The 170021-nt window shown below is 65.8% G+C and carries 146 protein-coding genes, 6 tRNA genes, 1 pseudogene and 1 riboswitch; of the genes and pseudogenes, 80 read left to right on the forward strand and 73 right to left on the reverse strand.

The genetic code is table 11. The features are described 5' to 3' along the window. Positions 1 to 624: 624 nt before the first annotated feature. Positions 625 to 1029: a hypothetical protein gene (locus IEY49_RS21455; RefSeq protein ID WP_229780774.1), complete on the forward strand. Its 405-nt coding sequence runs from the start codon at positions 625 to 627 to the stop codon at positions 1027 to 1029. Between the two features lie 2 nt (positions 1030 to 1031). Beyond that, positions 1032 to 5828: a DUF4132 domain-containing protein gene (locus IEY49_RS12295; protein ID WP_189009001.1), complete on the forward strand. Its 4797-nt coding sequence runs from the start codon at positions 1032 to 1034 to the stop codon at positions 5826 to 5828. A gap of 679 nt (positions 5829 to 6507) precedes the next feature. Here the strand turns inward: IEY49_RS12295 and IEY49_RS12300 are convergent. After that, positions 6508 to 6783: a hypothetical protein gene (locus IEY49_RS12300; protein ID WP_189009004.1), complete on the reverse strand. Its 276-nt coding sequence runs from the start codon at positions 6781 to 6783 to the stop codon at positions 6508 to 6510. A 304-nt stretch (positions 6784 to 7087) separates the two neighbouring features. Here IEY49_RS12300 and IEY49_RS12305 point away from each other — a divergent pair, with 304 nt between their 5' ends. After that, positions 7088 to 8359: a PxKF domain-containing protein gene (locus tag IEY49_RS12305; protein ID WP_189009007.1), complete on the forward strand. Its 1272-nt coding sequence runs from the start codon at positions 7088 to 7090 to the stop codon at positions 8357 to 8359. A gap of 688 nt (positions 8360 to 9047) precedes the next feature. Here IEY49_RS12305 and IEY49_RS12310 read toward each other — a convergent pair. The 9 genes from IEY49_RS12310 to IEY49_RS12350 form a co-directional block, all read right to left on the reverse strand. Beyond that, the gene (locus tag IEY49_RS12310; protein ID WP_189009009.1) at positions 9048 to 10562 is read right to left on the reverse strand and encodes a protein adenylyltransferase SelO; all 1515 of its coding nucleotides are present in this window, start codon (positions 10560 to 10562) and stop codon (positions 9048 to 9050) included. Between the two features lie 467 nt (positions 10563 to 11029). Next, positions 11030 to 12415 carry a serine hydrolase domain-containing protein gene (locus IEY49_RS12315; RefSeq protein WP_189009012.1) on the reverse strand — a complete coding sequence of 462 codons (1386 nt, stop codon included), beginning with the start codon at positions 12413 to 12415 and terminating at the stop codon, positions 11030 to 11032. A 232-nt stretch (positions 12416 to 12647) separates the two neighbouring features. Beyond that, positions 12648 to 13106 (reverse strand): GNAT family N-acetyltransferase, encoded by a 459-nt coding sequence (locus IEY49_RS12320; RefSeq protein WP_229780775.1) that lies wholly within the window; start codon positions 13104 to 13106, stop codon positions 12648 to 12650. Between the two features lie 659 nt (positions 13107 to 13765). Continuing rightward, complete coding sequence (locus tag IEY49_RS12325; protein ID WP_189009015.1) at positions 13766 to 14788, reverse strand: LLM class flavin-dependent oxidoreductase; 1023 nt, start codon at positions 14786 to 14788, stop codon at positions 13766 to 13768. 130 nt (positions 14789 to 14918) lie between these two features. Further along, positions 14919 to 16199 (reverse strand): carboxylate--amine ligase, encoded by a 1281-nt coding sequence (locus IEY49_RS12330; protein WP_189009018.1) that lies wholly within the window; start codon positions 16197 to 16199, stop codon positions 14919 to 14921. Beyond that, positions 16196 to 16927, reverse strand: a complete 732-nt coding sequence (cuyB, locus tag IEY49_RS12335) for a cysteate racemase (protein ID WP_189009021.1) — start codon at positions 16925 to 16927, stop codon at positions 16196 to 16198. The genes IEY49_RS12330 and cuyB overlap by 4 nt, the downstream gene beginning before the upstream one ends. Next, entirely contained in the window at positions 16924 to 17919 is a 996-nt protein-coding gene (cuyA, locus tag IEY49_RS12340) for a D-cysteate sulfo-lyase (RefSeq protein WP_189009024.1), read from the reverse strand. The genes cuyB and cuyA overlap by 4 nt, the downstream gene beginning before the upstream one ends. 491 nt (positions 17920 to 18410) lie before the next feature. After that, positions 18411 to 18647 carry a hypothetical protein gene (locus tag IEY49_RS12345; protein ID WP_189009026.1) on the reverse strand — a complete coding sequence of 79 codons (237 nt, stop codon included), beginning with the start codon at positions 18645 to 18647 and terminating at the stop codon, positions 18411 to 18413. 202 nt (positions 18648 to 18849) lie between these two features. Continuing rightward, positions 18850 to 19566, reverse strand: coding sequence for a phosphatase PAP2 family protein (locus tag IEY49_RS12350; protein ID WP_189009029.1), 717 nt, complete (start codon positions 19564 to 19566; stop codon positions 18850 to 18852). Positions 19567 to 20087: 521 nt separating this feature from the next. Here IEY49_RS12350 and IEY49_RS12355 point away from each other — a divergent pair. The 7 genes from IEY49_RS12355 to IEY49_RS12385 all read left to right on the forward strand — a co-directional run bounded on the left by IEY49_RS12355 (position 20088) and on the right by IEY49_RS12385 (position 24259). After that, positions 20088 to 20172 (forward strand) — tRNA-Tyr (locus tag IEY49_RS12355). A gap of 89 nt (positions 20173 to 20261) precedes the next feature. Further along, a tRNA-Asp gene (locus IEY49_RS12360) sits at positions 20262 to 20336 on the forward strand. Between the two features lie 361 nt (positions 20337 to 20697). After that, positions 20698 to 20768: transfer RNA gene (locus tag IEY49_RS12365), tRNA-Gly, on the forward strand. A gap of 225 nt (positions 20769 to 20993) precedes the next feature. After that, a tRNA-OTHER gene (locus tag IEY49_RS12370) sits at positions 20994 to 21117 on the forward strand. Positions 21118 to 21145: 28 nt separating this feature from the next. Beyond that, a tRNA-OTHER gene (locus IEY49_RS12375) sits at positions 21146 to 21292 on the forward strand. Positions 21293 to 21461: 169 nt separating this feature from the next. Then, the gene (gene rsr, locus IEY49_RS12380; RefSeq protein WP_189009032.1) at positions 21462 to 23108 is read left to right on the forward strand and encodes an RNA-binding protein Rsr; all 1647 of its coding nucleotides are present in this window, start codon (positions 21462 to 21464) and stop codon (positions 23106 to 23108) included. 107 nt (positions 23109 to 23215) lie between these two features. After that, positions 23216 to 24259 (forward strand): zinc-dependent alcohol dehydrogenase family protein, encoded by a 1044-nt coding sequence (locus tag IEY49_RS12385; RefSeq protein WP_189009035.1) that lies wholly within the window; start codon positions 23216 to 23218, stop codon positions 24257 to 24259. A 104-nt stretch (positions 24260 to 24363) separates the two neighbouring features. Here IEY49_RS12385 and IEY49_RS12390 read toward each other — a convergent pair whose 3' ends face one another. The 3 genes from IEY49_RS12390 to IEY49_RS12400 form a co-directional block, all read right to left on the reverse strand. Beyond that, on the reverse strand, positions 24364 to 25539 hold the full coding sequence (locus IEY49_RS12390) for an acetyl-CoA C-acyltransferase (protein WP_189009038.1): 1176 nt from the start codon (positions 25537 to 25539) through the stop codon (positions 24364 to 24366). Positions 25540 to 25713: 174 nt separating this feature from the next. Next, positions 25714 to 26034 (reverse strand): hypothetical protein, encoded by a 321-nt coding sequence (locus IEY49_RS12395; RefSeq protein ID WP_189009041.1) that lies wholly within the window; start codon positions 26032 to 26034, stop codon positions 25714 to 25716. A 93-nt stretch (positions 26035 to 26127) separates the two neighbouring features. Continuing rightward, positions 26128 to 28677 (reverse strand): Ig-like domain-containing protein, encoded by a 2550-nt coding sequence (locus tag IEY49_RS12400; RefSeq protein WP_189009044.1) that lies wholly within the window; start codon positions 28675 to 28677, stop codon positions 26128 to 26130. 412 nt (positions 28678 to 29089) lie between these two features. Here IEY49_RS12400 and IEY49_RS12405 point away from each other — a divergent pair, with 412 nt between their 5' ends. From IEY49_RS12405 to IEY49_RS12420, 4 genes are all read left to right on the forward strand, one after another. Further along, on the forward strand, positions 29090 to 29287 hold the full coding sequence (locus tag IEY49_RS12405) for a hypothetical protein (protein ID WP_189009047.1): 198 nt from the start codon (positions 29090 to 29092) through the stop codon (positions 29285 to 29287). 77 nt (positions 29288 to 29364) lie between these two features. After that, entirely contained in the window at positions 29365 to 29730 is a 366-nt protein-coding gene (locus IEY49_RS12410; protein WP_189009050.1) for a hypothetical protein, read from the forward strand. Next, on the forward strand, positions 29727 to 30935 hold the full coding sequence (locus IEY49_RS12415; RefSeq protein ID WP_189009054.1) for a TolB-like translocation protein: 1209 nt from the start codon (positions 29727 to 29729) through the stop codon (positions 30933 to 30935). The genes IEY49_RS12410 and IEY49_RS12415 overlap by 4 nt, the downstream gene beginning before the upstream one ends. Further along, positions 30932 to 31372 (forward strand): hypothetical protein, encoded by a 441-nt coding sequence (locus tag IEY49_RS12420; protein WP_189009057.1) that lies wholly within the window; start codon positions 30932 to 30934, stop codon positions 31370 to 31372. Before IEY49_RS12415 ends, IEY49_RS12420 begins: the two co-directional genes overlap by 4 nt. Positions 31373 to 31376: 4 nt before the next feature. Here IEY49_RS12420 and IEY49_RS12425 read toward each other — a convergent pair whose 3' ends face one another. The 3 genes from IEY49_RS12425 to IEY49_RS12435 form a co-directional block, all read right to left on the reverse strand. Beyond that, entirely contained in the window at positions 31377 to 33452 is a 2076-nt protein-coding gene (locus tag IEY49_RS12425; RefSeq protein ID WP_189009060.1) for an ATP-binding protein, read from the reverse strand. A gap of 53 nt (positions 33453 to 33505) precedes the next feature. Then, on the reverse strand, positions 33506 to 35587 hold the full coding sequence (locus tag IEY49_RS12430) for an ATP-binding protein (RefSeq protein ID WP_189009063.1): 2082 nt from the start codon (positions 35585 to 35587) through the stop codon (positions 33506 to 33508). 129 nt (positions 35588 to 35716) lie between these two features. Continuing rightward, positions 35717 to 36301, reverse strand: a complete 585-nt coding sequence (locus IEY49_RS12435; RefSeq protein WP_189009067.1) for a hypothetical protein — start codon at positions 36299 to 36301, stop codon at positions 35717 to 35719. 487 nt (positions 36302 to 36788) lie between these two features. Between IEY49_RS12435 and IEY49_RS12440 the strand changes: the two genes are divergently transcribed. The 3 genes from IEY49_RS12440 (at position 36789) to IEY49_RS12445 (ending at position 39823) form a co-directional block, all read left to right on the forward strand. Beyond that, complete coding sequence (locus IEY49_RS12440) at positions 36789 to 38327, forward strand: hypothetical protein (RefSeq protein ID WP_189009070.1); 1539 nt, start codon at positions 36789 to 36791, stop codon at positions 38325 to 38327. A 309-nt stretch (positions 38328 to 38636) separates the two neighbouring features. Further along, positions 38637 to 38768 (forward strand): hypothetical protein, encoded by a 132-nt coding sequence (locus tag IEY49_RS21680; RefSeq protein WP_268239045.1) that lies wholly within the window; start codon positions 38637 to 38639, stop codon positions 38766 to 38768. After that, the gene (locus IEY49_RS12445; protein WP_189009074.1) at positions 38765 to 39823 is read left to right on the forward strand and encodes a hypothetical protein; all 1059 of its coding nucleotides are present in this window, start codon (positions 38765 to 38767) and stop codon (positions 39821 to 39823) included. The genes IEY49_RS21680 and IEY49_RS12445 overlap by 4 nt, the downstream gene beginning before the upstream one ends. 220 nt (positions 39824 to 40043) lie before the next feature. On the opposite strand, the gene IEY49_RS12450 is transcribed toward IEY49_RS12445, so the two are convergent. Together IEY49_RS12450 and IEY49_RS12455 are read right to left on the reverse strand one after the other, a co-directional pair. Continuing rightward, complete coding sequence (locus IEY49_RS12450; RefSeq protein ID WP_189009077.1) at positions 40044 to 40904, reverse strand: SDR family NAD(P)-dependent oxidoreductase; 861 nt, start codon at positions 40902 to 40904, stop codon at positions 40044 to 40046. 409 nt (positions 40905 to 41313) lie between these two features. Continuing rightward, the gene (locus IEY49_RS12455; protein WP_189009080.1) at positions 41314 to 43566 is read right to left on the reverse strand and encodes a tetratricopeptide repeat protein; all 2253 of its coding nucleotides are present in this window, start codon (positions 43564 to 43566) and stop codon (positions 41314 to 41316) included. Positions 43567 to 43902: 336 nt separating this feature from the next. On the opposite strand from IEY49_RS12455, the gene IEY49_RS12460 reads away from it, so the two are divergent. Beyond that, positions 43903 to 45255: a hypothetical protein gene (locus IEY49_RS12460; RefSeq protein ID WP_189009083.1), complete on the forward strand. Its 1353-nt coding sequence runs from the start codon at positions 43903 to 43905 to the stop codon at positions 45253 to 45255. A 154-nt stretch (positions 45256 to 45409) separates the two neighbouring features. Beyond that, entirely contained in the window at positions 45410 to 46672 is a 1263-nt protein-coding gene (locus IEY49_RS12465) for an MFS transporter (protein WP_229780776.1), read from the forward strand. Positions 46673 to 46835: 163 nt separating this feature from the next. On the opposite strand, the gene IEY49_RS12470 is transcribed toward IEY49_RS12465, so the two are convergent. Genes IEY49_RS12470 through IEY49_RS12480 form a run of 3 tightly spaced genes read right to left on the reverse strand, consistent with a single transcriptional unit; the run spans position 46836 to position 48936 of the window. Then, positions 46836 to 47636 carry a hypothetical protein gene (locus tag IEY49_RS12470; protein ID WP_189009090.1) on the reverse strand — a complete coding sequence of 267 codons (801 nt, stop codon included), beginning with the start codon at positions 47634 to 47636 and terminating at the stop codon, positions 46836 to 46838. Further along, positions 47633 to 48532: an ABC transporter ATP-binding protein gene (locus IEY49_RS12475; RefSeq protein WP_189009093.1), complete on the reverse strand. Its 900-nt coding sequence runs from the start codon at positions 48530 to 48532 to the stop codon at positions 47633 to 47635. Before IEY49_RS12475 ends, IEY49_RS12470 begins: the two co-directional genes overlap by 4 nt. Then, positions 48529 to 48936: a GntR family transcriptional regulator gene (locus IEY49_RS12480; RefSeq protein WP_189009096.1), complete on the reverse strand. Its 408-nt coding sequence runs from the start codon at positions 48934 to 48936 to the stop codon at positions 48529 to 48531. Before IEY49_RS12480 ends, IEY49_RS12475 begins: the two co-directional genes overlap by 4 nt. Before the next feature lie 560 nt (positions 48937 to 49496). On the opposite strand from IEY49_RS12480, the gene rsgA reads away from it, so the two are divergent. Beyond that, positions 49497 to 50489 carry a ribosome small subunit-dependent GTPase A gene (gene rsgA / locus IEY49_RS12485; protein ID WP_189009114.1) on the forward strand — a complete coding sequence of 331 codons (993 nt, stop codon included), beginning with the start codon at positions 49497 to 49499 and terminating at the stop codon, positions 50487 to 50489. A 138-nt stretch (positions 50490 to 50627) separates the two neighbouring features. On the opposite strand, the gene IEY49_RS12490 is transcribed toward rsgA, so the two are convergent. Next, positions 50628 to 51647, reverse strand: coding sequence for an aldo/keto reductase (locus IEY49_RS12490; RefSeq protein WP_189009117.1), 1020 nt, complete (start codon positions 51645 to 51647; stop codon positions 50628 to 50630). A gap of 169 nt (positions 51648 to 51816) precedes the next feature. Beyond that, on the reverse strand, positions 51817 to 52944 hold the full coding sequence (locus IEY49_RS12495) for a M42 family metallopeptidase (RefSeq protein ID WP_189009120.1): 1128 nt from the start codon (positions 52942 to 52944) through the stop codon (positions 51817 to 51819). Between the two features lie 395 nt (positions 52945 to 53339). On the opposite strand from IEY49_RS12495, the gene IEY49_RS12500 reads away from it, so the two are divergent. Continuing rightward, positions 53340 to 55217: a tetratricopeptide repeat protein gene (locus IEY49_RS12500; protein WP_189009123.1), complete on the forward strand. Its 1878-nt coding sequence runs from the start codon at positions 53340 to 53342 to the stop codon at positions 55215 to 55217. 34 nt (positions 55218 to 55251) lie between these two features. Here IEY49_RS12500 and IEY49_RS12505 read toward each other — a convergent pair whose 3' ends face one another. The 5 genes from IEY49_RS12505 to IEY49_RS12525 form a co-directional block, all read right to left on the reverse strand. After that, positions 55252 to 56382: an MFS transporter gene (locus IEY49_RS12505; RefSeq protein ID WP_189009126.1), complete on the reverse strand. Its 1131-nt coding sequence runs from the start codon at positions 56380 to 56382 to the stop codon at positions 55252 to 55254. Positions 56383 to 56587: 205 nt separating this feature from the next. After that, positions 56588 to 57340: a S1 family peptidase gene (locus tag IEY49_RS12510; RefSeq protein ID WP_189009129.1), complete on the reverse strand. Its 753-nt coding sequence runs from the start codon at positions 57338 to 57340 to the stop codon at positions 56588 to 56590. A 526-nt stretch (positions 57341 to 57866) separates the two neighbouring features. Further along, the gene (locus tag IEY49_RS12515; protein WP_189009132.1) at positions 57867 to 58244 is read right to left on the reverse strand and encodes an SGNH/GDSL hydrolase family protein; all 378 of its coding nucleotides are present in this window, start codon (positions 58242 to 58244) and stop codon (positions 57867 to 57869) included. Positions 58245 to 58793: 549 nt separating this feature from the next. Continuing rightward, the gene (locus IEY49_RS12520; protein ID WP_189009135.1) at positions 58794 to 62387 is read right to left on the reverse strand and encodes a sensor domain-containing diguanylate cyclase/phosphohydrolase; all 3594 of its coding nucleotides are present in this window, start codon (positions 62385 to 62387) and stop codon (positions 58794 to 58796) included. Between the two features lie 480 nt (positions 62388 to 62867). Next, positions 62868 to 63452, reverse strand: coding sequence for a hypothetical protein (locus tag IEY49_RS12525; protein WP_189009138.1), 585 nt, complete (start codon positions 63450 to 63452; stop codon positions 62868 to 62870). Positions 63453 to 63746: 294 nt separating this feature from the next. On the opposite strand from IEY49_RS12525, the gene IEY49_RS12530 reads away from it, so the two are divergent. Continuing rightward, positions 63747 to 65198 carry a DEAD/DEAH box helicase gene (locus tag IEY49_RS12530; RefSeq protein ID WP_189009142.1) on the forward strand — a complete coding sequence of 484 codons (1452 nt, stop codon included), beginning with the start codon at positions 63747 to 63749 and terminating at the stop codon, positions 65196 to 65198. A 130-nt stretch (positions 65199 to 65328) separates the two neighbouring features. On the opposite strand, the gene IEY49_RS12535 is transcribed toward IEY49_RS12530, so the two are convergent. The 4 genes and pseudogenes from IEY49_RS12535 to IEY49_RS12550 form a co-directional block, all read right to left on the reverse strand. Next, positions 65329 to 65886 carry an antibiotic biosynthesis monooxygenase gene (locus IEY49_RS12535; protein ID WP_189009145.1) on the reverse strand — a complete coding sequence of 186 codons (558 nt, stop codon included), beginning with the start codon at positions 65884 to 65886 and terminating at the stop codon, positions 65329 to 65331. Further along, a pseudogene (gene hisD, locus IEY49_RS12540) lies at positions 65887 to 67163 on the reverse strand (histidinol dehydrogenase). 90 nt (positions 67164 to 67253) lie between these two features. Then, a complete protein-coding gene (locus IEY49_RS12545; RefSeq protein ID WP_189009148.1) occupies positions 67254 to 67877 on the reverse strand; it encodes a hypothetical protein in 624 nt (207 codons plus the stop codon). 38 nt (positions 67878 to 67915) lie between these two features. Continuing rightward, on the reverse strand, positions 67916 to 69091 hold the full coding sequence (locus IEY49_RS12550) for a phosphopentomutase (RefSeq protein WP_189009151.1): 1176 nt from the start codon (positions 69089 to 69091) through the stop codon (positions 67916 to 67918). Positions 69092 to 69241: 150 nt separating this feature from the next. On the opposite strand from IEY49_RS12550, the gene lptB reads away from it, so the two are divergent. The 6 genes from lptB (at position 69242) to IEY49_RS12580 (ending at position 77403) form a co-directional block, all read left to right on the forward strand. Beyond that, a complete protein-coding gene (gene lptB / locus IEY49_RS12555) occupies positions 69242 to 69976 on the forward strand; it encodes an LPS export ABC transporter ATP-binding protein (protein ID WP_189009415.1) in 735 nt (244 codons plus the stop codon). Between the two features lie 13 nt (positions 69977 to 69989). Next, positions 69990 to 71804, forward strand: coding sequence for a DUF3084 domain-containing protein (locus tag IEY49_RS12560; RefSeq protein WP_189009154.1), 1815 nt, complete (start codon positions 69990 to 69992; stop codon positions 71802 to 71804). A 91-nt stretch (positions 71805 to 71895) separates the two neighbouring features. Then, positions 71896 to 73113 (forward strand): ABC transporter substrate-binding protein, encoded by a 1218-nt coding sequence (locus IEY49_RS12565; protein ID WP_189009157.1) that lies wholly within the window; start codon positions 71896 to 71898, stop codon positions 73111 to 73113. A gap of 20 nt (positions 73114 to 73133) precedes the next feature. Next, positions 73134 to 73295: a hypothetical protein gene (locus IEY49_RS12570; protein WP_189009161.1), complete on the forward strand. Its 162-nt coding sequence runs from the start codon at positions 73134 to 73136 to the stop codon at positions 73293 to 73295. 249 nt (positions 73296 to 73544) lie between these two features. Then, entirely contained in the window at positions 73545 to 74846 is a 1302-nt protein-coding gene (locus IEY49_RS12575; protein ID WP_189009164.1) for a S8 family serine peptidase, read from the forward strand. 52 nt (positions 74847 to 74898) lie between these two features. Next, positions 74899 to 77403 carry an EAL domain-containing protein gene (locus tag IEY49_RS12580; RefSeq protein WP_189009167.1) on the forward strand — a complete coding sequence of 835 codons (2505 nt, stop codon included), beginning with the start codon at positions 74899 to 74901 and terminating at the stop codon, positions 77401 to 77403. A gap of 16 nt (positions 77404 to 77419) precedes the next feature. Here the strand turns inward: IEY49_RS12580 and IEY49_RS12585 are convergent, their stop codons facing one another. Next, positions 77420 to 78079 (reverse strand): potassium channel family protein, encoded by a 660-nt coding sequence (locus IEY49_RS12585; protein ID WP_189009170.1) that lies wholly within the window; start codon positions 78077 to 78079, stop codon positions 77420 to 77422. Between the two features lie 131 nt (positions 78080 to 78210). Next, on the reverse strand, positions 78211 to 79587 hold the full coding sequence (locus tag IEY49_RS12590; protein WP_189009173.1) for a TrkH family potassium uptake protein: 1377 nt from the start codon (positions 79585 to 79587) through the stop codon (positions 78211 to 78213). Positions 79588 to 79945: 358 nt separating this feature from the next. On the opposite strand from IEY49_RS12590, the gene IEY49_RS12595 reads away from it, so the two are divergent. Beyond that, entirely contained in the window at positions 79946 to 81040 is a 1095-nt protein-coding gene (locus IEY49_RS12595; protein WP_189009176.1) for a methyltransferase domain-containing protein, read from the forward strand. 135 nt (positions 81041 to 81175) lie between these two features. Further along, on the forward strand, positions 81176 to 82183 hold the full coding sequence (locus IEY49_RS12600; protein ID WP_189009179.1) for a Gfo/Idh/MocA family protein: 1008 nt from the start codon (positions 81176 to 81178) through the stop codon (positions 82181 to 82183). Here the strand turns inward: IEY49_RS12600 and IEY49_RS12605 are convergent. Together IEY49_RS12605 and IEY49_RS12610 are read right to left on the reverse strand one after the other, a co-directional pair. After that, positions 82164 to 84488, reverse strand: coding sequence for a DNA internalization-related competence protein ComEC/Rec2 (locus IEY49_RS12605; RefSeq protein ID WP_229780777.1), 2325 nt, complete (start codon positions 84486 to 84488; stop codon positions 82164 to 82166). The genes IEY49_RS12600 and IEY49_RS12605 overlap by 20 nt on opposite strands. Then, the gene (locus tag IEY49_RS12610) at positions 84488 to 84868 is read right to left on the reverse strand and encodes a ComEA family DNA-binding protein (protein ID WP_189009182.1); all 381 of its coding nucleotides are present in this window, start codon (positions 84866 to 84868) and stop codon (positions 84488 to 84490) included. Before IEY49_RS12610 ends, IEY49_RS12605 begins: the two co-directional genes overlap by 1 nt. Positions 84869 to 85108: 240 nt before the next feature. Here IEY49_RS12610 and rpmH point away from each other — a divergent pair, with 240 nt between their 5' ends. The 4 genes from rpmH (at position 85109) to IEY49_RS12630 (ending at position 87666) form a co-directional block, all read left to right on the forward strand. Beyond that, complete coding sequence (rpmH, locus tag IEY49_RS12615) at positions 85109 to 85252, forward strand: 50S ribosomal protein L34 (RefSeq protein WP_012692334.1); 144 nt, start codon at positions 85109 to 85111, stop codon at positions 85250 to 85252. Positions 85253 to 85355: 103 nt separating this feature from the next. Then, a complete protein-coding gene (rnpA, locus tag IEY49_RS12620; protein ID WP_189009421.1) occupies positions 85356 to 85772 on the forward strand; it encodes a ribonuclease P protein component in 417 nt (138 codons plus the stop codon). Next, positions 85769 to 86023: a membrane protein insertion efficiency factor YidD gene (yidD, locus tag IEY49_RS12625; protein ID WP_189009184.1), complete on the forward strand. Its 255-nt coding sequence runs from the start codon at positions 85769 to 85771 to the stop codon at positions 86021 to 86023. Before rnpA ends, yidD begins: the two co-directional genes overlap by 4 nt. Next, on the forward strand, positions 86020 to 87666 hold the full coding sequence (locus IEY49_RS12630; protein ID WP_189009187.1) for a membrane protein insertase YidC: 1647 nt from the start codon (positions 86020 to 86022) through the stop codon (positions 87664 to 87666). Before yidD ends, IEY49_RS12630 begins: the two co-directional genes overlap by 4 nt. A gap of 170 nt (positions 87667 to 87836) precedes the next feature. Here IEY49_RS12630 and IEY49_RS12635 read toward each other — a convergent pair whose 3' ends face one another. From IEY49_RS12635 to IEY49_RS12650, 4 genes are all read right to left on the reverse strand, one after another. After that, a complete protein-coding gene (locus IEY49_RS12635; protein WP_229780778.1) occupies positions 87837 to 89042 on the reverse strand; it encodes a tetratricopeptide repeat protein in 1206 nt (401 codons plus the stop codon). A gap of 80 nt (positions 89043 to 89122) precedes the next feature. Further along, complete coding sequence (locus IEY49_RS12640) at positions 89123 to 90124, reverse strand: alpha-ketoacid dehydrogenase subunit beta (RefSeq protein ID WP_189009193.1); 1002 nt, start codon at positions 90122 to 90124, stop codon at positions 89123 to 89125. After that, the gene (gene pdhA, locus IEY49_RS12645; protein WP_189009196.1) at positions 90121 to 91248 is read right to left on the reverse strand and encodes a pyruvate dehydrogenase (acetyl-transferring) E1 component subunit alpha; all 1128 of its coding nucleotides are present in this window, start codon (positions 91246 to 91248) and stop codon (positions 90121 to 90123) included. The genes IEY49_RS12640 and pdhA overlap by 4 nt, the downstream gene beginning before the upstream one ends. 348 nt (positions 91249 to 91596) lie before the next feature. After that, positions 91597 to 92580 (reverse strand): DUF4384 domain-containing protein, encoded by a 984-nt coding sequence (locus IEY49_RS12650; RefSeq protein ID WP_189009199.1) that lies wholly within the window; start codon positions 92578 to 92580, stop codon positions 91597 to 91599. Between the two features lie 127 nt (positions 92581 to 92707). Here IEY49_RS12650 and IEY49_RS12655 point away from each other — a divergent pair, with 127 nt between their 5' ends. Both IEY49_RS12655 and IEY49_RS12660 read left to right on the forward strand, forming a co-directional pair. Continuing rightward, complete coding sequence (locus tag IEY49_RS12655) at positions 92708 to 93370, forward strand: putative pterin-binding protein (RefSeq protein ID WP_229780779.1); 663 nt, start codon at positions 92708 to 92710, stop codon at positions 93368 to 93370. Then, positions 93367 to 94617: a sensor histidine kinase gene (locus IEY49_RS12660; protein WP_229780780.1), complete on the forward strand. Its 1251-nt coding sequence runs from the start codon at positions 93367 to 93369 to the stop codon at positions 94615 to 94617. The genes IEY49_RS12655 and IEY49_RS12660 overlap by 4 nt, the downstream gene beginning before the upstream one ends. A 29-nt stretch (positions 94618 to 94646) precedes the next feature. On the opposite strand, the gene IEY49_RS12665 is transcribed toward IEY49_RS12660, so the two are convergent. Then, positions 94647 to 95675, reverse strand: a complete 1029-nt coding sequence (locus tag IEY49_RS12665; RefSeq protein WP_229780781.1) for a CAP domain-containing protein — start codon at positions 95673 to 95675, stop codon at positions 94647 to 94649. A gap of 82 nt (positions 95676 to 95757) precedes the next feature. Then, a complete protein-coding gene (locus IEY49_RS12670) occupies positions 95758 to 96366 on the reverse strand; it encodes an RNA polymerase sigma factor (protein ID WP_189009433.1) in 609 nt (202 codons plus the stop codon). Positions 96367 to 96460: 94 nt separating this feature from the next. Here IEY49_RS12670 and IEY49_RS12675 point away from each other — a divergent pair, with 94 nt between their 5' ends. Continuing rightward, positions 96461 to 96820: an FUN14 domain-containing protein gene (locus tag IEY49_RS12675; RefSeq protein ID WP_189009202.1), complete on the forward strand. Its 360-nt coding sequence runs from the start codon at positions 96461 to 96463 to the stop codon at positions 96818 to 96820. 201 nt (positions 96821 to 97021) lie between these two features. On the opposite strand, the gene IEY49_RS12680 is transcribed toward IEY49_RS12675, so the two are convergent. Beyond that, complete coding sequence (locus IEY49_RS12680) at positions 97022 to 98029, reverse strand: LacI family DNA-binding transcriptional regulator (RefSeq protein ID WP_189009205.1); 1008 nt, start codon at positions 98027 to 98029, stop codon at positions 97022 to 97024. Positions 98030 to 98267: 238 nt separating this feature from the next. Here IEY49_RS12680 and IEY49_RS12685 point away from each other — a divergent pair, with 238 nt between their 5' ends. From IEY49_RS12685 to msrB, 8 genes are all read left to right on the forward strand, one after another. Continuing rightward, positions 98268 to 98744: a copper chaperone PCu(A)C gene (locus tag IEY49_RS12685; protein ID WP_189009208.1), complete on the forward strand. Its 477-nt coding sequence runs from the start codon at positions 98268 to 98270 to the stop codon at positions 98742 to 98744. A gap of 42 nt (positions 98745 to 98786) precedes the next feature. Beyond that, a complete protein-coding gene (locus tag IEY49_RS12690; protein WP_189009211.1) occupies positions 98787 to 99491 on the forward strand; it encodes an SCO family protein in 705 nt (234 codons plus the stop codon). Beyond that, positions 99488 to 100357 carry a cytochrome c oxidase assembly protein gene (locus IEY49_RS12695; RefSeq protein ID WP_229780782.1) on the forward strand — a complete coding sequence of 290 codons (870 nt, stop codon included), beginning with the start codon at positions 99488 to 99490 and terminating at the stop codon, positions 100355 to 100357. Before IEY49_RS12690 ends, IEY49_RS12695 begins: the two co-directional genes overlap by 4 nt. Before the next feature lie 34 nt (positions 100358 to 100391). Further along, entirely contained in the window at positions 100392 to 101327 is a 936-nt protein-coding gene (locus tag IEY49_RS12700; RefSeq protein WP_189009214.1) for a DUF8754 domain-containing protein, read from the forward strand. Positions 101328 to 101583: 256 nt separating this feature from the next. Next, positions 101584 to 102165: a xanthine phosphoribosyltransferase gene (gene xpt, locus IEY49_RS12705; protein ID WP_189009217.1), complete on the forward strand. Its 582-nt coding sequence runs from the start codon at positions 101584 to 101586 to the stop codon at positions 102163 to 102165. Positions 102166 to 102246: 81 nt separating this feature from the next. After that, a complete protein-coding gene (locus IEY49_RS12710) occupies positions 102247 to 103809 on the forward strand; it encodes an acyl-CoA carboxylase subunit beta (RefSeq protein ID WP_189009220.1) in 1563 nt (520 codons plus the stop codon). Positions 103810 to 103884: 75 nt separating this feature from the next. Next, positions 103885 to 104265 carry a hypothetical protein gene (locus IEY49_RS12715; RefSeq protein WP_189009224.1) on the forward strand — a complete coding sequence of 127 codons (381 nt, stop codon included), beginning with the start codon at positions 103885 to 103887 and terminating at the stop codon, positions 104263 to 104265. Positions 104266 to 104338: 73 nt separating this feature from the next. Continuing rightward, positions 104339 to 104791, forward strand: coding sequence for a peptide-methionine (R)-S-oxide reductase MsrB (msrB, locus tag IEY49_RS12720; protein WP_189009227.1), 453 nt, complete (start codon positions 104339 to 104341; stop codon positions 104789 to 104791). A 72-nt stretch (positions 104792 to 104863) separates the two neighbouring features. Here msrB and IEY49_RS12725 read toward each other — a convergent pair whose 3' ends face one another. The 4 genes from IEY49_RS12725 to IEY49_RS12740 form a co-directional block, all read right to left on the reverse strand. Then, positions 104864 to 105412: a CAP domain-containing protein gene (locus IEY49_RS12725; protein WP_189009230.1), complete on the reverse strand. Its 549-nt coding sequence runs from the start codon at positions 105410 to 105412 to the stop codon at positions 104864 to 104866. Positions 105413 to 105548: 136 nt separating this feature from the next. Next, entirely contained in the window at positions 105549 to 106292 is a 744-nt protein-coding gene (locus tag IEY49_RS12730; protein WP_189009233.1) for a hypothetical protein, read from the reverse strand. Between the two features lie 69 nt (positions 106293 to 106361). Next, positions 106362 to 107813, reverse strand: a complete 1452-nt coding sequence (locus tag IEY49_RS12735; protein ID WP_189009236.1) for a sigma 54-interacting transcriptional regulator — start codon at positions 107811 to 107813, stop codon at positions 106362 to 106364. Positions 107814 to 107971: 158 nt separating this feature from the next. After that, positions 107972 to 108682, reverse strand: a complete 711-nt coding sequence (locus tag IEY49_RS12740) for a VOC family protein (RefSeq protein WP_189009239.1) — start codon at positions 108680 to 108682, stop codon at positions 107972 to 107974. Between the two features lie 140 nt (positions 108683 to 108822). Between IEY49_RS12740 and soxR the strand changes: the two genes are divergently transcribed. Together soxR and IEY49_RS12750 are read left to right on the forward strand one after the other, a co-directional pair. Continuing rightward, the gene (soxR, locus tag IEY49_RS12745) at positions 108823 to 109296 is read left to right on the forward strand and encodes a redox-sensitive transcriptional activator SoxR (protein WP_189009242.1); all 474 of its coding nucleotides are present in this window, start codon (positions 108823 to 108825) and stop codon (positions 109294 to 109296) included. After that, complete coding sequence (locus IEY49_RS12750) at positions 109293 to 109724, forward strand: GNAT family N-acetyltransferase (protein WP_189009245.1); 432 nt, start codon at positions 109293 to 109295, stop codon at positions 109722 to 109724. Before soxR ends, IEY49_RS12750 begins: the two co-directional genes overlap by 4 nt. Positions 109725 to 109746: 22 nt before the next feature. Here IEY49_RS12750 and IEY49_RS12755 read toward each other — a convergent pair whose 3' ends face one another. After that, positions 109747 to 111501: a GGDEF domain-containing protein gene (locus IEY49_RS12755; RefSeq protein ID WP_189009247.1), complete on the reverse strand. Its 1755-nt coding sequence runs from the start codon at positions 111499 to 111501 to the stop codon at positions 109747 to 109749. A gap of 278 nt (positions 111502 to 111779) precedes the next feature. On the opposite strand from IEY49_RS12755, the gene gatB reads away from it, so the two are divergent. The 5 genes from gatB (at position 111780) to IEY49_RS12780 (ending at position 116401) form a co-directional block, all read left to right on the forward strand. Beyond that, positions 111780 to 113207, forward strand: coding sequence for an Asp-tRNA(Asn)/Glu-tRNA(Gln) amidotransferase subunit GatB (gene gatB / locus IEY49_RS12760; protein ID WP_189009250.1), 1428 nt, complete (start codon positions 111780 to 111782; stop codon positions 113205 to 113207). 187 nt (positions 113208 to 113394) lie between these two features. Then, positions 113395 to 114054 carry a hypothetical protein gene (locus IEY49_RS12765; RefSeq protein WP_189009253.1) on the forward strand — a complete coding sequence of 220 codons (660 nt, stop codon included), beginning with the start codon at positions 113395 to 113397 and terminating at the stop codon, positions 114052 to 114054. A gap of 102 nt (positions 114055 to 114156) precedes the next feature. Further along, positions 114157 to 115095 (forward strand): carbohydrate kinase family protein, encoded by a 939-nt coding sequence (locus IEY49_RS12770; protein WP_189009256.1) that lies wholly within the window; start codon positions 114157 to 114159, stop codon positions 115093 to 115095. Beyond that, positions 115092 to 116123, forward strand: a complete 1032-nt coding sequence (gene mltG / locus IEY49_RS12775; RefSeq protein ID WP_189009259.1) for an endolytic transglycosylase MltG — start codon at positions 115092 to 115094, stop codon at positions 116121 to 116123. Before IEY49_RS12770 ends, mltG begins: the two co-directional genes overlap by 4 nt. 74 nt (positions 116124 to 116197) lie before the next feature. Beyond that, on the forward strand, positions 116198 to 116401 hold the full coding sequence (locus IEY49_RS12780) for a hypothetical protein (protein ID WP_189009262.1): 204 nt from the start codon (positions 116198 to 116200) through the stop codon (positions 116399 to 116401). Positions 116402 to 116508: 107 nt separating this feature from the next. Here the strand turns inward: IEY49_RS12780 and IEY49_RS12785 are convergent, their stop codons facing one another. From IEY49_RS12785 to IEY49_RS12820, 8 genes are all read right to left on the reverse strand, one after another. Continuing rightward, the gene (locus IEY49_RS12785; RefSeq protein ID WP_189009265.1) at positions 116509 to 116880 is read right to left on the reverse strand and encodes a 2Fe-2S iron-sulfur cluster-binding protein; all 372 of its coding nucleotides are present in this window, start codon (positions 116878 to 116880) and stop codon (positions 116509 to 116511) included. A gap of 61 nt (positions 116881 to 116941) precedes the next feature. Then, the gene (locus IEY49_RS12790) at positions 116942 to 118618 is read right to left on the reverse strand and encodes an adenine deaminase (protein ID WP_189009268.1); all 1677 of its coding nucleotides are present in this window, start codon (positions 118616 to 118618) and stop codon (positions 116942 to 116944) included. A 138-nt stretch (positions 118619 to 118756) separates the two neighbouring features. After that, positions 118757 to 119545, reverse strand: coding sequence for a hypothetical protein (locus IEY49_RS12795; protein ID WP_189009271.1), 789 nt, complete (start codon positions 119543 to 119545; stop codon positions 118757 to 118759). An 85-nt stretch (positions 119546 to 119630) separates the two neighbouring features. Further along, entirely contained in the window at positions 119631 to 120404 is a 774-nt protein-coding gene (locus IEY49_RS12800; RefSeq protein ID WP_189009274.1) for a prepilin-type N-terminal cleavage/methylation domain-containing protein, read from the reverse strand. Beyond that, positions 120401 to 120790, reverse strand: a complete 390-nt coding sequence (locus IEY49_RS12805; RefSeq protein WP_189009277.1) for a type IV pilus modification PilV family protein — start codon at positions 120788 to 120790, stop codon at positions 120401 to 120403. The genes IEY49_RS12800 and IEY49_RS12805 overlap by 4 nt, the downstream gene beginning before the upstream one ends. Next, entirely contained in the window at positions 120787 to 121269 is a 483-nt protein-coding gene (locus IEY49_RS12810) for a prepilin-type N-terminal cleavage/methylation domain-containing protein (RefSeq protein ID WP_189009280.1), read from the reverse strand. Before IEY49_RS12810 ends, IEY49_RS12805 begins: the two co-directional genes overlap by 4 nt. Continuing rightward, positions 121266 to 122912, reverse strand: coding sequence for a pilus assembly PilX N-terminal domain-containing protein (locus tag IEY49_RS12815; protein ID WP_189009283.1), 1647 nt, complete (start codon positions 122910 to 122912; stop codon positions 121266 to 121268). Before IEY49_RS12815 ends, IEY49_RS12810 begins: the two co-directional genes overlap by 4 nt. Before the next feature lie 74 nt (positions 122913 to 122986). Continuing rightward, entirely contained in the window at positions 122987 to 124054 is a 1068-nt protein-coding gene (locus IEY49_RS12820) for a C39 family peptidase (protein WP_189009286.1), read from the reverse strand. A gap of 61 nt (positions 124055 to 124115) precedes the next feature. Between IEY49_RS12820 and IEY49_RS12825 the strand changes: the two genes are divergently transcribed. Then, entirely contained in the window at positions 124116 to 124592 is a 477-nt protein-coding gene (locus IEY49_RS12825; RefSeq protein WP_189009289.1) for a P-loop nucleotide/nucleoside kinase family protein, read from the forward strand. A gap of 11 nt (positions 124593 to 124603) precedes the next feature. Here the strand turns inward: IEY49_RS12825 and IEY49_RS12830 are convergent, their stop codons facing one another. The 3 genes from IEY49_RS12830 to ruvX form a co-directional block, all read right to left on the reverse strand. Then, positions 124604 to 125611, reverse strand: coding sequence for an alpha/beta hydrolase (locus tag IEY49_RS12830; RefSeq protein ID WP_189009292.1), 1008 nt, complete (start codon positions 125609 to 125611; stop codon positions 124604 to 124606). 68 nt (positions 125612 to 125679) lie between these two features. Beyond that, on the reverse strand, positions 125680 to 127362 hold the full coding sequence (locus IEY49_RS12835) for a long-chain fatty acid--CoA ligase (protein WP_189009295.1): 1683 nt from the start codon (positions 127360 to 127362) through the stop codon (positions 125680 to 125682). Between the two features lie 152 nt (positions 127363 to 127514). Further along, positions 127515 to 127943, reverse strand: a complete 429-nt coding sequence (ruvX, locus tag IEY49_RS12840) for a Holliday junction resolvase RuvX (RefSeq protein ID WP_189009439.1) — start codon at positions 127941 to 127943, stop codon at positions 127515 to 127517. Positions 127944 to 128001: 58 nt separating this feature from the next. On the opposite strand from ruvX, the gene IEY49_RS12845 reads away from it, so the two are divergent. Together IEY49_RS12845 and IEY49_RS12850 are read left to right on the forward strand one after the other, a co-directional pair. Continuing rightward, positions 128002 to 128781, forward strand: a complete 780-nt coding sequence (locus tag IEY49_RS12845) for an enoyl-CoA hydratase-related protein (protein WP_189009298.1) — start codon at positions 128002 to 128004, stop codon at positions 128779 to 128781. A 212-nt stretch (positions 128782 to 128993) separates the two neighbouring features. Beyond that, on the forward strand, positions 128994 to 129269 hold the full coding sequence (locus IEY49_RS12850) for a DUF4242 domain-containing protein (RefSeq protein ID WP_189009301.1): 276 nt from the start codon (positions 128994 to 128996) through the stop codon (positions 129267 to 129269). A gap of 579 nt (positions 129270 to 129848) precedes the next feature. Here the strand turns inward: IEY49_RS12850 and IEY49_RS12855 are convergent. Next, on the reverse strand, positions 129849 to 130400 hold the full coding sequence (locus tag IEY49_RS12855; RefSeq protein WP_189009304.1) for a hypothetical protein: 552 nt from the start codon (positions 130398 to 130400) through the stop codon (positions 129849 to 129851). Between the two features lie 435 nt (positions 130401 to 130835). Here IEY49_RS12855 and IEY49_RS12860 point away from each other — a divergent pair, with 435 nt between their 5' ends. After that, positions 130836 to 131555 carry a M23 family metallopeptidase gene (locus IEY49_RS12860; protein WP_189009307.1) on the forward strand — a complete coding sequence of 240 codons (720 nt, stop codon included), beginning with the start codon at positions 130836 to 130838 and terminating at the stop codon, positions 131553 to 131555. Next, on the forward strand, positions 131552 to 132517 hold the full coding sequence (locus tag IEY49_RS12865) for a TolB-like translocation protein (RefSeq protein ID WP_189009310.1): 966 nt from the start codon (positions 131552 to 131554) through the stop codon (positions 132515 to 132517). The genes IEY49_RS12860 and IEY49_RS12865 overlap by 4 nt, the downstream gene beginning before the upstream one ends. Positions 132518 to 132530: 13 nt before the next feature. Here IEY49_RS12865 and ilvA read toward each other — a convergent pair whose 3' ends face one another. The 3 genes from ilvA to IEY49_RS12880 form a co-directional block, all read right to left on the reverse strand. Next, on the reverse strand, positions 132531 to 134075 hold the full coding sequence (ilvA, locus tag IEY49_RS12870) for a threonine ammonia-lyase, biosynthetic (protein ID WP_189009313.1): 1545 nt from the start codon (positions 134073 to 134075) through the stop codon (positions 132531 to 132533). Positions 134076 to 134154: 79 nt separating this feature from the next. After that, a complete protein-coding gene (locus IEY49_RS12875; RefSeq protein ID WP_189009316.1) occupies positions 134155 to 134328 on the reverse strand; it encodes a hypothetical protein in 174 nt (57 codons plus the stop codon). A 97-nt stretch (positions 134329 to 134425) separates the two neighbouring features. Further along, entirely contained in the window at positions 134426 to 135583 is a 1158-nt protein-coding gene (locus tag IEY49_RS12880) for an FAD-dependent oxidoreductase (RefSeq protein ID WP_373291914.1), read from the reverse strand. Between the two features lie 92 nt (positions 135584 to 135675). Between IEY49_RS12880 and IEY49_RS12885 the strand changes: the two genes are divergently transcribed. The 3 genes from IEY49_RS12885 to IEY49_RS12895 are packed head-to-tail and all read left to right on the forward strand — an operon-like array spanning position 135676 to position 140863. Beyond that, positions 135676 to 136971, forward strand: a complete 1296-nt coding sequence (locus tag IEY49_RS12885) for a SpoIID/LytB domain-containing protein (RefSeq protein WP_189009322.1) — start codon at positions 135676 to 135678, stop codon at positions 136969 to 136971. After that, positions 136968 to 139736 (forward strand): hypothetical protein, encoded by a 2769-nt coding sequence (locus IEY49_RS12890; protein ID WP_189009324.1) that lies wholly within the window; start codon positions 136968 to 136970, stop codon positions 139734 to 139736. Before IEY49_RS12885 ends, IEY49_RS12890 begins: the two co-directional genes overlap by 4 nt. A 50-nt stretch (positions 139737 to 139786) precedes the next feature. Then, on the forward strand, positions 139787 to 140863 hold the full coding sequence (locus IEY49_RS12895; protein WP_189009327.1) for a hypothetical protein: 1077 nt from the start codon (positions 139787 to 139789) through the stop codon (positions 140861 to 140863). A 9-nt stretch (positions 140864 to 140872) separates the two neighbouring features. Here IEY49_RS12895 and IEY49_RS12900 read toward each other — a convergent pair whose 3' ends face one another. Then, positions 140873 to 141895, reverse strand: a complete 1023-nt coding sequence (locus IEY49_RS12900) for a serine hydrolase domain-containing protein (RefSeq protein ID WP_189009330.1) — start codon at positions 141893 to 141895, stop codon at positions 140873 to 140875. 123 nt (positions 141896 to 142018) lie between these two features. Further along, on the reverse strand, positions 142019 to 143032 hold the full coding sequence (locus IEY49_RS12905) for an asparaginase (protein WP_189009333.1): 1014 nt from the start codon (positions 143030 to 143032) through the stop codon (positions 142019 to 142021). 79 nt (positions 143033 to 143111) lie between these two features. Between IEY49_RS12905 and IEY49_RS12910 the strand changes: the two genes are divergently transcribed. The 3 genes from IEY49_RS12910 (at position 143112) to IEY49_RS12920 (ending at position 145972) form a co-directional block, all read left to right on the forward strand. Next, a tRNA-Asp gene (locus IEY49_RS12910) sits at positions 143112 to 143187 on the forward strand. A gap of 194 nt (positions 143188 to 143381) precedes the next feature. Continuing rightward, the gene (gene speA / locus IEY49_RS12915) at positions 143382 to 145304 is read left to right on the forward strand and encodes a biosynthetic arginine decarboxylase (protein WP_189009337.1); all 1923 of its coding nucleotides are present in this window, start codon (positions 143382 to 143384) and stop codon (positions 145302 to 145304) included. Positions 145305 to 145507: 203 nt separating this feature from the next. Beyond that, positions 145508 to 145972 (forward strand): DUF1440 domain-containing protein, encoded by a 465-nt coding sequence (locus IEY49_RS12920; protein WP_189009340.1) that lies wholly within the window; start codon positions 145508 to 145510, stop codon positions 145970 to 145972. Positions 145973 to 146060: 88 nt separating this feature from the next. On the opposite strand, the gene IEY49_RS12925 is transcribed toward IEY49_RS12920, so the two are convergent. Next, entirely contained in the window at positions 146061 to 146225 is a 165-nt protein-coding gene (locus IEY49_RS12925) for a hypothetical protein (RefSeq protein WP_189009343.1), read from the reverse strand. 83 nt (positions 146226 to 146308) lie between these two features. Between IEY49_RS12925 and IEY49_RS12930 the strand changes: the two genes are divergently transcribed. Together IEY49_RS12930 and IEY49_RS12935 are read left to right on the forward strand one after the other, a co-directional pair. After that, positions 146309 to 147541, forward strand: a complete 1233-nt coding sequence (locus IEY49_RS12930; RefSeq protein WP_189009346.1) for a class I SAM-dependent RNA methyltransferase — start codon at positions 146309 to 146311, stop codon at positions 147539 to 147541. A 92-nt stretch (positions 147542 to 147633) separates the two neighbouring features. Further along, positions 147634 to 148044, forward strand: a complete 411-nt coding sequence (locus IEY49_RS12935) for a hypothetical protein (RefSeq protein WP_229780783.1) — start codon at positions 147634 to 147636, stop codon at positions 148042 to 148044. Here the strand turns inward: IEY49_RS12935 and IEY49_RS12940 are convergent. Then, positions 148014 to 148859 carry a Cof-type HAD-IIB family hydrolase gene (locus IEY49_RS12940; protein WP_189009349.1) on the reverse strand — a complete coding sequence of 282 codons (846 nt, stop codon included), beginning with the start codon at positions 148857 to 148859 and terminating at the stop codon, positions 148014 to 148016. The two genes, IEY49_RS12935 and IEY49_RS12940, sit on opposite strands and share 31 nt — an antisense overlap. A gap of 70 nt (positions 148860 to 148929) precedes the next feature. After that, positions 148930 to 149313 carry a 4'-phosphopantetheinyl transferase superfamily protein gene (locus IEY49_RS12945; RefSeq protein WP_189009352.1) on the reverse strand — a complete coding sequence of 128 codons (384 nt, stop codon included), beginning with the start codon at positions 149311 to 149313 and terminating at the stop codon, positions 148930 to 148932. A 123-nt stretch (positions 149314 to 149436) separates the two neighbouring features. Between IEY49_RS12945 and IEY49_RS12950 the strand changes: the two genes are divergently transcribed. After that, positions 149437 to 150441, forward strand: coding sequence for an MBL fold metallo-hydrolase (locus IEY49_RS12950; protein ID WP_189009355.1), 1005 nt, complete (start codon positions 149437 to 149439; stop codon positions 150439 to 150441). Positions 150442 to 150489: 48 nt separating this feature from the next. Next, positions 150490 to 151233 carry a HepT-like ribonuclease domain-containing protein gene (locus tag IEY49_RS12955; protein ID WP_189009358.1) on the forward strand — a complete coding sequence of 248 codons (744 nt, stop codon included), beginning with the start codon at positions 150490 to 150492 and terminating at the stop codon, positions 151231 to 151233. Between the two features lie 137 nt (positions 151234 to 151370). On the opposite strand, the gene IEY49_RS12960 is transcribed toward IEY49_RS12955, so the two are convergent. Together IEY49_RS12960 and IEY49_RS12965 are read right to left on the reverse strand one after the other, a co-directional pair. After that, positions 151371 to 152822 carry a hypothetical protein gene (locus tag IEY49_RS12960; protein WP_189009361.1) on the reverse strand — a complete coding sequence of 484 codons (1452 nt, stop codon included), beginning with the start codon at positions 152820 to 152822 and terminating at the stop codon, positions 151371 to 151373. 175 nt (positions 152823 to 152997) lie between these two features. After that, on the reverse strand, positions 152998 to 153972 hold the full coding sequence (locus tag IEY49_RS12965) for an aldo/keto reductase (RefSeq protein WP_189009364.1): 975 nt from the start codon (positions 153970 to 153972) through the stop codon (positions 152998 to 153000). Positions 153973 to 154144: 172 nt separating this feature from the next. Here IEY49_RS12965 and IEY49_RS12970 point away from each other — a divergent pair, with 172 nt between their 5' ends. Next, positions 154145 to 154318 (forward strand): DUF3846 domain-containing protein, encoded by a 174-nt coding sequence (locus IEY49_RS12970; protein ID WP_229780784.1) that lies wholly within the window; start codon positions 154145 to 154147, stop codon positions 154316 to 154318. A 69-nt stretch (positions 154319 to 154387) separates the two neighbouring features. Here the strand turns inward: IEY49_RS12970 and IEY49_RS12975 are convergent, their stop codons facing one another. Both IEY49_RS12975 and IEY49_RS12980 read right to left on the reverse strand, forming a co-directional pair. Next, positions 154388 to 155110, reverse strand: a complete 723-nt coding sequence (locus IEY49_RS12975) for a hypothetical protein (protein WP_189009370.1) — start codon at positions 155108 to 155110, stop codon at positions 154388 to 154390. Between the two features lie 62 nt (positions 155111 to 155172). After that, positions 155173 to 155553, reverse strand: a complete 381-nt coding sequence (locus IEY49_RS12980; RefSeq protein ID WP_229780785.1) for a RidA family protein — start codon at positions 155551 to 155553, stop codon at positions 155173 to 155175. Positions 155554 to 155631: 78 nt separating this feature from the next. After that, a riboswitch (TPP riboswitch) is annotated at positions 155632 to 155763 on the forward strand. 218 nt (positions 155764 to 155981) lie between these two features. Between IEY49_RS12980 and thiC the strand changes: the two genes are divergently transcribed. The 12 genes from thiC to IEY49_RS13040 all read left to right on the forward strand — a co-directional run bounded on the left by thiC (position 155982) and on the right by IEY49_RS13040 (position 169055). Next, on the forward strand, positions 155982 to 157823 hold the full coding sequence (thiC, locus tag IEY49_RS12985; protein WP_189009373.1) for a phosphomethylpyrimidine synthase ThiC: 1842 nt from the start codon (positions 155982 to 155984) through the stop codon (positions 157821 to 157823). Next, positions 157820 to 158500 carry a thiamine phosphate synthase gene (gene thiE / locus IEY49_RS12990; protein ID WP_189009376.1) on the forward strand — a complete coding sequence of 227 codons (681 nt, stop codon included), beginning with the start codon at positions 157820 to 157822 and terminating at the stop codon, positions 158498 to 158500. Before thiC ends, thiE begins: the two co-directional genes overlap by 4 nt. After that, positions 158491 to 158685 carry a sulfur carrier protein ThiS gene (thiS, locus tag IEY49_RS12995; RefSeq protein ID WP_189009380.1) on the forward strand — a complete coding sequence of 65 codons (195 nt, stop codon included), beginning with the start codon at positions 158491 to 158493 and terminating at the stop codon, positions 158683 to 158685. The genes thiE and thiS overlap by 10 nt, the downstream gene beginning before the upstream one ends. 1 nt (position 158686) lies before the next feature. Continuing rightward, positions 158687 to 159520 carry a thiazole synthase gene (locus IEY49_RS13000; RefSeq protein WP_189009383.1) on the forward strand — a complete coding sequence of 278 codons (834 nt, stop codon included), beginning with the start codon at positions 158687 to 158689 and terminating at the stop codon, positions 159518 to 159520. Then, positions 159517 to 160449 carry an NAD(P)/FAD-dependent oxidoreductase gene (locus IEY49_RS13005; RefSeq protein ID WP_189009386.1) on the forward strand — a complete coding sequence of 311 codons (933 nt, stop codon included), beginning with the start codon at positions 159517 to 159519 and terminating at the stop codon, positions 160447 to 160449. Before IEY49_RS13000 ends, IEY49_RS13005 begins: the two co-directional genes overlap by 4 nt. Next, positions 160446 to 161228 carry a bifunctional hydroxymethylpyrimidine kinase/phosphomethylpyrimidine kinase gene (gene thiD, locus IEY49_RS13010; RefSeq protein WP_189009389.1) on the forward strand — a complete coding sequence of 261 codons (783 nt, stop codon included), beginning with the start codon at positions 160446 to 160448 and terminating at the stop codon, positions 161226 to 161228. The genes IEY49_RS13005 and thiD overlap by 4 nt, the downstream gene beginning before the upstream one ends. Positions 161229 to 161314: 86 nt before the next feature. Next, on the forward strand, positions 161315 to 162271 hold the full coding sequence (gene paaA / locus IEY49_RS13015) for a 1,2-phenylacetyl-CoA epoxidase subunit PaaA (RefSeq protein ID WP_189009392.1): 957 nt from the start codon (positions 161315 to 161317) through the stop codon (positions 162269 to 162271). Further along, the gene (locus tag IEY49_RS13020; RefSeq protein ID WP_189009395.1) at positions 162271 to 162852 is read left to right on the forward strand and encodes a phenylacetic acid degradation protein; all 582 of its coding nucleotides are present in this window, start codon (positions 162271 to 162273) and stop codon (positions 162850 to 162852) included. The genes paaA and IEY49_RS13020 overlap by 1 nt, the downstream gene beginning before the upstream one ends. After that, positions 162849 to 163640 carry a 1,2-phenylacetyl-CoA epoxidase subunit PaaC gene (paaC, locus tag IEY49_RS13025; protein WP_189009398.1) on the forward strand — a complete coding sequence of 264 codons (792 nt, stop codon included), beginning with the start codon at positions 162849 to 162851 and terminating at the stop codon, positions 163638 to 163640. Before IEY49_RS13020 ends, paaC begins: the two co-directional genes overlap by 4 nt. A 4-nt stretch (positions 163641 to 163644) precedes the next feature. After that, positions 163645 to 164139 carry a 1,2-phenylacetyl-CoA epoxidase subunit PaaD gene (gene paaD / locus IEY49_RS13030; RefSeq protein ID WP_189009401.1) on the forward strand — a complete coding sequence of 165 codons (495 nt, stop codon included), beginning with the start codon at positions 163645 to 163647 and terminating at the stop codon, positions 164137 to 164139. A gap of 65 nt (positions 164140 to 164204) precedes the next feature. Further along, entirely contained in the window at positions 164205 to 166316 is a 2112-nt protein-coding gene (gene paaZ / locus IEY49_RS13035; protein WP_189009404.1) for a phenylacetic acid degradation bifunctional protein PaaZ, read from the forward strand. Positions 166317 to 166586: 270 nt separating this feature from the next. After that, positions 166587 to 169055: a DUF937 domain-containing protein gene (locus IEY49_RS13040; RefSeq protein WP_189009407.1), complete on the forward strand. Its 2469-nt coding sequence runs from the start codon at positions 166587 to 166589 to the stop codon at positions 169053 to 169055. 65 nt (positions 169056 to 169120) lie between these two features. Here IEY49_RS13040 and IEY49_RS13045 read toward each other — a convergent pair whose 3' ends face one another. Further along, entirely contained in the window at positions 169121 to 169870 is a 750-nt protein-coding gene (locus IEY49_RS13045; protein WP_189009409.1) for a phosphodiester glycosidase family protein, read from the reverse strand. Positions 169871 to 170021 lie beyond the last annotated feature (151 nt).

Below are 170021 nucleotides of genomic sequence, written 5' to 3' on the forward strand. Positions count from 1 at the left end.
CTGGGCCTGGGGGCTGTTGGCCTGCTGTCCGCAGGCGGCGAGGAGCATGGTGGCAGAAAGCGTGATGGCGTGAAGTTTCTTGGTCTTCATGGTGTTCCCCCTGGGTACCGTAAGGCGATGTCACTGTGGTTTGACCCAAGGTAGAAAGCAGCGCTCAAAAAAAAGACAAAACGGTCGGAGATGCACCGCTCCAGCCCTTCAGTTTGCCTTCATGATTGTCATAAGACGAAAAAGGGTCCTGCGAAGGCTCTTTCTCTCGAGGAGCACCATGATGGGTGAAGGAAATAAAGGCGCAGATAACCTTAAGGTCACTGGTGTAGGGGTTGAGCGGGATTCACCTGTGTACGTCCACGTACAGATCAATAAGTCAGAGGTACGACCCATGATGAACTCGGAAAGAGCTGCGTGACCGTCTGGAACCCTCAAGTGGGGCCTGATCAAGTTGTCTGAATGGAGAGCAGCCACCTCTGTCGCCTGGGAGGCCTTGAACAGTAAAAGAGCCGTAGGGCAGAGTACAATTTGACGAAACGATGACTGCGTATTCTGGTATTTACATAATTATCCCGAGCCCCTAGAATCAGACTGTGACTCCTCTCACCGTCCCTGCTTCCTGGAGGTTCGCCTATGCTGGTTGAGACGAAACTGGTTGGCCGCCGCACGCCCTTTGAACACCGGACTATCGAACTTCCTGATGGCCCGCACACCTTACGGAGCCTGCTGACCCACCTCGTCGGGATCGAAGTGGAGCGGTACCGTGACCGTCAGGCAGAGGTCGGCCTGCTGCGGGTCCTGACCGACCCGGAACTCACCCAGGGAGCGGCGCAGGGCCGCATCGCCATCGCGCCCCAGGAGCGCGCCGGCCCGGTCGAACTGGATCAAGCCGTCAATACCGCCCTGTGCGCCTTCGGTGACGGCCTGTACTACGTGTTCATCGATGATGAGCAGGTCATGTCGCTTGACGAGCCACTCACCCTGCAGCCCGACAGCACGCTTCTGCTGCTACGCCTGACCGCACTGGCAGGAGGATGACCATGGATACAGAAGCGGCCCTCACGCAGGCCCGGCAACCCTGGAAGAAAGCCTTCCTGGAACGGACCGAACTGCTCCCCCCGGATCTGGCCGCCCTCACCCGCCGTCTGGTGCAGGACAACCGAGACCACCAGCAACGCGCACAGGACCTCGATGCGCTCGCTGTACTGCTCCACAGCAGTGACAGCGTCCTCCGTCAGGCCCTCACGGACCTGTTCTTCCCCCAGTTTTCCGGAACAGCCCAGAGAACACTGGAGGCCCTGCTCCACCGCCATCCGTACGCCCAGGGGTATGACCGCCGCGCGTTCCGCGCTCCCGGGCACCGTCTGCACGCGGAGCGGGCAGCGAACTGGCTGTGGACCACCTGGCAGGTCACGCGTGACTACCCGCAGGATCTTGCCTGGTTCACGGTGCATGCAGGCCTTCTCCCATCCTGGAGGGCCCAGGGCCTGGGACTGCTGTTCGCCCAGGCCCTCGACGATCACGACGACACGGTCTTCAGCATCCTGCGCGACACGGCCGGCACCCAGCATCCCGTGGCCCGCATGGGCCGGCATGTGCCCCAGGCCCTGCTGGCCAGCGCACGCCCTGAGGCCTGGACCCTGGCCGAGGGACTGCTGCTCGCCGCACAGCGCCAGGAAGGCCTCCGGCAGGTCATATTCGAAACGGTGGACGAAGCCCATCCGCAAGCCTTCCTCCGCTTCCTGCACCTGATCCTGCGGGAGGACCTGCTGCGCTTCGCCGCCTGCCTGCGGGCGGTGGACGTCTGGTTCGGCCTCGCGTACGACGTGACGGACGTGAAGCTCGTCCGCGGGCTCCTCGGGCAGGCGCTGGGGTACCTGGAAGACCCGTCGGGTGCCCGCTCGGCCGTTCAGAACGGATCCGGGCATGACACTTACCTCGCCCTCTTCACTCTCGCCATGCACGACGCGGTCGAAGCGGCCAGGCTCGCCCGGACCCTGCTGAGCGACCGTGACCCTGCCCGGCGTATGGCTGCCGCCCAGGTCCTGAATGCCACGCAGCAACTGGAACCGGACGACCTTCCCCGGCTGCTTGCCGATCCCGACGTCCGCCTCGGGGCGCTGGCTGCCACGCGCGTGAACCGCTGGCACGCCCAGCCGGACACCGGCGGGCTGACGTTCGAGGCGCTGGTCGGGTACGCTGCCCGCCTTGGGGTGAACGCGACCCATGACTCGCTGCTGTTTCCGTGGCTGGGACAGGTGCCCGCCCGCGCAGACATTCTGGATACCCTGCCCGCCTTGCTGGGCGACCGGCCCTTCACCGCCTTTGCCCCGCACCTCTCCGGGATGAGCAGCGGAGGCAAGACCTCCGCCCTGCAGCTGCTGAAAGCACGCCAGGCGCAGCACGCACTCGACGCGCCGACCCGCGATCTGCTGATGACCCTGCTGCAAGACCGGAATCCGAGCGTGGCCGAAGAAGCGGTGAAGGTCGCCGCGGACCTCACCCTCGCGCCGGAGGAGACGGAGGTCGTGCTCGTCCTTCTGAAACGCCGGAGCGCCGACTTGCGGCGCGGCCTGATCCGGTTGCTGGCCCGCGACGCTCAGGGCGCCAGCGTGAACGCCGCGCACCTCCTCGCTACCCGCAATACCGAGCAGCGGCAGGCCGGGCTTCAGCTGCTGCTCGAAACAGGAGGGGCCGTGCCGGAACATTTCCAGCCCGGCAACACGACCGAGGAGATCCTGTATGCCCGGCTGACCCAGCCGGAAACAGCGCTGACCCTCGACAACGGGCTGGGTCTCTTCGACCCCGATGCGGTGGCGGCCATCCCCACCCTGCAGCCCCGCGAACACGACTACGCACGGGACGTGCGGCGTGGCGCCGAACACCTCAAGGCGCTCGATGACCTGATCCACGCGCACCGGGAAACACCTGTCACTGGTGCCGGGTGGGATGGGCAGACCACCGTGCTGCTGGGGAATATCTCCCCGCGGATGCTGCGCCGGGAGGAGACGCCCCTCACCGATCTGTGGCGGGACTGGTGGGCTGGCCGACCCGGCCGGGAGCCCGGCGACCTCACCCGGTTGGCCTGGGCGCTTCACCATTACGTCGCCCGGCGCACGGTCATTACGGAAGAGGTGGATGAAGAACCCGAGCACGCGGACGGTCAGGAGGAGACGTCGGCGGCCCAGCAGACGCTGCGCCAGCAGACCCTTCACCGGATGTTCGGCCCCCTGGTGCCGTTATGGCTGGAGTACGCGCCCCTCGTCCGGGAGGTCATCCCCCTCCTGGCAAAAGAGGCCGGACCAATCGACACGGACCTGGCCCTGGACGCCTGGGAGACCGCCCTGAGTTACCTTCCCCGGGATGTGGAACTGGTGTTCCCCTCGCGCTATTCCTGGGGCAAGGTGGACCCGCGGGATCTGCTCAGCCACCTGCAGCCCCTCACGCCCGCAGATCGGTGGACGTCCGAGCACCGTCAGCGCGTCTGGACCCTGAGCGTGTACGCGGACCGCGCCTTTCCCCGGTTGCCCCGCTCCCGACCGGACGTCGACCTGCTGATCGAGGCGGAACGGCACGGCTGGGCGACCCGGCATGACCTGCTCGACACGCTGATCGGCCCCCGGCCGGATGACGCCGGCTACTACCATGGTGGCTTCAGTGACCTGCGAACCTACACGTCCCGGACGCTCCGCGAAGACCTGCCCACCAGCCCAGGCTGGCTCGCGGCGGTCGATGAAGTCCGGGCGCGGGTGGTGGACGTGGAACTCTCGCGTGGTGACCTGGAAACACCAGCCACGAAGGCGGCCCTCAGCCTGCAAAGCATTCAGGGGGCGGACCGGGTGTTGCGCCTTCTCGCCGGCATGGGCAAAAACCCCTTGCGGCGAGGGTATATCGGGCACAGCGAAAGTCGGGACGCGGCCTACAGCCACCTGATCCGCGTCGCTTTTCCCTCGCCGGAAGACACCCCCACCACTTTTGCCCGGGAAGTGAAGACCCTCGGCCTGAAAGCGGCCCGGCTGCTGGACCTGGCGATGTTCGCCCCCCAGTGGGCGCCGCTCGTGGCAGACACCCTGGGCTGGAAGGGCCTGCAGGACGGTGTGTACTGGCTGCACGCTCACACCAAGGACAACAGCTGGAGCGTGCCGGAGGAGGTGCGCACGGCCTGGGAGGCGGAGATCAGCGAGCGGACCCCTCTGGGTGCCCAGGCGCTCACGGAAGGTGCGGTTGATGTCGCCTGGTTCCGCCGGATGTACCGGGCCCTCGGATCGGAGCACTTCGGCCAACTGCTGGGCGCCGCGAAGTACGCCTCAAGCAGTGGCGGGCACAAGCGCGCCGAACTGTTCGCGCAGGCGCTGCTCGGGAAGCTTCAGGAGCAGGACGTGCGGGCGCGCGTGACTGAGAAGCGCAACCAGGACGCGGTGCGGGCCCTGGGCCTGCTGCCCCTGAGCCGGAGCAAGGCCGCGGGCGCCCGGGAACTCGAGGACCGCTACCGTCTTCTCTCGGACTTCCGGAAAGGGGCCCGGCAGTTCGGTGCCCAGCGGCAGGCCAGCGAACGCCTCGCCGCAGACATCGGGATGCAGAACCTCGCCCGCACCGCCGGGTACGCCGACCCTCAGCGCCTGACCTGGGCGATGGAGGCACGCCTGGCCCCGGACTGGCGGCAGGAAGTGGAAGTCGACGGGGTCACGGTCGGCATCGACCTCACCCCGAGCGGGCAGACGAGCCTCCGGGTGCAGCGAGGCGAGAAAGTCCTGAAGAACCTTCCTCCTGCTGTGAAGAAGCATCCCCAGGTGGTGCAGCTTAAGGAGGTCGTGAGTGAGCTGTCTGCCACCCAGGGGCGGATGCGCGCTGCGCTGGAGGAGGCTATGGTCCGCGGCGACCACTTCCAGCCGCAGGAACTGCGTGACCTGGCCCGGCATCCTGTCATCGCGCCGATGCTTCACGCCCTGGTGTGGGTGCTCAACGAGCAGGCCCTCGGCTGGTGGCGGGAGGACATCCTGCAGACCCTGGACGGGGAGTTTGGAGTCGCCGATCAGGCCTTGCGCCTCGCTCACCCGCACGACCTCTTCCTGGACGGCCACTGGCCGGCCTTTCAGGCCCAGGTCATGACCCTGGGCGTGACGCAGCCTTTCAAACAGGTGTTCCGTGAGTACTACCCGCTCACCGCGGCGGAGAAGGACGCCTTCCGGAGCACACGCTACGACGGTCACCACGTTCAACCCACCCAGGCTGCGGCGCTGCTGAAATCACGTGGATGGGTGACTGTTCCGGAAGAGGGCGTGCGCAAGACCTATCACGCCGAAGGACTCAACGTCTGGGTCGACAGCTCCCTCGGGTACTACACCCCGAACGAAGTCGAAGGTACGCCCTTGCACGCGGTGTACTTCGTACGGCGGGACGAGACGCAGCCCATGCCCCTGGCTGACGTGCCTCCCCGCCTGTTCAGTGAGACTCTGCGCGACCTGGACCTGGTGGTCAGCGTGGCGCACGTCGGTGGTATGGATCCGGAGGCGAGTCAGAGCACCCTGGAGATGCGCGCCTGTCTCCTGCGCGAGACCTTGCGCCTTCTGAAGCTTTCGAATGTTCGTCTGGAGCATGGCCACGCCCTGATCCAGGGTCATCACGCGAGCTACACGGTTCATCTCGGGTCCGGCACGGTCCACCGGCAGCCGGGCGGTTTCCTGTGCATCGTGCCCGTCCACAACGCCCACGCGGGCCGCGTGTTCCTGCCGTTCGCCGATCCCGATCCACGGACGGCTGAGGTGGTGAGTAAAGTCCTGCTGCTCGCCGAAGACCGCAAGATTCAGGACCCGACCATCCTGGAGCAGCTCACTTGAAAAGACGGCTCCCCTGTACAGGCCGCAAAGTTAGGGGTTCATTGTGCAGGTGTGGGTACGCGACCCCATCGACATCAAATGTCAGCAATCTGGTTGAATGACAGCACACACTTCGGAGACATGCGTCTGAACCTGCTCCAGCGACGCATCACCGACATTCAGCAGGTACGAAAGCAGCTCGACCTTCCGGGCGACCCTACTTTCAGCCTGACAAGCTGACCACTGAAGGTCAAGCTGCGGCCGCCCAGCGAGGCGATGACCAGCTGGGCAGGAAGGTGGCGTTCCACCGAGGATGATGTCGATCCTAATTCACTGATGGCCAGCTTGACGGCACTGCCCGATATTGAGGAGGCATTCCTTCCCTCGAACCTTGGACCCCTGTAAGGACGTATCGATAAAGCTGGGGTCGCTTACTTAGGGCTCAAGTCCCCGTGGTCAACAGGTCGGCGCCCTGCACAGCCCGGCCAGCCGCGCATCTCCTCCGGGTCGTTCACCTTGCGGAAGGCCTTCAAGGACGTACTGATCAGCGCGTGCGGTTCCAATAGCGCTCCGGGACAATCATCAACGCGTGCCCCTACCTGCCCACCCGCGTGTCTGCATGAGCCGGGTCTGGGTCGAGTTGTTCTCCAATGGGAGTCCGAGATTCTCGCCCTGTGTGGCGGCCGCTGAGGCGCGTGTGTTAGTTCGGGCCGTCTAGATCGATGGGCGGTTGCGGGAGGAGGCCCGGGTGGTGACGGGCCTCCAGAGTTGCACTGAACTGTCTGCTTCGGTCCGTGGCGAGCAGACGACGGATTCCGGACAGCTCACGAAGTCCACCGCTCAGGAGGTGCTCGAGTGGCACACAACCATCGAAGGGCGGCCGACCATTTGGTCGGGCGAACCAGGTGCTAGTCGCGTAGTCGCTATACAGGACGAGCAGGGCGTAGATGGTCCCCACCATCAGGGACAGGCGCATGATCTGATCTTTTGTCAGGGTCGGGCATTCTTCACGTACTGCACAACTGAATTTCAACAGCTTAAATCTAGCTTTATCTTCTCTCATCAAGTACAACTGAAGCACTCAAAAGACGGGTCGGCGACGTGAGCTGCGCACCGTAATCGCAAGCCTACCGCAGCTGCCTGCATTGATCAGCCCGCTGGACTGGAGGTACTTCATGCGTGGAACGTTCCCACTTGTTTTCTTTGGGCTGCCCACCCTATGTCTGATCTTGGCCGCCTGCGGTCGGGGTACCTCGCCCGTCGCTCAGATACCCATCGCCATGGATCAGACAGCAAGATTACAAACCCAGACATTCTCAGGGAAAAACGGCAAACTCGCCTTTTATGGCGTTGGCTTGAATGATCCCAGTGATGACGAGTACGGCACTGACATCTTCACTGTAAACCCTGATGGATCTGACCTGAAAAATCTAACCCAGGGGGTTGGAAACAACTTCAATCCGGTGTGGTCACCCGACGGAAAAAAGATTGCGTTTATCGCTAACCGCCCTGGTCCTGACAGCCCTGGTCCTTATAACGGCGCACTTTACACGATGAATAGTGATGGGACGGATCAAGTCAACCTGACTGGTGAAGGGTGGGGAGTGTTTCACGCTTCCTGGTCACCAGACGGGCGGAAACTTGTCTACAGCGCCATCGGTAATGGTGGTATCAACGGTCTTTATGTAATGAACGCGGACGGCACGGCAAAAACCCGCTTAGCCATTCCAGCTGCGAGCCATTCCGAAGCAAGGTACATGTCCCCCGTCTGGTCCAGTGATGCACAGAGGATTGCTTACGTTTCAGTCAACCCGAGTGCTGGACCAGATGGTCCTGCTGATATCTACATCTCAAGCCCCGATGGATTGAAGTCAGAAAAAGTAGCTTCCATGGCTTACGGTGGCCTCGGCGGTACCTCACTTTCCTGGTCACCTGATGGCCAGAAGCTCCTTATATCTCATGGGGGGATATACACATTACAGGTCACTCCTGGTAGCCAGCCGCAGCGAATTCCTATGCCAGTGAGTGCGGGACATGCCGTCTGGTCTCCGGATGGGAATAAGCTCCTGGTTTCTGTAGAGGTTGAACGCTCAAATCACCCAGGCTGGTTTACAGGCTGGTTTGTCACCAATGCAGATGGGAGTAATCCTGTCCATGTTCCTTTGTATATGGGGCGCCCGGACTGGCAAGCCCTGCCGCTCGCGACCCGATTCAACTTCACCGGGTTCCTCCCGCCTGTGACTAACCTTCCTGGCCTGACTACCCGACAGCCGGGTGCTGCACTTCCCGTGAAATTCAGGCTCGGCGGCAACCAGGGCCTCAACATTCTTGCTGCGGGGTATCCCAGGGTCATCAGCGTCCCTTGTCACGCACCACTCGCTGGAGGCGGTGCGGAAGCTTCCGCTGAGAGCGCCGCGGGATTAACTTACGATGCTATGAGTGCGACTTACACCTACGTCTGGAAGACCAGTAAGAGTGCGAAGGGATGCGATCGTTTCGTCCTAAGACTCATTGACGACAGCGTGCACCAGTTCGTCGTGCGTTACCGGTAGTAATTCAGTCCTGCAGTGGCCACGGATACCCCCAGAAACATGAGGGACAAATTCCAAGTCATTTGTAGGCGTGACATCCTCCTGTTCGGATCCCGGTAGAGGTTTGTCTTGAGGTTAGGGGAAGGAGCCTTAGGTGGTGAGATCTCTAGGGTTCAAGCCTGGGAAGACATGGGCATGCCTTACGCGTGCCTTGTGCGGATCCGTGTCAGGAGTGGTCTGGGCTGGTCATGTGCCTCGTTGGATGGGGGAAAATGACGTGCTCATCGTGGTCGGAGCCCTGGAATCAGGGGAGAGCTTCCACCTACGGATCAGAAGGCCAGGGGTTCGAATCCCTTCGGGCACACCAAAAGAAAGTCCGCTGAAAGGCGGGCTTTTTGCTATTTCTGGCGCACCAGCTGCCAACGGCTGAGGCCGTTGACATCTACGCGGCAACTACGGGGGCATTATTGATAACGGCAAAGGTTTGCCCTGCTCCGGTCCAGAACCATCGGGCGTCAAGCTCATCAGGACGCCTGTGGCTTTACAGCCATCTATGCGAAGTCCACCCTGATCACCAGGCGCGGCTTTCCAGGAGTTACCGCCCAACAAGGCCCCACGTCCTCCCTTCGCCGGAAGTGTGGGGCCCTCGCCTGTCTGGCCTGCAGCGCTTAAGTGTTGCGGATGGGCTGCGGGACAGCTGCCCGCATCGTCAGGTGCCGCAGAACGTGCGGTAGCAGGCTGTCACCTCCGCACCGGCAGGTTCGGTGTATTCGGCCTGGTCCGGGGTCTCGTCGTAAGGCCGCCTAAGCGCCGTCAGCAGGCGCCTGAAGGGGGCGAGATCTTCCTGTTCGGAAGCCGCTGACAACGCTTCCTCAACCCGATGGTTGCGTGGGATGACCGCCGGGTTGACGCGGCGCATGCGCTCAGCCCGTTCGCTCCATTCCGGAGCACGCCCGCCTTCGCTCTCGCTGCGTGATCGCCAGCGGGCGAGCCATGCATCGGGCGCCTGCGGTTGGGGGAACAGGGAGCGAAGCGGCATTTCGTTTCCGTCCGCCGCATCTGCAAGCCGGCGCCACCCGAGGGTGAAGTCCACCCCATGTTCGTGCAGCAGCGTCAACCAGTCAGCCGCGAGCGCGCGGTCCAGCTCATCGTCGCCACCCTCGCCACCTTGCAGGCCCAGCTTCTCTCTCTGGCCTTTGAGCAGCGCGGCGGCATACCACCCGGGGAAGGCATCAATCAGCTCGGTCGCCTGGCCGACGGCTTTCGATACGGCGTCCCCACCCTCCTCTCCGGCGATGAGCGGCAGCAGGGTCTCGGCCAGCCGTGCAAGGCTCCAGCGAGCAATCAGCGGCTGATTGCTGTAGGCGTAGCGCCCACCATGGTCAATGGAGCTGAACACCGCGTCTGGGTTGTACGATTCCATGAAGGCACACGGTCCGTAGTCGATTGTCTCGCCGGAAATCGTCACATTGTCGGTGTTCATCACGCCGTGAATGAATCCGACATTCATCCACCCTGCAATGAGGGCCGCTTGCCGCTGCGCCACACGCCGGAGCAGGGCAAGATACCGGTCGGTGGTATCGGCGAGGTCCGGGTCATGCCGGGCAATGGCGTAGTCAGCGAGCTGGCGGACCCGCTGCGTTTCGCGGCGTGCGCTGAAGAACTCGAATGTGCCTACGCGCAGATGGCTCGCCGCCACGCGGGTGAGAACGGCACCCGGCAGAAGCTGCTGGCGGTAGACAGGCTCGCCCGTGCCCGCCACGGCCAGTGCCCGTGTGGTTGGGATTCCGAGCGCATGCATGGCTTCGCCGATCAGCACCTCACGTAACATGGGACCAATGGCCGCCTTGCCGTCGCCCCCCCTCGAGAACGGTGTGCGGCCCGAGCCCTTGAGTACGATGTCGCGGCGGTGTCCAAGCCGGTCGATGACCTCACCTAACAGCAAGGCGCGCCCGTCGCCCAGCTGAGGTGAGAATGCGCCGAACTGGTGCCCGGCATAGGCCTGGGCGAGCGGTTCGGCCCCCTCAGGAACTTGGTTGCCGGCAAAGATGGCGGCGCCTTCGGGTCCGCCCAGCACTTCGGGATCCAGCCCCAGTTCCAGGGCCAGTTCCCGGTTGAAGAACAGCAGGCTCGGTGAAGGAACGGAAGCCGGCTTCCAGGGCGCGTAGAAGCCCTGCAGGTCCCGCGCATAGGTGTTGTCGAATCGAAAAGTCGTGGCAGACATGTCAAATAGTCTGACGTCCGCCCAACGTCTTGCCGAACTCAGCTCACAGTCCCAGATTCATGAGACATTGTCGCTTTCCGATTCCACACTCACACTTTGCAGGCCAAGGTTGACGTTCCACCACATTGACCCCAGCACTTTTTTGACCATGCAGGCGGTCACTGGCATACCTTCGAACCGTATCAAGAAGTCATTTCCAGATAGACCTTGCTGGAAGAGGAGTATTCGAAGATCTATTGACGACAGGTACACCACGTGCACGGCTGTTGCATGTGGCCGGCTCCCCGGTATCGAAGCCAAAACCGGACGATTGACAGGGCGGCCCCAGGAAAAGGTGCCGGGGGCACGGGAAGCACCTCCCAGCTCCAAACGGGTTTCTTGAGCGGGCCGGGCAAAGGGAAACCGACCACCAGGACAGTTATCGGCTTAAATCACGAGCTAAGGAAGCGCTCCCTTCACCTGACGGCTTAAGCCAGCGGGTCGAGGCCCACCCGCTGCCGGTACGCCGCAATGGGCCAGGCCTGCCCGCCGCCCTGGCGCACCCACTCGATGTCGCCTGCCGCCGTGCGCTGGAACTGGAACGGCTCACCGACCGAACCGAAGCCAGCCTCCGGTTTGGGAATCAATGTGTCGGCGTCCACCACGGTTAATTCCGTGACACTCAGCGCAGGGTTGCCCAGCGGGGCCAGGGATACCAGGCGGCCTCCCAGATTGACCAGGTCGAACACGCCCCAGTCGGTGGCAAAGCGACCGGTGTATGAGTCCAGATTGGAGCCCGGCGCGTCGGTGGTCTTCTTCTCCGGCGCGTTCATGGCCAGATCGATCAGCTTGATGAGATTCATTGCCCATTCGGTCGCGGGGCCGCCCAGGCAGTTCGTGAGGACAGACACTGCCAGGTCCGATTCTGGGTCGAGCCACGACTGCGTGATGTGCCCAGGAAAGCCGCCCGAATGGCCGACGACCAGGCGGTCCCCAATCTCCTCGATGATGAAGCCCAGTCCGTACCAGCGCTTGACCGGTCGATGGATCTCGGATTCCTTGCGCTGCATCAGGCGCCTGGACGCGTCTGTGAGCAGATCGGCACGGCCCAGTGCGTGCGCGGACAGATAAGCCGTGACATCTTCGGCCGTGCCGTAAAACCCTGTGGCCGCCGCCATCGCCCGCGTGTCCGAAGACGGCAGAACCCGCCGGGGATCGTTTCCTGCCAGGCGCCCGCTGTGCCCGGCCGCCAGCTCGGGTTCGCGTTCCTGTGGCAGCTCCGGCCCCAGGTTGGTCAGCGTGAGCGGCCCGGTGATGTGTGCCGCGACGTAATCCTCGTATGTCTGGCTGCTGGCCGCCTCGATGATCAGGCCCAGCAGCGAGTAGCCCATGTTCGAGTACTTGAAGAACTGATCCGGTGGGAACACGGCGTCCGCCCGGCACCGTGCGATCAGAGCGTCGCGGTCGGGGAAATCGTAGAGCTGCTGCCAGTAGTCGCTGTCGGCCCCATCGCGGTTGATGCCGGACTGGTGCCCCAGCAGTGCGCGCACCGTCAGCCCCGCCGCGGGCGATCCTGCCAGTTCCGGCAGCCAGCGGCCCGCCAGGTCGTCCAGACGCAGCGCCCCGGTCTCGGCCAGTTGGAAGATCGCGGTCGCGGTGAAGGTCTTGGAGTGTGAGGCGATGCGGAAGAGGTGCTGTGGAGTGAGCGGCTGCCCAGTGGCCTCGTTCGCCACGCCCAGAGCAAACGAGGCTGCCAGCTCACCGTTCACCCGGACCGCCACCTGTACGCCCGGCACCCGCGCCAGGTCCCGCTGGTACTCCAGCCATGACTGCAGATAAGGGGCCAGGTCACGTACGGTGTCGAAAAGTGGCATGAGGACAGGGTAGTGCCTGGGGCACAAGGCGGGGGCCAGGAGCAATGCGTGGTTGAGCACCTTTCAGCAGCAGGATCAGGGCGCGATTGTGTGGCCTGAACTGAGCTGGACTCGTCTGACCCCCAGGGTCTGAGGGAGCCGCGGAGCATCATGTGCTGCTCCAGCATGATTCCCCCGGCTCCGCTTTGACCAGGTTGGCAGCAGATTTTCAGGGTGGTAAGAACGGCATGGCTTACTGTATGTGCAACACGGGTTTGCACTCTTCCACGCCGATCAACCCAATGTCGTTCCGGGAACTCAATGCCCAGTCGTCCCGCTTGAGTCGCCAGCGATTCAACACGGCTGGCTCGCCGCGTCGTGTGGCCCAGTCATTGCCGTTCGGTTGGTAACCCATCACTTCTGACACGCGGTTGGACGCCACATTGTCAAAGAACGCCTCACTGGCCGCTTCCAAGGCCCCGAACCCTTCGAAGGCCAGGTGAAGGATGGCCGCACGCATCTCACGGCCCAGGCCCTGGCGTCGGATACCTGGGGCCAGCCAGGAAAAAGTGGTCACCGTCTTGAGGGTGTCGAACTTCACGCCGATTAAATCCTGCATCCCCACGGGCTGATCGCCCAGCATGACCACGAAGTACAGGCGCCAGGAATCCGGGCAAACGTTGCCGCGCCACGCCAGATAGCCTGTAGCCATTTTCGTTCACGTACCGGATTGTCCTCGTACAGGGCCATGGGATCGTCGAACGGGTAAGGTTGCCGCTCAACCACGCCAGCACGAACGACGGGAAAAAGCCGGGCGAGCAGGTCGTCCGTGGCGCCGTGAAGCTTCAACCTAGGCGTGATGACCTGGAGGCTGAGCGGTGGGTAGAGCGGAACGGACATGGGCCTAGGAGAATACGGATGGCTCAGGGAAGCCATAGGCGAAAGAGCCTAACGTCCGGTCCCGTTGTCGAGATTGCTGAGGGAAGCGTGGTAGGTCACGCCTGGTGCTGCTTCAGCATGAGTTTCGCCGAACCGCTTCGACTCCGCTTCCGCTCTTTCCAGTCCTGGATCTTACGGCCAGCCAAAAGTGGATTTTACTTTACGCCCATCGCCCGGTGTGCCTTCCGCGTGCCTTATATGAGGTGGAGACCATGGGCGTCGTTAGACGATGAAGGGAGAGCACCTGGGCTGGGAAAGCCCAGTAAAAACGGGGTCGAAGGCATCTGGGAACATCAAGGAACCTCAGGAACTCTGTAGAGCTTTCACATAGTTAAAGGTTCAAAGTCGAGGTCATACACGCAGAGAAACGCTGCGACGGGGTGAGCTCTCCACAGCCCGGCTTACCACGCCACCTTGATTGCTACGGGGCCATCAAGTCCGGAAGCGCGGGATCACGTCCTGCCCAAAGCGCTGCATCTCTTCGAGCTGAGGGCTGAACTGGAGCAGCAGCAGGTCCACGCCCGCTGCTTCGTACTCGCGGATGCGCGCTACGATCTGCTCCGGGGTCCCGATCAGGCGGGGACGCAGGCCCCGGTTGCTGACGCTGTACTCTTCGAGGCTCACCTGACTCTCGAGCTGGCTGCCACGGACAAAGTCCTGATACGACGCATACGCCTGTGGGCTTTGCCTCACGTCGGTGATGCGTGCCAGTTCTGCCTGCGCCTCCTCCTCAGTGTCACGGCAGATGACGTAGGCAGCCATCCCGAACTGCATGGGGACGCCGCCCGCCGCTTCACGCCGCGCGCGCATGTCGGCAATCTTGGCGGCGATAATTTCCGGAGGGTCACCGTGCATGACGTAGGCGTCCGACTTCTCCGAGATGAGCTGCTTGGCACGGGGCGACTCGCCGCCCATGTACACGGTGGACAGCTGGGCCGGTTTGGGTTCCAGGTGCGTGCCTGAGAGCTGGTACAACCCTCCAGCGTGGTCCACGACCGGCTCGGTGAGCAGTCGGCGCACGACGCTCAACCACTCCTCGGTGCGCGTGTAGCGGTCGTCGTGCTGATCGAATGGCATCCCGTACTGCCGCGCCTCGTCGGCCCACCAGCTGCTCACCACGTTCAGGCTGATGCGGCCCGGCGCGATGGTTTCGAGCGTGCTGATCGCCTTGGCGGTCAGGGCTGGAGCGTGATAGTTCGGGCGCACCGCCAGCATCAGCTCCAGATTCTGCGTCACGGCGGCCACGGCGGGTGCCAGCGTCCAGGCGTCCAGGCTCGGCGCCTGAGGTCCCTTGATGTCGTTGAGGTTGAGTTCCGCGATCAGGCTGAGGTCAAAGCCCAGCTGCTCGGATTGCACGGCCACGTCCCGCACGTATGTCCAGTCGGTGGTCATGTCCTCCTGCTCCACGTTGCGGAGCCAGCCGCCGAAAATGGGCATCCAGTAACCAAAACGCATGACGTCTCCTTCAAGTGCCTGCCAAAAAGACGAGTTCTTTTTGGCTGAGTGCGGCGGGGGGTGGGAGGGACCGGGAGAACCGGGGTGTTGCGCGGCTGGCTGCGGCCACGCCGGGCCGCAACCAGAGGTTCTAGCAGGCGCAGGTGTAGCGAAACCCGAACAGCTCACCCTTGAGCACCTCGTAGAAGGGTTCGGGATCGTCCGGGTCGAGGATCCCGTCTACCAGCGTGCCTCCGGCAGGCCGCTCGCCCCGGATCAGGCTGAGCCACTCGTCCTTGGTGACGTGCTCCTGCGGCATGACGCCTGCCCGCTCACGGACCAGCTTCACGTAGTCGCGCAGGAAGGTCCACCGCACGCCATCGCGCTGCTGCGGGGCGTCGAACGCCTCACCCGTGGCGTCGCGGTAGGCCAGCGCCGGCAGATCGACGCCACTGGCGATGGGCAGCCCGATCCACTTCCAGCTGCGGGTGTTCACATCGAGCAGCAGGTGCTCGCCCGTGTCGGGGTCCTGCACGAACTCGATCTCGCTGATCCCGTGAAAGCCCAGGGCCTGCAACACCCGCACGCCCCGCTCGGCGATCTCGGGAACGAACCGGGCGTCCGCCAGGCAGGAGGTTCCGAAGTCGGGTGGGTACTGTTCGAGCTTGCGCCCGACGAACACACCACGCGGGCGGCTTTGCGCGTCCAGGTAGCTGCAGACGCTGTAAAACCCGCCTGGCCGGGTCTGCACGATGCGCTGGGCGACCAGCTGAAGGCCCCGCTGCGCCGCTTCCTGCACACGTGAGGCGAACTCATCCGGGGTGTGCACCACGAAGACCTTGGCCCGGAAGGCCTCGTAAAAGGCGCGGGACTCATCGGGCTTCAGGATCACCGGGTACGGCACCTGCGCCGCGACCTCCCGCACCCGTTCGTGCGGGCCGGCGGCCAGGTCTGCCAGGGGCACGCCGTCCAGATACCAGCTTTGCGGGATGGGAATGCCCAGCTTCTCGGCGGCCCGGTACAGGCTGGTCTTGTTCAGGGCCGTGTCGATGACCTCCTGTCCACTGAACGGCACATGGTAGAAGCGTTCCAGCTCGGCCCTGTGATGCGCCGTGGCGAACACCCAGTCGTCGTTCGTGGGGAAGAGGACCGGCTTGTGCGCGAAGCGTGGCCCGAGGTCTAGAAGAAAGTCGGTGAACTCACGCCCGCCGTCCGCGACGTCCGGGCACAGAGCCAGGGCGCTGAGGTACCGGCTGCGCTGTCCCAGGCCGCCGCCTTCGCGGTCCAGGCCGAGTACAGGGATCCCCTGCCGTCCCAGACTGCGCGTGATGGCCAGAGCGGTGATGTGGGTGTTGAAGGTAATCGCAGCGGGCAGGCCCACCTCATTGATCCGGTCGATGGCGGCCAGCAGGTCAGAACGTTCGGTGATCATGCGGGTGTTTCCACACTTCTTTCAGGAAGCGGCGCGAGGCCGCGGGCGTACTGGAGCGTGCGCTCCACGAGGACATCGGTCGAGTTCACGAGCGGGGCGGGCACATCCTGCGCGCCGAGCACCAGCGGCACCTCGGTGCAGCCCGCCACCAGTACCTCGGCGCCCGCATCCACCAGTTCCAGCGCGAGTGAGCGCATCTCGGCGCGCACGTCGGGACCGGTATTTCCCGCCTTGATCCGGTACAGGAGCTCCATGAAGCGCTCCAGCGAGGCGCCTTCCAGGGTAAGGGTTCTGACGTCGTGCGGCGCGAATGCCGACTGGTACAGGCCCGCGTCGAGACAGGCGTTGGTGGCAAGCAGACCGACCCGCCGCAGTGCAGGACGCTCGCGCAGCACGGCGTCCCGCGTCTCCTCGATCAGGCTGACAAAAGGAAGGCTGGTGGCGTTCAGGATGTCGTCCTCAAAGGCGTGCGCGGTATTGCACACCATCACCAGGAAATCGGCTCCAGACGCCTGCAGGCCGCGCGCCATCTGCGCCAGCACCGGGCCAGGGGACTCGCCCCGGCCGGACAGAGCGGCATTCCGGTCCGGTACGCCAGGATTGTTGTCGATCAGGAGCCGCAGATGCTCCTGATCGCTCCCGGCTCCGGCGCGGCGCAGGACCTTGGCGAAGAAGTCCAGCGTGGCCTCCGGTCCCATACCGCCCAGCACCCCGACGGCCCTGCTCATGCGAACAGCACGTCCTGGTAGGCATACAGCGCGGGCGACCCCCCGGTATGCACGAACAGTACCTTCTGCCCCGGTTCGAACTCGCCGCGCCGCACCAGGCCAATAAGTCCCGCCATCGCCTTGCCGGTATACACGGGGTCAAGCAGAATGCCTTCCAGGCGCGCGAGAAGCTGCACCGCCTCGGTCATTTCAGCGGTCGGAAGGGAATAGCCAGGACCCACCCACTCGTCCAGGGCGCGCACCGCCTCCCGGGGAATATCCGGCACGCCCACAAGCTCGGCGGTCTGCTGCGCGAGGGCGTGGACGTTGCCTTCCTGCGTCTGGCGGTCACGGCGGACGTTGATCCCCGTCAGCGGAAGGTGGGCGGTGTTGCCGGTCAGACCGACCAGCAGGCCAGCATGCGTGCCTGCGCTGCCGCTGGCGCAGACCACATGATCGAGGTCCAGACCCATCTGGTAGGCCTGCCCCAGAAGTTCCTCAGCGCAGGCGACATACCCCAGCGCTCCGAGGGCGTTGGAGCCGCCCCCGGGAATGACATAGCCCTGACGGCCTTCCCGGGTCAGGTCGTCGGCGATGCCCTGCATCACGCCCGCCAGATCGGCGCCGCCCTCCACCACCGTGATGCTTTCGGCACCCAGGAGCCGGAACAGGAGGTTGTTGCCGCTGGCGTCTTCGTGGTAGCTGCCCGGCACGCGCTGTTCAAGCACCAGCCGGCACTGAAGGCCTTCTTTCACGGCGGCCGCCAGGGTCAGGCGGCAGTGGTTGGACTGAACGGCCCCGACGGTGATGAGGGTGTCGGCGCCCCGCGCGAGGGCGTCGGCCACCAGAAATTCCAGTTTGCGCGTTTTGTTGCCGCCCCCGGTCAGGCCGGTCAGGTCGTCGCGCTTGACGTAGATGTCGGGGCCGCCGAGAAAGGCGCTGAGGCGCTCGAGTTTCTCGATCGGCGTGGGATGCGCCGTGTACTGACGCCGTGGAAAGCGGGCAAGGTGCATGGAATCCTCCTGGAAATCTGACTCAAGCTACGTTCGTTGATAAAACTTGTCAACAAAGTGAGCCTGCTTTCGTTGCCGGCAACTGCTGGGTTCCAGAAAGCAGTTATGGCAAGTTGCTAGGACAGGCTGATGCGGCTGGCTCAGGCTGAACGGGTGTGCCTGGCACGCGCCTTATTCAGGGTGGATACCAGGGGCGATTGTGGGCGGTCAATGGACAGCCGGTAGACCTGGGAAGGGACTTTAAGACGGAGTTTACGGTATCCGGGGGCTTCAACGGACACCAGGGACTTCAGGGAGCTTGCACCTACGGATCAGATGGCCACGGGTTCGAACCCCTTTGGGCACGTCACAAAGAAAGTCCGCCGAAAGGCGGACGTTTCGCTTTTGCCTGATGCGCGCAACTGATTCACTGCCAGGACGCTGATGTCCCCAGAACACGTATTCAATCCCACCTGCTTAACCCACTGAAAATGCAGCTGTTCAGGACCTGCTCAGTCCCGGCAATTGCCGTCTCCGTGGGCCAGGTAGGAAACGACAGCGCCCATAGGCACTCCATTCATGGTGGCGATCCCGCGCATGATGTCGTTGAACAGGGGCCGGGCGCCCACCTGCGCGAAAGCGCGGGAACAGGTGCCCATGTTGCTCGCGTTGCTGCTCTGGGCGACAGCATGGCTGCCCAGTGCAATGCCTGCGGCAAAAACGAGTCCGGCGAGGTGACGATGCCTCATACGACCTCCTTATCGAGAGCCTGTGGCTCCTCTCAACTGTACTCCTCCTGGGAGACCCGGAGCATTGCCCTCGCCTCAGCCCGGGCACGGAATTCCTTTTGTGGTCAAGGCTCAGTTGCGGGGATGTGCTGGACGCTGCTTTCATCCTGGAATTCCACGGTAGGGCCGCAGCATTCGCGGTCCAGTTCTGGACATTGGGCTGTCAGGGCTTATCCAAAGGTAAGGGCGAGTCAGCAGCAATCGGCTGGGTGCGCTTCAGCAACCGGTGACCTTGAAGCAGGCGGTCAAGCATGCCTACCCAGACCAGACCCACCAGGGCTCCCGCCACCACATCGGTCGGGTAATGCACGCCACTGTACACACGTGACCACATCATGGTCAGGACATAAATGACGCCCAGGCCCAGCATCAGCGGGCGCCAGCGGGTCGGCCAGCTCAGCAGGATCATCGCCAGAGCAAGTGAGGTGGCAAACATGGCATGCCCACTGGGAAACGAGAAATCCGCCTCCGGCGCGATCGGTGTCCAGTAGGTCGGCCGGGGACGGTCAAACACCTTTTTGAGCACGGCATGGAACACCACCGAGCCCGCCAGCGCAAGCAGCAGAAAGTACGTTGCTCTGGGTTGCAGGACATACAGGCAGCCGGCCAGGAGAAGGGTAACCGGCAACATGCCGGGTGTGTTCCCGAACTCGGAAAGTCCGGCAGCCAGTCGGTTCAGAGGTTCGGTGCTGTAGGCATGGATGGCCAGCATCAGCGGCTTTTCGAACGTGAAAGGGTCGTGCTCATAGACGTCTGCGGCAATAGCGATAAAGGCCAGGAACGGGAAGAGAAGCCCAAAAAAGAGCTTCAGCAGCGACCGCCCATAGCCTTTCAGGAACAGTCGCAAGCGCCGCAGATGGAACCGCACGGAGGCCAGCATGCTCTGGAGGGTACATGTCCCGGAGGGCTGCCGTCGAAGATGTCGGGCACTGCTGGCACCTGCGCAGTGGTTATCGGGCGCCCGGTACACGTGACCTCCGGCTTCCCGGCTGCAACCTGATCCCGGACTGTGCAGGGCCCTGAAGGCGCCCGCTTCTTCTACGCCGTACTCTCTGCCTGATTGGCCTACTCGCAGGTTAAGCCGTTTCCCGGATGCTGCCTCCTGGAGCGGCCGGTACACTCCTGGGGAGGTGATTGACGTGACCAACCAGATGCGACATACCGGATTCCAGGCAAACGGGCCTTTCAGGCTCAGCCTGCACTTCGGCGGTTGTCACGACGGTGCCCGGGCTTACCCAGGCCACATACCCTCGAACACACGAGATTCCTGACGGTAGCGCCAGCATCAGCCCGGCATGCCTGAAAGCTCGCCGGGCTTCTTATGGTGATTGTCGTTCAAAGGCAACGGCGCCGCATTGTGGACGCGGAGATCTCGGGTTCGATTCCCAGCATTCACCCCATGGGCAGGTGGCCGAGCAGCGAAGGCACACGACTGTAAATCGTGCGGTTCATCCCCGCGGAGGTGCAAGTCCTCCTCTGCCCACCATCCGCTCCGGGCCGAAGACTGACGGTTACCTCGACTGTCCATCGAGCCTTCACGGCACGTCAGTCGCCCCTTGCCCTGAGCTTTTTCAAGGCCTTGTCGTTCAATGGCCAGGACACCCGGCTGTCTCCCGGGAGATGAGGGTTCAATTCCCTTCGAGGCCGCCACTTCCACGGATCCATTCGCCTCTTGTGCCTTCGGGCCGAAGTTTCAGGATTATCTCACCGGCAATGGCGCAGGAGCGTCCCCCGAGGACGATGAGGGTTCGAATCCCTCCGCAGAGGCGGCGCCGATCCTGAACGTCCCTTGCCCGTTGGCCTCACATTCCTGCGCTGGGCCGCTCGCTCACGGTTCTCGACATTGGTAATGACATCCCGCACCCGGGACGTCAGAGGTTCGAATCCTCCGGCCGTCAGGCCAGCCCGTGAGCATTCCTTGTCCAGCGTTCTTTCACACTCAGTTTGCAGATCAGCATATCAAAGCAGCCACCCTGGCTACACCTGAGCGGTGCTGGCTGACCCTTCTCCTGCAGGTTTCGTCCAACAGCAAGACGCCGGTGTGCCACACCGGAAATGGAGGTGCAAGTCCTTCAACCTGCTTTACGCGCCTGTATCCCAACTTGGCAGAGGAACGCGGCTTAGAACCGCGGCAGTGTAAGGCGGATTCCGTCTGTTCCGTGCACAGGTCAGAAGTGCACCGACCTATGCACTCCACGCCCGGAGCCCGGTTTCTTCCTGCTCACTCTGTTCGGGTTTCCCGTTCCGTTGGAACGGTTCAACCGGAGTCGATTTGAGGTTCGAATCTCACCGGGCGCATTTAAACGTGGGGCGGTAGCTCAGTTGGTAGAGCAGGAAAACTCCCTCGGCATCCCTTGCCTGATGGGCCGAAGCTTGAGGGTTACCACTTTGGATGGCCGGGTCGCTGGTTCGAGTCCAGCCCGCCCCACCACCGCCGCACTGCGGCAGCACACCACCTGGGAACGGTGGCGGAGATGGTCAAACGCAAATGACGCCGTCCATGCACGGCTTCCCTTGGCAACCACTTGCCCTTTCCGGCCGACTGTCCGAGGGTTACCGGATCATTCGCTCGTTCGAGCTCGTGGGTTCAAATCCCACCCGTTCCTAGCCTTACGGGGTGGTCGCCCGACCTGGCGGGCAGGGCCCTTCGGCCCCTTTTGTCTTCCAGGCCGCTGCACGAAGGCTCTCAGCCCTCGACTCCTCGCCACCTCTCGATTGCAGCTGCTTGCGGTTACGTCCGCTCGGCAACCTCGCCCACCAAAGGAGGGCCGTCATATGAAGAACTACCTGAAGACCCTTTCGCCTGCGCACGTTCATCAGCGTCAGCCGCTTCCTGGCCGCACCGATCAGCTGCGCAACAACGCCGGCGGCTACGCATTCGAGGTGAGCGACGAGACGCGTTTTGTGCGCTTCCTGATTCTGGGTACGGAAGGCGGAACCTTCTATGCCTCCGAGGGGACGCAAACGAAGCTGGAAACCGAGTTCGTGATCCGGTTCGTCCGTGAACACGGCGTGCGGGCCGTCGAGCTGATTCTCGACGTGGCGCAGCGCAACCGTGCTCCCAAGGCCGATCCGGCGCTGGTCGCCCTGGCCGCCGTGGCCAAGCTCGGTGACCTGGAGGCCCGGAAGGCCGCCTGGAACGCGCTGCCGCTGGTGGCCCGCACCGGCACGCACCTGTTTCACTTTCTGGCTTTCCTGCAGACCTTCGGGGGCTGGGGGCGCCTGACCCGCGCAGGGGTCGCCAGCATCTACCTGAGCACGCCGGTCGAGAAGCTGGCCCTGTGGGCCGTGAAGTACAAGGCCCGTGACGGCTGGACGCATGCCGACGCGCTGCGTCTGGCCCACCCGAAGACCGATGAGGCCGACCGCAACGCCGTGTTCAAATTCATGGTGGATGGGGTGCTGGCCGAAGGCGAGGCCACCGGCGAGGCACTGCGGCTGCTCCAGGGCCACGTGCTGGCCTTGAAGGCGACCAGCGACGGGGACGCTGCGGGGCTGATGCGGGAGTACCGCCTGCCGATCGAGGCCGTGCCGACCCATGTTCGCGGAGCGGAGGTCTACCGGATGGCCCTGGAGACCAACGGCGTCACGTGGACCCTGCGCAACCTCGGCAACCTGGCGCGTGTGGGCCTGCTGGTGCCCGGCAACTGGGACGTGATCACCGGGGTGGTGGACCGCGTGACGAACGAACAGGCGCTGCGCCGGGGCCGCATCCACCCGATCGACGTGCTCAAGGCACTGCTGGTCTACCGCGAGGGCCGTGGCGTGCGCGGCAGCGGCCAGTGGGCGGTGGTGCCGCAGATCGTGGACGCGCTGGACCGGGCCTTCCTGCTGGCCTTCGGTGCCGTGGAACCGGCTGGCAAGCGCTTCGTGCTGGGCCTGGATGTGTCGGGTTCCATGGACGCGGGTCTGATCGCTGGGGTACCGGGTCTGACCCCGCGTCTGGGGGCGGCGGCGATGAGCCTGGTCACCGCGCGGACCGAGCCCCAATACACCGCGCTCGCCTTCTCGGCCGCCGTGGGCGGCTACGGCGGACAGTGGGGCGGGGGAGAGCCGGGCCTGACACCCCTGACCTTCTCGGCACGGACGCGCCTGGACGACGCGGTCGGCGCCATGCGAGCGGTCCCGATGGGCGGCACCGACTGCGCCCTGCCGATGCTGTGGGCGGCCCGCAACAAGGTCGAAGCCGACGTGTTCGTGGTCTATACCGACAACGAGACCTGGGCGGGAGCGGTTCATCCCGCGGTGGCCCTGCAGCAGTACCGGCAGAAGATGGGGATCGGGGCGCGGCTGATCGTGGTCGGAATGACGGCGACGCGCTTTACCATCGCTGACCCGGCGGACGCGGGAATGCTCGACTTAGTGGGCTTCGACAGCAGCGCGCCACGGGTGATGGCCGAGTTTGCCGCCGGGAAGTTCTGAAGAAAGCAGCGGAGAAGGGCAGGTAGATGTTGGAAAGAATCTGACACACACCTGCCCGCCGTTTACGTTTCCACGTCCGGGGTCCAGGTGCCCGCTACAGTTGCTCCATGAAGGCCGTCATGGTTCACGCGTTCAACGTTCGCCCTGAGCTCACCACGGTCCCGGATCCCGTTCCCACGGAAGATGGCGTGGTGGTGCAGGTGGAGGCCACCGGCGTGTGCCGCAGCGACTGGCACGGGTGGGTGGGGCATGACCCGGACATCACCCTGCCACATGTTCCTGGCCATGAACTCGCGGGGACTGTGGTCGCTGTGGGTAGGAACATCCGCAAATGGACTGCAGGCGACCGCGTCACCGTGCCGTTCGTCTCCGGCTGCGGGCGCTGCCACGAATGTCAGTCCGGAAACCAGCAGGTGTGCGACCGCCAGTTTCAGCCCGGTTTCACGCACTGGGGCTCATTTGCTCAGTACGTGGCCCTGCACCATGCCGAGCAGAACCTGGTGGCCCTGCCAGACGATCTGGATTTCGTGACGGCCGCCAGCCTCGGGTGCCGCTTCGCCACCTCCTTCCGGGCCGTGGTGCATCAGGGGCGTGTCCGGGCCGGCGAATGGGTGGCGGTCCACGGCTGCGGCGGCGTGGGTCTGTCGGCCATCATGATTGCCAAGGCCCTGGGTGCCGGCGTGGTGGCGGTGGACATCGACGACGAGAAGCTCCGGTTTGCCGGACAGCTGGGAGCGGACATCCTGATCAACAGCCGCCTGACCCCGGATGTCGCCGGGGCGGTCCGGGATTCGACGGGTGGGGGCGTGCACGTGTCTCTGGACGCCCTGGGGCATCCGGAGACCTGCGTGAACTCCATCGCGAACCTCAGGACGCGGGGGCGCCACGTGCAGGTGGGCCTGCTGCTGGCCGAGCAGAGCCGGCCCGCCATTCCGATGGACCGGGTGATCGCGCGTGAACTGGAGCTGTACGGCAGCCATGGTATGCAGGCCCATGCCTACCCCGAGATGCTGGCCATGATCAGCCGGGGCACCCTGCGACCCGGGCAGTTGCTTGGGCAGCGGGTCACACTGGGGCAGTCCATTGACGTACTGGTGAACATGGACCGGTTCCTGGAACGGGGCGTGACCGTCATCGACCGGTTCGTGTAAGGCAAGGTTGTCCGGCGTGGAAAGAGTGCTGCCATTCATGCGGCGTTCAAAGCAGATCCGGCTGGCAGTGAATGGCCAGCCGGATCTGTGTTGTCAGCCGCGAATTACAGCACTTCGAACAGGCCGGCAGCGCCCATGCCACCACCGACGCACATGGTGGCCACGACATACTGAACGCCCCGGCGCTTACCTTCCAGCAGGGCGTGGCCCACCAGACGGGCCCCGCTCATGCCATACGGATGACCGATGGAAATGGCGCCACCGTTCACGTTGAGCCGGTCGTCTGGTATTTCCAGCCGGTCCTGACAGTACAGCACCTGCACAGCAAAAGCCTCGTTCAGTTCCCACAGGCCGATATCGTCAACCGCGAGCCCGAAGCGGCCAAGCAGTTTCGGCACCGCGAAGACCGGGCCGATGCCCATCTCGTCAGGTTCGGTCCCTGCCACGGCCATGCCCATGTACCGGCCCAGCGGCTTCAGGCCCCGGGTCTCTGCAAGACCGGCTTCCATGACCACGCAGGCTGCGGCGCCGTCAGACAGCTGGCTGGCATTGCCGGCAGTGATCTGGTTTTCCTGGCCGCGAACCGGCTTGAGGGACTGAAGCCCTTCGAGTGTGGTATCGGGCCGGTTGCCCTCATCCCGGCTGATTGTGATGTCCTTCATCGTGACTTCGCCAGTTTCCTTGTTCTGCACGGCCATACGGGTCGTGACCGGAATGATCTCGTCGTCAAACCGGCCCTCGGCCTGTGCCTGGGCGGTGCGCTGCTGCGAGCGCAGGGCATACTCGTCGCAGCGCTGCCGGCTGACGCCGTAACGCTGGCCGACCACCTCAGCCGTGTCGATCATGGGCATATAGACGCCGTTGTGCATGGAAAGCAGTTCAGGGTCCGGGCCCACCCGCATTTCCGGAGTCTGGACCAGCGAGATCGACTCGACGCCCCCGGCGACACACACGTCCATGCGGTCCACGATGATCTGCTTGGCAGCGGTGGCAATCGACATCAGACCGCTGGCGCACTGGCGGTCAATCGACATGCCGGCCACACCGACCCCCAGTCCGGCACGCAGCGCCGCATTGCGGCCAATCGTGGTCTGCACGCCCTGCTGCAGCGCCGCGCCGATGACGCAGTCGTCGATTTCGGCCGGCTGCACGCCAGAGCGCTCGACCGCCGCCCGGATGGCGTGGGCGGCAAGGGTCGGAGAAGGGGTGGCATTGAAGGCCCCCCGGTAGGCTTTGCCGATAGGGGTGCGGGCGGTAGAGACAATAACTGCTTCACGCATGACGGAACTCCTTTGGGGTGCGTCCGGAACGGACCTGGAAGGGCTTCAGGGCATCACTTCCTGAAATCAGGAAACCTGACGGATGGACAGGGTCATGGCCCGGGTCTGGGCCGGCAGCCCTGGAACTGGATAGAAACTGATCTCAGGATAGAGGCGTCAGTGTGGGGAGCTGCGTTACGGAGCTTCCGGCGCATTGACCACGGCATCATCAGCAGTTCCGTCGCCGTCTGTGTCGACCAGTCTGGCCGCCAGTTCGCCGTCAGCATCGGGATCGAGGGCGGGTGTGCGAGCGGGCTGCCCGGCTTCCGCCAGTTCGTCTTCCACGCCATGCAGGCCCGGTTGGCTGGCGGACCCGCTCAGGGCGCCGCCACCAGCGCTCGCTCCACTTTCGTCTACGGCTTCCTCGACATCTGGGGCGGACTGCTCGGGTGTCCTTGTCTGCTGGTCCTGGAAGGTCGAGGCGGGCTGATCGGTTCTGGTGTGTTCATCCGTCATGTGTTCCTCCGTTCCGGCTCAGCGTAGTGAGGGCCGCCCTGAATTGAACGCGAGCGTCATTAAGCCGGGTTATCTCCTTTCCCGGCTGCCGTTCTAAAAAAGAATGTCCCCCGTCGCCGGGGGCCAAGCCATGAGGGAGAGAAACGGAAGGGAAGCGTTAAGCAGCGGTGCTGGTTCGGGCAGGTGGGTGATGGTGCGCTTCCATATCTTGCTGTCGGTGATGGTCTCGTCGGTAAATGAACCAGTGAACACACCGGTGCTCAGGTCCTCCTGACCGGTCAGGTCAAAGCCGTCCAGCCTCACATTCATGCGGTCGGTGTAGGAATCGGCGTCGTTGCTCTTCTGGCCCGTGCATTCGTCGTGCCTGGAAAAGGTGTCGTTGCCCTGGCCCGGGACGGTGCCGACCTTTTCCCGGTAATGCAGGTTGGTCAGCTTGTAGGTGCCGTCAAGCTTCAGGTGCAGGTAGATCAGGTTGTCAGCGGTCTGCACGTTGCCGAACGCACTGTAGTCGTCAGTTTCCTTGTAATGGATCTTGCGTTCCTCGTAAGGTGGCCACTTGATGCACAGGACGCTGTAATCCATACGGAGTTCAGAAGTGCTTTGCACGGCATGAAGGCCTTTGGTCAGCAAGCGCACCTCATTGTCGTACTCCACCTCAATGCCCGATACGGTGTACTCGTCACGCTGATTGAACGTGCTCTTGTAGGTGCCGCGGTCTGGGTGGCTGACGTCGGCCGGACCAGTTCTGGACAGGCTTTCGGTGACCGTGATGGTCCCAGACCAACCTTTCGTGGGGTTCGGCAGCGCCGCGTACCCGATCTTGATGCCCGGCAGGGGGACTGCCTCTGTATCGGCGAAGATCACGAACTCCTGACCCGGAACGCTGTCCTTGTCTGCCGTCCAGTGAATGGTGTACTGACTGTTGCTACTAATCACCGGAAAATCGGTCAGCATGCGCCACTTGGGGGTCGAGCCCTCGCCCAGGTAGATGCGGAAGCCCTTGATGTTCTGGCGAAGAAGCGGGAAGTTCACTTTGTTGGGGTCCAGCGCCAGACGGAAGATCACCACGTCGCCTTTCTTGTAGCTGGGGTTCTCCAGCGTGACGGTTCCGGTTGGAGACCACGCCAGTTCCTTTCTGGGCTTGATCTCAATCTTCGCGGTGGTGACCTTGACCATATCCAGGAATTCCTCGAAGTCCTTCCCAGATCCCAGAACGCCCTCGAAGACCAGCCTGTATTCCGCGGCCACGGGCTTGTGCTCAGCCTGATGCGCATCGGTGGCCAGTTTGGTTTCTAGCTTCATGCCGCCCTGCGCCTCCAGCGATTCGACCCGCAGGCGTTCGGAGGCGTGCGCACCGAATTCCAGCTTGGCGAACAGGAACGAGTACCCGCTGACTTCCGGCACAAACCCCGTGGGTAGTTCCGGCAGTTTCGGCGTGATGTTGCCGCTGGCAATGGGGTCAGCCTCGGCCACGTTCGAGCATGTCTGGCGGCAGTCGATGCCGAGCGCGTACTTCAGGCCGACCTCAGCCTTCGTCTCGATGCCGAACCCCACGGCCGGCAGCTTGCCCTCGAACTCCAGACCCACACCAATGGGAACCGAGGCCCCCAGAAACAGCCCCAGTGGGCCGGGCAGAGGAACGACCGGCCTGGCCAGCGTCAGGCGGCATCCGATCTTTCCGGTCAGGGTGGCGCTCACGGTGGGCTTGACCTCCATGGAGACGGTGGGCTGTCCGCGCACTACGACCTTGCGCCGCTCATTGGTCCACTCCACGTCTACCTTGAGGTCCGGCGTCAGGATGAATTCGGTCTTGCTGAGGTCCATCGCAATCGCGTCGCCGTCCGATTCACACTGGAACGGCCCCAGGTTATATTCGGATTTCAGGGTGCGCAGGCCGCCGCTGCGCAGAACACTGCTCTGTTTCTGTGTGAACTTGACCCTGCCGCCGGGCAGATGTGTCACGTCAAATGCGTTGCGCATCTCCTGTGACAGGGCGTCGGGCGTCATGGCCACCGGAAGCTGCGCCTTGATGTCGATGTCAGGCAGCACCTCGTCCAGGGGAATGACTTCCAGCGTAACGGTGTCACCCTGCACCTGCACCACGCGTCCGGCGACGGGTGTGCGCCCACGGTTGATCAGCACCTGACCGGGTTTGATCGCCGGAGGATTTTTCAGCGGCACGGTATAGCGGAACCCCAGCCCGAAAGAAGCATTCGCGTCGGCAGGCGTGATGGGGGCGGCAAGGTTTTCGTCCGTGATGGTCACGGCCCCTTCAGGTGTCCGGGCCACGGCGACCAGGACACTGGCACGCGCTGGACCACTCTCGGCCGTAATCACCGTTGACCCGGAGGGTACGTTGGCGGTCACCCGTCCCTGGGCGTCCACAGGAATGTTGGGGTTGGAACTGCTCCAGCGGACTGCGGCAGTGACCGGCTCGTTGCTGAAGTTGAACGCCTGTGCGCGCACCGTGGTCTGCTCGCCCGGGCGCGTTAGCAGCAGGGTGTCGGTGGTCAGGACCAGCTGGGACGCAGCCGGGTCGGGCGCAGGGCTGGACGGGCTGGCTGGCAGGGTGCCACAGCCTCCAAGCACGAGGCTGGCGGCCATCAGGGTCCATCGGGTTGCCAGAAGGATGGAACTGCGCATTCTTTGCTCCTTTGCGGGTCGGCGGGAGGTTCTGGGGCAGGCCAGAGGACTAAAACCCAGAACCAGGACACAGGGTCAGGATCGGCGTCTGGCCGGTCCTGGCTCTTGGAAGAACGGCCCCAGTTTGAGATGCACCGACCACGCATGAGCTGTGGATCCCGGTGCCCGATTACCGTAGAAAGGGCGTCAAGGCATGGGATGACAGCAGGTCCGAAGTCAGGTCGCGGCGTTCCTCCGGGATGGGGAGCCGGAGCCGCGTGGAGGATTCGCATGGCTTGCGACAGCGCATCACAAGCGGAGGCACATGGCGTGCAGTGCTGGCGGGATCAACCTGTCATTCTCCTGCCACCAGCGTCTAGGTAGGTTGAACCACCATGAACGGACGAGGGCCAGGACGATGAAAGGAGAAGGGATGGACCACGTAGACGGCAGGGACATTACCGCCGCGCCGGATGGGCGTGTATACGTCATGCGCATCTGGCGCGAGGGTTCCTCTGAGGCTGAGGTCTGGCGGGCGTCGGTTCGTGAGGGCACCAGCGGCGAGCGGCGTTACTTCACGAGCCTCGACGATTGCCTTGACCACCTGTATATGGAGTTCATGCGACCCTGAAGCGTGCGGAAGGCCCCAGGCTGCTGGCTACGTCCTGTGTCATCCTACAATCACCCTGGGTTTTCTACCCTGCAGCCATGACTTCAATGGCGACCAGCACAGCAGGTCCTGGCAGGCGTGAAGCATGCGCCACAGCCCATGCCTACGACGTTCTGAGTGACCGGGCACGGCTCGTGGCCAGGGACCCGGCGGTCGTCGCGGCTATGCGGCGACAAGGGACTCAACTCAATGACCTTCTGCGGGTGGTGCTCGACCTGTGCCCGGAACTGGACCTTCTTCCATTGCCCCTTCTGGCCCAGGAGTTGCGAAGCTGGATGTCCTGGGGTCCGGTCGGGTGCCGTGTCAGGACGCCCGGTGACCGGCCCGAGGGACAACCTGTTCGCCGGACGTACATTCGTCGCGCTGGACCAAATGCCTTTTGCGTGTCGTGGAGGCTGCAGTGAAGTGCCGGCTGCTGGCATTCGTCATGCTGATGTCCTTCGGCGCGCAGGCCGCCCCACTGGGCACTCTGGCGTACCTCAGGGCTGGTGCCGCCTGGGTCGAGGTCCAGCCCGGAAAGGGAGCCCGGCAGATTCCGGACTCTGCTGGTGCTCGTCTGCTCGCCGTGTCACCGACCAGCGGAGCGGTCGCGTTCATGGCTGCTTCATCAACCTCCGGCGCCCCGGCAGCGCAACTTCCATCCCTGAGGCCGTTTCTGAGCCAGCGGCCCTACACGGTCAGTCAGCCGCTGGACCGTCTGGTGCCTGATTCTGCCCTGAAAACGGTGCGTGCCCGCTGGCTGACATGGGAGGGCGACGGGCGCAACCTGATTGCGGGCACGGACGCGGGCACCGTCGCCTGGGACCTGGTCCACCGCAAACGCTTTATTCCGAACCAGACACCGGGGTACCAGAGCACGTCGCAGGACGGCGACGTCACCGCCGCGCCCGGCACCCTGCGCTCACCTGACGAACCCGGCGTTCTGCTCTACGGCCCAGGTGCCCGGCCCGGCACGGAGCTCTTCAGTGTGCGTGAGACCGGTCCCCTGATGGCAGCGCTGAGAACGCAGCCGCAGACTGGCCTGAGCCAGTTCCTGGCTCAGCTTGACCCCCGCACGCAGGCCAACGAAATGAACTGGACGGTCTCCATACCCAGGGTGACGCCGGACGGCCGCCGAGTGTACTTCGCCTCGAATGTCGGATGGGGCGTGGGAAGTGCCGGCTCCACGACCTCGGCCATTTTCGAGGTGGAGGTGACGAACGTCAGGGTGCGGGCCCTGGGCTGGCTCGGGACCTTCTCGGGCATCGTGCAGGACGTGCGTCCGTCACCGGACGGAAAGCGCCTGCTGATTGTCCTGACCCGTCATGTCAGCAATATGGAGGTACAGACGCTGGTCTACACCGCTGACTCGGCCTCAAGGCAGCTGCGCGAGCTGGTCAGGGTGGACGCGGGGAAAGGCAGGCTCAGTGTCCTGGACAGCGCGTGCTGGCTGGCCGATTCCCGGCACGTTGCCCTGAGTGTGGCCTACCCCCGCCCACAGGACCTGACCCGCGCAAATGACTTCACGCCCGCCCCCGGGGCCCACGCCTTGATCGTGAAGGACACCGTGAGTGGCAAAGTGGTGCACCGCGTAGCGGGCGCCACAGGTGTGGCATGTGGACCGCGATGACCGGTGGCCGCGGCCGGGCAGCCCTTGTAGGCGCCGTGGCAAGTGCCCTGCGCCGTATAGGGCTGGCGCTGCTTGCTGCCGTGCTGGTTTCGTTGACGACAGCCACCGTCCTGGTCGTGGTGTCGCTGGTTATTGATGGAGCGCAGGCCTGGCGGGACGCGCCGTATGGCTGGGTGGGTGTGTTTGCCCTGGCGCTGGCCTTCGGTCTGCCTGCGGCCCTGATGTTCGGGGTGCTGGTGGCCCCCGTGGCCGCCCTGGCCGGGCGGGTCCACCGCCTCTGGTCGGTTCTGACCTGTGTGCTGGGAGGTGGCGTGCTGGTCCTGATCACCACCAGTCTTTCCTTTGCTGTGCTTGGGCTCCTGGGCGGCCTGACCTATGCCGGACTGGAAGAGCGGTTCATCGCCCGGCGCAGGCCCGGACCGGGAGCCGACCTGTAAAGCCTCAGACAGATGGAGGCAGCGGCGGCTCGCCCTGGAGCACTGCGGGCGTCATGTTCAGAGTCGCCCGCAGCATCTGGACCTGACGCACGCCCTCCTGATCGCCAGTGGTCGTCAATGCCGAGACCGCCAGACTGTATAGGTCGTCCGCTTCACGCAACCGGCCGGTTGCCGCAGCCTCACCGGCCGCTTCCAGCAGCAGGGGCGCCGCACGGGCCGGGTCACCACCGCTGAGCCAGTGACGGGCCACACGACCAGCCGGTACGCCGTGCCCCGAGAGTACCCGTGCGGCGCTGCGGTGAAGCAGGCGCCCAACAGCTGCCGGCATACCGGCCGCGACCGCCTCGTAGACAAGATCATGGCTGAACCGGTCTCCATGCATGATGTGCGCGGCTTCAAGCTCGGCCCAGGCGTCCGCGGCCGTCAGCAGTGGCGCGCCCAGCACTTCGGCCACGAGGTCGAAGGTATAGTCGCTTTGCAGGACAGCCGCAGCCCGCGCCGCCTGCAGGGCTCCAGTGGACAGGCCCTGCAGGCGGCGCGTCAGCACCTCGGCAACCTTGGGAGGCAGGGGCAAACGGCCGGTCACGCTGCGCAGGCCGTCCTTTTCAATCAGGTGCCGGACCGTTTCAAGCAGAAACTGCGGGTTGCCGCCTGTGAACTGAGCCAGTCGCGGCGAAAGCGCAGCCAGATCCGGGACGGCGAGTTCGTCGACCAGGCGCCGCACAAAGCCTTCGTCCAGCGCCTGCAACTCGATCAGAACGGCTTTGCCCTCGGCCACCTGACGGCGGATGAACGCCTCGCCGTCGGGCGTCATCTCGCCGCTGCGGTGGGCGCAGATCACGTGGGGGATGCCGCTGCTTCCTCCCAGCGGAAAGGCAGAGCCGAACAGCAGAAAGCCAGCCTCGATGGTGGCGAGGTCGCAGTACTGCATGTCGTCCACCGTCAGTACGTCCACGTCACGCAGGCCCAGCCCGAAGACATGCCCGACTGCCTCAAGCAGCCGCCCGTCAAGCTGGGGACGCGGCGCGTGGGCCTCACCCAGTTCGGGCACCAGCGGGCTCAACACCTCTCTCACCGTACTGCCAAGCTCCAGGCCAGGATTGGCCCTGAGAATCCGGCGGATGTTGCGGGCCGTGGCGGTAAACGGAGCAAAGTCGTCTCCGGGCCTGCCCTCGAGCGCCAGCACTCGCCCCTTGGAAGCGGCAAAATCGGCGATCAGACGCGTTTTGCCCATGCCCGGCTCACCGCTGACAAAGATCAGCTGACCCTGCGCCCAGGCCTCTTCCATGCGCCTCCAGGCGTCCTCACGCCCAACCAGCACCGGTGGCCGCAGCACGCTGACCGGCACCAGCGGACGTGGTGGCATGGCGGCAGGCAGCACGCCACCACGCGCAATATCTGCGGCCAGGGCCTGCGTTTCCGGCAGCGGCTCAACCTGTAGGTCCGCGCGCAGAACTTCGGCGCACTGCCCGTAGGCCGCGAGGGCCGCCGCAGGATCGCCGCTCAGGTAGTGCAGCCTCATCAACCGGCGCCAGGCGTCTTCGGAGAGCGGGTCAAGCTGTAACAGGCGCTGGATAAGTCGGGTGGCTGCGGCCCACTCACCCTGATTCTCGCAGTGCTGGGCGGCCTGGGCCAGTCGGCGGACGCGCAGGGCGTCCAGGCGCTCGCGTTCGGCACCCAGCCACTCCTCGAACTCGGGAATATCCAGCGACACGCCCTGCAGCAGCGTCCCGTCCAGCACGTCTCCGTCCGCCTGGTCTGACTGGGGCAGTGCCAGCAACGGCTCCAGGTCCACCTGCACGGTTGGGGCCAGCGCGAGCGGTTCCTGCGCGTGAACCAGCTCTGCCCGGCAGCTCTGGGCAAAACGGCGCAGCAGCTGCACCAGGTTGTTGCGCGATACCGCTTCAGTGTTATCCGGCCACAGCAGGCCGGCCAGACGCGAGCGTGGCGTAGGGCCTTCCAGCGCCAGATAGGTCAGCATGGCCAGGGTCCGGCCCTCGCAGCGCACCTGGCGGCCATCTGGCGCCACCAGTCGGGGCTCACCAAGCACCGTCAACTGCCATTGGCCCTGCACTGTCATGGTGGTTCCAGGGTAGCAAAACGCGCACTCGGCGTTGTGAAAGGGCCCGCCGCCTACCGGGGGGGCTGCTCCGGGTGGGCCAGCTGCGCGTGTTCTTCCCAGGCCACCTGTGCCTGTTCGCCCTGTCCGGTGGTCTCAAAGGCGTGTGCTGCCTGCGCATAGAAGTCTGCCGCCTCGGTGGGACGCCCTTGGGTGCCGGCGAGGCGGGCGGCGGCCAGCAGCCAGGGAGCAGCCTGGCGCACGTCCCCACCCTCCTGCCAGTGACGCGCGATGCGGGTGGGCGGCGCGCCGTGCCCGGCGAGTGTGCGTGCTGCGGCGCGGTGCAGGACCTTGCGCACCGGTTCGGGGGTTCCTGAGAGGACTGCTTCGGCAATCAGGTCATGACTGAAGCTATCACCGGCCACGATCTGCGCGGCGTCCAGCTCGTCCCAGGCCCCTGCCGTGTCGAGCAGGGTCGTGCCCAGCACTTCCGCAATCTGTTCGGGGGTGAAGTCAACCTGCAGCACGGCCGCCGCCCGGGCCGTGTGCAGGGCATTTTCCGACAGACGCGTCAGGCGCCCCCGGAGCAGCTCCTCAAAGCCTCGTGCAAGGCCCGATGGTTTCGAAAGAAGTCCCGCCTCGCTGGTCTCGACGATGTGCCGCATGGTCTCCAGCACGAACTGAGGATTGCCTCCGGTCGCGTGGTACAAGCGCTCGACCAGGATTTCTTTCGGCATATGCTCGCCGCTGCGTGGCGGCGGAAGCTGAAGGTCGCTGAGCAGCGTGCCGATGGCCTCCCTGTCCAGCGGTGTCAGCTCGATGCGGACCGCCAGGCCCGCATTGACCATCCGCTCGACCGTGGCCTGCTGTGCTGGCCGCAGTTCTCCCCGCCGGTAGACCGAAATGAAGCGTGGAAAGTTCCCCTGTCCTTCCTGGGACAGGGCATGCGAGAACATGAACGCCCCGAGTTCAGTGGTGGCTGGATCGTAGTACTGCACGTCGTCGTTGAGGGTGGCGGCGAAGCCGGGTGCCGTGAGTCGCGTCATTTCCAGGTGGGCCAGGAAAAATGTGTGCCGGTCGGATTCAGCGGTCAGCGGCGGGAGGTCCTGGTCCCCGTGCAGTTCGGGCAGCAGCCGCGACAGCTCCCGCCGGACCCAGCCGGGCAGCGTCACGTGGGGGGCTGCCGCCAGCCGGGCGCGGGCATTGCGCGCTGCGCTGGCAAAAGGTACATCCTGATCGCCGGGTCGGCCCGGCAAGTACAGCCAGGTTCCTTTGCCGCGCAGGAAGTCCTGAGCCAGCCGCGTTTTGCCCGAGCCAGGGTCACCAGTGATGAAGATCTGCCGGCCGGCGGCCCAGGCCTCTTCCATCAGAGCCCAGGCGTCGTCCCGGGCAATCAGCCGCGGTGGCCGCAGCACTGCGAGCGGCAGGCGCCTCCGGGTGGGCGCCACGTCGACGGTGCCCAGGTCGATAGCGCGGGCCAGGTCCCGGCTGGCTGCCGAGGGCTCCACCCCCAGGTCGCGGCGCAGGATGTCCTTACAGCGGCGGTAGGCCTTGAGGGCCGCCGGCCGGTCGCCCGCCTGGTAGCGCAGCCGCATCAGGCGCCTCCAGCCGTCTTCTGAGAGCGGGTCGGTTTCGACAAGCCTCTCTGCCAGCAGAGTCGCTTCCACGATCTCACCTGTCTCTTCCAGATGCTGGATCTGCCGCTGGAAGGCCTGAAGGCGTGAGGCCTCAAAACGCTCGCGCTCGGCAAGCAGCCAGTCGGCCAGGTCCGGCAGGTCGTCATAGTCCACCCCATCGAGCAGGGTGTTCATGGACACCTGACTGACCTGCACCGCGGTGTCCGGTTTTCCCGTGATCCATGAGTTGTTACAGTGCACTGCCTGACTCAGGGTCAGCATTTCCTGACCCTGCACCAGTTCCTCGCCATACGCCTTGTGTGTGCGGCGCAGCAGGTGAACGAGGTTGTTCCGGGCTGGCGTCTCCTCAGTGCCGGGCCAGAGCAGCCCGGTCAACCGCGCGCGAGATGTGGGACCTTCCAGTGCCAGATAGGCGAGCAGCGCGAGGGTTTTGCCCTCACACCGCATCACCCGGCCGTCGGGGCTGACGAGCTGCGGCTTGCCGAACAGCGTCAGCCGCCAGAAGGGCGTGCCTATCATGATGGCTACAGCGTACCGTACTGGCCTGACCGCGTCTGCGGTAGCCCTTGGCACGAGGACGCCGGTCGCCCAGAGAGGAGACCGGCGTGCGATGGGGGCTGCGTGCATGGGGGCGCAGCGGGTGATGACTCAGTGCGCGGCCCGGAATTGAGGTGTTGCGTGACGGGGAGCAAGGGAAACCAACACCAGACCCAGCAGTGTCCAGGACAGCGCGACCTGCACCGGGAAGATCACGCCCGCAGCCTGCTCGCCCAAGAGGAGATGGGTCAGAATGCCAGTGGGCAGGCCAGCGCCGCACAGCAGCGGGACGGCCCGCTTCCAGCCCGGCAGTTCCCTTGCAAACAGGGCCGCGATGCCCACCCCAAATGAGAGCACCATGCTCAGTGGCCACGCGATGTCCGTGACGATATACAGGAAGTGTCGGTCGATTAGCTGAGGGAAGAACATATCCAGAACCGACTGCATGGCCGCCAGGGGAATGGTAAGCAGCGGCAGACTCACCATGATCCGTCCAGCCGGACTGCGTCCGGTGGCATACAGGGCGCGCAGTGCCAGCACGGACGCCAGCCAGCCCACCGCGAAGACCAGATATCCGGTGGCCGACGCCAGGGTCGTATCCGTGTTCAGGGTTCGCTGGAACCCTTCCAGAAAGCCGACAACGAGCATGGCGGGAGCACCGGCGAAAGTGATGAAACCAAGGGTGCGTACGTTCATGACAGTTTCTCCTGGGGAAGCCGTGACCGCGGTTCAGGGGCCGGCGGTCCGGTCGGGCAGAACGATTCATCTCACGCAGGTCATGCCTGACGGTGGGGCTGAGATTGACCGAAGGGAATCCTGCCAGGGCTGGGACCGGGGAGCGCCGGAACCTGTTCTGTGGGGGGCGGTTCGTCTGCTCTGACGGGGCCGGCAGGACGGCGGGGCAGCAGGGAAATCCTGGAAGTCCTTAAAGTAAAATCTCGCCTCATGGTGGTCTCCTTGTCTGGCAGCCGGTGGCTGTCGCTGGTGTCACCGAACGTGTTCAGACTAGGTGGCCAGACATGGCACCTGGATGACATGTCATAGGGCCGCCGCCCGCAGGGGAATCCTGGGTGCAGCAGGCCTGGGCGGCCGTATGGGGACCAGTTCTGCGAAAGAGGGGCTGTCGGCGCGGTCATGCTGCGACCATGCGGTGCTTCCTACCTTCTGTGCGGAGGAACTCAAGATGCGCAATTCCCTGACTCTGGCACTTCTAACCCTTGGCCTGGCCACCGCCGCCCCCGCGCCCCTGACCCTGTCCGGAACCGTGAATGCCCCCGCCGGCACGAACGTGAAAGGCACCCACGTCATCGCCTGCTATCCCAAAGGTGACGAGTGCGATGAGAACCTGACGGTCAGCACGCAGATCACGGCGAGCGGCGGCAGCGCGCCATTCAGCGTCACCGTGAAAAAAGCCGGCAAATACACGCTGATCGCCTGGAAGGACGTCAACGGCACTGGTGATATTGACGACGGAGATTACTCAGGCTTTCTGAAACAGCAGCCCAGCAGCCTGACGCCCCTGCCGGTCAAACCGCCTGCCTCGAAACTTAATGTCAGCATGACGGTCGAAGGCAAGGCGGCGCCTCACGCGGCCACCCCGGCAGCCCAGAAGGGTGCGGCCTTCTCCGGATCGGTCGAGGCTCCCAAAGGCGTGGACCTGAAGGGAACCATCGTCCTGGCCTGCGTCTTTCGCAACGACACCTGCGACGACGGCGGCGAGATGTACACCATTACGGCCTCCGGTCAGAAGGCCAGCTTCACGATCGGGGGGCTCGGGCAGGGCCCGTACCGGGTGCTGGCGTGGAAGGACGTCAACAAAAATGACCAGTTCGACGACGGCGATTACATGGCCCGGCTGGAAAACACCTCGGGCGCGGCGCTTGACGTTCAGGCGCCGCGGGCGAATATCACCCTGAAGCTGAGCAAGGTCGGTGAGCCTGCCGGCTCCCAGGCCAGCAAGGTTCCGCAGGCCTCTGGGAGTGCGGCACCGGCGAACGCGAACCCCACCCCCGCCATCAAGAAAGGGGAGGCCGGGTATGTCATGGGGCAGGTCTTCGACTCGCAGGGCAGCCCGGTAAAGGGGGCTTCTGTCAGGATCGACCCGGCGGTCAGCGGCTACTTCGTGCACAGCCTCGGCACCTATCAAACCGACGTCAAGGGCATGTATAAGGTCCGCCTGACCCCGGAAGTTTCCTGGAAGGCGCACGCCAGCGTGAGCGCCATCTGGCAGGACATTCCGATGTGCCTGCCTGCCATACCCTACGGCGACGGCGCGCTGTTCTTCGACCGCGACGGTGCGGTAAGAAATTTCAAGCTGGACGTGAACGTCGCGGAACTGCGGATAGACCAGCAGTTCGTGGCATCTACCAACCCGGCCGAGCGGCCCCGGTACATCGGCGACAACCGTATCAACAAGTTCAGGCTGAGCCTCAGGCCTCTGGGGGCTGTGATTGACGGCACCAGGGTACAGACCGGCGAAAGCACCGTCTCGGTCAGTCAGGGGGCTTGGGCTGTGAACAGCACCTCGTTGAACATGCGCAAGCTTCCCCTGGCGCGCTACGAGCTGAAACTTTCTTATGTCGAGCAGGATGGTTCACTTACGCCCCTGGTGGTGCGGAACATGGCCCGCCCCAACGCAGGATTTGCCAGCAGTACCGTCGTGGAATTCGAGAAAATCTCCGATTGCTCGGCGAGCAGCCAGGTGGAATACCAGTTCCCCTGACCTACAGGTGGCACTCGAAGGCGGCGCCATGCGGGGAATCAGGAGCAAGCGGGCCCCAGCGTCCGCACACGATTCGAAGCAGTAAGGGAGAAGCACTGCTTCTCCCTTACTGCTGTTTGTGCCGCCGCACTCGGTACGGGGAAGAGCAGGCGGTCACGCCCGTGCCATGTCCCGTTTCCTACGGTAGCTGCATCAGCCGGTCGTCAAGCCGGGCTGAGCCCCGGAGGATAGATATGAGACACGACAAGAATCAACGGACCCTGCGCACCCTGACCCTGTGTACGCTGACGGCGCTTCTGCTGGGAGCCTGTGGCGGTACTGCCCCAGCACCAGGGGGCCAACCGCAGCCTCAACCCCAGCCCCAACCGCAGCCTCAACCCCAGCCGCAACCCCAACCACAGCCTGGCCCTGGAACTACCTTCAGCATCAGCGGAACCATGAAGGCTCCTGCTGGCGGTAATCTGAAAAATTCGGTGGTCGTCGTCTGTGGCGTCAAGAACAATGACTGTGACCAGGACAACGTCAAGTCGGTGCAGTTGCAGCAGGGTGGCACCGAGGCAACCTTCAGGGTCGACGGGCTCAAGCCTGGATCGTACTACCTGCTGGGCTGGAAGGATCTCAACAGCAGCCACGAGATCGATGCTGGTGATTATGTCGGTGTGTACAGCTCGGACGGCGGTACCAGTGCCACTGTGATTAGTGGCGCGACCAACAATGCCAACGTGACCCTGGCCCAGATGGCTGCTCCCGATGGGAACGCGGTCTCCGGGACGGTCCAGGTGCCAGCCGGAAGCGCCGTGACCGACGTGGTGGTGTTCACCTGTGTGCCAGGCGCCCAGGTAGGATGCGATCCGGACAAAATGGTCGCCTCGGGTGTGACGGCAGATGGAAAATATCTGCTGGAAAATGTACCCGCCGGGCCGTTTCACGTGATGGCGTGGCTGGACGTCAACGGGGACCGGCAACCGAACGCAGGTGACCTGTACGGTACCTTCCGCGATACCGGCGGGGCTCTGGCACAGGTGCAGGCACCGCGACAGAATGTGGACCTGCGCCTGGACAATTTCCCCACGGCCGCACCCTCGACACCGGCCCCAGCCCAGCTCGGCGGCACCTGGATCAGCGGAACCAGCACGGGTGTTGACTACTACAACCCTGGTAGCGGCCAGTGGGCTCCCCCTAGCGGTACGGGTGTGCTGCTGCAGATTCATCCGGACGGCACCTTTACTCGCGGGGTCACGGTGCAGCTCTCGAACTACGGCTGCACCACCACGGTCATCGGGCACTACACCGGGCGGGTGCGCGTAAGCGGCAGTGAAATGGTGCTGGAGCCGACGTCCTCACGCCAGAAGTACCTCAGCAGCTGCAATTCCAGCCTGAACTATGACCGCGAGGTACCAAACGTTTCTCTGCCCTTCACCTGGGAACTGGGCAGTGACGGGCGGCTGGTGCTTACCTGGCCGAGCGGGGGGAAGACCTACTTCAACCGCACCTGAGTGAAGGAACAAAAAGGGGGCAGCGTGCGGCTGCCCCTCTTCCTTTGTGCCCGCCCGGGGGGACCGCGAAGAATGGACTTCTGAAGGCGGGTGGACAGTCCTGCCCAGTCGTGTCATCGAGCTGCCATGACTGCACCGGCAGAGCCCTGCCATGGGTCGCCTGCGCTGTGCCGTGCTTGTGGGCCTGCTGGTGTCCGGCCCAGGACGGTGGTCCGGTCCGTCACCCCTCCCATTCTGAGCGCAGAGACCTGGGCCGCTTTCCGTCGGTGTCCGTAAAGCCATACCTGTCACCAAGTTCGGCAGCCACCAGCACCTGCCCCGTCCTGCCGAACACGTTCGGGTCACTCGCCAGGGCCGCAACCGCGCGGCCGATGAACTGGGGCGACTCGGAATTTGACAGGTCGAACGCCCCCTCTGGCGCACGCAGGATGCCCTCGGTCCGCACCAGGCCCGGGTAAAGGCTCACGCTCGTTACACCATGCGGGTGCAGGTGGTTGGCCATCGCCAGGGCCATCCGGTCGGTGGCAGTCTTCGCCAGAAAATACGGAATGCCTTCGGTGTCCTGGTGACGCGTCGCCGCGAAGAATGAGATGCCCACGAGCAGGCCACGCGCCTCGATCAGCAGCGGCGCGGCACACTGGCTCGTGACGTAATGGGCCCGGACGCCTGACGCGAACATGTCGTCCCAGATGGACGTCGGCTGTTCCCAGAAGGGTGCGTTCCATTTCTCACCGCGCTCGTCCCAGATGTGCAGGCCTTCATAGCCGCCCCAGACGTTGTTGACCAGGACGTCGAGCCGTCCGTGCTCCTGCCGGATGCGGTCCACCACGGCGCGGGTCTGGGCGTCATCGGTGTGGTCGCATTGCACGGCGATCCCCAGGCCGCCGAGTTCGGTGACCTCCTGCGCGGTGTGCTCGAGGCTGCCCGAAAGAAAGGGCATGTGTGCCGAGCGGCCTGTCAGCGTGCGGCCTGTAACGTACACGGTCGCTCCTGCCTCGCCGAGTCCGAGGGCGATGCCACGGCCGATGCCGCGCGACGCGCCCGTCACGAGGGCGACCTTCCCCCGAAGCAGTGGTGTCATGCACCAGGATACGGGGAAGGCGGATCAGCCAGGAGCGGCGCGTGGTCTTCCGGGTGAGCCGCGGCAGCAAGACAGCAGGGAGGGCTCCCGGCTATATGCCCGTCTCTATGACAACCAAACGCAGTTCTCGGGGCCGGACCTTCTTGACTGCATGTGGCTTCCATGGCCTGGTGGGACTGGCGCTCCGCTTCTGCTGGAACGCACCATCAAGCAACGGGGGCGGGATTGCCAGGCACAAAGGCCCGCCTCGCGATATGAACTCTCGGCTCGTCGCCTAACATTGGCAACAGCAATAGAGCGCGAACACCACCGAGTTCGCGCTCCGCTCCTTAGCTGAGCCTGCTGACTGGTTGATGGCGGCGGGTCCAGGGCTGAGGTCCGGCTGGCGGCCGGTTACGCCACAGCTCCCTCACCCGGCGATGAAGCTGAATTTCCCGTTTGCAGTCATGTCCACCCCCACTGGCCCTCGGGTCACGCCCGACGACACCGATCCTTTGACTCCCACGTCTACAATCTGTCCGCCTGTGTCAAGTGACACGTACACGCCGCCTTTGACACCCATGCTGCCGGTACTGCTGGTGCTGCCCGTAGTGCCGGCCTTGACCCCCATTCCCACGGTGATCGTGCCCTGAAAGGCGTACTCCACTTCCCCAAACGCTCCGACCTCGAAGATCAGGGCGCTAGCCTTGAGCGGCGAAACCTCCAGCGCGATCTTCTCGCAGTTGAAGCTGAGCTTGGCCAGCACCAGGTCCACCTTCATCTTGTACGGTCCGCCGAAATCACAGGACCACGAGTCGGGCGTGGCAATGTTGATCTCCCCAATTTCGGCAGGTGCACGGTCACGGCATTCGATCTGCCAGTCGGTGCTTTTATAGCGGTGCCATAAGGCCCCTGGGCTGATCGCCACGCTGAGAAGCCTATGGTCCAGCAGCCTGTCAGCGTGATTCTCCAAGCTCAGGCGGACCAACTCGTAGTGCAGCGGGTCGGAAATATTTGCCGCGAGGCCAGTCATCAGTTTAAAGGTCGGGTCCCAGACCTCAGCGACAGCGCCGTCCACCAGCAGGGCCGAGCGGCGCCAGCTGTTGGTAGCTTCCTGAAAGACGTCGCAGCGCTTCCGGTCGTATTTCTCGGCTATGGGACGTGAACAGGCCTGGTCGCTTTTGCAGGGCTCGATTTCGTATCGTTCCTCCTCATTCAGGCGCAACAGGGCTGTCTCCATGACGCCGGCCGCAGTGGTGGGGCTGAGGTACACCTTTTGTTGGTTATGTGGCGCACCAGTCTGATAGGGATTGAACATGGCGTTATGGTCATCGCGGTTAATGGTCTCGTGCACGAGCTGCCAGCCATGCGCCACGCTTGGATCGGCCGTGATCGCATCAATTCGGCTCCGGATGTTTCCGATGCGTGAACTGGCCAGCGCGTTATCCGGTGAGAAATCCGTCTGGGTGCGGGCACGGTCCTGCAACTGCCTGACAATCTCGTCCATACGCGCCGTGCGGGCGCGTACGCGCCTATCGATAATAACTTTCAGACCTTTCACGCGCTCATGAAAGGCCATACCATCCCAGGGGTACTGCGGGTACGGCAGCTGTGGCAGCTTCCAACCCACACCCCGGGACAGGTCGTACACGTCCTTCGCAGGAGGCCACCAGGCACCGGCGTTCTGGACAGCAACCTGCGGTGCAGGTGTGCCCGGGCCGGTCTGCGCAGGCGGCGTGGCGGCAGGGGGCCTGGCGAGGGCCGGGTTGCGCTTCTGTCCCAGGCGGTAGAAGCGTAGGGCTTCCTCCTCCTTGCCCTGGGCTTTGAGGCTGAACGCCAGATTGCGTCTGGCTTCCGCCAGCAGCGGGTCCAGTGTAAGCGCCTTTCGGAGCAAAGGTTCGGCCTCCTGGGCCCGTTTCAGGGCGATGAGGGCATGCCCACGGTTGTTCAGGCGTACGGCCTCCGGCACGAACATCCCTCCGTCGCCGGGCGGCAGCTTCTGAGCAGCGTCGAGGAAGGTCAGGGCTTCGCACGGCAGCCCCAGCAGGCTTGCTACCCCAGCGGCATTCACGAGGTGTGCCGCCGCTTTCGGTGCCTGGGCGTGCGCTTCCAGGAGGGCAGCGAGCGCCACCTGAGGCCGGCGACTCATGGCGGCGGCGGCGGCGATGGAACTGGCTGTTTCGGCGCTGCGGGCCGCGCTCCTGAGCTGTGCCGCGCCGTCTGCGCCGAGCTTGCCGTGCGCGAATGTCCGTGCGTTGGAGAGGGCGTCGCTCAGCGTGGGAGGCTTCAGGCAGCCCGGACCGCTCGTGGCACCTGGCGCTGGGGTCCTGGGCGTCGCGTCCAGGCGGGCCTGCAGGGCTGCGAGCACCCGCTCGGAATGGACTCGCTGCGGGTTGTCCCTGGACATGTCCGAGAGCAGCTTCTGCAGGTTGGCGATGCCTTGCTGCAGCGCCTCACGGGTAGGTGCGCCCGACGGCGACCCCTGGGTGGTTCCGCCAAAGCGCCGGGTGTACTCCACATTCAGCATCTGCTGCAGCGTGCTGTCCAGAAGCGCGGACTGAACGTCCGCCCAGGAGGAAAGCGTGACTTCCTGAGCGGAAGCCGCAGGCGCCGAGGTGCAGGCAAGCACCGCGGCCAGTCCGGTAAGGACCGGGCTGAGGTGTCGGTGGGATGTGTGGGTCATGGTGGACGTCCTCCAGCACGTCCAGGCCACCGTAGTCAGCCGGACGTGGCAGCGGCATGACGGCGCGGCTCTGCCGTGTGGCCGGTGCCCTGGGGTCGAAGGCAGCCAGCCGGGCCGGTGGACGGACACTTTCCCTGCTCTGCTTTGTGCCCCTATACGGGGCTTCCCGGTGTGAAAGACAGGACCTGGGGCAGAGGCCATGCGACCATACCCTGCTCACAGGCACGCAGTCGCCGATAGAGCCATCCATCCCCAGGCGTGGTGGTCATGCCGGTGCCATGCTGCCTTGCGTAAGGTTCGCCCCATGCGGCTCTAAGCCGTTTTAGGAGGAACATTATGCGGAAACGTGCTGTGCTGTCGGTCCTGACCCTGCTTCTTGCCGGCGGTGTGCAGGCCAAAAACGGAGACTCGTTCAAGTACACCTACACGCTGCAGGGCGCGGGCAGCGGAGCAGTCGGCATGCTGGAAATGAACGGCAGGCTGCTCATGAACGCCGACGAACTGGCCCGCGCTCTGAGCCGTGCCGGCTGGCTCGACAAGTCGTTCGCTGGGGGCTTCCGGTCGGGCCTGATTCCGGTGATTCAGCCAGGCGGCAACCATTTCGCCGACCCGGCGGCCTTTGCACAGCGCTTTGGCCTGACCATCCGTGTGGACCGCCCGGCCCGCAAACTGCTCGTGTCCAAAGGCGCTGCCCCCAAGGCCAGTGCTTCGGCCCCAACGGCCAGAGCGCCACAGACTGCCCCCAGCGCGAAGCCCGCGCAAGCACCTGCCCCCGTTCACGGCACCCGTCAGCTCGACGGCGAGAACGCGCTGCCTGGGCAGACCTTCACCCTGGGCGAGAGCAGTCCACTGAATTTCACCCTCAACCGCGCGGAGTACTCGGTGGGCCGGCTCGTGATCGGAGATAGCGTCTACTCGCCCAAGGCGGACCAGAAGCTGCTGATCCTGCACTACACCGTGCACAACCCGCAGAAGCGCGAAGTGCGCTACCACTGGTCGGACCTGAGCTTTACCGCGGTGGATGCCCAGGACCGCAACCATAACTTCGTGCAGGCCGTCGCACGTGATGGAACTAGGGACGCGCTGACCATGCGGCTCAAGCCCGCGCAGAAGGTCGATGTCGTCACGGCGGTGCTGGTTCCCGCTGCAGGGCCGGTGCCGAAGTTGATCGTGTCGCGTGAGAGCGGTGCGCCGGTCCTGCGTTACGACCTGCGCGGCAAGGTCACGGCTCTGCCTGCTCCCTTTGCCGACCCGGCAGATCCGTACGGCGCGAGCGCCCGGGCCCAGGTCAGCGCCCATGCTGCAACATTCCTGCCGATGGGCTGGCTGGACATCCGGCTCGACGAGGTGAAGTTCACGACCGAACCCCTGAACGGGCAGGCGCCCGCCACGGGCAAGCGGTACCTCACGGCGGTGTTCACACTCAAAAATCACGGGCCGCGCGAGACCCGCTACCACTGGGGGGATTTCAAGCCGGCACTGAAGGACGCCGACGGCGAGCGGCTGGCATACAACGAAAAGATGCTCAAGGCGAGCCGTGACGAGAAGGCCAGCGGCATGCTACCGACCGGTGAGGAAACGCGCGTACGCTTTTTCTGGGAAGTGCCGGCCACCTTGGGGGCAGACACGCTGTACTTCACCGACCGGCAGGGCCTCACGTACGCGTTTGACGTGAAAAGCGTCAGGTAAATCGGTCAGGGCTTACCCAGGAAGATACGGGGCATCCTCAAACACAGCGCAGCCACACTGAGTTGCTCCGGCCCGGGCCACTGTCCAGCCCACCGGAGCACCTCACCTGCCGGGGCGGGACTCACAGCATATGGTGGGAGGCCGGAGCCCTCTGTTGACTGCGCGAGCTGATCCCTACGCCGCCCTGCGGTTCCCCGAATTCCGTGCCCTGCTACTGGCCGGTGTGGGGTCTTCGCTGGCCAGCCGCATGCTGGCGGTGGCCATCGGGTATCAGGTGTACCAGCTCACGCGCAGTCCGCTGGCCCTGGGCTGGCTGGGATTGATCGAGGCCATCCCGGCCCTGGGCCTGGCCCTGCTAGGAGGTCACTACGCTGACCGTCTGGACCGGCGCACCATCCTGCTGGTGACGAGGATGGCCTTTACCGTGTGCGTCGCCCTGATGGCCGTGGTTTCCCATCAGGGCGGTCCGAATACACTGGGACTGCTGTATGGCCTGGTGTTCATGGCCGGGATTGCCCGGGGCTTCGGTGACCCGGCCGCCTCGGCCTTCGAGACGCGGATCGTGCCGCCTGGAGCTTTCGTGAACGCGTCGTCGTGGCTGGGCAGTGTGGGTCAGGCCAGCTCCATCATCGGGCCAGCGCTGGGCGGAGTGCTGCTGGCCTCCTGGAGTGCGACCGGCACCTATGCCCTGGTCACCGCGCTGGCACTGGCGTCGTGGTTCGGGCTGTGGCGTATTGCTCCCAAGCCTCAGCCCGAACCGGCTGTCAAGGAGCGCGTCTGGGACAGCATGCTCAGCGGTATCCGGTTTGTGCGGCGTGATCCGGTCATTGTGGGCTCCATGGCACTGGACCTGTTCGCGGTGCTGTTCGGTGGAATGGTGGCGCTGCTGCCGGTCTTTGCCAGCGACATTCTGAAGGTGGGGCCACGCGGCCTGGGCCTGATGCTTGCGGCTCCGGCAGTGGGCGCCCTGCTGGTCATGCTGTGGGCCACCCGTCACCCACCCGTGCGCAACAGCGGCCGCACGTTGCTGCTGGGTGTCGCCGGATTTGGGGTCAGCATTATCGTGTTCGCGCTGTCCAATCATTTTCTGCTGTCCCTGGTGGCCCTGTTTTTCACCGGAGTCTTCGACGGGGTCAATATGGTGATCCGCAAGGCTATCTTGCGCCTGCGCACGCCCGACCACATGCGCGGGCGCGTGGCAGCCGTCAGCCTGGTCTTTATCGGGTCGAGCAATGAACTCGGCGCCCTGGAAAGCGGGGTGGCGGCCAGCGTGTTCGGCACCGCTCGTTCGGTGTGGCTCGGCGGAATCGTCACACTGCTGGTGGTGGGGATAGTGGCCCTCCGCGTGCCCAGCCTGAGGAGGCTGCACCTGGACGATCCGGCAGATGAGGCTCGTGCTCAGGCAGAACCGGCGTAGTACTGAGGCCCGGCAGCCGGGAGATTCGAGCTGCATCTCGCCTGTTTCCAGCTGCGGCTGGAAGAGTCACGGGCATGCAGTGTGCAGGTTCCGGACGCTCTGGTCAGGATCAAGCAGGACTGCGCGCTGACGGGAAAGGCGCAGTCCTGCTTAATCCTTGGACTCAGCTTTGACTGCTCCAGCCTGGGGCGCGCCGCCAGGCCCAGGCCCACAGAGCTCCGGTCAGCACCAGAATGACAGCAGCCGCTGACAGCACGATCTGGAAGGAAAGTTCATAGGTCGGAAACGTCTGCTGCGGCTTCACGGCCTGAACGAACGAGGTCCAGGGTGCTGCGCCTTTCTCTCCCAGATCCCGGACGGCGTAGGCATAGAAGCTGCTGGCGGTCCACAGCCCACCCCCACCTTGGCCGGAGGAGCGCAGCAGAACGTCGGCCAGCACGGGGACCAGGGCCCCAAGACTTGCCACTGCGACCGGCAGAAAGGCAGACAGCAGGGTGGCCAGGCCAAACACCAGCGACGCTTCCAGGAAGATCAGCAGGCTGTCCGTGGCCAGGTGAGACCAGAGCAGCTCACGCTCCATCCAGGTGGCCGGCAGCGGCATCAGCAGGCCCTGAAGCAGCAGGGCAGTCAGCACCAGCCCTGCCAGGAGATGCAGACCGAACAGCAGCCGGCCCCCGACGATTTGCGGACGCGACAGGGGTTGCATGTTGAGGAAGGCGGCGTTCTCACGCGCCGTGGCGCCGAACCACGCGGCGAACATCACCAGGGCAAATTCCAGCACGCTCCAGTGCAGGGCCGAGTAGAAGGGAACGTGCGCGCCATTCAGATCGCGTCTGCGGTCTACCAGGCCATAGATGTTGTCAAAGGGTGTTGCGTTGAAAGCGTACGCCAGGCTCGCCGCAACAGTGACCAGGAGCAGCGTGAGCCACGTGTTGCGCCGCGCGGTCCATTCAAACCAGATCATGCCTGTCCTCCCATCACTGAGGCGTAAAGATGTTCGAGCGGCCGGGGGCGCACCTGCAGGTGCAGTGGCTGTGCACTCATCAGCACCCGGACCACCTCGTCGACGTTGCCGCTGGCGTGAATCTGCACGACCGGTCCGTCAAGCTGAACGTGCTCAGGCGTGTGGTGGGTCTGGAGCCATCCGGCCACCGACGCGGGCACCGCTTCCTGGTAGATGGCCTGCACCGTCTTGTGGTGATCGCGCAGCGCGTCCGTCTCGCCTTCCAGAATCACCCGGCCGGAATGCATGAACCCCACGTGGTCCGCGATGCCTTCTACCTCGGCCAGCACGTGGGAGGTCAGAACCACCGTGCCACCGTCGGCCGCGTATTCGGCGAGCCGGGACAGCAGCGCCTGACGGTGAACCGGGTCCAGGCCGTTAGTGGGCTCATCCAGAATGAGCAGCCTGGGCTGGCTGGCAAAGGCGTAGGCCAGGGCCAGACCGATGCGCTGCCCGGTGGACAGGTGCCGGGCAGCGCGGCGCAGCGGAACCCCGAACAGGTCAGCGGTCTGCAGAGCAAATTCAGCGTTCCACATCGGGTGCAGGCGTGCTCCCACCTGAAAATGCGCCTGCGCGTCGTGTGTGGGCAGCAGAACTCCGCCGGTCGGTACCAGCGCCACCTGCTCCTTGACCTGGCTGGAGCTGACACTGGGGTCCATACCCAACATGGTGACCTGGCCAGCCTGCAACGGTTCCAGACCCAGCAAGGCACGGAGCAGGGTGCTTTTGCCGGTGCCGTTGGGCCCCAGCAGGGCATAGATGCTGCCCTGGGTCACCTGCATGGAGCAGTCGTCGAGGATGATGTGCTTCCCGCGCCGGGTGCGGAGGGCCTGGGCCTGTAGAACAACGGGCATCATGGGGTGACCTCCGTGGACGTGGTGAGCTCCTGCAGCAGCGTCTGCAGGGTGCCCGGGGTGACGCCGGCATGCAGCAGTCGGGTGGTGATCAGCTGGAACTCGCGCAGCAGCGCTTCCTGCTGGGCTGGGGGCGCATGGGAGCGGGCCGTCACGGTGGTGCCGGCTCCCGCGCGGCTCTCGATCATGCCGGCGTCCTGCAATGAGGCGTATGCCCGGACGATGGTGTTGGGAGCAATCCGCAGGCGGGAAGCCAGGGCGCGGACTGGTGGAAGCATGTCCCCGGGCCGCAGCTGACCCAGGTCAATGGCCCGTTTCAGACTCTCGGCAAGCTGCAGGTACAGCGGAACGCCGCTGTGCAGGTCCAGCGTGATCAGGGGCTCCAGGCTTTCAGCCTCTTGTCGCATATCAATAAGACAATACAACAAGGCAGAGATATGTCCAGTTGGTTTGTGGCTGTGCTGTAGAAGCAATCTGCTGGTCCCGGTGGCGGTCTCTGCAGCACCCTGCGCCGAGGCCACAAAAAACGCGAACCGGAGAAGTCCGGTTCGCGTTCTGTTCACGTGCCGTCACCTTGCAGCGAGGCCGTGGAAAGACACTTTTGGTTAGAGCTGAACCCCAGTGGTCAGGGGGTTGGAACTGTGATCAGATTTACTCAAGCGATGACCTCCTTCGGCTGAGATGCCGAAAGATATCGGGTTCACGCCAGGGCATCTGTTCAAGTTTTACTATTCGAAAATGCTGTGCCGGCCGCAGTTTTTTCATTCAGTGGCGGTCATCTGACTTCAGGGGTCTCTGGGCGCAGGCCTATCTTTTAACTCCGGCTGTGCAGAGGTTGGCGCGTGGAATGTCGCAAGGAAAGCCTGGGGCCAGATCCGGTCGGAAGAGGCTACCCTGGGCCTATGAATGACGACGTGTCCAAGCTTCTCGCCCTGCCCGGCCGGTCCCCGTGCCGGGTGACCTGCAGATGACTGACGCTCTTCAGGGCCTGGGTTGGTCTGACTTCTTTGCGGAGGCTGCAGAGCCGTTCCTGCGCGATGTGTCTGCTGGCTCTGAGCCTGGACGTATTGCCAGCGTAGGGCGCTCTTCCTATCAGATCTGGACAGAGCAGGGCCTGGAAGATGCCCTGCTCGCCGGAACGCTGCGACAGGAGGCGCCGGGTCAGCAGGTGCCGGTGATCGGGGACTGGGTTGTGGCCGAGCGTCTGGAAGAGACGCAGGCCCTGCGTATTCAGCAGGTGCTGCCCCGGCGCACCACCTTTGCCCGGGCAGTCCACGGTGGCACGGCAGAGCAGATCATTGCAGCCAACGTGGATGTTGTGTTTATCGTGACCACGCCGGACCTGGACTTCGACCTGCCGCGCCTGGGCCGCTATGTGGCAGCCGTGCAGGTCAGCGGTGCCCAGCCGGTCGTGTTGCTCAACAAATCCGACCTGGTGCAGGACGCGGCGTGGTATCTGGAGCAGGTCAGACGTCTGGGCCCCGACCTGCCGGTGCATCAGGTTTCGGCGGCCCACGATGGTGGACTGGACACCATTCGGCCCTACTTCACGCCCGGTCAGACCGTGGCCCTGATCGGCTCGTCCGGGGTGGGCAAATCCACGCTGACCAACCGTCTCCTGGGCCAGGAAGTCGCCTCTACCGGCAGCGTGCGGGAAACTGACCAGCAGGGCCGCCACACCACCACTGGACGGACCCTTTACCGGGTGCCTGGCGGCGGGTTGCTGATCGATAACCCCGGCCTGCGGGATATCGCCGTCTGGGACGCCGATTCGCGCAGCGTCAATTTTGATGTGCTCGAGGAACTGGCAACCAAATGCCGCTTCCGCAAATGCACCCACACCACAGAACCGGGGTGCGCGGTTCAGCGCGCAGTTCAGAAAGGGCAGCTCGACGCGCAGGTGCTGACCGCATTCCATGAGGCCCAGGGGCAACCGGTGCGGCGGCCCAAAAAGCGCTGAAGCAGGAATATAACCAGCCATGCGAGTCGCTCCGATGTTCCTGGTCGTGTGGCGTCGCCAGGAAAGGGGCATAGCCGGCGGAACAGAAGGAGAGCGGGCGGTGACTTTTGCTCCACCGCCCGCTCTTCCTGTCTCCCGTTAAATTTCCCGTTCGGTCCTGGCGCGCTCCCAGTCGCTGACGCGGGTGATCTCGGCCAGATCGTCTTCGGTCAGCTGCACATCCACGGTCCCCAGCAGTTCCCGCAGCTGCTCGACGCTGTTGGCGCCGATAATCGGTGCCGTGACGGCCGGCTGCGCGAGCAGCCACGCCAGCGAGACCTGCGCCGGGTGGGCCTGGTGCCGCTCCGCAACCGCGACGAGCGTCTCGACGATGTCGAAGTTCTGGTCACTGAAGCGCCGCGCGGCATTCTCGCTGGCACGCACACTGTCGGGCAGGGGCTGACCGCGCCGGTACTTGCCGGTCAGCATTCCCCCGCCCAGCGGGCTCCAGGGCACCACTCCCAGGCCGTACTCCACGGCCACACGCTGCTGCTCGCGCTCGAAGTTTGCGCGGGTGGGGGAGAGCAGGCTGTACTCCGGCTGGATACTGACATAGCTTTCCAGGCCGTGGCGGTCGCTGGCCCACAGGGCCTGCATCAGGCGCCACGCGCTGTAATTCGAGCAGCCGATGTAGCGCACGTAACCGCGCTGCACCAGTTCGGTGAAGGCGGCGAGCGTTTCCTCGATGGGCGTCTGGTTGTCCACCCAGTGCGCCTGATACAGATCGATGTGATCCACCTGCATGCGGCGCAGGCTGTCCTCACAGGCTTTCAGGATCCAGCGCCTTGAAAGCCCCTCACGCTGGTGAATGGTGCCCCGGCCTTCGCTGCCGCGCGGGCCCATCGGTCCCCGGACCTTGGTGGCCACGACCATCTGGTCACGGTTCCCCCGGGCTTTCATCCAGCGGCCCATGATCTCCTCGGACACCCCTCCGGGGTTGTCGGGGGTCCAGTTGCTGTAGATGTCGGCGGTGTCCAGAAAGTTACCGCCGGCTGCGGCGTAGGCGTCCATGATGTCAAAGGACGTCTGCTCGTCGGCGCTCCAGCCGAACTGCATGGTGCCCAGGCCAATGGGGAAAAGGTGCAGGCCGCTGCGGCCAAGTCTGCGGTAGGTGGTCATAAGAGGTGCCTCCGGATAGGGATGGGGTGACGGCGCTTTGTAGCGCCCCGGGTCGTGAAGCTGGGGCCGTATGGCTTCGGGACTTCGTGTGGACCCTGAAGACGCAGCAGCTTCCGGACGTGGTGTCTGTGGGCTGATCCGTCCAGGACCGGAAGAGAGGACAGCCGGATCAGCCGTCGCCCAGCGCGACGAAACGCAGATCCAGGTCCGGCAGGCGCTGGATAAAGTGGTGCAGCAGCTCCAGGGCGCCGTTCAGGTCACGCTCGTCCACAACCTCGACGGGGCTGTGGGTGTAGCGGTTGGCGACCGATACGGCGCCGGCCGGTATGCCCTGGCCGCTGTGCTGCAGGGCTCCGGCGTCGGTGCCGATGCCGCGCAGCAGTTCGTGCTGTATGGCGACCCCGCCCACGTCCGCAGCGGCGATCAGCCCGCGCCTCACCGCCGGATGCGACAGGGTCGAGAAGTCCATCACCTTCACGGCGGGGCCGGCACCCAGCTGAAGGTGACAGGGGCCAAACTCGGGCGTATCGTCGGCCGCCGTCATGTCCAGGGCCAGGGCCACATCTGCCTGGTGGGCGCTGGCCACAGCCTGGGCGCCGCGTAGCCCGACCTCCTCCTGGACCGTAAAGGCAAAGATGACCGTGACCGGTGGAGGGGTGTCCTGGTAACGCTCCAGCAGGGCCAGCAGCACCGCGCAGCCGGCGCGGTCGTCCACCGCGTGGGCCGTGTAGCGTCCGGTGTTCTGACCCAGCTCGGTCAGGACGCCCACAAAGCCCACCGGGTCTCCCAGGTGAACGCCCATCCCGATGGCTTCATCCGCGTCGCGGGCGCCGATGTCCACGTACAGTTCCGCTGCCGGCACCACCCGCTGCCGGTCTGCGTCGGCCAGCAGGTGAGCACTTTTCGTGCCGATCACGCCCATCAGGCGGCCCTGCTGCGTGCGCACCCAGACGCGCTGGGCAGGGAGGATGCGGTCATCGGTGCCTCCCACCTTTTCCAGCCGCAGAAAGCCGGTCGGGGTAATCTGCCTGACCCGGAAGCCGACCTCGTCCATGTGTGCGGCCACGATCATGCGGCGCGCTCCCTCCGTGGCCGCCCGCCGGATGGCGATGACATTCCCGAAAGCGTCCATCTCGGTGTGGTCGGCCAGTGCCGAAGCGGCCCGGTGGACTGCGCGGATAATGTCCTCCTCGCTTCCGCTGGGCCCGGTCAGCCGGACAAGCTGACGCAGATGTGCAAGGGCGGGAGAATCACCGTGTCCTGCTTCTGCGCCCGTGTGGTTGTGGTTTTCTGGCATAACGACAGGATAAAAGTCCTGACGGTTCGTTTGATCGGTGCCATGTGCCCGGTAATGTTTATCAATTGCTCTCCCTCGGGGCAGCGTTGCACCAGCGCGCTCCTTCTCAGGGGCAGGGAGGCGTAGCAGGCCCCGCCCGGGTTGCAACGCCACAAGCCAGTGGGGTTATGAAAAGAAAAATTCTGTTCAGAAGCTGAATCCTCCGGCTGGACAGGAGCCTTGGGGGGCCTGCACAATGCCAGGACCGTCAGGTGCTGACGTCGCTCCGCAGCCACAGGGTAGGGTCAGGGTTCCAGTCCTGGACTCCGGAAACCCCCTGCCACAGACCGGAATCCAGAGTAGTAAGAATTACAGAACAGGTGCTGTGTTAGCTTCACAGCCAGGCCACACTCCAGATGACGAATTTCCCTTCCAGCCCCCAGGACGATCAGGCACCCAGACCTGACACCGGTCAGGTTGAGGCTCTGCTGGCACGGGCTTCGCAGCTTGAGCAGCAGGACCGGCCCAGTGCCCTGCCGGTTCTGTACGAGGCCCTGGCCCTGGCGAAGCAGGCGGACCAGGGCAGCGTGGCCCGCACCCTGCTGCAACTGGCCACCCTGGAATGGCGTCTGTCCAGCTTTGACAGCGCCCTGGACCACGCCGATGAAGCCCTGCGGGAGTTCCGCCATCTGGCCGACCGGCACCACGAAGCCTGGTGTCTGCGTCTGGTCGGCAATATCCACGGGGTACAGGGACAGTATCTTCCGGCGTCCGAGTTTCTGCAGGCCGCTGCAGCACTGAGCCGTGAAACGGACAACCGGGCCTGTCTGGCGTCCTGCCTCAACAACCTCGGAATCATTGCCAATGAGCTGGGCGATTACGCGTCCGGACTGGAGTACCTGCTCGAAGCCTTGAAGACCTACGACGAGCACGATCCTCACGTCCTCTCGACCCTGAACAACATCGCGACCCACTACCGGCAGCTGGGTCAGTACGCCAGTGCGCTCGAACACCACGAGCAGGCGGTCGAACGTGCCCGTTCCATGGCGGGCCATGGGCTGACGGCGGCTTACATTCACAACATGGCCGAGACGCTTCGCAAGCTCGACCGTCACGCCGAGGCCCTGCCGCTGCTGGAAGAATCCCTGGGCCTATCCCGCCAGATCGGGGACCGCCAGACCGAACTGCTGGCCCTGGACAGTCTTGGGCTGACCCGGCAGGCCCTGGGAGCCCCGGAACTGGCCCGGCAATGCTACGAGGAAGGGCTGCGTCTGGCTCCTTCCGCGAGGCACCCGCTGGCTGAGGTGAAGCTGCTGATGCATCACGCGGCCCTGCAGCCTGAGGGCCGCCGGGAGACGCTGGAGCAGTCCCTGAAGCTGGCCCAGGAGAAGAATCTGCGCGCGGAGCGGCTGGAGGCCCACGACCTGCTGGCCCGGTTCCACCGCGAGGCGGGCGATTTCAGGCTTGCACTCGATCACCTGGAGCAGGCGCGGGCCGTGGAAAGGGAGCTGTTCAATGAGGCTCAGGACCACCGGACCCAGGCGCTGCAGATTCAATATGACCTCGCCCGAACACGTGCATCGAGCGAAGCGCAGCGTCAGCTCAACGAGCAGCTGAGACGTGCGAACGAGGAACTCGATGCTTTCAGTTACACGATCTCGCACGACCTGCGGGCGCCGGTGCGGCACATCAAAAGCTTTGTCGGGCTGCTGCGCGGCGTGGTGGATACAGAGGCAAATCCCAAGACCGGGCGGTATCTGGGCGTCATCGAGGACGCCACCGACCGCCTGAATAGCCTGATCGACGCCATGCTGAACTTTGCGCGTCAGTCGCGCGAACCTCTGCAGCTGACCCAGGTAGACCTGGGGCAACTGGTGGGGTCGGTTCAGACCGAACTTGCCGCGCAGGTGCACGACCAGCGCGTGTCATGGAAGATCGGCACCCTGCCGGTGGTGCAGGGGGATCCGGCGCTGCTGAGGCAGGTGGTGATCAACCTGCTGTCCAACGCCCTGAAGTATTCGCGGCCGCGTGACGAAAGTGTGGTTGAGGTCCGGTCGGAACGTCAGGGGGCGGTATGGGCCTTTCATGTCCGCGACAACGGCGTCGGCTTCGATGCCCGGTATGCCGACCGGCTGTTCGGCGTGTTTCAGCGCCTTCACCGGCAGGACGAATTTGAAGGCACCGGCGTCGGGCTGGCCACCGTGCAGCGAATAGTGGCGCGGCACGGTGGCGAGGTGTCGGCCACGTCACAGGCCGGAGAGGGCGCCACTTTTACCTTCACCTTGCCGGCCTGACAATGGCCCGATTCGTCAGGGTGAGGCGTCAGGGTCACGCAGGGTCGGCTTCGGGTGGACCCTGAAACAGGCGGATCCAGACAGAGACTGCCAGGACACAGCCCGCGAGCACCAGCAGCACCAGGGGAATTGCTGCGACGCTGGAGGAACTGACCGCCAGACCCATCAGAGGCTGAATGGCCACCGCTCCCATGGTCCCGCCGGTCATCGCGACTGGGAGCCGCCGGGGGGTGAGGTGCTGGCCGTACCAGGCCACCGTAGTCGGGAAGATCGGGGCCAGAACAAGCCCCAGCAGGATGTACGCGGCTACGCGCAGGTCGGGAATGGTGGCGAGCCCGGCGGCGCCGATGGCCAGGACCGCTGAGGCCGGAACCAGCACCTGCGGCGCAAATCTCGCGGCCAGCGGTGCTCCGGCAAAGCGGCCCAGCATAAAGGCCAGCCAGAACCCGCTGACCAGGGCCGCAGCGTTGCGGGCGCCCAGCTGCGGGGCGAGGTGGGTGGTCATCCAGCTTCCGGCACCAACTTCAGTCATCACGTACAGGAAGAGCAGCAACGTGAACAGCGTAATGCCGCGTTTTGCCCGGGGAACCGTGTCCCGGGGGGCTGAGGTGGGTGCTGTATGGGGCAGGCCACGGGCGACCGCCAGGACCATGAAGGCCAGCAGGCCGACCACGACGAAGGGCCAGCGCGTGGTGCTGCCGGGCAGTGTCGCCACCAGCAGAGGCCCGAGAACAGACCCCAGTCCGAACATGCCGTTGACCGCGTTGAGCACGGGCGCAGAGCGCTCCGGAAGACTGGCCAGCGAAATGTTGATTCCGCTGCTGACACCGCCGGTGCCCAGGCCGGCGATCAGGGCAAACACCAGGGCCAGCGTCCAGCTTCCAGAAATGCCGACCCCGATGGCACCCACACCCACCAGAAGCGGCGAGATGGTCAGCATCCGGCGCACGCCGAAGCGCCCCATCAGCCAGGTGGCTCCCAGCATGGCGCTGCTGGAGCCCAGAAAATTTGCACTGGCAATCCATCCGACCTGCGCCTGCGATAGCTGGAAATGCTCCAGCAGACGTGGATACATCGGGCCATACAGCGAGATGTACATCCCCTGGACCGCGAAGGCGACGGCACCAACAACATGAATAGGAATTTCCCGGCCAGAGAATGACATGCAGCCTCAACCCTACGCGCGGTGTGGGCGCGAACTGTGCAGTGAAGCAGCATGAAAGGCCATCTGAGCTTCATCTAGGGCGCGGAACGGTTGAGAGCTGCAGTCGGATCAGCACTGAGGAGAACACCCGACCGGCAGGCAGAAAAAGCCGGCGCATGGAAACTCCACGCGCCGGAGATACAGAGGGAACAGCGAGGAACCGGCCTCAGGGCAGGGAGATGAAGCTCTTCAGGAAATTTCGCGCCGAGTCGGTATCCAGCCGGTAGGTCACGTTGGTGCTCTTGCACAGCGCGTCCCCGGTGATGGTCGTGCTGGCCACCAGATTCGTCTCATCCGCTCCGGCACCCAGGAAGTTCGGACCGCCAGAGTCGCCGTAACAGGTGCCGCCGTTGCCCGTGGCCGGGTTCTGGGAGATGCGCAGCCACGCCGGGTTAATCGCGTTCAGGGTGCCCACCGAGTACTCCCGGGTGTCGAGATACCCGTTGACCGGTCCGCCCGGCTGGTTGACCGCTTCCTGGCCGCCGTAGCCCACGCTGGTGAACTTCTGGTCCGGGGACAGGCGGTCGAACTGACCACGGGTGGGCAGGCGGGCGGGTGTCAGGCCGGTGATGGGCTTGTAGAACACGACCACGGCGATGTCGTGCGGGTCATTCTGTGCCGCGCCATACTGCGGGTGGGCATGAAAGGTTCCCGCGTGCAGCTTGGTCTGCTTGCTGTACTTGCTGTCAAACATGACGGTCACGCGTGCTTGCCCCAGGTTGCAGTGGGCGGCTGTCAGGAACACGGTTTCAGAAATCAGCGTGCCCGAGCAATAGGGGTAGGTCTGGCCTCCAAAGTCCCCGACCAGGGCGCCTACAAATGGGTGCCTGTTGCCGTCGGGCTGGCCATAGGTGATGGCCAGGGCGGACGCAAACAGCATGGAGGTCAGGGCAGCGGCAGTCTTGAGGGGGGAACGCATCAGATAGTCCTCCTGGAACAGGGGCCTGCCACCCCTTGCGGGCAGGCAACTGGGTTAGGGTAGAGGGCCCAGTGTAGCTCAGCTGACCGGTGCGGGTTGTGTCGGCCCGCACCGGAGCGTTTCAGTTTGCTCGCTGGCCTTGATCAAACAGGCGCCGGAAAGCTCTGGTACCAGGATTGGCCTGTGTCGCCTGGGATTCAGATTTTCGTACCTTGTGGCCGAATCGGCTTTTTCAGGAAGACTGATATGCAGATGCCGCGTTAAGGTGCCGGGCTGCTCAGGAGAGGCACCTCCGCTTTGCGCAAAAACTCCAGGGCGATCAGCGCATGGCCGGCATCTGAAGGGTGAACCCGGTCAGGCGCCCACATGCCAGGAGCAGTGGCTGCGGCTGCTGCGTCAAAGGCAGGCTACAACTCCACCACCGGAATGCCGCACTCACGCCCCAGTGCTGTTAGCAGCCCGGCGTACTGTTCGACCATCTGACGCATCGGCTCGGCGTGGTCGGGTTCAAACAGAAATGGTGTGATCAGCAGCGGTCGCGCACCTGCCTGAAGGGTGCGGTCCAGCAGGCCGAAAGCCGCTGCTGATACTCCTGCGGTGGCACCGCCTCGTGAGGCTGGCCGGCATAGCCCCGCCAGACATCGTTGTTCCCGATCTTGATGCTGACCCAGTCCGGCTGGTGGACGGTGACGTCCTGCTCCCAGCGGGCGCCCAGGTCACGCGCGGTGTCACCGCTGACCCCACGGTTGATGACCTTCAGATTCAGCCCGGGGCAACTGGCCAGCAGCAGGACCCGGATCATGTTCACGTAGCCCTGTCCCCACTCCCCCTGGCCCTGCGTGCGCCCGGCGCCGGTGATACTGTCCCCGATCATCAGCGGGGTCTGGTTTGCTTCAAAGATCATGCGCCCTCCAGAAGGTCCCTGGAGCTGTTCTCCGAATGACGCCACCGAGGGAAGAGACACCCGCCGGCTCCATTCTGTGTCCTGCCCGTTAAAATCCACTTGCCTCGCTCGGTCAGAAGGATGCCACCTTTTTGACAAATGATCTAGAAGATGCCGCTTCTGAACATGTGTGGGCCGCCTTCCGGGTCATTGTCAGCGCGCCCGGTGCCTGCAGATGGAACCGCATCCTTCTTCGGCAGGCCCCTCTGGACGCCGACTGCCGGAGTTGTCTCGACCCTAACCCCGTGACCCGTTCTGGGAGTAATTTGCTGCTGACCATACAGTGCTCCTGATGCGGCAACGTTCCTGGCCCAGGGGTGGCGTCACCTGCACCGTCGCGGCCTGGGCCGTGAGGTCACGCTTGAAGTTCATTGAGGTGCCCGTAGACACAGAAGTGTTACTCGGGCTCTGTCCAGCTGCACGGAGGAAGTGCTCCCCGGCTTTTGTCTGCACCATTCGTGACGCGTGGTTCGTGGGGCCTGATCCGGAAAAGACGTTGCCGGGCGACGTTCACAGCACGGACTTCCTGTAGGGGTCAGTCCCGCGTGGAGGCTGCTCAAGGGGCTCGACGAGCTTCAGGAACACCTCGACCAGTGCCGGATCGAACTGCGTCCCGGCCTGACGCCGGATTTCCTCACAGGCCTCGGCGGGGGTCCAGGCCCGCTTGTAGGGCCGCTCGCTGGTCAGCGCGTCGTAGACATCCACCAGGCTGAACACACGTGCGGCCAGCGGAATGCCCTCGCCGGACAGGCCGTCGGGATAGCCCCGGCCGTCCCAGCGCTCGTGGTGATGGCGGATCACGCCACGCGCGAGCGGATGAATGGTCGGAATGCGCTCAATCATGTCGGCACCGATGGCCGCGTGGGTCTGCATCAGCCGCCATTCGTGCTCATCGAGTTTACCGGGCTTGAGCAGCACGGAATCGGGAATGGCCAGCTTGCCGACGTCGTGAAGGTAGGCACCCTGACGCAGGCCCTCGCGCTCCTCGGCTCCCAGGTCCAGGTGGTGGGCGAAGCGGGTGGAGAGCCTGACCACCCGTTCGGTGTGGCCGTGGGTCTCGAAGTCCCGCAGTTCCAGCGACATGCCCAGCGCCAGCAGGGCGCCTTCGCGGGTGTTTTTCAGGTCCTCGATGTAGGCGTGCCGTTCAGTGACCCGTCCAATCAGTTCGGCCACGCGTGCTGCCAGGGTCTGCGCCGCGCCCGGCAGGGTCCGCCGTGGCTGGAACCAGACAAAGGCCACCAGCCCGACCCGCTGACCACGCTCCACCACCGGAACGACCACCAGGCCCTGCACCCCGGCCTCGACCAGGGCAGGCATGGCGTCAGGACTCTGCGGGTAGGCACTGGCAGCGATCCTGGGCGCCTCGGGGTCCAGCAGCTGCTCCAGATCTGGGGAGTGCTCGATCAGGGGCGCGACCGCTGCGTGAAAGGCGGGCGGCGCGTATCCATCGGTGACTGTGAAGCGGTGTTCCAGATGCAGGTACCCCGCGTACTCGGCACCCAGAAAGGTCCGGGCCGCCGCGATGCAGCGTCGCGCGACTTCGGCCGGGGGGTCAAGCGCACCTTTCAGACGCGCCAGATCGGCCAGCAGGTGCAGTTCGGCCACCCGCTCGGCCTGCCCCTGTTCGGCGCGCACCCGCTGCAGGGCACTCGCGCCCGTGGAGGCGACGGCGGCAATCAGCTTCGCTTCCAGGTCGGTAAAGGAGGCCGGTGCGCTGTGGGCCGCAACCAGCACCCCCAGGGGCATGTCTCCTGCCCACAGCGGCGTGACCAGAAGCTCGGCCCCGGGCAGATGGAACATGTCAGCACTGGCGGTGTCGGCCCGGACCTGCTGCTGGCGGCGCGAGTGCAGCGCGGTCCACAGTGGCCCGTCGTCACGTGGGACGGTGCGCGGTGTGGTTTCGGACGGCCAGCCGCGGACTGTCAGCTGCAGGGTGTCTTCGTCGGGCAGGTGGCGCAGGTACACGACATGCTCTGTACCCAGCAGCTCGACGGCCTCCAGACACAGCGGCGTTTCCACGTCGTCGGGGCTGCGGGCGTCACGCAGGGTCGCGCTTACCCGCACCAGAACCTCCAGTTCACGTTGCCGGGCCAGCTCGCGCCCGCGCCTACGGTAGTCGGACAGCAGGGCTGCGGCCAGTGCGGCAAACTCCTCAGCAGTCTGCAGGGCTGCCAGATCGAATGCGGCCTCGTGGCTCATGCTGTCCAGGTTGATCACGGCCACTACCTCGCCGCCCAGCACCACCGGGACGCTGACGTTGGCCTTGAGCTGATGCAGCGCGCCGTACTGCTCGTACACCTCCCGCTGTTCGAGGCTGTCAACGGTCATACGCGAATGTTCACGGATGGTGTCTGCGCCTCTGATCAGACGGGCCCGGCCGTTCCGCCAGTCCCCGGCCCCATGCCAGGCATACGCATCGGCGACACTGTGCCGCATGCCCAGCAGAGCATCCGAAAATCCCACCTGAGCGCGGTACACGAAGCCATTCTGCTCATGCAGGGACAGCGACCCGGCCTCGGCGCCCGGCACACTGACCACGGCCGCTTCCAGCAGCCCCTTCCAGGCCACGTCACTGAGTTCACCTTCCTGGGTCAGCAGATGCAGGGTGGCGCGGATGGCTTCCAGCGCTGCCGCCGGCGTATGAGGTGCGGCCGTCTGCTGGCTGCCCGGCTGGGGCACCTGCAGGTGCCGGACCGAGCGCTTGGCGATCTTGTCACGCAGCATGCGCTGGTCGGCCAGCCGCAGCAGGTCACTGGCGGTCACCGCGTCACTTGGCGAGGACGCGGCACCGAACGATGCATTGGCCAGCAGAAAGCCACCTTCCCGGGTCAGCAGCACGGCCTGTGCTGCCATGTCCAGCAGCGGGACGGGCGGCTTCCCTTCGAAGATCACCGCGAATTCATCGCCTCCGAAACGGAACACCGCACCCTGGTGAAAGACCCGGCCCAGCGCCGAGGAGAAGGTCTTCAGGAATTCGTCTCCACGGGCGTGACCAAAGCGGTCGTTCATGGCCTTCAGTTCGTCGAGATCAAAGATCACCAGATGTACTGCCGAGCCCGTGCGCTCGGCCTGGGCCAGTGCTGTATCCAGTGTCAGGTCGAAGGCCCGGCGGTTGCTCAGGCGGGTCAGGGGATCGCGATAGGCCAAGTTTTCCAGCGCGTAGGTCCGTTCCTGGACGCGGGTTTCGAGCTCGGTGTTGGCGGCCTGAAGGGCCTGCTTCAGGTCATGGTGCTCGGTCAGGTCACGGGCGACCACGATCACGCCGTCCACCTCACCAGACGGCAGCTGCAGCGGAAAGGTGGTGGCTTCAAAAACCCGTTCACGGCCGCCCAGTCGAATCCGCCGTTCGTAACGAAGATGCTCGCCGGTCCGCATGACATGTTCCTCGGAGGCCCGGGTGCGGATGTACTCCTCTTCGCCGAACAGTTCGAGATCGATCTGACCCGTCGCGCCCCGCTGGTACCCCAATACCCGCTCGGCAGCGGGGTTGAGGTCCAGGATTCTCCCGGCACTGTCCTTGAAGATCACCAGATCGCTGGTGTGGGCCATCATGGCCTGAAGCCGCGCCTCATGCGCCTGTTGCTGCTGGAATGACTCCTGCAGGGCCTGGGCCGCCCGCTCGCGCTCCAGCTCGGTCACGGCCAGATCGGCCAGCTGGGTCAGGATCAGCTGCTGTTCTGACGTCAGGGGAGCATGGGGGCGGGTGTCCAGGACGCACAGGCTGCCGATGGCATAGCCGTCAGGTGTGTACAGGGGTGCTCCGGCGTAGTAGCGCAGCCCCGGCTGGCTGACGACCAGGGGATGCTGACTGAACCGGGGATCACGCGTTGTGTCCAGAATTTCCAGCACCAGTTCGCCAGGTGGCAGCTCGATGGTATGCGTGCAGAAAGAAAGGTCACGGGGCAGGTCAGGTCCGCTCCAGTTGAATTGGGCCCGGGTGTGCTGCCAGTGCTCACTGATCAGGTTGAGCTGCGCTGCCGGCATGCCGAGAAACCTCGCTGCAAGCTGCGTGATGCTTTCCAGCGCCTGACTCGAGGAAGTGTTGGAGAGGACGTAACGAGCAAGCGCGAGCAGCCGGTCGTGGTCAGGCGAAGCTTCCTTCACAGGGGCCTCCGGGGTGTGGGGAAACGTCTCCACTGTACCCAGTTCATCGACGGGTTCCCAACTGCTGAGGAATTTATGAAAAGCTCATGACAGCGCCAGTTCAAGAGGTGGAGAGACGCTGTTTTATGAAGTTTCTGTCAGGTCCGGGGCAAGCACTGGAGGACCAGAGGTACAGGATCGATCCCGCCGTCCGGATCGGTCCAGCATGAGCTGAGATCAGGTATGTGACCTGCTGCAGGGGGTGCCCAGCCCCTGCCCCATGGCTTTTCCGCAGGAATAGGAACCTGCAGACCGTCGCGATGAGGTTCGGGAAGATAACCGGCGAAAACAGCTCAATAGCAGAGCCCCTGTTCGGGAAAACAGGGGCTCGGGTTGCCCGGCCTATAGACGGCAGCGCGGGTTTCTTCGTTCAGATCCGGACCCTGGCAGCAGGGTCCGGATCAAGTCAAGCTATTGGTTTTGGGGCGTAGGGGCCGCTTATTACCGGGAGGTCATGCCATCGTTGCCACCGACAAACTGGCCATTGTGGCGGCGCATCACTTCTTCCAGCACGTCGCTGGGCACGGCGTCCTCTACGGCCACGGCACGGCCACCGCCGCTCATGGTGTTATGCATGGTGTCGTAGTGGGTGTCGTCCACGTCGTATCCGGCGGTCAGGCCGTCGCGGTTCTCGTCCACGCCCATGGCGCCGCCGGTGGCGCCCACAGCAGCGCCTACGCCCGCGCCCAGGGCAGTCATGCCCAGAATGACCGGCAGAGCCAGCCCGCCGGTCGCGGCCGTCGCGGCAGCGGTTCCCACTACGCCGGCAGCACTCAGCACGCCAGCACCAGCACCGACCACAGCGCCCACGCCGGTGCCTTTCACGGCGCCGGCGCCGGCGTCTTCGGCACCAGCACTGGCACCGTCACCATCACCGTAGCTCTCGGTGGTGGTCGTGGTAGTGCTGGTGCTGCTGCGGCGGTTCAGGGTGGTGCTGCCCACTTCCTGGCGAACCACGCCACGCTGCTGCAGGTCGGAAATAAAGGCGTCGGCATCGGCAACGGTCGGAAAAATAATATGTTTCATGGCCCAATTGTTGTCAGGGCCGGATTCCGTCATATGAGATTAAGCGTAAGGTGGCTCACGAAATGTAGAAGGTTAGCCTGACCTTTCTTAAGGCTGGGGGTGCCCTTATACTGACGTGCTTGCCGCCCGGGCCGTCTTATGGACCGTGGGCGGCGACCCTTCCGGGGCTTGTAGGAGTTCCGGCTGCTTTTCCTCGCTGCGTGTGCTGCTGGCCGCGCATTTCCAGATCCCCTCCCGGCAGGGCCCACCGCCGGAGGCAGCCCGTTTCAAAAACGGTGCTGCGGAAGGACAGCCATGCCCCGAACCTCTACCCCCCGCCCCGAAACTGCCCGTCCCAGCGTCACGCCTGAGAACTGGCCTGAGCTGCTCGGCGGCCGCACCCCCACCCCGGTCCAGGCCGGGGCCATTCCTGCCCTGATGGCCGGACGCGACGTGATCACGACGGCCCGCACCGGCAGCGGCAAGACCCTGGCGTTTTTGATTCCGGCGGCAGCGCGCGGTATCGGAATGAGTGCCGCACGTGGCATGCGCCCCGAAGTGCTCGTCATTACCCCCACCCGGGAACTGGCGGTGCAGATCCGTGATGTGGCACGTGAACTGGGCATGCCTGCCGGGCGCATTACCGGCGGCATCACACCGGCCCAGACCCGCAGCGAGGCCAGCGGCAAGGGCCTGATCGCCGGCACCCCCGGGCGTCTGAAGGACCTGATCAACAAGGGCGAACTGGACCTGCGTGGTCTGCGCTACGTGGTGCTGGACGAGGCCGACGAACTGCTCTCGCTGGGCTTCCTCAAAGATGTGGGGGACATCCTGCGCGCTGCTCACCGGGCTGCCGCACCCACTCACCTGCAGATGGCCATGGCCTCCGCGACGTTCCCGGCAGCCATCCGCAGTGTGGCCGAGCAGTTCATGAAATCGCCCGAGCGCATCGACATTACTCCGGACCCCAAAGTGGTCGCGCGGGCCGACGAGGACATCCTGGGCGGGGCCACAGGTGCTACCCACCTGCTGGTCAATACCAGCCGTGCGGACGTGCTGGAAGTCACGGCCGAACATGCCCGCGACGCCCTGAAAGCTCCGGGCGGCTGCGTGGTGATCTTCTGCCGCACCAAGCATCTGGTCAAGCGCCGCGCCGAACAGCTGCAGGCCATGCTGCCCGGCGAGCTGGTCAGCCCGCTTCAGGGAAACATGGACCAGAAGAAGCGTGAGCGCACCATGCAACAGTTGCGTGACGGCCAGTCCCGCGTGCTGATCGCCACGGATATTGCCGGGCGTGGCATCGACCTGCCGGAAGTGCGCATCGTGATTCACATGGATGTGGCCGCCACCGCCGAGGACCATGTTCACCGTTCCGGTCGCACGGCGCGCGCCGGCCGGCCTGGTGTCAACCTGGTGCTGCTGATTCCCGAGCAGCGTGCGTTGTGGCAAAGCATCCGCCGGACGCTGCCGACACCTCTGCACCCGCCCACCACCCGTGAGGAAGCCCAGATCGACAAGGAGATCCAGGAGAAGCAGGGTGGCAACCGTGGCGGAGGAAGCCCCGGACGCGGCCAGGGAGGCCGCAGTCAGGACGGTGGCCGACAGGGCCAGGGCCGCAGCAGTGAGGCCCGTGGTCAGAGTGGTCAGGGCCAGTCCCGTAGCCAGGGTCAGGCCCGAAGCAGCCGCGACGGGGGCCGCAGCGGCGAATCCCGGAGTGGCACCGGCGCCGGCCGGGTGGGTCCGCAGCCCGCACGTCGCCGCCGCTGATTAATCGGTGGTCCGCCCCTCCCTGATTCAGGGAGGGGTTTGGTCTGCACCACAGCTCAGGGCACTGTCTTCATAGCTATGTCCCCCGCGAGGCGGATCTACGGTTCCCTTGTCCTTCCGGGTCTCCGGGTCAGCGCTTCAGCCAGGGGGCGGCCCAGCGCGTCACGGTCGGCATCACCAGATAGGTCATGACCACGACCACCATCACCATCTGCGGCAGTGCCCGGAGCAGTGGTGGCCAGTGTCCCACGGCAGGGGCCAAAAGAAGCCCGCTGCCCACGCTGACCGGGTACAGGGCCGCCAGGGTCACCAGGGCCATCTTCCAGCGGGGCGGCTGACGCAGGGTGGGCGCTGCAGGCGGCGTAAACCAGAATTCCAGTCCAGGCTGCTTCTCGAAACTGACCTGACCGTCAATCAGCGGCTCGACTTTCGAAAGCCACTCGGCACGTTTCGGCGAAAGTTCCCAGTCGGCGGCGGCGCGCAGCGAATCGAAGCGGGTAACCAGGGTGTACTCCCGGTCTCCCGACACCGGGCGGATAATGCCGGTGCCGCGGTGCCCAGGAACACGACTCAGCAGCGCCGCACCCTCGGTCAGCAGGGATTCGTATTCGGCTTCATGGCCGGGGCGCACCCGGCGCCGCACCACCAGACTGACCGGATCGGTATCGGCACGTTCCGGCAGGCTCATTTACAGCCGGCTCTCGATGGCGCGGGCGTGCGCTTCCAGGCCCTCAGCGCGCGCCAGGGTCGCGCCGGCCGGACCGATGAGCCGCACCGCACCGGCGTTGAGCCCCACCACACTGATGATGTTCTGGAAGTCCCGTACATTGACCGGGCTCATGAAGCGTGCGGTGCCGCCGGTCGGCATTACGTGGCTGGGACCGGCCACGTAGTCGCCCAGCGCTTCCATGCTGTATTCCCCGATAAACACACCCCCGGCGCGCGTCACCTGCCCCAGCAGACTCCAGGGGTCGCGGGTCAGCAGGCACAGGTGCTCGGGGGCGTACAGGTTGGCCAGAGCCAGCGCTTCGTCCAGATCGGCCGCCAGTACTACTTTCATGCGCGAGATCACGCTGTCACGTGCCCAGCTGCGGTTGGGCTCGGGCAGGGCTTCGAGCTGCCCGCTGAGTTCGGCCTGCACGGCCACGAGCAGCGCGCGGCTGGTCGAGACCAGCACGGGTTCGGCGCCGTTGTGTTCGGCCTGGGCCAGCAGATCGGCGGCCACATGGCGGGGGTCGGCGCTGTCGTCGGCCACCACCAGTGTCTCGGTGGGCCCCGGCAGGCTCTCGATGCCGGTCTGGCCGTAGACCAGCCGCTTGGCAATCACCACGAACAGGTTGCCGGGGCCGGCGATCTTGTCCACGGCGGCAATACTCTCGGTGCCGTAGCCCGGAAGACCTGAGAGATGCCCAGTTCACGTGCGGCCACCAGAATGGCCGGGTGAACGGTGCCGTCACGGGCCGGCGGGGTGGTCACCACGATGTCGCGCACACCGGCCACCTGCGCGGGTACAGCCGTGTGAATCAGGGTGCTGATCAAGGGTGCCAGACCCCCGGGCACGTACACACCCACGCGCGACAGCGGGCGGACCAGCTGCCCCAGGGCGCCTTCGGCCGTGTGGTTCAGAAAACCGTGCGCCGGCTGCTGTTCGTAAAAGGACCGGACGCGGGCCACGGCCAGCTGGATGGCCCCGTGCAGTTCCCCGTCCACCTGCGCGGCAGCAATCTCGGCGTCACTGACGGCCAGTACCTCCGGGCGCGTGCCGTCGAGCCTGCTGGTCCAGTCGCGCAGGGCCTCGTCTCCACGCGCACGTACGTCGGCCAGGATGCGCTCGACAACCTGTTCAGGGCTCAGCGGCTCGCCAAAAGTCGCCTCAATGCGCGCGAGTACAGCGTCCGGTACGGGAATTTCATTGAAACTGCGGGTCAGGGCGGCGCGGGCCGCGGCACCTTCGAGAACTTGCATAGCTTGGACCTCGGGGATGGAAATGAAAGGGAAGACTGGTGCGGAGGCGTCTTTGCGTGCTCAGGACAGCAGGCGTCCTGGGCCTGAACCTCAGGACCGTTCGCCAGAACTCCCCGCCCGGCGCCGTCGGCGCTCACGCTCCGGCGCGGCCGCCTTGCGGGTCTCGCCCTGAACGTTGGCCTCGATCGGGCCAAAATCAGTGGGCTGGATCAGGCGCAGCAGGCGGTGGTCGCCGCCGCGTTCGATATACACGTAGGCATTGCCGGGCCGCAGAAAATACCCACAGGTCGGTACCCCGTCAAGCTCGGCTTCCGGCAGGCGCTGGATCAGCACCCGCCCCCCCGTCAGCTGGGCGTGCAGGCGCTCATCGCCTGCACCTGAGGCGCAGCGCAGCCGCAGCCACAGCAGCAGGCTGACCGGGTCGTGGTAGTCGGTGGTCAGGGGCTGCGAGACCTCGTCCTTGCCCTGACGCAGGGTAATCAATCCGGACCGCCGGTCGAACACCGTTTCGAAACTGGCCCGGCCACGTCCATCGCCCTCGGCGTAGCCCTGGCTGGTCAGGGCGCGCGGATGCATGCGGCTGGTCTGCACGCGGCGGATCTCCGGCAGCACCCCGCCGAAATCAGTCTGGACCCGGGCCACCAGCGAACTGCGCTCGGTGTGCAGCGCCCAGAGCTGTTCGCCAGCGTAGCGGCCCCCCAAAGTGAGGGTCATCGTGAAGCTCTCGGCGCCCAAGTGCAGCGAGGCCGGGCTCAGTTCAGATCGTTCCAGAAGCTCTCACCCGGCCCGGTCCAGACGGCGCCCAGCGCCTCGGCAGTGGTGGCGCCCACATCGGCAAACGTCGCCCGGTCACCCAGGGCTACCGGCTGCATACCGGGGTGCCAGGCCAGCAGCAGACCGTGCTCCCGGGTGTGATCGGTCCCGGTCCAGGTCGGGTCATTGCCGTGGTCGCTCAGGATCAGCAGGGCGCCCTCCTGCGGCACTGCGGCGAGCAGTTCAGGAAGCGCCTGGTCGAACTCGGCCAACGTGGCGCTGTACCCCTTTGGATCGCGGCGGTGACCATACTTGCTGTCAAAGTCCACCAGGTTGGTAAAGATCAGCCCCCGCTCGCCTGCCTGCGCGGCCTGACGCATCCGGGCCAGGGTCTTGCGGATGCCGTCGGCGTTATCGTCAGTATGAATTTCCTCGGTAAAGCCCTGGTGGGCGTAGATGTCCGGAATCTTGCCGATACCCACCACAGCCTGCCCGGTGGCCTTCACGGCGTCCAGCACGGTCGGGGGCGGGGTCAGGCTGTAGTCCTTGCGGTGCTCGCTGGCGCGTTCGAAGGGAAACTCTCCCCGGAAGGGCCGGGCGATGACACGTGCCACGGCGAATTCCCCCTGCAGGATCTCGCGCGCCGCCTGACACCACGCGTACAGGGTCTCCAGTGGCACCACGTCCTCGTGGGCGGCGATCTGAAACACGCTGTCGGCGCTGGTGTACACGATGGGCGCGCCAGTGTTCAGGTGCTCAGGGCCGAAATCACGGATGACCTCAGTACCGCTGTAGGGTTTGTTGCACAGGTGTCCGCGCCCGGTCGCGGCGTCGAAGCGGTCCATGACCGCCGGCGGAAAGCCGTCGGGAAACACCTGGAAGGGGTGCTGCAGCTGCACACCCATGAATTCCCAGTGGCCGGTGCTGGTGTCCTTGCCAGGGCTGACCTCGCGCAGGCGGCCGTAGCCCCCCTCGGCTGGCACGGCGGGAAGGGTGCCTTCGCCCGTCTGCACACCTGGCAGGCTGGCCAGCCCCAGCCGCGCGAGGTTGGGCAATTTCACCGGCGCGGCCTCCAGCGTGTGATTGAGGGTATGTGAGCCAGCGTCCCCGAACTGCTCGGCGTCGGGCAGCGCGCCCACGCCCACGGAATCCAGCACGATGATGGTCAACAGCATGGCCCCAGTGTAAGCCCGGCTTCGGTCCTGACCTGGGCAACCGTGCAGGTGCTCACGGCCCCTCACGGCCCACATGCTACGCTGCCTGACGTGACCGTGTCCGCCGCTTCCAGCCCGCCCCAGACTGCCTTTTCCTCTGGCGTCACCCCCCTGGACGGGCGGCCGCATCTGGTCGCAGAGCACCTCGGCAAGACCTACGGGCGCCGGGCGGTGGTCCGCGACGCCAGTTTTATGGTGCGCCCCGGTGAGATCGTGGCCCTGTTCGGGCCCAACGGGGCCGGCAAGACCACCACCTTCTATATGCTGGTCGGCTTTATCCGGCCTGGGGCCGGGCAGATTCACATTGGTGAGCGGGACGTGACCCGCCTGCCCATGCACGAGCGGGCGCGGCTGGGGGTCGGCTATCTGCCACAGGAGCCCAGTGCCTTTCGCAAGCTCACTGCACGCGACAACCTGCTGGCCATCCTGGAATACCAGAAGTTGCCCAGGGCCGAGCAGGAGGCCCGCGCAGATTCGCTGCTGGCCGAGTTCGGCCTGACCCATCTGGCCGGCAGCTACGCCTACCAGTTGTCCGGCGGCGAGCGGCGGCGGCTGGAACTCGCGCGCGCTTTGACCACTGACCCCGACTACCTGCTGCTCGACGAGCCGTTTACCGGCGTGGACCCCAAGAGCATCCGCGAGATCCAGCGGCTGATCCGTGACCTGCGTGACCGGCGCGGTCTGGGAGTATTTATCACCGACCACAACGTCCGTGAGACCATCGCCCTGACCGACCGGGTGTACCTGATGTATGACGGGCAGGTCAAGTTCGAGGGCACGCCACAGGAGTTCTCGCAGGACGAGGACGCCCGTCGCCACTATCTGGGCGACGATTTCGAGCTGTAAGGAGAGTTAAGGCATGCTCTGGCTGTTCCTGCCCTTCGTGGTGATCCTGTCCGGCGTGGTGGCCTACGCCGCCGATACCATTGCCAAGAAGGTGGGCCGCCGGCACCTGCGCTGGTTCGGATTGCGGCCCAAGCAGACTGCCCTGATCGTGGCGGTGCTCTCGGGCATGGGCATCAGCGCGGCCAGTCTGGCGGCCTTTCTGGCGCTCAACAGCAGTGCCATCAATACCATCGCGCAGGCCGATCAGCTGCGGCCGCAGATCGAGGCCCTGAAACAGGACCTCCGGGCGGTACAGGGCGATCTGGGCGCCGCGCGCCAGGAGCGGGACCGGGCACAGCAGGAGGCCGGGCGGCTGCGTGAGCAGCAGCAGGCTGCCCTGCGTGATCTGGAATCGGCGCGCCGAGATCTGAAAACTGCCCGGGCAGCCGAGCAGACCCTCAGAGCCGAAGCCCAGCGCCTGCAGCGAAGTGTGCAGGCCATCGAGCAGCGCGCGCGGGAGAGCCGGACCCGGCTGGCGCGGTCCGAGGCGGACCTGAAGGCCAGCCGCACCCGTGCGACCACGCTGGACGCGCAGGTGCTGGATCTGGGCGCCCGCGCCGCGCTGGCGGAGCAGGAGGCCCGCAGCGCCCAGGACCGCGCCAGGGCGGCCCAGGCGCAGGCCGAGGAAGTGCTGGCCCGCGCCAGGGCGGCCCAGGACCGCGCTGCCCTGGCCGAGCAGCGGGCTGAGCAGGCCCAGGCGCGCGCTGCTCGGGTCGAAGCGCGCGCGGTGCAGGCTGAAGCCCGGGCTGTCCAGTCTGAAACCCGTGTGGCGCAGTCGCAGGCCCGGGCGGCCCAGGCGCAGCAACAGGCAGAGCAGGCCCGGCAGAGCCTGAGCCGCCTGAGTGTTCAGGCGCGCGCCCTGGAAGCTTCCAGGCAGCAGGCTGCGGCAGCATTCAGCGCCGCGCAGCAGGCCCGCGTGCAGGCTGAAAAGGAGCGTCAGGTGGCCCAGGGCAGCCTTAATGCCCTGGCCGCCGAGCGGGCCAAACTTGCCGCTGACCGTGACCGCGCGGCGGCCGAGCGCAACCGCGCCGTACAGGAACGGGCCCAGGCCACCCGGGAACGCGACCAGGTGCGGCGCGACCTCACGGCGCTGCGCACCCAGCAAAGTCAGCTGCGCGCCAGCAACGAGGCCCTAACCCGTGACCTGGCCAGCACCCGTGCCTCGCTGGGCAAGCTTCAGGACGAGTACAGCAGCGCACGCACCGAGCTGAACGTCAGCCGCAACACCGAACTGGCCTACCCCAAAAACGAGCTGGTCTATGCCGCCGTGGTGCCCAGCGTGCGCAACCTTGACGCCTTTCTGGCAACCGCCGGCCGCGCAGCACAGGCCAGGGGTGCGCGCGGCAATCCGCCGGTGCGCCTGAACAGCACGGCCCGCACGGCGCTGGAGACCAAGCTGCGCGGCCTGAATGCCAGCACCTTCGTGCAGTGCCGCTCGGCGCAGAACAGCGCCGTGGGCTTTGCCGTGGACCTGAGCTGTGAAGCGCGGCCCAATGCCGTGCTTTACCGGAGTGGAGAGGTCATCCGCCGGGCCACCGTCAGTCTGGGAGGTGGAACCTACGCCATGCAGCAACAGATCAGTGACCTGGTCACCGACGCCGTGCTGGACCTCACCACCCGCGGGGTGCCCACCGAGTACATCACCAATCAGGGTCTGGACGTCAATGAATTCGTTACCCTGATTACCCGCCTGAGCAGCCGCGAGGGAAGCAGTGCCGTCGTCGGGATTGCCGCGAGGGAGGACGTCAAACCCGGCGGGCGTGTCGACCTGTATCCCGTGCTGCCCTGAGAATCTGAACGCTCTGACCAGACGCAAAGCTCTGAAGGGTTTGCAGACCAATCGTCAAACTCCGGTCATACCGGGCCGCTAGACTCCCGCCATGCCTCGCCCCGCGACTTTGCGTCTTGCTTCCCTGCTGAGCGTTTCTGTTCTGTTGAGTGCCCAGGCCGCCGCAGCCCCGGTTCGGGTGGAGTTCTGGCATGCCATGACGGGCGTGAAAGACACGGTCGCCGGCTATGCCCGCGACTTCAACAAGAGCCAGAACAGGTACGAGGTTGTCCCGGTGGCCCAGGGAAATTACCGCGAACTGCTGCCCAAGCTGCAGTCGGCCCTGAAGTCCGGCAATGCCCCGGCGCTGGTTCAGCTTGAATTTACCCAGTTCCCGGTTCTGGCCGCCGCGGGTCAGCTGTCCGACCTGAGCCGTGCAGTCGAGGCGCTGCCCGACGCTACCCGTAACGACTTCTATCCGGCGGTGTGGCGTGCCGGTGAACTGGGCGGCAAAACCTATGGTCTGCCCTGGAACGTTAGTGTGCCGGTGCTGATGTACAACGCCGGTCTGCTCAAAAAAGCGGGGGTGACCTTTCCCAATACCTGGGCCGGTCTGGAGGAGGCCAGCCGCAAACTGGCGACCGGTGGCCGGCGCCCGCTGGTCGTTGCAGCCGACGCCTGGACCTTCGAGGCGAATGTGCTGTCACGGGGAGGACAGCTGGTGAGCGGAACCCAGCCGGCCCTGAACGCACCGGATGCCGTGGAGGCCCTGACCCAGCTGTCCCGCATGGCCCAGGCCGGTCACGCGCAGCCCCGCAGCCTCAACGAAGCCACCCGCGCGGCCTTCGACTTTGCGCGTGGTCAGAATGTCTTTGTGCTGGCCAGTGTGGCCAACTGGACCGATGCCCGGCGCCTGCCGTTTTTCAGCCTGGGGGTGGCTCCCTTTCCCTGCGAAAAACCCGGAGTCTGCACGGTTCCCCTCGGCGGGGGCACGCTTGCCGTGCCCCGAACCAGCAGTGCCCAGGAGCAGGCCGGGGCTGTGGCGTTCTGGAACTACCTGACTGAACCTGCGCGGCTGGCCAACTGGGTCAGCACCACCGCCTATGCGCCACCCAGGCGCAGTGTGACGCCCCTGCTCGAAAGCTGGTATGCCAAAAATCCGCAGCTCCGGGCGGCGCACGCTCAGATGGGCCGGGCGGTACCGCGTCCCACTACGCCCGCTTACGCCGAGTGGATCACGCTGCTTGAAGACGCCATTCTGGAAAGCGTGAGTGGCAAACAGGGGGCGCGCGCCGCCCTGGATGAGGCGCAACGCCGGGCAGGCCGCTAAAGGCCTACACTGCCGCACAGATGTCGGGACTGTCACTGGTGTATCTGCTTTTAACCCTGGTCAGCGCCGCAGTGTTGATTTTGTGGTTGCGCCGCCCTGGGTCGGTGCAGGCTGAAATGGTCTGGGCTCTGGCCGCCATCCTGCCGTTGTTCGCTGCCCTGGTGGTGGCCCTGAGCCGGTAGGTCCAGCGTCTTAATGTCAAGGCGCGAAAAGAAGTGGGGAATACGCCGCAGCTTAGGCTGACGTATTCCCCGCTTTTTCTGACCTGTCACCCCGGTTGGGGCTGTCTTAGAACATTAAGAAAAGTGTACAAGGACCTCGTATACTAAGGCACCGTTACCAATCTCTCAGATTTATCATTTTGTGCAGCTGAGCTGAGTGCGTAACTTCTGGCCCCTCACCCTGACGTTCCTGCCTCTCAAGGAGTTCCTATGCGCCTTCCTGCACTTTCCTTTCTCCTTCCTGCACTGCTCCTCGCGTCCTGTGGCTCGGCTCCCCGGGAGGCTGCTGTTCCGGCCAGCTATTCTCCTGCCCATCTGTTGACCGTCAGCGTCACGTCCTCACAGGGCGACGCAGATCTGGTGGCCCGTTATGGGGGTCAGGTGGTCCTGCGCACCAGCACATTTGCAGTGATTGGAGATCCCAGAAATTCCTTGAGCGCTCAGAGAACCCAGGGTAGCAGCGTGGGAGCCAACCGGGGAGTGTTTAAAGCCACGGGCGCCGTCGGCTTGTGGGGCAACGGAGCCGTGGGCCTGTGGGGCAACGGAGCTGTCGGTCTTTGGGGCAACGGAGCTGTCGGCCTGTGGGGCAATGGAGCCGTGGGTCTGTGGGGCAACGGTGCCGAGAATTTCTGGGCCGACGGTCAGTACACGGCTCTTCCTGCCAACAGCGAGGCCTGGAAAAGCATCGGCCTGGAGCGCGCTTACCAGCAGGCGCGGCAGTTCGGGAAGGACATCACGGTCGCTGTAATCGACACCGGTGTTGACGTGGATCACCCGATGTTCCAGGGCCGCTTGAGTGACCCCTCGACCTGGTACGACTTTGTGGACGGCGACAGCCTGCCCCAGGAGGCCGGCACGGCGGGAGAGGGCGAATTCGGCCATGGTACGGTCATCGCCGGAATCGCTGCCCAGATTGCCCCCAATGCCCAGTTCATGCCACTGCGGGTGCTGGACCCCCAGGGCGGCGGTGACGTGTTGAATGTCGCGGCAGCCATCGTCTGGGCCGCGGATCATGGAGCCGACGTCATCAACCTCAGCCTGGGTGCTTCTGAGCCTGTGCCGGCGATTGCCGCTGCTCTTGCCTATGCCAACGGCAAGGGTGTGGTCGTGGCGGCTGCAGCCGGAAACTCGGGGCAGGCCTCGCTGGACTACCCGGCCTCGAGTTTCGCCAATTCCTTGTTGAACGTTTCCGTGGGCAGCGTCAGCAGCAGCGGAATCCACAGCACCTTCTCGTCGCACGGCAAGGACCTGCAGCTCAACGCGCCGGGCGAAACTATTGTCGGGCCCTTCCCGGGTGAACGCGCCGCCCAGTGGACCGGCACCTCCATGAGCACCCCGGTGGTGGCCGGCGCCCTGGCCCTGGGCCTGGGGGAGGGCCGCACGCCCAGATCGGCCGTCAGCGCCCTCAAGGCCACGGCGGTGTCTGTTGATACGGTGGCTGGCAACGAAGCCTACACGGGGCTGCTCGGTCTCGGGCGGCTTGCCCTGGATGCTTATACCGCCCCCGAGTGATCGGCTGAAAGACATTCGAGACGGCCGCCGGCGTATGCTGGTGGCCACTATTATGTCAATGCGTCCAGACCAGGATCCCTCACCCTCGGAAGAACGCGGCGACGCCACCGAACCCCCATCAGTGTCTGCCCTGGAGGCGCACCTGGTGCAGGCAGAAGCGGCGGTCCGCATGGGCCAGTTTGACGTTGCCTCTCGGGCGCTGCGTGCCAGCGAAGGGTATGGTCAGCTGGTGGCCCGGCGGGAACTTCTCTCGGGCCTGCTTCGCCGGAGTGAAGGCAGGAGTGGGGAAGCCATGCAGCATTTTCAGCAGGCGGTAGGGGCCGCGCAGCGACTCGCGCAGCCTGGTCTACAGGCGGACGCGCTGATGCAGCTGGCCCAGGAGCAGCACCGGCACCTGTACAGCCGGGAAGCCCTGCGCACCCTCAGGGCTGCCCTGAGCATCCGCCAGGATCTGGGCGACGTGGCGGGGATGGTGTATGCCCAGAGCAACGTGGCCCTGATCCTGATTGCTCTGGGAGAACAGGAGCAGGCCCTTTCTGTTCTTCAGGAAGCCCTGGGGTCTCTCAACGAGTCTGGACTGGCTGCTCCGGAAATTCATGTCCGTGCCAACCTCGCAATGCTGCTGCTTGAGCGCAATGATGTCGAGGAGGCCCGGGTGCAGTTTCTCACGGCACTGAATCTGGCTGACCAGAATGGAGACGCCGCCTCCAGAATTACCCTGGCTTTGAACGCCGGAGAGGCCTCCCGGCAGCTGGGGGACCTGGAGGCAGCACGCGGCTATCTGCAAGAAGCCCTGACCGGAGCCCGCCACCTCAGCGACCTGCGGCTGCAGGCCGCGGCCCTGCACAGTCTGGCCCTGATGCATGCCGCTGCAGACGAGCACGAGGTGGCCGAGGACTACCTGCATGACGCCTACCGCCTGGCGGAGCAGCAGGGCGATCTAGACGCCCAGATCGACGCGTTGCTGGGCCTGGGTGGCTCGCTGCTGGGGCGCCATGAGACAGGGCAGGCCGCCGATACCCTGTCCCGCGCCCTGACCCTGAGCGAACTGGGGTCGCGAAAGCCCAAACAGGTGCAGGCCCACCTGCTGCTGGCCAGTGCGCACGAGCCACGCGAGCCCTATGAGACGATCTGGCACCTGCGGCGGGTGATGGAACTGCAAGGGGAGCTGAGCAACGAGAACCGGGAGCAGCAGCTGCGCGACGTGACCGCCCAGCTGGAGGTCGAAAGCGCCAAGCGCGCCGCAGAGTACGAGCGGGAGCTGCGCGAAAAGGCGGAGCACACGGTGCAGGCCCAGCTGATCGAACTGGAACGTGGCCGCCTGACCGACCACCTGACCGGTCTGCCGAACCGCCTGATCCTCAGCGCCCACCTGGATCAGATCAGCCGGCAGTCGCAGCCATTCACTCTGGTCATGCTGGACATCGATCAGTTCAGGCTGCTCAACGGTTCATACGGTCCCGACCTCGCCGACGATCTTCTGCGCCTCGTGGCGGTGCGCCTGCAGGATGTGGTGAACCCGGGCGAGACCCTGGCACGGACCGGACCCGACGAATTTACCCTGCTGAGCCCCTCAGTGACTGTGGAAGACCTCAGGAGGCGGGTAACCGGGGCCCTGCAGGGGCTGACCCTGAGTACGGCTTCATCCAGTGTGCCCGTCACGGTCAGTGCCGGCGCGGCCTGCTGGCCGGATCATGGGCGTCAGGCCGACGAGGTGCGGCGTGCGACGACCCTGGCACTGCAGGAAGCCCAGCGCGAGGGGCATGCCTGGCGGGTCTACGATCCGGCCCAGCACACCGACCTGGGTCTGGAGCAGACCCTGGCCACTGCCCTGGCAAACGGTGAATTCGAACTGCATTACCAGCCTGTGGTGGATGACCCGTCCGGACGGGTGGTGAGCGCCGAGGCACTGCTGCGCTGGAACAGCGCCGTGCACGGCCCACAGAGCCCGGCTGTCTTTATTCCGCTGCTGGAGCGCAGTGGTCAGATCGTGCAGGTAGGTGAGTGGGTGCTGCACGAGGCCTGCCGCGCAGCCGCCGGATGGGACGGGGTACGGGTTGCGGTGAACCTCTCCGCACTGCAGTTTGCCAGTGGTGATCTGATCGGCACGGTACGCAGCGCCCTGGACCTGAGCGGGTTGCCCGCCGAGCAGCTGGAACTGGAGATCACCGAGAGCCTGATGATGCAAAACCCCACCCGGACGGCCGACCTGCTTGACCGGCTGCGGGCGCTGGGTGTGGGCGTGTTGCTGGACGATTTCGGCACCGGCTACAGCAGCCTGAGTTACATCCATCACTTCCCTCTGGGGGGCGTCAAGATCGACCGCGAGTTCGTGCGGCAGCTGGACACCGAGACCAGGGCGCGCGGGCAGGTGATTATCCGCGCGGTGGTGCAGATCTGCGGCGACCTGGGCCTGAAGGTCGTGGCCGAGGGCATCGAGACCCAGGCCCAGCGCGAGGTGCTGCGTGAAATGGGCGTCTCGCAGATGCAGGGCTTCCTGTTTGCGCGCCCCACGCCCGGCTGGACTCCGGCGGCCTGGCTGCCGGTGAAACGCTGAGCCTGTCCGAGCCTTGTTATTCCCCGAGGTATCGGCGCAGGTCGTCGATGCTGTGGCTGTTGCCGATCACGACCAGCCGGTCATGGTGGCGCACCTCATGCTCGGCGCGGGGGGTGACTTCCACCTTGCCGGCGCGGCTCACCGCGATCACCTGCACGCTGAAGCGTCCGGTGAGGTTCAGATCGCGCAGGGTGCCGCGCAGCCGCTCGTTGGCCTCGATTTCCACAATCGCGTAGTCTCCGCCCAGGTCCAGGGTGTCCACGATATTCGGCGTGGCAATCTGCCGGGCCAGCCGCACGCCCATGTCGTGCTCGGGGCGGATGACCAGGTCGGCTCCAATGCGTTCCAGCACCCGGCGGGCCATCTCATCGATGGCCTTGCACACCACGTAGGGGGCCCCCAGGCTCTTGGCGTTCATGGTGGCCAGAATGTTGGCCTGCACGTCGGTGCCGATGGCCACCACGACCACATCGAAGTCCTGCGCCCCGATGGACCGCAGCGCCCGCTCATCGGTGGCGTCCACGATGGCCGCGTGGGTGACGAGGTTCATGACGCGTTCGACGTTCTCCTCGTTCTGATCGATAGCCACGACCTCATGGCCCATCTCGTAGAGGGTGGTGGCGACAGCGGTTCCAAACCGGCCCAGGCCGATCACAAGGCATTGCTTGATCTTCATTCAGGGGAGTCCTCTCTGGCGTGCAGCGTAGCAGGGCCCGGCAAGGCCAGGGCAAAGTCTGGTGTTATCAGAAGCCTGACACCGGAAGCTTCCCTTACCTGCTGATCGCCACTTCGGGCATGCCGCGGACCCTACCCCACCAGGATGTCCTGCTCGGCCGGGTACTTGACCGCGCTGCGGCGCTGCTGGCGCTGGTTGAGAGCCAGGGCGAAAGTGACCGGACCAATACGGCCCAGATACATCAGCACGGTCAGAATCAGGAGGCCCGGGTCATTGACGAGGTGGGTGGTGTTCATGGACAGGCCCACGGTGGCGGCAGCACTGACCGTTTCAAACAGCAGGTGGGTAAAGCCAAGCTTGGGGTTGGTTACCAGAAGCGCGAAGAATGCCGTGAACACCAGCAGGGTGTAGATGGTGGTGATGGTCCCGGCCCTCACCACATTCTCCGGCAGGATGCGCCGTTTGAAGGTGATCAGCTCGGTGCGCCCACTGACCAGATTCCAGGCGCTGCCCAAAAGAATGGCAAAGGTGCTGGTCTTGATGCCCCCGCCGGTCGAGCCGCTGTTGGCACCGATAAACATCAGGGCGATCATCAGAAAGAGACTGGCGCTGGTCAGGCCTTCGATATCCACCGTAGCGAAGCCCCCCGAGCGCGGGGTAACGCTCTGAAAAAAGGCTGCCAGCAGCCGGCCGGGTGCGCTCAGGTCACCCAGCGTCCGGGTGTTGTTCCACTCCAGCAGCAGCAGGGCGACCGTTCCCAGCACCAGCAGCGCGGCCGTGGTGCTCAGCGTGAGCTTGCTGTATACCAGCAGGCGATTGCGCCGGGGGCTGCGCCAGTGGGCCAGCACATTCAGCTGCACCAGGAACCCCAGCCCACCCAGAATGATCTGCAGGGCGATCACGCCCGACACCAGTGGGTCCTGGGCGTACTGGGCCATGCCGCCGGGCATGACCACGAAGCCGGCGTTGTTATAGGCACTGATAGAATGAAACACCGAGTGGTACAGGCCCTCGCTCCAGCCGAACTGCGGCACGAAGCGCAACGCGAGCAGTGCCGCCCCGGCAGCCTCCGCCACCATGGTGTACAGGAAAATTGTGCGCACCAGAGACAGCACGCTGCCCACATTCAGCGCATTGATCTGCTGGACAAGATGCTGACGCTCGGTGAAATTTACCCGCCGTCCCGCCAGCAGGGCAAACAACGTTCCAAACGCGATGATGCCCAGGCCGCCAATCTGCGAGAGCAGGATGATGATGATCTGTCCGGTGCGGGTAAAGACCTCTGCGGTGTCGGCGACGACCAGCCCGGTGATACAGATGGCGCTGGTGGCTGTAAACAACAGATCAATGCTGTTGAGCTTTGACCCAGGGGCCGTCACGCCGGGCAGATGCAGCAGCAGGGTACCGATCACGATGCCCACGATGTAGACCAGCGCGATAAGCTGCGGAGGTTGAAGTCGCGAAATCAGGGTCCGCTGAGGCAGAGGAGAGGAAGGAATCAGGGTCATGAAGGTCAGTGGGCCTGCATATCTGTTGAGATGGGGTCCCAGCCCAGGGAGCCGCCGGTTGGGGAGGCTGCGCAGGCCAGCGGACCCAGCCGCCCCAGGAACATGAGGAGACCCGGGGTGGGCTGACCGACTGGACCAGGCCAATATTCTTTGCCCAGAACCTCATGGCTGACCACTAGACCGACACCCCCCAGGCAGCGCCGCGCCAGAACGGCCTGCGCAGGAAGCGGTGGACTGCCCCTCGGCCCGGTTCCGGCAGAAATTTCTGAAACACGCGGCAGGGCGGGGGTGCGTGTCATAAACCGCGCCGAGTCTACCACTGCTCCTGACGTCCAGGCTGACGCTATACTGCCCTGCTATGCCCCGCTCCCCCGCCCGTTCCGACCGCCCCGCCCAATGGGGACAGGCCCCGTCCGGGCGCAAGGCCAGTCGTCCTAAAACCGATTACCGCACGCGCCAGCCTGCCAATGAGTATGAGCTGGAGGTCCTGAGTGGCCTGGAGCACGTGGCCGCCACCGAACTCGAAGCGGTGCCGCTGGCCCGCGATATCCGGGGCCTGCGCTTCTGGTTTCCTGGAGATCCACAGCGGCTGACGCGGCTGCGCTCCGCTGTTGCCACCTACCGGGTGCGCAACTGGGATGTACCGCGGCCGCGTGGCCTGCTGGGGCACCAGCAACTGGGAGAGCTGACGGAATTTCTGCAAAGCGTCCTGGCTTTCGGGGAACACACCTCCTTCCGCCTGGGTGCTGCCGGCAAGGAGTCCAGTGTCATGCAGCGTCTGGCCGAGGAACTGCAGGAGCGCCTGAACCTGCCTCACAAACCCGAAGACGGCGAACTGCTGATCCGGTTGCGGCCCCAGGAGCAGGGCGGCTGGGACGTGCTGGCCCGCATCACCCCACGGCCCCTCACGGCGCGCCCCTGGCGGGTGTGCAACATAAGCGGCGGCCTGAATGCCAGCATCGCCTACGCGACCCACAAACTGGCCGGTCAGCGTGACATCGACCGGATCTTCAACCCTATGAGCGGCAGTGGCACACTGCTGATCGAGCGCGCCTTGATGGGCCCCTACGACGCGATGGTGGGAGTTGATTCTGATCCCAAGGCGGTCGAGTGCGCCCGCAGCAACCTGAAAGCCGCCGGCCGCGAAGTGGAAGTGGCCACGGTGGACGCGCTTCACACAGGTCTGCCGCCACGCAGCTTCGACCTGATCGTTGCGGACCTGCCCTGGGGTGACGCCATCGGCACCCACGGCAGCAACGAGGTGCTGTACCCGGCCTTTCTGACCGAGATGCACCGCCTGACCAGCCGCCAGGGCCGTGTGGCGGTCATTACCCACGAAATCCGTATGTTCGAGCGCCTGCTGCGTGATCAGGGCAAATGGCACGCCCACGAATTGCTGCAGGTGTACAGCGGAGGCCACTGGCCCAAGGTGTATCTGCTGAACAAACGCTGAGCGGCGGCTCCCGCCGTTCCTGAAGGACTTCTCGTTGTGCGGCCTGTCCCGCCCGGCTGCTGGCAGATGGGGTTCACCAGACGAGCCTTACCAACAGCGCCGGGCTCCGCTTCCCGGCAGGAGGTACCCTTGGGTATGACTGCAACTCGGGCGCCGTTTCGTTGGGGCATCCTGGGGGCCGCGCGTATTGCGCGGGCCCTGATTCCGGCCATCCGTGCCGCCGGGGGAGAGGTGACGGCCCTGGGGGTGCGCGACCCGCACAATGAACGGTCCAGCGCCTTTGCCCGGGAATGGAATGTGCCGCTGGTGGGTGGATATCAGGACGTGATCGAGGCGGATGTCGACGCGGTGTACAACCCGCTGCCCAACGACGTGCATCTGCCCTGGACGCTGGCGGCACTGCGGGCGGGAAAGCATGCCCTGACCGAAAAGCCGCTGACCCTGAATACCGTCCAGGCGCAGGAACTGGCGGTGGCGGCTGAGGACGGCGGCAGGGTGCTGCTGGAAGCCTTCGCCTACCGTTTTCAGCCCCATGTGACCCGGGTGCGGGAGCTGGTGCAGTCCGGGGTGCTGGGAGAGGTACGGACCGTCCGGGGGGCCTTCGGGTTTCCACTGACCAATCCTGACGACTTCCGCTGGAATGCCGACCAGGGGGGCGGCGCCCTGTACGACGTGGGCTGTTACGTGGTGAACCTCACCCGGCTGCTGCTGGGTGAGCCCCAGTCGGTCGTGGCGCAGGCCCGCTGGACGCCCGGCGGGGTGGACCTGGGCCTCAGCGGTGTCCTGCACTATCCAGGTGCGCTGGCCAGTGTGGACTGCGCTTTCGACTGGGGCCCCACGCCCACCCAGCGCCTGAGCGTAATCGGAGACGCTGGGGTTCTGGAGGTAGACGGGGTGTTCGACAGCCACCAGGGCGAGCCGGTGGTCCTGCGGCTTACGACCGCAGATGGAGCGCGGCAGGAGGAAATAGCCCTGGTCGACGCTTACGGGGCCATGGTGAAGCACTTTCAGCAGACTGCACGCGGCGAAGTGAGGGCCCTCTACCCGCCGGCCGACGCCGTGGCGCAGGCCCGGGTGCTCGACGCGCTATTTGCCTCAGCGCGCAGCGGGCAGCAGGTGGCGCTCACGGCACCGGCCACCTGACCGTCCCAGCCTGATCGGTGCGCCAGACCCGGCTGCCGGCCTGCTGCAGCCGCTCCAGAACGTCCGGATGGGGGTGACCGTAGGTATTGCGTCCCACGCTGATCACGGTGTCGGCCGGTGCGGTCTGCTGTAACAGCCCTGCCCCGGTGCTGTGCCGGCTGCCATGATGCGCGGCTTTCAGCACCTTCAGCTGGCCAAGCCCCAGGGCAGCCTCGGTGTCACTGGGCAGGTCTCCCAGCAGCGCCATACGCCAGCCTCCCGACTCCAGGTCCAGGGCGACGCTGTTCTCGTTGTCCTCGGTGGACCACACGTGGCCCGGCGGCCACAGGACCGTGAGCGTGGCGCCGTCCGCCTGCACCCGGTCGCCGCGCCGGACCTCACGCACCGGGACGCCACGCTGCGCGGCCACACCCAGCAGCTCACCCAGCAAAGGGTCGTCTGTCTTGCGCTGCCCGATCCACAGCTCCCCAACCGGCAGGTGCCGCAGCACGCTGCTCAGGCCCTCGATGTGATCCGTGTCGGCGTGGGTGGCCACTGCCACGTCCAGCTTGCGCACCCCCATGGCGCGCAGCGCGGGCACCACCGTCCGTTCGCCCACGTCGTAGTTGCTGCGCACGGACCCGCCCGCGTCCACCAGCATGGTCAGCTGTGGCAGGCGGATCAGGGTCGCGTCGCCCTGGCCCACGTCCAGAAAGACCACCTCCCGTGCCGGGTGCAGCTTGAAGGGAAGCAGGCTCAACAGGGTGCAGGCCAGCACAGTCCCCAGAACCACCGGAGCGCGCACCTGCCCGCACAACCACAGCAGCCCAGCCAGCGCGCACAACGCGTATGCGGCCATGCCTGCAGGCCCGATCTGGCCCCAGGGAAGCACCGGAGCGCGCCCGAACACCTCCACGATGGCCAGCAGCAGGGCCGCGAGTGGCCCGACCGCCAGATTCACCACCCCGCCCAGCGGACCCAGCAGCCCGGCGACAAAGCCCAGCGGCACCAGCACCGCCATCACGCCGCCGGCCAGCAGATTGGCCGGCAGCCCGACCAGCGGCAACTCTCCGAAGGTAGAGGCGATGACCGGCAGCGTGCCGAGTTCCGCCAGCACAGTGGCGGCCAGGGCCAGCCGCAGCGTCCTTGGCCAGCGCTCTGGCAGCCGTTCCGCCAGCCGCGCCGACTGCGTCAGGGCCAGGACAGCCAGGAACGACAGCTGAAACCCCACGTCGGTCAGCCACAGGGGGAAGGGCAGCAGACACGCGGTGGCGGCCAGCGCAATCAGCCCCAGCGGGTCGGGTCTGCCGCGGCCAAGGGCCAGGGCCACCAGGACGGTAAAGCCCATGATCACCGCGCGGGTAATGCTGGGGGAGACCCCCACCAGCACGAACAGATACACCAGCAGAAGGCCGGCGCCCAGCCCGTAACGCACAGTGAGACTCAGGCGTGAGCGCGCAAGCAGCCACAGTAGCAGACCCGTGATCAGCGCGACGTTCTGACCTGACAGGGCCATCAGGTGGGCCAGCCCGGCGCGGGCAAAAGCGTCGCGGATCCCAAAGCCGTCGTGAAATTCCTGGCGGCTGATCTCGCTGCGGTCGCCCAGTTCGATGGCCTGCATTAGCGCCGCTTCACGGGGCGGCAGGCCAGCCACCAGCCCCCGGCGGAACCATCCGCGCAGACTCTCCTCGGGAGCCTGCTGCCTCAGCTGGGTGCCGACCAGCACCCCGGTTGGTGCCGGGGTAAACAGCCCTCCCTGGGCGCGCAGCCACGCTGCCTGGTCGAAGCCACCCGGAGTGCGCCGGCCCTCTGGCCCGACCAGCCGCCCACTGACCACCAGTGACCCAGGACGCGCCTCAGGCTTGGGCGACAGCGCCACCCGCGCCCGGGGGTCGGACAGAGTTAGCAACTGGCCGTCCCAGTCGCCGCGCATGGTCACCAGCGCGCCCGTCCAGGGGGCCAGCCGGTCAGGTTGTGCCTGCTGGGTGCGCAACGACGCGTACCCAGCCATCGTCCCGACCAGCGTGAGCACGCCCAGCAGCGGCCGGGCGTCCCACACCGCCAGGGCCACGCCTGCCACCAGAACCAGCGCGCTCCACTGAGCTCCCAGCCCCAACTGAATCCCGCCGATCACACCCAGGGCCAGCAGAACCGTCCAGGCAACGCGGCCTCCTGGCCGCTCCAGAACTGCGGCTTCCAGCACGGCGGGCGGTATGGACTCTGGTGTTCTTCCCGAGCCCAGGCGTCCCAGGACCCGGCCGGTCTGAGCGCCGGAAGCGGGCAGACTGCTGGTCATCTGGCTGCCGGACATGTCGTTCCCGGGCATCAGAAGGCGACCAGCGGCTCCAGCATCTTCAATGTCCCGGGCCCCACGCCCTTCACGCGGTCAAGGTCCGAGAGCGAGCGGTAGGGTCGACCTTCCAGGATCCGGCGGGCCAGGGCAGGGCCCACTCTGGGCAGGGCTTCAAGCTGCTCGGGCGAAGCGATATTCAGGTTCAGCCGCCCGGAAATCAGCGGGGTGATGCCTGAGGTGGTCGGATATTCCCGGGCGCCGGCGGTCTGAGGTGCCGGGGCGACCGGCAGGGCCACGCGGGTCACCGTCGGCAGACGTGGCGCGGGGAAAAGAACCGGCCACACGCTCAGCGCACCGACCAGCAGCACACCGGCGCCCAGCACGGCGGTCCACTCCTGTTCCTTGAAAGGCATCCGGGCATGCTAGGAGACGGGAGCCTGGCCTGCTGCCAGATTTGTGCAGGAGCCGGATCACCCGGCGAACATGGCCCCGCACACTTCTCTCGCAAGCAGCCCGTGTGATACACTCCCGGAGTTTGCCCTCCCGCAAAGGGGGCGAGTTCTATCGCGTGAAGTCGGCTGTGGCCGCGCCCCAGCTGGGCAAGATCCAGAACTGGGCAGGCACCGAGCCACGCCACGAGCAAGGAGAGCAGCATGAAGCGTACCTACCAGCCCAACGTCCGCAAGCGGGCCAAGACCCACGGCTTCCGCGCCCGTATGAAGACCAAGTCCGGCCGGAACATCCTCGCGCGTCGCCGCGCGAAGGGCCGTCACCAGCTCACCGTCGCCGACGAGTAATCCCCCTTCTCCCCAGGAGGGTGTGATCGTCAGCACGGACCAACCCAGCGCCACCCAGGACTCCGCCGATACCCGTCGGTCACGTCCGGTGGCGCTGGCTTCTTTGCGTGGTGACCGCGAGTTCCGTAAGGTCCGGCAGCATGGGGTGGTGGTCCGCGATCCGCTGTTCACCCTGCGCCTGACCGAATACCGGCCTCGCTATGGGGAAACCTGGCGGCCCCGGGCCATCTTTGGCATCGTGGTACCCAAGAAGTCGCTCAGGCGCGCCGTGGACCGCAACCGGGCCCGGCGCCGCGTCCGCGAGGCGCTGCGCACCCTGCCTGGAGGCCTGCCGCCCTGCCGCGCCATCCTGATGCCCAATCCCTCCATCCTGCGGGCTCCTTTCGGAGACGTGCAGGCGGCCCTGATGAAGGCCCTGGCCAAGGCTCCGGGCCGGGTCAAGGGCCGCAAGGGCGGCGGGAACCTGCGCACGTCTGGCGCCGTATCAAACGGTGTGACCTCCGAAGGGCCTACCCCATGAGCCTGGCCTCGCGCGGACTGGTCCGCGTGATCCGGGCCTATCAGCGTGACCTCTCGCCGCGTAAGCCCTCACCGACTTGCCGGTTTATCCCTACCTGCTCTCAGTATGCTGTAGAGGCCATCGAACGTCACGGCGCCCTGAAGGGCGGCTGGCTGGCCACCTGGCGGATCATGCGCTGTAATCCTCTCGTGCCGGGCGGGGTCGATCCCGTGCCGGAACGTTTTCCCCAAGGCAGAAAAACACATCCATGAAGACACAACACCTGCTTCCCCTCGCCGCCCTTGGCGCCCTGCTGCTGACCGCATGTGGCACCACCGGTCCGCTGCCGACGTTCGGCAAGGCCATCAATCCCGAGTGGATCCGGGCCGACTTTGACGGTATCCGGGGCGACGAGTTTATCGCCACCAGCAACCTGCAGGACGTGGTGTTCAACGCCCGCGGCGAAGTGATCGGCTGGTACGTCAAGAATTATGCGGGCACGCCCTTTATCAAGCGGCGCAGCGACGGCACCTACGATTTCAGCGCCCTGAAAAATGGCAAGAGCATCATCAATATGGTCGGGGGGCGCAAGTCGCTCGTCGTGCAGGCTGAGGGGCTTGATCCCGCACGGCCGGCCACGGTCACGCCGCCGGAAATTACGTCCAACATCCCCCAAAACCGCCAGGACGCCGTGTTCCGCTACACCCAGGGCGGCGTCACGGTGACCAAGACCGTGACCCTGCATCCCCGCAACTACAAGATGGATGTCCGGACCTCGGTCGAGGGTGGTCCGGAGCGGTACACCCTGCTGTTCCCCGGACTCGGCAAGGCCGAGAACCCGCGGGTACAGGCGCTGCCGGTCGGTGGACAGCCGGCTGCCGCTCAGGGCAGCGGCACGCTGGAAGTCGAGAACATCCAGTACGCGGCGCTGCAGGAAGTGCCCAGTGGCATGAACAGCCAGGTGGCCCTGGCGACCATCGTGCGTCCCCAGCAGGGCACCCGGGCCAACGTGGCACTCACCGGGGGCAGCCAGGGTCTGATTCAGGTGCGCTTGCAGGGCGAAAGCAGCCTGGAAGTGTACGGCGGCCGCAACGAGCTGATTCACCTGTATCAGAGCGGCTACAGCGAGTTTCCGGGCCTGTTCGAGCCTAATTTCTTTGGCAAGATCAGCCTGATGATCGTCAAGCTCATGGAGTGGCTATACAGCTTCATCGGCAACTGGGGACTGGTGCTGGTCGCCCTGACCATCCTGCTGAGGCTGATCATGTGGCCGCTGATGCAGGCGCAGGGCCGCACCACCGCCCGCATGCAGATCATGCAGCCCAAGATCAAGGAGATTCAGGAGAAGTACAAGGACAAGCGCGATATGGAGTCCCAGCGCGCCATGCAGTCCGAGATGCAGCAGCTCTACCGCGACTACAACTTCAACCCGGCCGGCTGCTTTTCCACGCTGCTGCCGTTCCCGGTGCTGATCGCGCTGTGGTCCACCATCCGTAACTTCGAGTTCGACAGCGGCTTCCTGTGGCTGCCGGACCTGGCCATTCCGGATCCCTTCTACATCCTGGCGCTGATCTACCTGGTGGTGAACATCGGGCAGCTGTACGTCATGACGCGCAAGACGCCCGACATGTTCCGGCAGCAGGCGTTTATCTACCTGATCTTCCTATACTTCGCCCTGACCTTCCCGGCAGGCGTGACCATCTACATCATCCTGTCGACCCTGATCGGCATCATCCAGCAGATCATCATCAACAAGCAGGTCGAGCGCGAGACGGCCAGCCTGGGCCAGACGATCCAGAAGGCGGCCGCAACCGGTGGCAAGGGCAAGAGCCAGACGAGCCAGACCATCGTGGCCAGCCCTGGCAAGAGCGGCAAGAAGGCCGCCAAGGTGATTGACGCACCCAAGAGTGACTGAGCGCTTAAAAGAAACAGAAGCTCGATGTCAGACCAACCGCCCGGCTGTGATTGCTGGGCGGATTTTTAAGCGCACATTGGATCAATCGGGTACAAGGTCCTGGGACCATCGCGGCCCTGAGATTCTGCAGGAACGTTTTTGCGGCTTTCGTCCCTGACCCCCAGCAGGTGTCAGTTCAGGGCGCTCAGCGCCACGCGCGCGGATTCGAAGCCCGGGCGCAACCGCAGTGCCTCGTGGTAAGCCCCTCGCGCCTCGGCCACCCGACCCACGGCACTCAGGGCTCGGCCCCGCCAGTAATGGGCCTCCTCGTGCGTCGGCACGCTGCGCAGGACGGCCCCAGTGAGTCTCAGGACGTCCGCTGGACGCCCGGTGCGGATGTAGGCCTCCAGCGGACCGAACGAGTACCACAGGGTGCGCCAGGGCAGCCCTCCCTGAACCCAGCCTGGCCGGCTCGGGTCGAGGCTGCGGTCGGCTGGTGCCGCAAAGGCCTGATCGAAGGCGCGCCCTGCTCCCCGGGCGTCACCGAGTTCCAGCCGTGCCTGACCCAGATTCAGGAACGATATGGCATCACCCAGACGGTTGGCCTCGGCCTGTGCCACCCGCAGGTTGTCCTGCTTGGCCGCCACCGGGTCAGCCCGAAATCCCAGTAAGTCGCGCACCTGGGCCGTCTTCTCTGGAGCGCTGACGACCAGATAGGTGCGCCCGAACGACCGCCAGAGCTGATCAAATCCGGCGTAGTCCATCCTGAGGGGTCCCAGATATGAGTCCAGGGCGCTGAACTGCATGGTCGTGTCGTCGTAGCCGGTCAGCAGGCGGTAGTGCCCCATGCCTCCCGAATCGGGCGTCACGAACCAGGTCTCCACGATGACCGGAAAACCGGCCGCCAGCAACCCACGCAGCAGGGTGCGGTCGCCGCCCCGGGCGAGATGCACGTCCATGCCCTGGGAGCGGGCGTAGGCGGCGAGTTCATCCGGTGAGACATTGACATCGCCTCTGGCCGGCTTGAGACGCGGTGCGATGTCGTACTGGTTCAGCGTGCTGCCCCAGCGGCTCAGGGCCATGCCAATGGTCACGGGACCACAGTTGTTCAGGCGCTGGTATTCATGTCGGACGCCCGGAATGCGGGCCCGTACCGGCAGATGAGGCGGGGACGGAGTCACGACTGGGGGCGGTGCGGGCGCTGGAACTGCCGGGACCGGGGCACTTTCGGGTTCGGCCGGAGGCTCGGCAGGCGCCGTTACCGAAGGAGGCGACGCAGGAACGGTCGCTGGCGTCATGGCCGGCAGCGGCGTTGCTGGTGCCTGCAACTGCCCCACCCCAAAGGCCGCCGCACTCACAAGCAGGCCGGCAGTCAGCAGAAGGGCAGGAAGACGCATCCTCCCCATCGTCCCTGCCCTTCATGATGTTGTGCTGAGGTAAGAACGTGTGCTCAGCGACGTTTTTCGGTTTTAGTGGCTCAGTAGGCCATAACCTTCTTGATGGCTTTAGCCACCCGCAGCGGGTTCGGACGGTACACGTCCTCGATGGCAGTGAATGGAGGATACGGCGCGTCATATCCAGTCACACGGACGATGGGCGCACGCAGGAATTCGATGGCCTCCTCGGCAATGGTGGCACTGATCTCGCTATGGAACCCGGCAGTACGCGGCGCCTCGGTCACGATGACGACCCGGCCGGTCTTCTCGACACTCTGCAGCACGGTTTCGGTGTCCATGGGGACCAGCGTGCGCAAATCGATGACCTCCACGCCAATGCCAGCCGTGCGGGCAGCCTCGGCGGCCTTCTGGGCGACCTCGACCATGCCCCCGTAGCAGACCACGGTCACATCGTCGCCCTGGGTGACCACCCGGGCCTTGCCCAGCGGCACGCGGTAATCGCCCTCGGGCACCTCCTCCTTGACGCTGCGGTAGAGCTTGATCGCCTCGAAGAAGAAGACCGGGTCCGGATCGTTGATGGCCGACAGCAGCAGACCCTTGGCGTCGGACGGCGTGCTGGGAATCACGACCTTCACGCCCGGGGTGTGCGCCAGGATGGCCTCAGGACTGTCGGCATGCTGTTCGGGGGTGTGGACCCCGCCGCCGTAGGGCGCGCGAATCACCATCGGCAGGTGGTAACGGCTGCGGGTGCGGTGCCGGTAGCGGCCCAGGTGCGACAGGATCTGGTCCAGCGCCGGGTACAGGAAGCCCGCGAACTGAATTTCGGCCACCGGCTTGAGCCCGGCCAGCCCCATGCCGATGCCCATGCCCACGATGCCGGCTTCGGCCAGTGGGGTATCAAACACCCGCTCCACACCGTATTTGGCCTGCAGGCCGTCGGTGGCGCGGAATACCCCGCCCATCACGCCGACGTCCTCGCCGAAGATGTGCACAGCAGGATCGTTGGCCAGGGCGAGGTCCAGGGCCTCGTTGATGGCGGCGACCATGGTCATCGTCTTGGTCTTGCTGGCTGTGGCAGTCATGCGTCCACCTCGTCGAGCAGTTCGGCCCGCTGTTTGCGGAGTTGGGGCGTGGGTTCGGCGAACACGTGATCCAGGATCTCGGCCGGGGTGGGGTCGGGGTAGCTGTCGGCCTCCTGCAGGGCGGCCTCAAATTCTGCGGCGACCTCGGCGAGCAACTCAGCTTCACTGTGCTCGGTCATCAACCCACTGCTCAGCAGGTGGCGGCGCATGCGCTCCACCGGGTCCTTTTCGGCCCAGCCCGCGTTGTCCTCCTCGGTGCGGTAGCGGCTGGGATCGTCAGCCACGGTGTGCGGCTTGATGCGGTAGGTCACGGTCTCGATCAGGGTGGGGCCTTCGCCGGCGCGGGCGCGCTGCACCGCCTCGTTGGTGACGTGCCAGGTGGCCAGCACGTCGTTGCCGTCCACGCGCACCCCGGGAATGCCGTAGCCCTCGGCGCGGCGGCTGAGATTGGTGGCCTTGGTCTGGCTGCGGGTGGGCACGCTGATGGCCCAGCCGTTGTTCTGCAGGATAAATACACATGGAGCGTTCAGGGCGCCAGCAAAGTTCAGTGCCTCGTGAAAGTCACCCTCGCTGCTGCCACCGTCGCCGATAAAGGCCATCGCGACGTTGCGGGTGCCCCGACGCTGTTCGGCCAGTGCGGCGCCGACTGCCTGGGGGTACTGCGTAGCGATCGGGATATAGAACGGCAGCACCTTGAGGTTTTCGGGCATCGCCCAGCCGTGCGGGCTGGTGCGCCAGTAGGCCAGCGTGCGGGCAATCGGCAGCCCCAGGGTCAGGGCCGCGCCGGTATCCCGGTAGGTGGGAAACAGCCAGTCGTCGCTGGTCAGCGCAGCGGCGGTGCCACACTGGCTGGCTTCCATGCCCCCGAAGGGCGGGAAGACGCCCAGGCGGCCCTGACGGTACAGCACCCAGCCACGCTCGTCGAAGTGCCTCGCGCGGCGCATCTCGCGGTACAGACGCATCTGCACGTCGGCAGAAGGAAGCAGGTCCGGACGGGTCAGTGTGCCGTCCGGAGCCAGAATCTGAAACATGCTGCCCGACGCGTCGTCGTAGGCGGCGGCCGAAGCCTCGAAGGCATCGGTCTCGGCCACGGGGGCGGCCTTAGGGGTCTTCTTGCGGGTCATGGAACCTCCGGGAGTTGGGCGTAGCAATGTGCAGGGCTGCGACATGGAAACCTCGCAGCCCACAGGACCGGGAGGTTCAGAGCAATAACATTCAGGGCGCGCGGCGCTGGTTCAGAAGCCGCGAAAGCCGCAGGCTGCCCGGCCCGGATCGCCACGCCAGGGTGCGCCTCACACACGGGAGGCAGGGCAGGGTGACGGGGCAGGCGGGTATCGGCATACGCGGCTCAGACAGGATGTTGGAGCTTCAGCCTAGCAGAAACCTAACGCCCGTTTGGTGGTGGCCGCCTCCAGCGCTCCGCACACCAAAAAAGAACGGGGCCATGAGGCCCCGTTTGGTCGTTGAAGAGGTTACTTGCGCTCCACCTTGACTTCAATGCGCTTGCCCTTCTGCTTGACGCTCAGTTCCGCTTTGCCTCCCCGGGCATTGCGGTACTCGCTGCTGGTTTCCTTGTTCTTGGTTTTGGTGCTCACGGCGTTGTACCCCTCGGCCTTGAGCAGGGCAGCGTAGTCGGCGTGGACCTGCGCCACACTGCGGCTGGTGTCCAGTGTGGTTTTCCACTCGCGGGCCGTGCCCCAGGGGCTGCTTGCCTTAGGAGTGATCGACAGCGCCTGGGCCGTCTGTGGCGCGCTTGTGGCTGGAGCCGGGGTGCTGGCCTGGGGAACAGGCTGGATCGCGCCGGGGCGGACCGGGGCGGTGGTCAGCGGCGCGGCGACCGGGGCCGTGGAGACAGGGGGCGCCACAGCGGCTGGTGTGCGGTTGACCACGTTATAAAAGGCCGTGGCACTGTCCCAGGTGTTCTGCTCGACCGGCCGGACCACGATGCTCAGCGCCTGGGCCAGCTGGTTCTGCCCCTGCACGCTGACGCTGGCAAAGCCGCTCTGCTGTCCTTTGAAGGTCGCGATCTGATCGATGTTCAGAGGGGTGCGGCTGGCCAGCGCCAGTACCTTGTTCATACCGTAGGGAGCGGCGATATCGAAGGTAAAGGGGTCGCCCGAGGCCGGGAAAGCCTTCACGGTATTTGCCTTCAGGAAGTTGCCCCCACCCTGGTAGCGGTTGGGCAGGATCAGGTCCACCGTGCCCTGCGGATCGACGTTGAACAGGTACACGTAGCTATCCTGGCTCACACTGGTGTACAGCCGGATCTTTTCTCCCGGGGCGTACTCAGGAGCGCGGCTGCCGGTGGGATCGCGGTCGGTCCACACCCGCACATTTACAGGATTGGCTACCGGATTGACGATGATGCTTTGCGCACTCAGGGTCGGCGTCGCGCCAGCCGTACCCAGCGCCGCCAGAACCCCGAGGGTGCCTGTTACCAACATCAGGTTCTTCATAGCCTTAGCTTGCGCCGTAAGGGTGACCTGAGGCTGACCCTGCCCCTCAGATCCCCCCCAAAGTCTTCAGCTGACCTTCATACCTGGGTCTTGAGGCCACTGAAAGCGTCGCATAAACTTAGATTTGATGTTTTCTCCAGGTGCGGGACTTGCCGCAGTGGCCCTGATACTGGCGCTGGTGGCCGGCACCCCAACCCGCTTGGCTTCCGCCCGTTCGGATGCTGGTGTCAAATCCGAGTCAGCCACCGCAGTGGCCCGTGTAGGTGATCTGGCGCTCGTCCCCCGCACCACCAAGCCACATCGCCATGCCCGGCTTCTGCCCCCTCCGCTGGCCGGATACCGGTACCTGCGTGCAGCAGGGCTGCGCCCGCCAGCCGGTCCGGCGCAGCGCGTCCTGCTCACGGTAGAAACCCGGACAGGCAAAAAGCAGACCTACACCCTGGCACAGCTCAGGGCGCTGCCAGCCATGCGGTACACCACGTTTCATCCACAGCTGCGCGAGAGCTATACCTATGAAGGCGTGCCGCTGCGCGATCTGGCCGCGGCTGGCGGATTTGTGGGACAGGACCTGCGTGTTTATGCGGAGAATGGGTACGTGACGACGATCCGCGCACGCGATTACCACCACGAGGCGATGCTGCTGGCCTACCACGCCAATGGCAAGGCCATTCCGGTGCTGCAGAAAGGACCGCTGACGGTCGTGATGCCGCCGGACGAGAAGCGCTTTCCTGCCCGGGAATACGGCTATGCGTGGGTGTGGTGGGTGGACCGCATCACGCCCGCACCGTGAAGTTGCTGTCCCTGCTGCAGGGAGTCCCCCGCGCGGTTCTGCTGCGTGAAACAGCCCTGGCCCTGCTTCCAGCTTTATTGACGCTGGGGCTGCTGCTGCTGGCTACGCAGCCTGCTTACCGTACCCTGATCGACAACAAGGAAACCTGGTCACCTTATGAGTACCGCGCGCTGGCACAGGAGCTGCAGACGTATCAGATTGCCCGCCTTGATCCCACCGTAACCACGGATGAACGTCGCAGAAGCTGGGAGAGGGCGCTGTCCAGTGCCAGTACGCCGGGGCAGTTTTACGAACTGGCACTGGTGGAAAACTACGGCGAAGCTCGACTGGTCAGCATCAAAGAGGACCTGCAGCGCAACACCCCGTCAAGCGTCAGGCGTGCGGTTATGACTGCGCTGCGCCTGAACGCCCAGGCGGACACGTTTACCAGGGTCCGGGGCCCCGTACCAGCCTTGCAACGCCTGCGCTCTGCCCTGATCCTGACTGCGGGTCTGACAGCCCTGATGAGCCTGCTGCTTATTACCCGCGCCCTGCTGATGTGGCGCACCGAACGGGAACGGCGCTCGCGGCGCGAAGCCCGGCAGCGTGAGGCCCTGAGCCTGGCCAGTCACGAGCTGCGCCGCCCGCTGCAGTCACTGCTGCTGGCCAGCGACCTGCTGCGGCACGCCCAGAGCGCCGAGCAGCGCCAGCACCTGCTGTCCCTGATTGAGGACAGCGTGGTGCAGCTTGACAGCCGCGCGGACCTGACCCGCCTGAACGACCTGTACCTGGACGTGAGCCTGCGGGTGCAGCGCACGGACCTGCGCCCTCTGGTGCAGCGTCTGGCGGCGCGGCGCGTGGACGTCTGCGTGCCCGACGCGCCGCTGGTGTGGCCGGTGGATGCCAACCGGGTCCGTCAGGTGCTGGAGAACCTGGTGGAAAACGCCCTCAAATACACGACCGGTCTGGTGGAGGTCCGGCTGTGCCTGGCCGGCAACCGGCCCGAGATCACGGTCCGCGATTACGGCCCAGGTATTCCGCCGGCCCTGATCGAGCGCGTCTTTCTGCCTTATGAGCGTGGTCCTCAGGGCCTGGACGACGGACACGGCCTGGGGCTGGCACTGGTCCGGCGCTACGCACGCGCCCACGGCGGAGACGTGTGTCTCTCGCACGCGCCGGACGGCGGGCTTATAGCCACCGTGCGGCTGGGTGAGCCGTCCTCGCTGCTGTCTGAGCCTGCCCGCGCTGGCCTGAGCCTGCGGCCCTAGCTGGCAACTGGCCTGGAAGGCAGCGTCGGTCAGGGTTTGGCGAAGACCTGGGTCCAGTACCGCCCGAACTTGGTGCCCGGGCGGTCCACATACGACAGCCCGATCAGTGAGAAGTCACCCATGATGTTGCGGCAGTGGCCTGGGCTACGCAGCCAGCTGGTGACGACTTCCTCCGGAGTCCGCTGTCCGGCCGCGATATTCTCGGCCGCCACGCTGGGCGCGAATCCGGCCGCCTGAACGCGCCGCAGAGGTGAACTGCCGTCCAGGGCGCTGGTGTGGTCAAAGTAGCCCTGCAGGGCCATGCCAGCCGACTGGGCCAGCGCCGCCACGTCCAGGGCGGACTGCTGTTTCAGGGGAGGAAGCGCACGGCCCCCTTCGCGCAGTGTGGCGCAGTTGAAGCCCTGGGCGCGGGCCCGGTTGGTCAGACGCAGCACCTCCGTCTCGAAGGGCACGCTGCCGCCCAGCGCAGCCATCCGGAACGACAGCCGGCGCTCCAGGGTATTCCCGCCTTGTCCGGTGAGCCGCACGGCAAGGTCCACCGGGCCCTCGGTCACCTGCACCGGCCCCGTGCCGACCTTCTTCCCGTTCACCTGAAACGACGGCGTGCCCGGCGCGTACACGACGCTGCCCGCCGAACTCAGGCGCAGCGTGCCACGGCCGATCAGGACCGTCATCTCGGCACGCTCGGGGCCACTGGAGCGCACATTGAGTTCGCCGGTGGCCCGGCTCACGGCCCGCCCGGTGGGGTCGAACAGGGTGGCCTGCACCTCGTACTTGCCGGTCCGGTAATAGGTATGGCTGACCTGCGGACCCGCGGCCACGGCTCCATCTCCGAACACCCATTCGACCCGGTGCTCAGTCGGAACGCTGGCCTGAAAGCTGACCTGCAGCGGCGCGCCCATGCTGCTGTCGGTCCGGTAGCCGATGCGGAAAGGCACCTGCGCGCTGCTCTGAGCCTGCACCCAGGCGGACCAGGGAACGGCGGCCAGTGCCAGGGTCAGGGCCGCGTGGCGTATGACGGAGCGCGTGCGGGAAGAGTGGATCAGGGCAGACAGCACATCCTCAGACTAGAGAACGGGCCGCGCCGGCATGGTGAAGTGGGAACCCTGGATGCGGTTTTTCCGGCAATCCAATGGCGGTCTAGTGGACGTCGGCGACATCGGCCAGCAGGTCCGAGAGCTGCTCCTTGGCCCGGAATACGCGGCTTTTGGCGGTTCCGACGGCGACCCCCTGAATCTGTGCGATCTCGTCGTAGCTCAGGTCCTCCACGAAGCGCAGCACCACGGCCTCGCGGTATTCGGTGGGCAGCCGCAGCAGGGCCCGCTGCACCCGGTCCTGAGCGTCGGCACTTTCGGCGGCCTGTACCGGAGAGCGCGCCCCGCTGGTGACCTCGAAGCCGGCGTCCTCACGGGCTTCTTCGAGACTGAAGCGCTGCAACTGCTTACGGCGGTGTGACTCGATCTGGGTATTGCGAGCCACCTGATACAGCCAGGGCAGCACCCGCTCGCCGGGACGGAAGGTGCGGATGCTGCGCCACGCCCGGTAAAACACCTCTTGCGTGAGGTCCAGGGCGTCCTCGCTGTTGCCTTCCAGGCGGTACAGGTAACCGTACATGCGCCCCTCGTAGGTCTGCACGAAGCTGTACCAGGCGGCTTCATCGCCGGCCACCAGCCGCTCGTGCAGTTCAGGCGCGAGCAGGTCGGGAGCGGGTGGGGTGGTGCTCAGGTCAGTCACGTTGGGATACACCATACTGCCCTGGCCTTTAATCACGCGTCAGCTTTGAGGCATACCCCCCAGCGCCGCGGTGTATGTCGCGTTCCAGGAACGCTAGGATGCGCGGGTCTTGAGCGCCGCTGCCCCCGCCGACCCCTCCGACACAGGACGCATTCTGGACGCGCTCCAGCCGCTCCTGCCCGATCTCAGCGTGGGCGCCCTGCTGGGGTTTGCAACCGGCGTGGCCCTGAGACATATCGGGCGCGTCGTCCTGATCGTGGTGGGTGTGCTGTTTGTGACGCTGCAGCTGCTGGCCTACGCCGAGCTGATCAGCATCAACTGGCTGAGGGTCCAGGCCCTCACCGAACCGTGGCTGCGTCAGGGTGGCGAGCAGGGGGCCCAGTGGCTGGGCCGGGTCCTGACCGCCAACCTGCCTTTTGCCGGGGCCTTCAGCGGAGGCCTGGTTCTGGGCCTGCGCGCCCGCGCCTGAGGATCAGGCCAGCTCTGGAAATACAGACGCTGTCTACTGGGCTTGGCTGATTCAGGGGCCACCGTGTGGGCAAAAGTCCGTCAGGCGACGTGGTGCGAGACCGCTGATGGTGAACGGTGTCCTCTTGCAGCATGCCCTGCTTCACTCCTGCTCCGCCCCGAAGACACCGATTCCCTGAACGGATCTGCACCGGCATCTGTCTCAGGCGGTTTCGCGGCAGATCAGGGTCGGCTCAAAACGCCGGGCGCGGGGCGGGCCGCGGTGACCGTTCAGGCGTGAGAGCAGCAGTTGCGCCGCCTCATAGCCCATGCTCTCTACCGGCTGGTGCAGGGTGGTCAGGCCGCGCGCCGCCGCCCAGGGCTGGTCGTCAAAGCCGATGATCCGCAGGTCCTCGCCGACCTTGAGACCGCGCAGGTGGGCCTCGTCCAGCAGGGCGCCGGCCAGCAGGTCGGCCGAGGCGAAGACCGTGGCCGGCAGTCCCCCGGGGGTGGCCCGGATCTCGTCGAGCAGCGACGCGGCAGTATTGCGCGCGGCGAGGGTGTCGAAGCTGGAGATGAACTCACCGCGGACCCCCCGTCCCGCGCGCTGCGTGGCTTCCAGAAATCCACTGCGGCGGTCCTCGAAGACCCGGGTGGAGAACAGCTGGTCGAGTTCGGTCTCCACCCAGATGGCGTACAGGGCGCCGGGCAGGCTCGAGGCGTACTCGCCGGCCAGACGCCCGCCGGTGACGTTGTCCATGTAGGCGCAGTCCACATTGTCGGCATGGGCATCCACCAGCACGGTGGGCTGCTGCGTGCGCATGCGCCGCTCATGGAACAGGGTCGTCAGGTTGTAAGTGGCCATCACCAGCCCGTCGGCCTGATAGGCCAGGGTGTGCGAGCCCAGGTAACGCTCCAGCCGGGAGCGGTCCAGCAGGGGAAAAATTGCCACGTCGTAGCGCGCTTCCTGAAACGCCGCCTCCAGCCCGTCGAGCAGCCGGGTGTAGAACTCGGTGGTCAGCACCGGCAGCAGCACGCTGATGGTGTAGCTTTTGCCGCCCGCGATCCGGCGGGCGTGGGGGTTGGGCGTGTATTCCAGATCGGCAATAGCCTTGAGGACCGTTTCGCGGGTCACGCCCTTGACGGCCACGTGGTTGTTCAGCACGCGCGACACGGTGCCCACCCCGACTCCGGCCCGGCGGGCAACATCCTGAATAGTGGGTTTGCGCATCAGACGTCCCACCATACCGTGCGTGATGGAACCTGTTCCACTTTTTTGATGCTGCCTCGCCCGATGGACCACCTGACCGGCAGCGGCCGGTGCCAGGCCGCTGGCCCGGTGCCCGGGACATGGGGACAATTGGGCCGCACTATGCGTCCTAGACTTGCGGAGCTCGCCGGGCACCGGTCACGCAGGTGAACCGGGCCTCCATGGCTTCTGGCCGCTGCCCTTCACAAGGAGAAGATTCATGTTCTCACGCACCTTCCTGGTCCTGAGTGCCAGCGTGCTGTTGCTGGCCCTTCCGGTCGCTGCCGGGCATGAAAGCCACGGCCAGCTACGGCCGGGAGCGGCTGCTCCGGCGGAGGTCAGGGTCGTCAGCGCCCGGGTGCTTGCGGTGCCGCCCGGGATCCGGGATACCAGTGCTTTTATCTCCCTGCGCAACACCGGCACCCGGCCGCTGGTGCTCAGGGCTGTCAGCACCCCGCTGGCCGGGCACAGCATGCTGATGATCACCCGCAAGGACGCCCAGAGCCGCACGAGCATGAAAATAGTGCAGAGCCTGAACCTGCCGGCCCGGGGCACCCTGCCCATGGCGCCCAGCGGAAACCACCTGATGGTCATGGGGCTCAAACGGGCGCTGAAGGTCGGACAGAAGCTGCCGTTTACCCTGACCTTCAGTGACGGACGCACCCTGAAAGTCAGTGCCACCGTGTATAAACCATGAGCTCCCACTTGCCTGTATCCGCGTTCTGGAGGTGAACCCGCCGTGACCGAACTCTCTGCTCCCCAACCCGCAGCTCAAGTGCCTTCCGCCGATCACGCCGAGACCACGGCGCTGCCCCAGCGGCCCTGGTACGTGTCGGCGCTGCTGGCGGTCTGCGCCGTGACGCTGCTGCTGGCTGGCGCCTGGGGCTTTGCGCGGCTGAAAAGTCCGTACCCGTTCTACGGTACGGCTTACAACGCCGACACGTCGGCCAGCGCCTTTCAGGGCACGGATCACAACCGCAGACCGTTCACCTTTACTCCAGGCCAGAGGGGAGGGAAGACCACAGCCCTGTTTTTCGGGTTTACGCACTGCCCGAACATCTGCCCCCTGTCTCTGGCCTACCTGGACAAGGTCCGTCAGGCCCTGCCCGCGGAGGAGCGCGACCGCTTCGAGGTCATCATGGTCAGCGTGGACCCACAGCGCGACACGCCCGAACGGCTGAACGCCTACGTCACGTTCTTTGGGCAGGCGCAGGGGATCAACGTGCCGCCTGAAGCGCTGAAAGACGTGGCCCGGGCCTACGGGGTCAGCGCCCAGAAAGCCGACGTGAAAGGTGAAGCCGAGTACCAGATCAACCACACCACCGCCACCTACCTGATCGACAGCGCCGGCAAGCTGCGGGTGCTGTGGGACTACACCCAGCTTCCTCAGGTGGACCGGGTTCTTAAGGACGTGCAGTACGTCATGGATCATCCCACCTCGTGAGCATTCTGGATACTCCTTCCAACCTCAACCCCACGCTGGGCGACCTGCTGACCCTGCATGCCGACCCGCTGTTCCTGGTGCCCACCCTGCTGGCGGCGGCGGCGTACTTCTGGCGTTTCGCCCAGGCCCGCCGCACGGACGAAGGCCGCGCCCGCTGGCCGGTCTGGCGCGCGGCGCTGTTCGGCAGCGGCATAGTGCTGCTGCTGCTGACCACCCAGAGCCTCGCTGCCACGCTGACGCAGAGCAGCATGGCGCTGTACATGGGCCGACTCATGATCCTGGCTGAAATTGTGCCGCCGCTGCTGGTGCTGGGCATTCCACGTGGCGTGCAGCTCAGTCCGCGACGGGGGCTGGGCCGGGTGCTGAACGTGCTGCTGGACCCCTGGCTGGCGCTGGCGGTGTGGAGCGCGGTCATCATTTACTGGAACGTGCCGGCCGGCTTTAACGCCAGCGTGGTGACCAACACCGCCGCCGCGCTGCTTCCGGCGCTGTATCTGCTGAGCAGCCTGCTGGTGTGGGCCGTGATTCTGCGCCCACTGCCGGCGGTGCAGGCGGCCACCATCGGTTCACGTGGCTGGTTCGGGCTGCTGGCAGCCCTGCCCATGATGGCGGTCGCGGCCGTGTGGCTGTATTCGCCTCGGGTGCTGTATACGCCTTACGTCAACGCCCTGTGTCTGTGGAACCTGACCCCGCTGCAAAATCAGCAGTGGAGCGGCTGGATCATGATGATGGCGGGGCTGCCGTCGCTGGCGCTGGCCCTGATACAGCTGATGGCCTGGTTGATCCAGCTCAGTGAAGGTCAGGGGATGCCCAGGCCTGCACCATCAGCGGAGCCCCAGCCTCCTGGGCCCCCCTCACAATCCTGACGGTCCTCACAGTCTGGCCTCTAGAATGGCGCGCATGACTGATCTGCCCAGCCACTGGCAACCCGCCCCTGCCGGTTACAAGCACGTGGTCAGTGTCAGCCTGGGCGACAGCAAACGCAACGCCCGCGAGGAAATCAATGTGCTGGGCCAGCCGTTCATTCTGGAACGCATCGGCACGGATGGAGACAGCCGCAAGGCTGCGCGATTGTTTCAGGTGCTGGACGGCCGCGTAGATGCGTTCGGGCTGGGAGGCGCCGACCTGTATGTCATTGCAGGGGGACGCCGCTACACCTTCGGCAACGTGCGCCAGCTGGTGGCCCATGCCAAGCTGACACCTGTGCTGGATGGCAGCGGGCTCAAGAACACCCTGGAGCGCGACGCTATTTCCCAGCTGGATTCGCTTCTGAACTGGCGAACGCAGAAAGTTCTGATGGTCTCGGCGGTGGACCGATTCGGCATGGCCGAGGCGCTGGCCGAACACGGTGCCCAGGTGATCTATGGTGACCTGATTTTCGGGCTGAATATCAACCGGCCGCTGCGGACCATCACGGCGCTGCGGCAGGTGGCAGCGCTGGCTCTGCCGGTGGTCACCAAACTGCCTCAGGACTGGTTCTATCCCACCGGCAAGAAGCAGCAGAGCAGTGTGGAGGGCAAGGGGACGCGGTACTACGCCTGGGCCGACGTGATTGCCGGCGACACCCATTACGCCAAGCGCTACGCGCCCAAGGACCTGAGCGGCAAAACCATCCTCACGCAGACCATCACCGAGGCGGACCGGGTGTGGATGAAGGAGCGCGGGGTGCGGCGGCTGATTACCACGACGCCGCGGATGGGCAGCCGGAACTTTGCGACCAATGTTCTGGAGGCGTTTTTCGTGGCGCTGAGTGGAAAGCGGGAGGCGCTGAGTGAAGGGGAGTACCTGGAGTATGTGCGGCAGGTGGGGTTTAAGCCGGAGGTCAATGAGTTGTAAGCCGGACGTGTAGGCCCCGCCCCCCTACCCCAGAGGGGCAGGGGGAGTTTTCGTTGGCACTTGGCAAGAGATTTGACTGGCGCGATAGGGCTGCTGGTCCAGTCAACGTGTCCGGCTTCGACGCCATCTTCCTTCTGCCTGGAATGGCCCGCGCGCTTCGAGCACGACGGCCTTCGGGGGTGTGGGGCGGTGAAGTCGCCTGCTCCTTGCTGGCGGCTTGACTACTTCTCTCTTTTCTGCCGGTAGACTTGCGCGCATGCGGGCTCTGGTGGATGCGATTCGGGCGCAGGGTACGGTGCTGCCCGGCGGGATTCTGAAGGTGGACGGGTTGATCAACCATCAGCTGTTGCCTCAGCTGACCCGGGAAATGGGGGAGACCTTCGCGCAGACTTTCCGGCCGCTCAAGCCCAGCAAAGTGGTGACCATCGAGGTCAGTGGGATTGCTCCGGCGCTGGCCACTGCGATGGTTCTGGGTGTGCCGATGGTGTATGCCCGCAAGAAACGTCCGGTCACCATGCAGGGGTCGGTGTACACCGCGCAGTCGGTGAGCCGCACCAAGGGTGGGGTGGTGGAGCTGTTCATCAGCCATGAGTTCCTGGGTTCTCAGGATCGGGTGGTGGTCATTGACGACTTCCTGGCCTCGGGCGGCACACTGCTGGCGCTGGCCGACATGATCCGCGAGAGCGGCGCGCAGCTGCTGGGGCTGGGCTGCGTGGTGGAAAAAGCCTTTGAGCACGGCCGGGCCAACCTTGCCTCACTGGGAGTCCCGGTGCGGACCCTGGCCAACATCGTGCGCATGGACGAGGGCGGCACGCTGGTGGTCGAAGCCGGGCATTGAGAGCTCCAGCGGCCTCCCGTCCCCCGGCCAGGAACGGGCCCTGGCCGGGTCACCTAACGCCCGTTTGGGTACAGTGAGCGCATGACCCAACCCGGTGTGGAACTGCAGGAACTTATTGCGGCCATGGAGCAGCGCCGCCACAAGGTCGAACAGGGCGGCGGACCCGAGCGCCAGAAAAAACAGAAGGAAGGCGGCAAACTCACCGCCCGCGAACGCATCGAGCGCCTGCTGGACCCGGGCAGCTTTCTGGAGATGAGCACCTTCGTGGAGCACGGCCGCAACCGCCTGATGGAAGGAGTGGACGCCCCCGGTGAGGGTGTCGTCACCGGCCGCGGCACCATCGACGGACGGCAGGTCTTCGTGTTCTCGCAGGATTTCACGGTGCTGGGCGGCTCGCTGGGCAAGATGAACGCCAGCAAGGTCACCAAGATCATGGACCTGGCGGCCAAGACCGGCTGCCCGGTGATCGGCCTGAACGACAGCGCGGGCGCGCGCATTCAGGAAGGCGTGGACTCCCTGAGCGGCTACGGGGAGATCTTTTACCGCAACGCCGTCTACAGCGGCAGCATGCCGCAGATCAGCGCCATCCTGGGGCCCTGCGCGGGCGGCGCCGTGTACAGCCCGGCCCTGACCGACTTCATCCTGATGAGCCGGGGCAGCAGCTACATGTTCATCACCGGCCCGGAAGTGATCAAGAGCGTCACGCGCGAGGAAGTGACCTTCGATACCCTGGGTGGCGCGGACGTGCACACCCGCAAGAGCGGCGTGGCGCACCTCGCCTACGATGGTGACGAGGCGGTGCTGGACGGTATCCGGGACCTGCTGAGCTACCTGCCCCAGAACGCCCGTGAGCAGCCTCCAGTCAAGGCCACGCCGGACCCCTCGGACCGCCGCAACGAGCGTCTGCTGGAACTGGTCACCCCGGACCAGCGCAAGCCCTACGCCATGCATGACGTGATTCATGAGCTGGTGGACGAGGGTACCTTCCTGGAAATTCAGCCGGACTGGGCGAAAAATATCCTGGTGGGTTTCGCGCGCCTGGGCGGGCAGTCGGTGGGCATCGTGGCCAACAATCCCAAGAGCATGGCGGGAACGCTGAACATCGACGCGTCGGACAAGGCCGCGCGCTTTATCCGGACCTGCGACTGCTACAACATCCCGATCCTGACTCTGGTGGACGTGACCGGCTTCCTGCCCGGTACGCAGCAGGAGTACGGCGGCATCATCCGCCACGGCGCCAAGATGCTCTATGCCTACGCCGAGGCCAGCGTCCCCAAGGTCACCCTGATCACCCGCAAGAGCTATGGCGGCGCGTACCTGGCCATGAACAGCCGTGACATGGGCGCGGACGTGGTGTACGCCTGGCCCATTGCCGCCGTGGCCGTCATGGGCGCGGAGGGCGCCGCCAACATCGTCTACCGGCGGGACATCAATGCCAGCGACAACCCGGAAGCCACCCGGGCGCAGAAGATCGCCGAGTACAAGGAAGCCTTCGACAATCCTTACGTGGCGGCCGCCAAGGGCTATATCGACGACGTGATTCCCATGGAGGAGACCCGGGCGCGCCTGATCCAGACTTTCGAGATGCTGCGCGACAAGGAAGAGGTCCGTCCCTACAAGAAGCACGGCAACATGCCGCTCTGACCCGGCCCGCGCCCCATCGTTCGCTGGCCCTGGCCGTCGCCGCAAAGTGCTGAGCGACAGTGTTAGGGTGGGTCCATGAAAGCTGTTCGTGCTGTGCTGGCGGGCGCGCTGGCCCTGGGCCTCAACAGTTGCGGCGGTCAGGAAACGCCTGCTGCCGGGCGTCCCCTGACGGTGGTGTCGGTAGGCGTTCCAGCTGCGGTCAGTGCGACCGGGCCGCTGACCGTCACCCTGCGGTATGTGGTGCAGTGCGGGGAATCTGATCTGGCGATTAAGCCAATTCGGCGGACCGCCACGGTCCTTCAGCTCTCGGCCAGTGCGAGGTACACCCCCATGGTCTGCGCCGCCGTGTACGAGGAGCGGGAGCTCAGCTATACCGACCCGGGCACGCCGGCCCGCAGGGAGCCCTTCCAGATCAGTGTCAACGGTAAGGACTGGGCGACGGTCCAGGTGCCCTGAGCACCCGGAATCCGGGCTGCCGTTGCGGGACCAGACCACGGTCTGCTGATGCTCCTGCACGTACACTGCCCGCATGAGCAAAGCTGACTTCCAGAAGCCTGCCGACGCCGATCTGCGTGAGCGTCTGACGCCGATTCAGTATCAGGTCACGCAGCACGAGGGCACCGAGCGGGCCTACACCGGCGAGTACTGGGACCACACCGGGGAAGGAATCTACGTGGATGTGGTCTCGGGAGAGCCCCTGTTCAGCTCGCGCGACAAGTACGACGCCGGCTGTGGCTGGCCCAGCTTCACGCGGCCGATCCAAAACATGTCACTGACCGAGAACACCGACTACAAGATCGGCTACCCCCGCACCGAGGTCCGTTCACCGGTGGCGGACTCACACCTGGGCCATGTGTTCCCCGACGGCCCGCAGGAGCACGGTGGCCTGCGTTACTGCATCAACTCGGCCTCTTTGCGCTTCGTTCCGGTGGACCGGCTGGAAGCCGAAGGGTACGCCGACTACCTGCCGCTGTTCCGCTAAGGGCACCCCACTGTTGAAAAGTGGACCTCCAGTGCCATCTGGCCGGAGGTCCGCTTCTTTTCTGCTTGAACTTCAGAACGACGCACCGAAGTTCTGCACCCAGTAATGCCTGTAACTGCCGCCCTGGACGTAACCCACACCAAGTTCCCGGAATGCGGGGTTCATGATGTTGCGGCAGTGTCCTGGGCTGCTCAGCCAGCCGCTGACGACTTCTTCCGGGGTGGTCTGCCCGGCGGCGATGTTCTCCCCGATGGTGCTCCAGCGGTACCCGGCCGCGGTAATGCGGTCAGCCATGGTGCGGCCATCCTGGCTGGTGTGGCTGAAGTAGTTTCTGGCGGCCATGTCGCTGGCGTGCGCCTGGGCCGCCTGGGCCAGCTGTGCATTGGCGCTCAGGGCTGGCGCCGCCGCGTGAGTGGTCTCGCCGCAGGTCCGGGCCTGAGCGCGAGCCGCGTTGGTCAGGCTCAGCACGCGCTGGGTGAAGGTGCCACCAGGAGCCGTTTGTGGCGGTGCGGGCGCAACAGGTGCAGGAGGGGGTGATGACGCCGGTGTACTGGCACCGCAGGCCGTGAGGGCCAGCAGCAGTGCAGAGACACCGAGAAGACGAAAGGAGGCTGTGGCCATAGTTCCCATTACAGCGTGTCAGACCTCTGCCAGGCATGAACGCGCAGTTCTCATTTCTCATGGCCCGGTGAAGACGCAGTGGGCCGTATTTGACGTCTCGAATGCGGGAAATTCCACATCAAGATTCTTTCACTCTTCACATCTGCGCGCCGCCGGAAGTGTAGTCGGTATCTCGATTCAGAACACTGAACCATAGGGGGAGAGGGTCTTGCAGGCTCAAGGGGTCCTCACGCAGGGCTGATGCGACAACCCGGCCGCCGCCCAGCTGGGCGGCGGCCTCCATAAGAGCAGGCCCGGCCTCTGGCGTGAGGGCTCCCCAGAGATGCGTGGCACCTCCCGGAGCTGTGGCCCGCCACAGGAGGGCGCCGGCTGGCTGGCCGTCCTGATACGCCTGCAGCAGCACAAAGTCCCGGTTGCCTTCCAGGGCCCGGCCCAGATGCTGCGCCAGGGCGCCGCCCCACTGCGGTGTGCCACGCGCCGTGGCCAGAACTTCGGCCCATCGGACGAGGTGCAGCCGGCTCATCTGCTCGACCACGACCCTGGGGTCGGCCTGTCCGGTCGCGGTGACCGTCCCAATCTGCAGGGTGGTGACCGGCTCCGCCCCGGCCACTGACTGGGCGGTGGCCAGCAGCAAAGGCAGATCATGGGCAGCATGCCAGGCAGTCACGCTGGCCAGGACGCCTGTTGGCAGGCTCTCGGCCGGCCGGTTGGACATGGTCGTACTTATGTCCGGAAGGTACAGATCCGGCAGATAGGTGGCGTTCAGGCCCAGGACATTGGTGCCCGGCGTGAGCAGACTCACGGCGCCGCTCTCCTCGCGCTGCAGTGCAGACAGTGGAGAAAAGAAGTTCAGCAACTCCGACAGCGCGGCATTCAACATGAGCTTCACGCTATCCGGAAAGAGCAGGAGGCAGGCCGCTACAGCCTGCCTCCTGACAAGAGGAAACGCTCAGTTCCAGCGGCCCCCACGGCCCTGTTTGAGTTCCGGCTCCGGCGCGGCGTACAGTTCTTCGGCGCGGCTCAGTTTCTTGCGGCCATACAGGCCCTCCAAGACGAACTCGGCGGCAGCGGCGCGCACGGCGTTGTCGGCACTGGCGGCCACCTCGGCGGCCAGTGCGCTCAGGCCAGGGACCTCATCGGCGGCCTTCAGGGCGCTGGAGGCGTCCCCACCCTGCGGGAAGCGGAACACGTTGCCCTGGTCGAACCACTTTTCCAGCTCGCGGGTGTCGGCGCTGCCGTAATGGCGGGCATAGACTACCCCGGCAGCCTTGCGGATCACGTCACGGGCCACGTTGTCTGCTCCTTTGAGCTCGCCCTCGTACTCCAGTTCCATCTTGCCGGTAATGGCCGGCAGCCCGGCATACACGTCGCTGACCCGCACCACCGGGGCGTCGCCGGCGACCAGACTGCGGCGTTCGGCGTTGGCCGCTCCCAGTTCCATCAGGGAGATCGGCAGGCGCTGCGAGACCCCGCTGAGCTTGTCCACGCGGCCGTCCTCGCGGGCCTGGAAGGCGATTTCCTCGATCAGCTCGGCAATAAAAGGCGGCACGGTGATGCCGTCGGCGCGCACAGCTTCCTGCGCGGTAATTTCCATGCCCTGACGCACATCGGTGGGGTAATGGGTGCGGATCTCGCTGCCGATGCGGTCCTTGAGCGGCGTGACGATCTTGCCGCGCGCAGTGTAGTCCTCGGGGTTGGCCGAGAAGACCAGCATGACGTCCAGTTCCAGACGGATCGGGTAGCCCTTGATCTGGACGTCTCCTTCCTGAAGGATGTTGAACAGCGCGACCTGCACCTTGGGCGCCAGATCGGCCAGCTCGTTCACGGCAAAGATTCCGCGGTTGGCGCGTGGCAGCAGCCCGAAGTGCATGCTGCGGGTGTCGCCCAGACTGGTGCCCAGGCGGGCGGCCTTGATGGGGTCCACGTCCCCGATCAGGTCGGCGACCGTGACGTCGGGCGTGGCCAGCTTTTCCACGAAACGGTCCGCACGTGGCAGCCAGCGGACCGGCAGCTCCAGCCCGTGCACTTCGAGCAGGTGTCGGCCCTCGGCGCCCACCGGGTTCAGGGGGTCGTCGGGCATGTCCACGCCGTCAATCACGGGCACGACCTCATCGAGCAGTCCGGTAATGGCGCGCAGGATGCGGCTCTTGGCCTGGCCGCGCAGCCCTAGCAGAATGAAGTTCTGACGGGCCAGCAGGGCGTTGATCAGCTGCGGAATCACGGTTTCGTCGTAACCGACCACGCCAGGGAACAGTTCCTCGCCGCTTCTGAGCTTGCGTGTCAGGTTGTCGCGGACCTCGTCCTGCACCAGCCGGACCCGGCCGTCAAAAGGCCGGCGCTCCGCATACTCCGGCGACTCGAGTAATTCCCCCAGCGTCCTGGCTTTTGCAAGTACAGTCATGATGCGCGGAAGCTATCACGCACGGTCTGAAGGGAATGTGCGTGGACGCGGAGAAAGCCTGTGAGCGGCGGTCGAATGTCATGAATTCCCTCTGATGCAGAGGTGTATTTGACGACGACGGACCACGTTCGGGCGCCGCCTGACCAGAAGCTGTCCGCTTATGGTGTTGCTGCCTGTTCTGGTCGCGCGGATTGTGGCGAGGTTTTCAGGCCCAGGTGATCTAGCAGGTGCAGTTTAGCTCCGACTCGCCACGTGATCTGGAATTCAGCCGGGACGGAAGGTCGGTCTGTCGGGAACCAGCCCCGGCCTTCGCGCACCATGATCAGCATGCCCTCGTGACTGCCCAGCGCGGTGAAGGTGTCACTGCTGCCGTTGAAGGGGAACAGGCCAAAGTTCTCTCCCAGACGGTGGACGGCTGCGCCGACGTCGGGGACCACCACCCCGAACTCGCTGAGGCGCAGCAGGCTGTGCGCGCCGAAGGGCAGCGGAGCCTCACCACCCAGGTCATGCCGTGCCACGAATTCCAGAATGTTATCAGCAGCGTCCTGGAAATACAGGTTGGTGGTGTTCCAGTTGCCGCCGGGTGGAAAGCGGGTAATGCGGGTCTGGCCATCCGGGGCGGCCAGCAACTTCAGGCGTTGGCCCAGCCAGCTTTCGGCGGCCTCGACCTGTGAGGAGGGAATATCCCAGGCCAGGTGACAGAAACCGCCGGCCAGGTCGTCCTGCTGCCAGGTCAGCCGGGAGGTGCCGGTGCGGAAGGTCACGCTGGAAGGCGTTTCATGCTCGGGAGTCAGACCGAGGGTCCGGGTATAGAAGCGGTGCTGAGCTTCAAGGTGGCGGGTGGGCAGGACAAGCGTCTCAATATGCATGAAGCCTCCGGGGGCGCGCGGGATGAGGTCATGGGGTCCGGAAAGGGAAGAGGTGGGAAAAAGGCATCTGAACCTCCTGCACCCTTGCTCTGGTGCTATGGTCGAGTGTAGAACCTGAAGTTTTGTTGAGGTCAAGCCCTGTGTCTGTTCCCCATGCTGCCGAATCCTCCACGCTCTGGACCCCTGGTGAACTTGCCAGACGAAGCGGTCTGGCAGTTTCCGCACTGCATTTCTACGAGCGTCAGGGCCTGATCCACAGCCGCCGCACGGCGGGCAACCAGCGGCGCTATCCCCGCGAGACCCTGCGCCGGCTGGCTTTTATCCGGGCTGCCCAGCGCGTTGGACTGCCCCTGGCGGACATCCGCGCCGCCCTTGAAACCCTGCCCGGCGAGCGCACGCCCACGGCCGCAGACTGGGCTGGCCTCTCGGCGCACTGGCAGACGGAACTGGAGGCCCGCATCGCGGTGCTCTGGCGCCTGCGCTCGGAGCTGAGCGGCTGCATCGGGTGTGGTTGCCTGTCACTGGAGCGCTGTGCGCTGGTGAACCCGGACGACTCTTCTGGCAGACAGCATCCGGGGCATACCACGCTGCTTGACCCGCTGGACGCTCCATGAGGTGGCGGGCGGCAGGTCCGGGGAATGCCTGGACCATCGCGCTTCACCGCTATCCCGAGGAGGCTGATGAGGCCGAGTGCCCGGTCTACGCCAGCTGGGTCGCACGCGCCCTGGAGCGGGGGGTGTACCTCGGCTTTCTGGCTTTCACAGAGGAGGGCGGGGTGGTGGCTGGTGCCGGCCTGACACTGCTGGAGTGGGGCCCGTCGCGGGGTGATCCTCAGCCCTACCGGGCGCGGCTGGTCAACGTCTGGACGCATCCGGACTGGCGTCGCCAGGGTCTGGCGCGCGAAGCGGTCACGGCCTGCCTGGAGGCTGCCCGCCAGCGGGGCGTGACGCGCCTGAGCCTGGGCACGAGCGTCATGGCCCGTGGTCTGTACGCCAGACTGGGCTTCGAGGCCAGTGCGACAGAGATGACCCTGGTGCTGTGAGGTGCTGTGCCTGCCCCCCGGTTTACATACGGGTGGCCAGGGCCTGCTCTACCGGGTGCACCTGGTTGCGCCCGGCCTGCTTGGCGGCGTAAAGGTGCTGGTCTGCCAGGTCCAGAGCCGAGGCGAAGGTGACCGGCCGGCCCAGGGCGTAACCGACGCTGATGGTCAGCGAACGGTCTCCCAGCAGTGGCGTCCAGTCATACCCCTCGATCACGGCCCGGCAGCGCTCCAGCAGGGCGTGGGCCGCCGTATGGTCGGTCACCCGGGCCGCCAGCAGAAATTCCTCACCGCCATAACGGGCCAGCAGGGTGTCGCTGCGCGCGGTGTCGGTCAACAGATGCGCCACAGTACGCAGCACGCTGTCACCCACCGTGTGCGAATGCCGGTCGTTGACGCTTTTGAAATGGTCGATATCCAGCAACGCGACCAGCAGCGGCAACTCCGAGCCGGCATGCTCGTGGTGCAGCCGGTGCAGGCTGATATCCAGGCCCCGGCGGTTCAGCAGCCCGGTCAGCGGGTCCTGCTGGGCCTGCTGCTCGGCCAGACGCAGCCGTTCCTGCCAGGTAAACTGAAGCCCCCCTGCCGCAGATCCAGGCACTGTGACGTCCGGAGCCACGAATTCCGCCTGATCGATGACCTGCAACGCCTCGCGGGCATGCGAGAGCGCCTCGCGCATCGCCCGGAGTGCGCCCTGAAGGTCGCCCTGCTGCTCGTGCAACTCGGACAGCTCGCCCAGCACTTCCTGAATCACGCGGTGACGCCCACACTTGCGGGCAATGTCCAGGGCCTGGCGGTAAGCCTCTGCCGCTTCCGGACCACACTCCTGCGCACTCAGCACCCGGGCCAGCGCCAGATACGCCTCGGGGAAGATGCTGGCCCCCAGGGATTCGGTCAGCGCGGCCGCCCGGCGGGCATGCGTCTCGGCACCGCTCAGGTCGTCACGCAGCAGTTTCAGATGCGCGGCATGCACCTCCAGCAGCATGTGCTGCTGAACATTGTCGTCGGTTCCGGCCAGTTGCACGGCCATGTCCAGCAACCCCTCAGCCTCGTCCAGGGCGCCATGCATCGCCTCGGGGCGCTGAAGCCTGCGCAACTGGCGGGCAAATTCCAGAAAGGCGGCCACGCGCGTCTCGGTCACGCCCAGCCGGTAATGGTCCTCGTGCCGCATCATTTCCCCGCGCCCGGCGTGCGCCTGTACGATGGCGGAAAGCTGCTCACCCGCCAGGCGACTGTGGTGCAGGGCGACCTCAGGCTGATGGATGGTGGCATATACGCCGACCAGATTGACCCGTGCCAGCAGCAGGGTGATCGGGTCAGGAGCCTCGTCTTCGCGGCTCAGGACCGACAGAAAGTCGCGCTGCGCACCGTGCTCGTCTCCCAGGTTGTGCCGCAGCGTGCCGCGTACGCAAAGGGCGTCAAGCAGGATCTGCTGGCCTTCTTCGGACATGGTGTGGGCCAGCGCGATGGTCTGTGACAGATACCCGAAGGCCTCGGTGAAGCGCGCGCCCTCACCCAGCGCAAAACTGATGGACAGCAATATCCTGGCAATCAGGGTGCGGTTTTCACTGCGCTTGGCGTACTGCAGCGCCTGCTCACCCATTTCCGCAGCCTGCCATTTGGAGAAGTCCTCCAGAAAATAGGCCACCTCCAGCAGGGCCATGGCACGCTCCTCGTCGGATCGGGCGGCACCCCAGGCTGCCCTGAGGTCCGCAGGCACACTGGCCGGGAACTGGGGGTCCGGCGGGAGTGCGTCGGTGGACTCGGGAACGTCGGGCATATCACCATGATCCATATCCGGTCTGACAGCTCTCTTGAGAACTGACCCAATAACCATTTAGACGCATTTTGGTTCCTGTTCAATTGAGAAGAACCGGAGTTTGCCGCGCAGGAACGGGAGGCTCTGCCGCGACTTTTGCCGTTCGTTTTCAGTCTCAACGGGTTTGCCTTCCCAGGATTCCATGTCCGTAGCGGTTTTCTCTTCGGGTTGTGGCTTCAACCGCAATTCGTATGAGACGCCTTCCGGCCGGCTGCCGGGTGCGGCGGTATGCTGCGCGCATGTCGTACCAGGCGGTCATCGGGCTGGAAGTGCACCTGCAACTCAAGACCCGCACGAAGATATTCAGTTCCTGTCCGGCGGAGTACCATGGCGCCGAGGCCAACACGTTCACAGACCCGCTGACGCTGGGGCTGCCGGGCACGCTGCCGACCCTCAACCGCGAGGCGGTGGAACTGGCCATGATGTTCGGCCTGAGTCTGAACTGCGACGTGTCAGGCTTCACGCAGTTTCACCGCAAGAACTACTTCTACCCGGACGCGCCCAAGAACTTCCAGCTCTCGCAATACGACCGGCCCATCGCCCGTGACGGCTATCTGGACATTGGCGCAGAGCGTGTGCGCATCAAGCGTGCCCATCTGGAGGACGACGCCGGAAAGCTGACGCACCCCACCTACGCGCCCTACAGCCTGCTGGACCTCAACCGCGCCGGAACGCCACTGATTGAAATGGTCACGGAGGCCGACATCACCGGTGCGGAGCAGGCCCGGGCCTTCCTGGAAACCGTGCAGGCCATCGCCCAGGCCCTGGGGGTCAGCGACGCCACCCCCGAGGAAGGCAAGATGCGCTGCGACGTGAACATCAGCCTGCACCGGCCCGGGGAGCCCTGGGGCACCAAGGTGGAGGTCAAGAACCTCAATTCCTTCCGCAGCGTCTCGCGCGCCATCGAGTACGAGGCGGCCCGTCAGGCGCGTGTGCTCGGTGCCGGCGGGCAGATCACCCAGGACACCATGGGCTGGGACGAGGGCGGGCAGAAGACCTTTCTGATGCGCACCAAGGAAGGCGAGGCCGATTACCGCTACTTCCCCGAGCCGGACCTGCCGCCACTGGACATCACGCCCGAGTGGATCGAGTGCGTGCGCGCACGCATGCCCGAGCTGCCGGCCCAGAAGCGCGAGCGGTACCTGACGGCGGGCGTGCGCGCTGCTGACGCCCAGACCCTGAGCCTGAATGTGGCGCTCTCGCGCTTCTATGATCAGGCGCTGCAACCTGATAACGGTAGCGCGCGGCCCGACGCCCAGAAGCTCGCCAACTGGCTGCTCACCGAAGTGGCCGGCCACCTGGCCGCGCAGGAGCAGAGCATCGCGCAGTCCAGCCTGAGGCCCGCGGATCTCGCGGCCCTGGTGCGGCTGATCGACGCCGGCACCATCGGCGGGCGGGTGGCCAAGGACCTGCTGCCCGAGGTGATGGGGGGCCAGAATCCCGAGCAGCTGGTGCGGGAACGTGGCCTGAGCGTCGTGACCGATACGGCGGCAATTGACGCGGCGATCGACGCGGCCATGGCGGCCGATCCGGGAACGGTGGAAAAGGTCCGTGCCGGCAACACCAAGGCCATGAACGCCCTGTTCGGCCCGGTGATGAAGGCCATGGGCGGCCAGGCCAAACCCGAGGTCGTGCGCGAGAGACTGACCCGGAAACTGGGCCTGTGAGACCGTTCCTGAAGCAATTGTTCCGTACCACTCCGGCCTGCTCCAGGCGGCTGCGTACAGGAAGACATACGGCCTCCGCGCTGTGCAGGCACAGCCTGCCTCTCTCCCGGAAGGTTCTGGACTCAGGCGGGGGCCGCAGGGGCACCGGGCCGCGCCGGGCTGGCTGCTGTGGTACCGGCGGCGTGGCATGAACCGCTGGCGTGTCCCTGCCCTGGCCGCCTTGTGGGCGCAGGTCGTGTCGCTGGGGGCCGTCAGCGCTTATGCCCTGTGGAAGGGAAACTTTACCGGCAGCGCGGCACTCAGCGCCACCGAGGCGTTGTTGGCGGCGCTGGTGATGGCCTGGTGGACCCATCTGTTTGCCCGGCTCACCATGGCCCACACCGTGCTCCCGACGGACGGGGTGCTGCGGGCCCTGCGGCTGGTGTTCCCGTGGCTGACGGCGCTGCGGGCTGCGCTGTGGCTGATGACCCTGCTGATGATCCTCTCCGGTGCGGCTGCGGAAGCCAACCCGGTGGCCCTGACCGCCCTGATGACCGTCTGGGGCGGCGCCATTGTGGCCAGCAACGCGGTCTACGGCACCCTGGCCCGGCTGGTCTCCCAGCCGGCAGACCTGCTGCAGCGTCAGCAGCTGCTGGACTGGCTGAATCTGGCGGCGGCCCTGAGCCTGGGCATGGGAGTGCTGAATGTGATTCCTATCACTGGCTTTAGCAGCCCGCCGGTCTTACACACCCAGGTGGTGTATGGGCTGGTGGCTGCTATAGACGTGCTCGCCACGCTCCTGGCCCAGCAGGCCCTGCGCGCTGCTCCGGTCGCCACGCCACCTGACCAGGGTCCGGCCCCGTGGTAAGAGAGCTGGTGCCTGAGCCTGGCTGCGAGACAGGACGCTATGCTGGCCCCCAGGCATGACAGCTTTTCTTGAACCGTTCGTTTCCCGTGCGCGGGTCCAGGCGTGAAGCCGCTGGTGTCGCTGGGCGATCTGGCCTGGGACGTGCTGGCCAAACCCGACTCCATGCTGCTGCCGGGTGGCGACACGACCGGCCGCCTGGAGCTGTCCGGGGGCGGCAGCGCCGCAAATCTTGCAGTCTGGGCACAGCGCTCCGGGCACCCGGCCACCTTTATCGGCAAAATCGGCCGTGATCATTTCGGTGAACTGGCCATGGCGGAGTTGCGTGCCGAGGGCGTGGAGGCCGAAGTGATCGCCAGCCAGGAGCATCCCACCGGGGTGATTCTGGCGCTGATCGACCGGCGGGGCCAGCGCGCCATGCTGACCAGCCAGGGCGCCGACTGGGAACTGCTTCCGGGTGAGCTTCCCGTGGCGACCCTGGAAGGCGCGGGCCACCTGCACCTGACAGCCTGGAGTCTGTTCCGTGATCCGCCGCGCGGCGCGGCGCTGCATGCCGCCCAGCTGGCCAAGGCCGCGGGCGCGACCCTCAGCCTGGACCCGGGCAGCTTCCAGATGATCCAGCAGATGGGCCGCGAGACCTTCCTGCAGGTGGTGGACGGCGTGCCTTTTGACGTGATTTTCCCTAACGACGACGAGGCGCGAGCCATGAGTGGCGAGCGCGAGCACAGCCGGGCCCTGAGCTGGCTGCGTGAGCGGTACCCGGAGGCCCTGGTGGTATTGAAAATGGACGAGGAAGGCGCATTGCTTGAAGGCCCGACGACCCCCCGGACCCACGTGCCGGCCACCCCGGACAGCGCGATCGACGCGACCGGTGCCGGTGACGCTTTCGGCGGCGCTTTTCTGGCCAGCTGGTTGCAGCATCGCGATCCGGTGCGTGCCGCGCAACTGGCGGTGCAGGTGGGCGGCTGGGTGGTGGCGCGCTTCGGGGCGCGACCTGCCGCCGATGCGGATCTGCGTGCCCGGCTGCAGGCGGTGCTGGCGTGACCCGGCTGCAAAAGCGCGGCATGCCGCTATGGGCCAAGCTGCTGCTGGTCTTACTGCTGTTGCTGGTGCTGGGGGCGGCGGGGGCGTTCATGTACGTGCGCAACCTGATGGCCCCGGCCGGCGGGGGCACCTATACCCTGGAGGTGAAACCGGGAGACACCCTTTCGGCGGTTTCGCGGACCCTGCAGGAGCGCAAGATCGTGAAAAATGCCGACGCCCTGAGGCTGCTGATGCGTCAGAACGGCACGGCCGGGAGCCTCAAGGAAGGACTGTATGACCTGAACGGTCAGATGGATCTGTCGCAGGTGGCCGCCAAGCTGGCTGGTCCGGCGCGAATTCCCACCGTCAACGTCACCATTCCTGAGGGGCGTCGTATCAAGGACCTGCCGGCCATCTTTGCGCGTGCGGGCTTTGACGCAGTGGCGGTGCGCGCCGCCCTGAATGACCCGACCCTGAGCCCCTACACCAAGGGCAAGCAGCCGAACCTGGAGGGCTTCGTGTTTCCGGCGACCTATGAGTTCCGCCCCAAGGAAACGCCGCGCAAGGTCGTCCAGACCCTGCTTGACCGCATGAACACCGAGTTCACGCCGGAAAACGTGGCGCGCGCCAAGGCCCTTGGCCTGGGGGTGCGTGACTGGGTCATTCTGGGCAGCATGGTGCAGGCCGAGGCCGCCAACGACAGCGAGATGCCCATTATTGCCGGGGTGTTCCTGAACCGTCTGCGTGACGGCATTGCGCTGGGCAGCGACCCGACGGTGGCGTACGGCCTGGGTAAGGATCTGCCGGAGCTTGACCGCAGCGCGGGCGACTTCACCAAGGACACGCCCTACAACACCTACACCCGCGGCGGGCTGCCGGCGGGACCGATCAACAACCCGGGTCAGGCCGCACTCAGCAGCATCCTGAACTCCAAGCGTAAGCTGGCAGACGGCCGGGACGCGGTGTATTTCCTCCATGCTGACAATGGCAAGATCTACGTCAATCACAGCTATGCCGAGCACCTGCGCGACAACGCCCGTTACCGCTGAGGTCTGATGCCTGTTCAAAAGGAGGTGCCGCCCAGCGGCACCTCCTCTGCTTCCTTCGGCCCTACACTCTGGGCATGCCTGCCTCATCCCTCCGGCGCCGCAACGCCCTGTGGCTGGCGCTGCGGACAGCTGAACCCGGCTCCGAGCCATTCGCGGAAGCGCTGCAGGAGCTGTCTGAGCTGACCGGCTGGAAGCGTGCGCGTGTGCTGGCCGGGCTGGGCCTGACAGAGGAAGACGGCCAGACACCTGCAGGTCCCAGCGAGCAAGAGCCGACCTAGCGTCGGCTCGCAATGTGTTCGCACCGGGCGGCGGGGCTGCCTCGCACAGCTGTCCAGGTGGGTGAAGGCCCAACAGGTGCCAGCCAGTGGCGTTGAATGCTTCTGCCTCAGCCTTCGGTGGACGAGCCTGGACGGGTGGTCCACTGCGGCTCGGGCTCGATGTTGGTCGCGGGCGCCTTGCCGGGCTCCAGGCCGCTGGAACTTGCCGTCTGCAGGGGCGTTACGCTCATGCCCGGGGCACATTCGATCTGGCAGGACAGCCTCGCGGTGCCCAGCAGGCCTTTTTCTGTCAGCTTGTCGTATTCCGCGACGGTCATGGAGTCCGGTTCGCCTTCCTCGAAAGACACCCGGCAGGTGGTGCAGCGGGCCACCCCGCCGCAGCGGTGCAGCACGTCCACCCCGCCGCGCTCCAGCGCCAGCACCAGCCGCTCGCCCTGCTGCGCCTGAACCTCTCCGAAGCCGCTTACCGTAATCGTCATGCCTTGACTCATGCGCTCAGCATCGCACGTTCGGGCTGTGGCGCGCGTTCTCCTGGCGGCTTCAGCTTCCGGGGACCAGCCGCCAGGCCTCGACATCCAGCAGGCCGCGCGGCGTGAGCTTCAGGGCGGGAATCACGGTCAGGCCCAGAAAACTCAGGGTGGTCACCGGGTAGGGCAGGGTGCAGCCCAGCGCACGGGTCGCTGCGGTGACACGCGCCAGCCCTGCGGCAGCTTCCTGCGGCGCCTGACCGGTCATCAGGCCGGCGAAGGGCAGTGGCAGGCTCGCGCGGACCTCACCGTCAGCCACCACCACAAGACCACCTCCCAGGGTTTCAAGGGCGCGCCCAGCCACCTGGATGTCTCTGTCTGTTCCACCCAGGAACGCGGCATGGTGGGCGTCATGCAGCACGCTAATGCCCAGGGTGCCGCCAGTCAGGCCGGACCCGGCCGTCCAGCAGGCCGACCATTCCCCGCGGCCATAGCGGTCAGCCACCACCAGCCGGGCGTCTCCACTGCCTTCCGGCGCGCGCGCCGTGGTGATCTGCTCGGCCTGAATGCCCAGGACAGGCCAGCCGGCGGGCACCTCGAAGCTGGCGGTGTCCCAGCCCTGACCAAGATGCACGCCGCCGCCGGCAAGTGGAGGTGTCAGTTCGCCGGGCTGGGCCTCGGTGCCCCCCACGAAGGTCTCCAGCACCTCGAAGTCCTGCAGGTCACGCAGCAGCACGAAATCCGCCAGGTGACCCGGGGCGACCAGACCCACGTCGTGCAGTCCCCAGTACTCGGCAGGGTTGCAGGTCACCAGCGCCAGTGCGTCCAGGGGGTCCAGGCCGCCGGCCACACACACACGTAACAGCCGGTCCAGGTGTCCCAGCTCCAGCAGCTCGTCTACGCTGACGTCGTCGCTGACCAGCATCGCGCGTCGGGGGCGTTCGCGGAGCACAGGCAGCAGCGCCTGCAGGTTGCGCGCCGCGGAACCCTCGCGGACCATCAGCCATAGGCCCGCCCGCAGCCGTTCGCGCGCCTCTTCGGGCGTGGTGGCCTCGTGGTCCGAGTGCAGTCCGGCGGCGGCGTAGGCCTGCAGGTCGCGGCCACGCACTCCTGCCGCGTGGCCGTCGAGCCGGCGCCCAGATGTGCGCCCGGCCTGTATCACGGCCCAGACCTCCTTGTCCCCGCCCAGGACACCCGGGTAATTCATCATTTCGGCCAGACCCAGCACGCCGGGCTGCGACAGCATCTGCCGGACTTCGGCCACCCCAACCCGCGCACCTCCAAGTTCGAATTCGCTGGCTGGCACACAAGACGGCGCCGAGGCCCACACCCGCAGTCCGCTGCGGCGCCCGGCTTCCAGCATCCATGCCAGGCCCTGCGGGCCAAGGACGTTGACCACCTCATGCGGCTCGGCCACCACGCCTGTCGTGCCCCGTGGCAGCACCGCCCGCGCAAACCCGGCAGGGGTCAGCAGACTCGACTCGATGTGCACGTGCCCGTCAATGAAGCCGGGCGCCAGACAGGCTCCGCGTGCTTCGACCACTCGCGCGGCCTGCAGGCCGTCTCCCGCGCCGCCCAGGGCGGCCACCCGGCCGGCGGCAATCAGCACGTCGGCTTCCAAAATCTCCCGCGTGACCGGCTGCGCCACCCGCGCGCCGCGCACGAGCAGGTCTCCCTCTTCCAGGCCGCGCGCCACGCGCACCAGCCGCCGGCGGTCCTCCAGGGTCTCGGTCTTGGCCCACTCCGTCATGGCCCAGTCTAGAGCAGTTCTCAGACAGGGCCCGGGAGGGGTGGCCCCGCTCACGGGTTCTATTTTGCGCACTGAGAAGCAGAATCCACCGCGCCCAGCCGGCAAGGCTTTCCCAGGCTGACCAGGCGCGACCCCATATCAGGATCTGCGCAGCCAGTCGAGGGCCGCGCCGCGCTCAGCCAGAGCCTGGGCAAACACCTGCACGTCGTTCAGGGCACCCGGAGCCTTACCCGCGGGCACAGGCGCTGACTTGGGGGGACCCGCCGAGGCAAAGCGGCGCGCGCGGAACATGCCGGGGTGTTCCTCGAACACGGCTGTGACGCTTTCGGGCAGCCTGGCCAGGTGGGCAGCAAAACTGCGTTCCTGGGCCAGTTCCACATGGCTGGCACCGGGCCCGAGTTCGGTGAGCAGCCGGTCTATCAGGGCAAAAATGCGGGCGGCGTACTCGTCAACCTCTGCCCGGCGCGGCAGGTATCCACGGTGGATCACCCGGTTGCGGAAGTCTGCCCCCAGCGCCTTGCTGGTCAGGAAGTCAGGTTCCCGACCCTCGCGCAGCAGGTAGGCCAGTGCAAACATGCCGATCTGACGCTCCGACTGGCTCACGACATGTCGCCAGGTGATGTCCAGCCGGGCTGCCGCCACGTCGAAATCCTCGTCTTTTCCCGAAGCCTGTTCCAGCGCGAAGGCCCGCACGTAGAACTCGAAGAAGCGTTCCAGGGCCGCGGCGAAACTGGCCACCGCCTCACGCGCGTAGCCGTCCATCAAGGCGCGGGTGCCCAGATCGAACAGCACCTCGAACTTCTGCTTGCGCACGAACAGGCAGTACGCTGCCTCGCACGCGGCGCACCGCAGGTCATGGATGCTGGCATCCGCGAATTCCACGCGGTTTTCGTGCCCGCACACCGGACACCGGGAGGGAAACAGCATGGGCCGAGTCTAGGACAGGTTCTCAGGCTGCCGGGGGTTTTCCGGGCGATGCCAGCCAATTCGGTCGGGTGGCCGGACGACACCTCTACGGGATGTTGCGCGCCTGGACGGTCAGGGTATAGGGCGAGACTGGCGTCCGCAGCTCACGGCCGCGGACCCGCTGGCGGTACTGAAAGCGCAGCGTGACGGTCCGGCTGGCAGGGTCATAGGTAAACGGCGCGGCGCCCAGGCTGCCTGCAGGCGTCAGGTGGTCCGCAACCAGATACGGCTGCATGCCCGTCACGCTGGTGACCGCGTCCAGATTGAGCAGCGCCTGACAGCTGACCAGATTGCCGGGCGGATAGCCCGGTCCTGTCCCGATGACCGGGGGAATGGCTAGGAGTCCCGCCGGGGTCGCCACACAGTCACGCGGTGTGCTGCCGCTGCCGCCGAAGGGGTCGGTGGAGCGGTACTCCCTGAGCACCTGAACGTTGGCCTCGGCCCAGGAATCAGTGACCTTATCGGCCGGCGACACCCTGGAACGGGCCTCCAGACGATAGGTGTGCAGGTGGTAACGGGTCATACCACCGGGGTCGTACTCCGGCACCACAATGGCCAGGCAGGGCGTCACGTTTGTGCAGGCAGCGCCATTGACACTCAGGTTCGCGGTCGCCACCCGGACGCGCACGGCGGCCCGGAGCCTGTCTCCCAGGTAGCCGCTCGTATCGTTCAGCTCCGCCAGACTGTGCGACAGGGCCGCCGTGCGTGCCGAAAGGTTCAGGGTAGAAGCCTGCCAGCTGGTCAGCAGTGCAAAGATGGTGCCCATCAGGGCCAGGGCCACCAGCACCTCGACCAGGGTCAGTCCCGCATTTCCCTTCACAGCGGCCTGCCGAAGTCCAGCACAAAGGTCAGCGTGGGTTGGCTTGCATGGGTGCACGACAGGGTCACGCGCTTGATCTGCCCCGGCGCGATGAAGGGGCTCTCCAGCGTGCTCACTGAGGGTGTGCAGGTGTAGCTGTTCAGGATGCTGGCGGGCGGTGTCTCCGGCAGCGAGGCAGCGTCGAAGCCGCTCTGAGTACTGTACCGGGCGCGGACCTGTTCCAGGTAGTGCTTGGCTGCAATGGTCACGGACTGATCGGCCCGCGTCTGACTGTTGAGCCTGAAGACCGAAGGAAACAGCGCCAGCACCGCTGCCGACACCACCGAGAAAAGAGCCAGGGCCACCAGCACCTCGACCAGGCTCAGGCCAGCGGAGGGACCCTTCACTTGACCACGACCTTTCCGAGAATGCTGGTAATGCGTACGGTGCGCCGGATGCTGGGGGCCGCGCTCCACTGCACGAGGTAGGTGTTCGGCGCGGGATCGGTCGTGGCATAGGGCGGGGCGAAGTTGACGTTGTTGGTGCCTGCGCTGGACGCCCCGGTCAGCCGGATGACTGTGCCGCGTGGCAGGGCATGGGTCTGTTCCTGCGTGGGTGTGCCGGTGCAGGTCTCGTCCGGGAAGTGCCGGATCTCATAGCTGGTGGCACTGGCCAGCGGCGCACTCAGGCGAATCTGCCAGCAGGTATTCGTGCTCTTGGCCCCGGTGCGTGTGGTCGTGACTGCCTGCGAGAACTGCTGTGCCGCTTCCATGACGGTGCTGCTCGCGCGCCAGCGGGCGTAGCTGCCGATAGCCACGGCCGCCAGAGTGCCCACAATCGCCATCACGATCAGGGCCTCGATCAGGGAAAAACCGTGAGAGGTCAACGCTGCCTCCAGGTCCCTGGAATGGCGTGCAGCTCTGGTGCCGAGAGGAGAGACCCGGCAGCAAGCAGCGCGCCCCGGTCATAGATGATCTTCGCGCTGCCCTGGCCAGTCCCGGCCACCCGGGTATCGCAGGCGTTGCCAGAGCCACTGCCGGTCATGGACAGAGACGGCATGCACTCGGTCCCGGCCAGGGGCTCATGTGCGCCTTCCACGATCACCGCGCCGCGGATCAGCGAGTGGCCCTGCTGGTCATAGTCCCCCATCACATAGATGGCGCCGGAAAAACCCACGGGGCAGGTGCGGTTCACGGTGAGGTCGCCGCGCACGATCAGCAGACCGCTGCCGCACAGTTCGCGGTTGCCGGTCAATGAGACCGGGCCGTTGATGAAAGTCAGGCCGGTGACTGTCCCCGTGAACCCTGCCCCACTCACCGTGGGTTCCAGCCAGCCCTGATAGGGTGCCGCGGCCAGCATCTGGTGTTTGGTCTGTCCCAGCACAGAGGCGAACAGGTCCGGGTCGGAGGTAAGGGCAAAAGGGTTTTTGCTGCGCAGCTGCGGGTCGTTCGGGAGGCTGCCGTGCTCCACCTGATTCTGCCCGGTAATCGCGTAGCTGGAGATCACGCCTTTCACGTCGCGCCGCACCGGGGTGCCTTCAGCCACGGCTGCCATGGTGCCGCCGCTGTCCCAGGCCACCACGAGACTCCGGCTGGCTGGGTCCACGCTCTGTACGGTTCCACCAAGCGGTCCGACCTGAACCGCTGAGCCCACCGTCAGCAGCGACGGATCCGAAACCATGATGGTGCTGGTGGTTCCCGACCCCCCGGTAAACGCTGCAGTCACGGCCGAGTCAACGCGGTGGACCGGGGCCTGTGCCGCGACGCTGGTACTGTCGGGAGCACCGGACACGGGCATGAGGGTGACGGAGCTGGTCTGCCTGTTCACGCCCAGGACCCGGTACGTAGCGCCCTGCAATTCCACGTAATCCCCGGGGCCCAGCAGCAGCTGGGCAGACAGTGTGGACTGCAGCGCCACCACAAACGCCCCGTTGTCTGCCGGTAAGCTGATCACCTCTGTGACCAGGGCCACCTGCACCATCCCGGTCGAGGTCAACCTGGACTCACCCTGTACCACGGCGCCTGCGGTCAGGTCCACATTTGCATACGACTGCAATGGCGCCTCGACACGAATGTTGAAGCCCGGCTGGCGGACAGTGTAAAAGTCCTGCAGCACACGCTGGCGCGCGCCGCCAGCACTGTCCGTGGCCATCAGGGTAAAAACGCCTGTGGCAGGCATGGTTGCGGCGCTCAGCGTCACATCTCCGTAGCTGCTCAGGCCCTGGGCAGTCAGCCAGGAATTCAGGGCTGCCGGTGTGGTGCCGCGGAACTGCAGATGACCGGGCAGGGCGTCACGGCGGGCAAGAAAGCGCACCGCAAAGGTATTGATCCCGCTTTCAGCCGCCAGCAGGGCCTGATAGGCGGCGCGCTCATTGACGCCACCCTTGCGGGCGCCCAGGGTCATGGTGGCGGTGGTGCTGACCACGATCATCAGCACGATGGTTGTAAACAGCAGGGCAACGACCAGCGCAACCCCCTGCTGCGCGTGACGCGGGGCAGGGGGCAGGCCAGCCTGAACAGGCGGCAACATGCGGACAGCCTAAGCAATGCCCTTCAGGTGCGAGGGCTCAAATCAGCGCATGGTGTCTCAGGCGGTAAATTTACTCAGGGCAGGCGGGTGCCCTGTGGGGTGATCACATAGGTGATGCCGCCGCTGTGGTCCAGCCAGAGTTTTTCAAATGCAGCGCGCGGATAGGTGCGGCGGACCGTGTCGTTGCCGGGTGCAGCAGGATCGTTGAGCACCGGGTTGCCCTTGGCATCAAAGCCGGCCAGCACCATCAGGTGCCCGGCGCTGCTGACCAGCGGGGCGCCGGGCAGCTCACCTTTTTTCCAGCCCAGGCTGACGGCCAGCGGCAGACCGGCCGCCGTGAACTTCTCCGCCGCCGCGAGACTCGGCAGCCGCGTCACAAAGGCCCTGAGCCCGTACTCACCGGCGTAGGCGGTATTGAATGGCCAGTTGCCTGTGCCGTCGTAGGCGCGGTCATACATACCGCGCGCGGCCTGCGGCACGCTGATGTCCTTGCCATGCCGCGCCAGGATCATGCTCACACTGGTGGGGCTGCACCACACCTCGCCGCCCCCTTCGTAGATCATCTGCGAGCGCTGCGGTACGTCCACGACCTTGCCCCAGGCCTGACGGTCTCCAGGCTGTCCCAGGCCGGCGCTGCGCCGGGCCCGTTCGGTGGTGTTGAAGGCCAGCAGGCGAACCTCGGTGCCACTTCCACGCAGGGTGACGCGGTACTGGTACGCCGACCCCTTGCCCGTCAGCCGCAGCGTGTCGGTCATGATCTGCCCACTGGCGTCTTTCTGGCCGTTCAGGCTGCTGCGGCCATCGGCACTGCTCCAGGTACCAAAGGAGTACCAGCGTGACCACGCCCCGCTCTGCTGGGCACGCACCTCAACGGTCACGCTGCCGTTCTGGCCGGTGCGGGCGTTCCAGGACGGAACCAGTTCGTCGAAAGTGGGGACAGTCACGGGCTTGCCGGTCAGGGTACCGCTGCTGGCTCCGGGGGCCAGGGCCAGGACGTCGCCGCGCAGCTGCACGCCTCTGAGCTCGGCCCCGGTCCAGTCGGCACCGCGCTCATGAATCACGGTGGTGGAGTGGGGATAGGTCATGGTGAGGGCCTCCGCGCTGCCCAGCAGGGACAGCGCCAGGACAAGAGCTTTGCGCATGCCAGGACTATGCCGCCTGGAGCAGGTCAAAGGATGAGTCGGGCTGCCTTATTCTGAGCACGTGACGGCAGCCCTGCAGCTGCTCGTGGGTCTGCCTGGAGCGGGGAAGACCACCCTGGCCCGTGAGCTGGAGACGCGGCACGCCGCGCTGCGTCTGACGCCGGATGAATGGATGCTGCCGCTGTTCGGCGCGGGTGAGTTTCAGGGAAAACGTGCGGTCCTGGAGCATGACCTGCTGTGGAGCGTGGCCCGGCGGGCCCTGGTCCTCGGCGTCAGCGTGGTGCTGGATTACGGTGTGTGGTCACGCGAGGAGCGCGAGATGTACCGGCTGCGGGCATGTGGGCTGGGGGTGGCCACCGTGCTTCATGTCCTGGACCTGCCGCTGGATGACCTTTGGTTGCGGCTTCAGGCCCGCAACGCGAACCTGCCGTCAGGGACGTTCCCGATCACGCGAACCGAACTGGAGCAATGGAGCGGCTGGTTCGAGCGGCCGACCCCGGAGGAACGGGCGCTGTTCAGTTCCCCTGACGCCGTGTAGGGCACTTGCCTTCAGAGCCCCTGCATGTACAGGAAGGCTTCGGGCAGGGCTTCGCGCCAGGTGACCCAGTTGTGACCGCTGGGGTATTCGCGGTACTGATGCTCCAGTCCCAGGTCCGCCATCAGGGCGGCCATGCGGCGGTTGGGACCGGTCAGCCATTCCAGGACGCCAGTGTCCAGGCTCAGGCGCAGGTGACGGGGGGGCTGGGCCTGAAGTTGCTCACGCAGCCACTCGCCAGCACCCGTGGTGTCGATTCCGCCGTCTTTCGTGCGGGCGCCGGGCCGGGCGATAAATGCGCCGCTGTGACTGACTACCCGTGAGAACAGTTCCGGATGGGCGCGGCCCAGATGCAGGCTGATCAGGCCGCCCAGGCTCGCCCCCCACAGCCCGCGCGTGGAGGCCTGGACCAGCGGCCCCTCGACACGTGGAAAGACTTCCCTTGTCAGGAAGTCCAGGTAGTGATCGTTGAGGTAGTACTCGATGTTGCGGTCCACCGGCTCGACAAAGACCAGCGCGGCGCCGGAGGCCAGCCCGGCTTCCACGGCCCGGTCCATCAGCTCGCCCAGCCGGCCGGTGCGGTAGCAGGCCACGCCGTCCTGCACGTAGTACACCGGAAGCGGTCCACCCGCGTAGCCGTAGGGCGTGTGCACGATCACGCGCCGCTTGCCGTGAAACACTTCCCCGTCCCAGGACAGCCGGTGTGAAGTCCCGCGCCGGGTGGCGTCCGGGAGCTGCCACAGCGGATGGCGGACGTAATCGCCCACCACAGCGGCGCGCGGGTAAGGCCACCAGGGGTTCAGACTGCGCTGATCGTTGTCGGGGTCGGCAAACGCGTTGCCTGCGGCGTCCACCCAGGCATATTCCACCCAGGCGCCGCGCGGCAGCGTCAGCGTGATGGGCTGCCCTGCCTTGACCGGCAGCGGAGGCCGCTTGCGCCAGTCGGTCATGTCTCCGATCAGGCCGGCGGCACCTGACGGAGGCGTAAATGTTACCTGTTGTCCCTGCACCGATACGGCCATAGCCGCGATTCTACGGCCAATAAAAGCCCCTCCGGCTGCCAGGGCAGGGGAGGGGCTTATGGGGACGCTCAGGCGTTGGTGCTGGTCTGTGCGCCCGTCTTGTGATGGCGGTGCTGGTCACGCAGCTCGCGTTTCAGGAACTTGCCGGTTGCGCCGATCGGCAGGCTTTCGGCGATGATGGTCGCGTCGGGCAGCCACCAGCGGGCGAACTTGGGGGTGATGAACTCGACCAGTTCCTCATGGCTCACGCTCTGACCAGGCTGGGGCACCACGACAGCCAGAGGACGCTCGTCCCACTTGGGGTCATCCATGGCGATCACAGCGCACTGGGCCACGGCCGGGTGGGCCATGATGGCGTTTTCCAGGTCCACCGAGCTGATCCACTCGCCGCCGGATTTGATCAGGTCCTTGGCGCGGTCCTGAATGTGCATGAAGCTGCGGTCGTCGATGGTCACGATGTCACCGGTATCGAACCACAACTTGCCGTCGTCCAGGGTAAAGAAGTTGGCCTGACCCTCGCCCTTGAAGTAGCTGCTGGCCACCCAGGGCGCCCGGATAATCAGGCGGCCCATGGTCTTGCCGTCATGAGGCAGCAGCTGGCCGTCGTCACTGAGCAGGCCCAGCTCGACCAGCGGCACCGCGCGTCCCTGCTTGGCGCGCAGGGCGTAGCCCTCGTCACTGGTGGGATTCACGCCCACCGGCACACTGCTGGCGGTGCCCAGCGGGTGGGTTTCGGTCATGCCCCACGCCTGCAGCATGCGCAGCCCGTGGCGGTCCTGGAACGCGCGGATCATGCTTTCCGGTGAGGCGCTGCCCCCCGAGATCACCATCTGCACTCGGCTCAGGTCGTAGGGCGTGCCGTCCGCCTTGGCCCGGTCCAGCTCAGCCAGCAGGCCCATCCAGATGGTCGGCACGCCGGCCGTGATGGTAACTGCTTCCTCCTGCAGCAGCCGCGCGATGCTGGGCCCGTCGCTGAACACACCCGCAAAGACCTGCTTGGCGCCGTACATGGCACAGGTGTACGGCAGGCCCCAGGCGTTGACGTGGAACATCGGCACGATGGCCAGCACACTGTCGGCCTCACCCACCCCCAGCGCGTCCTTGGGAGCGCTGACCAGCGAGTGCAGCACGGTGCTGCGGTGGGTGTAGATCACGCCCTTGGGGTTGCCGGTGGTACCCGACGTGTAGCACATGGCCGCCGGGGCGTTTTCCTCAAGCTCGGGATAGCGTGCGAGTGGTTCGTGCGCCATCACGAAGGCGTCGTAGTCTTCCGCGCCCGGAATCGCCTGTGGAAGGGGCCCCATCACGAACACCCGCTCGATCTGCGGGCAGGCCGCGCGAATGGCGGGAATCATCGCCGCGAACACGTTCTCGATGATCAGCACGCGGTCCTCGGCATGGTTCAGGATCCACACGACCTGCTCGGGGTGCAGGCGGATATTCACCGTATGCAGCACGAGACCGGCGCTGGGCACGCCCATGTACGCCTCGAGGTGCCGGAAGGAATTCACGCACAGGGTGGCCACGCGGTCACCGGCATTCAAGCCCAGGCCCTGCAGGGCGCTGGCCAGGCGCAGGGCCCGGTCAGCCACGGCCCCGTAGGTCGTGCGGTGCTTGTGGGGAATCGGCTGGCCCTTCTCGTCACGCCCCGCCACCATCAGGCTGACGACCTCTCGCCCGGCGTACTGCGTGCGCATGCGCTCCAGAATGGTGGGAATTGTCAGCTGAACGTCCATCATGTTGCCCTGCATAGTGGTCTCCTCTTCTGTGGTCTGTGACCGGGATAGACGTGCGTCGGCGGCCACCTGCCGGGCCACCGCCGAACCTGATCTGTCTGCCCTCACATTCTACCCCTGGGCTGAACCGCGTCCAAGAAGAGCAGTGAACCCCGCCCGGGAACGCCCTAGGGCGAGTGCCGAGGCGCGGCGCCTTCACGGCCCATCAGATACAACTCCAGAATCTGCACGGCGGCGGCCTCGTCCTCGTCGGCCGCGCCCAGTTCGCGCGCCCGCCGGGTGGTAAAGCGCTCGTCCTGGTAGGCGACGCGGTAGCCCTTGTCGGCCAGGACCCGGCCGAAGGCACGCACCCGGTCGGCCGCCGGGCTGGGAGCACCGTCGGTGCGCAGCGGCAGCCCCAGCAGCAGCAGGGTCGCGCCGGTCTCCTCAACTTTCAGCCTCACGGCCTTGAGGTCCAGCGGCAGCCTTTTGCGGTCAACACTGCCGCGTCCAAAGGCCAGTTGCCCCAGGTTGACCGCAAAGCCGATCCGGGACTTGCTGACGTCCAATGCCAGAACGACGTCCTGAGAGTCCGGGGGTGCCGTCATGCGCGTCATGCTAGCGCGGCGCGGCCTCCTGGCCCGGAGCACCGCCTCGAGCGGGTAGCCTGTGGTCATGACTGAACCTGTGCTCCTGACCGAGACGCATGCTGGTGTGCGCACCCTGACCATGAACCGTCCGGACAAGCTCAATGCCGCCAATGACGCCCTGTTGCTGTCGCTGACCGAAGCCATGACCCAGGCGGACGCGGACGTTTCGGTGCGGGTCATTGTGCTGACCGGCTCCGGACGCGGCTTTTGCGCGGGACAGGACCTGGGAGACGTATCGGGACGCAACATGACCTTCACTGAGCACCTGAACCATACCTACAACCCGCTGATCCGGGCCATCCGGGGGTGCGGGAAGCCGGTCATCAGCGCGGTGAACGGGGTTGCGGCGGGTGCCGGGGCCAGTCTGGCGCTGGCCGGGGACGTCCGGTTGTGGGCGCGCTCGGCGGCCCTGATCGAGATCTTTTCCAATATCGCGCTGATTCCCGACAGTGGCAGCACCTGGTTTCTGCCCCGGCTGGTGGGCTATCACCGCGCTTTCGAGCTGATGGCCCTGGCTGACAAGGTCCGCTCTGATGAAGCCCTGCGTCTGGGGCTCTGCGAGCACGTGTTTCCGGACGAGACCTTCCAGCAGGAAGTGCAGGCATATGCCGAGGCCCTTGCGGCCCGTCCGGCCAACGCCCTGAAACTGACCAAGCAGGCCCTGAACGCCGCCATGACCAGCACCCTGGACGCGGCCCTGGACCTCGAGGCCGAGCTTCAGCAGGTGGCTGGGGACCACTGGGAGCACCAGGAAGGCGTCACTGCCTTCAAGGAAAAGCGGGCACCGGACTTCCGGCGCGGGTAAACCGGCAGCTGCTCTGCGGAGCCTGAGGGGTGCCCGTGCGGAGACGCCGGGCTGAGTGCGGGGACGCCGGGCTGAGTGCGGGCTGCAGATGTATGCTGGATCTACACGGGAAGCAGAGACCCCCACCCCTCTCTGACATCTGTAGCCCAGGTGGACACGGTCACCTCAGGTGGGGCGAGCCAGCGGTGAGACCGGCCCGTGTGGGGGTGTCTATGAAGGTGTTCATGGCCGAACGTGACCTTCCCGGAATCACCATGGATCAGCTGGGTGCGGCGCAGGCCGCGGTGATTGGCGAAAGTCGGCGGGCCAGCGAGGCGGGAACGCCAGTGCGTTATCTGCGGAGTATGTATGTTCCGGGGGATAACCGGTGTGCCTGTCTGTTTGCGGCCAACAGCGCCGACGATGTATGCCGCGTAAACGACGCTGCCGGCGTGCCGTATACCCGGGTGGTCGAGGCGCACGATCTGCCGTCTCCACAAACCTCCTGAATCGAGGTTGCGTCTCACAGAGCAGTGTAGTCAACGCTGCTCTGTGGGCCTTTTCTGAAAACTACTCCCGGGCGAAACTGTCCTGGAGACCCGGAACCGGAGACCGGGCTGGTCGAGGAGCCTTCAGGCAGGGGATACGGCGGCCAATACCGGACAGGTCATGAAGAGCTGGTAGCTCTGTGTTCGCAGGCCCAATATGTCTTAAGTCTTCTCTGCACCGTGACGTCCGCTGGGCAGGATCAGCGGCATCCAGGTCGCGCTCTGCTGGCCTGGGTTCATGCTCAGAAAGCCACGACCATCCGCGGTGGTGGGTTCAAGGTAATGACACGCCATAGACCATACGCATCCAACGTGTCTGGGGCTAGGGCTGAATCCCGAAGGCGAGCGGCCGGTCACGGCCTGGATGGCCCCCTCCCCCGGCGTGACGCGGCCTGGCCCTGAAGCAGGGGCGCCCAGTATTGACCGCTGCGGTCGAAGCACCTGGCTCAGCCGGGTGCGCCGGGGGTGGGACCGGTCTGGACCACACGATGCCAGGGCCCAGAGGGGCCCTGGCATCGGCAAAAGCGCTGAACCGAACGCTTAGCTGGCTCCAGCGTCCCTCTTCCCGACTTCACGGGCGCTGGCGATGTCTTCGCTGGTCAGGTCGTGGGCAACTTCCTCGATCTGGGCCAGTGGGCGCTCAGGAATGGCGTCGCTCAGGCTGTCCGCGGCGCCACTGACCACGTCGTCGGCCTGGTCGCCGCCGAGCTTGCTCTGGACGGTCGACTTGACCTGGGCAATGAACTCGGGGGACTTGACTTTCTCAATCAGGCTCTGGGCGCCCGCCTGGTCCATCAGGCCCTGCACCTGGGTGCGCACGGCGGGATTGCTGCGGTACAGGGCGTACGCGCTCCCGGCGACCAGCACCAGGCCCCAGGGAAAGCCGCCCGACGAGCGCGCAGCCTTGAGCTCGCTCAGTTCACGCTGCAGGCTTTTGAGGTCTTTTTGCTGCTCGGCGACGACCGCGGCGGTGGCGGCCTGCTGCTTGACGAGGGCTTTACTGGCGACCGCGGCGAGCTCACGTGCGGCGCCGGTGTCATTCTGCTGAGCTTTGAGCTTCAAGCTTTCGATGGTCTTATGAATGGCAGTCATGTTTGTTCCTCCAGGAGCGGGATGAGGTCTCAGGGCCGCCGCGCTGGCGCCCTGTACACAAAGCGCAGAATTCCACGTTAGGCAGCCGGCCCGGACAGAGAAAGCATTGACCTGAAACTCACGCTCATTTCAAGCTTCCGGCATCTGTGCCAGAGATGCGCGCGTTGCCTGCTGCTATCGGCGTAGCCAATTTTGACGATGTACACGCCCCTGCCCTGCGACAGACCGGATCGTTCATGCTTCATTCCACACCCGTCATGCTCATAAATCCACGACCGCTTTATGCATATCCTTGACACATAGCGCATAAGGCGCTATTTTCTGTTCATCACCGCCCGAGAGGCGGCTTTTTTATTGCCTTGAGACTTGTTCTCATTTCCTGGTTCGTGTAACCACATGCACCGTCGGGACAGGTCTGCCGGGCCAGCATCGGGCATGAGGCTCAGAACCCTGGGAGCGGGCGCGGCGTTGGGTGCGTCCGCCTTTGCGTTGGCGCATTACGCACCTGCCCTGCCCGACAGCGCCATCGCGCGGCCCGCCCGGCAGTTTAGCCTGCCGTTCGCCGGTCCTCCAGGACCCGACACCTGGATGCTGGGGCAGGGGTACGGCAATACCACCGGTGCCTACCGGCAGCGGCGCAGAACATACGGCAACCTGCAGGGGGTGCATGCCGGGCTGGATTTCAGTGCGCCGTGCGGCACTCCGGTGCGTTCCATCGGGGACGGTACGGTGGCCGAGGTGGACGGTTCACATGGCAGCCCACCGCATAACGTGGTGATCAATCATGCCGGGAACCTCAGCAGCCTGTACGGGCATCTGCGGGTGCGCTCCAGCCTGCGGGTGGGGCAGGCCGTCAAACGGGGAGATGTGATCGGGCAGAGCGGCGACTCTCAGGAGACCTGCATCAGTGCCCCACACCTGCACCTGGAACTGCGTGACCGGTCTCATCAGCGCTTTTTCAATCCCTTGCCGTATATCCAGGCGGACTGGGATTCCCTGGCCCTGGCCGGCAGCTTCGGCCGTGGCTACGAGTACGACCTGAACGCTCCACGCCGCTGGCAGACTCCTGAATCCCAGCCCGAAGTGCGCCGTGGTGGCGCACTGCTCAACGAGTTCGCCCGGCCGTGGCCCCCTGCTCCGGGAGGAGGCCGATGAGACATCTGCTGAGCCTGGTGACGGCTGCAGCCCTGTCGGTTTCAGCTGCCGCCACCTTGCCCTCGCAGGCGGTACTGAGCGGCACCTGCTGCCCAGGGGCCGTGTGGAGCCCGGATTCGAAGGCGCTGCTGTTTCTGGATGGACCCCCGGCACGTCCAGCCACCGGGATCTATCAGGTGCCAGCTTCAGGCGGGGCCGTGACACGCCGGTTTTCCAGCGTGGCCTTTTTCTCGCCCAAACTGGCCTGGGCGGTGCGGCCCAGCAACGGGGACAACACCATACTGGAGCGCCTGTCGGACGGCCGGCGATTCAATCTTCCCACCCGTGGAGCAGACGTCACCTGGACCCGCTCCGAGACCCGGCTGGCCTATACCCGCAGCGACACCACCGGCAATTTCGACCGGCGTCTGAGCCGCGTATACGTGGCAGACGTATTCGGGGCGCCGCGGCAGGTGGCGACGCTCTATGGCGGTGGGGTCAGCGGCTGGGTCAATGACACCACACTGCTGCTCAGCGGTAAGGCGCAGCCCGGCGTGCGCGACCGCGAACTGTTTACCCTGGATATCCGCAACGGCGCGCGCCGCTCTCTGGGTCAGGCCCTGTCGTTCCGGGGCGTCAGCCTGAGTCCCGATGGCGCCTGGGTCGTGTATTACGTGGCCTTTGATTCCAAGGCCCGCAACGGGCTGTGGATCCGGCCCACTGCGGGGGGTGCTCCCCGAAAGCTCGATGCCTTTGGGGCCTACCGCTGGCGGGACGCGAGTCGCCTGCTGCTGATTCCGCTGCGGCCCGACGGCTCACCGCATGTGCTGCGCGAATACCGTGTGCGTGAGAATGCCTGGCGCACGCTGGGTGACCTGGGCGATCAGGTGCGCCAGGGTGACTGGAGTGTCAGCCCGGACGGCCAGCGGATGGCTTATCTGAGTGCCCGTGATGGGAACGTACGGGTGCTCAGGGTGCCGTAGCAGTGCAGGCCGTTTACGTCAGAAACAGGCGGTAGGCCGGGTTGGTGCTCATTTCGGTGGCGGGATAGCCCAGGTCACGCAGGAAGGCGGCAAAGTCGGCCTCATCTCCAGTCGGCACCTGCAGACCCGCCAGCACCCGCCCGTGTGCACTGCCGTGGTTGCGGTAGTGAAACAGGCTGATGTTCCAGCGGCCGTGCAGGTGGGTCAGGAACTCCAGCAGGGCGCCGGGCCGTTCAGGAAAGGTAAACGAGTAGACCCGCTCGTGGGCGGCCTCCGGCGCGCGCCCGCCGACCATGTGGCGCACATGGACCTTGGCCAGTTCATCGTCCGTGAGGTCGGTCACCGGGTACCCGCGCGAGGTGAGGGTGCTCAGCAGTTCTGCACGCTGTGCGGCGCGGGCCAGCTGAACGCCCACGAAAATGCGCGCGTTCTCGCGTGGAGCGTAGCGGTAGTTGAATTCGGTCACGGCACGGGGGCCGATCACCTCGATAAATTCCCGGAAAGCCCCCGGGCGCTCCGGGATGGTGACCGCGAGGATAGCCTCGCGCTGCTCACCGATCTCGGCTCTCTCGGCCACGTGGCGCAGGCGGTCGAAATTCACGTTGGCGCCGCAGGTGAGCGCCACCAGCGTCTGCCCCGGCTCTTGGAGCCGCGCCGCGTACTGCTTGAGACCGGCCACTGCCAGGGCGCCGGCGGGTTCCATCACCGCGCGGGTGTCGTCGAACACATCCTTGATGGCCGCGCACACCTCGTCGGTGCTGACACGCACCCAGCCGTCCACGTAGCGACGGGTCAGGTCGAAGGTGTAGGCGCCGACCTGCTTGACCGCCACGCCGTCCACGAAAATGCCCACCGTGTCCAGGCGCACACGGTGCCCAGCCTGCAACGACTGGTACATGGCGTCGCTGTCGTCGGGCTCCACACCGATCACACGCACGTCGGGACGCAGGGCCTTCATGACGCTGGCCACCCCGGCGATCAGGCCGCCGCCGCCGACCGGCACGAACACCGTGTAGGGCCGGTCCTCGTCAAGCTGGCGCAGCAGTTCGAGGGCCACGGTGCCCTGTCCGGCCAGCACATGCGGGTCGTCGTAGGGATGCACGAAGGTCAGGCCCTGCCCGCGCTGCAGCATGTAGGCGTGCGCCTCGGCATCACTGAAGCTGTCGCCGTGTAGCACGACCTCGGCGCCCCGGGCGCGGCAGGCCCGCACCTTGATCTCGGGCGTGGTGGCCGGCATGACGATAACGGCCCGGACCCCCAGCTCCTGCGCCGAATAGGCCACCCCCTGGGCATGGTTGCCGGCCGAGGCGGTAATGACTCCCCGGGCCCGCTCGGCGGCCGAGAGCTGGGCCATGCGGTTGTAGGCTCCACGCAGCTTGAACGAAAAGATGGGCTGCTGGTCCTCGCGCTTGAGCCACACCTGCTGTCCCAGCCGCTCGCTGAGGGCCGGTGCCGGACTCAGGGCGGTTTCCACTGCCGCGCCGTATACCTTGCTGGTCAGGGCCAGGCGCAGCACATCCTGGGCCTCGAGCGTGCCGGGTTCAAAGGTCTGTGTCATGTGTCGGCCTCCCTGAAAGAAAAAGGAAAAGACCCCGCCTGTAGGGGCGGGGCCACGATGTCAGCGCAAAAACCGGCTGTCAGGCACTCACCCCTGGGTACCGGAAAATTCGCGTCATCATGCCTGTTCGCAGGAATCCGCTCCGGTGCTCCCAGGTCGGGCGCGCGTCAAGAAAGGCCCCCGGGTGCAGCCGGAGGGCTGTTGCGGTGGCGGTGCGCAGCACCCTGGAAGCGGTACCCGGCCTGACGGTCATATCCGGCAGCATAGGGGAGAGTGGGTCGTGCCCGGACCCGCCGGGTAGACAAGCGGCCCAGAGAGGAGAGGGGCGTGCTGACCACAGCTCCCGGAGTTCAGCTCCAGGGCCGCGTCTGCACACCTGCCACGCTGGCGGCAAGGTCGTAGGCGGTGCTCAGGCCCAGGACGTCGGCCAGCGGCCCCCCCAGCAACAGGCGTGCACCCGGCAGGGCCTGATGCTGGGGCCGGCCGCGAGGGGATCCGCCCGGCAACGCCAGCCAGGCCCCCGGAACGTCACTGATGCTGCGCCCCAGTTCCAGGGCCTCGGTGGCCAGTGCCGGCAGCAGGTCCATCAGGGCCACCAGATCCTCAAGGGTTTCGCGGCGCAGTCCGGTCGGCACCCCGGTCAGGTGGCCCCCCTGCGGCAGGTAGCCGTGCGGGTCGCGGTGGTGAATGGCCGGAACCAGGGTAAAGCCACCGGTCTGTGGGCGCAGGGTCAGGCCAGACGTCCGCAGGATGGGTGAAGCAGCGTCGCTGGACACATTCAGACGCGGAACCTGGCGATAGGCACGGGCGTGTGCGGTATGCACGCCCAGGTCATGCTCGGCGGCGTATGGTCCCTCGGCGCCCAGGGCGATAATCACCTGAGGTGCGCTCAGCATGTGGGTTTCGTGCGTGACGATCTGGTGTGTGTTGGTCACAGTCAGGCGCTCCACCTGGACGCCGCCGGGGATCAGGGTCGCATGGGCGTTAAGCATCAGGTCCGCCCCTTGCCGGATCGCCTGCTGGGCGCAGGCCAGGGCCACGGCGCCCGGCCGGTAGGTTGCAGCCCGCGGGTCAAGCCGGGCAAACGGGAGGCGGTCAACCTGGACCAGCCCGGACAGAATGGGAAAGCGCGCCTGCAGGTCGGAACTCGCAACCGTGTCGTCTGCCTCCTGCTCATGGAATTCCAGCAGCGGCCGGTCCTCGAAGCCCACTTCTCCAAAAGCAGTGACCAGCTGCGCACGGACCCAGGCGGCCTCGGCCTGCCATGCGGCCGGCAGGTCCTGGCCACTCCAGACGCCTGGGGCCAGGATGGTGGCTCCGTCCTCGTTGGGAAGGCCACCCTCGTCAAGCAGCAGCAGGCGCAGATCAGGAGCCAGCTGGCGCAGGTACAGGGCGCAGGCCGCACCCATGCGTCCGGCTCCGGCCACAATCACGTCATAACCGGGGTTGACAAAGGGCTGCCCGACATGTGCCCAGACCTGTCCTGCCTTGCTGGCCGTCTCGCTCATTCCCTGCATCATGCCGCGCTCTGGGAGCAGGCGTCGTTCTCACCCGACTGTCAGGCGCTGGAGATGAAGGGTTGTTTATACTCCGGACTATCATGCCTTTTCGTTTGCGTTCCCGGCGCAGCTCATCTGGCCACTGCAGCCTGGGTGCCCTGGGGGCAGCCCTGCTCCTCGGTGCCCTGTCCGGGGCCCAGGCCCTGAATGTCCGCGTGCTGGTGTCCAGTGGACAGCAGGTCACGGTGCGGGTACCGGTGACCCCCACCCCCACCTCGCCGCTGGCGGCTCCTTCCGTGCTGGCCGCCCTGCCCCAGCCCCCGACCATGAACACGTGGCTGGTCGGGGTTTCAGGCCGTCAGCCGGGTGCGCACCTGACCCTGGGCGGCCAGGATGCCGGAAATACGGCCCTGTATCTGCCACCAACTCCGGGTAGTGTGGTGGAGATCAGTGGGCGGTTCTACCGCGGCGGAGTGCTGCTGCGTGCCCAGGACGGAGGTGTCCAGGCGATCAACGTGGTTGATGTCGAGGACTACCTGCGCGGTGTGGTGCCGGCCGAGATGCCCAGTGGCTGGCCGGCCAGTGCCCTGGCCGCGCAGGCCGTGATCGCGCGGACTTACGTTGCTGCCCGCATCAACCCGTCGGCACCCTACGACACCTGCGCCACCGAAAGCTGTCAGGTCTACCGCGGCATGGATGCCGAGAAGCCCGGGCCCGACGCGGCCATTGCGGCGACTGCCTCACAGGTCATCGCCTACGCCGGCAAACCGGCCAGCACCTACTTCAGCAGCGATTCAGGCGGCTTTACCGCATCCAGTGCGGAGGTCTGGGGGAAGGACATCCCGTATCTGACCGCAAGGCCCGATCCGTTCTCGGCCAACGGGCCGCGTTCGCGCTGGCGTCTGGAAGTGCCGCTGAGCAAGGTGCAGGCGGTGGCCACGCAGTTTGGTGCGAAAGTTGGGGCCCTGCGCGGGGTGAGTGTCACGCGCGTGAGCGAATCCGGGCGACCGCAGGAAATCACCCTGAGTGGCGCGGCGGGTGTGGCGCACATCAGTGGGGCTCGGGCCGGCGGCTTTGTGCGTGCCCTGGGCGCCACGAGCAGCCGCGCGATCCTCAGCGGCCTGAGCCCCCTGATCGTGGAAGGCAGTGGCGCCGGCCACGGCGTGGGGCTGTCGCAGTACGGCGCCCTGGAGCTGGCCAGGCAGGGGTATGACCACCTGCATGTACTGGGCTTCTATTACCCTGGCACTACCCTGAACCGGCTGGCCGGCGTGCGGGATTCGGGCGGCCCGGTACTGGCCGGCGCACAGCCGCTGCCTGAGCTGGGCATTCCTGGTCTGCCTTCTGCGCCTGGGCCTTCATGGCTGGCCCTACGGGCTGTCGCGGGTACGCCATGAGGCGCCGCACGTCTCCCCAGCGCCGCGCCGGATTCATCCGTGGCGCGTTGCTGACCCTGGGGCTGCTGGCCGGGGCCATGAGCGCTGCCGAGGCCCGGACCGTTCGGATCATCTCGGCCGACACGCTGGAACTGCGTCAGGTGGACGGCCAGGAGCTGGTGATCATCACTGGCGAAAGTGTAGAGCTGCGCGTCGATGACGACGTGGTGCGCGCCCGCCGGGTGGAATTCAACCGGACGCGCCGCACCCTGACGCTGGTGGGCGCCGCCCGCTACACCACGGCCAAGGACGGCCAGGACCTGCGCGGCGAGAACCTGGTGGTCAATCTGGGCGAGGAGCAGATCACCGGTGAAGACGTCCTGATCAGTGACGACGAACTGGAAATCCGCGGCTCGGAGGTCGAGCGCATTCCGGGCCAGCTGCGTGCCAGCGGCGGCTACTTCACGACCTGCGCGCGCTGTGGTCGCACACCCAACGACTTTGCCTTCCGGGCCGAGCGCCTGATCGTGTATCCCGGTGACCGGCTGATCGCCTACCGGGCGCAGCTGCTGCTGGTGGACGTACCGGTACTGTTTCTGCCTGTGCTGGTGCTCCCCCTGAACGAACGGGACCGCCAGCCCCGGCTGGAAATCGGCCGGGACGACCGGGACGGCACGGTCGTGGAAGCGGACCTGCCCTTCTCGATCGGTTCCAATACGCTGGGCACCACCCTGCTGCGCTACTACCAGAACCGCAGCCCCAGCCTGGGGGTGGGTGTGGCGCTGCGCTCCTACGCGCCGCTGCCCTATGTGGACCGCATCAACCTGTACACCCTGGCCAATCCCAAGCCACTCCTGGCGGACGGCAAGCCCAATCCCGGATACGACCTGGACATTGATTTCAGCGCCAGTGGCCGGATTCCGCTGACCGAAGCTGTGCGGGATCTGGATTACCGTCTGAGCGTCACGCGGCGCGATATCGGGCGCCGGGAAGGTGACGGGGTCCACGGGGTGACCAACGTGAATTTTGGTGCCAAGGTGGAATATCCCCGCTTCAACGCGGAGTTTAACTACGTCGACCGCTTTGGCCCGGAGGCGACCACCCCCATCACCTCGCCGCTGAAGGAGCCGGAGGTCATCATTGACCCCAAGGTGTACACCAACGGCAACTTCAGCCTGGACACCCGGTTCAGTGTTGGGCAGTACACCGCCCAGAGCAACCCGCTTTCACGCAGTGCGAGTGCCCAGGGCATCAACATCACCACCACCCGGCTCGAGGAGCAGCACGACCTGTCCTACACGGCCCAGCCCTGGCCGGGCGCGGACCTGCGGCTGCGCAATACCTTTACCGGGCGCTACTACGGGACCGGTGCCCGCACGGTGGACCTGCTCGTCAGCGGTGAACTGACCCAGCGCTTCAACGTGGACAACACCATTACCTTCGGTACGCGTTATCTGCGCACCGAGGGCACCAGCCCCTTTGCGTTTGACGCCGTGAACCGCCGGGTGCTCAGCGCTCCGGTCAGCATCACGCTGAGCACCGTGCCGGTGCGGGATGTCCGCTTCGGCATCTCCTATACCCGTGATCTGTTCCTGGCCCCGCAGGATCAGCAGCCGCTGGGTGTCACCCTGAGCGTCAACCGCCTGCCCCTGCGCCTTGACGCCTCACTGCGCCACAACATCGACACCGGTGAGTTGCAGGACTTCACCTACAACGTGACCCTCAGTGACCCGGACAGCGGCACGCCGAAGGTCACGCCTGCGCAGCCCGCGACCGAAACGCAGCCGGCGAAGCCTGCCACCGTGACGCGCAGCAGCCCCTGGCCGTTCCCGAACCTGTCGCTCAGCGCGTCCGGTGGTTACCGCAAGGGCACCGGTCTCGTTCCGTTCCGGGTCAGCGCCACCGTGACGGGCGACCTGCGCACCAACACCTTCACGGTGTACGCCATCCACGACTTCAAGACCGAGCCGGTCAGCGAGCTGGGAGTGACCTACAGCCTGTCCACCACGCGTGACGTCGTGCTGAATCCGGTGACGGTGACAGGACGCGAAACTTTCTACCTGGAACCCGCCCGCATGAGCGGCGAGCACAGCATCACCTGGCGCGGCCAGTACCGCGCCTTCACCGCCCATGACCTGCTGCTTGAGCCTCCGGCCACCGCCACGTCCAGCGGTACGGTGACCTTCGGTGTGGGTACCGTGCAGGGCAGCGCCAACAGCTGGAATCTGATCTACGGCGGCCCCTACGACCTGCGGCGTGGCGGCTGGACCGCGCCGACCCTGACCGGCACCGTCAGTGTCACCCGTCCCGGCCAGCGGCTGGGTCTGGTGGCAGTGCTCAATGTCGCGGGCCTGGACCAGAAACGCACCGAGCTCGCGCGGGTGGACGCCGATGCCAACTGGCAGTTCGGCAGCCGCGCGGCGATTTCGGGCCGGGTGCTGTACAGCCGCACGCGCAGCGGCACCTACCCCAACGACGTGGCCACCGATACGCTGACGGTGGCGCCGGTGCGGGCCACGGTGGCCATTGGCAACGGGGAGAAGCCCGGCGCCTACCTGACGGCCAGCCTGCGCCAGACCTTCACCTGGGTGGATGGCGTGCGCCAGAACTACACACCCATCTCGCCGGTGATCGGGCTGACCATTGACCGCTGCTGCTGGGCCCTGCAGGCGGAAGCCGACCTGGGGCTGGGGCGTTACCGTCTGGCCGTCGGTCTGCCCGGGCAGGCCTTTTACCCGCTATTCGACCTGACCAAGGAAGGCTTCGACATTCCGCTGCTGCCCTGATGTCCGGGCTCTGCCCTCAATCAGCCCTGCCCCTCAAGAGGTGACCGTCCGTGAAACCCCGCTTTGCCCTTCTTGCGCTGCCCCTGCTGCTTGCTGCCTGTACCGGCACCGAGGAAAGCACCCCAAACCTTCCCCTGGTGCTGCTCACCGATGGTGGCACCACGCTGCGCACCCTGACCCCCACGGAGGACACCTCCAGCACTCCATTTACCGATGTGGCCCGCCAGACCGTGACCGGCGGCGTGAGTGTCGAGACACTGTCCAGTGGCCGCCGTTTTGCACTGACCCGCACCGACGGACTGGACAGCCGCGATTTGCAGCTGGCCACCCCTCAGCCGTTCGGCACCCTGCCGTTTACCCCGTGTCTGCGCCAGACCGCCACCAGCGCTGCGCGTGATCGCCTGCTGACCCTCAGTGAATGCCAGGGAGGCCCCCAGCGTCTGGCGCTGTACCGCGATGACGGCGTTCTGGTCTGGACGGCCCTGCTGCCCACCTTCCTGCCTGTTGCGGGTACCGACGTGCCACCGGTGAGGCTGGCGGTCGTGCGTGATACGGCTGCCGAGCGTGACGTTGCTGTGGTAAGCCGCCCGCGCATGGGTGGGGGCAGTGAGGTGCTGCGCGTGGCCCCGCTCAACACTGGCGACACGGTGGCCGAGGTCAGCGCGCCGCTGCCTGTGCCTGCAGTCAGGGATCTGGTGACTTATGCAGCCCCAGGGGGGACCGCGCAGATTCTGGCCGCTACCGACTCCGGTATCCAGCCGCTCAAGACCACCGGAGAGCCCGACGCGGCGGCAGCCCTGAAGGCTTTTGGCACTGACCGGTATGACCGGCTGTGGGCGGGACCGGCGGGGAACCGTCCCCTGCTTGCGGCCTGGCGTAACAACGTGTCCTCGACAGGCCCGCTGCTGCTGTGGGACGGTGTACGCGCCACTGCAGCCACGGTGACCAGCTTTGTCAGTGACCTGCGGGACGTGACAATCACACCGACAGGGCTGCTGTACACCCTAAGCGGCAACACCCTGACGCGTTACGACACGGCCTACGGCCTGACCCAGGGCAACTGGCGTGTGCGCACGGTCATCAGTGGCCTGAACGACGCCCGCAGTGTGACCTGGCTGGTGCCCTGAGCGCCTGATTCAGGGGGCCGCAGCGCCGGCCCCCAAAAGTGCGCCCAGCAGCATGGGCACAGCGCCGCGCACCCCGGTCAGAGGCACGCCGCCGCGGGCCAGCAGCGCGACCACCACGCCGGCCTGAGGGTCAAAGCCCAACCCCGCGCGGGTACCTCGGGCCACTCCGTCGTGCCAGCGTGCTGTGCCCGAGACCATCCACCCGGGGGCCACGCCGTCAAGGTGCCGTGGGAGCCCGGAAGGCTTGAGCAGCCGGGTCCAGTGTGTGCCGGCCTGCTCCGACAGATGGGCTTCGCCAAAGCCCAGCAGGTCCGCAGCGCTGCCGTAGAGGCCACCTGCACCCGCCAGCGGCCCAAAGCCCGTAACCGTGGGGCTGCCCAGCATTCCGGTGGGTGTCACGACAGTGCGGCCTGGGCTCAGGCTGACATCCGGGAGGCCCAATGGAGCGGTGACGCGGGCCCCCAAAGCCCGGCCGTACCCTTCTGGACTCAGGTCCTCGCCGGCGGCGACAGCGCAGGCTAGCGCCAGCACGCCGGCCCCCAGGTTGGAGTACATGAACCGCCCCGCCTGCCGTGGACTGGCCCAGCGGGCCGCGCTGGCCAGGACGTGCCGGGCACTCATGCCACCGTAGGGATCGTGGTAGCGGGTCAGGATGGTCATGGCGGCCCGCGCCGGATGAGCGGGCAGGCCCGCGGTATGGGTGGCCAGGGCCAGGGGCGTCAGTGTCCGGGGCAGAGGCCGGAAGGAACCGCCAAGCGCGCGCAGCGGAGTCTCCCAGTCCAGCAGGCCTTCACGCGCCAGCACCTCGGCAAGAGCGGCGGTAAACGGTTTGGTCACGCTGGCCAGCTCGAACAGTCCGTCTGCTGATACCCCACCCAGCGGCATAAAAACCCGTTGCCCGCCACGGGACAGGGCCAGGACACCGCCGCGCGCAAACGCCAGCCGGGTCAGCGCGCGCAGGGGCCTGACATCGCCCCCCAGCACCTCGGAAGCCTGGGCCAGCGCGGCGGCGTACGGGTCGCGGCGGAACATGGCTGGCAGCCTAGAGCATCTTTCTAAAAGACGGCATTGTTGAGACGGGCGGAACGAGTGGGTTGTGCCGAGCAGGACGCAGAATGGGAGGATGCCGACAGTCTGTGTTCTCATCGAACCGCTCTAAAGCGCCGCTTCGGGCCTCCAGTGCAGCGGCAGCTTCACCTGCACCTCACCGACCTCGCGGTCAGCCCAGTTGCGCAGGGTCGCCGGGGCCAGCGCCCGCAACTCTGGCGTTATGGCCACCCCCAGCGCGTCAAGCACCGCCAGCGCCACGTGGGCGCGCGCGCGCTCGCCGCCGTCCATGATCTTGAAGGCCACCCCCAGCGGCCCGCGCGGGGTATCGCGCAGCCCCAGGCCGAAAAAGCCCTCAGCCCCCATCTTGGTCACCAGGCCGGGAACCAGGGGCATCAGGGTGGTGTCCAGCCGTCCTGGCCCCGCGACCAGTTCTGGGTAAGCGGTCATGGCCGCAAAGATGCGCCCCAGGGCCGCGTCAGAGCCCGGGTCGGCCAGCCGTGCGAAAACCTGCGCCATGCCACTCAGCGGCAGTGCGAAGGCCGGCACGCTGCACCCGTCCGTTCCGGCATGCACATGCTCGGGTGCCACTCCGGCCAGTTGCGCGTGTGCTGAGCGGATTTCGGCTTGCAGGGGATGATCGTGCTCGGTGTACCCTTCCTTGGGCCAGCCGTGAAGGACACAGCTCAGCAGCATTCCCGCGTGTTTGCCTGAACAGTTGTGGTCTAGCGGGGTCGGCGCGGTGCCTGTGCGAATCAGCTCGGCTGCGGCCTGGGCGTCGAAGGGCGGATGGGTGCCGCACAGCAGGTCGGCCGCTGTGCTGCCCGAGCGGGCCAGCAGGCGCCTGACCACGTCCAGGTGCGCCGGGGTGCCGGCATGACTGGCACAGGCGATCGCCAGTTCGTCGGCCGGCAGGTCCGGAGCCACGCGGGCCAGCGGCAGGGCCTGCACCGGTTTGCTGGTGCTGCGCGGAAAGGTCACCAGATCCGCGTTGCCGCAGGAGGCGACCACCCAGCCCGCCGGGTCCACCACCGCCACGTGAATCTCGTGCCGGCTTTCGTTGAGGCCGCCGCGCGTGAACTGTACTTGGCCGGGAGTCGCAACCAGTTCTGAGAGGGACATGGTGGCAGGGTAGCGTGGTTGCCGGGAAGAGCCGGCCGACTTGACTTCCGCTGCCATGGCCTCTAATCTTTTGTCCGCTGGTCCGGTAGTGTAGCGGTTAGCATAACTGCCTGTCACGCAGTAGGTCGCGGGTTCAAATCCCGTCCGGACCGCCAGAATGAGAAGAAGCGAGACCTTTTGGGTCTCGCTTCTCTCATTGAGGAGAGAAATGCAACCCGGCCCCCGGCGCACAGGGGGGGGGCGTGCCGTATCATTTGCCCCGGTTTCGCACGGCGTCCGTGAAAGGCACTTTGTCATTTTCCGAACCCCGCGCACGGCGAGCCTACCTTACCCATGGAGGACGCCTGTTGTGACGAGTACCCCCACCCCCGGATTTACCACTGTTGATGCTGCCGAGCTTTACCAGGTTCCCAACTGGAGCGGCGGCTGGTTCCGTGTCTCGGACAAAGGCCAGCTGGAGGCCACCACCAGTCCGGGTCTGCACGTCCCGCTGCGCGCCATCGTCGACGAGATCGTTGACCGCGGCGAGAGCCTGCCGGTCATTCTGCGGTTTCCGCAGGTGCTGGCTGGCCGGGTCAAGCACCTGAACGAGGTCTTCGGGCAGGCCATCGCCGAATACGGCTACACCGGGCACTACCAGGGCGTGTTTCCCATCAAGGTCAACCAGCGCCGCGCGGTGGTCGAGACCGTGGCGTCGGCAGGTTATGACTACGCGCACGGGCTGGAGGCCGGCAGCAAGGCCGAGCTGGCGCTGTGTCTGGCCCAGCGCATGCACCCCGACGCCCTGCTGTGCTGCAATGGCTTCAAGGACGACGGCTTTATCAAGCTGGCGCTGTGGGGCCGCACGCTGGGCAAGAACGTCGTCATCACCATCGAAAAGTTCAGTGAACTGGACCGGATTCTCAAGCAGGCCAAGGCGTTGGGGGTCCGGCCGGCCATCGGGGTCCGGTTCAAGCTGCACGCGCGCGGTTCGGGGCAGTGGGAGGAATCCGGCGGAGATCAGGCCAAGTTCGGCCTGAACGCCTACGAGCTGCTGCGGGTCGTCGAGCGCCTGAAAGCAGAGGGCATGATCGATTCGCTGGTCATGCTGCACACCCATATCGGCTCGCAGATCACTGACATCCGCCGGGTCAAGGTCGCGGTCCGCGAGGCCACCCAGACCTACGCGGGCCTGATCGCTGCGGGTGCCGAACTCAAGTACCTGAACGTCGGCGGTGGGCTGGGCGTGGACTATGACGGCTCCAAGACGACCTTCTACGCCAGCATGAACTACACCGTCAAGGAGTACGCCGCCGACGTGGTGTACACCATTCAGGAAACCTGCAAGGCGCGCGGGGTGCCCGAGCCGATCATCGTCTCCGAGTCCGGCCGGGCCCTGACCGCCCACCACGCGGTGCTGATCCTGCCGGTGATCGACGTGACCGGCCCCACCCGCAACCTGGAAGATCAGGAACTTGTGGCCCCGGCCGAGGACAGCCACCAGCTGATCAAGGACATGCACGAGATCGTGCAGAACATTTCCATGCGCAATTACCGCGAAATGTACAACGACGCGGTCGGTGACAAGCAGACGCTGCACGACCTGTTTGACCTGGGCTACGTCACACTGCAGGACCGGGCCCGTGGTGAGGCACTGTTCAACGCGATCCTGCGCAAGATCGCCAAGCTGATCCAGAGCGAGAAGTACGTGCCCGACGAGCTCGAAGATCTGCAGAAGGTCCTGGCCGACAAGTACATCTGCAATTTCTCCCTGTTCCAGAGCCTGCCCGACAACTGGGCGATCCAGGCGCTGTTTCCCATCGTGCCGCTGGACCGCCTGAACCAGAAGCCCACCCGGCAGGCCACCCTGGTGGACATCACCTGTGACTCAGACGGCAAGATCGAAAAGTTCATCGATCTGCGGGACGTCAAGGCCACCCTGCCGCTGCACGAGCCCGGCAAGCAGCCCTACTACCTGGGTGTGTTCCTGATGGGCGCCTACCAGGACGTGTTGGGCAGCTCGCACAACCTGTTCGGCAAGGTCAGCGAGGCCCACGTCACGGTGCGCCCCGGCGGCCGGTTCAACATCGATCTGTTCGTGCGTGGCCAGAAGGCCCGGCGCATGATCGAGTCGATGGGCTACGAGGAACCGATGCTGCGCGACTCTATTGAAGATCAGGCCGACGCGGCGCTGAAGGTCGGCACCCTCACGGCAGGGCAGGAGCATGAGCTGCTCGAAGACTACGGCGAGGAACTGCTGGGCTACACCTATCTGGAGTACGAGGAGAGCTGAAGCCTCGCTCCTGATCGAACCGGCCCGCAAGACGGGCGAGGCAGGAACCGGGCAGATGCACAGCAGTAACGCGAAGTCCAGAGGCCGCTCAGACACTGGCTTCTGGACTTCATCTGTTGATATTCCCCTCGCCCGGCGTCCGGCTCAACGCCCATTAGGCCAGCCCGAGCTTCTCTCACGCCCGGCTCCCTCATGATCCGGCCATGAATCCTTTTGTGCAATCTGCGTTAGCCGGGTGTGTGGCCACCCTGCCCATGTCGGTCTGGATGCTGGGCGCCCAGCACTGGCTGCTGCCCCGGCGGGAACGCTACCCGCTGCCGCCGGAACAGATCACCGAGCATGCCGCTGAAGCAGTGGGCCTGGACACCGTGGCGGAGAACGATACAGTCCTCAAGGCCGCGACGGTCGTGAATCACTTTGCCTACGGTGCGGCGGTCGGGGCTCTGTACGCGCCGCTGCGGGACCTGCCCGGGCCGCCGGTGGTCAAGGGAATCGGTCTGGGAATTGTCGTGTGGACTGGCAGTTACCTGGGGATGTTGCCGGCCACGGGCCTGCTGAGCTCTGCCACCCATCACCCGGCGCGGCGCAACGCCCTGATGATCGTGGCCCACTTCATCTGGGGCGGTGTGACCGGGGTGCTTGCCGAGCGGTCATTGAAGCGAAGCTAGGACCGGGCTGCTCCCGGGAATGCTGATCACATAAGCAACCTCCGGCGCGGGCGTATCGGCGCCGGAGGTTGCTGAATAGCTCTGAGCGTTATTCCTCGTCTTCGGTCGTGGTGGTGGACGTGGTCTGGGTGGTGTCTTCCTGGTCCGTGGTTGTGGTGGTCGTGCTGGTGGAAGTGTCGGTCTCGGTCTCGGCGCCGTTGTCACAACTGGCGAGCAGCAGGGCAGCAATCAGCAGGGGAATGGTGCGTTTCATACAGTAATTCTTTCCGTTCGTGAGGACAGCCTGGATGAGCCCTCACCGGGCCATTTCTTCACGCGCCGCGCTACCCTGTACCTATGTCCGAGCCACTGCTTACGCTGGAAATAGAGAAACTTGTCGCGGGGGGGCTGGGGCTCGCCCGTGACGAGTCCGGCGTGGTGCTGGTGCGCGGCGCCCTGCCCGGCGAGCGCGTCACCGCACGTGTGCGTGCTGGCAAGGGGGTGCGTCAGGGCACGGTGGTCGAGGTGCTGCGGCGCAGTCCCGACCGGGTCGACGCCCCTGAACTGCCCACCGCTGACCTGGCCCACGCCCGTTACGAGGCGCAGCTGGCCTACAAGAAGGCCTTCGTAGAAGAGGCCCTGAGCCGCATTGCCAAGGTGCGCCGGCCTGTGAACGACACGGTGCCGAGCCCGCAGGCCTGGGCCTACCGCAACACCGCGCAGTACCTCGTGACGCCGCAGGGCCTGGCCTACCGCGAGCGGCGCGGCAGCGACCCGCTGGTGGTGGACAAAGACCCCCTGGTGATGCCGCAGATTCAGGCCGTGGTGGACCGTCTCGACCCCAAGTTGCTGGACCCGGCGACCGAGGTCGCCTTCCGGGCCAGTGGCCTGACTGGAGAAGTCGTGGCCGCATTGATCGGGCCGGGCGAGACCCGGCAGTATCTGCGCGCCAGTGACCATCTGATGGACGCCGGCGTGGTGGGGGTCAGCCTGGCCCAGCCGGCTGGACGGCGCTTCAGCGCTGGGGTGCGCCTTATCGCCGGTGAGAGCGAGATCCGCGAGCAGTTCGGGCAGGTGCAGGTCAGCGTCTCGGCTACCGGCTTTGCCCAGGTCAACCCGCAGGCGGCCGGACTGGCGTACCTGCGCGCGGCGCAGCTGGCGGGGGAGGGCGATCACGCGGTGGACCTGTACGGTGGGTCCGGCGCCATCGGCCGGCATCTGGCTCCGGCCTTCCGCAAGGTTACGGTGCTGGATTCGGCGCCGGAGGCCCTGTCGCGTGGCCGGCAGGACGTGGCGGTCAGTGGCGAGCACAATGTGGTCTACCGCAGCGGCGACGCGGCGCGCTTCAGCGAACTGGGCACCGACGTCATCGTGGTGGACCCCCCACGCGCCGGCCTGGACGAGGAGGCCCGCGAACAGATCCACGCCAGCACCGCCGACCGGCTGGTGTATGTCTCGTGTGACCCGGCCACCTGGGCGCGTGACGTGGGTGACCTGCTGCGGCGCGGCTGGAAGCTGGGCGAGGTCACCCCACACGACTTCTACCCACAAACGAGCCATGTGGAGATCGTCAGCGTCCTGAACCGCTGAAGTGCGCGGCCGCAGGGGCCTGCGGTTCATCGATGCATCACACTGGTTTCCCTGCATCACTCAAGGCCGGGCTTTGCGTTAGCCTGCCTCGCGTGACGCGGTCCGTCGTTCTTCTTGCGCTGGTTCTGACCCCGGTTCTGAGCGGCTGCCAGGACCAGGAAGCCCGGGCACAGAACGAGGCCCTGACCCGCCGTGTGGCGGCGCTCGAAGCCCAGGTCCGTATCCTGCGGGACCGTGAGCAGGCCCCCCCAGCCTCGGCCCAGGATGCCCGTACGGTGACCCTGCGCGCCGCTGCCCAGAACTGTGCCAACGACCTGACCCGCACCCTGGAGACCTACCGGGAAGGCAGCATCGACCGGCGTTACCCGGCTGCCCCTGAACTGGTGCTTCCGGACGCCTGCATGGAGCAGCGGGTCAACTGGGTGGCCCTGGAAGCGCAGACCTATACCTTTACCATCACCGGGGACGAGGGTCAGGAACTCGCCCGCGCCACCGCGCCATAAGGGCTCGGGTCCAGCAGCGCCTCGATCACGGCAGCCACCCCGTCTTCCTCGTTTGAAAGGGTGTGTTCGTCGGCCGCGGCTGCGGCTTCAGGTTCTGCGTTGGCCATGGCCACGCCACGTCCGGCCCAGGCCAGCATCTCGGCGTCGTTGGGGGCGTCGCCAAAGGCCAGCACCTCGTCGCGGCGCACCCCCAGATGGGCGCACAGCCGTTCCAGGCCCCAGGCCTTACTGACGCCTTCGGCCAGCACCTCCAGAAATGGGGCTCCACTGTGGGTAACGGCGAATCCCGGCAGTCCCAGCGCCTGCACGTGTGCAAGCAGTTCTCGGGGACTCAGGGCCGGATGACGCACGATGAATTTCAGGCTCGGCTGCTCCAGCACGTCGGCCAGCGCAAAGGCCCCCATCTCGGCCGGTTCACGTTTGTGGTCTTCGAAATGCGCGAGGTCCGCGTATCCCTCCTGGGCCACGAAGACCTCACCCCCCTGGCGGACGCTGACGAACAGGACCCCGGGCACGCGGGTCACCAGGGCCTGCGCCACAGCCTTCTGGACATCCTGCTGCACATGTGCCTCGAACAGCACTTCGCCTGTGTGCAGATGAACGCCGTGGGCACCATTGCCACACAGCGCCCAGCCCTCAAAGCCGGCGGCCTCAGCGATCCGTCGGACCCCCCGGGGCTGTCTGGCGGTGACCGGCACCACATGCAGCCCGGCGGACCGCGCGTGGTCCAGAGCCCGGCGCGTGCGGGGGCTGACACTCAGGTCGCCGCGCAACAGGGTGCCGTCCAGGTCAGTGGCGATCAGTCGGATGGGCATGGCTGCGAGTCTAGGGTCCCGATGGTGCGGCAGCTCGCCGGAATGACGTGCCAGCAACTGGCAGCCCAGCCTAAGGCGCTTCGAGCACGACCACGGCCGAGGCGTGCTCTTTGGTGTGGGTCAGGGTCAGGTGGGCCACCCAGCCCCGCGCCCGCATCTCCTCGGCAATGGCTCCGGTAAAGCCCAGGACTGGCGGCGTGAAGGGAAAAGGGCCCTCCGGCGTGCGCTCGCGCTGCACCCACACGTCACGCCAGCCGTGCGGACGGGGCCAGACCTTCTGGAAAGCTTCCTTGGCTGCAAAGCGCGCGGCCAGACTGGGAGCAGGGTCACTGAGGCGCGCGACATATTCCAGTTCACACGGCGCAAACAGCTTCTCGGCGCGCCGGCCTTCGCGCTGCAGCATGCGCCGGATGCGCTCGATCTCGATCAGGTCATGGCCCACCGCGACAATCATTGCCCCGCAGCATAGTGGCTTGTGCTCTTCTTCATAGGGTGGGGGAAGTTACAACCGTAAAGGCGCTGTTTCCCTCAATGTTAAATGGTCTTGCTGCTCACGGTTCCAACAGGAGGAGTTTCTATGACTGACACTGACGGTTCTGCCCGCCTTTCCGAGACCGACTCGACCAGCGAAGCGCCGGTCAACCGCCGCGACACCCTGCGTCTGCTGGGGGCTGCCGGTCTGCTCAGTGCCGCCGCGCCCCTGGTCGGTGCCCAGCAGGCAGCTCCGGCCACCCCTGCCTCGTCCAGCGGCCCAATGAACGGCAATGGCTTTTACCGTCAGAAGATCGGGAACATGACCCTCACGGTGGTCAGCGACGGGACCGCCCCTCTGGCCTCCGTCCTGCCGACCTGGGGGGCCAACCCCGACCGTCAGGCAGAGTTTGCCACGACCCTGGCCGAATACAGCGTTCCTGCAAACGACACGGTCAACCACTTCAACCCCGTCGTGATCGATACCGGACGCAACCGCGTGCTGATCGACACCGGTCGCGGTGGCGATACCGGGCAGCTGTTGAACAACCTGCGCCGGGCCGGTATTCAGCCAAATTCCATTGACACGGTGTTTATCACCCACGGCCACGGCGACCATATCGGGGGCCTGACGCGGGAAGGACGCCAGATCTATCCCCATGCCCGGCATGTCATGGGCAGCGCCGAATTCCAGTTCTGGACCACCCAGGCCAATCCCAATGCGTCAGTGCAGGCCAACCTGATCGGCCTGAAGGACCGCTTTACCCTGATCGCGCCCGAGACGGAGATCGTCCCTGGAGTAACGGCCATCGCCTCGCCCGGGCATACCGCCGGCCACCTCAGCGTGCGGGCGACCAGTGGCAACCAGAGCGCCCTGATCTTCGGGGACGCCGCCGGGCATTTCCTGCTGTCGCTGCGCCACCCGGGCGCGTATGTCGGCTTCGATGTCAATGGCGCGCAGGCCGCCGAAACCCGCGCGCGCCTGTTCGACATGGTGGTCCGCGAGAAGATGTGGGTCAGTGCGTATCACTTCCCCTTCCCGGCCGTGGGGCACCTGCGCCGGCTACCCGTAGGCTACGAGTACGAACCGACCGTCTGGAACTGGAGTTGAAGTTTCGCTGTGGGTCGGGGGCAGGCGCCGCACATTATCCTCGCCCCCATGAGCTCCGCGCCCGGCCCAACCTCACCGCTGTTTCCTGACCTGCGCCTGTCAACCGTCGCTGCTCTTCTGCGTGAAGGCGCGCCGCGCTGGCAGGCGCTGGGTGTAACCCGGGTGCGGATCTTCGGGTCAGTGGCCCGCGGGGAAGCCGACAGTTCCGCCGATATTGACCTGCTGGTGGACTTCGGGCCCGACGCCAGGGTTGGGCTGCTTGACCTGATGCGCGTCAAGGAAGTGATGGAGGACCTGCTGCGCCGGCGGGTGGACGTGATGACCGAGGGCGCGCTGAAAGCCCCGCTGCGCGGCGAGATTCTGGCCGACGCGGTGGACGTGACCCGGGTGCCGGTTCCACTGCCCCGTTCGCACCGCGAGAAGCGCTGGCGCTGGAGGGTTTTTGATCTGCTGGACGCTATCGACCGCATCAGCGCCTATACCTCGGCCCTCTCGCCGACTACCTTCCTGGCCGACGAACGCACCCGTGACGCAGTACTGCGCAATCTGGCCCGGCTGGGGGAGACCACCAAGTTTATTCCACAAAGCGTCCAGGACCGCACCCCACAGGTGCCCTGGGCATACCTGCGTGATATCCGCAACGTGGTGGCGCACGACTATTTCGGCATCGACCCGGCACTGGTATGGCACACCGCCAGGACCGAACTGCCGGCGCTACGCCCGAGCCTGCAGGCGCTCGCCGATGGTGGTCTGGATCAGGACGAACGGCGGAGTGAGAAGCCTGCCCCGTAACTCCTGAGCTTCAGGCAGCAGGGCCGAGGTGACTGCTACGGCAAACAGACCGGACAGCTTGAATCGTCCGGTCTGTTTGCCGGGTGGGTCAGGCTGCGCTCCGGACAGAAAAGCTACCGGTGCCTTCCGCAGGGCGCTTACTTCTCGGTGCACTCCAGGTTCACGGTCACCCTGGTCTTGCGGAACAGCAGGTCCCCGTACTGGGCCCCCGGAAGGGCACTGGGTCCAGACGTGGCGGTGTAGGTTTCACCACGGCTGGACAGGATGTCAAAGCCCTGCACAGTCTGGCCGGGCTGTTTTTCGCAGATGGCAGCGAAGTCAATCTGAGCCTGCTCACCGGAACTCAGCCGACCCGCTTCCGGTCGGGTGGACTGCTCACGCCCCAGAGGTGTCAGTGCGTAGTGCACGAACGACCCGGCCTGGCCCACATTTCCCAATGTCAGGGTGTCGCGCACGGTCTGCATGACCTTGGCCTGATAGCTCAGGTCATATCCGGGCAGCAGGCTCAGCCCAGCGCTCCGGCGCAGTCTGATCTCGGCCTGGGCCTGCGGCAGGGCGCTGGTGGGGTGCGGTGTCACCACATCGTGCGGCGCGGCGCAGGCGCTGTACAGCCGCCCTCTGGTCAGTGGCAGGGTCTCTCTGGTGCCCTGAAAAGCAGTATGGCCCGTGGCCAGATCACGCCAGCTCGATCCCGTGAAGCTGTAGTTGCCGCTGAGGTACTGAAAGTTGCCCCTGCCCGGGAAGGCAATCGTGGTCATCACCTTATACACCTGATCCTCGCCACTGGCTTTCCAGCCGCGCGCCAGAGGATGCACGATCGTGCGGGTCGATGCACCAACCTCCCCAATGCGCGTCAGCACGCCGCTGATCAGCTGGAACTTCACCCAGCTGCCGGTGATGTCGAGCGTCAGCTGATTGTCGCGCTGCACGGACATGCGCAGGGCCACATCCTGACCACCATCGAGCCGGTAGACAAAGACCCGGCCCTGGGTATCGGTCTCACGTGGAAGGTTGCGGGTCCCGCCGCCCCCCGCCACGGCCACGAATGGAATCCAGCTGCCGTCATAGTGGACGTAGACCCCCGCGTCGGCGGCCACACCTTCGCGGGGCTGTCCGCCCAGGTAGATGTAGGGAAAGGCGGTGGGGATGGCCCGGACCGCCGGCAGATGAGCCGTGCCCTCGACGAAATTGACTGCTCCGGTGCGCACCTGGTCCGTCTGAATGCGCAGGTAGGGGCCGCTGGGCTCGTTGCGACAGGTCAGATACGTGGCCTGTGCTGTCAGCGCTGCGCCCGCCTGTTCATGACCGGGGAGGGGGAGGCCCAGGGCAGCCGCGTCGGTGTTGTCGGTGCCAGGCTGGTTCTGGAACACACCGGGGTCGATGCCGATGTCCGGCAGCGGAGCCTCCCCCTCTTCCAGGCTGGGACGTTCTTCCGGGGCAGTCCAGGCTGCGGCGTCCCCGGAGACTTCCTGGGAGCCGAGCCGGGCTGTAGTGGCCTGCAGGTCGTCCTGGGCGCAGGCACCCAGCAGCAGGGTCAGGGCCAGACAGGTCGAGGGCAGAAACCAGGCAGGGCGCGAGAAATCAGGCATGAAAGACTCCTTCAAGGCAGATGCCGGCAGGGCAGGAGACCCCGGCACGGGGACAGAAAGCTTCTGAAGAGGTGGTCTCCCCGAGTCTAGGCCCCAGTCCTGAACGGCGCTGCCAAAAATGCCCACTTTCATGCTGGACGCCCGGAGTCATGGTCAGGTGCCGCGGTCCAGCAGTTCAGGTCCAGGGCAGTCCTGAACGCGCCTGCCAGTAGGTGGCCGGCTCGTGCGCCAGGGCCGGGAGTTCAGCCGACCTGGTGCCGCCAGGCTGGATGTGCAGGGCCCGCAGGTTGTCGTTGAGTTGCTGCCGGGTGCTCGCGCCGCTGAGGACCACGTCGGCCCAGGGTTGATTCAATGCAGCGTCCAGGGCCACCGCGTCCGGGGTGATCCCCAGGTCCGCAGCGACTGTGGCCAGCGCAGGTGGCACGTCACCCTGCCCGGTCAGGCCTCGGGCGGTCAGGCGCCCATTGGCGACTGCCTCCTTGACCACCACGCTCCAGCCGGCCGCGTGAGCCTCAGCCAGGGCCGGGCCAGCCGAGGGTTCGAGCAGATTCCAGGTGGCCTGCACCACGCTCAGAGGATTCATGCCGTCGACCTGCAGGGTCATTGCGCGGCGCAGGGTGTCGGCCTGCTGAGGACCAGTGGTGCTGAGGCCGACGCGCACGCCGGCCGTTGCCAGTTCTGCCAGCCGGGCCAGGACAGCGCTGTCCTCCAGGACCCCGGTGTCCAGCGTGGCCGAGTGAATCAGGTACACGTCGGGCTGACGGCCCAGAGCGCCGAGAGTTTCGGGCCACTGCCGCTGCAGGGTGCTCAGACCGTGATCCTTGACCTCGTGGGTGTCGGCGTCGGTGCGCCAGCCGGCCACGTAGGTGTACCCCCATTTGCTGCCCACCACCGGCGACTGGTCGCGTTCGCGCAGCCACCCGCCCAGGAAGGCCTCGGCCAGACCATAACTGCGCGCGGCGTCGAAATAACACAGGCCCGCAGCCCGGGCCGCGTCAAGCATGTCGAAAGTGTGCCGGCGCATGGAATCTATGTCCCTGGCTGCACCCAGATCCTGACCATGGCCGAGGTTGATGTAACCCGGGCGGCCCAGGGCGGCAAGCCCCAGGCCAAGTCGTGGTGCGCCGGCCGGCAGCAGGGAAGAGGACATGAGTCAGTATGGCCCGCTGCCCTGTGCGGCTTACCCCTGGGCACGTCTAGATTTCTGCCAGTCACGTCAGAATTCCGACAGGAGATGTGTGAATAATTTAGATCACTTAAAGAAACCCTTCATGTTGGTCTGACGGGTACGGGGAGAGCGTATGGACGGATCAGGCAACTCTTTGAAAGCCACTTCTTTTGACCCCGCTGATCTGGTCCGTGACGAGGACGGCGAGCTGTATCACCTACCCACCCTGCGTGCCCTGTACGCCGCAGGCCGTCTTTCGCTGGAGAGTGCTGGCTACCTCCTGCTCATGCAGCATGCCGCGCTTGGCCGCCCCCGCCTGATCGCCTGAGCAGGGGATTTCAGGGGCACCGGACTCCGCAGGGGGTGCGGTGCCCTGTTCATTGCGGGCGTCACCGCCTCAGCGTGGGACAGTGCGGATGCGGCCCCGAAGCCCGGCGGTCAGTTCACTGTTCAGCTCCAGTCCCAGTTGACCGGCCAGTTCTATGGTCCACCTGACTGCTTCAGCGTAGGCCTGCTCCAGCTTGTCCAGCTCCCCGGTCAGGTGGGCATACCGGGCCAGCAGTTCCGGCGGCAGGCGCTGCTCTGCCAGGCGGGCAGGACTGAGCCAGTACTCCGTCTGTCCGGCCTCCAGGCATGCCAGACGCAGCACGCCGCCCCGCACCCACCACAGCAGTTCCAGGGCGCGCACCTGTTCACCGCGAGCCAGCACGTTCAGACCGAACGCCAGCCAGTTCAGGGTGCGGTCGAGAATCTGCTGCGCCTCGGCCGTCGGATTCAGCTGTTTGCCGCTCAGGGTCTGCAGAATGGCCGCCAACGCACCGTCCTGGTCCTTGACCAGCATCCGTTGCGGACGCACATGTTCGCCGGGCCACGCCGCGACACCGGCCAGTTCGTCATGCGACGCCACATGCACTTCCACCCTTAACAGTCCTGGCAATATCGCCGTGGGCGTGCCGAACTCGTTGACCAGCAGGTGATGGACGGGTGTAATGGCCTCCAGCCAGCCGCTCACGTCGAAAGCCGCCAGAGTTTCCGGCCGTACGAACAGCCAGTACTCCAGATCAGAGAACCGGTCGGCCGTGCCCTGAGTGAAGCTTCCATACGCCAGCGCGTATGTCACACGGAGGTCCTCCTGTATGGCGGCACGCAGCTTACGGTCAAGTTCGATTTGCCTGTCCAGACTCATGGAACGATCGCTTCGGCTTCGATCTCCACGAGGTGACGCGGGTCGATCAGAGCGGCCACCTGCACCATGGTCGCAGCCGGCCTGATCTGGCCGAACACCTCTCCATGTGCTCGCCCGATCTCTTCCCAGTGGGCGATGTCGGTGACATAGATCCGGGTACGCACCACGTCCTCGGGTTCAGCGCCAGCTGCCCTCAGCGCCCCGCAAATGATGTCCAGAACTGCGACAGTCTGGGTGTAGGCGTCTCCGACCCCCACCACATCCCCGTTCACGGTGGCGGTCGTGCCGGAGACCTGCACCACGTTGCCTACCCGCACGGCGCGCGAGTATCCCATCACTGCCTCCCAGGGCGACGATCCTGCGATGTTGTGCCTCACGTTCCGAGTGTAGAGGGCACGGTGACGGCCCGTCCGAACCTTTCGCTTGACCCGGCCCGGCCGTGGTGGCACACTCGGAAGCGTCACCAGGGGTGCCCACGCTCAGGCCGCAATAGCCGAAAGCGGGGCTGAGAGGGCCTTTTTTTACGGCCTAACCCTAGGAACCTGATCTGGTTCATACCAGCGGAGGGAGAGTGACAGGTGCGGAAACGACAGATACCGCCCTCCTCCGAAGTTGCTTTGGGGGAGGGTGATTTTTTGGACCAGCAGAGAAGGGCGGGCGTGCGCTTTCAAGCGACCAGGCGCGGATCTTCCATAACGTGTTGACCTGACATTCGAGTGCCATTCCCCGACGGGCCGCCCCGGTGCGCCGCCTGTGTCCTGATTCATTTGCCCTGGGCCATTGCCCGGCCCCATGTGGAGATCCCATGACCGCACCTGTTGATCCCCCCGCCCTGACCACCACGCCCTTCCCTAACAGTGAAAAGCAGTACCTGAGCGGCGCCCTGCACCCGCAGGTTCGCGTACCGGTGCGCGCCATTCACCAGTCCGCCACGCTGGAAATGGTGGGCAGCCTGACGCGCCGCACCTCCAACCCCACCGTCCTGGTACCCGATACCAGTGGCCCCTATACCGATCCGGCCGTGAGCATCGACCCGCGCCGGGGCCTGCCACACGCCCGGCCCTGGCTGGCGACCGACCCGTGTCTGGAAACACAGACCGAGCGCTTTTCGGCCCGCCTGGACGGCGCTGGACCCATGCCCTTTCCGGCACTGCCCCTGCCGCGCCGCGCCCGCACCGGGCAGGCCATCACCCAGATGCAGGCGGCGTTGCGCGGGGAAATCACCCCGGAAATGGAGTTCGTGGCCCTGCGCGAGAACCTGCGTCAGGCCGACGAGTTCACGCTGACCCACCAGCACCCCGGCCAGAGCTTCGGCGCGGCCATTCCCCGCGTCATCACGCCGGAATTCGTGCGTTCGGAAGTGGCGCGCGGACGCGCAGTCATTCCCGCCAACATCAATCACCCGGAACTGGAACCCACCATCATCGGCCGGAATTTCCGGGTCAAGATCAACGCCAACCTCGGTACCAGCATCGTGACCAGCAGCATCGAGGAGGAGGTCGAGAAGATGGTCTGGGCCACCCGCTGGGGAGCCGATACGGTCATGGACCTCTCCACCGGCAAATACATCCACCAGACGCGTGAGTGGATCGTGCGGGGCAGCCCTGTGCCCATTGGCACCGTTCCGATCTATCAGGCACTGGAAAAGGTGAGCGGCGTGGCCGAGGACCTGACCTGGGAGGTGTACCGCGACACGCTGATCGAGCAGGCCGAGCAGGGCGTGGACTACTTCACGGTGCACGCGGGCGTGCGACTGGCGCACATTCCGCTCTCGGCGCGGCGGCGCACCGGCATCGTGTCGCGCGGTGGCAGCATCCTGGCCAAGTGGTGCCTGGCGCACCACCGCGAGAATTTCCTGTACACGCACTTTGCCGACATCTGCGAGATCATGGCCGCCTACGACGTTACCTTCAGCCTGGGGGACGGGCTACGCCCGGGAAGCATCGAGGACGCCAACGACGCCGCGCAGTTCGCGGAACTGGAAACGTTGGGTGAACTCACCCGGATCGCGTGGGATCAGGGCGTGCAGACCATGATCGAGGGGCCCGGCCACGTGCCCATGCAGCTGATCCGCGAGAACATGACCCGGCAGCTGGAAGTCTGCCAGGAGGCGCCCTTCTACACGCTGGGGCCGCTGACCACCGACATCGCGCCCGGCTACGACCACATCACCAGTGCCATCGGTGCGGCGCAGATCGCGTGGTACGGCACGGCCATGCTGTGCTACGTGACGCCCAAGGAACACCTGGGCCTGCCCGACCGTCAGGACGTGCGCGACGGCGTCATTGCCTACCGGATCGCCGCGCACGCCGCCGATCTCGCCAAGGGCCATCCCGGAGCACAGGCCCGCGACAACGCGCTCTCACAGGCCCGCTTCGAGTTCCGCTGGGAGGATCAGTTCAATCTGGCACTCGACCCGGAAAAGGCCCGTGAGCTGCACGACGAGAGCCTCCCGGCCGACGCGGCCAAGACCGCGCACTTCTGTTCCATGTGCGGCCCGCACTTCTGCTCCATGAAACTCAGCCATGACCTGCGCGCCGGGGACATCCTGGCCGGGCTGGAAGAAAAGGCCCGCGAGTTCCGCGAAGGTGGATCGCAGATCTACCTGGACCGTCCTGCCAGCGAGCCCGAGGAGGTTGGCGCATGACCCGCCCGCTGGGGCGGCTGTATCTGGTCGCCACGCCCCGCCCGGATCAGCCGGAAGACGAGTTCGTGGTGCGCGTGGAGGCCGCCCTGGACGGCGGTGTGGACACCCTGCAGCTGCGCTGCAAGGCGGACTCGCCAGCATATGGTGAAGCGCGTGCGGTGATCCGGCTGGCCGGACGGCTGCGTGATCTGGCGCACGCGCGGGGCGTGCCCCTGTTCATCAACGACCGGGTGGACATTGCGGCGGCCAGTGGCGCCGACGGCGTGCATCTGGGCCAGGGAGATCTGCCCCTCACCTGGGCCCGGGCACTGGCGCCGGGCCTGCGGGTAGGCCTCAGCACGCACGCCCCCGCGCAGGCGGCTGCCGCTGCCACCCAGCGTCCGGCTTACTTCGCCGTGGGTCCGGTGCATGCCACCCCGACCAAACCGGGCCGCGCGGCGGCTGGACTGGAGTATGTGAGGCAGGTGGCACGCGCTTATCCGGAAGCCCGCACGGGCATTCCCTGGTACGCCATCGGCGGGCTGGATCTGCAGAACGTCGCGGCCGTGATCGCGGCTGGTGCCTCCCGGATTGCTGTCGTCCGCGCCGTGCTGGACGCCCCGGACCCCGCTGAGGCGGCTGCTGCACTGTGCAGGGCCCTGTCCGCTCCAGTTGTGGAGGAGGCCGTATGCAGGTAAATGGCGAGGCTCATCCGCACCGTCCCGGCCTGACCCTGCACACCCTGCTGCGCGAACTGGACGTGCGACCCGAGCGGGTCGCGGTGGCCGTCAACGACGACTTCTATCCCGGCGCCCGTGTGCCGGACCGCCTGCTGGAGCCCCGGGACATCATCGAGATCGTCCGCATCATCGGAGGAGGCTGACATGTCCATTCAACACGACCTTCTGACCATCGCCGGCAAGTCGTTCCGGTCACGCCTGATGCTGGGCACCGGCAAGTTCACCGACCTGCGCGTCATGCGTGAGGCGCTGGAGGCCAGCGGTACCGGGATCGTGACGGTCGCCATCCGCCGCGTGGAACTGCGTGCGCCCGGCCACGTGGGGCTGCTCGACGCCCTGGACCTGGACCGCTATCAGCTGCTGCCCAACACCGCCGGCTGCCGCACCGCCGAGGAGGCCGTGCGGGTTGCCCGGCTGGCCCGCGCGGCCACGGGAGTCAGCTGGGTCAAGCTGGAAGTCATTCCCGATCCCCGCTGGCTGTTGCCCGACCCGGTCGGCACGCTGAGCGCCGCGCACACACTGGTGGACGACGGCTTCACGGTGCTGCCCTACGTACAGCCCGACGCGGTGCTGGCACGCGCCCTGGAAGATGCCGGGTGTGCCACGGTCATGCCGTTGGCCAGTCCGATCGGCACTGGTCGGGGCCTGCGCACCGGCGAGCTGCTGCGCACGGTGCTGGACGGCGCCCGGGTGCCCATCGTCGTCGACGCCGGTCTCGGGGTGCCCAGTGACGCCGCCCAGGCCATGGAAGCCGGAGCGGACGCCGTGCTGGTCAACACCGCCATTGCCGAGGCGCGTGATCCGGTAGCCATGGCCCGCGCTTTTGCGCTGGGGGTGCAGGCGGGCAGGCTGGGGTATCTGGCCGGGCGCATGGCCGAGCGCGACCACGCCAGCCCGAGCAGCCCTGCGGCTGGGGTGCCCCGTCTGCCCGACCCGGAAGTGCCCGACCTTGTGCCCCCGGTGGACGCCCGCGCATGAGCGTCATCGTGGTGGGAGGTGGGCTGATCGGCTCGGCCGTCGCCTTCACCCTGCGGGACGCCGGTCTGGAGGTCGAAGTGCTGGATGCCGACCTGCCCGGCGCAGCCTGGCGCGCGGCAGCGGGTCTGCTCACGCCGCACGGGGAACGCCTGCATGGCACGCCGCTGCACGCGGACGCCCTGGAAAGTCTGTCCCTGTGGCCGGATTTTGCCCGGAGTCTTGAAGCGTACGGCGGCCAGAGCGTCCATTTTCGACCCGGAGTGCTGCATATCGGCCGGGGCCAGGGTGGGCAGGAGTCTGAGCCTGCGCACCAGTCTGTTCCGGAAGAGGGCTCCCTCCATCCGCCCAGCGTGGTGCGCGCCGCGCTGGCGGGGGTGAAGGTCACGCGCGCCCGCGTCCTGGCCCTGCGCCCGGATACGCGTGGAGTGCGCCTCCAGACTGAAGCCGGTGAACGCCGCGCTTCCCTGGTCGTGCTCGCTACCGGTGCCTGGAGTGGTGCCTTCGGCCTGCCGGTCCGGGCTGAGCAGGGTCAGGCCCTGCTGCTTCAGGGGGCGAGCGACCATCCCGCCCAGTACGGCACCCGGCGCCGGGGCCGCGGACTGCATGGCTACGCCCTGGGCCGCCCGGACGGGCTGTACGTGGGGGCGACCGCCCGCGGGTCTGCCATGCAGCCGGACCGTTGGGCCCTGCGCTGGCTGGGTCATATGGCGCGGACGACGGTGCCTGCTCACGCGGACCGGCCGGTGCAGGCTGAGCTGATGGGCCTGCGACCCATCACGCCGGACGGACTGCCCCTGATCGCTCCGCACCCTGCGCTTCCTCACGTCGTGGTCGCCACCGGGCACGGTCGCCACGGCGCGCTGCTCGCCCCGCTGACGGCCCGCCGGGTGCTGGCGCTGGTCCGGCAGACCCTCCGGGAGGCTGCATGACTCCCCTGCCGGTCGCGCTGACCATCGCCGGTTCTGATTCCGGGGGAGGCGCGGGCATTCAGGCTGACCTCAAGACCTTCGAGGCACACGGCGTGTACGGCACCAGCGCCCTGACCCTCATCACGGCGCAGAACACCCTGGGGGTGCAGGCGGTGCAGGCCCTGAGCCCCGAACTGGTCACCGCGCAGATTGAATCGGTCCTGGCCGATTTTCCAGTAGCAGCAGTCAAAACCGGGGCACTGGGCAATGCCGAAGTGGTGCGGGCCGTGGCTGGCGCGTTACGGGGTCGCCAGCTTCCCCTGGTGGTGGACCCGGTGCTGCTGGCCAAGAGTGGGGACACCCTGCTGGATGTCCAGGCAGTGCAGGTCCTGGTCGAGGAACTCCTGCCGCTGGCGACGCTGGTCACGCCAAACCTACCGGAAGCCACGGTGCTGTTCGGCCCGGAACTGCCCACGCACCTTCCGCTGCTGCTCAAAGGGGGGCATAGTGAAGGCGAGACCGTGATTGACGAACTTCGCACGCCTCAGGCCCAGTTGCGGCTAGAAGCACCTCGGCAGCACACCCCGCATACCCACGGAACCGGCTGCACGCTCTCGGCCGCCATCACGGCCAATCTGGCACGCGGCCTTCCACTGCTCGTCGCGGTCAGCGAGGCACACGCCTACGTACAGGCGGCCATACGCGCCGCGCCGGGACTAGGTTCTGGTCACGGGCCGCTGGGACACGCGCACGCCTGCAAGGGTGAGCTGCGCCGCCCGGAGGTCCGGCTGCCTTTGTAACCGTAACCCCGTGCTCCTTTGTGGCTTCGGGGTACACTGAACCTAACGCCCGTTAGGCAACCCGTGTCTACCCTGGAGGAGTCCACATGTCGCAGACCCTGCCCCCCAACGAAACGGCCGAGCAGCACGCCGCCTTCAACGCCCGCATCGCCCGCGGCGAGAAGATCGAACCCGGCGACTGGATGCCGGCCGAATACCGCCGCCAGCTGATCCGCATGATCTCGCAGCACGCCCACTCGGAAGTGGTCGGCATGCTCCCCGAAGGTGAATGGATCACCCGCGCGCCCACCCTGAAGCGAAAGACCATCCTGATCGCCAAGGTGCAGGACGAAGCCGGGCACGGCCAGTACCTGTATCACGCCGCCGAGACCCTGGGCGCCACCCGTGAGGAGATGCTGGACGCCCTGCTCAGCGGCAAGGCCAAGTACAGCAGCATCTTCAACTACCCGACCTACACCTGGGCGGACGTCGGCATGATCGGCTGGCTGGTCGACGGCGCGGCCATCAAGAACCAGACCATGCTGGCAGGTTGCTCCTACGGCCCCTACAGCCGCGCGATGGTGCGTATCTGCTCCGAGGAAACCTTTCACCACAAGCAGGGCAAGGAAATGATCGTGGCCTACGCCCAGGGCACGCCCGAGCAGAGGCAGATGGCTCAGGACGCCCTGAACCGCTGGTGGTGGCCCTCCATGATGATGCTCGGGCCGCACGACGCCGACAGTCCCAACAGCGGGGCGCTCTCCGGCTGGGGCATCAAGCTCAAGAGCAACGACGAGGTCCGCCAGGAGTTCATCAACGAGCACGTGCCTGAACTGCTCGAAGCTGGCCTGACCATCCCTGACCCAGACCTGCATCAGGACGAGCAGGGCAACTGGAAGCACGGCCCGATCAACTGGGACGAGTTCTGGGCCGTGATCAAGGGTCAGCAGGGTCTGAACAAGGAGCGGCTTGGTGCCCGCCAGCATGCCCACGAGGACGGCGCCTGGGTGCGTGAGGCGATGCAGGCTTACGCTGCGCGTGGGCTGGGGCAGGCCGCCGACTGATGACGGCAGCTTCAACCGACACCCAGTGGCAGCGCTGGGAGGTCTTCAAGCAGGATGCGCCGGGCCGGCCCTATCAGGCTGTGGGAAGCGTGCATGCCGGCGACCCGGAGCATGCCCTGCTGACTGCCCGCAACGTGTTTGTGCGCCGCCCGGCCGCCATCAGCCTCTGGACTGTGCGCGAGACTGACCTGCTGACTGCGACCCCTGAGGAACTGGACACCCAGCCTGATCTGCTGGCCACGCCCGGGGAGGTCAGCACCTATCACGTGGGCATCAAGCGCACCAACAAGCGCTCCATGACCTTCGTGGATCTGGCCGGCACGGTGGACGCATCGGGACCCGGCGACGCCCTGAGGCAGGCCAGGTTGATGTACCCCGACGCCCTGGCGTGGCTGGTCTTTCCAGAAACGGCAGCGGTCCGGACCGACGACGATCCGGGAACCATCGAGAGCTGGTTTGCGCCCGCCAGGGAAAAGACGTACAAGCAGCAGCAGTATTACGGCGTGATCGGCCGGCATGTGGGCGAACTCAAGCGTGAGGGCCTGGTGCCAGGACGCGCCCCAGGGGAAGTGAAGCCATGACCGCGACCCAGCCCGACACCCTAAACCTGACTCCGGAACTGCGTGAAGCGCTGATCCATAAGCTCACCGCGCTCGCCGACGACGAGATCATCCTGGCGCACCGCGACAGTGAATGGACCGGCCACGCGCCGATCCTCGAAGAGGACATCGCGCTGGCCAACATCGCGCAGGATGAGCTGGGGCACGCGACCCTGTTTTTGGACCTGCGCCGTGAACTCGACGGCAGTGACGCCGATCAGCTGGCGTACTTCCGGGACGCACCGGACTACCGCTGTGTCCGCCTGGTCGAGTTTCCCAGGGGCGACTGGGCCCTGACCATGCTGCGTCAGTTTCTGTTTGACGCCTACGAGGCGCTGTGGCTCGATGAAGCCCGCTCCAGTGCCTACGCTCCTCTCGCAGAGGTCGCGGCCAAGGCAGTCCGCGAGGAGAAATTTCACCTGCAGCACAGTGCACTGTGGGTCGAGCGTCTGGCTCTGGGCACCGACGAGAGCCGGCGGCGCACCCAGAACGCCCTGAACAAGTTGTGGCCGCATGTTGGTCAGCTGTTCGAACCCCTCCCCGACGAGGCCGAACTCGCCACAGCCGGCATCGTGCCGGAACTGGGCGGCGTCCGCGCCCGCTGGGAAGGCGTCGTGCTTTCCCACCTGAAGGAGAAGTGCGGTCTGGAACTGCCTGCTGTCACGGACACCGCCCAGGCTGGCCGTGAGGTCCATACCGAACATCTGGTCCCCCTGCTTGCTGAGATGCAGGTGGTAGCCCGCGCCCACCCGAACGCCGAGGTCTGGTAACCCTATGACCGCTCCGCATGTCACGCCCGGACAGGTCTGGGCCGCGCTTGCGGCTGTGCCGGATCCGGAAATTCCGGTGGTCTCCGTCACCGACATGGGCATGGTGCGTGACGTAACCGTCGAGCACGACCGCGTTACGGTGACCTTCACACCCACCTTCAGCGGCTGCCCGGCACTGCACGTCATCCGTGAGAGCATCGGGGACGCGGTGCGCGCCCTGGGCGTGCAGGACGTGGAGGTCCGCAGCACCCTCACGCCTCCCTGGACCACCGACTGGATCAAAGAGGATGCCCGTGAACGCCTGCGCGAGTACGGCATCGCGCCTCCCGCGCCGGCAGGGGAGGGCGTCCTGATCACCCTGGACCCCGAACCCACCCGCTGTCCCCGCTGCGGCTCTTTGAATGTCCGCATGACGGGAAGCTTCGGGCCGACCCTGTGTAAACGCCTGTACGTGTGTGACGCCTGCAAGGAGCCGTTCGAGGGCTTCAAGAGCGTCTGAGCAGTGCAGGTGCGTTTTTTGCGTGATGGGCCTCTGATACAGGGCCCTTTTTTCAAGGAGCTTCCATGACGATCCTTTCCACTGACCTTCTCCGCCCTGCTTCCTACGTGTACGGCACCTGGCACACCAATGCCGACGGCCAGACGCTGGTCGACCCGGTGTACGGCCGTCCGGTGGCCGTGATTTCCAGCGAGGGTGTGGATTTCGCCCAGGCGCTGCGTTACGCGCGCGAGGTGGGCGGACCGGCCATCCGCAAGCAGACCATGCACACGCGGGCGCGGGCCTTGCGGGCGCTGGCCACCTACCTCATGGAGCGCAAGGAGGATTACTACACCCTGAACCTGCTAACCGGCGCGACCCGCCGTGACGGCTGGGTGGATATCGAGGGCGGGATCGGGACGCTGTTCAGCTACGCCAGCATGGCCCGGCGTGAACTGCCCGACGAGCGCTTCCTGCCGGAGGGCAAGGTCGAACAGCTCGGCAAGGGCGGTACGTTTGTCGCGCGGCACATTCTGGTGCCGCGCGAGGGCGTGTCGGTGCAGATCAACGCGTATAACTTCCCGGTGTGGGGCATGCTGGAAAAGCTTGCGCCGGCCTTCCTGGGCGGCATGCCCAGCCTGGTCAAGCCTGCGCCCCAGACCGCCTACCTGACCGAGCGCGTGGTGCGCGACATCATCGCCTCGGGTCTGCTGCCCGAAGGCAGCCTGCAACTGGTGACCGGAGACCCTGGCGACCTGCTGGACCACGTCGAGGAGCAGGACATCGTGGCGTTCACCGGGTCGGCGGCGACCGCCCAGAAGCTGCGGGTGCATCCGAATATCGTGGCGCGCAACGTGCCGTTCAATACCGAGGCAGACAGTCTGAATGCCAGCGTGCTGGGCCTGAGCGTTCGCCCCGAGGACCCGGAGTTTACGCTGTTCGTCAAGGAAGTCGCCCGCGAGATGACCGGCAAGGCGGGGCAGAAGTGCACGGCCATTCGCCGGCCGCTGGTGCCGCGTCACATGGTGGAGCCGGTCATCGCGGCCCTGCAGCAGGAGCTGTCCAAGGTCACGCTGGGTGACCCGTCCCGTGACGACGTGCGCATGGGCGCCCTGGTCAGCACGGACCAGCGCGAGCGTGTGCGCGAGACCCTGCAGGCCCTGCAGAAAGAGGCCCGTGTCGTGATCGGCGGCGAGCGGGACCTGCTGGGCGGGGACCGTGAGAAAGGAGCGTTCCTGGACCCGACCCTGCTGCTGTGCGAGTCGCCGCTGACGGCCACCGCGCCGCACGAGCTGGAAGCCTTCGGGCCGGTCGCCACGCTGATGCCGTACGACACGTTGGAGGAAGCCGCGCTCCTGACCCGTATGGGCCGGGGATCGCTGGTCGCCAGCATCGTGACGCACGACCGCACTGAAGCCACCGAACTCGTGATGGGCATGGCCAGCGCGCACGGCCGCCTGCTGATCCTGAACCGCGACAACGCCAAGGAGAGCACCGGGCACGGCAGCCCCCTGCCGCAGCTCAAGCACGGCGGGCCGGGCCGGGCGGGCAGCGGCGAGGAACTGGCGGGGGTGGCAGGCATCAAGCACCACATGAACAAGGTGGCCATTCAGGCCGACCCGACCACCCTGGCTGCCATCACCCGCGAGTATGTGCCGGGCGGCGAGGTGCGCGAGGATGGGGTGCACCCCTTCCGCAAGTCTTTCGATGAAATTCAGGTGGGTGACAGCCTGCTCACGCACCGTCGGACGGTCACGGAAGCCGACATCGTGAACTTCGCCAATGTTTCCGGGGACCACTTTTACGCCCACGTAGACGAGATCGGCGCGAAGGAAGGGATTTTCGGCCGACGTGTGGCGCACGGGTACTTCCTGCTCAGTGCGGCAGCCGGACAGTTCGTGAGTGCCGCGCCGGGCCCGGTGCTGGCGAATTACGGGCTGGAAGGACTGCGTTTCGTGGAACCGGTCGGCATTGGCGACACCATCCGCACGCGCCTGACCTGCAAGCGCAAGATCCGCAAGGACCTGCGCCCCGGCGAGACCCGCCCGACGGGAGTGGTGGAGTGGCACGCCCAGATCACCAACCAGCATGATGCCCTGGTCGCCACCTACGACATCCTGACCCTGGTGGAGCGCGCCCGCGACGCGTTTGATCCGCAGTTCGAGCCTCTGGACGAAGAAGGTGCCGCTCAGGCCTGAGGGCTTCGAGAGTGGTCACGGACGCCCAGGCCGGGCGTCCGTTTTGTTTGTCGGCAGCTATTTCACAGGCCGAAATTCTCTAAAGAAGAGCCTTACCTCACCTGATGAGAAGCGTGCAGCAGGCAGGATAGGTTGTCCCTGGATGGTCCACGCAACCGACCTGCAGCCCGCGCATCAGAGGATGCAGGGACTGGTTGACGCTGAGACCGGGCCACACAGCACCGGAGTCAGACAGCCCCGATGACCGGTCCGGGTGGTTCAGGAGGGTTCATGAACTTGACAGACCTGATGCAGACGTATTTCGGGGACGCGGCCACAGAACAGCTGGGCCGCGCCGCTGGTCTTGAGCTGCTTGCCGCGCAGCGGGCCCTGGGCGTGGGACTGCCCCTGACCCTGGATGCCCTGGCAGATCACGCGGCAACCCCACCGGGCCAGGCGCATATCGCAGAGGCCATCGACAATCTGCCGCGCTTCGGCAGTGTGCAGGAGGCACTTGCTGAGGCAGATGGGGCGGCCAATCTGCAACAGGCTGGAGAGTTTCTGAGCCCGGTGCTTCTGGGTGGACAGGACGAGAAGATCGTCGCGGCAGCTGCCGCCTCAGCGGGCCCTGGAGCAGCACCTGACCGAGTTCGGCGCCTGCTTCAGATGACCCTGCCCCTGCTGGTGAGTTTTCTGGCCCAGCGGGGCCTGAGCAGCACAAACATGGGCGTGCTGCGTGATTTGCACGGCGGTGTGCCCGGGGCAGCTGGGGTTGACCCAGGACCCGCGGCCCAGGCCAGGACAGAGCTACAGGCAGCCAGTGACCGGACTGCTGATGCCTCGGGTGCCAGAGTTTCAGGTACAGGCGCTTCAGCCGCCACTGCCCTGGGCACCAGTGACCTCCTGGACCAGATGAAAGCCCAGTTCAGTGGCCAGTATGCCGAGCGGATCGGGACCGCGGCAGGGTTTGGAAACGGCGCACAGCGGGCCACACTGGCCACCCTGCCGGTGGTGCTGAATGCTCTGGTCAACAAGGGCCGGACCGAAGCTGGGGCCGCCGACCTGATGGCCCAGGCCCGCAGCTACCAGCATCTGACGGATTCGGGCGGGAACCTCAACCTGTCCCTGCTGGACGATCCAGCTGAAATGGGCCGCCTGGAAGGACAGGGGCGCGGGCAACTGGCAGGTCTGTTTGGCAATGTCAATGAAGTGACTGGCCGTCTGGGCACGGCGCTGGGCGGAAGTGGCACCAATGCGGGGCGGTTGCTGTCGCTGGTGACGCCGTTCGCGTTGTCGGTGCTGGGCAGCCGGGCGCAGGCGGCCGGTCTGAACGCTGGGGGGCTTAGTGCCCTGCTGGGAGGACTCAGCGGCAGTAGTCTGGCCGGTCTGCTCCCCGCCGGTCTGACAGGGCTGTCTTCGTTGTTGGGTCCTGCCTCTACCGTCACGGTTTCCGCTGCTCCGGTCGTCACTGCGGCGCCCATCCACTCTGTTCCAGTGTCGCCGGCTTCTGCGCCCCAGGTAACGTCCATCTCCACGACCAATGCGACCACGACTGACTCCCCACGCCGACGTGGGTTTCCCTGGTGGCTGATTCCTCTGCTGCTGTTGCTGCTGCTGGGTGGTTGCTGGCTCCTGCAGCCCCGCCAGAACACTGCGGTCCGCAGCACCACTGGAAATACGGCGACCACCGGTGCATCTACAGGTGTCGTGGTTGAGAGCCCGGTGGCTGGCTCGACGTTGCCGGCTGCCCCCTTCGTCATGCGAGGGACCGCGCCGGCCGGCACGACCGTGACCATCCGTGAGGGAGGAGAGGAGGTTGCTCAGGTTACAGCCGACGCAGAAGGCCGCTGGAATACGGACACCCTGACGCCGGCTCCTGGAGAGCACACCTACTCTGTTCAGGGTGGAGGCAGCTCCAGCGATGTGCGGATCAATGTGGTTGACGCCGCATCCATCAGCACAAGGTCCAGCACTGATACAGGCACGGAGACCGACGAGACAGACACGGTGGGCGGAGCTGAGGATACGGGAGATGGCTCGGTTCAGTCGGATTCTGCCGGCCAGGGTCAGAACGGTGACGCGGAAACGGCGTCCCCAGACAACACCACTGCGGGGACGGCCGCGCCCATCACATCTGCTGAGCCGCAGGAGCTGGAGCCAGTAACCCCGGCGGACGAGGAGGCGTCGGCTCCCGAGCAGCCGGCCGGTGCGGGTGACCTCTCCTTCACCGATCCAGCCACAGGAGCCACGCTTCCGGCAGGCGGCTTCACCCTGCGTGGTGCGGGCACGGCCGGACGTCAGGCGGAGCTGTTCGAGGACAACACCAGCCTGGGACAGGTCACGGTCGGGGAGGACGGCACCTGGAGTTTTGACGTTCCCAGTCCTTCGGCCGGTGTCCATACCTATAGCCTCCGCGAAGCCCAGGGCGACGAGCTTGCCAGCCTGCGGGTCACCACCAGGGCTGCCGCTGCTGGGGCCGCCGCCGCCAACTGTACCGAGGACTTCAGCCTCAGCATCGCCGATGGTCAGACCGTCAGTGAGCCCTTCCGCTTTGGCGGCAAGGGACAGGGCAGCGGCTACAGCGTGACGGTCAGGCGCGCAACCCGCGTGATCGGGACCCGGCGGGTATCGTTGGACGCCAGCTGTGGATGGAACTACGAAAGTAAACCGGGACCTGGAACCATTACCTATGAGGTTCGTCCAGCGGGCGACACCGAGGCTGAACCCATCAGCACCGTCACCCTGACTGTCAGCGACTGAACTGAAAAATCAGTGAATCAGGGCGCCCCAGCATAAGGGCGCCCTGATTACATGGTTGAATCGGGTCAGCGGCTCACGGTCCAGATTCCGGCGAACTCTGCCAGTTGTGTGTTGCGGTCTGGCGTCGCGTAGGCGCTGATGCTGCCATCCAGATAAAGAGCGTCGGGGCATTTCAGGGTGTCGCGGAAAAACACGGCAAAGCTGTAGAAGTTCACCGGTCCGGCGCTGATGGCAAAGCGTACCTTCCCATCCCGGCAGACGCCAACCCCGTTACGTACCTTGAAGCTCGTACCTCCACGGTTGAAGGAGGGGTGGAGCTGTCCTTTGCTGACCAGCAGCGGTCCTGACTGGGTGGCGAAGGTGGGGCGGGGGTCGACACGGCGGTAGGTCTGCGACTCGGTAACTCCTGCCCGGGTCCCTTTGATCCAGAACACCCCATTAGGAAGGAGAGCGAAGTTGCCGCCTGAGCGGGCCCTGTTCAGGCCAACCAGGGTCTGGCCCTTCTCCACATGCAGGCCCAAAGGCTTTGGGCCCGGAGCATAGATGCCGCTGTTGGTCGCAAAAAGCAGCCGCTGGCCCTGCTTCGCCAGACGCGCCTGAACTTCGGAGAAGGTGTGATAAGGCGTGCGGGTGGTTGGGTTGAGCCAGTGAAGCTCCAGCCGGTCTTTCCTGAGGTCTATGGTGGCGACCGTATACAGTTGGCCTGCGCCAAGGACCTGCTTCACTTCCAGGGCCTGCACTGAAGTGCACCCCCCCAGCACGGATGTCAAAAAGGCGGCAGACCAGGGCAAGAAGCGACGCGTCATCGGCTTCATGATGTCGCCTTGCCATGAGCGTCTGTGCTTGCCTGAACATGTTTCTCAACCCCCAATTCCGGGCCAAGTGCAGGGAGTTGACAGAATGGTTGTAGGCCTGTATCTTTTCTGAGCCTCGGTTGAGGCGCGACGCATGACAACGAGAGTGAAG

It is taken from the genome of Deinococcus malanensis (assembly GCF_014647655.1).
Taxonomy (GTDB): Bacteria; Deinococcota; Deinococci; order Deinococcales; family Deinococcaceae; genus Deinococcus; species Deinococcus malanensis.

Excerpts from the sequence above, each read along its gene's own strand:
- IEY49_RS12435 (WP_189009067.1), bottom strand. The coding sequence starts at position 36,301 with ATGAACGTACGCACCCTTGGTTTCATCACTTTCGCCGGTGCTCCCGCC.
- IEY49_RS12955 (WP_189009358.1), top strand. The coding sequence starts at position 150,490 with ATGAGCTCCGCGCCCGGCCCAACCTCACCGCTGTTTCCTGACCTGCGC.
- pdhA (WP_189009196.1), bottom strand. The coding sequence starts at position 91,248 with ATGACCCGCAAGAAGACCCCTAAGGCCGCCCCCGTGGCCGAGACCGAT.
- IEY49_RS13005 (WP_189009386.1), top strand. The coding sequence starts at position 159,517 with ATGAGCGTCATCGTGGTGGGAGGTGGGCTGATCGGCTCGGCCGTCGCC.
- IEY49_RS12725 (WP_189009230.1), bottom strand. The coding sequence starts at position 105,412 with ATGGCCACAGCCTCCTTTCGTCTTCTCGGTGTCTCTGCACTGCTGCTG.
- thiD (WP_189009389.1), top strand. The coding sequence starts at position 160,446 with ATGACTCCCCTGCCGGTCGCGCTGACCATCGCCGGTTCTGATTCCGGG.
- IEY49_RS12425 (WP_189009060.1), bottom strand. The coding sequence starts at position 33,452 with ATGACAGTGCAGGGCCAATGGCAGTTGACGGTGCTTGGTGAGCCCCGA.
- IEY49_RS12785 (WP_189009265.1), bottom strand. The coding sequence starts at position 116,880 with ATGACGATTACGGTAAGCGGCTTCGGAGAGGTTCAGGCGCAGCAGGGC.
- IEY49_RS12905 (WP_189009333.1), bottom strand. The coding sequence starts at position 143,032 with ATGTCCCTCTCAGAACTGGTTGCGACTCCCGGCCAAGTACAGTTCACG.
- IEY49_RS12945 (WP_189009352.1), bottom strand. The coding sequence starts at position 149,313 with ATGATTGTCGCGGTGGGCCATGACCTGATCGAGATCGAGCGCATCCGG.
- IEY49_RS12685 (WP_189009208.1), top strand. The coding sequence starts at position 98,268 with ATGTTCTCACGCACCTTCCTGGTCCTGAGTGCCAGCGTGCTGTTGCTG.
- IEY49_RS12320 (WP_229780775.1), bottom strand. The coding sequence starts at position 13,106 with ATGGCTACAGGCTATCTGGCGTGGCGCGGCAACGTTTGCCCGGATTCC.
- IEY49_RS12940 (WP_189009349.1), bottom strand. The coding sequence starts at position 148,859 with ATGCCCATCCGACTGATCGCCACTGACCTGGACGGCACCCTGTTGCGC.
- IEY49_RS12640 (WP_189009193.1), bottom strand. The coding sequence starts at position 90,124 with ATGACTGCCACAGCCAGCAAGACCAAGACGATGACCATGGTCGCCGCC.
- IEY49_RS12420 (WP_189009057.1), top strand. The coding sequence starts at position 30,932 with ATGACCGGTGGCCGCGGCCGGGCAGCCCTTGTAGGCGCCGTGGCAAGT.
- rpmH (WP_012692334.1), top strand. The coding sequence starts at position 85,109 with ATGAAGCGTACCTACCAGCCCAACGTCCGCAAGCGGGCCAAGACCCAC.
- msrB (WP_189009227.1), top strand. The coding sequence starts at position 104,339 with ATGAGCAAAGCTGACTTCCAGAAGCCTGCCGACGCCGATCTGCGTGAG.
- IEY49_RS12550 (WP_189009151.1), bottom strand. The coding sequence starts at position 69,091 with ATGCTGTTGACCATCATCGTGCTGGATTCCGTGGGCGTGGGCGCGCTG.
- IEY49_RS12390 (WP_189009038.1), bottom strand. The coding sequence starts at position 25,539 with ATGCGTGAAGCAGTTATTGTCTCTACCGCCCGCACCCCTATCGGCAAA.
- IEY49_RS12755 (WP_189009247.1), bottom strand. The coding sequence starts at position 111,501 with ATGCCCGACGTTCCCGAGTCCACCGACGCACTCCCGCCGGACCCCCAG.
- cuyA (WP_189009024.1), bottom strand. The coding sequence starts at position 17,919 with ATGCACCTTGCCCGCTTTCCACGGCGTCAGTACACGGCGCATCCCACG.
- IEY49_RS12655 (WP_229780779.1), top strand. The coding sequence starts at position 92,708 with ATGTTTTCTCCAGGTGCGGGACTTGCCGCAGTGGCCCTGATACTGGCG.
- IEY49_RS12835 (WP_189009295.1), bottom strand. The coding sequence starts at position 127,362 with ATGCAGGGCAACATGATGGACGTTCAGCTGACAATTCCCACCATTCTG.
- IEY49_RS12405 (WP_189009047.1), top strand. The coding sequence starts at position 29,090 with ATGGACCACGTAGACGGCAGGGACATTACCGCCGCGCCGGATGGGCGT.
- IEY49_RS12710 (WP_189009220.1), top strand. The coding sequence starts at position 102,247 with ATGACCCAACCCGGTGTGGAACTGCAGGAACTTATTGCGGCCATGGAG.
- IEY49_RS12830 (WP_189009292.1), bottom strand. The coding sequence starts at position 125,611 with ATGGCCGTATCGGTGCAGGGACAACAGGTAACATTTACGCCTCCGTCA.
- IEY49_RS12470 (WP_189009090.1), bottom strand. The coding sequence starts at position 47,636 with ATGATCTGGTTTGAATGGACCGCGCGGCGCAACACGTGGCTCACGCTG.
- IEY49_RS12650 (WP_189009199.1), bottom strand. The coding sequence starts at position 92,580 with ATGAAGAACCTGATGTTGGTAACAGGCACCCTCGGGGTTCTGGCGGCG.
- IEY49_RS12595 (WP_189009176.1), top strand. The coding sequence starts at position 79,946 with ATGCCCCGCTCCCCCGCCCGTTCCGACCGCCCCGCCCAATGGGGACAG.
- IEY49_RS12495 (WP_189009120.1), bottom strand. The coding sequence starts at position 52,944 with ATGCCAGAAAACCACAACCACACGGGCGCAGAAGCAGGACACGGTGAT.
- IEY49_RS12510 (WP_189009129.1), bottom strand. The coding sequence starts at position 57,340 with ATGCGTTCCCCCCTCAAGACTGCCGCTGCCCTGACCTCCATGCTGTTT.
- thiC (WP_189009373.1), top strand. The coding sequence starts at position 155,982 with ATGACCGCACCTGTTGATCCCCCCGCCCTGACCACCACGCCCTTCCCT.
- cuyB (WP_189009021.1), bottom strand. The coding sequence starts at position 16,927 with ATGAGCAGGGCCGTCGGGGTGCTGGGCGGTATGGGACCGGAGGCCACG.
- xpt (WP_189009217.1), top strand. The coding sequence starts at position 101,584 with ATGCGGGCTCTGGTGGATGCGATTCGGGCGCAGGGTACGGTGCTGCCC.
- IEY49_RS12535 (WP_189009145.1), bottom strand. The coding sequence starts at position 65,886 with ATGAGCCTGCCGGAACGTGCCGATACCGATCCGGTCAGTCTGGTGGTG.
- IEY49_RS12920 (WP_189009340.1), top strand. The coding sequence starts at position 145,508 with ATGAATCCTTTTGTGCAATCTGCGTTAGCCGGGTGTGTGGCCACCCTG.
- IEY49_RS12330 (WP_189009018.1), bottom strand. The coding sequence starts at position 16,199 with ATGATCACCGAACGTTCTGACCTGCTGGCCGCCATCGACCGGATCAAT.
- IEY49_RS12310 (WP_189009009.1), bottom strand. The coding sequence starts at position 10,562 with ATGTCTGCCACGACTTTTCGATTCGACAACACCTATGCGCGGGACCTG.
- IEY49_RS12325 (WP_189009015.1), bottom strand. The coding sequence starts at position 14,788 with ATGCGTTTTGGTTACTGGATGCCCATTTTCGGCGGCTGGCTCCGCAAC.
- IEY49_RS12715 (WP_189009224.1), top strand. The coding sequence starts at position 103,885 with ATGAAAGCTGTTCGTGCTGTGCTGGCGGGCGCGCTGGCCCTGGGCCTC.
- IEY49_RS12440 (WP_189009070.1), top strand. The coding sequence starts at position 36,789 with ATGCGCAATTCCCTGACTCTGGCACTTCTAACCCTTGGCCTGGCCACC.
- IEY49_RS12505 (WP_189009126.1), bottom strand. The coding sequence starts at position 56,382 with ATGTCATTCTCTGGCCGGGAAATTCCTATTCATGTTGTTGGTGCCGTC.
- IEY49_RS12950 (WP_189009355.1), top strand. The coding sequence starts at position 149,437 with ATGACTGACACTGACGGTTCTGCCCGCCTTTCCGAGACCGACTCGACC.
- IEY49_RS12610 (WP_189009182.1), bottom strand. The coding sequence starts at position 84,868 with ATGCCTTTCAAGGAACAGGAGTGGACCGCCGTGCTGGGCGCCGGTGTG.
- IEY49_RS12480 (WP_189009096.1), bottom strand. The coding sequence starts at position 48,936 with ATGCGACAAGAGGCTGAAAGCCTGGAGCCCCTGATCACGCTGGACCTG.
- IEY49_RS12730 (WP_189009233.1), bottom strand. The coding sequence starts at position 106,292 with ATGTTGAATGCCGCGCTGTCGGAGTTGCTGAACTTCTTTTCTCCACTG.
- IEY49_RS12965 (WP_189009364.1), bottom strand. The coding sequence starts at position 153,972 with ATGTCCTCTTCCCTGCTGCCGGCCGGCGCACCACGACTTGGCCTGGGG.
- IEY49_RS12515 (WP_189009132.1), bottom strand. The coding sequence starts at position 58,244 with ATGATCTTTGAAGCAAACCAGACCCCGCTGATGATCGGGGACAGTATC.
- IEY49_RS12885 (WP_189009322.1), top strand. The coding sequence starts at position 135,676 with ATGCCTTTTCGTTTGCGTTCCCGGCGCAGCTCATCTGGCCACTGCAGC.
- IEY49_RS12635 (WP_229780778.1), bottom strand. The coding sequence starts at position 89,042 with ATGCGTCTTCCTGCCCTTCTGCTGACTGCCGGCCTGCTTGTGAGTGCG.
- IEY49_RS12300 (WP_189009004.1), bottom strand. The coding sequence starts at position 6,783 with ATGCGCCTGTCCCTGATGGTGGGGACCATCTACGCCCTGCTCGTCCTG.
- IEY49_RS12410 (WP_189009050.1), top strand. The coding sequence starts at position 29,365 with ATGACTTCAATGGCGACCAGCACAGCAGGTCCTGGCAGGCGTGAAGCA.
- IEY49_RS12700 (WP_189009214.1), top strand. The coding sequence starts at position 100,392 with ATGACTGATCTGCCCAGCCACTGGCAACCCGCCCCTGCCGGTTACAAG.
- ilvA (WP_189009313.1), bottom strand. The coding sequence starts at position 134,075 with ATGACACAGACCTTTGAACCCGGCACGCTCGAGGCCCAGGATGTGCTG.
- IEY49_RS12395 (WP_189009041.1), bottom strand. The coding sequence starts at position 26,034 with ATGACGGATGAACACACCAGAACCGATCAGCCCGCCTCGACCTTCCAG.
- IEY49_RS12845 (WP_189009298.1), top strand. The coding sequence starts at position 128,002 with ATGACTGAACCTGTGCTCCTGACCGAGACGCATGCTGGTGTGCGCACC.
- IEY49_RS12315 (WP_189009012.1), bottom strand. The coding sequence starts at position 12,415 with ATGCCACTTTTCGACACCGTACGTGACCTGGCCCCTTATCTGCAGTCA.
- IEY49_RS12860 (WP_189009307.1), top strand. The coding sequence starts at position 130,836 with ATGAGGCTCAGAACCCTGGGAGCGGGCGCGGCGTTGGGTGCGTCCGCC.
- IEY49_RS12740 (WP_189009239.1), bottom strand. The coding sequence starts at position 108,682 with ATGCATATTGAGACGCTTGTCCTGCCCACCCGCCACCTTGAAGCTCAG.
- IEY49_RS12930 (WP_189009346.1), top strand. The coding sequence starts at position 146,309 with ATGTCCGAGCCACTGCTTACGCTGGAAATAGAGAAACTTGTCGCGGGG.
- rsgA (WP_189009114.1), top strand. The coding sequence starts at position 49,497 with ATGACTGACGCTCTTCAGGGCCTGGGTTGGTCTGACTTCTTTGCGGAG.
- IEY49_RS12430 (WP_189009063.1), bottom strand. The coding sequence starts at position 35,587 with ATGATAGGCACGCCCTTCTGGCGGCTGACGCTGTTCGGCAAGCCGCAG.
- IEY49_RS12500 (WP_189009123.1), top strand. The coding sequence starts at position 53,340 with ATGACGAATTTCCCTTCCAGCCCCCAGGACGATCAGGCACCCAGACCT.
- IEY49_RS12925 (WP_189009343.1), bottom strand. The coding sequence starts at position 146,225 with ATGAAACGCACCATTCCCCTGCTGATTGCTGCCCTGCTGCTCGCCAGT.
- IEY49_RS12900 (WP_189009330.1), bottom strand. The coding sequence starts at position 141,895 with ATGTTCCGCCGCGACCCGTACGCCGCCGCGCTGGCCCAGGCTTCCGAG.
- paaA (WP_189009392.1), top strand. The coding sequence starts at position 161,315 with ATGTCGCAGACCCTGCCCCCCAACGAAACGGCCGAGCAGCACGCCGCC.
- IEY49_RS12735 (WP_189009236.1), bottom strand. The coding sequence starts at position 107,813 with ATGACTGTACTTGCAAAAGCCAGGACGCTGGGGGAATTACTCGAGTCG.
- IEY49_RS12795 (WP_189009271.1), bottom strand. The coding sequence starts at position 119,545 with ATGCTGTTTCCCTCCCGGTGTCCGGTGTGCGGGCACGAAAACCGCGTG.
- IEY49_RS12580 (WP_189009167.1), top strand. The coding sequence starts at position 74,899 with ATGTCAATGCGTCCAGACCAGGATCCCTCACCCTCGGAAGAACGCGGC.
- IEY49_RS12855 (WP_189009304.1), bottom strand. The coding sequence starts at position 130,400 with ATGACTGCCATTCATAAGACCATCGAAAGCTTGAAGCTCAAAGCTCAG.
- IEY49_RS12385 (WP_189009035.1), top strand. The coding sequence starts at position 23,216 with ATGAAGGCCGTCATGGTTCACGCGTTCAACGTTCGCCCTGAGCTCACC.
- IEY49_RS12475 (WP_189009093.1), bottom strand. The coding sequence starts at position 48,532 with ATGATGCCCGTTGTTCTACAGGCCCAGGCCCTCCGCACCCGGCGCGGG.
- IEY49_RS12605 (WP_229780777.1), bottom strand. The coding sequence starts at position 84,488 with ATGCCCGGGAACGACATGTCCGGCAGCCAGATGACCAGCAGTCTGCCC.
- yidD (WP_189009184.1), top strand. The coding sequence starts at position 85,769 with ATGAGCCTGGCCTCGCGCGGACTGGTCCGCGTGATCCGGGCCTATCAG.
- IEY49_RS12345 (WP_189009026.1), bottom strand. The coding sequence starts at position 18,647 with ATGAGGCATCGTCACCTCGCCGGACTCGTTTTTGCCGCAGGCATTGCA.
- IEY49_RS12295 (WP_189009001.1), top strand. The coding sequence starts at position 1,032 with ATGGATACAGAAGCGGCCCTCACGCAGGCCCGGCAACCCTGGAAGAAA.
- ruvX (WP_189009439.1), bottom strand. The coding sequence starts at position 127,943 with ATGACGCGCATGACGGCACCCCCGGACTCTCAGGACGTCGTTCTGGCA.
- IEY49_RS12670 (WP_189009433.1), bottom strand. The coding sequence starts at position 96,366 with ATGGTGTATCCCAACGTGACTGACCTGAGCACCACCCCACCCGCTCCC.
- IEY49_RS12680 (WP_189009205.1), bottom strand. The coding sequence starts at position 98,029 with ATGCGCAAACCCACTATTCAGGATGTTGCCCGCCGGGCCGGAGTCGGG.
- IEY49_RS13045 (WP_189009409.1), bottom strand. The coding sequence starts at position 169,870 with ATGAAGCCGATGACGCGTCGCTTCTTGCCCTGGTCTGCCGCCTTTTTG.
- IEY49_RS13020 (WP_189009395.1), top strand. The coding sequence starts at position 162,271 with ATGACGGCAGCTTCAACCGACACCCAGTGGCAGCGCTGGGAGGTCTTC.
- IEY49_RS12575 (WP_189009164.1), top strand. The coding sequence starts at position 73,545 with ATGCGCCTTCCTGCACTTTCCTTTCTCCTTCCTGCACTGCTCCTCGCG.
- IEY49_RS12490 (WP_189009117.1), bottom strand. The coding sequence starts at position 51,647 with ATGACCACCTACCGCAGACTTGGCCGCAGCGGCCTGCACCTTTTCCCC.
- IEY49_RS12565 (WP_189009157.1), top strand. The coding sequence starts at position 71,896 with ATGCCTCGCCCCGCGACTTTGCGTCTTGCTTCCCTGCTGAGCGTTTCT.
- paaZ (WP_189009404.1), top strand. The coding sequence starts at position 164,205 with ATGACGATCCTTTCCACTGACCTTCTCCGCCCTGCTTCCTACGTGTAC.
- IEY49_RS12445 (WP_189009074.1), top strand. The coding sequence starts at position 38,765 with ATGAAGGCTCCTGCTGGCGGTAATCTGAAAAATTCGGTGGTCGTCGTC.
- paaD (WP_189009401.1), top strand. The coding sequence starts at position 163,645 with ATGACCGCTCCGCATGTCACGCCCGGACAGGTCTGGGCCGCGCTTGCG.
- IEY49_RS12790 (WP_189009268.1), bottom strand. The coding sequence starts at position 118,618 with ATGACGGAGTGGGCCAAGACCGAGACCCTGGAGGACCGCCGGCGGCTG.
- IEY49_RS12820 (WP_189009286.1), bottom strand. The coding sequence starts at position 124,054 with ATGCGCAAAGCTCTTGTCCTGGCGCTGTCCCTGCTGGGCAGCGCGGAG.
- IEY49_RS12600 (WP_189009179.1), top strand. The coding sequence starts at position 81,176 with ATGACTGCAACTCGGGCGCCGTTTCGTTGGGGCATCCTGGGGGCCGCG.
- IEY49_RS12750 (WP_189009245.1), top strand. The coding sequence starts at position 109,293 with ATGAGGTGGCGGGCGGCAGGTCCGGGGAATGCCTGGACCATCGCGCTT.
- IEY49_RS12880 (WP_373291914.1), bottom strand. The coding sequence starts at position 135,583 with ATGAGCGAGACGGCCAGCAAGGCAGGACAGGTCTGGGCACATGTCGGG.
- IEY49_RS12890 (WP_189009324.1), top strand. The coding sequence starts at position 136,968 with ATGAGGCGCCGCACGTCTCCCCAGCGCCGCGCCGGATTCATCCGTGGC.
- IEY49_RS12545 (WP_189009148.1), bottom strand. The coding sequence starts at position 67,877 with ATGACCCTCACTTTGGGGGGCCGCTACGCTGGCGAACAGCTCTGGGCG.
- IEY49_RS12960 (WP_189009361.1), bottom strand. The coding sequence starts at position 152,822 with ATGCCTGATTTCTCGCGCCCTGCCTGGTTTCTGCCCTCGACCTGTCTG.
- IEY49_RS13040 (WP_189009407.1), top strand. The coding sequence starts at position 166,587 with ATGAACTTGACAGACCTGATGCAGACGTATTTCGGGGACGCGGCCACA.
- IEY49_RS12590 (WP_189009173.1), bottom strand. The coding sequence starts at position 79,587 with ATGACCCTGATTCCTTCCTCTCCTCTGCCTCAGCGGACCCTGATTTCG.
- rsr (WP_189009032.1), top strand. The coding sequence starts at position 21,462 with ATGAAGAACTACCTGAAGACCCTTTCGCCTGCGCACGTTCATCAGCGT.
- IEY49_RS12570 (WP_189009161.1), top strand. The coding sequence starts at position 73,134 with ATGTCGGGACTGTCACTGGTGTATCTGCTTTTAACCCTGGTCAGCGCC.
- IEY49_RS12455 (WP_189009080.1), bottom strand. The coding sequence starts at position 43,566 with ATGACCCACACATCCCACCGACACCTCAGCCCGGTCCTTACCGGACTG.
- IEY49_RS12560 (WP_189009154.1), top strand. The coding sequence starts at position 69,990 with ATGCTCTGGCTGTTCCTGCCCTTCGTGGTGATCCTGTCCGGCGTGGTG.
- IEY49_RS12765 (WP_189009253.1), top strand. The coding sequence starts at position 113,395 with ATGAACCGCTGGCGTGTCCCTGCCCTGGCCGCCTTGTGGGCGCAGGTC.
- IEY49_RS12875 (WP_189009316.1), bottom strand. The coding sequence starts at position 134,328 with ATGACCGTCAGGCCGGGTACCGCTTCCAGGGTGCTGCGCACCGCCACC.
- IEY49_RS13000 (WP_189009383.1), top strand. The coding sequence starts at position 158,687 with ATGTCCATTCAACACGACCTTCTGACCATCGCCGGCAAGTCGTTCCGG.
- IEY49_RS12305 (WP_189009007.1), top strand. The coding sequence starts at position 7,088 with ATGGATCAGACAGCAAGATTACAAACCCAGACATTCTCAGGGAAAAAC.
- thiS (WP_189009380.1), top strand. The coding sequence starts at position 158,491 with ATGCAGGTAAATGGCGAGGCTCATCCGCACCGTCCCGGCCTGACCCTG.
- IEY49_RS12350 (WP_189009029.1), bottom strand. The coding sequence starts at position 19,566 with ATGCTGGCCTCCGTGCGGTTCCATCTGCGGCGCTTGCGACTGTTCCTG.
- IEY49_RS12525 (WP_189009138.1), bottom strand. The coding sequence starts at position 63,452 with ATGAAACATATTATTTTTCCGACCGTTGCCGATGCCGACGCCTTTATT.
- IEY49_RS12400 (WP_189009044.1), bottom strand. The coding sequence starts at position 28,677 with ATGCGCAGTTCCATCCTTCTGGCAACCCGATGGACCCTGATGGCCGCC.
- IEY49_RS12780 (WP_189009262.1), top strand. The coding sequence starts at position 116,198 with ATGCCTGCCTCATCCCTCCGGCGCCGCAACGCCCTGTGGCTGGCGCTG.
- IEY49_RS12450 (WP_189009077.1), bottom strand. The coding sequence starts at position 40,904 with ATGACACCACTGCTTCGGGGGAAGGTCGCCCTCGTGACGGGCGCGTCG.
- paaC (WP_189009398.1), top strand. The coding sequence starts at position 162,849 with ATGACCGCGACCCAGCCCGACACCCTAAACCTGACTCCGGAACTGCGT.
- IEY49_RS12630 (WP_189009187.1), top strand. The coding sequence starts at position 86,020 with ATGAAGACACAACACCTGCTTCCCCTCGCCGCCCTTGGCGCCCTGCTG.
- IEY49_RS12530 (WP_189009142.1), top strand. The coding sequence starts at position 63,747 with ATGCCCCGAACCTCTACCCCCCGCCCCGAAACTGCCCGTCCCAGCGTC.
- gatB (WP_189009250.1), top strand. The coding sequence starts at position 111,780 with ATGTCGTACCAGGCGGTCATCGGGCTGGAAGTGCACCTGCAACTCAAG.
- IEY49_RS12585 (WP_189009170.1), bottom strand. The coding sequence starts at position 78,079 with ATGAAGATCAAGCAATGCCTTGTGATCGGCCTGGGCCGGTTTGGAACC.
- IEY49_RS12460 (WP_189009083.1), top strand. The coding sequence starts at position 43,903 with ATGCGGAAACGTGCTGTGCTGTCGGTCCTGACCCTGCTTCTTGCCGGC.
- thiE (WP_189009376.1), top strand. The coding sequence starts at position 157,820 with ATGACCCGCCCGCTGGGGCGGCTGTATCTGGTCGCCACGCCCCGCCCG.
- IEY49_RS12865 (WP_189009310.1), top strand. The coding sequence starts at position 131,552 with ATGAGACATCTGCTGAGCCTGGTGACGGCTGCAGCCCTGTCGGTTTCA.
- IEY49_RS21455 (WP_229780774.1), top strand. The coding sequence starts at position 625 with ATGCTGGTTGAGACGAAACTGGTTGGCCGCCGCACGCCCTTTGAACAC.
- IEY49_RS12815 (WP_189009283.1), bottom strand. The coding sequence starts at position 122,912 with ATGTTGCCGCCTGTTCAGGCTGGCCTGCCCCCTGCCCCGCGTCACGCG.
- IEY49_RS12850 (WP_189009301.1), top strand. The coding sequence starts at position 128,994 with ATGAAGGTGTTCATGGCCGAACGTGACCTTCCCGGAATCACCATGGAT.